Annotated in this window: 212 protein-coding genes, 1 tRNA gene and 1 riboswitch (2 of these 214 only partly in view); of the genes, 150 read left to right on the forward strand and 63 right to left on the reverse strand. The window is 47.8% G+C overall.

The genetic code is table 11. The features are described 5' to 3' along the window. The 3 genes from ACJJI3_RS02815 to ACJJI3_RS02825 form a co-directional block, all read left to right on the forward strand. On the forward strand, nt 1-112 hold the 3' end of the coding sequence (locus tag ACJJI3_RS02815; RefSeq protein WP_444941425.1) for a type 1 glutamine amidotransferase domain-containing protein. 662 nt of this gene lie to the left of the window's left edge; only the last 112 of its 774 coding nucleotides appear in the window; its start codon lies beyond the left edge, outside the window; it ends in the stop codon at nt 110-112. A 933-nt stretch (nt 113-1,045) separates the two neighbouring features. Beyond that, nucleotides 1,046-1,216, forward strand: a complete 171-nt coding sequence (locus ACJJI3_RS02820; RefSeq protein WP_444941426.1) for a hypothetical protein — start codon at nt 1,046-1,048, stop codon at nt 1,214-1,216. A gap of 174 nt (nt 1,217-1,390) precedes the next feature. After that, on the forward strand, nt 1,391-1,543 hold the full coding sequence (locus ACJJI3_RS02825; protein WP_444941427.1) for a hypothetical protein: 153 nt from the start codon (nt 1,391-1,393) through the stop codon (nt 1,541-1,543). A gap of 112 nt (nt 1,544-1,655) precedes the next feature. Here ACJJI3_RS02825 and greB read toward each other — a convergent pair whose 3' ends face one another. Together greB and ACJJI3_RS02835 are read right to left on the reverse strand one after the other, a co-directional pair. Then, nucleotides 1,656-2,156 (reverse strand): transcription elongation factor GreB, encoded by a 501-nt coding sequence (gene greB, locus ACJJI3_RS02830; RefSeq protein ID WP_444941428.1) that lies wholly within the window; start codon nt 2,154-2,156, stop codon nt 1,656-1,658. Nucleotides 2,157-2,195: 39 nt separating this feature from the next. Further along, nucleotides 2,196-4,142, reverse strand: coding sequence for a S9 family peptidase (locus ACJJI3_RS02835; RefSeq protein WP_444941429.1), 1,947 nt, complete (start codon nt 4,140-4,142; stop codon nt 2,196-2,198). 262 nt (nt 4,143-4,404) lie between these two features. Between ACJJI3_RS02835 and ACJJI3_RS02840 the strand changes: the two genes are divergently transcribed. Further along, on the forward strand, nt 4,405-5,259 hold the full coding sequence (locus ACJJI3_RS02840) for a beta-keto acid cleavage family enzyme (protein ID WP_444913362.1): 855 nt from the start codon (nt 4,405-4,407) through the stop codon (nt 5,257-5,259). Between the two features lie 247 nt (nt 5,260-5,506). Beyond that, nucleotides 5,507-6,973: an alanine/glycine:cation symporter family protein gene (locus ACJJI3_RS02845; protein WP_444941430.1), complete on the forward strand. Its 1,467-nt coding sequence runs from the start codon at nt 5,507-5,509 to the stop codon at nt 6,971-6,973. A 43-nt stretch (nt 6,974-7,016) separates the two neighbouring features. Here ACJJI3_RS02845 and ACJJI3_RS02850 read toward each other — a convergent pair whose 3' ends face one another. Together ACJJI3_RS02850 and ACJJI3_RS02855 are read right to left on the reverse strand one after the other, a co-directional pair. Then, a complete protein-coding gene (locus tag ACJJI3_RS02850; RefSeq protein ID WP_444914093.1) occupies nt 7,017-7,391 on the reverse strand; it encodes a SirB2 family protein in 375 nt (124 codons plus the stop codon). A 257-nt stretch (nt 7,392-7,648) separates the two neighbouring features. Beyond that, a complete protein-coding gene (locus tag ACJJI3_RS02855) occupies nt 7,649-8,521 on the reverse strand; it encodes a M91 family zinc metallopeptidase (protein WP_444941431.1) in 873 nt (290 codons plus the stop codon). An 839-nt stretch (nt 8,522-9,360) separates the two neighbouring features. Between ACJJI3_RS02855 and ACJJI3_RS02860 the strand changes: the two genes are divergently transcribed. The 4 genes from ACJJI3_RS02860 to ACJJI3_RS02875 all read left to right on the forward strand — a co-directional run bounded on the left by ACJJI3_RS02860 (nt 9,361) and on the right by ACJJI3_RS02875 (nt 13,415). Next, nucleotides 9,361-9,849 carry a hypothetical protein gene (locus ACJJI3_RS02860; protein ID WP_444941432.1) on the forward strand — a complete coding sequence of 163 codons (489 nt, stop codon included), beginning with the start codon at nt 9,361-9,363 and terminating at the stop codon, nt 9,847-9,849. A gap of 270 nt (nt 9,850-10,119) precedes the next feature. Continuing rightward, complete coding sequence (locus ACJJI3_RS02865; protein WP_444941433.1) at nt 10,120-11,115, forward strand: zinc-dependent alcohol dehydrogenase family protein; 996 nt, start codon at nt 10,120-10,122, stop codon at nt 11,113-11,115. A 259-nt stretch (nt 11,116-11,374) separates the two neighbouring features. Continuing rightward, entirely contained in the window at nt 11,375-12,331 is a 957-nt protein-coding gene (locus tag ACJJI3_RS02870) for an antibiotic biosynthesis monooxygenase (RefSeq protein WP_444941434.1), read from the forward strand. A 136-nt stretch (nt 12,332-12,467) separates the two neighbouring features. Next, on the forward strand, nt 12,468-13,415 hold the full coding sequence (locus ACJJI3_RS02875) for a DUF5996 family protein (protein WP_444907964.1): 948 nt from the start codon (nt 12,468-12,470) through the stop codon (nt 13,413-13,415). 18 nt (nt 13,416-13,433) lie between these two features. Here the strand turns inward: ACJJI3_RS02875 and ACJJI3_RS02880 are convergent, their stop codons facing one another. The 4 genes from ACJJI3_RS02880 to ACJJI3_RS02895 all read right to left on the reverse strand — a co-directional run bounded on the left by ACJJI3_RS02880 (nt 13,434) and on the right by ACJJI3_RS02895 (nt 16,500). Beyond that, nucleotides 13,434-13,913, reverse strand: a complete 480-nt coding sequence (locus tag ACJJI3_RS02880; protein ID WP_444941435.1) for a low molecular weight protein-tyrosine-phosphatase — start codon at nt 13,911-13,913, stop codon at nt 13,434-13,436. A 41-nt stretch (nt 13,914-13,954) separates the two neighbouring features. Further along, on the reverse strand, nt 13,955-14,581 hold the full coding sequence (locus tag ACJJI3_RS02885) for a hypothetical protein (RefSeq protein ID WP_444913355.1): 627 nt from the start codon (nt 14,579-14,581) through the stop codon (nt 13,955-13,957). A 126-nt stretch (nt 14,582-14,707) separates the two neighbouring features. Then, nucleotides 14,708-15,376 (reverse strand): class I SAM-dependent methyltransferase, encoded by a 669-nt coding sequence (locus ACJJI3_RS02890; protein ID WP_413662395.1) that lies wholly within the window; start codon nt 15,374-15,376, stop codon nt 14,708-14,710. Between the two features lie 212 nt (nt 15,377-15,588). After that, on the reverse strand, nt 15,589-16,500 hold the full coding sequence (locus ACJJI3_RS02895) for a LysR family transcriptional regulator (protein WP_444893545.1): 912 nt from the start codon (nt 16,498-16,500) through the stop codon (nt 15,589-15,591). Nucleotides 16,501-16,606: 106 nt separating this feature from the next. Here ACJJI3_RS02895 and ACJJI3_RS02900 point away from each other — a divergent pair, with 106 nt between their 5' ends. Further along, entirely contained in the window at nt 16,607-16,906 is a 300-nt protein-coding gene (locus ACJJI3_RS02900) for a GFA family protein (protein WP_444893546.1), read from the forward strand. 67 nt (nt 16,907-16,973) lie between these two features. On the opposite strand, the gene ACJJI3_RS02905 is transcribed toward ACJJI3_RS02900, so the two are convergent. From ACJJI3_RS02905 to ACJJI3_RS02930, 6 genes are all read right to left on the reverse strand, one after another. Continuing rightward, nucleotides 16,974-17,417, reverse strand: coding sequence for a YtoQ family protein (locus tag ACJJI3_RS02905; protein WP_444941436.1), 444 nt, complete (start codon nt 17,415-17,417; stop codon nt 16,974-16,976). 153 nt (nt 17,418-17,570) lie between these two features. Next, nucleotides 17,571-18,038, reverse strand: a complete 468-nt coding sequence (locus ACJJI3_RS02910; RefSeq protein WP_282932387.1) for a nuclear transport factor 2 family protein — start codon at nt 18,036-18,038, stop codon at nt 17,571-17,573. Nucleotides 18,039-18,203: 165 nt separating this feature from the next. Continuing rightward, nucleotides 18,204-19,085 carry a phosphotransferase gene (locus tag ACJJI3_RS02915; protein ID WP_444941437.1) on the reverse strand — a complete coding sequence of 294 codons (882 nt, stop codon included), beginning with the start codon at nt 19,083-19,085 and terminating at the stop codon, nt 18,204-18,206. Nucleotides 19,086-19,097: 12 nt separating this feature from the next. Beyond that, nucleotides 19,098-19,748, reverse strand: a complete 651-nt coding sequence (pnuC, locus tag ACJJI3_RS02920) for a nicotinamide riboside transporter PnuC (protein WP_444941438.1) — start codon at nt 19,746-19,748, stop codon at nt 19,098-19,100. Next, a complete protein-coding gene (locus ACJJI3_RS02925; protein ID WP_108733600.1) occupies nt 19,741-20,004 on the reverse strand; it encodes a hypothetical protein in 264 nt (87 codons plus the stop codon). Before ACJJI3_RS02925 ends, pnuC begins: the two co-directional genes overlap by 8 nt. A 61-nt stretch (nt 20,005-20,065) precedes the next feature. Beyond that, the gene (locus ACJJI3_RS02930; RefSeq protein WP_444941439.1) at nt 20,066-22,207 is read right to left on the reverse strand and encodes a TonB-dependent receptor; all 2,142 of its coding nucleotides are present in this window, start codon (nt 22,205-22,207) and stop codon (nt 20,066-20,068) included. A gap of 55 nt (nt 22,208-22,262) precedes the next feature. After that, a riboswitch (TPP riboswitch) is annotated at nt 22,263-22,378 on the reverse strand. A gap of 61 nt (nt 22,379-22,439) precedes the next feature. Between ACJJI3_RS02930 and ACJJI3_RS02935 the strand changes: the two genes are divergently transcribed. From ACJJI3_RS02935 to ACJJI3_RS02945, 3 genes are all read left to right on the forward strand, one after another. Next, nucleotides 22,440-23,276, forward strand: a complete 837-nt coding sequence (locus tag ACJJI3_RS02935) for an SDR family NAD(P)-dependent oxidoreductase (RefSeq protein WP_444897649.1) — start codon at nt 22,440-22,442, stop codon at nt 23,274-23,276. A 33-nt stretch (nt 23,277-23,309) separates the two neighbouring features. Then, entirely contained in the window at nt 23,310-23,603 is a 294-nt protein-coding gene (locus ACJJI3_RS02940; protein WP_444928144.1) for a hypothetical protein, read from the forward strand. A gap of 427 nt (nt 23,604-24,030) precedes the next feature. Next, nucleotides 24,031-24,981 carry a DUF2608 domain-containing protein gene (locus tag ACJJI3_RS02945; RefSeq protein ID WP_282932393.1) on the forward strand — a complete coding sequence of 317 codons (951 nt, stop codon included), beginning with the start codon at nt 24,031-24,033 and terminating at the stop codon, nt 24,979-24,981. 425 nt (nt 24,982-25,406) lie between these two features. Here ACJJI3_RS02945 and ACJJI3_RS02950 read toward each other — a convergent pair whose 3' ends face one another. Then, entirely contained in the window at nt 25,407-28,130 is a 2,724-nt protein-coding gene (locus ACJJI3_RS02950) for a di-heme oxidoredictase family protein (RefSeq protein WP_444941440.1), read from the reverse strand. A gap of 994 nt (nt 28,131-29,124) precedes the next feature. After that, complete coding sequence (trmA, locus tag ACJJI3_RS02955; RefSeq protein ID WP_444941441.1) at nt 29,125-30,213, reverse strand: tRNA (uridine(54)-C5)-methyltransferase TrmA; 1,089 nt, start codon at nt 30,211-30,213, stop codon at nt 29,125-29,127. 53 nt (nt 30,214-30,266) lie between these two features. Here trmA and ACJJI3_RS02960 point away from each other — a divergent pair, with 53 nt between their 5' ends. Continuing rightward, nucleotides 30,267-30,671 carry a secondary thiamine-phosphate synthase enzyme YjbQ gene (locus ACJJI3_RS02960; RefSeq protein ID WP_444917522.1) on the forward strand — a complete coding sequence of 135 codons (405 nt, stop codon included), beginning with the start codon at nt 30,267-30,269 and terminating at the stop codon, nt 30,669-30,671. A 27-nt stretch (nt 30,672-30,698) separates the two neighbouring features. On the opposite strand, the gene ACJJI3_RS02965 is transcribed toward ACJJI3_RS02960, so the two are convergent. Then, nucleotides 30,699-31,724 (reverse strand): Gfo/Idh/MocA family protein, encoded by a 1,026-nt coding sequence (locus ACJJI3_RS02965; protein ID WP_444941442.1) that lies wholly within the window; start codon nt 31,722-31,724, stop codon nt 30,699-30,701. Between the two features lie 246 nt (nt 31,725-31,970). Further along, nucleotides 31,971-32,861 (reverse strand): LysR family transcriptional regulator, encoded by an 891-nt coding sequence (locus ACJJI3_RS02970; protein ID WP_444941443.1) that lies wholly within the window; start codon nt 32,859-32,861, stop codon nt 31,971-31,973. Nucleotides 32,862-32,952: 91 nt separating this feature from the next. Here ACJJI3_RS02970 and ACJJI3_RS02975 point away from each other — a divergent pair, with 91 nt between their 5' ends. The 4 genes from ACJJI3_RS02975 (at nt 32,953) to ACJJI3_RS02990 (ending at nt 36,621) form a co-directional block, all read left to right on the forward strand. After that, a complete protein-coding gene (locus ACJJI3_RS02975; RefSeq protein WP_444941444.1) occupies nt 32,953-34,128 on the forward strand; it encodes an MFS transporter in 1,176 nt (391 codons plus the stop codon). A 56-nt stretch (nt 34,129-34,184) separates the two neighbouring features. Continuing rightward, a complete protein-coding gene (gene dkgB, locus ACJJI3_RS02980) occupies nt 34,185-34,988 on the forward strand; it encodes a 2,5-didehydrogluconate reductase DkgB (RefSeq protein ID WP_444941445.1) in 804 nt (267 codons plus the stop codon). Between the two features lie 501 nt (nt 34,989-35,489). Continuing rightward, nucleotides 35,490-35,927: a hypothetical protein gene (locus ACJJI3_RS02985; protein ID WP_444941446.1), complete on the forward strand. Its 438-nt coding sequence runs from the start codon at nt 35,490-35,492 to the stop codon at nt 35,925-35,927. Between the two features lie 178 nt (nt 35,928-36,105). Next, nucleotides 36,106-36,621, forward strand: coding sequence for a hypothetical protein (locus ACJJI3_RS02990; protein WP_444941447.1), 516 nt, complete (start codon nt 36,106-36,108; stop codon nt 36,619-36,621). Nucleotides 36,622-38,063: 1,442 nt separating this feature from the next. On the opposite strand, the gene ACJJI3_RS02995 is transcribed toward ACJJI3_RS02990, so the two are convergent. Together ACJJI3_RS02995 and ACJJI3_RS03000 are read right to left on the reverse strand one after the other, a co-directional pair. Further along, nucleotides 38,064-39,179 carry an agmatine deiminase family protein gene (locus tag ACJJI3_RS02995; RefSeq protein ID WP_444941448.1) on the reverse strand — a complete coding sequence of 372 codons (1,116 nt, stop codon included), beginning with the start codon at nt 39,177-39,179 and terminating at the stop codon, nt 38,064-38,066. 1,509 nt (nt 39,180-40,688) lie between these two features. Further along, entirely contained in the window at nt 40,689-41,873 is a 1,185-nt protein-coding gene (locus tag ACJJI3_RS03000) for a serine hydrolase domain-containing protein (protein WP_444941449.1), read from the reverse strand. Nucleotides 41,874-42,001: 128 nt separating this feature from the next. Between ACJJI3_RS03000 and ACJJI3_RS03005 the strand changes: the two genes are divergently transcribed. Continuing rightward, nucleotides 42,002-42,454: a hypothetical protein gene (locus ACJJI3_RS03005; RefSeq protein ID WP_444941450.1), complete on the forward strand. Its 453-nt coding sequence runs from the start codon at nt 42,002-42,004 to the stop codon at nt 42,452-42,454. Nucleotides 42,455-42,631: 177 nt separating this feature from the next. On the opposite strand, the gene ACJJI3_RS03010 is transcribed toward ACJJI3_RS03005, so the two are convergent. From ACJJI3_RS03010 to ACJJI3_RS03050, 9 genes are all read right to left on the reverse strand, one after another. Continuing rightward, nucleotides 42,632-42,967 carry a TusE/DsrC/DsvC family sulfur relay protein gene (locus ACJJI3_RS03010; protein WP_444941451.1) on the reverse strand — a complete coding sequence of 112 codons (336 nt, stop codon included), beginning with the start codon at nt 42,965-42,967 and terminating at the stop codon, nt 42,632-42,634. A 6-nt stretch (nt 42,968-42,973) separates the two neighbouring features. Next, a complete protein-coding gene (gene tusB / locus ACJJI3_RS03015) occupies nt 42,974-43,267 on the reverse strand; it encodes a sulfurtransferase complex subunit TusB (protein WP_444941452.1) in 294 nt (97 codons plus the stop codon). A 1-nt stretch (nt 43,268) separates the two neighbouring features. Next, the gene (gene tusC, locus ACJJI3_RS03020) at nt 43,269-43,631 is read right to left on the reverse strand and encodes a sulfurtransferase complex subunit TusC (RefSeq protein WP_444941453.1); all 363 of its coding nucleotides are present in this window, start codon (nt 43,629-43,631) and stop codon (nt 43,269-43,271) included. A gap of 2 nt (nt 43,632-43,633) precedes the next feature. Further along, the gene (gene tusD / locus ACJJI3_RS03025) at nt 43,634-44,026 is read right to left on the reverse strand and encodes a sulfurtransferase complex subunit TusD (RefSeq protein ID WP_192879334.1); all 393 of its coding nucleotides are present in this window, start codon (nt 44,024-44,026) and stop codon (nt 43,634-43,636) included. Between the two features lie 65 nt (nt 44,027-44,091). After that, on the reverse strand, nt 44,092-44,775 hold the full coding sequence (locus ACJJI3_RS03030; RefSeq protein WP_444897635.1) for a Bax inhibitor-1/YccA family protein: 684 nt from the start codon (nt 44,773-44,775) through the stop codon (nt 44,092-44,094). A 239-nt stretch (nt 44,776-45,014) separates the two neighbouring features. Further along, nucleotides 45,015-47,444, reverse strand: coding sequence for an endonuclease/exonuclease/phosphatase family protein (locus ACJJI3_RS03035; protein WP_444941454.1), 2,430 nt, complete (start codon nt 47,442-47,444; stop codon nt 45,015-45,017). A gap of 10 nt (nt 47,445-47,454) precedes the next feature. Next, entirely contained in the window at nt 47,455-48,729 is a 1,275-nt protein-coding gene (locus ACJJI3_RS03040) for a glycosyltransferase (protein WP_444941455.1), read from the reverse strand. Further along, entirely contained in the window at nt 48,726-50,969 is a 2,244-nt protein-coding gene (locus tag ACJJI3_RS03045; protein WP_444941456.1) for a glucosidase family protein, read from the reverse strand. The genes ACJJI3_RS03040 and ACJJI3_RS03045 overlap by 4 nt, the downstream gene beginning before the upstream one ends. Further along, the gene (locus ACJJI3_RS03050; RefSeq protein WP_444941457.1) at nt 50,969-51,676 is read right to left on the reverse strand and encodes a TVP38/TMEM64 family protein; all 708 of its coding nucleotides are present in this window, start codon (nt 51,674-51,676) and stop codon (nt 50,969-50,971) included. Before ACJJI3_RS03050 ends, ACJJI3_RS03045 begins: the two co-directional genes overlap by 1 nt. A gap of 360 nt (nt 51,677-52,036) precedes the next feature. Here ACJJI3_RS03050 and ACJJI3_RS03055 point away from each other — a divergent pair, with 360 nt between their 5' ends. The 7 genes from ACJJI3_RS03055 to ACJJI3_RS03085 all read left to right on the forward strand — a co-directional run bounded on the left by ACJJI3_RS03055 (nt 52,037) and on the right by ACJJI3_RS03085 (nt 61,495). Then, nucleotides 52,037-53,359, forward strand: a complete 1,323-nt coding sequence (locus ACJJI3_RS03055; RefSeq protein WP_444941458.1) for a TolC family protein — start codon at nt 52,037-52,039, stop codon at nt 53,357-53,359. A gap of 3 nt (nt 53,360-53,362) precedes the next feature. Beyond that, nucleotides 53,363-54,472, forward strand: coding sequence for an efflux RND transporter periplasmic adaptor subunit (locus tag ACJJI3_RS03060; protein WP_444941459.1), 1,110 nt, complete (start codon nt 53,363-53,365; stop codon nt 54,470-54,472). A 10-nt stretch (nt 54,473-54,482) separates the two neighbouring features. Beyond that, complete coding sequence (locus ACJJI3_RS03065) at nt 54,483-58,163, forward strand: efflux RND transporter permease subunit (RefSeq protein ID WP_444941460.1); 3,681 nt, start codon at nt 54,483-54,485, stop codon at nt 58,161-58,163. Nucleotides 58,164-58,303: 140 nt separating this feature from the next. Then, a complete protein-coding gene (locus ACJJI3_RS03070) occupies nt 58,304-58,651 on the forward strand; it encodes a hypothetical protein (protein WP_444941461.1) in 348 nt (115 codons plus the stop codon). 194 nt (nt 58,652-58,845) lie between these two features. Further along, nucleotides 58,846-59,736 (forward strand): AEC family transporter, encoded by an 891-nt coding sequence (locus ACJJI3_RS03075; protein ID WP_444941462.1) that lies wholly within the window; start codon nt 58,846-58,848, stop codon nt 59,734-59,736. Nucleotides 59,737-59,874: 138 nt separating this feature from the next. Continuing rightward, on the forward strand, nt 59,875-60,399 hold the full coding sequence (locus tag ACJJI3_RS03080) for a hypothetical protein (protein ID WP_444941463.1): 525 nt from the start codon (nt 59,875-59,877) through the stop codon (nt 60,397-60,399). A 127-nt stretch (nt 60,400-60,526) separates the two neighbouring features. Continuing rightward, nucleotides 60,527-61,495 carry a UDP-glucose 4-epimerase family protein gene (locus tag ACJJI3_RS03085; RefSeq protein WP_444941464.1) on the forward strand — a complete coding sequence of 323 codons (969 nt, stop codon included), beginning with the start codon at nt 60,527-60,529 and terminating at the stop codon, nt 61,493-61,495. Nucleotides 61,496-61,525: 30 nt separating this feature from the next. On the opposite strand, the gene ACJJI3_RS03090 is transcribed toward ACJJI3_RS03085, so the two are convergent. The 3 genes from ACJJI3_RS03090 to ACJJI3_RS03100 form a co-directional block, all read right to left on the reverse strand. Then, a complete protein-coding gene (locus ACJJI3_RS03090) occupies nt 61,526-62,077 on the reverse strand; it encodes a hypothetical protein (protein WP_444897623.1) in 552 nt (183 codons plus the stop codon). Between the two features lie 420 nt (nt 62,078-62,497). After that, nucleotides 62,498-63,208 (reverse strand): hypothetical protein, encoded by a 711-nt coding sequence (locus tag ACJJI3_RS03095; RefSeq protein ID WP_444941465.1) that lies wholly within the window; start codon nt 63,206-63,208, stop codon nt 62,498-62,500. A 665-nt stretch (nt 63,209-63,873) separates the two neighbouring features. After that, complete coding sequence (locus tag ACJJI3_RS03100) at nt 63,874-64,527, reverse strand: class I SAM-dependent methyltransferase (RefSeq protein WP_444941466.1); 654 nt, start codon at nt 64,525-64,527, stop codon at nt 63,874-63,876. 469 nt (nt 64,528-64,996) lie between these two features. Here ACJJI3_RS03100 and ACJJI3_RS03105 point away from each other — a divergent pair, with 469 nt between their 5' ends. Both ACJJI3_RS03105 and ACJJI3_RS03110 read left to right on the forward strand, forming a co-directional pair. Next, nucleotides 64,997-65,233, forward strand: a complete 237-nt coding sequence (locus ACJJI3_RS03105) for a LexA family protein (RefSeq protein ID WP_444941467.1) — start codon at nt 64,997-64,999, stop codon at nt 65,231-65,233. A gap of 675 nt (nt 65,234-65,908) precedes the next feature. Further along, nucleotides 65,909-66,019 carry a DUF4113 domain-containing protein gene (locus tag ACJJI3_RS03110; RefSeq protein WP_444941468.1) on the forward strand — a complete coding sequence of 37 codons (111 nt, stop codon included), beginning with the start codon at nt 65,909-65,911 and terminating at the stop codon, nt 66,017-66,019. On the opposite strand, the gene ACJJI3_RS03115 is transcribed toward ACJJI3_RS03110, so the two are convergent. After that, a complete protein-coding gene (locus ACJJI3_RS03115; RefSeq protein WP_444941469.1) occupies nt 65,970-67,133 on the reverse strand; it encodes an alpha-hydroxy acid oxidase in 1,164 nt (387 codons plus the stop codon). The genes ACJJI3_RS03110 and ACJJI3_RS03115 overlap by 50 nt on opposite strands. Nucleotides 67,134-67,408: 275 nt before the next feature. Between ACJJI3_RS03115 and ACJJI3_RS03120 the strand changes: the two genes are divergently transcribed. Continuing rightward, nucleotides 67,409-67,735 (forward strand): hypothetical protein, encoded by a 327-nt coding sequence (locus tag ACJJI3_RS03120; protein ID WP_444941470.1) that lies wholly within the window; start codon nt 67,409-67,411, stop codon nt 67,733-67,735. 95 nt (nt 67,736-67,830) lie between these two features. Continuing rightward, nucleotides 67,831-68,334: a GNAT family N-acetyltransferase gene (locus tag ACJJI3_RS03125; protein ID WP_444941471.1), complete on the forward strand. Its 504-nt coding sequence runs from the start codon at nt 67,831-67,833 to the stop codon at nt 68,332-68,334. Between the two features lie 82 nt (nt 68,335-68,416). Here ACJJI3_RS03125 and ACJJI3_RS03130 read toward each other — a convergent pair whose 3' ends face one another. Further along, nucleotides 68,417-68,845 carry an Rrf2 family transcriptional regulator gene (locus ACJJI3_RS03130; protein ID WP_444941472.1) on the reverse strand — a complete coding sequence of 143 codons (429 nt, stop codon included), beginning with the start codon at nt 68,843-68,845 and terminating at the stop codon, nt 68,417-68,419. A 116-nt stretch (nt 68,846-68,961) separates the two neighbouring features. Here ACJJI3_RS03130 and ACJJI3_RS03135 point away from each other — a divergent pair, with 116 nt between their 5' ends. Then, nucleotides 68,962-69,861: an NAD(P)/FAD-dependent oxidoreductase gene (locus tag ACJJI3_RS03135; RefSeq protein WP_444941473.1), complete on the forward strand. Its 900-nt coding sequence runs from the start codon at nt 68,962-68,964 to the stop codon at nt 69,859-69,861. A 107-nt stretch (nt 69,862-69,968) separates the two neighbouring features. On the opposite strand, the gene ACJJI3_RS03140 is transcribed toward ACJJI3_RS03135, so the two are convergent. The 4 genes from ACJJI3_RS03140 to ACJJI3_RS03155 form a co-directional block, all read right to left on the reverse strand. Continuing rightward, the gene (locus ACJJI3_RS03140; protein ID WP_444941474.1) at nt 69,969-71,354 is read right to left on the reverse strand and encodes an L-serine ammonia-lyase; all 1,386 of its coding nucleotides are present in this window, start codon (nt 71,352-71,354) and stop codon (nt 69,969-69,971) included. 188 nt (nt 71,355-71,542) lie between these two features. After that, the gene (cmoB, locus tag ACJJI3_RS03145) at nt 71,543-72,520 is read right to left on the reverse strand and encodes a tRNA 5-methoxyuridine(34)/uridine 5-oxyacetic acid(34) synthase CmoB (RefSeq protein WP_444941475.1); all 978 of its coding nucleotides are present in this window, start codon (nt 72,518-72,520) and stop codon (nt 71,543-71,545) included. A 7-nt stretch (nt 72,521-72,527) separates the two neighbouring features. Further along, nucleotides 72,528-73,271 (reverse strand): carboxy-S-adenosyl-L-methionine synthase CmoA, encoded by a 744-nt coding sequence (cmoA, locus tag ACJJI3_RS03150; protein WP_108733518.1) that lies wholly within the window; start codon nt 73,269-73,271, stop codon nt 72,528-72,530. A gap of 101 nt (nt 73,272-73,372) precedes the next feature. Then, nucleotides 73,373-76,282, reverse strand: coding sequence for an insulinase family protein (locus ACJJI3_RS03155; RefSeq protein WP_444941476.1), 2,910 nt, complete (start codon nt 76,280-76,282; stop codon nt 73,373-73,375). 177 nt (nt 76,283-76,459) lie between these two features. Here ACJJI3_RS03155 and ACJJI3_RS03160 point away from each other — a divergent pair, with 177 nt between their 5' ends. From ACJJI3_RS03160 to ACJJI3_RS03170, 3 genes are read left to right on the forward strand one after another with little or no spacing between them, the layout of a single operon-like run. After that, nucleotides 76,460-77,191: a DUF599 domain-containing protein gene (locus tag ACJJI3_RS03160; protein WP_108733516.1), complete on the forward strand. Its 732-nt coding sequence runs from the start codon at nt 76,460-76,462 to the stop codon at nt 77,189-77,191. Further along, nucleotides 77,178-77,513, forward strand: a complete 336-nt coding sequence (locus ACJJI3_RS03165; protein ID WP_444941477.1) for a nucleotide pyrophosphohydrolase — start codon at nt 77,178-77,180, stop codon at nt 77,511-77,513. Before ACJJI3_RS03160 ends, ACJJI3_RS03165 begins: the two co-directional genes overlap by 14 nt. After that, nucleotides 77,506-78,297, forward strand: a complete 792-nt coding sequence (locus ACJJI3_RS03170; RefSeq protein ID WP_444941478.1) for a methyltransferase — start codon at nt 77,506-77,508, stop codon at nt 78,295-78,297. The genes ACJJI3_RS03165 and ACJJI3_RS03170 overlap by 8 nt, the downstream gene beginning before the upstream one ends. Here ACJJI3_RS03170 and ACJJI3_RS03175 read toward each other — a convergent pair. Then, on the reverse strand, nt 78,294-78,803 hold the full coding sequence (locus ACJJI3_RS03175; RefSeq protein ID WP_108733513.1) for a DnaJ domain-containing protein: 510 nt from the start codon (nt 78,801-78,803) through the stop codon (nt 78,294-78,296). The genes ACJJI3_RS03170 and ACJJI3_RS03175 overlap by 4 nt on opposite strands. Before the next feature lie 348 nt (nt 78,804-79,151). On the opposite strand from ACJJI3_RS03175, the gene msrA reads away from it, so the two are divergent. The 8 genes from msrA (at nt 79,152) to ACJJI3_RS03215 (ending at nt 91,179) form a co-directional block, all read left to right on the forward strand. Next, nucleotides 79,152-79,775, forward strand: a complete 624-nt coding sequence (gene msrA / locus ACJJI3_RS03180) for a peptide-methionine (S)-S-oxide reductase MsrA (RefSeq protein ID WP_282932528.1) — start codon at nt 79,152-79,154, stop codon at nt 79,773-79,775. A 328-nt stretch (nt 79,776-80,103) separates the two neighbouring features. Next, nucleotides 80,104-80,778: a YopT-type cysteine protease domain-containing protein gene (locus tag ACJJI3_RS03185; RefSeq protein WP_444941479.1), complete on the forward strand. Its 675-nt coding sequence runs from the start codon at nt 80,104-80,106 to the stop codon at nt 80,776-80,778. Nucleotides 80,779-81,324: 546 nt separating this feature from the next. Continuing rightward, nucleotides 81,325-82,101 (forward strand): hypothetical protein, encoded by a 777-nt coding sequence (locus ACJJI3_RS03190; protein WP_444917436.1) that lies wholly within the window; start codon nt 81,325-81,327, stop codon nt 82,099-82,101. A 1,036-nt stretch (nt 82,102-83,137) separates the two neighbouring features. Further along, complete coding sequence (locus tag ACJJI3_RS03195; protein ID WP_444941480.1) at nt 83,138-84,505, forward strand: DUF1254 domain-containing protein; 1,368 nt, start codon at nt 83,138-83,140, stop codon at nt 84,503-84,505. Nucleotides 84,506-85,395: 890 nt separating this feature from the next. Next, the gene (locus tag ACJJI3_RS03200) at nt 85,396-86,175 is read left to right on the forward strand and encodes a hypothetical protein (protein ID WP_444941481.1); all 780 of its coding nucleotides are present in this window, start codon (nt 85,396-85,398) and stop codon (nt 86,173-86,175) included. Between the two features lie 1,263 nt (nt 86,176-87,438). Next, the gene (locus ACJJI3_RS03205; RefSeq protein WP_444941482.1) at nt 87,439-88,275 is read left to right on the forward strand and encodes a hypothetical protein; all 837 of its coding nucleotides are present in this window, start codon (nt 87,439-87,441) and stop codon (nt 88,273-88,275) included. Nucleotides 88,276-88,800: 525 nt separating this feature from the next. Beyond that, nucleotides 88,801-89,364 (forward strand): hypothetical protein, encoded by a 564-nt coding sequence (locus ACJJI3_RS03210; protein ID WP_444941483.1) that lies wholly within the window; start codon nt 88,801-88,803, stop codon nt 89,362-89,364. 951 nt (nt 89,365-90,315) lie between these two features. Next, nucleotides 90,316-91,179, forward strand: coding sequence for a hypothetical protein (locus tag ACJJI3_RS03215; RefSeq protein ID WP_444941484.1), 864 nt, complete (start codon nt 90,316-90,318; stop codon nt 91,177-91,179). Between the two features lie 280 nt (nt 91,180-91,459). Here the strand turns inward: ACJJI3_RS03215 and ACJJI3_RS03220 are convergent, their stop codons facing one another. Then, entirely contained in the window at nt 91,460-92,068 is a 609-nt protein-coding gene (locus ACJJI3_RS03220; protein ID WP_444941485.1) for a YopT-type cysteine protease domain-containing protein, read from the reverse strand. 2,644 nt (nt 92,069-94,712) lie between these two features. On the opposite strand from ACJJI3_RS03220, the gene ACJJI3_RS03225 reads away from it, so the two are divergent. The 4 genes from ACJJI3_RS03225 to ACJJI3_RS03240 all read left to right on the forward strand — a co-directional run bounded on the left by ACJJI3_RS03225 (nt 94,713) and on the right by ACJJI3_RS03240 (nt 100,916). Beyond that, nucleotides 94,713-96,620 carry a VCBS domain-containing protein gene (locus ACJJI3_RS03225; protein WP_444941486.1) on the forward strand — a complete coding sequence of 636 codons (1,908 nt, stop codon included), beginning with the start codon at nt 94,713-94,715 and terminating at the stop codon, nt 96,618-96,620. Between the two features lie 37 nt (nt 96,621-96,657). After that, on the forward strand, nt 96,658-96,963 hold the full coding sequence (locus ACJJI3_RS03230; protein ID WP_444917427.1) for a hypothetical protein: 306 nt from the start codon (nt 96,658-96,660) through the stop codon (nt 96,961-96,963). 407 nt (nt 96,964-97,370) lie between these two features. Next, entirely contained in the window at nt 97,371-99,257 is a 1,887-nt protein-coding gene (locus tag ACJJI3_RS03235) for a hypothetical protein (protein WP_444941487.1), read from the forward strand. Between the two features lie 954 nt (nt 99,258-100,211). Further along, a complete protein-coding gene (locus ACJJI3_RS03240; protein ID WP_444941488.1) occupies nt 100,212-100,916 on the forward strand; it encodes a hypothetical protein in 705 nt (234 codons plus the stop codon). Nucleotides 100,917-101,319: 403 nt separating this feature from the next. Here the strand turns inward: ACJJI3_RS03240 and ACJJI3_RS03245 are convergent, their stop codons facing one another. Further along, nucleotides 101,320-102,237, reverse strand: a complete 918-nt coding sequence (locus tag ACJJI3_RS03245; protein WP_444941489.1) for a helix-turn-helix transcriptional regulator — start codon at nt 102,235-102,237, stop codon at nt 101,320-101,322. Nucleotides 102,238-103,784: 1,547 nt separating this feature from the next. Next, a complete protein-coding gene (locus ACJJI3_RS03250; RefSeq protein WP_444941490.1) occupies nt 103,785-104,171 on the reverse strand; it encodes a hypothetical protein in 387 nt (128 codons plus the stop codon). Between the two features lie 355 nt (nt 104,172-104,526). Here ACJJI3_RS03250 and ACJJI3_RS03255 point away from each other — a divergent pair, with 355 nt between their 5' ends. Beyond that, nucleotides 104,527-104,751 (forward strand): hypothetical protein, encoded by a 225-nt coding sequence (locus tag ACJJI3_RS03255; RefSeq protein ID WP_444941491.1) that lies wholly within the window; start codon nt 104,527-104,529, stop codon nt 104,749-104,751. 17 nt (nt 104,752-104,768) lie between these two features. Here the strand turns inward: ACJJI3_RS03255 and ACJJI3_RS03260 are convergent, their stop codons facing one another. Both ACJJI3_RS03260 and ACJJI3_RS03265 read right to left on the reverse strand, forming a co-directional pair. Next, nucleotides 104,769-105,899, reverse strand: a complete 1,131-nt coding sequence (locus ACJJI3_RS03260; RefSeq protein WP_444917422.1) for a hypothetical protein — start codon at nt 105,897-105,899, stop codon at nt 104,769-104,771. A gap of 623 nt (nt 105,900-106,522) precedes the next feature. Continuing rightward, nucleotides 106,523-107,011: a hypothetical protein gene (locus ACJJI3_RS03265; protein ID WP_444917421.1), complete on the reverse strand. Its 489-nt coding sequence runs from the start codon at nt 107,009-107,011 to the stop codon at nt 106,523-106,525. A 1,331-nt stretch (nt 107,012-108,342) separates the two neighbouring features. Between ACJJI3_RS03265 and ACJJI3_RS03270 the strand changes: the two genes are divergently transcribed. After that, nucleotides 108,343-109,923 (forward strand): bifunctional AfsR/SARP family transcriptional regulator/alpha/beta hydrolase, encoded by a 1,581-nt coding sequence (locus ACJJI3_RS03270; protein WP_444941492.1) that lies wholly within the window; start codon nt 108,343-108,345, stop codon nt 109,921-109,923. Between the two features lie 174 nt (nt 109,924-110,097). Here ACJJI3_RS03270 and ACJJI3_RS03275 read toward each other — a convergent pair whose 3' ends face one another. Continuing rightward, complete coding sequence (locus tag ACJJI3_RS03275; RefSeq protein ID WP_444941493.1) at nt 110,098-110,430, reverse strand: hypothetical protein; 333 nt, start codon at nt 110,428-110,430, stop codon at nt 110,098-110,100. A gap of 1,106 nt (nt 110,431-111,536) precedes the next feature. Here ACJJI3_RS03275 and ACJJI3_RS03280 point away from each other — a divergent pair. The 7 genes from ACJJI3_RS03280 (at nt 111,537) to ACJJI3_RS03310 (ending at nt 117,306) form a co-directional block, all read left to right on the forward strand. Next, entirely contained in the window at nt 111,537-111,728 is a 192-nt protein-coding gene (locus tag ACJJI3_RS03280; protein ID WP_444917418.1) for a hypothetical protein, read from the forward strand. 841 nt (nt 111,729-112,569) lie between these two features. Next, nucleotides 112,570-112,932, forward strand: coding sequence for a hypothetical protein (locus ACJJI3_RS03285; RefSeq protein WP_444941494.1), 363 nt, complete (start codon nt 112,570-112,572; stop codon nt 112,930-112,932). Between the two features lie 368 nt (nt 112,933-113,300). Beyond that, nucleotides 113,301-113,927 carry a hypothetical protein gene (locus tag ACJJI3_RS03290; protein ID WP_444941495.1) on the forward strand — a complete coding sequence of 209 codons (627 nt, stop codon included), beginning with the start codon at nt 113,301-113,303 and terminating at the stop codon, nt 113,925-113,927. A gap of 146 nt (nt 113,928-114,073) precedes the next feature. Then, nucleotides 114,074-114,418 (forward strand): OTU domain-containing protein, encoded by a 345-nt coding sequence (locus ACJJI3_RS03295; protein WP_444917415.1) that lies wholly within the window; start codon nt 114,074-114,076, stop codon nt 114,416-114,418. A gap of 188 nt (nt 114,419-114,606) precedes the next feature. Continuing rightward, nucleotides 114,607-115,239 carry a hypothetical protein gene (locus ACJJI3_RS03300; RefSeq protein ID WP_444941496.1) on the forward strand — a complete coding sequence of 211 codons (633 nt, stop codon included), beginning with the start codon at nt 114,607-114,609 and terminating at the stop codon, nt 115,237-115,239. Nucleotides 115,240-115,560: 321 nt separating this feature from the next. Further along, on the forward strand, nt 115,561-116,373 hold the full coding sequence (locus ACJJI3_RS03305) for a hypothetical protein (protein ID WP_444917413.1): 813 nt from the start codon (nt 115,561-115,563) through the stop codon (nt 116,371-116,373). 540 nt (nt 116,374-116,913) lie between these two features. Continuing rightward, entirely contained in the window at nt 116,914-117,306 is a 393-nt protein-coding gene (locus ACJJI3_RS03310) for a hypothetical protein (RefSeq protein WP_444917412.1), read from the forward strand. A 432-nt stretch (nt 117,307-117,738) separates the two neighbouring features. On the opposite strand, the gene ACJJI3_RS03315 is transcribed toward ACJJI3_RS03310, so the two are convergent. Continuing rightward, complete coding sequence (locus ACJJI3_RS03315; RefSeq protein ID WP_444917411.1) at nt 117,739-117,879, reverse strand: hypothetical protein; 141 nt, start codon at nt 117,877-117,879, stop codon at nt 117,739-117,741. 598 nt (nt 117,880-118,477) lie between these two features. Between ACJJI3_RS03315 and ACJJI3_RS03320 the strand changes: the two genes are divergently transcribed. The 29 genes from ACJJI3_RS03320 to sctL all read left to right on the forward strand — a co-directional run bounded on the left by ACJJI3_RS03320 (nt 118,478) and on the right by sctL (nt 144,455). Then, nucleotides 118,478-119,737 (forward strand): hypothetical protein, encoded by a 1,260-nt coding sequence (locus ACJJI3_RS03320; protein ID WP_444917410.1) that lies wholly within the window; start codon nt 118,478-118,480, stop codon nt 119,735-119,737. A gap of 59 nt (nt 119,738-119,796) precedes the next feature. After that, nucleotides 119,797-120,075: a hypothetical protein gene (locus tag ACJJI3_RS03325; RefSeq protein WP_444917409.1), complete on the forward strand. Its 279-nt coding sequence runs from the start codon at nt 119,797-119,799 to the stop codon at nt 120,073-120,075. Nucleotides 120,076-120,087: 12 nt separating this feature from the next. Next, a complete protein-coding gene (locus ACJJI3_RS03330; RefSeq protein WP_444917408.1) occupies nt 120,088-120,618 on the forward strand; it encodes a SycD/LcrH family type III secretion system chaperone in 531 nt (176 codons plus the stop codon). Further along, nucleotides 120,605-121,789 (forward strand): type III secretion system translocon subunit SseC family protein, encoded by a 1,185-nt coding sequence (sctE, locus tag ACJJI3_RS03335; RefSeq protein WP_444917407.1) that lies wholly within the window; start codon nt 120,605-120,607, stop codon nt 121,787-121,789. Before ACJJI3_RS03330 ends, sctE begins: the two co-directional genes overlap by 14 nt. A gap of 46 nt (nt 121,790-121,835) precedes the next feature. After that, complete coding sequence (locus ACJJI3_RS03340; RefSeq protein ID WP_444917406.1) at nt 121,836-122,582, forward strand: hypothetical protein; 747 nt, start codon at nt 121,836-121,838, stop codon at nt 122,580-122,582. Between the two features lie 72 nt (nt 122,583-122,654). Beyond that, on the forward strand, nt 122,655-123,551 hold the full coding sequence (locus tag ACJJI3_RS03345; protein ID WP_444917405.1) for a helix-turn-helix transcriptional regulator: 897 nt from the start codon (nt 122,655-122,657) through the stop codon (nt 123,549-123,551). Beyond that, the gene (locus ACJJI3_RS03350) at nt 123,542-124,327 is read left to right on the forward strand and encodes a hypothetical protein (RefSeq protein WP_444941497.1); all 786 of its coding nucleotides are present in this window, start codon (nt 123,542-123,544) and stop codon (nt 124,325-124,327) included. Before ACJJI3_RS03345 ends, ACJJI3_RS03350 begins: the two co-directional genes overlap by 10 nt. A 35-nt stretch (nt 124,328-124,362) precedes the next feature. Next, complete coding sequence (locus tag ACJJI3_RS03355; protein WP_444941498.1) at nt 124,363-125,481, forward strand: TyeA family type III secretion system gatekeeper subunit; 1,119 nt, start codon at nt 124,363-124,365, stop codon at nt 125,479-125,481. Next, nucleotides 125,474-125,851 carry a hypothetical protein gene (locus tag ACJJI3_RS03360; protein ID WP_444941499.1) on the forward strand — a complete coding sequence of 126 codons (378 nt, stop codon included), beginning with the start codon at nt 125,474-125,476 and terminating at the stop codon, nt 125,849-125,851. The genes ACJJI3_RS03355 and ACJJI3_RS03360 overlap by 8 nt, the downstream gene beginning before the upstream one ends. A 3-nt stretch (nt 125,852-125,854) precedes the next feature. Further along, nucleotides 125,855-126,250, forward strand: a complete 396-nt coding sequence (locus ACJJI3_RS03365) for a hypothetical protein (RefSeq protein ID WP_444941500.1) — start codon at nt 125,855-125,857, stop codon at nt 126,248-126,250. Between the two features lie 369 nt (nt 126,251-126,619). Continuing rightward, nucleotides 126,620-128,743: a type III secretion system export apparatus subunit SctV gene (sctV, locus tag ACJJI3_RS03370; RefSeq protein ID WP_444917400.1), complete on the forward strand. Its 2,124-nt coding sequence runs from the start codon at nt 126,620-126,622 to the stop codon at nt 128,741-128,743. Between the two features lie 11 nt (nt 128,744-128,754). Continuing rightward, entirely contained in the window at nt 128,755-130,164 is a 1,410-nt protein-coding gene (gene sctN / locus ACJJI3_RS03375) for a type III secretion system ATPase SctN (RefSeq protein WP_444917399.1), read from the forward strand. A 143-nt stretch (nt 130,165-130,307) separates the two neighbouring features. Continuing rightward, nucleotides 130,308-130,775, forward strand: a complete 468-nt coding sequence (sctO, locus tag ACJJI3_RS03380; RefSeq protein WP_444917398.1) for a type III secretion system stalk subunit SctO — start codon at nt 130,308-130,310, stop codon at nt 130,773-130,775. Between the two features lie 8 nt (nt 130,776-130,783). Then, nucleotides 130,784-132,394 carry a hypothetical protein gene (locus tag ACJJI3_RS03385; protein WP_444941501.1) on the forward strand — a complete coding sequence of 537 codons (1,611 nt, stop codon included), beginning with the start codon at nt 130,784-130,786 and terminating at the stop codon, nt 132,392-132,394. Continuing rightward, the gene (gene sctQ, locus ACJJI3_RS03390; protein WP_444941502.1) at nt 132,391-133,443 is read left to right on the forward strand and encodes a type III secretion system cytoplasmic ring protein SctQ; all 1,053 of its coding nucleotides are present in this window, start codon (nt 132,391-132,393) and stop codon (nt 133,441-133,443) included. Before ACJJI3_RS03385 ends, sctQ begins: the two co-directional genes overlap by 4 nt. Then, complete coding sequence (sctR, locus tag ACJJI3_RS03395; RefSeq protein ID WP_444917395.1) at nt 133,433-134,095, forward strand: type III secretion system export apparatus subunit SctR; 663 nt, start codon at nt 133,433-133,435, stop codon at nt 134,093-134,095. Before sctQ ends, sctR begins: the two co-directional genes overlap by 11 nt. Before the next feature lie 51 nt (nt 134,096-134,146). After that, on the forward strand, nt 134,147-134,401 hold the full coding sequence (gene sctS / locus ACJJI3_RS03400) for a type III secretion system export apparatus subunit SctS (RefSeq protein ID WP_444917394.1): 255 nt from the start codon (nt 134,147-134,149) through the stop codon (nt 134,399-134,401). Nucleotide 134,402: 1 nt separating this feature from the next. After that, on the forward strand, nt 134,403-135,203 hold the full coding sequence (sctT, locus tag ACJJI3_RS03405) for a type III secretion system export apparatus subunit SctT (protein ID WP_444941503.1): 801 nt from the start codon (nt 134,403-134,405) through the stop codon (nt 135,201-135,203). Next, entirely contained in the window at nt 135,200-136,258 is a 1,059-nt protein-coding gene (gene sctU / locus ACJJI3_RS03410) for a type III secretion system export apparatus subunit SctU (protein ID WP_444917392.1), read from the forward strand. The genes sctT and sctU overlap by 4 nt, the downstream gene beginning before the upstream one ends. A gap of 25 nt (nt 136,259-136,283) precedes the next feature. Further along, nucleotides 136,284-136,748 carry a type III secretion system chaperone gene (locus ACJJI3_RS03415; RefSeq protein ID WP_444917391.1) on the forward strand — a complete coding sequence of 155 codons (465 nt, stop codon included), beginning with the start codon at nt 136,284-136,286 and terminating at the stop codon, nt 136,746-136,748. Nucleotides 136,749-137,997: 1,249 nt separating this feature from the next. Further along, nucleotides 137,998-139,839: a type III secretion system outer membrane ring subunit SctC gene (gene sctC, locus ACJJI3_RS03420; RefSeq protein WP_444917390.1), complete on the forward strand. Its 1,842-nt coding sequence runs from the start codon at nt 137,998-138,000 to the stop codon at nt 139,837-139,839. A gap of 19 nt (nt 139,840-139,858) precedes the next feature. Next, a complete protein-coding gene (gene sctD, locus ACJJI3_RS03425) occupies nt 139,859-141,289 on the forward strand; it encodes a type III secretion system inner membrane ring subunit SctD (protein ID WP_444917389.1) in 1,431 nt (476 codons plus the stop codon). Nucleotides 141,290-141,305: 16 nt separating this feature from the next. Then, complete coding sequence (locus ACJJI3_RS03430; RefSeq protein WP_444942539.1) at nt 141,306-141,518, forward strand: EscE/YscE/SsaE family type III secretion system needle protein co-chaperone; 213 nt, start codon at nt 141,306-141,308, stop codon at nt 141,516-141,518. A gap of 45 nt (nt 141,519-141,563) precedes the next feature. Continuing rightward, nucleotides 141,564-141,812 (forward strand): EscF/YscF/HrpA family type III secretion system needle major subunit, encoded by a 249-nt coding sequence (locus tag ACJJI3_RS03435; protein WP_444917387.1) that lies wholly within the window; start codon nt 141,564-141,566, stop codon nt 141,810-141,812. 8 nt (nt 141,813-141,820) lie between these two features. Beyond that, nucleotides 141,821-142,186, forward strand: coding sequence for a hypothetical protein (locus tag ACJJI3_RS03440; RefSeq protein WP_444917386.1), 366 nt, complete (start codon nt 141,821-141,823; stop codon nt 142,184-142,186). Nucleotides 142,187-142,196: 10 nt separating this feature from the next. Then, on the forward strand, nt 142,197-142,520 hold the full coding sequence (gene sctI, locus ACJJI3_RS03445) for a type III secretion system inner rod subunit SctI (protein WP_444941504.1): 324 nt from the start codon (nt 142,197-142,199) through the stop codon (nt 142,518-142,520). Then, on the forward strand, nt 142,520-143,122 hold the full coding sequence (gene sctJ, locus ACJJI3_RS03450; protein ID WP_444941505.1) for a type III secretion system inner membrane ring lipoprotein SctJ: 603 nt from the start codon (nt 142,520-142,522) through the stop codon (nt 143,120-143,122). Before sctI ends, sctJ begins: the two co-directional genes overlap by 1 nt. Nucleotides 143,123-143,157: 35 nt before the next feature. Continuing rightward, complete coding sequence (locus ACJJI3_RS03455; protein ID WP_444941506.1) at nt 143,158-143,856, forward strand: hypothetical protein; 699 nt, start codon at nt 143,158-143,160, stop codon at nt 143,854-143,856. After that, nucleotides 143,835-144,455 (forward strand): type III secretion system stator protein SctL, encoded by a 621-nt coding sequence (gene sctL / locus ACJJI3_RS03460; RefSeq protein ID WP_444917382.1) that lies wholly within the window; start codon nt 143,835-143,837, stop codon nt 144,453-144,455. Before ACJJI3_RS03455 ends, sctL begins: the two co-directional genes overlap by 22 nt. Before the next feature lie 360 nt (nt 144,456-144,815). Here sctL and ACJJI3_RS03465 read toward each other — a convergent pair whose 3' ends face one another. From ACJJI3_RS03465 to ACJJI3_RS03475, 3 genes are read right to left on the reverse strand one after another with little or no spacing between them, the layout of a single operon-like run. Further along, complete coding sequence (locus ACJJI3_RS03465; protein ID WP_444941507.1) at nt 144,816-145,646, reverse strand: sulfurtransferase; 831 nt, start codon at nt 145,644-145,646, stop codon at nt 144,816-144,818. A gap of 59 nt (nt 145,647-145,705) precedes the next feature. After that, nucleotides 145,706-147,358: an alpha/beta fold hydrolase gene (locus ACJJI3_RS03470; RefSeq protein ID WP_444941508.1), complete on the reverse strand. Its 1,653-nt coding sequence runs from the start codon at nt 147,356-147,358 to the stop codon at nt 145,706-145,708. Between the two features lie 60 nt (nt 147,359-147,418). After that, nucleotides 147,419-148,036 (reverse strand): trimeric intracellular cation channel family protein, encoded by a 618-nt coding sequence (locus ACJJI3_RS03475; protein ID WP_444941509.1) that lies wholly within the window; start codon nt 148,034-148,036, stop codon nt 147,419-147,421. A gap of 215 nt (nt 148,037-148,251) precedes the next feature. Here ACJJI3_RS03475 and ACJJI3_RS03480 point away from each other — a divergent pair, with 215 nt between their 5' ends. Next, entirely contained in the window at nt 148,252-149,151 is a 900-nt protein-coding gene (locus ACJJI3_RS03480) for an EamA family transporter (RefSeq protein WP_444941510.1), read from the forward strand. Between the two features lie 411 nt (nt 149,152-149,562). Here the strand turns inward: ACJJI3_RS03480 and ACJJI3_RS03485 are convergent, their stop codons facing one another. Further along, the gene (locus ACJJI3_RS03485; protein ID WP_282932536.1) at nt 149,563-150,747 is read right to left on the reverse strand and encodes an acyl-CoA dehydrogenase; all 1,185 of its coding nucleotides are present in this window, start codon (nt 150,745-150,747) and stop codon (nt 149,563-149,565) included. Nucleotides 150,748-151,067: 320 nt separating this feature from the next. On the opposite strand from ACJJI3_RS03485, the gene ACJJI3_RS03490 reads away from it, so the two are divergent. The 4 genes from ACJJI3_RS03490 (at nt 151,068) to ACJJI3_RS03505 (ending at nt 160,855) form a co-directional block, all read left to right on the forward strand. Next, nucleotides 151,068-152,504 (forward strand): efflux transporter outer membrane subunit, encoded by a 1,437-nt coding sequence (locus ACJJI3_RS03490; protein WP_444941511.1) that lies wholly within the window; start codon nt 151,068-151,070, stop codon nt 152,502-152,504. Further along, nucleotides 152,504-153,742 carry an efflux RND transporter periplasmic adaptor subunit gene (locus ACJJI3_RS03495; RefSeq protein WP_444941512.1) on the forward strand — a complete coding sequence of 413 codons (1,239 nt, stop codon included), beginning with the start codon at nt 152,504-152,506 and terminating at the stop codon, nt 153,740-153,742. Before ACJJI3_RS03490 ends, ACJJI3_RS03495 begins: the two co-directional genes overlap by 1 nt. Further along, a complete protein-coding gene (locus tag ACJJI3_RS03500; RefSeq protein WP_444941513.1) occupies nt 153,735-156,893 on the forward strand; it encodes an efflux RND transporter permease subunit in 3,159 nt (1,052 codons plus the stop codon). Before ACJJI3_RS03495 ends, ACJJI3_RS03500 begins: the two co-directional genes overlap by 8 nt. Nucleotides 156,894-157,309: 416 nt before the next feature. Then, the gene (locus ACJJI3_RS03505) at nt 157,310-160,855 is read left to right on the forward strand and encodes an amino acid adenylation domain-containing protein (RefSeq protein ID WP_444941514.1); all 3,546 of its coding nucleotides are present in this window, start codon (nt 157,310-157,312) and stop codon (nt 160,853-160,855) included. Nucleotides 160,856-160,960: 105 nt separating this feature from the next. On the opposite strand, the gene ACJJI3_RS03510 is transcribed toward ACJJI3_RS03505, so the two are convergent. Beyond that, nucleotides 160,961-162,196, reverse strand: coding sequence for an MFS transporter (locus ACJJI3_RS03510; protein ID WP_444941515.1), 1,236 nt, complete (start codon nt 162,194-162,196; stop codon nt 160,961-160,963). Nucleotides 162,197-162,691: 495 nt separating this feature from the next. Between ACJJI3_RS03510 and ACJJI3_RS03515 the strand changes: the two genes are divergently transcribed. From ACJJI3_RS03515 to ltrA (ACJJI3_RS03605), 19 genes are all read left to right on the forward strand, one after another. Next, complete coding sequence (locus ACJJI3_RS03515; protein ID WP_444941516.1) at nt 162,692-163,900, forward strand: IS91 family transposase; 1,209 nt, start codon at nt 162,692-162,694, stop codon at nt 163,898-163,900. A gap of 65 nt (nt 163,901-163,965) precedes the next feature. Beyond that, on the forward strand, nt 163,966-164,376 hold the full coding sequence (locus ACJJI3_RS03520) for a DUF6896 domain-containing protein (RefSeq protein WP_444941517.1): 411 nt from the start codon (nt 163,966-163,968) through the stop codon (nt 164,374-164,376). A gap of 208 nt (nt 164,377-164,584) precedes the next feature. Then, entirely contained in the window at nt 164,585-164,884 is a 300-nt protein-coding gene (locus ACJJI3_RS03525) for a hypothetical protein (RefSeq protein WP_444905956.1), read from the forward strand. A 213-nt stretch (nt 164,885-165,097) separates the two neighbouring features. Further along, a complete protein-coding gene (locus ACJJI3_RS03530; protein WP_444941518.1) occupies nt 165,098-166,654 on the forward strand; it encodes a transposase in 1,557 nt (518 codons plus the stop codon). A 494-nt stretch (nt 166,655-167,148) separates the two neighbouring features. Next, the gene (locus ACJJI3_RS03535; RefSeq protein ID WP_444941519.1) at nt 167,149-167,541 is read left to right on the forward strand and encodes a hypothetical protein; all 393 of its coding nucleotides are present in this window, start codon (nt 167,149-167,151) and stop codon (nt 167,539-167,541) included. A gap of 618 nt (nt 167,542-168,159) precedes the next feature. After that, nucleotides 168,160-168,528, forward strand: coding sequence for a hypothetical protein (locus ACJJI3_RS03540; RefSeq protein WP_444941520.1), 369 nt, complete (start codon nt 168,160-168,162; stop codon nt 168,526-168,528). Nucleotides 168,529-168,617: 89 nt separating this feature from the next. Then, entirely contained in the window at nt 168,618-168,917 is a 300-nt protein-coding gene (locus tag ACJJI3_RS03545; protein WP_444917909.1) for a hypothetical protein, read from the forward strand. A gap of 281 nt (nt 168,918-169,198) precedes the next feature. After that, nucleotides 169,199-169,336, forward strand: a complete 138-nt coding sequence (locus ACJJI3_RS03550; RefSeq protein ID WP_444941521.1) for a hypothetical protein — start codon at nt 169,199-169,201, stop codon at nt 169,334-169,336. A gap of 99 nt (nt 169,337-169,435) precedes the next feature. After that, nucleotides 169,436-169,654 (forward strand): hypothetical protein, encoded by a 219-nt coding sequence (locus ACJJI3_RS03555; RefSeq protein WP_444941522.1) that lies wholly within the window; start codon nt 169,436-169,438, stop codon nt 169,652-169,654. Nucleotides 169,655-169,806: 152 nt separating this feature from the next. Next, complete coding sequence (locus ACJJI3_RS03560) at nt 169,807-170,250, forward strand: hypothetical protein (RefSeq protein WP_444941523.1); 444 nt, start codon at nt 169,807-169,809, stop codon at nt 170,248-170,250. Between the two features lie 77 nt (nt 170,251-170,327). Continuing rightward, a complete protein-coding gene (locus tag ACJJI3_RS03565; RefSeq protein ID WP_444941524.1) occupies nt 170,328-170,741 on the forward strand; it encodes a hypothetical protein in 414 nt (137 codons plus the stop codon). A 96-nt stretch (nt 170,742-170,837) separates the two neighbouring features. Beyond that, a complete protein-coding gene (locus ACJJI3_RS03570; protein ID WP_444933443.1) occupies nt 170,838-171,077 on the forward strand; it encodes a hypothetical protein in 240 nt (79 codons plus the stop codon). A 739-nt stretch (nt 171,078-171,816) separates the two neighbouring features. Next, nucleotides 171,817-172,083 (forward strand): hypothetical protein, encoded by a 267-nt coding sequence (locus ACJJI3_RS03575; RefSeq protein WP_444941525.1) that lies wholly within the window; start codon nt 171,817-171,819, stop codon nt 172,081-172,083. A gap of 176 nt (nt 172,084-172,259) precedes the next feature. Beyond that, complete coding sequence (locus ACJJI3_RS03580) at nt 172,260-172,481, forward strand: hypothetical protein (RefSeq protein ID WP_444941031.1); 222 nt, start codon at nt 172,260-172,262, stop codon at nt 172,479-172,481. A gap of 220 nt (nt 172,482-172,701) precedes the next feature. Further along, complete coding sequence (gene ltrA / locus ACJJI3_RS03585; RefSeq protein ID WP_444942540.1) at nt 172,702-173,994, forward strand: group II intron reverse transcriptase/maturase; 1,293 nt, start codon at nt 172,702-172,704, stop codon at nt 173,992-173,994. Between the two features lie 139 nt (nt 173,995-174,133). Further along, complete coding sequence (locus tag ACJJI3_RS03590; protein WP_444941526.1) at nt 174,134-174,358, forward strand: hypothetical protein; 225 nt, start codon at nt 174,134-174,136, stop codon at nt 174,356-174,358. Between the two features lie 76 nt (nt 174,359-174,434). Then, nucleotides 174,435-174,848 (forward strand): hypothetical protein, encoded by a 414-nt coding sequence (locus ACJJI3_RS03595; RefSeq protein WP_444941527.1) that lies wholly within the window; start codon nt 174,435-174,437, stop codon nt 174,846-174,848. Between the two features lie 83 nt (nt 174,849-174,931). Next, nucleotides 174,932-175,369 carry a DUF6392 family protein gene (locus ACJJI3_RS03600; RefSeq protein WP_444941528.1) on the forward strand — a complete coding sequence of 146 codons (438 nt, stop codon included), beginning with the start codon at nt 174,932-174,934 and terminating at the stop codon, nt 175,367-175,369. 621 nt (nt 175,370-175,990) lie between these two features. Continuing rightward, entirely contained in the window at nt 175,991-177,280 is a 1,290-nt protein-coding gene (gene ltrA, locus ACJJI3_RS03605) for a group II intron reverse transcriptase/maturase (RefSeq protein WP_444941020.1), read from the forward strand. A 202-nt stretch (nt 177,281-177,482) separates the two neighbouring features. Here the strand turns inward: ltrA (ACJJI3_RS03605) and ACJJI3_RS03610 are convergent, their stop codons facing one another. Continuing rightward, nucleotides 177,483-178,445, reverse strand: a complete 963-nt coding sequence (locus ACJJI3_RS03610) for a hypothetical protein (RefSeq protein ID WP_444941529.1) — start codon at nt 178,443-178,445, stop codon at nt 177,483-177,485. A 313-nt stretch (nt 178,446-178,758) separates the two neighbouring features. Between ACJJI3_RS03610 and ACJJI3_RS03615 the strand changes: the two genes are divergently transcribed. The 6 genes from ACJJI3_RS03615 (at nt 178,759) to ACJJI3_RS03640 (ending at nt 182,026) form a co-directional block, all read left to right on the forward strand. Then, entirely contained in the window at nt 178,759-178,965 is a 207-nt protein-coding gene (locus ACJJI3_RS03615) for a hypothetical protein (RefSeq protein WP_444941530.1), read from the forward strand. After that, the gene (locus ACJJI3_RS03620) at nt 178,962-179,111 is read left to right on the forward strand and encodes a hypothetical protein (protein ID WP_444914017.1); all 150 of its coding nucleotides are present in this window, start codon (nt 178,962-178,964) and stop codon (nt 179,109-179,111) included. Before ACJJI3_RS03615 ends, ACJJI3_RS03620 begins: the two co-directional genes overlap by 4 nt. A 91-nt stretch (nt 179,112-179,202) precedes the next feature. Beyond that, nucleotides 179,203-179,403, forward strand: a complete 201-nt coding sequence (locus tag ACJJI3_RS03625) for a DUF2793 domain-containing protein (RefSeq protein WP_444942541.1) — start codon at nt 179,203-179,205, stop codon at nt 179,401-179,403. 250 nt (nt 179,404-179,653) lie between these two features. Then, complete coding sequence (locus ACJJI3_RS03630; protein ID WP_444941531.1) at nt 179,654-180,646, forward strand: restriction endonuclease; 993 nt, start codon at nt 179,654-179,656, stop codon at nt 180,644-180,646. A gap of 6 nt (nt 180,647-180,652) precedes the next feature. Then, entirely contained in the window at nt 180,653-181,147 is a 495-nt protein-coding gene (locus ACJJI3_RS03635) for a GmrSD restriction endonuclease domain-containing protein (protein WP_444941532.1), read from the forward strand. A 111-nt stretch (nt 181,148-181,258) separates the two neighbouring features. Then, nucleotides 181,259-182,026 carry a DUF4760 domain-containing protein gene (locus ACJJI3_RS03640; RefSeq protein ID WP_444941533.1) on the forward strand — a complete coding sequence of 256 codons (768 nt, stop codon included), beginning with the start codon at nt 181,259-181,261 and terminating at the stop codon, nt 182,024-182,026. A 245-nt stretch (nt 182,027-182,271) separates the two neighbouring features. On the opposite strand, the gene ACJJI3_RS03645 is transcribed toward ACJJI3_RS03640, so the two are convergent. After that, the gene (locus tag ACJJI3_RS03645) at nt 182,272-182,403 is read right to left on the reverse strand and encodes a helix-turn-helix domain-containing protein (RefSeq protein ID WP_444942542.1); all 132 of its coding nucleotides are present in this window, start codon (nt 182,401-182,403) and stop codon (nt 182,272-182,274) included. Nucleotides 182,404-182,502: 99 nt separating this feature from the next. On the opposite strand from ACJJI3_RS03645, the gene ACJJI3_RS03650 reads away from it, so the two are divergent. The 3 genes from ACJJI3_RS03650 to ACJJI3_RS03660 all read left to right on the forward strand — a co-directional run bounded on the left by ACJJI3_RS03650 (nt 182,503) and on the right by ACJJI3_RS03660 (nt 184,444). Beyond that, complete coding sequence (locus ACJJI3_RS03650; RefSeq protein WP_444941534.1) at nt 182,503-182,700, forward strand: hypothetical protein; 198 nt, start codon at nt 182,503-182,505, stop codon at nt 182,698-182,700. Between the two features lie 101 nt (nt 182,701-182,801). Next, nucleotides 182,802-183,191 (forward strand): LexA family protein, encoded by a 390-nt coding sequence (locus ACJJI3_RS03655; RefSeq protein WP_444908054.1) that lies wholly within the window; start codon nt 182,802-182,804, stop codon nt 183,189-183,191. After that, on the forward strand, nt 183,191-184,444 hold the full coding sequence (locus tag ACJJI3_RS03660) for a Y-family DNA polymerase (RefSeq protein WP_444941535.1): 1,254 nt from the start codon (nt 183,191-183,193) through the stop codon (nt 184,442-184,444). The genes ACJJI3_RS03655 and ACJJI3_RS03660 overlap by 1 nt, the downstream gene beginning before the upstream one ends. Nucleotides 184,445-184,701: 257 nt before the next feature. Here ACJJI3_RS03660 and ACJJI3_RS03665 read toward each other — a convergent pair. Further along, a tRNA-Ser gene (locus tag ACJJI3_RS03665) sits at nt 184,702-184,789 on the reverse strand. Nucleotides 184,790-184,954: 165 nt separating this feature from the next. After that, complete coding sequence (rne, locus tag ACJJI3_RS03670) at nt 184,955-187,903, reverse strand: ribonuclease E (protein ID WP_444941536.1); 2,949 nt, start codon at nt 187,901-187,903, stop codon at nt 184,955-184,957. On the opposite strand from rne, the gene ACJJI3_RS03675 reads away from it, so the two are divergent. The 3 genes from ACJJI3_RS03675 to ACJJI3_RS03685 all read left to right on the forward strand — a co-directional run bounded on the left by ACJJI3_RS03675 (nt 187,902) and on the right by ACJJI3_RS03685 (nt 190,339). Next, a complete protein-coding gene (locus tag ACJJI3_RS03675; protein ID WP_444941537.1) occupies nt 187,902-188,375 on the forward strand; it encodes a hypothetical protein in 474 nt (157 codons plus the stop codon). The genes rne and ACJJI3_RS03675 overlap by 2 nt on opposite strands. A gap of 312 nt (nt 188,376-188,687) precedes the next feature. Beyond that, nucleotides 188,688-189,683 carry a 23S rRNA pseudouridine(955/2504/2580) synthase RluC gene (rluC, locus tag ACJJI3_RS03680; RefSeq protein WP_444941538.1) on the forward strand — a complete coding sequence of 332 codons (996 nt, stop codon included), beginning with the start codon at nt 188,688-188,690 and terminating at the stop codon, nt 189,681-189,683. Nucleotides 189,684-189,697: 14 nt separating this feature from the next. Beyond that, entirely contained in the window at nt 189,698-190,339 is a 642-nt protein-coding gene (locus tag ACJJI3_RS03685; RefSeq protein WP_282932471.1) for an HAD-IA family hydrolase, read from the forward strand. On the opposite strand, the gene ACJJI3_RS03690 is transcribed toward ACJJI3_RS03685, so the two are convergent. Then, nucleotides 190,336-190,932, reverse strand: coding sequence for a Maf family protein (locus ACJJI3_RS03690; RefSeq protein WP_444941539.1), 597 nt, complete (start codon nt 190,930-190,932; stop codon nt 190,336-190,338). The genes ACJJI3_RS03685 and ACJJI3_RS03690 overlap by 4 nt on opposite strands. Nucleotides 190,933-191,038: 106 nt before the next feature. On the opposite strand from ACJJI3_RS03690, the gene ACJJI3_RS03695 reads away from it, so the two are divergent. The 21 genes from ACJJI3_RS03695 (at nt 191,039) to ACJJI3_RS03795 (ending at nt 208,914) form a co-directional block, all read left to right on the forward strand. Next, nucleotides 191,039-191,581 (forward strand): YceD family protein, encoded by a 543-nt coding sequence (locus ACJJI3_RS03695; RefSeq protein WP_444941540.1) that lies wholly within the window; start codon nt 191,039-191,041, stop codon nt 191,579-191,581. A gap of 73 nt (nt 191,582-191,654) precedes the next feature. Further along, nucleotides 191,655-191,849, forward strand: coding sequence for a 50S ribosomal protein L32 (rpmF, locus tag ACJJI3_RS03700; RefSeq protein ID WP_108733564.1), 195 nt, complete (start codon nt 191,655-191,657; stop codon nt 191,847-191,849). Between the two features lie 3 nt (nt 191,850-191,852). Then, complete coding sequence (plsX, locus tag ACJJI3_RS03705; RefSeq protein WP_282932473.1) at nt 191,853-192,911, forward strand: phosphate acyltransferase PlsX; 1,059 nt, start codon at nt 191,853-191,855, stop codon at nt 192,909-192,911. A gap of 51 nt (nt 192,912-192,962) precedes the next feature. Then, nucleotides 192,963-193,907: an ACP S-malonyltransferase gene (fabD, locus tag ACJJI3_RS03710; RefSeq protein WP_444941541.1), complete on the forward strand. Its 945-nt coding sequence runs from the start codon at nt 192,963-192,965 to the stop codon at nt 193,905-193,907. Between the two features lie 56 nt (nt 193,908-193,963). Further along, nucleotides 193,964-194,707, forward strand: coding sequence for a 3-oxoacyl-ACP reductase FabG (gene fabG / locus ACJJI3_RS03715; RefSeq protein ID WP_282934677.1), 744 nt, complete (start codon nt 193,964-193,966; stop codon nt 194,705-194,707). A gap of 225 nt (nt 194,708-194,932) precedes the next feature. Then, nucleotides 194,933-195,169 carry an acyl carrier protein gene (gene acpP / locus ACJJI3_RS03720; protein WP_020415205.1) on the forward strand — a complete coding sequence of 79 codons (237 nt, stop codon included), beginning with the start codon at nt 194,933-194,935 and terminating at the stop codon, nt 195,167-195,169. Between the two features lie 191 nt (nt 195,170-195,360). Next, entirely contained in the window at nt 195,361-196,602 is a 1,242-nt protein-coding gene (gene fabF, locus ACJJI3_RS03725; protein ID WP_413662282.1) for a beta-ketoacyl-ACP synthase II, read from the forward strand. A 45-nt stretch (nt 196,603-196,647) separates the two neighbouring features. Then, entirely contained in the window at nt 196,648-197,418 is a 771-nt protein-coding gene (locus ACJJI3_RS03730; RefSeq protein ID WP_444896975.1) for an aminotransferase class IV, read from the forward strand. Next, a complete protein-coding gene (gene mltG, locus ACJJI3_RS03735) occupies nt 197,415-198,479 on the forward strand; it encodes an endolytic transglycosylase MltG (RefSeq protein WP_444941542.1) in 1,065 nt (354 codons plus the stop codon). The genes ACJJI3_RS03730 and mltG overlap by 4 nt, the downstream gene beginning before the upstream one ends. Beyond that, on the forward strand, nt 198,479-199,099 hold the full coding sequence (gene tmk, locus ACJJI3_RS03740) for a dTMP kinase (protein WP_282932477.1): 621 nt from the start codon (nt 198,479-198,481) through the stop codon (nt 199,097-199,099). Before mltG ends, tmk begins: the two co-directional genes overlap by 1 nt. Before the next feature lie 47 nt (nt 199,100-199,146). Then, nucleotides 199,147-200,172, forward strand: coding sequence for a DNA polymerase III subunit delta' (locus ACJJI3_RS03745; protein ID WP_444941543.1), 1,026 nt, complete (start codon nt 199,147-199,149; stop codon nt 200,170-200,172). A 104-nt stretch (nt 200,173-200,276) separates the two neighbouring features. Further along, a complete protein-coding gene (locus ACJJI3_RS03750; protein ID WP_413662279.1) occupies nt 200,277-200,630 on the forward strand; it encodes a PilZ domain-containing protein in 354 nt (117 codons plus the stop codon). 7 nt (nt 200,631-200,637) lie between these two features. Next, complete coding sequence (locus ACJJI3_RS03755; protein WP_444914004.1) at nt 200,638-201,414, forward strand: TatD family hydrolase; 777 nt, start codon at nt 200,638-200,640, stop codon at nt 201,412-201,414. A gap of 27 nt (nt 201,415-201,441) precedes the next feature. Then, on the forward strand, nt 201,442-202,065 hold the full coding sequence (locus tag ACJJI3_RS03760) for a dUTP diphosphatase (protein WP_444942543.1): 624 nt from the start codon (nt 201,442-201,444) through the stop codon (nt 202,063-202,065). Nucleotides 202,066-202,198: 133 nt separating this feature from the next. Beyond that, a complete protein-coding gene (locus ACJJI3_RS03765) occupies nt 202,199-203,179 on the forward strand; it encodes a malate dehydrogenase (RefSeq protein ID WP_282932481.1) in 981 nt (326 codons plus the stop codon). A 72-nt stretch (nt 203,180-203,251) separates the two neighbouring features. Continuing rightward, on the forward strand, nt 203,252-203,890 hold the full coding sequence (locus ACJJI3_RS03770; protein ID WP_444941544.1) for a DUF2244 domain-containing protein: 639 nt from the start codon (nt 203,252-203,254) through the stop codon (nt 203,888-203,890). Between the two features lie 83 nt (nt 203,891-203,973). Beyond that, entirely contained in the window at nt 203,974-204,450 is a 477-nt protein-coding gene (gene bcp, locus ACJJI3_RS03775; RefSeq protein ID WP_282932483.1) for a thioredoxin-dependent thiol peroxidase, read from the forward strand. Between the two features lie 416 nt (nt 204,451-204,866). After that, complete coding sequence (locus tag ACJJI3_RS03780) at nt 204,867-205,313, forward strand: helix-turn-helix domain-containing protein (protein WP_020415217.1); 447 nt, start codon at nt 204,867-204,869, stop codon at nt 205,311-205,313. A gap of 111 nt (nt 205,314-205,424) precedes the next feature. Continuing rightward, nucleotides 205,425-205,757 (forward strand): preprotein translocase subunit YajC, encoded by a 333-nt coding sequence (yajC, locus tag ACJJI3_RS03785; protein ID WP_282932486.1) that lies wholly within the window; start codon nt 205,425-205,427, stop codon nt 205,755-205,757. 363 nt (nt 205,758-206,120) lie between these two features. Then, nucleotides 206,121-207,146 carry a D-cysteine desulfhydrase family protein gene (locus tag ACJJI3_RS03790; RefSeq protein ID WP_444941545.1) on the forward strand — a complete coding sequence of 342 codons (1,026 nt, stop codon included), beginning with the start codon at nt 206,121-206,123 and terminating at the stop codon, nt 207,144-207,146. A 109-nt stretch (nt 207,147-207,255) separates the two neighbouring features. Then, nucleotides 207,256-208,914, forward strand: coding sequence for an alanine/glycine:cation symporter family protein (locus tag ACJJI3_RS03795; RefSeq protein ID WP_413662275.1), 1,659 nt, complete (start codon nt 207,256-207,258; stop codon nt 208,912-208,914). Between the two features lie 132 nt (nt 208,915-209,046). On the opposite strand, the gene ACJJI3_RS03800 is transcribed toward ACJJI3_RS03795, so the two are convergent. Together ACJJI3_RS03800 and ACJJI3_RS03805 are read right to left on the reverse strand one after the other, a co-directional pair. Beyond that, on the reverse strand, nt 209,047-211,209 hold the full coding sequence (locus ACJJI3_RS03800) for a M4 family metallopeptidase (RefSeq protein ID WP_444941546.1): 2,163 nt from the start codon (nt 211,207-211,209) through the stop codon (nt 209,047-209,049). A gap of 421 nt (nt 211,210-211,630) precedes the next feature. After that, a complete protein-coding gene (locus tag ACJJI3_RS03805; protein WP_413662273.1) occupies nt 211,631-212,965 on the reverse strand; it encodes a glutamine synthetase family protein in 1,335 nt (444 codons plus the stop codon). A 168-nt stretch (nt 212,966-213,133) separates the two neighbouring features. On the opposite strand from ACJJI3_RS03805, the gene ACJJI3_RS03810 reads away from it, so the two are divergent. Next, a complete protein-coding gene (locus ACJJI3_RS03810) occupies nt 213,134-214,423 on the forward strand; it encodes an NAD(P)/FAD-dependent oxidoreductase (protein ID WP_444942544.1) in 1,290 nt (429 codons plus the stop codon). A 60-nt stretch (nt 214,424-214,483) separates the two neighbouring features. Here ACJJI3_RS03810 and ACJJI3_RS03815 read toward each other — a convergent pair whose 3' ends face one another. Next, the gene (locus ACJJI3_RS03815; protein WP_444896983.1) at nt 214,484-216,289 is read right to left on the reverse strand and encodes a M4 family metallopeptidase; all 1,806 of its coding nucleotides are present in this window, start codon (nt 216,287-216,289) and stop codon (nt 214,484-214,486) included. Nucleotides 216,290-217,156: 867 nt separating this feature from the next. On the opposite strand from ACJJI3_RS03815, the gene ACJJI3_RS03820 reads away from it, so the two are divergent. Together ACJJI3_RS03820 and cysB are read left to right on the forward strand one after the other, a co-directional pair. After that, complete coding sequence (locus ACJJI3_RS03820; RefSeq protein ID WP_413662270.1) at nt 217,157-218,059, forward strand: 5'-nucleotidase; 903 nt, start codon at nt 217,157-217,159, stop codon at nt 218,057-218,059. Nucleotides 218,060-218,372: 313 nt separating this feature from the next. Continuing rightward, nucleotides 218,373-219,344, forward strand: coding sequence for an HTH-type transcriptional regulator CysB (gene cysB / locus ACJJI3_RS03825; RefSeq protein ID WP_282932493.1), 972 nt, complete (start codon nt 218,373-218,375; stop codon nt 219,342-219,344). Between the two features lie 45 nt (nt 219,345-219,389). Here cysB and ACJJI3_RS03830 read toward each other — a convergent pair whose 3' ends face one another. The 3 genes from ACJJI3_RS03830 to ppsR form a co-directional block, all read right to left on the reverse strand. Further along, the gene (locus ACJJI3_RS03830; protein WP_444896984.1) at nt 219,390-219,683 is read right to left on the reverse strand and encodes a hypothetical protein; all 294 of its coding nucleotides are present in this window, start codon (nt 219,681-219,683) and stop codon (nt 219,390-219,392) included. Nucleotides 219,684-219,858: 175 nt separating this feature from the next. Next, nucleotides 219,859-221,190: an aminodeoxychorismate synthase component I gene (gene pabB / locus ACJJI3_RS03835; RefSeq protein ID WP_444941547.1), complete on the reverse strand. Its 1,332-nt coding sequence runs from the start codon at nt 221,188-221,190 to the stop codon at nt 219,859-219,861. Between the two features lie 73 nt (nt 221,191-221,263). Next, nucleotides 221,264-222,091 carry a phosphoenolpyruvate synthetase regulatory kinase/phosphorylase PpsR gene (gene ppsR / locus ACJJI3_RS03840; protein WP_444896986.1) on the reverse strand — a complete coding sequence of 276 codons (828 nt, stop codon included), beginning with the start codon at nt 222,089-222,091 and terminating at the stop codon, nt 221,264-221,266. Nucleotides 222,092-222,280: 189 nt separating this feature from the next. On the opposite strand from ppsR, the gene ppsA reads away from it, so the two are divergent. The 3 genes from ppsA (at nt 222,281) to rraA (ending at nt 226,259) form a co-directional block, all read left to right on the forward strand. Then, nucleotides 222,281-224,644, forward strand: a complete 2,364-nt coding sequence (ppsA, locus tag ACJJI3_RS03845; protein WP_444941548.1) for a phosphoenolpyruvate synthase — start codon at nt 222,281-222,283, stop codon at nt 224,642-224,644. Between the two features lie 430 nt (nt 224,645-225,074). Next, nucleotides 225,075-225,644 carry a L,D-transpeptidase family protein gene (locus tag ACJJI3_RS03850; RefSeq protein WP_444928099.1) on the forward strand — a complete coding sequence of 190 codons (570 nt, stop codon included), beginning with the start codon at nt 225,075-225,077 and terminating at the stop codon, nt 225,642-225,644. A 135-nt stretch (nt 225,645-225,779) separates the two neighbouring features. Next, the gene (gene rraA / locus ACJJI3_RS03855) at nt 225,780-226,259 is read left to right on the forward strand and encodes a ribonuclease E activity regulator RraA (protein WP_444941549.1); all 480 of its coding nucleotides are present in this window, start codon (nt 225,780-225,782) and stop codon (nt 226,257-226,259) included. Nucleotides 226,260-226,328: 69 nt separating this feature from the next. On the opposite strand, the gene ACJJI3_RS03860 is transcribed toward rraA, so the two are convergent. Further along, nucleotides 226,329-227,768, reverse strand: coding sequence for a di-heme oxidoredictase family protein (locus tag ACJJI3_RS03860; RefSeq protein WP_444941550.1), 1,440 nt, complete (start codon nt 227,766-227,768; stop codon nt 226,329-226,331). A 153-nt stretch (nt 227,769-227,921) separates the two neighbouring features. Between ACJJI3_RS03860 and ACJJI3_RS03865 the strand changes: the two genes are divergently transcribed. The 3 genes in view from ACJJI3_RS03865 to ACJJI3_RS03875 are tightly spaced (at most 22 nt apart) and all read left to right on the forward strand, a layout consistent with a single transcriptional unit that may run on beyond the window. Next, nucleotides 227,922-228,161: a hypothetical protein gene (locus tag ACJJI3_RS03865; protein WP_444917462.1), complete on the forward strand. Its 240-nt coding sequence runs from the start codon at nt 227,922-227,924 to the stop codon at nt 228,159-228,161. Further along, nucleotides 228,109-230,343, forward strand: coding sequence for an acyl-CoA dehydrogenase (locus ACJJI3_RS03870; RefSeq protein WP_413662260.1), 2,235 nt, complete (start codon nt 228,109-228,111; stop codon nt 230,341-230,343). Before ACJJI3_RS03865 ends, ACJJI3_RS03870 begins: the two co-directional genes overlap by 53 nt. Nucleotides 230,344-230,365: 22 nt before the next feature. After that, nucleotides 230,366-230,686, forward strand: partial view of an acetyl-CoA hydrolase/transferase C-terminal domain-containing protein gene (locus ACJJI3_RS03875; protein ID WP_444941551.1) — the beginning only. 1,887 nt of this gene lie beyond the right edge of the window; 321 of the gene's 2,208 nt are visible here — the first part of the coding sequence; it begins with the start codon at nt 230,366-230,368; its stop codon lies off the right edge, out of view.

Consider the following 230,686-nt stretch of genomic DNA (forward strand, 5'->3'; position numbering starts at 1 on the left):
TGTTGCTGATAAGCATGATGTAATATCTGATCAGCGTATTGTTTCTACAATGTTTTTACCTTCTTCTGCACTGGTTGCAAAAGAAATGTTGGGTTTAATCGAGAGCAACTAAATTGCTCCAGTACTTTATTGTGTATTTGCTCTATCGTTAGGCAGTCACTCTGCGGGTCAAGCTCTAACGAGTTTGGCCTCGATGCGACCAATCTCTACCTGTTAGTCTCAATATGCTTTAGCGCGGGCAACCAACTCGGGATCACTCGATCGCCCTGTAGCTTAATCTTGTCTCTGCATATTTATCTGCCATTCTTTCTAAAGGGAGCTGAAATCGGCGGCAGTGAATATGCGTCCATTTGTTGTATTAATAATATCGGTAACTTTGGGGAAGCTGGCCTATGTGTTTAGCCCCTCTCTGGGGAACAATGTAATAGTGGCTCTATTGGCCCTATTGGGTGTGGTTCCCTATTTGTTAATGCCGATTAGATCCGAGTTTTTCAGGGCGCAAATTCTTCAATGGGCTAAACAGAATGATATTGGCGTTTTGAGGCTCGAGAGTAGGGGGTTTTCCAAAGGACGATTGTTTTGGCGTGTATCTGATGCACAATGCGTCTTCTGTGTTACTTCAAGAGAAGTCACTTACTGGGTGGCCTGTGGATCATGGCTGCTGGGCTCTTATAGTCGGAAGCTACTCATATATAAAGAGGTTGGGGGTGCCTTGGATTTGATTGCAGCATTTGACGGAGCTAATTGCCAGGTTGAGTGATTCTGATCGGTGGTTACTGAACTAGAAGGTTCGATTTGATAGCAGCAATGTGAATATAAATGTATTTTTGCTTGCGATTCATTATAAGAAGCAACCTATCTCGACAATTCTGTAAAGGATTCCCAGGCTGAAGAGCAGAAAATTGCTGATCTGAAGCAGGATATCAAGAATTTACAGGCAGATATCAAATCCCTGACTGCCAGCATTGTTGCGTTAGGTATTGCCGATGCCACTGCTATCTCTCTGGGCACAGTTGCTTCTATCGTGGCTTTTCCAGAGGGCTTGTTGACCTGGTTTGTGATGGGGCCGGTGGCTGCTGTGGCATCAACCTTTATTGCACTGGATGCTGCAAAAATTGTTGCGGATCAAAAGAGTATTCAGGATAAACAGGCAGAGATGGACCTGATCACTACTGATGTATCCACTCTACAAGTACTGTCTCAGAGCTTTGGGTAGCTAGCAGAAGAAACCCAACAAGTTGAAGATAATTTACAGGCCGTGTTGCAAGAGTGGCAAATGCTTGAAAGTGATGTTTCCGGTGCGATAAGTGATATTCAAACCGCGATTTCAGATGAAGAGGGGGCAAAACTATATAGCACTTATTATTGACCTCAGTGAGGCGGTGGTCGAGTGGAATATGCTTATTCCCAAGCGGGAAGCCTGGTTGTTGAGCTCAAGGTGAACAATGCAGATTTGAAAATTGGAATGAGTTCAGAGCAGGTTAAATCTGCTTTTGCTGGTGGAAGCATTGTTGGTGTGATTCAGTATTATAATAATCTCTGAAGATGTTCTTGCAGTTTAGTTTTGAAGGCTTATTTCTGTGGAATAAGCCTTTTTAATTACGGGATTGCTAAATTGACTCCTTCAAACTAAGTATTTGAGAAAGTCAAGATCTCTACTCCTCGTAACGAATGTCAGTAATATAAAAAGTCTGCCACTTTTCCCCCTGACGAATATCCACTTCATCATCGAGCTTGCGCCCTAGTAAGGCACGGGCAACGGGGGAGTCCATGGATATCAAACCTGCTTTTACATCGAATTCATCGGGTCCTACAATGCGGTAGCAAACGCTCTCTGCCTCATCATCTTCAAGCGTTACCCAGGCCCCAAAAAAAACCTTTTTCTTATCGTCTGGTATTCGATCTACAACAGTGATCTCTTCCAGGCGCTTGGTTAGAAAGCGCACGCGGCTGTCGATTTCCCGCAGTCTTTTTTTACCGTAGATATAGTCTGCGTTTTCCGAGCGATCTCCCAGCTTGGCGGCGTCGCTAACTGCCTGGGTTACCCGGGGGCGCTCCTCCTCCCAGAGGTGCTTAACTTCGGCGCGCATACGCTGCGCGCCCTCTGCGGTGATGTAGCGGGAGCCGCGTGGACGCGGCGGTCTCCATCTTCCCATAGTATTTTTTTAAACTCTTTTTAATGCAACATTATTTAATTATAGGTTTTCGATGGTAATTCCCGGGCCGGGTTCCGCGAGCGGGAAATTAAATATGCGGCTGTAGAATTCCAGCTCTCCCTCCAGGGCCAACTTGATACTGTCGCCACTGCGGAACCCATGCCCTTCATTGGCAAATGTAATATAAGACACCGGAATGCCGCGCTCCCTCAGGGCATCCACCATGGTTTCGGCTTGGTTGGGTGGTACTACCTTGTCCTCCATGCCCTGGAAGAAAATCACAGGGCAATTCAGCTTTTCCACATCGTTAATGGGGGAGCGCTGAAGGTAGACTTTTTCTGCGGAAGGCCAGGGCCCTACCAGTTTATCCAGGTAGCGGGACTCAAACTTGTGGGTGTCTTTGGCGAGGCTGCTCAACTCCCCGATTCCATAATGGCTGGCACCTGCTTTAAAGGTATCGTGGTAGGTCAACGCTGCCAGCACTGTGTAACCGCCGGCACTACCACCTTTGATCAGCAGGCGATTGGGGTCGGCGAGCCCATCTTCTACCAGGTATTCTGCACCGGCGCAGACATCTTCCACGTCATAGATGCCCCATTTATCGGCGAGGCGGTCCCGATACTTGCGGCCATAGCCGGTACTGCCGGAGTAGTTTACGTCCAGAATGGCAAATCCCCGGCTTGTCCAGTATTGAACTTTCAGGCTGAGGCCTGCTGATGTAGCGCCGGTGGGGCCTCCATGACTAAATACAATCAGCGGTGGCTTATCGCCACTAGGTGCTTGGAAGTTGGGGTTGTGGGGTGGGTAATAAAACCCGTGTACCGCGCGATTATCCACTTGGAAAGTGACGGCTTGAGCGATGGAGAACAAATCGGTTGGCAGCGAGCTGCTATTGCTACTGGCAATCTGTTTCGTTTTACCCGTCTTTTGGTTAAAGCTAATAACAGCGGGAAAGCTCTCTGCACCTGCGGCAATCATCACCCCGTTGCCATTTTCACAGTGCAGGCTTTCGATATCACAATAAGGCTGGGGAAGAGTTTGATGCTCTCCGCTTTTTATGTCGACCTTTCCAAGGTGCCAAGTGCCATTCTGGGTGTAGGTACAGAGGATTTCCGTGGGGCTAATAAAGCCGTAAGTGGACATTCCAAATACCCACTGTGGTGTGGCGAATTCTGCTTCTTTTTTCCACAAGGGTTCGCTTTGTCCCAGCCTATATAGGTTCCACCAGTTGTTGCGATCAGAGACATAGCAGAGTTCGCCCTCAGGAGACCACTGGGGCTGAAAGACGGATTCATTCTCACCGCCGGCTACTTGGGTGACTTCACTGATATCCCCCATCTGATCGAGTTTGGCGATACAGAGCTCTGTCGCGTCCCAGGGGAGGTTAGGGTGGTGCCAGCGCAGAAATGCGAGTCGATCACCGGCCGGATTCAGGGTTGGGTTCGAATAAAAGTCTGCCCCCTCCTGAAGGATTGTCGGTGAATTAGCCAGTGGGTTGTTTAGGTCTACCGCGATAATGCGCGCACGGGGTTCCTCGCCCTGCTGGTGGCCACTGGCATCTTCCTCGACACAAATTAATCGATTTCTCAGAGGGTCGATAATCAGATCGGCGTAGCGGGAGCTATTTTCTGCGGTGATTGCTTCGGGGATCGCATTGTCGAGCTTCATGCGATAAATGCGCTGATCTTCTGCCAGTACGAAATAGGCGGTGTCACCGTGAACAAGGTAACTGCCGCCTCCGTATTCATGGGCTTTGGTGCGTACGGCGATTGGGGCGGGGGTGAGATCTCTGCGCCCATTCTTTGGACAATACTGCACCAGTACATTCCTGCCTTTTTCAGACGGGCGGGACTCCAGCCAGTAATAGCGGCCATCTACTAAATTGGCTTCTGCCAGGCGAACGCTGCCCTCCACGAGAAGTTCTGCGTTGATTGCAGATTTCCAGCTGCCGTAAGTGGCGATGGTTGGAGTGATAGTCTCGCTCATGAGGTACTTACTTCCTTATTGGGTTTTTTCGCATTCTGCCGAGATGAATCCGGGGAAACAAGGTGCCTTGGCGGGGGCCCTATGATAGTCTCGCGTAACCAAGCAAGCGCTTGGTGCTGTATTTTGTCGATGCACTATCCAGAATCAGCTCTTCCACTCGCTCTGGTCCTTTTACGATCAGTTGGTGTTGTAGGAGCGGCGCTCAACGCTGGATAGCCCTGTAAACAGCGGCCTTAACAAAGATAATTCAGGAGAGCCAGCGATGTCTGATGAAGTGGTGATTACTTGCGCCCTAACCGGAGTGCTTACCAACCCCCAGCAGCACCCGGTCCCGGTAACCCCCAAGGAAATGGCGGAATCCGCCCGTGAAGCCTACGATGCGGGGGCTTCCGTTATGCATGTTCATTTCCGCGCGCAAGAGGAAAATAAAGGCCATTTACCCACCTGGGACCCGCAAATAGCCTTGGAAATTGCCGATGCAATTCGCGATAAATGCCCTGGCGTTATTCTAAATTTTTCAACTGGCACTATCGGACGGGATCAGCAAGGCCCCTTGAGTTGTGTGCGTGCCGGTAAGCCGGAAATTGCCGCCTGTAATGCGGGAAGCCTGAACTATTTAAAGGCGCGATCCAACGGCACCTGGGCTTGGCCACCCATGGTATTTGATAATCCGGTCGATAAGGTAGAGGAGCTGTTGGCAGTTTGTCGGGAGACCGGTACCCGCCCGGAATTTGAGTGCTTTGATATCGGTATCGTTCGCTCTGTGGGAATGTATGCGGATGTAGGGATGGTGGATAAGCCCAACTACAACCTGGTGATGGGAGTGGCTTCAGGTATGCCTGCCGATCCCGATTTGCTGGAAATTATTCCAAAATATATGAAGCCCGGCAGCTTATGGCAGAGCACAGTGATCGGCCGTGAGGAAATCTGGCCGGTGCATCGTAAGACTGCAGAATTGGGCGGCCATTTGCGCACTGGAGTTGAAGATACCTTTTACTTGCCGGGAGGAGAGCGAACTTCAGGGAATGGTCAATTGATTGAGGCTCTTGCGGCTGTAGCTGAAGAGACTGGGCGAAAGGTGGTGTCCCCGAGTCGGGCGCGAGAGATTTTCTGCTAAAAGCAGCATGCGCCAATGTTTGCGTCCGGCCCCTTGCTGCGGAATTACTTTCCGAGGCTGTAGACTGTCAGCTATTACTTTTCTTCCTTTTGGGCCGCATCAGAATACTGGTGCGGCTCTGTCATACGGAGCCGATGGGCTCTGTTTTTCCAGCATTAACTCCAAGGTGACTAGTAGATTGGCCTGCTAGTCTTAGAGCCAAATAACAGATTTGTTTAATAACGATAAGTTGTCCTGGGAGTGGTCAATGCAAGGGTTTCTGGATCATTTCACTACCCTGATCGAGTGGGCAAACCTGCTTGCCTGGGGTGGCGTCGGTGGCATCTGGTGGCTTGGAATCTTGATTTTAGGATTGCTGCCGGCGGGGCTCTACTTTTCTATTCGCACTCGCTTTATACAATTTCGTCACTTTGGTCATATGGTCAAAGTCATGATTCGTGGCATCCGTAAGGAAAATGAAAATTCAGTAACCGCATTTCAGGCATTTGCCACTAGCGCAGCTGCGAGAATCGGCACCGGAAATATTGCTGGTGTGGCTGTGGCTATAACCGCTGGCGGGCCCGGAGCGGTGTTTTGGATGTGGCTGGTGGCCTTGTTGGGGATGGCTACCAGTTTGGTGGAGAATACTCTCGCGCAAACTTACAAAGAGCGCGGCGACGTTCCCGGGGCGTTTCGCGGCGGGCCTGCCTATTACATTGAAAAGGGGCTGGGACCACAGTGGAAATGGCTGTCCCTGACTTTTTCAGTTTTTCTTATGATTTGTTACGGATTTACCTTTAATGCTGTGCAGTCAAATACGATGGCTGCCGCATTGTATGGAGCTTGGGGTGTAAACCCTTTATGGGTGGGGTTTTTTATTGCACTCTTTGCCGGGATCATTGTTTTTGGTGGTATTCGTTCAATTGCGCGCTTTGCAGGTATTGTTGTCCCTTTTATGGCAATTGGTTACTTGTTGGTAGCTTTCTATGTTTTGATCGCCAATATTGCTGAATTACCTGGCGTGCTGTTGGAAATTCTGGCAAATGCCTTTGGATTTCAGGAGGTTGGGGCGGGGGCCTTTGGTGCGGCGGTGGCCAATGGAATCAAGCGGGGCCTCTTTTCCAATGAAGCTGGACTTGGCTCCTCGCCCAATGTCGCTGCTGCTGCAGATGTAAAACACCCAATGGTGCAGGGATACGTGCAAATGGCATCGGTATTTCTCGATACCATTATTATCTGCACTTCCACGGCAGCAATTATCTTGGTGGCAGATGTCTTTATGGTCGGTAATTTGGAAGGGGTTGAGTTGGTTCAAGACGCGCTGGCGAGCGAGGTGGGTACCTGGGGAAGCAGTTTTATTGCTACTGCATTGATGTTTTTTGCCTTTACATCAATTATCGGTAACTACTATTACGGCGAAACCAATATTTATTACCTCTACCATACCCGAACATCCATCTTATGTTATCGGCTATTGTTTTTGATGTTCGTACTTTTTGGGGCTTGGGTGGCAGATACGGGAAGCGCAGAAAACTTTGTCTTTCTTTGGCGTATGGCCGATGTCTCGATGGGTTTTATGGCATCGGCAAACCTTATAGCCATCTTACTTTTGTCTGGTGTGGCCTTTAAGGTAATGGCAGATTACGAGAGTCAGTTGTCTTCCGGGGTGCGTGAGCCGGTGTTCAATGGAAGTAAATTTAAAATAAAAGGCATTGAGCACGATGTTTGGGGTTGATACCAGTTTGAGGTTGATACCAAGAGTGCTCAATGCCATCCAGTTACAAGCTGGGCTTGTGCATCGCCAGATAGAAAATAGCGACTACTTGCAGGAAGGCAAGTACACAGGCAGTGATTCTAATTGGCTTGGAAAAGTTGGGGCGCAGGGCAAAGACGCCAGCAATAATGTAGCCAAATACCAGGGCTACTTTCGCACCTAGCCAGGGCGATGTGCCCGGGTTCCAGCTGCCGAGAATTACCAGTCCGGCAGCTGCAGCTAACAGCAAAGTGTCGTTGAGGTGTGGCACCCAGCGCAGGGGGCCATTTCGCCAGCCGGTGTTGCGGCTGAACTCCAATCCCACTCTGATGGTAAACAGCAGGATACTGAGCGCTGCGGCGGTCATGTGGACGTGTTTTACAAGGGCATAATCAATCATGGTTATGATCTGGCTGTATGTTGACCAAGGTGTTCTGTGTACCTTCCAGACAAAGGGAAGGTGTGATTCTAGCCGCCAAAGCATAACGACATGCTGTGGTCGGATGCAATATGCAAAGCGGGGAAGGCAAGAAACCTGCTGCTAGCGATATCTCATAAGTTAATACTGCTAGCAGTAGGTACACAGATCATATCTGTCAGTTTGCTTTGGTGGAGTGGCCTCAGGTTTTGGTGCTTGCGGGGCCCATATGTGCGAGATTAGTTCAGGTTTCTGATCTGGCCATACTTCATCCGTTGCGCTACGCCATGTTCAGCCCGAATCATATTTTCGCTAATGGCTAGCGGGTCAGTAGGTACATTACCGTCATCGTCACTGAGCCCGACAGTGGCGATCTCCTCACGCAATTCCATGGAGCCACCTACCCAAATCCAGCCGCTAGTCCTGGTTGAGATCAGGTTGTTGCGGTTCGGGATAGTTATATTGTTATAAACAATATTTAGGCCGCCATTGGCAATGCGGGCCATGGTTAAGGGAGCATTTTGCTGGCGGAGCACTCTACCCATGGGAGCCTGGCGTTCATCGGCCAGGAAAGTGGAATTTGCACTGCCCGACAGGTATCGCCCGCGATTACAGCGGTCAGCGTGGACCAATTCATGGGCCAGGGTGATATAGCTTGGGCAATTCCCCATTGCCACGGTGCCGTTGTTGGCCAGGTTGGCGGTTTGCAGGGCTGTATTGTTCCACATTACAACGCCGCTGGAGCCGCTGCTCATCACTTTGGCCATAAAGCCTCTGTCCGGGCTTACTAGTGGGAGGTAGCTCTTAAAGCCGCTCCATACCTGATCCATCAGCCACTGGTCGGGACGAAATCCGAGAGCGTGGTGCTCAGTAATTCTGGTGTCATGGCGGCTGGTAATTAGTCGGCGTAGCAAAGTGGTGCTGTTTTCCCTCAAGCCAGCTGCAGTCAAAATACCAACTCCCTCTGTAATTCGCAGCACATGTCGCCCCCCGGTTCGGTATCGCTCCTGTGTATAGGTAAGCGCGGTACCGACACCGCCGACAAGAGTATTCAGGGCAGCCCTTACTTGTGTGATAAACGTGATATTACTGGAGTCAATGCAGAGTCCCATTGTTATTCTCCTGTCCTGCTCGCAATACGAATTATCGTGGCTGAGAAAAATTGTGACTTTTTGAAATTTCCTAAATGAAAATTAATTCGTAAGCAGCATAAAGCTAAAGGTATTAATCGATATGATTTTGATAATAGTGTTCTGTACTTGCTTAGAATTTTTGAACTGAAAAGTTCTCTTTGGTCAGGTTGTATATTTTGTAAGCGAGGCAGGATGAATTCCTGGAAAATTAAAATTTTTTTGTAATTTTTTTGAAATACATCTTGTAACTATCTAAATGATTATTTTAGGGATGCCTCTACGACTCTACTCCCAACTGGTACGTTTTGCTATATATTTTATTTTTCATGATGATTATTTTAATAAATTTAAATAATTGTCTGTTGAGCAGTGTTGGAGAGCGCTATTTGGCAACTTACTACTGGGGTGGAAGGAAAGAATACACCGCACTCGAGACACGCTGTGAATACATCCCTGTAAGCTCCTAAGCGGCATCCATGCCTCATAGGGTCCCGAGCGCGGTGTATTCTTTCCTTTTCCCTTTTTAGTATGTGCTTGCCTGCTTTTGGGTACTGCGAAATGCTAAGTTTGGCTTGCATTGTGTGTTTTCTTGGTTCTGCTTGGGTCTCAAGGGGTGTAGCTGTGAGGTATTAAGGAAGGTATCTTGGGGGAGGTGTGGGACTAACCATTAAGTCAGTGCTGGTGTTAGTTGTTGTTGCGGTTTTGATATTGGTATATGCAACTGTTTCCTATAAAAATATAAATGGATAGCGGTTGAGTATCCTGTTGATGTTACAAAAAAGTGGAGGAGTGAATTTAACTTCCGATCGCAATTAAGTGTGCCATTCGAGCTGGAGTTGCAGACAGAAAGGGTGCTTGATTTTCGCGAGCAAAATTGTCGGTTGAGTATTCAATTTCTTGATAAGGAAAAGTATAAAGCTCATTCTGAAACGCTGGTTATCGATTGGGCAATTTTAGAGGAGGGGGTTGAGGTTGCAGTGGGTAAGAGCGGTGACAAGGCCTCAGGATTTTGGGGGTCAACAATGGGAAAAACACTGCATGTATTCGAAACAATAAAGGGCAGGAATTATACCATTCTAGCTTCTGTGATAGAGCCTGACCCTGCACTTGCTGTTACGGACCCGGTGCTTAAGGTGGTAATTGATCGGATAGAACACAAAAGTGCCGTTATTTACTTCGGCCTGCTTAATTTAACTTCTTTTCTGCTTATTGTTATCGCTGCTGCAATTTGCTTCATTGGACTTACTACTGGGGTGGAAGGAAAGAATACACCGCACTCGAGACACGCTGTGAATACATCCCTGTAAGCTCCTAATCGGCATCCATGCCTCATAGGGTCCCAAGCGCGGTGTATTCTTCCCTTCTCCCTTTTTAGTATCTTCAAGTGGCTGACTTGAAATTGCTAGCTTGAACCACACATAAGTAGATCCAAATGGCGATTTGTAAATGGGTTTGATTTATCAGGAGGAATCTAAATGGCCCCACTGTTAATAAGCGTCAAACTCTAGTGTTCATGGTACATTTTGTACAGCGTGAAGGTCGTTGTTCATAATCAATCGAAAAAAGGATACGGCGATATGTTAAAGGCGGAATATCAAGAGCGCGGACCAGTGCCGCAGGATGTTATTGAGGCGGTGCCCTTTGATACCCCTGAACTTCAAGAGGGGCAGGTGTTGCTGGAGATGCTGGCAGCACCAATTAACCCTTCAGATGTTCTGACCCTGACGGGCGATTATGGGATGTTGCCTCCTCTTCCTGCGGTTGGAGGCAATGAAGGTGTTGCTAAGGTCGTCAAACATGGACCTAATGTTACCGCGCCAGCCATTGGCCAGGTCGTTCTCCTGCCGGTAGGAAGCGGCACCTGGGCTACACATATGGTGGCCAATGCCCAGGGGCTGATTCCGCTCCCGAATAATGTAGACCCTCTACAGCTTTCCATGATAACGATTAATCCGCCAACAGCTTACTTGCTGTTGAGCGAATTTGTAGATCTCAAGGAGGGGGATTGGGTTATTCAGAATGCCGCAAATTCCGGTGTGGGGTCTTATCTGACAACCCTGGCCAAGTTGCGGGGCCTGAAAGTGATCAATGTCGTCCGCCGTGAGTCTTTGATTGAGCCGATGAAGGCCGCAGGCGCTGATGTGGTTCTCGTGGATGGTGAGCACCTGGGTAAGCGAGTGGCTGAGGCTACTGGTGGTGCTGAGATCAAGCTAGGCATTGATGCTGTTGGTGGAATGGCAACTGCTCGCATGGGCGAAGCTCTGTCAAATGGCGCAACCTTAGTGAATTATGGCGCGCTTAGTGGGGAACCCTGCGTTATCGCACCGGGGATGATCATCTTTAAAGATATCACCGTGCGCGGGTTCTGGTTGGCCAAATGGTTCGGCTCGGCATCCCCAGAGCGGCAACAGGAAGTTTTTGGCACTATCACAAAGCTTGTAGCGGAAGGTAAGTTATCTGCACCAGTTCATGGCACATACCCTCTGTCTGAAATTAAAGAAGCGGTACGAATAGCTGCGGCAGGCGGGCGTGACGGCAAAGTACTGGTTGTTAGTGAAAGCCTGACTGGCTGATTGCTTGCGCATTTATTTTTCTAGCGGAAGTGTCACCCAAATAGGCGACACTTCTGCAGACCGCTCCGTCATTCGTACGGAGCGTTACTTCCCAAATGCTACCCTTGATGTCAACCCTGACATTTCGTCTAAGTTTGTTTTTTGCGATAGTTTTTAGTAAAAGCATTCATTCGCAAAAATGAACACAAATACATTCTGCTTGCATAATACTTTGATCTCTAGTTCATCCGCCTGATTTTATGGAGGCTGCTGCCAGATAATGGAAGAGGGTTCCAGTGCTTGTCTTGTATTGTCTCAGGAGGTGCCAAAGTATCTGGGGGATGAGTATCGATCATGGCATCAGAAGCTGGTGGATGTTGCGCTAGATTGTGATGGGCTGCTCGAGGTGAATTTGTTAGAGCCCGTTTCTAATATCCAAAATGAGTGGGTTCAAATATTTCAATTTGATACGGTTGCTCACCTTGAAACGTTTCTTGGAAATAACTTACTTAAAGATCTAATTGCTTTTTTAGAGAAGAAATTCTCGGTTGAAGTAGTATCTCAAGTTATCGCTGGTGCAGATCAACTAACAGTGCCCGTAACGATTGTGATATCCAAAAAAGTGAAGCCTGAGTTTTTTCGTGAATATATGCAGTGGCAGAAAGAAATTGATAAAGCACTTAAAAAATATCCAGGCTTCTTGGGTGCTGGTCTAACTAAGCCAATAAAGGGGGTTCAAGAGGAGTGGGTTGCAATATTTCGATTTGACTCCAATAGGCATTTAGACAACTGGCTTAATTCAGATGAACATAAACGATTGGTAAAACGTGGTGAAGGGTTTTTTGAAGATGTAAAAATAAAGCGGATAGGGCATGGCTTTGAGGATTGGTTTTCTCGGGCTCGTGGCCGAGCTCAAGACACCGCGCCCTCGCAGTGGAAAATGGCCATGCTCATTTTATTGATGTTATATCCGATAGTTATGGTTATTACGATATGGTTGTTACCTTTGGTAGAGAGTTGGCCCTTTGCGACGACTAACTTCTTTATCAACTTATTAATTGTTGCGTCGCTTACTTGGGTGGCGATGCCGCTGATCACTAGAACTTTTAATGTTTGGTTGTCTGACAAGTCAGGAAAGCTAACAAAAATCAACACTATCGGAACCCTTATCATTATTGTTCTCTATGGGGTCTCGATAATGCTTGTTGCTTGGCTGTCGAGTCTGAATTTAAAGTAGTCTTTTATGATGATCAAAAGAGAGCGTTTATCTATTTTTAGTTTTTTCGGACGGGGTATTTTTAGTGGTCTAAGCTTGGCGGTTAACAGAAGGCACTAGGTATTGAGCGAGTCAAAGGATAGATGGAGCACGTATAGTGAGCAACTTAAAGAATCGGTCTGAGAGTAAAGACTGGCCAGAGTTACCCTACGCTGAGTCGGTAAATACGATTGCCACCTTGCATATGTGGATGCAAGTTATTGGCAAGATTCGCCTGGTACAAACCCCTTGGATCAATCACTCCTGGCATGTTCCTTTATATATTACCGCCAGAGGGCTGGAGACATCCCTTATCCCTTATGGAGGACGGTCGTTTTCTATTGGCTTTGATTTCTATCATCACGTACTGAAGCTATTGACCACTGAGGGGGGAGAATGGGTATTACCCTTGGAGTCCCGCACAGTTTCTGATTTCTACTGGGAAGTGATGGCTGCACTCAAGCAGCTAGGTATACCGGTTGAGATTAACACTATGCCATCTGAAGTGGCGGACGCGATACCCTTTGAGAGGGATCAGGATAACTACGAGTATGATCCGGATTATGCTAGACAGCTTTGGCAGGCGTTGGTGCAAATTCATCGGGTTTTCACCGAGTTTCGCAGTCGTTTTATTGGTAAGTGCAGTCCAATTCATTTTTTTTGGGGAAGTTTTGATTTAGCACTTACCCGTTTTTCTGGCAGGGAGGCGCCTCCGCACCCTGGAGGCGTTCCACACTTTCCCGATTGGGTGGCCAGGGAAGCATACTCCCATGAAGTTAGCAGTGCCGGTTTTTGGCCTGGTGGCGGTGGTGTAGATGGTGCTTGCTTCTATTCATATACTTACCCAGAGCCCCAAGGATTTCCCGAAGCAAGGGTCGCGCCCGCCTCAGCTTACTATTCCAAAGATTTGGGTGAGTTCTTGCTGCCCTATGATGCGGTGAGAGCTTCACGCTCCCCTGATGAGGCGCTGTTTGATTTTTTGCAGAGTACTTATGAAGCCGCAGCCGATAAGGGAATGTGGGATAGGTCCGCCTTGGAGGAAAGTTTCCCCCCACAAGCCCGGTAGAATTTGTGGGGGCTTTGCTTATTCTCTGTTTTTAAGCTGCTCGATAAATGCATCAGATGCTTGTTCAATAAGCTGGAGAATATGTTGAAACCCTTCAATACCGCCATAGTAAGGATCGGGCACTTCAGCTAAATCACTATCTTGCAACACTGATAAAAATAACCCTAGTTGGGCGCCTGATGAATCAGGCTGTAAGGATTGCAGTGCTTCCAGGTTATCTTTGTCCATCGCAAAGATATGATCATATTTTGTAAAGTCGGTGGTGGCTACCTGGCGAGCGTAGCTATTTTCAAATGAATAGCCATTTTCTTCACCAATAGCCAAAGTTCGCGGATCTGGTCGCTTACCCGCGTGGTAGCTGATAATGCCCGCAGAGTCGACGGAAACAGGAATACCTGCCTGCTGTGCCTTGGTGCGGAAAACGGCTTCGGCTAAGGGGGAACGACAAATATTACCGAGGCAGACAAATAATATCGAGAGACCTGAATTAGCTGTCAAAATAGCTCCAAGATACTTTGGGTAAATTAAAGAGGGGTATTTTAATCAAAATATCGAATGTTTACACGCTGGCTATCAGGGGCAATAGAAAGTACAGCTTTAGTCTCAATATAAAACGGCTGGTGTTTACTTGAAAGGTAGTTGGGATTAAGCTGCTTTTTAATAAAAGAGACCGTATTTTCTGTCGTCCAGTAAACTTGGTCTGGTCCCCAGTTTTCAGGCTTTAGCTCGTATAGTAAGTCCAAAGAATTTGCAGATAAGCTGTAAACTTGTAAGGCATTTTCATTAAAACCGGCGTCCAGGTCTTGTTCGGCAACAAAAAGATATCCGCCTTGCGGAGACAGCAAAGGGTAGCCGGCAAGAGAATATTCATGGCCGTTTCTCAAGTCTAGCAAAATATAGGAATGTGCTTCCCAGAGCTGTTGATGAATCAGTAGCAGGTTATCAGTTATTTGCTCAATTGCAGAGTAGGCTATATGTTCTGCGGGATTATTAGCGGGAAGGATGTCTGTGTACGTCAGTAATTTCCCGCTATTCAGGGCTATAGTCAGGTGCCCTGGTTGCGTCCGCTGGATATGGTTGACCTGATCACTCAATCCACTTTCGATTGACCGTGCACAGTTTAGAGAATTGTGAATATCAATGCACTCAAATTTATCTTCAAACACACTGAAATGCAGGCCCAGGCAATAAGTGGGAGCTACTGCTAAAGCTAACAAGGTAAGGAATATCAGTGGACTATTCAGCCCCAACTTAAACGAGAACTTCATCCTCATAAGTGCCCTATAGATACTCTAGCCAGTGATTTTGTACCGCGCACTGAATAGTGCTACACACCCGCGAACCTCTATTTTGTACTCCTTAAATCGACTGGCAAGGAATGTATTGAGGTCCTCTTCACAATCCTGGGTATTAGAAAATATCCCTTTCTTATTGTAGATAGCCATTAATTTCTTGGCAGCTCCACTTTTCGGTACGCCTTCGGACAGGATGGTGGAACCAAATACGGTGCCTGAATCCGATAGCAGGGTTGCGACATTATCCAGCGCAACCAGTTTTTCTGACAGCTTGCCGGGAAGGCAGTGAAATAGGTAATTTAAGGAGATTGAATCAAAAACTTCAGTCTCTAAAGTAATTTTATCCAGGACATTGCAGCGGAACTGTGCTGGATTATACCGGGCCACTCTTTGCGCTGAGATATCCAGGCTGTTTTGATTCAGGTCCATCAGGGCGAGGCGGACTTTGTCGGAGGGGAAATGGCACTTGTCCATAAAGTAGCCCGTTCCAACACCTACATCCAAGTGGTTGGAAGATATATTTCGATTGAAGTGCTCTAGTATTCCAGGAGTTGGGCACTTCCAAATAAAGCGGTTTGATATGCCCAGAACCCACATATCATAAAGCCAAAGTACGGGTTTGGAATAGACAGCTTGGCCTTGTTCGACCTCTTTAGTGATTGTCACTTCAAGCTCCAATGTATGACTGTTGTGCGGCTTTACCAATAAAGGAGAGGGGATGTATCTACAGTGTATTTCGAGAGTATTGTTTTCACTCTCTTCAGCCCCAGTAGCAAGCCGCTTATTATTGTTCTATGGTACCACCTAATGTGGTGCTAAACAGCTGAGTGTTTCACAGAGGATCTCTAATCGCTGCAGAGTTCTTTAGTGGCACATTCTCACTCATCAAACAGGCTAAAGTCATACTCCTGCAAGCGCTCTTGTGCAAAGTTCAAAAAAACGTCAATTTTCTTTGAATCTTTTCGCTTTACTTTATAGATAGCGCCTACAGTTTTATCTTTTCGCTCCAAGTCAGGGAGTACCTCTACCAGTCGCCCCTTTTTGATATCCCGTTGGCAAAAATAGGAGGGAAGCTTGGCAATGCCATTCCCGTTTAATGCGGCTGCTCGTGTATGGAAAGTTTTGTTGGATATTAAATTTCCATTGAATTGATAGAACTTCCCATCAATTGACCAGCCATCTTCCAGGCCATCAAGGCGGGTTAGCATGATGTTGTGTTGGCTGAGCTCGGCAATGGATTTGGGGCAGCCGTGTTCTTCCAGATAGGTCGGTGCGGCAATAAAAATAGGGCGGATACTAAATAGGGGCTGGGCGTAAAACTGGCAATCGGGCAGTGTTTCCCAGACGCGAAAAGCAATGTCGATATCGTCCTCGATTAAATCCAGGTGATAGGGGCTGAAGATAAGCTCCAAGCTGAAATCGGGGAATGCTTTCTGAAAATCATTGCAGATATGACTGAATACTTTTAAGCCGAGGGTTTCCGGAAAAGTGATTTTTAATTTTCCTCGGGTGAGCGTTGCTGCCTCTGCAATCTGGTCTTCCAGCTCGGTGAATGAGCTGATTATTTTTTGTCCTTTCTGGTAAGCAATCCTTCCGGCATCTGTGACAGCGATTGCCCGGGTGGTGCGATTGAGTAATACCTGGCCAAGGGCCTGTTCAAGTTGGGCGAGAGTCTTGCTCACGGTGGGCGTAGACAGGCCCAAGTGCTTGGCAGCTTTGCTTAAGGAACCGTGATCAACAACACTGCAAAAAACGTTGATCAAGTGGTATTTGTCGTACTCTCTGCGCACAGACTGTTTCCTTAAAGCTAAAAGATCTTTTCAATATATCCCCTTTGTTAAATTAAAGTAAATAGTAAACTCCTTCCCCATACTAATCGACCAGGGAGATAAGGCTATGAATCCGTTAACTTGTCATTGTGGAGCGATTCATTTCAACAAGCTTATAGATGCCCTGTTTGTACCAGCGGGCCAAAGGGGGCACGCTGATACTGAAGTCGCTATCCATATCAGCGATCCTGAAAAGTCACTGCGCAAATATCACTTTAAAGAGGGGGCTTTGCGGGAGAAGGCATTCTGCAAGCACTGCGGTGCAGAAATCTATGCGATCAATCGTAGCGGCGAGCTAGTGCACAACCCATCAGCAGAGGCAGCCTCTCGGCCGAACTATGCCGGTGTCCTTAATTACGGCTTTTAGCTAGCGACACCTACTGATTGTGCAGTTTTGTCAGTAGATGCCTGCCGGCTTGCTATCCAGAGGCTCCTTAGGCCTGAGTGGTTAAGTACTTCAGGATATCGACAACCTGTGCGGGGGTCTGTGCCCAGGCCTGGGCGGCACCGTCCACTTCCTTGAGTGCGTGCACCAAGGATTCATCGTGAAGTGTGATATAGGACTTGCCTAAGGCTGCACAAAAGCCGGCATCAAATGCGGCGTTCCATTGTTTGTATTTCTCGCCAAATCGAATCACCGCCAAATCACAGTTTTCAATCAGGTGCTTGATTCGGATTGCGTTAACTTTGGCTGATTTGTGATCCCGCCAGAAAGCGTTCTGCTCCTCACCCAGGCCATCACCAGCGGCATCGCTGGCGTCGTGGTTGGTGACTGCGGAAGAGAAGGAGATTTCCAGCCCTTCTTTTTGGCAACCTTCGATAATTTGCGCACGCCAATCGGAGTGGATTTCGCCGGAGAGGTAAACTTTAAGCTTCATTGAGTGGCCCTTTAGAACTGGAGACTAATATGCAATTTAGAGTCACATATTAGCACTTGGAAGCTTTGAAATCCGGTAGTTGTTCCAGTTGGGGGGCTGAGAGCGATCAAATGGACACAGGCCCTGTGCGGGCAGGGCCTGTAAGGCACTTTATTATAGGACTTGCTGCTCAAACTGGACGTCTTTGGGGAATTTCTCTGCGGGCAGGCGGGTTGAGTGCAATTGGGCTACTAGCCACTTGCCATCGATTTTCTTAACAATGGCGCTTTCCAACCACACCGCTTCTTTATTGCCATCCTCGGATTTAAAAATGGACTTGGTCCAGTAGTTGATGGTCAGCAGGTTCTCACGCTCTTCAAAATTGATAATGCTGAAGTAGTTGATTCTTTCCAGCTTTGAGGGCTTGGGCTTCATTACGGCGATAAGGTCTTCAATATCCCAGACTTCACCGTGCTCAAGGAGTATAAAATCGTCGCTGACGCCGTCTCGCATAGCCTGGTGGTCCAGGTTTGAAAGCGCAGCAAACAGCCCATCTATCGTTTTAAAACCCTCGGGTTTCTCTACCGCTTGTGCGTTGATTGCGATCAAGGTAAGTAGTATTGCAAAAAATGATCTGATCACAGGAGTACCTCTGTGGTTATTTTTGGGGTGTGAAAATGGGGGGTATTTTAGCCGAGTCGGGCCCTAGTTGAATTACTTCGACAGTAACTTCGAAAGCAACTTGGATTGCGCCGCAGTGACTGAAAGTCGCTTCTTGGGGATTGGGCCTATTCTAGCAGGGATTACTCAGCTGAGGCTGTGAGCTGATAGGCCTTTCAATAACTGCTGGGCTTTTTTCCCGATATATCTCCCTTGCTCCGGGGACCTTTGGGTTTGGTTACTCCATTGTACTCCGTGCCAGAGAATACAAAGGTAACCGTAGATCAGCTGCCATAACCCCAAGCGCTGATTGTCTTCAGGTGACACGGTGCGATTAAGATAGCACTCCAGTAAACTATTTTGCTCTCGCTGATTCAAGTTGTGTTCCTCTACCAAAATAGCGAGGTCATAGAATTTATCCCCCATTGCCGCGTACTCCCAGTCGATAGCGTATATCTTGTCAGAGGGAGCCCAGATCAGGTTGCCAACCGTTAGATCGTTGTGACACAGGCAAATTTCGTCGCCCATCCGATAAGCAGCATCAATTAATTGCGGAAGTTTCTCTTGCAGTGTGTCGAGCAAGTGGAAATAACTGGCTCGCTTGTCGATAAACTGCCTGTAACTAGAGATTTTCTCACCGATGTTTAATTGGGCATCAATTGCAGGGGAGCTGTGTATACGGCGCAGTAGATCGGCAAGTTTTTCCAAACTGTGGGCGACATTTTTATCGCAGGGAGTGCCTTCAATATAGCGGGTCACCAAATATCGGTAATGTGGGTCACAGTAAACCAAAGGGGCACAGCTGTCGGAATATGTGGCAGCTTGCAGCGCCTGCTGTTCAGCAGCCCTGTCGAGATTGAGCTGATCGCTGATGCTGGAGTTTATCCGCAGCACCATCAGCTGATCGGCGGACTCAACCAGAAAGGCGTTATTGGTCAGCCCCCCAGCCAGGGCCCTGACCACCGTGGGCCGGGCCTTGCTCCAATGATGCCAATCGTTGGGGATGATGTTGCTCAAGTCCTGGCTCATATCAGTTGGTCACTATGCCGCTGCCATTGTTTGAGGAGCGCTATCGGGTTGTTGTTTCTCTTTTCGGAAAATGGCTAACCACTGGAAATAGCCAATCACAACCAGCACCAGGTACAGCATAAACAATACGGCAGTAAGGTAGAGTTCTCTGTCCAGGTAGAGGTAGATTGAAGCTCCGTCTACGACAATCCAGTAAAGCCAGTTCTCCAGTACCTTCCGGGTGACCATATAGGTGGTGACGATTGCCCCCAGAGTCGTGAATGAATCCAGGTAGGGGAGGGCGGCACTGGTGTTGCGATCCAGCAGGTAGCCGATTAGTAAAGTCAGTGTCAGGGTAGCGCCAATAACTATTGAGTGGGTTTTTCCGCTCCAGCGATGGATTTTTAAATCGTCCTGCTGGTTGCGGTGATTTCGCCATTGCCACCAGCCATAAACTGCCATCAGCAGATAGAAAACCTGTAGCGCAGACTCCATTAACAGGCTGACATCCCAAAACAGAAACAGGTAGATCGCCGTACTGACAAAGGCGGCATACCAGCAGCTGATTTTCTCCCTCATGGCCAGAAGTAAATAGGCCAGAGCCAGTATTACAGCGGCTACTTCCCAGAGGGACATGGCCGCAATCGAAGCGCTGATTGCGGTGCTGATATCCTGGTCAAACATGCGCTTCTCCCGGGGCCAGGTCGCCGTCAATAAACTTACATACAAAAATGGCGCGGCCAAACTGTTCGTAGGATTTGCGCATTTCCAACTTGAGCACATCCATCAATAGATCGTAATCGCCAAACACCTGAGTACTCATTGTATTGGTGATTACCTTGAGTTCTGGGTGGCTGTTTAACTGTGCGATAAACGCTTGAATAGCCGAGATGTACTCGTCCTTTAACGGATACATACTGATTTCGACAGAGAGCTGCATAATTCCCCTCTTGATAGAGAGTTTTGGAGCAGCGAAGCGCTGCCCCAACGTCACTGAGTGATTAGAAGGTGTAGGTGCCTGTTACCCCGGCAATCCGGGGCTCGCCATATTGATAGTAGGGCTCGGGTGCGTAGCCGTTGGCCGGGTTGTTGCCATACTGGTTACTGAAGTAAAACCCACGCACATAGTAATCTTCGTCAGTCAGGTTTCTTCCCCACAGGGCAACATCCCAGTTATCTCCCTGGTAGGTCAGGCGAGCATTGACCAGTTCGTAGGCTGTGGATTTTTCGTTGTGGCTGTTTGAGAAGTAGAACTCGTCTTTACCCTCAAGCTCCAATCGCAAGATCAGGTTGGGAAGCAGGTCGATTTCTGTACCGGTGAAGAACTGGTAGTTGGGGGCGTGAGCGATATCGCGGCCATCCAGATCAACCGCTGCCAATACTGTTCCTGCGTAGTCATCGCGGGCATCGACGTGGGAACTACTTTCGTAGTCTTTAAATTCCGCATTCAGCCAGCCAGCAGAGGCGAAAAAGCGCAGGGCGTCGGTAGCCTGATAGTTCAGTTCCACCTCTAGACCAGTAGTACTTCCGCCGGCTGCATTGGCAAGGTAGTCACTAAATGAGTAGTCGGCAGGGTTAAAGATAGAAACCTTGGCCTGAACGTCATCCCGGTCCTGGTAGAAAGCCGCAACCTGGGCTTGCAACCGATTCTCCAGCCAGCTGCCCTTAATACCTAATTCATAGTTGAGCATATGTTCGGTATCGAACTCGAACATGTCACTGTTGATCTCAGTGTTGCTTGTTGATTCTGAGATGATTCTGCCGTTTACACCGCCGGCTTTATAGCCTCGGGAAACCGTAGCGTAGAGCAGGGTGTTGTCGGTGTAATGGTATTGCAGGGAGATATTGCCGCCCCACAGGTTTTCTCCATTATCTGCATCGATGTTATAGGAATCTGAGTAATCGGCCTCGCGTCTTTCCAGTCTCAGGCCGGTGATCAACTCGATCGTCGGGGTGATTTCCGTAGAGAGCTGGCCATAGATGGCAGAGTTTTCAGTATCAAAAGTGCTGCGGAAACTCTGGTTGCGATTTAGGTCCTCGCGCTCCGTGCGGCCATAAAGGCCCACAACCCAGTGGCTGCGATCCCAGAATAACTTGGACTCTTCGGTAGAGAGTACGCGAAGGTCAATACTGATATTGTCTTTATCGCGCTGGTAATTATCCGTTGAGCTGTATTCCCAGGAATGAAAGCCGACATAGCTCCAATCCTCATCGTAGCCATATTCAGTATCTGAATCGGCGAGGCTGAGGGTGCCTTCAAGGGTAAAGTTCTCGTTACCAGACCATTGAGCAGTCAATGCGCCGGCAAAGGTTTCCTGGCGATCCCAGCCGGGCTGGTCAGATTGGGTTTCACGGGTATTATAGAGAGAGAAAGCATCGTAGCCGTTATCAACGTCGATAAAGAAGAGGGTAACGCCCAGCTTTAAATCGTCGGACGGGGAGTAGGCCAGCTTTCCGCGCAGTACAGACTCATCAATATTGCTGGTGTCATCGCGGTTGAGATACACATTCTCGGTATAGCCGTCGGATTTGCGTTTGCTGGCAGCCAATCGATAGCCAAGAGCATCGCTCAAAGAACCACTGGTAGCCGCAGACAGACTCTGTCCATTGTACTCACTTAGCTCGGCGGACACCTTGGTGGTCGACTCACTGGTGGGCGCTGCACTGGTCATGTTGATCAGGCCGGCCAGGGCATTAGCGCCGTACACTGTGCCCTGTGGGCCCCGCAGGATTTCCACTTGATCGATATCCAAGGTGCTGGCTGCGAGCCCCAGGCCAGTAAAGTCGATACCGTCGATGATCAGGCCAACTGAGGGGTTTACTGGGTCGATAAACTGGCTGCGCTCACCAATGCCGCGAATCTGTACAAATCGTCCCCTGGAGGCGCCAGACGAAAAATTTACATTGGGCGCCATGTTCAAAAGCTGGTCCAGATTGGCCGCGCCCCGCGCATCGATCGCGCTTTCATCCAGTACGGTAACACTGGAAGGAAGCTCCAAAAGGTTGGTTTCCCGTAGCTGTGCCGTAACCACCACTTCCTCAAGCCCGGTCTCTGCGGTATTAGCGGTGGCGATACCGGCGAACAGGCTGCTGGCAAGGCTGACAGACCAGGCAATAGGGTGGGTGGGAAACTGTTTTTTCATGGTTCTCTCTCGAATAACGGCAGTGAAAGAGACCCGGAGTGCGACGTGGGGAGGTTTTGCTTTGTCTACCTATTCCTACGCCGGTATTAACCGGATCAGGTTCAAGGGTTTGTCACGACAGACCAATTTGATCCCCGGACATCTCAGGCAAGGCCACCCCTTAGGTTTTGCGGGCGCGATGATAGCAGAAACTGGGGTATAAAGTGGTAAAAGCAAGGAAGGGAAAGCGCTTATGGATCAGGTATCTTACTTCAGTGGCAAGACGGCACTGATTACCGGTGGTGCTTCTGGAATCGGTGCGGCCTTGGCCTGTCGACTGGCAGCATTTGGGGCTCAAGTCATTATCGCGGATATCCAGCAGGACCTCGCTACGCAGGTTGTCAGCCAAATACAGGAGTCCGGTGGGAGAGCATCGTTTGTTCACTTGGATGTTCGTAACTATGATCAATTTTTTCAGGTCATTAGTGAAGTATCTCCGTTAGATTTCCTTTTTAACAATGCTGGCGTAGGAGTTGGAGGATATTTTTCCGATCATAATGTTGAAGATTGGAAAGCGGCGATTGATATCAATTTGTTTGGCGTTATTCATGGGCTCCAATGTGGTTTCCAGGCCATGAAGCGCCAGGGCTCTGGCCATATTATCAATACTGCCTCGATGGCGGCTTTAGTTCCGTCGCCAGCAATGGCTGCCTACTCAGCTTCCAAGAGTGCTGTGGTAGCAATATCAAAGGCTATTCGCCCTGAGGCCGAGTCCTGCGGTGTACGAGTGAGTGTTTTGTGTCCCGGGGCAGTATCAACGCCGATTTTGCAGGGAGGTGGCGTCAATGGGCGGATGCCAACTCCCATTCCTCCTCAACAGCAGGCAGAAATGTTCGAGCCTCTGGGGCCAATATCTGCTGATGCTTTTGCAGAAAAGGCTTTGTCTCAAATTGCAAAGAACAAAGAAATCATTGTTGTGCCAGCAAAACTTAAGTTGCTGTGGTGGCTGGAAAGATTGTTTCCTTCTTTGTTGTGTCGCCTTTCCTTTAAGCAGATGGAAAAAATACTTCAGCCTTTGGGACTAAAATAATTGTATCTTTGGAAAGGTGGAGTAAATTGGAAAATGATAATTTCCTGTGACCACTGTGGTGAAGTTTGGGAGTTTTCTGCTGAGACCCTGTCGAACATTCAAGGAATAGCACGGAATTTTCCTGAGGGGCGCATTACTGCAAGCTTACTAAAGGCGCTGAGAAGGGAACTTAAGCTGCCCATGCTCTACAGCAAAAATTTTGCTAATCATTTGACTATGAGAGAGGGATGCTGTTTTTACTGCCAGGAGCCCCTGGGCATAGAAGAAGCGTTTATAAAACACTGTCGGGGCTGTGGTGCCTTGAATTTGGATCGCAGATTTGCTTAATGGGGAGCAGCTTATTTAGAAGCACCCGGCGTGCCGAATTATCAGCATGCCGGGGTGGGGGCGGGGCAGCTTTATGCCGCTAATAGCAGAATCTAATATCCTGGTTTGGAGAAAGTATATCTATGAAGGGACTGGTGGTTGTATTGTACGACAACAATATGAAGCTCTGTTCAAATTATTCACAGATTAAGTATTATTTCTTTGCTAATAGAGCTGGCGGCTTACGCTTCCTATTTGGTACCCCCTCAGAACTTGATTCGATTTTCTGTTTTTCTGGCTCTGAATGATAAATTGCTATTTTTCAGGGGCACAAGTTAAGTACTATCTAGTCTAGGCATCATGCCAGTACAGTCTCTGTCTCCAGCTACGCCAAAACCATTCACTTTTTTGTGTTAATAATCAGGGTAAGTAAAAAGGAATTTATTTTATGAGCAAGTTTAATTCTCTACTGTATTCGATTGTTTTAATTGTGGCTTCTCATTGTGTGTCTGCCGGTGCTATTAAGAAAGAGGTGAACAGCTTTGAGGACGTCCAGAATATAATTGAAGAATCAGCCACCCCAATAAATACGTTACTGGTTATGGATAATGATGACACCTTGAGTATGATGCCTTGCGCTGAAAAGTCTCAATGTCAATATCTTGGTGGCGCAGCTTGGTACTCATGGCAGGAAACTTTATTGGAAACCGATCCTAATTCAGGTTTCCTTGTGGCAAAAACAAAAGAGGAGTTGATTAATATATCCGGTTTGCTCTTCTCTGTGAGCAATATGGTTTATACAGATGACAATATTGTGCCGGTACTTGACAGCTTGAGACAAAGTGGGGTGCGATTGATGGTTGAAACTGCAAGGGGCGATGCAGATGTTTCAGCTACCGAGAGACAGTTCAAACGCTTGCCAACCCCGAATACGTCCTACCAAAATTTATTAGAGCTTATTCGGTCAAATACTCTCAACTTCAGTCCAAATAATCAATTTAGCCTTGCAAGTCCGTTTAAGCCCTGTGATTTAAGTGAGGCAAGGCCAGTAAGCTATCGGCAAGGTATTATGTACTTAGCCGGGCAAGATAAAGGCTTTATGCTTGACTGCTTGCTGCGATCCTACAATTCTTCGGCTAATAGTAGTGAGCACTACCTAATTTCCAACATTATCTTTATTGATGACAGTTTTGAGAATGTCGAAAGTGTTTACCAGGCATTCAAGGACAATAAGAAATATGAGGTAATAGCCCTGCACTACACCCGTCTAAGTAAGCACAAGCAGGATTTTATGGACGGGCCTCAGAAAAAAGCATTACAAGAAACTGCGAAAAAGAGATGGGAAACCATCATGGCGAGTCTTAATAGTGCGCTATTAATGCCGGCTGTTGAAAACTAGTTTAACTTCCTTGTAACTAAGCTCAACGGCTCCATTTTTAAACTGTCATCCAAGTAAAAAGGGAAGTGTATACGTCTACCTCCAATATTTAATCGATTTTGGAGGTGCCGAGCAGTCAGAAGAGATGGTAGTCGTTGTATAACGATTAATCGGTTATAACTCAGTTGAAGAGGGAGGAGCATTAACCGGCTGTAATTTCGCGAGCCACGCGCCTAGGTCTTTTTGGCAGAGTGCAGGCTTGCCGCACCATTGCTACTGAATCGATTTTTTAAGTTTTGATAAAAATAGAACACGTTATTTGCGGATGGACGTTTCTGTAAAAGCTTTGAATTTTTCCAGTGAACAATAACGTATATCTCCACCAGAAAGGTATCCAGCAAGCTATGACCTTAGCTGGATACCCTTGTGATTGGTTAGGTTATGGTTTACAGCGACTGTAAGAACTTGAGTAGCGAGTTTCGCTCTGAAGCCGACAGATCAATATAGTTCTGTTGGCTCTCAGCAGCTTCTCCCCCGTGCCAGAGAATGGCTTCTTCAATAGACCGGGCGCGACCATCATGCAACAAATTACTGTGACCATTCACTGCGCTATTAACACCCAATCCCCATAAGGGAGGCGTTCTCCACTCGCGGTTGTACTCCGCGCTAATCGTCAAGTTGTCTGCCAAACCTTCGCCCATATCATGCAGGAGTAAGTCTGTATAGGGGCGAATGACCTTGCCTCTCAACTCCTCAAGAGGGTGAGCGTGATTGGTGTTCATCTCTGGCCGGTGACAGGATGAGCAGTTGATCGATTCAAATAGAGCTTCACCCTGAGCCACGATGGATTCATTGATTAAATCGGGATTTCTGGGCGGTGCGCCCAGTGCCTGAAGATAAGTAGTTAGGTCGTCCAGGTGAGAATCAGTGAGCTCTTCGTCGTGATTACTGTGCTTTTTACATTCCAGCTGTTCGATACCACAGTTTGCATTGGGTTCCAGTGCTGTGTTCACGCCAATATCATTGTTCAACGCATCTGCTGAGAAGCTGCGCAAGCTCGGTTGGGTAGCCTTCCAGCCAAAGCGTCCTACCTGGGGAAGAGGTGTTGAGCCCGTATCGACCAGTGATACTCGCCCAGAGATACCATCGCTATTGGAATCGTTAGGGTCGTGCCACTCAAGGATTTCTGTTTCGTCAACCGCCTCAAGTAAGCCCAAGCCAGTGATGTTTTGTGGCATACGTGGCGAAAAGTAATCAGCGGATGTGTTTTCACCTTCATTGGTTGTTACTACATAAGTGGGGGACTGTAGGGTGTAGCTATCCCCATTGGCATAGCTACCTTGAATGGGGCTATAGGTGACTTGAATAGATCCTTCTGGAGCTATGTCACTATTGAGTGAATGGGTTTGGAGGACAGGGCCAAAGTAGTGGTTTGGCAGGGGTTGTCCTGCTTGGGTTATTGCACCGGACGACAGCTTAAAGACCATCGAATTGGGAACATTAGCCTCTGAGGGGGCCGGGCCCCGGCCGTTATTGATATGGCACGCCAGACATGATTGCTCAATGGTTAAGCCTGCTGACAGGTTTGCCATTTGGTTGAAGTCTGGGTTCCCGAGTTCCTCGTGCTCTCCGGTATTAAACCGGGTGTGGAATATCCTGCGACCATCTAGAAACTCGTTGTGTGTCTCCCACTGGATGTTGAGGGCTTCTCTGAAGTAGGCTGTCCAGTCGGCGATTCCGCTGTCCACGATGTAAGTATCATAGACATCAATACCATCTAGTATTGGGTAGGTGACTTCAACGGCATCAGCGTCGGAAGCCGTTGCCCATTTACCATCGCTGCCTGCGTAGTAGGTAAGAGTATTATCGTCAGTATTTACTGAAATGACTTCTGAAGCGGGTACCGGGTCAGTAGCCCTGATGTATGCTGCGGTTGCTTCACCGGCACTTTCAACAGCGGTCTCAGTTTCCAGGTCTGCAACCATATGAATACCGGGTTGGCCCAGGAGAATGCGGTAGGTGTCTGTGTAGTAAACTGTCTGCCCACTGACATTCTCATCGCCCTCCTCAATGCCAATGAATTGCTGAAACTCCACCTCCATCCATTCGCCGACTTCCAGCTGCCCGTCATCACCATCGTGAGCATCGTAGGTGATACGACATACCCAGACTTGGCCTCTCCCATCTTCATCAGCTTCCCGGTAAGGGGTTTCATCAAATCTGGCGTTGCTATTAAAGTCAGCGCGGTGTTCATTTGAATAAGAGGAGCGGCATTCGGGTGGCCGATAAAGCGCGTATTCGGCAGAGTAAAAGATCTCAATCAGGTTCTCACCGGCGGGCGTATGGTCGTGAATCTCTATGCCAAAGGTTCTGTGTTCAAAGTAGAAGGTCGGGAACTCGTAAAAACTATCCTCGGATTCATGTCGCAGACGTGCTCGGCCACTTGCCAGTGTTACAATGGTGCCATCTTCCTGAATATACCAGTGTTGAGACTCTTCTTCTGGCTGCTCAGTATCAAATAGAGGAGTATATTCTATGGGCGCGGTTTGATTAATTTCCTCTGCCGCACGATCAAAAACCATCAGTTCCCACAAACTATATTGCGAACTCCCCTCACTGAGTTCAGTTCCGTTTAGCTGGACATAGCGATACTCTCCACCAATTAGGTGAGAATCAATGCGTTGGCCATATTCTCCTGAATCAGCTGTTGCCAGGGTGGTCCATGTTGTGCCGTCGCTTGAGCCCAGTACCTCGTAAGATTTTGCGTTGTGGTCGCCCCAGTCTATGACCACTTTGCTGAGCAAGTGTGTAGATTTAAGGTCAAGGGTGAGGCTTGATGTGCTGGCAGTATCACCACTTTCCCAAAGTGTCCTTCTTAAGTCATCAATGGCAAGGACCCCGTTGCCAGAACTGGAAGAAATAGTTCCACTACCTGCAATATTTTGTCCAACCTCTTCATCGGACTCAGCGGGCTCACCGCTTGAAGTTGGTGTTTCATCACTGGAGCCGTTGCCCTGAGAGTTGGGGGTAGCTTCTGTGGGGTCTTCATCAGAGCTATTATCCCCGCCTCCACCACCACATCCGGACAATACCATTATGAATAAGGCGAAAAATGCTGTTAAACAGATTTTTGCCAGTGGATTGATTGTTTTCTTGAAATACGGATCCATATATTTCTCGTTTTGTCAACAGCTATTTATAGTAATAGTGATGAAATGAACTTTACCTGTAATTTAAAAGGAGAATTTTCAAAATTCCTGTTGAGGGTGCTTGGTTCGGGGTAAAAATAATTTAACTATTATTTTTGGTGTGTGTCCTTTTGTTTGTATGTGCTGCTGTCTTTTGGTGATGATTACTCTTGGCCAATATTGGGTATGAATTTTCTAGCTTGATTTGTAGGACGACATAATAGTTATATTTTTTATTTGCATCGTTATGCTGCGTCCAGAGGGGGTGAATTTAAGTTAAAAAGGACAGCGATATGAGCTTGTTCTCAGTTTCCTGTTTTACTTCGCATGATGTATGTGATAGAGCGCACCTTATGTCTGTGATTTAGATTGGTGTATTTAATAGGTCTGGCTTATAGATTGATATCGTGTGTCAGTTGTGATGCTGAGTGCGTTAAAAAGTTAATCTTTAGTCTTATGTTAGATTTGATACAAGTAAAAATAGTTATTTAAAGATTGGTATTTGGTTTTATACCCATAGTTACTTTTATTCCCTTGGGTGTTTTTTATTGATTAACAAGCCCCCGATGCTGGGAATAATGCTCCAAGTCTCGATAATTGATTTTTTATGCGTGAAGGTATTATGTATATTGAAAGCTGGGCTTTACTTTTTTATGAATGGTTATCGAACATTGGTCATCGCTACGTCGAGCCTGATTCTTATAAAAAGCCCAAGCTTACTGGAGTGGCTGGTTTTAGCTATTGATTAATACAGCAATGACTTGAGCAGGGTGTGTAGATTATTTAATGGTGCTCATCGTTTGGAAAGTAAGTTGAAATCTCTTCGGCTCAGATAATATCGAGAAATGAGTATAGTTTTTAAAAGCTACTTGTATTGCTGAGCTTTGAATCTTTATCGCGATTTTATAAATAGACTTAGGAAGGGCTCCAGCGTTCAATAGGATCAGAATGCCGGAGGCCTTCAGCTAGTGAGACACTACTTCCTCACTAGCAATAACCCGGTTTCCGTATGATCTGTATAAGGGAACTGATCAAACAGAGCAAATCGCTCAATGCGATGGCTTTTGGTCAGCGACTCCAGATTTTCCAATTGGGTTTCTGGATTGCAGGAGATATACAGGATTCTCGGGAAGCGGGCGACCATCGCACAGGTGTCTTCATCCAAACCCGCTCGGGGGGGATCAACCAGGACGGTGGAGAAGTCGTAGCTATCCAGATCTATATCCTTAAGGCGGCGAAAGGGGCGTACCTTATCGATGGCCTGGGTAAACTCTTCACTGGATAGGCGTACGATATCCAGATTGGTGATCTGGTTGTTGGCGATATTCTCCTGGGCCGAATTTACCGATACCTTGGAGATTTCAGTGGCCAGGACTTTGCGGAATTTCTCGCTGAGCGGGATGGTGAAATTGCCATTGCCACAGTAGAGCTCCAGCAGATCGCTATCACTGTCTCCGCAGGCACTTCTCGCCCACTGGATCATGGAACGACAGATCTCCCCATTGGGTTGGGTAAAGCTGCCTTCTACCTGTTTGTACTGGTAAGTTTTCCCATCGATATCCAGTTTTTCGGTAACGAAGTCACGTTCCAAAACCACTTTTTGCTTGCGCGAGCGCCCCAAAATCGGGAATCCCAGCTGTGCCTGGAGTGCTTTGGCTTCCTGCTCCCAGGTCTCATCCAGTTTCTTGTGGTAGATCAGCGTAATCAGCGCATCACCATTCAGCGTGGTAAGAAACTCGGCGGAGAACAGGCGCTTGCGCAGGACTTCGCTATTATTGACAGCAGCCAGCACCTTCGGCATCAACTGGTTCATCAGCTCAGAGCCGACGGTAAATTCATCGATGATAAAGGGCTTCTTGTACTCACCCTGGCGGTACATGGCGTAATTGGCTACACCTCCCTCATGCCACACCTTGAATTCGGCGCGCAGGCGGTAGTGAATGGGTGGGGAGGGGAAGAGTTCCGGCTCCAGGTCAGTGAACTTGCTGTAAGCCTCTTGCAGGCGCTCGGCCTTGTCTTGAAGCTGTTGTGGGTAGTCGTCAGTATTAACGCGGTACAGTGCCATATTACAATGCGGTGTCAGTACAAAAAGCGGGCGCGAATTATATAGGAAACCGTATGGCAATAGGTGAGATAAAAATTCCGGTTCATGGGCAGGGGCTTCACGAGTTTACCGGCAGTGTAGTTGATTGGGTCAGTGAACAGGCTCCCGATGAGGGTCTGTGTACACTTTTCATACAGCACACCTCTGCAAGTTTACTGATCCAGGAGAATGCCGACCCCAGCGCGCGCCGTGACCTTGAGAGCTGGCTTAATCGACTGGTTCCGGAAAATGACTCGCTTTATACCCATACCCTTGAAGGGCCAGATGATATGCCGGCTCATATCAAATGCAGCCTTACTGCGACCAGCTTGTCCATTCCAGTGCAAAAGGGGCGTCTGATGCTGGGTACCTGGCAGGGGATCTACCTTTGGGAGCACCGCCATCATCATGGGGCTCGGCACGTTATCCTGCATATCTGATTCAATATCGCGCGTTGGTGGCGATAGTTAGACGGCTACGCCAACTGCTTGGCAGTACTGGTCGATCAGTGACTGGGTTGCGCGGGCCCTCTCGATTGCCTGGATACGCTCAACTTGATTATCTGGTCCTGTTAAGCAGCAGAAGTTTTCAATCATCTGTACCGCCTGCGATTGCTCTATTGGTACTTGCTGGTGCTCGAACTTATCTGGCGATGCCTGCCCCCTGCGAACCACAAATTCTGGCGTATATTCAGGATTGTAAAAGGCAGCGCTGTCTCTCCAGTCGAGTACAAAGTCGTCTAGCTGGATCAGGCCGCTTTCTCCCAGAATGTCCAGGTCCATTTGCCAAACGCCTGAGTCATATCCGAACTCAAAAGTTGAAGTCTGCCCGCTGGCAAATTCAATCAGGCCCGCACCGCTAATAATGGTCCCTGTTTGCGAGTCCCGCTTTATCGCTCCTGAAATTGCCTTTATTGCTCCTGTGGGGCGCATGTATTCGACGATTGCACGCATGTTGTACCAGCCGATATCCCCGATTGCGCCAGTGGGTTCTTTGTGTGAATCGAAGCGAATATTGTTGCGGTCCATCATAGAGGCAAAAAAGGCGCTGTGAATTCTGTTAACTGGGCCCAGATTCTTTTTTTGTTGCTGAATGATTTTGGCCGTGCGGGGGTGGTGGGTGAAATGTGTGGCATCCATAAATGTCAATCCTTCAGACTGAGCCCGAGCGGCAATTTTGTCGACCGAGGCAGTATTTAGAAAAGGTTTCTCACAGAGAAGATGCTTATGGTTGGCCAATGCCGCGAGGCAGATTTCCTCGCGGCTGGTGGTGGGGCTAGCCACGTAAATGGCATTCGAATCTTCCGCCTCTACCAGTGACCTCCAATCCGGGTAGACATTGGGAATCCCGTGTTCGCGAGCGAACTCTTTGGCCCGTGTGTGCCGCCTGCTGGTGACGGAGGAAAGTCTGGCGCTGCCAGCCTGGCTGATGGCTCGGGTGGTAAAGTCAGCAATATTGCCTGTGCCAACAACTCCGAAACGTATGCTCGCCATTGAAGGGTGCCTTGAGGTGGATTGAGGGATGGCAGGGACCAGTTTAGTAGAGAATAGAATAACCAAAGCTTGTTAAGCTGGTTTTGTGTTTGGTTATCAAATTTGGCCTTGCTTTTAAGGATAGTGGTTTCAGTGTTTTGTAAAATAAAGTGAAGCAGGCTGATTTTTCAGGATATTTAAAAGCGCATGATTAGGTCTTTTGCCGTTGTGACTTGAATGTACTGGTGTTGCATTTTCATTGATTTCCTATGCAAGCGTTAAGCGCGGTTCAATAAAGTCTAAAAAAGCACGGATGCGAGAAGAAAGGGCTGTGTTGCGATAGAAAACGGCGTTGACGAGTTCTCGCTGGTTTTGCTTGGACACACTCCCCGGTAGTATTTCTAATAGTTTTTTTGCTTTTAAATCCTTCTTGATCATGAAGTGCGATAATAATGCCAGGCCTTCCCCTTGCAGGCACATTTGGCGAATTAGCTCTCCGTTGCTGCTACTGATATTCGGTTTTACATCAACCCCTTTCCCGATAGGCCAACTATTAAGGTGTGTGGATTGAGTAAAGCCGATGACCCTGTGGTTGGTTAATTCATCAATATGGTTAGGGGAGCCGTAGCGCTCTAGATATTGCCGGCTGGCAACAATAGATAAAGGGCTTCGCCCTAGAAAACGCGCATGCAAGTTGGAGTCTTTTAAGGGGCCAATTCGAATCGCAACGTCGGTTCGACGCTCAATGAGATCAATAATGCTCTCATTGCTAACAAGCTCTAACTCTATGTGTGGATAGGCTCGTTGAAATTCAGGTAGTAGTGGCACTAATTGGTGAATCATAAACGGCGTCACCGCATCCACTCGCAGCCTCCCTGACGGCTGCTCCTTCAATTCTTTCAGCGTGTCTTCCGCTTGGTTTAAATATCGCAGCCCTTGCCTCACCCTGTCGCTGAAGAGGCGCCCCTCCTCCGTTAACTCCAGTTTGCGTGTGGTCCGATTTAGCAGGGTGCAGTCTAATTCTGACTCGAGGCGGCTCAAGGCTCTGGATACCCGTGCAACCTGAATATCCAGTGCGCGCGCAGCTGCAGACAAGCTGCCAGAGTCAATGGTTGCCAGGAAAATTTCTAGATCTTCGGTACGCGAGATTATTGCCATATTAGCAAAGGTGATTTGAGAGTGTTGCGGTTTTTAATAAAATTATCAGCCCGCATACTCCGGCGCAACCTTATTGCTCCGGGAGAAGAGTATGCCTTTTGCATTGTTGGCACTGACGCTAAGTGCCTTTGCTATCGGGACTACCGAATTCGTGATAGTAGGATTGGTGCCCATCATTGCTCAAGATTTGAGTATTTCATTGCCGTCATCTGGATTGCTGGTCAGCTTGTACGCTGTTGGAGTCGCCGTGGGCGCGCCGGTGTTAACGGCCTTAACCGGCCGTTGGACGCGGAAGCACGTGCTGTTGGCCCTGATGTCGCTGTTCGTGGTAGGGAATCTTTTGGCATGGATGGCGCCTAGTTATAGCTCGCTGATTAAGGCGCGTATTTTGACGGGTCTCGCTCATGGTGTTTTCTTTTCAATTGGCTCGACTATCGCCACAGGGTTGGTTAGTAAAGACAAAGAAGCTAGTGCCATCGCCGTTATGTTTACCGGGCTGACGGTTGCACTTGTGACTGGTGTACCTTTGGGTACATGGATTGGCCAACATTTTGGCTGGCGAGCAACCTTCATTGCGGTAGCGGGTTTGGGGGTGCTTGCATTAATTGGCAGTGCGCTGTTGGTGCCCAATAATCTCAAACAGTCGCCGCCAGCACGGTTATCTCAGCAGCTCAGTGTGTTAACCCAACCAAGATTACTTTTAGTGTACGCAATGACTGCCGTTGGCTATGGGGGTACTTTTACCGTATTCACATTTTTAGCTCCAATCTTAGAGCAGGTTTCTGGATTTGAGACCGGTGCTATCGGATTAATAATGCTGGTATATGGAATTTCGGTAGCGGTCGGTAATATTTGGGGTGGCAAACTTGCAGATAACTTAGGGCCTATTCGGGCGTTAACCATTATCTTTGTTGCACTCGCTTTTATCTTGTTTATTTTTACGTTCACCGCAGCCAATCCCATTACGTCGGTATTGACAATTCTAGTTTGGGGCGCGTTTGCATTTGGCAATGTCCCAGGGCTGCAAGTTTATGTTGTGCAGCTTGCCCAAAAATATACGCCACATGCAGTGGATGTAGCATCAGGGCTCAATATTGCAGCTTTTAACATTGGTATTGCACTAGGTTCAATCTTGGGCGGCCTCATTATTGAGGATATGTCACTCATGGATACATCTTGGGTCGGAGGCTCAATCGTGATTTTGGCATTGATGCTTACCCGACTATCTGGGTCACTGGATAAATATAGTCATTTAAAAATGGCGTAAGCCGATTTATTAAATGTGAGAAACAACCTGTTAAATACTATTAAGAGAGAAATGCTATGAGTGAATTGCCAAGCTTGGGAATGGGCACCTTCCGCTTAGAAGGTGATGTCGCAATCGAATCAGTTAAACAGGCACTTGAATCGGGATACCGCCATATTGATACCGCACAAATCTATGGCAATGAGCTTGAGGTTGGAATCGCCATTGAGCAAAGTGGAGTACCCCGCGAAGAACTATTTATCACGACAAAAGTGTGGCTGGATAATTTGACGCAAGACGCATTCACAAGCAGCGTAGAAGATAGCCTTAACAAATTAAGGGTTGAATCGGTCGATCTATTGTTACTTCACTGGCCAGAAAAAGATGGGAGGGTCTCCATGGAAACCTATCTTAAGTTATTAGCCCAGTGTCAACAAAAAGGGCTTACCAAGCACATCGGTGTCTCAAACTTCACAATCAAACAGCTTGACAACGCTATTGATATTCTGGGTGAAGGCAAGATCTACACCAATCAAATTGAAGTACACCCGTACTTGCAAAATACTGCGGTTATTGAACATTGCAAGCAGAGAGGTATTACTGTAACGGGTTATATGCCGTTAGCGGTGGGAAAAGTTATGTCTGATGGCGTGTTAATAAAAATTGCAGAGCGCTACAACGCAACCCCAGCTCAAATTGCCATTGCGTGGCAATTGAAACAAGGGCTTGCAACTATACCTTCCTCAACAAAACGCAAGAATCTGGATGCAAACTTGGAAGCACTTAAGATCACGTTAACAGATGAAGATATGCGGGAAATTAGTGCTTTAGAGGCTAATGAACGTATTGCCAATCCGGAGTTTGCTCCGAACTGGGACTAAACAATGGCAGGCTTAAAATATTGATTCGTGTAATAGAGGCAATCGCTTTGTGTACAAGTTTGTGAAGTGGTTATTTCGCTTGACATGAAAGGAAATATCTATGAGAAAAGCTTCAGTCAGCTTATACATATGGCTTGCAGTACATTCGCGCTGATATTTGAAATCTATCCCAAATCTAGTATCCTGGTCATAATGTAATCCTCGCCGTATACATCGGGATACGCAGTGGTAATAAGGCGTCCGTCAAAAGATATCTGTATCAGAGTCATCGGTTGCACGATCATTAATCTGAGTAAATATTCAGCGTTTTGTAAGTTTCTCCTCTTTTTACGATGTGGTTGGCAGTTTATACTTTATATGTGTTAGGTGTTTATAAATACCATAAATTTACGGTTTGCACGTAGAAATCTAGCCCTCTCTTGAGAGACCAAATATTGTGATGATGTGGGTTTTTTGTGGTCGGCTTCGTGGGTATGCCTGGTTTTGATTTGGGGAGCGTAAGTGAGATTTGGTGACGCAGTTAGACGTGTGGCTTTAGCATTCATTCGAGAAAAGCAGCTACCTGAAAGTGTTTGGAATGAAGATCGTATCAATTTCAAATTTTCCTCATTGTTTTGGGGAGGACTTTTGCTTTCAGCCTCAATTGTACTTTCCCCATTAATTTGGTTGCTTCTTCAGCCCGTGCTCTATTTTATGTCCCAGGATATATCTAATCCTGTGGAGAGGTGGCTCTGGCTTTTTCTGCTGGTTGTATTTATGGGAATTGTTAGACTGTTTGATGGTTTTATTCAGAAGGCAGATAGGAAGCTTTGGGTTTTATATAATGACTTAGATTTGGGAGAAAAATTGATCTATCGGTTGGTTTCATTAGCTGTATTCAGTTGGATGTTTTCTCCTGGGGCGGCAACAACTATTGATGATTTTTTTCAGGGCTTTTAGCTATTTGGTATGTTTTCTTTTGTGCATTTCTTGCCGGGATGTATTGATAAGAATTCTAGATGCTCATAAGTTAGAGTATGTTTGATGGGGGTCCAGAAACATTACTAAGATGATATGGTTTACTGAGATGTATCAAGAAATTACTGCATATTAAGATCGGAAAGGATAGGGGGAATCATTGATTTATTTGGGGTCTGCAACAAGGCAAATCGGAAATGAGCTGTTTCTCTATTTTATGATTGGCTATATTTTTTGTGTTGCGGCATATATGATTCATAAGTCGGAGCTTTGGGGGAAAGCCAGGGTTCCGTTCTTTGCTGCTTTAGCTATTTACTTATCCATTTTTACTGTAAAGTTGATATTTGCATATGAAATCTATAAAGATGAGCCTTTAAAATTGGTAGTCTATGACGGTGATGCTCTTTTTTCTGTGCAGCGGTTGGATATGGATACTGACAACTGGGTTTTAACCGGTTACCCTTCAGGTGAAGAAGTTTATTTTGATATAGATGGTGGGCTTTTTTGTCAAAACTTTTTACTCTACTCTAAAAATAGTGGGCTTAATTATTCCAAGCGCAAGGATAGATTATTTTACAAGTTTGAGATCGACAAGACTGTAAGTATTAAAAATAAGTCCTCTCGGGGGATTTTGAAATTCTGCCCCAAAAGAATTACAGTCTACTATAAGAAATGATTGAAGGGAGATGTAACTCAGGGCTCCCATAGATTAGAAAGAGGTACAGGCAGTGTTTCTGGCGCCAGTTCCAGTGCTTATCAAGCTGTATATAAGCACTTCGTGTGGCCCTACCAAACTTTCATAATTATTGGACACCCATAGACTAGAGAAAGTAGCACACAGTTCCGGACACTCTTAGTTTTAAGAAAGGCGTTAACAGTGTAGCCAGCGTTAGTCTCAGTGTCTGTTTCTTTCTGTTTGCTAGTTAAGTTGAGGTGAAGTGCTGAAGAGTTATGTTTGGGCTTAGACTAACTGCGGTTTTAGATGAAAGTGGAAAACAGTATCGAGAGAGTGGAAGGGAGTTAGCAGGGTGTTGCACAAAGGTAGCGCCGACAGTCTCTTATGCCATGTACCCAGCGTTTATTGAGCCGCCTGCAAGCGTATCTTACGGCCTCAGCCGACCCTACCAAACCCTTAAAGCGGCATTCAAAATTACGACTGAGATAAAGCCAGTGCCTTGATGGAATACCCAGTCGCTCGAGTATGGGTGGAGTGTTTTCAGCGATGGCTCCGCGCTTTCTAGGGTCTAGATGTCGCCCACTCCAATCGACTAGCTCTAAATAGTGATCCAGCTGAAAAGGAAGTCCTTTAGTCATATTCAGTCGCTCACCGCCTACAAGTGGCAGTAGCTCTTTGGGCTACCCGTCCAAGATTGATGCACGAATACGCTGCTGAATGGAAGTGTGACCAGAATCTTCAGGGGTTTTTGCCATATTAGCGCGGATGGGGTTGAGGTTGACATAGGTCATGCAGGCGGCAAGGGCCTTTTCATCCTATAAAGCTTGGGATTTAAAAGGTCATTCTCAGAAGCGCCCCGAGCACTTGTCTTCAGCGTTAGCTTGGCGAGCGATAGACTCATTTAAACAGCGCATAAACCAGCTGACATTCGTTAAGCGTTGTCGCCATATCGAAGCGACGTTTTTAGTGCCTTAAGCATGTAGGGATTAAGAGCATCACCGTTTAGATAGCGTCAGGCCAAATTAGAGGCTTTGAATATTTTTTGCCAGCGATCAATCACCTCGAAAAGAGACCACTTATTAGCAGTTTTTTGTCAATGTAGAGTACATGTGGTAGTGATTGCTCATTTTTGCATAGGAGGCAAGATCCAGGGCAAAACCTCAGTCAAATTATACATGCGATTTTCAATCCACTCGCGCCGATGTTGGTAATCTTTCGTGATACAGTATCCCGACCATAAAGGAATACTTGCCGCATACGGTGGGATGCGCATTGGTAATAATGCGTTGTGTTAAGAGGTGTCTGGGTAGTTCGCGGTAGGGCCATCGGCTGCACGAGCACTAGTTTTGATAAATATCTGGTGTTTTGCAGATTTGTGCACCTTTATCAATAATGTTAGCGATCTATACGTTATGCTTGATGAGTGCCTGGTAACTTGATGCTTAGATAACTATTTCTTGTTGTGTAGAACAATGAATACTGCCACCACCAGATGCAATTCCGTCAATTGCTATTTGCTCAATATTATGATCTGGAAAGGCGCCTTGTAAAATATCTCTGGCTTTCTCGTCTGCGTTCTTATCACCAAATTTTTGAGAGATTATTGCACCGTTACAAATATAGTAACCAATATAGCCTGCGGCAAAGTCTTTAGTGCCAAATCTTTCGTTAATAATTTCTGGCGTATCCAAAATGTGTAGTTTAAGTGGGTTTTCATCTGCGTCGACACTATTGCTTAATGTTTTGATGTTTTCACGAGTAACCCAATAGTCATAGGAGGATTGATAATTATCCCGGCTAACTATCACTTCACCTGGCTTAATAAAGCGTGCATAAAAATCGGTATGGCCATCTGTGATATCCTTACCCTTAATACCTTTGAGCCAAATAATCTTCCGTAATCCGAGTAGTACCTTGAGTTCCTCCTCAATATCAGACTTTGACCATCCTGGATTGCGATTCTCATTGAGAATACAGCTCTCAGTCATTATTGCGGTGCCATTGCCGTCGACCTCAAAACATCCACCCTCCAGTACGATATTTGCTCTCTCATGGATTGCTCCAGATCGATTAGCGATATACTTGGCGACGTGTTTATCTAGTGAGTGCTCCTGTTTGTTGCCCCAACCATTGAAATTGAAATTTAAAGCGACTTTTTCTCCATAGCTGGATCTTACGAAGATAGGGGCAGTGTCACGGAGCCACAAGTCATCAACTTCAAAAGTGTATAGCTCAATTTCATAATTTGAGCTATCTAAATCCAGTAGTGTTTTCGCTTCATGTAAGTCCTTTCTGCTCACCAGGATAGATACAGGCTCATAATTGGCAATTGTATTCGCAATTAATGCCAGGTTTCTTTTCACCTCAGGAATTTGCTTGTGCGACCAAATGTAATTGTTTGCAACAAAAGCCATCCATGTTCTTTTGTGTTGACCACTTTCATCAGGCATGTGAAGCGAGCTATAGGCTAAGCTCTGTGTGGCTAATGTTTTTTTTGCGAATAAGGAGCCTCCGAACAAAAAGGAGCTCACCTTAATAAATAGTCGTCGGTCAATCATGGTGGCTTGCTGCTATTTTGAATAGTTACTTTTCTGAGGTTGATGGGGTCCATAGTCTAATGTCATTTTGCATTTAAGGCTATAAGTTCATGTGACGTTTGCAGTCTAATTTCTATATAAAAATTATATTAAAATATATTTTCTTTTTAAGTGGGGTTGCCGTGTATTTGAGGAGGATTTATCCTATTTGGATGCGCTCTATGGAGTCTCAATCTATCTTGTTGTTTAAAAGTATAATTAGCTAATATTATATTAAATAATTTATTTATATTAAGAACACCCAGTTAGCGTTGGGCGATATAGTCTGTAGGAAGATTGTAGGGTGGAGTTTTACGGACTAAGACCCCAGTATTCAGTTTGCTTTTCATTAATTTAAGAAACTGAGGGTAGGAAAGAAAACGTTGCACTTAAGACCGCGTGACGAATGAATGCCAATTGGGGCTTGGTGGGAAGGGTTCCCAGCGTGCCCGAGTAGATTTTACCCTTTCCTTTTAATTCAGAATTAATAGTGTATACAACTGCTCCTTTTATCAGGGTGTTATATGTAGTAATAAAACTGAATGATCAAGCTGATACTTTTTACACTTGGTAATGACCTGATAGCGAAGTTGTTTGAGGTGGTTTGTAAAAATTCTGGTTATTGGAGCGGTGCCTGAGGGGCTAGCAGAAAAAATTGCAGGCATAACAAAGCTAGAGTAAAGGGACATTCATGGATTATGACAAGCAGGAAATGAGCACACTAGACACACTGCTACTTAGCCATACTTGCTAGCAAAGAAATAGGGGTGGGATCGCGTTTAAAATTTTATCTATTTTAGTGAGCTGAATATTCAATATATGGGGGAATGGAAATTGCTCTATGGATGTATAGTGGATCAACTTAGTTGAACTCAGGAGGAGAGAAACTGCTGGCATTAGTGTACCCCCTGTATCCAGTGTTCATTGAAAAAATTACAGGCTTATCGCACTGCTTATACTAAACCTACCATATCTTTAAAGCGGTTTTAAAAATTTCGTTTGAGGAAGATCCCAGTGTGTAGGTGATATCCCCAGCCGTTCGACTATAGGGGAGTCTACTCAGCAATGGCTCCACGCTTTGTAGAGGCTAGATATCGCTGGCTTCAGCCGACTAAATACAGATGTTAGTCTAAATGGAAAGGTAAGCCTTTTGCATTTTCACACGCACGCAATTCACAAACGGTAGTAAACTCTTGGGCTATTTACTTGAGATTGCTGCACAAATACTTTGTTGAATCGATGTGATGATATTGGAATGGATGGAGTTGAGGTCGATATAAGCCATATAGGGTAGCGAGAGTGCTTTTCATCAGCTTAAATCGACCTTTCCAAAAGCGATCTGTACAACTATCTTCAGCGATAGCTTGTTGGGCGATAGATTTGATTAAGCAGCAGATAAACTAGTCCTCGTAGTTCATGATGCTTAGATTTGAACCGCTTTAATAAGCTGTAAACAATTTAAGTGCTAAGTCTCATTTGTTCAATATAAATTTAACTTGCCCTGGCATCCTTAATATTGCACTTTTCAACTGCATCATAAACTTTTCTTGATATCTCTTGGAACATATTAATTTGGGGCCTTTCTGCATTTCTGTTGGTGAGAATTACCAGTGCTAGCCCTGTTTCTGGAGCAACATAAGCTGCTGTGAATACTCCAATATTGCCACCAAAGTGGCTTAAATAAGAGCGTCCTTTGTAGTTATAGCTATTCCATGCAACAAATTGATTTTCCAGGTGGTCTGGAATGCCTCTGATAGAGCGCTCGGAAAATACCTCTTGCAGCACTCTATCGGAGGAAATAGCTTTGCCCATAAAGACCCCTGAGTTGGCAACAGCGCCAAAGAATTTTGTCATGTCTGATATTGTTGAGCGCAACATTGCTGCTGGATACCCGGGTGTACTACTCTGTGCAACGGCGACAAGCTGGCCATCAGAAAGTGCTTGATATGGCGTTGCAACTTCTAACCCATGTGTGTCTGCTATAGTCCAGAAAGTATGATCCATTTCCAGTAATTCAAAGAAGTTATTCTTAGTCCAATCTTTAAAATTCAATTCAGACTGTTGCTCAGCCCAGTGGCCTAGTAAGTTATAGCCGATATTGCTATAGCTCCATTGCTCCCCGGGCGCGGATTTAAGAAAAGATTTATTTGCTGAATAATATTTACCATTCTCTAGAAGGATACCTTCCAGCAGCTCGGAAAGCTCCATTTCTGAATCTTGCCCGGGTGTTCTAAAATCCACTTCATAATACATGCCATCTTGGATGCTGGATGTATGTGTAAGTAATTGGATCAGGGTAATTTCCTTTGAGGGGTGGTGGGGGGAAACTAAGTGGGAGCCAGGGCCTAAATCTACAGTACTTTCTAAGTCGACCGCATGCTTTTCAGCAATTTCCATGACCGCCAAAGCTGTTATTGGCTTGGTTACAGAGGCAATCTGAAAAATAGTGCTGGGAGTAACTGGTGTTCTGCGTAACTTGTTAGCAAAGCCAAAACCTTCTTCATACACCGGTTCTCCGTATATTGCTGCTCCTATCGCCATTCCTGGCACATCAGCTTCAACTCTAAGAGTTTCAAACTCCTTTGAAAGGTCTTGTAATTGAACAGAGCAATTTGTTTGAGCTACCGCACCCCACGATTGCAACAGAAGTGCAAGGGCTATCCATTTTGTATTCACTATTAATCCTTTTTTAACATGTTTATAAATATATTTATAAATATATTTTAAGTGTATGTTAGAATCAAGTGGCAATTACCCGCTGATGGGCCCCATATTAAATCGACAGGTGAATACGAGTTGGCTTTATGACCTCTGAGAATTACTTTATTGGCAAGACTGCGGAGGCTATCTCCACCCTTATTACCAAGCAGTGTGAGGCAATTCTCACTAGGAATGGCGTGCAAGCTCCGGTTAAATCTTGCTCAATTATCGTGACTCTGTATCGATTGGATGGGTTGTCATTAAATGAAATTGCTCGTGAGACAGACTCTTCTCCTCAGCTTATTAAGCAAAAACTTCCCAAGTTGCTTAAGCTCTCACTCATAAAGCATGAAGATGATTCGAGTGATAAACGAAGGAGGCTTTTCTTTTTGACAGACAGAGGAAAGCTGCAGGCAGAGAAAATACTTGAAACATTCCAAGAGTTAGAGCTTTCTATGGATAGACTCAATAAACATCTGGGATTCAGGCTTTCTGACAAATTAGAGGAAATAAAGCGCGCACTTAATGAAGTGCCACTACATTCAGAGGCTCCCTAAGTAAAAGTTTATAGTGTGAGTCTAGGATGTGCTTTTATAGTTCGCGTATGGATTTGAGCCCCAGGGCAAAAAGCTCGCAAAATAGAGCGGGCTTTATAGACTGGTTAGATTAAGTTCATTTAGCTAGTTTGCCGGCCAGGTTGTTTCGAGCTTACCTGGCCAGGTGTAGTGAGGGGGTCACAAGCAGTTGGTCGGCTTAGGTAAGCCGGCAATTTTACTGGCCACTTTAGCTGGGCTTGGGGGGAAGAGCTGCATCAAGTAAATACTGCGGCCCTTTTCTGCGCCGAGATGCTGGCCAATATATTTTACCAGCGGGCGCATAGCGGGGGAGAGTTCAAACTCGCGGTAAAATTCTTGCAACAGCTCAATAACTTGCCAGTGTTCCTCGGTTAACTCGATACCCTCAGCATTGGCTAACTGAAGGGCGGCGTCCCGGCTCCAGTCGCTGAGGTTGCGCAGGTAACCCTCTTTGTCCAAGGGGATTTCCTGGCCATTGACTACTAGGTTGCTCATTTTTTGTTACCGAAACCAGCTGACTATGGGTTGATGCTCGGTACAGAGCTGTACCCAGCGCGCATCATCGATCATTTCCACTCTATCCATGTTTACTGCAAGTTGCTGCTGGCCACGGGCAGCGGTGTCTGCTTCAAGGCAGAAAATTTGGGTACTTGGCACTGTTTCCAGAGCCTCGTGCCTCAGCGCATAGACACCATCTTCAATAAGCAGGAGCGAGTCATCCTGGGCAAAAGCACCCAGGCATTCCTTAAGGGCACTGCTGGTATAGGGGGATTTACTGACAATATGCAAAGTCATATCAGAAACTCAATACGGTGGGGTAGGCGGCGATCAGTGAACCGGTATCTTTTACGGCTTTAGTCTCTGCGCCGGCAACCTGGATCTGCCCCAGGGTGATATTGCGTTCAGCAAGGCTTTTCTCACAAACGAAAAACTGCTCAATGCCAAACATCGGCAGAGCCTGCAAATTGCGTCGCAGGCTTTTCTGGCCGATATCCGCAGGTGATTGCTGGTCCAGCAATTGGAATACCCCATCGCCGAGAAATAGCAGGTCCATGTCCTGTTCCATCGCCGCCGCTGCCAGTACGGCTTCGATACCTTCCCGCGCCAGGGCATTGCCGTAGGGGGCGGTGCGGCATAGGGCCAATGATTTAGTGCTCATGCTCAACCTCCAAAGGTAATCAGGCGATCGGAATTGGCGACAGCGTCGGTGAGTTGGCCGAGGCCAGCCAGCTCAAAACCCTCTGCCAAGTTGGCGGCGGGTCTTTCCAGGCGCTCGGCCTCTCTCTGATTCAGCACGCCGCGACGTTGCGCAGCGGCAATACAAACTACCAGGTCCAATTGGTGCTGGTGGCCCAGTGCCTGCCACTCTGAAGTCAGATCAGTTTCGTCCTGGGGAGGTGCGGCAATGGCATTGCTGTTTTGCACGCCGTCGCAGTAGAAAAACACTCGATAAATTTCGTGGCCTTGCTCTAGGAGGGCTTTGGCAAACCGGAGTGCACTGGATGAAGACTGGGTGCTGTGGGGGGCTGAGTAGATGGCTAGGGAAAACTTCATAGGGGGCCAAATAGTAAAATGCCCCGCGGTGCGGGGCATTGTGACTTGCTCAACAAAGCTGATGCTTAGTCGTCAGAGGATGCGAATCCAAGGATGTGCAGCAGGCTGGTGAACAGGTTGAAGATGTTCAGGTACAGGGAGGCGGTAGCCATCAGGTAGTTGGTCTCGCCACCGTTGATGATGCGGCTGGTGTCGTACAGGATGAAGCCAGACATCAGCAGGGCAACAACGCCGCTCAGGGCCACGCTAAACAGCGGCATGTGGATGCCGAAGAAGCCAGCGATGATAACGCCCAGGAAACATACCAGTACTGCGATCAAGCCAACGGCCAGGAAGCCGCCCATAAAGCTGAAGTCTTTGCGGGTAGTCAGTACGTAGGCAGACAGGGCAAAGAAGATCAGGGCAGTGGTGCCCAGGGCTTGCATAACGATCTGACCGCCGCCAGCCATGCCCAGGTAGTGGTTAAGCAATGGGCCAATGGAGGCACCCAGCAAGCCGGTAAATGCGAATACAACACCAACGCCTGCGGCGGAGTTTGCTGTGCGCGGTAATACGAACCAGATGAGGGCCAGGGCTCCGAGGGAGCAGACCAGGCTCATGCCACGACCCATGCCAATAGACATGGAAATACCGGCGGTAATGGCACTGAAGAGAACGGTCATTGCCAGTAGGGCATAGGTATTGCGCAACACCTTCGCCGATTCCGAGCGATCCAGTGCGCGGGTTTGAGTATAAGCTTGCGGTTGCATTTAGCGACTCCTGCTATTAAGTGATAGAAGAATCATATAGCTCGCAGTGGGGACCTTCAAGTCGGGAAAACCCTTTTAGTGTCCGTCTGCCAGTCTCTATGAATTCACAAAAACCCTATATTTTTAAAGGATTTATTCAAATATTCTCCGCTTATTGTGGGGGCTGTGGGGCATTTTTCAAGTGTTATCGCTCGGGTTGGAGGGTGCGAAGAGTGTGGGGCTCGATAAACCGAGATCGATTACTTTCCACCCTTGATGGGTAGGTCGATATCCACGATCAAAGGTAGGTGATCTGAGGCTTGGCGGGTCAGCGATGTCTTGGGCACCCGTACCCGTTTCACATTGAGTCCCGCACTTAGGAACATGTGATCAATACGGACCTTTAGGAAGGTCCCTTTGGGGTTGTGGCGGGGCGCCTGTTCCTGGGCATCCCTGAGATAGCCTCCGAGTCGCTTGCACTCGGCAGAGTTGGGTAGCGCGTTGAAGTCTCCCAGTAGCACTCGCTCTCCGGTGCAGCGGGGATTGCTGAGCCATTCGGGGCCGAGAAGGGCATCCACCTGGCGCAGCCGCTCTGCACGGGATAACCCCAGGTGGGTGTTGATAATCTGGATAGGTTTGCCATTGGCTTCGATTTCCACCCAAACAGCTCCACGCGGTTCGTCTGAAGCGGGGTTAAAAAGTCCCCCTTTGCCGGAGGGAGGGCCGGGCAAAATCCCTTTCTTGATGAGCCGGGCCGGGAGATGGGTGAGGATCGCATCACCGTAGCGCTCCTCTTTCATATTTATAGTGGGCTGGAAGTGCAGGTCCATTGCCAGTAGACGAGCAAGTCTTTCGGCCTGGTCGAGGCCTCCGGTGCGTTTGCGCATGACATCCAGTTCTTGTAATGCCACCACATCCGGGCGATAGCGGGCAATTACCCGGGCAATCCGCTGTGGGGAGAGCTTGCCATCTAGCCCTCGGCAACTGTGCACGTTGTAGGTCATGATGCGCAAAACAGTTTTTGGCATCCTGTGGTTATCTACCTTCATGGGGCGGGCGCCACGGAGGTAGGCGCGGGCTGTGGAGCGCAGATCCTGCGGGCGCCAGTAGCCCCGACTGGGGTCTGGGGGCTGGATATCCTCTGGCATCAGGGCGAAGGCATGGGTCTCATTGGGGCCAGAGCCGCCGTGACTGCCATTTTCCATGGCGAAAGTCATGGGTTGCCGCATACCAGCACACCAGCCGTACATCATAAAGTCGCCAGAGTCCGGGTGCCGGCACAGGCTGGCCATATCCTCTGCGGCTTCAACCGGGTAGGGGTGTTCGTCCCCCATCAATTTGCGGCCGTCTTCAGGAAGCTTGATGGGGCCATCTTTCCACCACCCATGCACTGGTGAGGAAGCGGGGGAGGATGGGTCTTCCAGATAGAGTACTAGGGGCACTTTGGCTTGCTCCACCATCCTTTTGGCGGCATCTGCCCGGCTGGTACCGTTCAGATCAATGTTGTACAGCATCGCGATTGGGCCCAGGGCCGCTATGGCAGTAGGCGTTCTATCGCCCTCTTGCGTGGATTCCTCCTCGATGCTGCTTTTGTCCATCCACTCACTGCCGAACAGTCGAGCTCGCTCGAAACGGACTTTTTTGGGGATAGTGGTAGATTTGATCTGCGGCGCTGAAGGTAAATTGGATAGAGCTTCCGAAAGGGCATCGCCAAGGCTGCGCCCGTTGACCTCTTCATAGGCCACTGTTTGCTCCTGGCCGTGGTCTGAAAAAATCCATACGTCATAGTGCCGTCGCTCAGAGCCGTGAGCGGCCTTCCAGATTTTAGCTATCGCACTGTCTATCCCCTTCAATACCCAGTGGGCAAAGGCCGATTGCGGCCCGCGCCGGTGGGATTGTTCATCGTAACCGAGCAGGTTGATATAAATAACCGGCAGGCCGCGGGTGATATCAACTTTCACCCCCATGGTGCATAGCTCTCTAGTGAGAATGGTGATGGCGACCCTTGTGGGGATAAACATCAATTCCTTAAGTAGGTTTTGGCCACCGATTATCCCGCGCACGCAGTCGACTAGAGATAAAACCAGCTCAATCAAAATTAACGCGGTAGTGCGAACAAGGCTCCAAATATTGGTGACAATTAAAATGGCGATTGCCATGGGGCTGGCTTCGCGCAGGGCCGGCCCCCATCCCTGGTCGGCGGGGCAGAAGTGCGCTTCACCGGTTTTTGTGCCGGCTTTAAATAGGCTGAGATAACAGCTGCCCCCACGCAACAGAGGATCGCGGTGTTGAGTCTTAATTCTTTTTTCGACCAGGGCGGCAACCTCAGGATCGTACATCCGTCCGAGTTTTTGCGTTTCGTGGACGAGGAAGCCAAATGCAGGTACGGCCTGGCGCACTCCATAAAAAAGTTCGGCCTGTACCGCAGGAGTTGTCGATGGGACTCCCGGGTACATGTGCTCCAGGCGATAGTGCTCTTTTCTGATTAGCCGCTTCAGAAATGGCATTCGCCCTCGGGCCAGTGCTTTGAGAAGTTCGGGGTAGGCCAGTCCGTCAATCTGGATCAAAATTAGCCCTGGGGCATGGGGGCTGTTTGGGTTGGTGGATAGTCCGAGTAAGCGAGTAATCCACTCGCTGCGACTGAGTCGGCGGCGCCAGCGTCTGATTGATAGTCCGATACGGCTTAACATAGTTTCTGGACTAACGCTTAGGTGGTTGATTCAAGGCTGCGCCTGCGGCTTCTGTGAAGCCCTCGAGAATCTCCCACTGTATGGTGATTAATTTTCCAGTGCGTATACATCGTGCGTAAATAGAGTTATCAAGCGGCCAGTTGTAGTGCACAAGGGGTTGATAGAGATCCAGTGCTCGCTGGGCACAACTATTCATGGAAAAATCCTGGGCCGTAATTCTGGCTTCCCTAATCATCTGCTGGCGGCGGTCGTCAGGTAGGTTGTGGAACCAGCGTATCGCCGCCACAAAATCATTGAGCGATTCTTTGGTTACCAGGCAGCCGTTAATACCTTGCTTCAATATATCTCTCGATCCATTGGCTTCCAGGGCGATCACGGGAACTCCAGAGGCCATTGCCTCAGACAGCACTAGACCTTGGGTTTCAGTAGTGGAAGTAAATAGAAAGGTGTCCATCGCGCTGTAGACATCCCGGCGGGCATCACCAATGACTTTCCCTGGCATATGTACACGTTGCATTAATTTTTTGTCGGTAAAAAACTGCTGGAGCTGATCTTCCAATGGGCCGCTGCCAGCGAGAAGAAAGTGTGCGGATGGATACTCCTGTAAAAATTTGGCGACGGCCTGACAAAGAAAAACCAGGTTTTTTTCCTTCCCAAAGCGGCCCAAGTGTCCCAACAAGAATGCAGATGCGGGTATTTTCAGTTTTTTCCTGAGCTTACTTCCCTCTCCATGGGCGTATTGCTCTGGGTGCACTCCCGTAGGGACTTCCGCGATTGGAGTTTGTACCCCTCGCTCCCGGAGAAGTCTCACAATACTCAGGCTTGGGGCTAAGACCAGATTTGCTTTATTGGCGAAGCGGGTGGCAACTTCCATTACAAAGCGTTTGAGTGCTTGTGAATCTCCCATCAAGTTGTGGGTGTAGTGCTCGTACAATGTGTGATGGGTAAAAACGAGCGGTAGCTCGCGCTCTCGCGAAATACGTAGGGCTGTCAGTCCCAGGAGAAAAGGGTGGTGGGCATGAAGGATATCCGGACGGAATTTATCCAGGGCATCATTCAAGACGCCTGAGAATGGCAGTGCCATGGAAAAGTCGGTGCCATTAAAATTCTGGATTGAGTGAATTCTCAGAACATGTTCTTCATCGTCAGACTTTTGCGGGAACTCGGGTGCGATGACCAGTACTTTGTGCCCACGTTTGCGATATTCCTCACTGAACGCGGCGACGGAGTGCGCAACGCCGCCCACGTGAGGTAAGTAGGTGTTGGTGAGCATCACGATATTCACTTGGGGCTCAACTCCGCACTCTGCGATTCGTCGGTGATCAGCACTGGCCGGAAGCCGATGGCCTTAATGGCGATAGGTGGGGGCTTACCATGCCAATCGGCAGCCCAAGAGACCGTTGGCGTGGAGCCTGGTTGAATCTCCAGGGTAACCAAGCCAAACCGGGTTGGCGCGGGCCCAAAGCGGATGGGCTGATCTGAGTCAGTACCTTTGAGCCACTCGGGGGGAAGTCCGGAGATGAGAACCAGAGCGTCCTGCTCTTCGCGGACAAAGCAATTGCGTTGCATCGCCACCCACTCAGCCGCTGCCCAGGCGTGCTGTCCATCCCCCATGCATCCGCCGAGAGAATGGGGGTGGATGGCTTCCGGCCATTGCCCTGTTGGCGATGCCAGTTCTGCCACACTGCGCATAAGGTCAATACAACGGGCATCTCCAGCGCGAAGCAATACCTGGGCAATGTGGAGAGTGAGGTAGGCGTTAATGCCGGAGTGGATCATGTCCTGGAAAAACCCGCCGCTTACAAAGCACTTTTCCATCAGGTATTCCGCCAGATCTACCAGTCTCGGGTCCTCTGGTGGGTAGAGTTGCAAGGGATAGCCTGCGGCGATTGACCCTACGGCACCGGCATCCAGGCGCCGGTTTGGTGAGGCTGGCATCGCGGGGCGGCCCAGGCGGTCCTGTGCATCCTGCAAGCTTTGATCAATAGTGCTCTGGAAGTCGCTGGCCGCGGTATTGAAGCGATGGGCGTTGTCATCCATACCTTCGCGCGTGCAAATACTGGCGGCACTCTGCAGACCGGCGACGCCCCAGAAGTCGTCCCAGTAGTAGCAGTCGTTGGGCCCCAGGTGTTCTGCACTGAATCCCGCAGGGAGCAGGCCCCCACAGGGGCTACCATCATTCGGCAGGCGCTTGTTGATAATCCATTTGGCACCCCTGACGACAGGTTCGCACCACGGCTGTTTTAAGGATTTGCCGGTTAATTCACAATAGAGATTGAAGATCCACAGGGCTTCACCATTGGAGTCCCACTCGCCGTCCTGGGAGTGAAAAAAACCATCCCGTTTTTGCCGGTGGGGAAATTGCTCCAGAGCTCTTTCTGCGCGGTCTGTCAGTCCGGCATAAAGCAGCGATTGAATCATAAATGCCGCGTCCCGAAACCAAAACCGTTTGTAGGTGTAAGGACCTGGGTAGACATCTTTGGGAGAGTGGAGAATAAGGGTGCGTATTGCTGAGTCGTAGAGAAACTGAAACTTTTCGTCGGGAACGGTCAGGGCGCAGTGACCTTCCAGGACGTGTTCCCAGCAAAGGGGAGAGCGCTGCTTACTCTCCTCTGTGACCAGGGGAATAGCAACCTCAATCTTGCGGGATTTTCGGTCTTCGATGCGAAACATAGCGGCAGCGGAGGCCATGCCAATATCGCAGAGCCCCTCACGATTGCTCTCTTTGTCTCGGAGATGGAGGTAGATATCGCCGCGCTTGTAATTGGATGCCAGGTGTTTGTCTACCGGCTGGCTGAACTCTACGGCGGCCCTGTCTTCAATAAGCCAATTGCGCCCGCTATCGCCCAGACGCACCTTATGAATAAAGCTGACGCCCTCGGGATTGCAGGGTCGCAAGGCCACCATTAGCCAGCCGCCTCCCGGGCATTGGGCATTGAGTTCAAGCACACAGCGTGGGTGGCCTTGGAGCAGGTTCGCTGAGGCCCTATTGTGCAACTTAAGACCCCGGCGATGGGATTCGGTAACTATTGCAATATCATCTCCCAGCTCCTGGTGCTGGTTGCAGAAGCCGAGGGTGGAGGGCATTAGCTCCTCACCGCTATCACTGATGACCCAGACATCGATAGACCAGCCATCGTAGTGGGGTGTAAGCAGGCCTCGGGGGTCGACAATCGGCAGTTCTTCGCAGTCGGGTATACCTACAGCAGTCCAGTTGCGGTGGCTCAAATTACAGTGGCTAATGGAAAAAGCCCGGGGGATAAACGACTTGTCATAGGGATCAAACTGGCGCTGAATCCAGTAGGGCCACACCCAGTCCAGGTTGTGTTGTATGACTTTACTGTTGATCAGTGCTCGAGCGTGAAATACCGCTCCTGCGCGTAGCAGCTCGATGGGTTCACTCACCTCTGAAGGCTCGGCAAAGCGCTGTAGATGCGCCATCAATGTGAGTGGATCAAGGAAACCGTGAGCGGTGGCAAAGCGGCGTACGAAGAAGCGCCAAGGTAGCCATTTCATCCAAGGCATCAGAGGTCCTCTTCTTTAATAATTCTTTTCAATGCACGGCGAGCCATTCGGGTGAGCCCGATGAGTGCGATGACGGCCAGGGCGAATCCGGCAATATAGAATCCCCACTGAATTGGAGTGCGCTCCTCAACCTTGCCCAGGGAGGTGAGATCTGCTGCGATGGAGCCGATGTAAACGTTGTGCAATGTAAGGGGGATAATTCCAAGGAAATTTCCGATCACAAAGTCACGCAGTCGAACTGGAGTCAGTCCAAAGAAGTAGTTCGACAACTTGAAGGGAAATAGGGGAACCAGTCGGGTCAACATAATCATTTGCCAGCCCTCGCGACGAATTACTTCACCAACAGTCGCGGGCTTGATATGAGACATAACCCACCGAGAGGGCTTCTCGCCGAGAAGGTAGCGGGCGATAAGAAATGCGAGGGTTGCCCCAAGTACGGTGCCGGCAATAACCAGTAGAGTTCCTTTTACAACGCCAAATACAAACCCCGCCCCCATGGTAAAAATGACGCCAGGGAGTAAAAAGACGATTGCTGCGGCCACAATTAAGATAAATAGCAAACTTGTCTGCCAGCCCTGTTCATTGAGCCACTGCATCAGCTCAATAATCTGATCATCCAGGTCAAAATAAACCAATAAGCTCAACACCCCAGCCACGGCGATAGTGCAAACCGCGAGAATCAATAGAGGAATAAACTTCACCGCCATAGGGTTTTCCACGGAACCAAAGAAATACGGTTTTGATTGCCGCCATTAACTAGCCTAGCTAAAGGATCGCGACAGGTGATGCTTCTTTATGGCGTCTACACAGTTTCTGTTCGGAAAACTGCTGGGAGGGGGTTGTCCGCTCTAAGAGGCGCTGGTGTTTTCGAAAATGAATCCCTAGTCGGTGGAATATAAATTTATTAAGTTATTAAAAATGTGAATATTGTCCAAGGGGATAAATAGGAATCCGCCAGTCTGGGGTCAGCAGTCCGGGCAGTGGCTGTCAACAGATATACTTACTCGATCCTAAATTTATTTGCGCAGTGAGCAGATTTAAATTGTTGCTGGAAATAGAGGTGGCCGTTGTTCGAGTGCGCGCTCGCAATACTGCTGACTGGCGGCGGAGCCTGGAGCTATGCCAGCGAGCCGGTTTTGACCCTGGAAGATGCCGTAGATTTGGCAGTGACAGCTAATTTACGGATTCAAGCGGCTGCGCTAGAGGTCAACGAGGCTTGGGATGACGTCGAGGCATTAAAAACAAAGCGCTACCCCCGGCTGGAAATGAATGCGGGAATAATCAATAACCTAACACGCCAGAGGTACACCTTTGATCGTGGCGTTTTTATGCAGAATTCTCCGATAGGCCCTATCCCCCCTAGGGATATAGAAATCACATCAGAGGAAGGTGTGACCAAGACCTTCTCCGTCAGCGCGACTCAACCTATCACACAGTTGTACACCATAGAGCTAGAGATTTGTGAGGGCTACGTTGTCACTGAAATGGCGGAGGAAAAGGTTCGTTTGGTGCAGCAGGATATAGGCTACCTCACCAAGATCCAGTATTTTGAAATTGGCAGAATCCTTGGTGATTTACAGGCCGTGGATGAAGCCATTATCTTCCTGACTTCTTTGAGTGAACTTGTTGGGAATTATGTTGCACAACAAGTTGCCCTCGAGTATGAACTTTTGGATGTGCGAGCACGCCTGGCTCAGCGCAGGCTGGAGCGTCAGCGCCTTACCGATGAGATGGCGACAGCAAAGGAGCGTCTCAATGCGTTGATGGCCCGGGATGTTGAGACCCCCTTCAATATTCAGAGCCTTCCAAACCCACATCATTTAGCGTTCGATGTCGAAACCTCTTTAGGACTTGCCTTTGAGCAGCGTCCAGATCTCGCTGAATCAGAGCTGTCGATTGAGCGGGCTGAATATAGTTACGATGTGAAGAAGTCTGAGTACATTCCCGATATCGATTTGAATATTGAGTACCTAAAGCTCTATGACGTCAGGTTGATACCCGATGCCGAAGCTTTTATCGCCCTGGAAATGCGCTGGGAGTTTTTTGATTGGGGGCGGAAACGGGATGAACTGTCCAGTCGTGCCAATAAAATTCTTGAAGCGGAAAAAAAGTCTGAAGAGGTTCGAAATCGAATTGAAATAGAGGTTCGTGAGAGTTTACGTCGCTTGCGTACTTCTCAAGAATCTGTGGGGGTTGCGCGGGAATTACAGGCAGCTTACCGGGAGAAAGTGCGGGTAATGACAAATCGTTACCGCGAGCAAGCTGCCGTTCTGAGTGATGTCCTGGAGGCGGAAAAACAGCTTTTTCGTGCAAATAGCGACTACAACCGCGCGATACTATCTGTATGGGGATCCCTGGCGGAATATGAAAGGTCGGTGGGGGAGGTGTGATAAATGCGCGTTATCTGCCTCTGTATTATTGCTATATTAGCGGCCGTTAGTGGTTGCCACCGCCAACCCCCGGAGAGAAAACCCACGCCGGTAGAGGTTTTTGTTGCCCGCTCGCAAGACGCAGCAGCTGGTTATCCTTACTCCGCAGTCGTCAATCCTTATACGCAAGTTGATGTAGCATTTCGTACAGAAGGCTATGTACGTGTAATTCCCTCGCGAAAGGCGCTGGGGCAGACGCGTTTGCTGCAAGGAGGGGACTACGTTAAGCGCCACGAAGAACTGGCCAAGATTGATGACGAGCAATACAGAGATCGCGTGGTAGAAGCCGCTGCAAATGTGAGTAAAGCGGAAGCAGAACGACGTAAAGCTGATCTTAATTACAAACGGGCAACTGCGCTTTTTGCCACGGCCAGTATTACCGCTCCCGATTATGATACAGCCAGGGAGGAGTATGAGATTGCGCAAGCTGCGGTGGTCGGTACCAAGGCTCATTTAGATCGGGCAGAGGAAGAGTTGCGAGATACGGTGCTGCGCTCCCCGCTTACCGGAATTATCTTACAGCGCAACATTGAAGTGGGCACATTGGTTCATTCGCAGTCGGTTGGCTTTGTTGTGGCTGATATTTCTCGGGTGAAGGTTGTGTTTTCAGTACCTGATATAGTGTTGAGTTACGCCCCTCTTGGCAGCGTGGTGTCGCTGCGTACAGAGTCATTACCGGATCTTACATTTAAGGGCATGATCACCGAAGTTTCTCCTATGGCAGATCCCCGCACCAGGGTATTTGCAATCACGGTTACCGTTGATAATCCCAAGGCGCAATTACGGGTAGGAATGATTATGACTCTGGCCTTGGACAAAATACCGATACCTCCAGATAGGGTTCTTATACCACTATCCTGCCTAGTCGCTCATCCCGGGGAATCTAAAGGGTTCGCTGTATTTGTGCTGGAAAGAGACAAGGAAGTATTGCGAGCAAAACTAAGAAAAGTGCTCGCGGGGCAAGTAGTTGGCAATGATGTTGTCATTATCCAGGGGTTAACTGAGGGCGAGGAGGTTGTATCAACCGGTGCTGCCCAGCTTAGAGATGGGGAAGCCATAATTGTCGTGCCTTGAGGGCTAGGGAATGGCAGATCAGGAAGAAAAAAGACAGGCAGAAATTATTGAAGCGGAAAGCCACCATCGCTTCAATACCGCTCGTTTTTTTGTAGATAATCCGAGTATTTCCGCTGCACTGTTGGTCACTATCCTGGTTTGGGGGGTAGTTGCTTATCTCTTTATGCCGAAAAGCAAAGATCCAGATATTCCCGTGCGTATTGCGATAGCAACAACCCATTGGCCAGGGCAGTCTGCAGTTAGGGTTGAGGAGTTAGTTACACGTAAAGTTGAAGAAGCAATAGCGCAAAGTGAGTATTTGCATGAGCCAGACGCGAGAACCTTTGCAATAAAATCCTTGACCCTAAATGGCGTTTCCATGGTGCAAGCGCAACTGGCACCAAAAACTGATGTTACCAAAGCATTTAATGATATCAATCTGAAATTAATTGATGCGCAACAGCAGCTACCTTCTGGTGCGAGTAAAATTTCCCTGAACTCAGAGTTCGGTGATACAGCCGCTATATTGCTCAGTGTGGCTAGTCCCCGAGCGGGCCCTACAGAAATTACATTGCGTGCAGAAGATATTAGAGAAGGTATTTCAGAGATTCGGGGGGAAGAATCAAATGGCAGAGGGAGGGTAAGTATCGTTGTAGCTCTGCCGCTGTCCTTAGCCAATACATACTCTGCTACAGGGTTGTGGATTTTTGCGAACTGGCTTGAGGCACAAGGATACGGAACGAATTTTGAAGTGTTAAATGGGTCTGGCTACCTAGGGGTGGATTTCTTATCTGATAAAAGTAACCTCGAATTACTAGCGGCAACAAAACTCTATCTATCCGATAAGCTAAGCGCCCAGCGGTTTTTTCCTGATGCCTGGGACCCCTTCGTAGTTCGTGATCTCGCCAATACTCGCGACCATTTGATGAAAGTTGCGGGTGCGAAATATAGCTATCGCCAACTTGATGATTTCTCAGACCTTATCGCGGCAAATATTAGAACTATTCCAGAAGTGAAAAGGGTGTTGAGGACTGGCGTGCTTACCCAGGAAGTGAAACTTCTGTATTCCCAGGAGAGGCTGGCCTCCTATGGGTTGCGACCAGATATGATTGCCCCTGTTCTCAATGCCCGTAATACAACTATTCCCGGCGGCACTATTATTTCGGATGATTTGGGTATTGCCATTATGCCTAGTGGCGAATTTTCAAATCATGAGGAAATTGCCGATGTTCCCGTGGCTCTCAGTAATACAGGAACGCCGGTATATTTGCGCGGAATTGTCGATGTTCTTATGGGATATGAAACTCCGCCGCCCCTATTAAATTACTATGTCAATAGAGACGAAAATGGAGAGTGGCAGCGTAGTCGCAGTATCAATCTTTCCGTGCAGATGCTGGACGGTAAGCAAATAGGAGAGCTTGGACGAAATCTCAGTGAGATTTTGGATAAGGTTAAGGTGGATTTGCCGCAGGACCTGATTATAGATCGGGTTTCTGATCAGCCTCGCCAGGTTCGAGAAAGTGTAAGCCTCTTTCTTGAAGCATTGATTGAAGCGATTATTTTAGTGGTGATAATTGCTTTTATCGGATTCTCTGACTGGCGATCTGCCGTGCTTTTAATGATATCTATTCCAGTAACATTAACGATGACCTTTGGGTTTATGCAGTTGTTGGGAATAGATATTCAGCAGGTATCGATTGCGGCATTAATTATAGCCCTGGGGCTTTTGGTAGACGACCCTGTTGTTGCCAGTGATGCGATCAAACGGCAAATGGCATCTGGTAAGCCCTCCATCATTGCTGCTTGGTTGGGGCCCACTTTACTAGCGAAAGCTATATTTTTTGCGACATTAACTAATATCGTTGCTTACCTACCTTTCTTGTTGTTGACAGGGAATCAGGGGGATTTTTTACATAGTCTTCCTATTGTCATGGTCTGCGCCTTAGTTGCCTCCCGAATAGTTTCCATGACATTTATTCCTTATTTGGGGAATACGTTATTGCGCCCCCCTGAACAAAAAGAGCGGAGCTTGGAGGTGAGGCGAAAAGAAGGTCTGACGGGGAGCTACTATCGGGCGGCAGATTGGGCAATTAGTAATAGAAAGATTGTTTTGTTGATTGCCTTGGGGTTACTTGTATTTGGTGTTCTTATAAAGACTCAATTGAGGAATGCATTTTTCCCGGCAGATGTTCAGTATCTTTTTTACGTAGATGTGTGGCTGCAAAATGATGCAAGTATTGATGCGACAGATAATGTTGCAAAGGTTGCGGAAGAAATAATTAGGAAAACTATTGAGGATTATGAAGAAAAGAATATAAAAAACAGCTCAAAACCTATCTTGCAGGGGATTAGCAGTACCTTGGGTGGTGGGGCACCGCGTTTTTGGTACACAGCCAACCCTCAACAAAAACAGTCTAATTATGGGCAGATTATTGTTCGGTTAAGTGATAAGTACTTGACACCTATACTGATTCCACTTATCCAAAGCGCTCTTTCTGAGAGTATTCCGGGAGCAGGATTGGACGTTCGACAACTGCAGACAAGCACAGTGGAGCACCCCGTTGAGATAAGGGTCTCGGGACGTGTGGCTGTAGGGTCTTTGGAGGAGGAGAAGGATATAGCACTCCTGCGAGAATACGCCGCAAAAGTTAAAGAAATTGTTGAGAGTTCTCCCTATACTCGCGTAGTCCGCGCTGATTGGGCTGGAAAAAGCCTAGTGTTGAATATGAATGTGATAGAAGATCGGGCTGAAATGTCAGGGGTTACTAATGCTGATATCGCCATGGCGTCATCCTCTGGCTTTAATGGTTCCAAAGTGGATACCTTACGGCAGGGAGATAAAGAAATTCCCATTGTAGCTCAGCTTCGCCTGGCAGAGCGAGGACAACTGGAGGACGTCAATAACCTATATGTATTTGCATCTGATAGCGATATTCATATCCCACTGCGACAGGTGGCAACTACCTCCATTCTATTTTCGACAGAGCGAATCTATCGATTGGAGAAGTTTCGAACGATTACGGTATATGCATTTCCATATGCCGGTTTTATTTCATCAGATATTATGGCTAATATTAAAGATGAGTTGAAAGAATTCTCTGAATCGCTTCCTGCGGGATATCAACTGCAAATATCTGGAGATGCGGCCAGTACAAAACATGGATTTTTGCAGTTGCTAATGATTATGGCCGTCTCTTCCAGTGCGATTTTTTTAGCTTTGGTATTTCAATTTAGCAGTTTGATAAAGCCCTTGGTCGTATTTGCCACTGTGCCATTGGGTATGGTTGGTGCTTTGATGGCCCTATATATCTCCGGCCAGCCATTTGGTTTTATGGCGTTTTTAGGAATAGTGAGCCTAATAGGAGTCATTGTCAGCCATATTATTGTTCTGTTTGATTTTATTGAGATGCGTCATGCTGCAGGAGATTCGCTTCGTCAGGCATTACTTGACGCAGGTATTCTTAGGCTGCGCCCCATTTTAATCACTATTGCGGCGACTACCTGCGCCTTGATCCCCTTAGCTATTCATGGAGGCCCTCTCTGGCGGCCATTATGTTTTGCGCAAATTGGCGGACTTATCCTGGCCACTTTTGGAACACTATTCTTGGTGCCGGTAATCTATACAACCATGGTAGAGGACTTAAAGTGGATTAAGTGGGTTGAGCGTAAGTCAAAGAAGGGGAGCGATCCCAGTGACTTGGTGACAACCTAAAATACGGCCGTGTTCCCTTGGGTCATGCTGTTAAGGTTATATGACTCTTGTAGGTAATAATCCTATTGGCATGACAGAAGCGACTACTTACTAAAATCAGCTGTGAATTACCTCTGATACACTCTGAGAATTGTCACTTAATGCAGCGCAGCTGGATAGTGAAAAGGCTATGTTTTGATCCTATAACCTCGACAACAGCCAGGATCAAAATGCGCCTATTAATGAAACTCCTGATACCGGCAAAGGCCGGCAATAAGTCCATTGCTGATGATAGTATGTCTGTGGCGATGAATGATTTTATCGCCTCAGCCAATCCTGAGGCTTCCTACTTCTTTTTGGAACAAGGAAAGCGTGCAGCAATTTTTATCTTTGAGGAGAACTGTCAAGATCAGCTGATGACCTATAATGAAAAATTTTTTGCGGCCTTTGATGCTGAAATATGGATCACTCCGACCTTAAACCTTAAGGAGTTGCAGCTGAATTTATAGGCATTTTTTATGGTTGCTGTTTCTCACTTGAAAATCCGTCAGAATATCGAAATTTTGCCTGCGTAATTCTGTGGGGTATTAGAAGGTAAATATATTATCGAGTTTTTGTGTGTTCTGGTGGGGGCTGTCAGCGTATTAAAAGGGGTGCTTGTTACGCAGTGCTGAGAAGTAGGGTAGAGGGAGTTTGATGTTCGATGAGAACCCTATTTGAGAACGTATTTGAAGTTATTATTCCTGTATTTATCTGCGTTCTTTTTGGATACCTATTTGCGGCAAGTAAGCAAGAACTAAATTCCAAAATGGTATCCAAATTAATGGCCCATATTGGTTATCCGTCGCTGATATTGGATCATATGCTGGGCCAGAAGATAGTATTGGGTAAGTTTCTATGGATGCTGCTGGCTGCCTTCCTGATGTATTCGTTGATGTCAGTGCTAGCTCTTCTATTCTTATCTTTATTTAGGCAAAATATACGTACTTACTTTTCTTGTATAAGTATGAACAATGTAGGCAATATCGGCCTCGCAGTATGTGCGTTAGCATTTGGACATGCGGGAGTTCTATACGGAATTGCTTTTGTTGTTGTGGGAATGATCTTTTTCTTTGTTGTTGCTCCTGGAGTAACATCGGGTAGCTGGTCGGCTAAGGAAATTATGCTTAGCCCAGCAATTTACAGTGTGGTTTTTTCTATAGTCGCATTGATTTTCAATATAAGCTTACCAAAGCCCGTTATGTCATCTCTTAATATTTTGGGCGGTATGGCAATCCCTCTAATGTTGTTGACCCTCGGACATAGCTTGGCCCAAATTAAGCTGGGTGATACTAAGATTGGATTGGTCTTTGCTATTGGGCATATAATTCTCGGTGGCGCCGTCGCGCTTATTTTGACAAATCTGTTTAACTTTACGGGTGCTATGCGAGGGGTGCTTATTCTGCAATCCCTTATGCCATGCGCTGTTAGTACTTACCTCTGGATATCTATTTATCGTCCCCAAGATACCCCGAAGATATCCGGTATTATTTTCCTCTCAACTATTATGAGCATTTTTATTTTGCCTGTTGTGTTGACTTATTGGGTGCAGTAGTTCATAGCTAGTGTTTGAGCCTCAGGCTATTTGGGAGTGATAAGGTGGTTCACTAAACTTCTGTGTGTTGTTCATTTGGCCTTCACAATGCGTAATTCACTGCCGTAGGTAGATAATTTAGGGAGGCTTCATACTTCAATGCCAACACAGACCTCGACTGGACGGCCATTTTGGTTGTTGTTGACTTTGCTACTTTTCCTGCTGGCAATGCCCCCCCTTGTTCTTGCGACCCCCCATCCCTTAGGGCTATTAACCAGCTCCGATCGTGATCAGTATGCTATTCAAGAGTTTTTGGTTGTTACATCTTTTCGCGTGCTCTACCTGGATAGTGCTGCGGATAAGCAGGTTGGCCTGGATAGGAAAGTACAAGCTCCACCGATCCGCCACTTTGAAGGTGCTACTGCCAAGAACTTTCAGGAAAAGATAGCCCATAAAAAATACCACCAGATTTGTGATCGTCAGTCACCCAAAGGGTTGTCTCTTTGCGAGGAGGCGAACTGGAAGTACAAGCAAGCGAAAGCCTGTTTACAAGCCAGGGAAGCCTGGGAGGCCCGTTGGGGCAGGCCGGATACTCAAGCTCCACATGGGAGAGCCCTGAAGAATGTCCGGGCTCGGCTTAAAAATGCTATTACTGACAAAGAACGCCTTTGTGGTATTGAATAGAGTTCTAATAGCCAGCGATACTTTGATAGCTTGTCATGTTCGCTATGTAGTTGACGAGATAAAGGTGTGTCGAAAAAGTGGTCCGTGTAAACTAACGTGAATTCTACAGCTGAGAAATAGGCCTCCATTGAAAGGACGTATATTACTAACCGGCGCTAGTGGCTTTGTGGGAACCGCACTCTTGCCGCAGCTCCGCAAAGACGGTTACCAGGTTTTGCCGGTGTATCGGAGCGATGTTGAGGGCGGCTTTCAGATCGGTGACCTGTCAAGCAATACGGATTGGGCTCAGGCGCTTGTTGATATAGATACAGTCATTCACACCGCAGCGCGTGTCCATGTAATGACGGAGACTTCTGCTAACCCTCTGGAGGAATTCCGTCGGGTGAATGTCGGGGGCACTATCAAGCTGGCACAGCAGGCGGCTTCATCTGGTGTTAGACGTTTTATTTACCTTAGTTCTATTAAGGTTAACGGGGAGTCTACCGATAACCGCTTACCATTTAATGCGGATGAACAATGTGATCCTACAGATCCCTATGGAATTTCAAAGAAAGAGGCCGAAGACGCACTGCTTGAGCTGGCTGAGTCTACGGAGATGGAAGTTGTTATTATCCGACCACCTCTGGTCTATGGCCCTGGGGTCAAGGCGAACTTCCAAGCGATGATGCGTTGGCTTACCAAGGGGATCCCATTGCCACTTGGGGCTATTCATAATCGCCGAAGCTTGGTATCTATCGGCAATTTGATCGACCTGATCCGCGTTTGTATTTCTCATCCCAATGCGGCAAACCAGGTATTTCTGGTATCCGATGATATGGATGTATCGGTAACAGATTTGTTGCGTGGTTTATCCCATGCCATGGGATGTGATGCTCGACTATTGCCTCTTCCCCAATTCGCACTCACCAGTGCGCTGAAGCTAATAGGAAAGGGGGCAGTTGCCGAGCGCTTGTGCGGTTCACTACAAGTGGATATCACTAAAACCAAAGAGTTGCTTGACTGGACCCCCCCAGTGGCCTTAGGTGAAGGTCTGGCGGAGACGGCACAGGCATATTGCCAAGCGGGAAGCTCTCAGACCCCGCAAAAGAGCACTTAGTCAACATTTATTGCCTACGGAGAGGGGTAGTCACCCCTCGTAATTGGCAACCGCAGCGTAAAAACCAAGCAAGTAGGTTGCTGGAACCTCAATGGTAGAGCTGTGCCCGGATCTTGCTCTCAGTTTAAGTTTGAGTTTATCTCGATTGCGCACTGAAGCTTGTATTTGTTCCTCAGTGAGAGCAATATCCAGAATCTCTTCAAGCATACATTCATTGCCACTTACGCATTGAAGGACATTTTTGTTAATAGGGGCCGTCTCTACTGGTTGTCCGCTATTTAACTCCGCAGACTCATAGTGACGCCACGCCTTGCGATAGGTGATATGGATCTGTAGGTGGTACTTCGTTGGCTCGTTAGCAGCGGGTTCAAATGCGCGGAGGTTGTAGTAGTAGAGGTTTAGGTCAGAGCCATCAGTAGTGGCCTGTAATTTCGGCCCTGAGAACTGAGTGCCAGAATTTTCCCCACTAGCTTGGATAGATACCGCCTGTCTGATTTCCCCTGCCGTTTTTTCCGAGAGCTGAGTGACTGAACTACAGCCAGCCAATAAAACCGCTACCAGAGTTAGTGTGAATTTAGTCATGGGTCTTCCCTGTTTTCTTTTCACTTCTTTTGGGGCGGAAGTATCGCATAGTTAGAGTGCTGGCTGAAACTCAAGGTTGTCGTTTAGCTGGGTTTTGCCCTGAAGTTGTTATGCAAATGTACGAGTATGTCACTGATTTATCAGAGAGGCAGGTTGGCGCCAAAAGATAACATGTCGTAAGTGCTAGCTTGGGGAGATTACTTTAGGTGTGGCAAATACAGTGAAATATACCTTTTTCAGGCTTAGCTAATTAATCTTGATGAATTAACTGGAAGAGGTTTCACTGGTTGACAAACTCTTCTGAGCCTAAGCTAGGCATAGTCCCTATATATTATTGCCATGGTTATAACTCAATACACTTCAAAGCTGCTAACACCGCCTTGCCGCGTAATTGTCGGCAAGGGGTATTCTTTATGAGGCTTATTGTTTTTTCAAGATTACAGGTGCGCCTTCTCCAAAAACCAATATGGATCTTCTGATATTTGGATCATTTGGATCATAGGAAACAAACAGATTCCCAGCAGAGTCACCCGTAAAGAAGTTGGCTTCGAAGATCTTCCAGTCTTGATCGTTTTTTACGCGGTGTTCAGCTGCGCATAATTTTGTATTGCATGAAAAAATGCTCTCTACTTCGATGTTGAGGTTTGCGGTGGTGGATCTGGCTAGTTGATTGAAATCCTCAGATTTCATTAAATTTTCTGATAGTAGTTTGGGGATTGTGCTCATTATGTCTTTATAGTTTTTACTATTGATGACGAGCCCAATTCCTTCGGATTTTGCCGCATTTAGATTCCCATCGATTAATATTTCAGCTAAGTCAATATCCAGCCTTATATTGCATGAGTGGTTTTGTATTTTATCTGCACACAGCACACTCTCTGCTACTGCCTCAGAGTCTTCGTTGCTTGATTGGGGCAGATCTACATCTTCTGTACTTCCAGTAAGGGTATATTCTTCCAGTTTGGTATGATTCTGTTTTGATCTTTCAAGTCCTAGATTATTATTTTCTTTGTTCCCTGTTGTCGTAGTCTCGGAAGACTGTTTATTAGCATCGTCTGTAGAGTTTTTTGTATATAGGTAAGTTGTTGCGGCAATTAAACCAGCAATCAGAGAAATATAAATTTTGTGCATATCACTTCCATGGATTTTCTTGGTTGAATAGATTCGTAATTGGCGGATTTTTAGTTTTGTTTATTTGTAGGGGCTGCCAATAGGTGTTCTAGCTTTAAAGCAATGCATGCGGCGGTATAAAACTTGCTGTGAGTTTTTCATGTTGGGGATAGTGAGGCTATCTATTGCAGGCGTCATCGCCGAATGCCGGCTTGAATTCATGAGAACTATTATCACTTCTGGTTGTTGGTTTTATTTCTTGAGAGAATATACATCTTTATATTTATTTTTCCAGCAAAACCTGGCTTTTGTTGGGTGTTTGTACCAATTGGAGAAATCTGATAGAGAAATTTTAGGGTATTTATAATAGTATTTTTGAGACGCTACATTGATATCATATGTGACGGAAAATAGAGGGGCCGGCCCTGGGGTGTTCACTAGATGCTTGTGTCATTTAATTCAATACGATGTTGATTTCTCTATCTGCAGTATATTCATGTTAGAAAATTCCATGTTAAGTAGGGGGTAATAGTTTTTTTCGGATTCTAATAGGGCGCTCACATTTGTTCATGGTGATGGGTTGCTATTTATCTGACGTGGAGGTTCTGCAAAGTTGTTGTTGAGATGAGGTAAGTGTGGGTTTTCTCTATCCTGGATGTATTTCTCCAGGTCAGGTAAATGAGTAATTAATATTTCTTCCCTGTAATTATCACTGAGTCTGCTTGGATCATAGTATCTCCAAAAGGAACCATTTCCTTATCAAAAAAAGAGGACTCAACAGCGTTAAACCCCGCATCTTTCATAAGAGACTTGATTTCGGCTGTAGTGCGTATGTGAAATTTAAACTGAGTAAAGGGTAATTGTTTAAGCGACTTATCAGATCGAATTCCAAATGCCACTCGGCCTCCAGGTTTAAGCCATTTGAAAATATGCTTGAAAAAAATTGACAGATCTTTAATGAAGTAGAGGAGATTAACCCCAATAACACCATCAATGCTTTCATTTTTAAGTTGGACCTCCAAGCAATCACCATAAACTACTTTAGTGGTACAATGATTTCCTGCCAAATTTTTCTGAAGTTCTTCTGCCATAACTTCCGACATTTCAATACCCAGATAGTGTCCGTTACGACCTAAGTTTTCCAATATTGGTAGTGACAGAGATCCGTTGCCTGGCCCTATCTCGATAATTGACTCATCTTTTTGGGGGGACAACTTCTCAATGGTTTGACTAGTAATAATCTGGTTGAGAACATTCATTTTATTGCCTATATCGATACCAGCATCCCCCTCAGGGCATGAAAGTTGGTTTGCGATAGATTGCAGATCTTGATCTTGCATTGGTGTTCACTTTGCCGTTGTTTGTTTCGCCCATTAGTATACTCCGAAAATTCCGTAATGCTGAGTTTCTTGGAAAAAATTGTTACGTACATTTTAAGTAGGCTTAGTCCATTATCACGATGCTGTATAAGTTGTGTTATGCACCATCGGATATTTTTTTAAAATATCCCTTTGTTTTTATCCGGTTTTCTATGTATCTGATATCTAAAGTTGATTTGGGTGCTGCAAATAGAGGGGATTATCTATTTATATTTCGGTCGTTTTTTGGCACACAAAAGGATCGAAAAGCAGAGCGTAGATTGATGTATGTGCTTTGCACTGGATAGGGTGGGGTGATTATCACTTCTTTGGTGTAAATGGGGGCTTATGTAGACTAGGAAACGGTGCGTGGCTTTGAAGTCACATGTACTCGTTGTCAATATTGGGGCTAAACAATAGCTTGTATTTATATAGTATTGCAGTATCGGATATGAAGATCCTTTCTTTATTCAGTCGTAGTGTAGCCTGCGGCTTTCTCTCGCCAGCAGATGAGCATACAGAGGCTGCGTTGAGCTTGGACCAGCACTTGATCACGAGTCCAGCTGCCACGTTCCTGGCCAGAGCTTGTGGTGATTCTATGCAGAATCTTGGGATTTTTGATCGTGACCTTCTGGTAGTAGATCGGTCTCTTACGCCTGTTCATGAGGATGTTGTTGTGGTCGCTTAAGTTGGGCAGATAACCTGTAAGGTGCTCGATCGTCACAAGGGCAGGCTGTTATTAGCAAACGATTAATATGAACCAATTCCTATTGGGGATGGCCAGGAGTTGATTGTTGAGGGGGTAGTAAAGGCCTCTATCCTTGTACCATCGCCCCTGCTAATGTTGGCCTTGGTTGATTACAACAGCTGCTATGCCAGCTGTGAACAAATATTTCGTACGGACTTGGGCGGTGGCCTGCTCTGTTGAGGCCAAATCGCTTGGTATTCCCGAATTACAACCTTTCTTCAAAATTGAGCACCTACTGCGGAAGCATGGAGTTGCTATTTTCTCTTGCATGCGTCACCTTACGAATCCAACAATTACCGCTGTAGTACTGTAGTACTGTAGTACTGTAGTACTGTAGTACTGTAGTACAACCCCCATACCCAACTGATGATACCCGGCTTATAGTGCAACTGGTAAAGAGGACTGTGTCGGGGCTATTTCGACAGGCTTGTCGATTCTTTAAAGCTGGAGTGGGGTTAGTGGAGTTAATTCCCTGTTCATTGGGTCAAGGTGATATGTTTGCTCGGGACAGCAATTTATGGCCAGTAAAACTATGTAAACTATTGATCGAATTAACCAGCGTTTTGGCCGAAGAGCACTATTTCTAGGGGGAAGGGTATCCAAAAGAATTGGAAAATGCGGCAACAGTATAAGCCTTCGGCTTACACGACTCGGCGGGATGAACTGCCTGAGCTTTTCATCTGTTGGTTAGTTCTACTTTGCCGCAAATGCCTTCAAGATTACTAGCTCCGATTTGCTGCATAACCTGAGTTAACTGAGCTTTAAGCAGGTAAATTGCATGGTTAGCCCCTTCATTGCCAAGGGCACAGACGCTATACATAAAAAATCTTCCCAGAAAGCAAAACTTTGCCCCTAGACCACAAGCACTTGCGATATCTACACCGGATCTGATTCCACTATCGATAGCCAAGGAAATCCTATCCTGATAGTTGGAAAACCTTCCCAGTAAAGGGAGAGTCGCTTCGCCTAAATCAAGTTGCCGTGCACCGTGATTGGATAAAATGACTCCATCCGCTCCGAGTTTAATCGCTTGTTGAAGATCGGGTTCACTCATTATCCCTTTAATAATAAGTTTATGGGGCCATAGATCTCTTATACGTTTTACACTGTCAAAATCCAGTGGGCCCATAGTTGTGGTGTTCATAAACTCGGTTAGTTCAAGTTTTTTGTTATCGGTATCAATGTAAGGCTCTAGATTTTTAAATTTAGGGAGACCGTATCGCAATGTGGATAGGCTCCAATTTGGTCTGAGTATCGCTTGCCAGACGTTTTTTACATTCAATTTCGGTGGCATTGCCAATCCGTTGTGGAAGTCTCTGGGGCGTAAGCCAAAAGTAGGAACATCAATGGTAATGACTAAATGTTGGTATTGGGCAGAGGTTAGTCGGGATAGCAGGTCAGAAAGAATGGCTGGGTCTGTTGGGTTGTAGAGTTGGTACCAGGCTGTTCCCTGTGAGACTTCAGAAATTCGCTCCAGTGATTCAGAAGATACAGTGCTGAGGATGAATGGGATTTTGTGCTCATATGAGGCTTTGGCAAGTATTACAGGCGCATTTGGCCACATAAGCCCCTGTAGCCCAATGGGCGCTATGCCAAATGGAGCGCTGTATAGCTTCCCAAAAAGTTCACAATTTAAGTTCGGTGTAGAGTTGGGGCGGATATATTGGGGGCTGAATTTTACAGAATCGAATGCCTGGCGATTGCGGCATAAACCAATCTCATCCATACAGCCTTCTATTAAGTATTCATAGGAAAATTTTGGAGCTCTCTGCTTTGCTCGATTTTTAAGCCGTTCTGAACTTGCGAAGTGACGGTTAAATAGGCTGTTGTAATTGGTCATACCCCCCCCTTTTTTTTGAGTACCTTAGACATTAGATTAGTCTAGTTATATAGAAGGTGCTGCCTTGAGCAGAAGTGGCAATACACATGGGTTGTCGCGGTTCTTTCAAATATTGAATTCATTACTACGTACTATTTAGTTGTGGGATGAGTGTTCCCTTCAGTTGTATTCCAGTTTAAAGAGTTGCCTCTGTATTACGTGCCTGTTATCTGGGATTTTGCAGGGATACGGTAGGGTGTTATTCTCGAAATATTAAAGGGTTAAGAGGATTGATAGTGCGTAATACCTTTTGGGTTTTTATTTTATTGATGTTGGCCGGTTGTGCAAAACCACTTCCTGAAGACAAGTTAGATTACGCTGGCACTTGGATTGGTAGCCAAATAAGTTTGATCATAAAAACTGATGGCCGGGTCTTGTATGAACGGGTTGAAGGGAACGTTACAACTTCTATAGAGGGGCCGATAAAAGAGTTCAACGGAGATGATTTCAGTGTTGGATTTTTATTTTTGACTGCAGATTTTCATGTTTCCAATCCCCCTTATGAAGAGGATGGGATTTGGCAGATGACAGTGGATGATGCTCGGCTAACTCGGGTTGATTGATCAGTTCGCGTTATAAATTAGTATCTGGTGTATATGGAGTAAAGAGAAGAATAGAAATACTTTCTATTGTTTTCGATATCCCTTAAGGAGTTCCGTTGAATACAAAAATCAGACACCTAGAAGAATCCGATAATAAGGATTTGTTCGAGATTCATAGTTTTGCCTCAGTAAATGAAAATACCTCTCAACTACTTTTCCTAAGTTCTGATAAAGTCGCTATTCTTTTTTCTGATCCGAATAATTATACCTTGGTCGCTGAGTTGGATACTAAGGTCGTTGGGTATGTCACTCTGTTCTTAACCAATAAAATCCGGGATAGACATAGTGCTGTGCTGGCAATTGCGGTACATCCTGAATTTCACGGTCGGGGAGTTGGCCGGATGTTAATGAAAGAGGCGCTTAATCAGGCGGATAATTGGCTCAATCTAATACGATTGGAGCTGGAAGTTCATGTTGATAATGGTACCGCAATAGCACTTTATGAGGGCTCGGGTTTTCAGGTGGAGGGAGCCAAGCGGCTTGGCAGGTTTAAGGCGGGTCGTTATATAGACGTTTTGTTGATGGCGAGAATACACCCTGAGTACCAAGCTAAAGCATAGGGTGTACCTGGTAATCGCAAAATGGACCTGGATATTAGGGAAGCACAGAATCGAAATTTGGAGCTCCCTAGGAGGCGGCGAATTATTCCGAAGTCTCTATGTGTGTAAATTCTCCACCGAGCTGATCCAGGGTGATCTCTCCAAATCGCGCGATTAAAATACTCTCCGCCTCATCCATTGCATCCTTTAGGGCGGCATTTACTGCGTGCTCAATGATGCAGTTAGTGTGTTCGTCTGTGAGGCCAATGGTAAAAACTGAGCTGTCTCCCAGCGCTTTATGGATATCCAGAAGTGTAATTTCATCCAAGGGCTTCGCGAGTGACCAGCCCCCATTGTGCCCTTTACTGGAGCGCACGTACCCCTGATCCCGCAATAGCGCCATAGTTCTGCGAGCCACCACAGGATTGGTGAGGAGCATAGCCGCCATCTTGTCTGAGGTAACCGGCTTGTCGGTCATATTCAAATGGATAAGGACATGAAGTGCCCGGGATAATCGGCTGTCTTTGCGCATAATTCACCTAAGTTTCCGACCCTGCAGTTTATCACGAAACTTTTGCTGTTACGTGTGTTGTACGGTTTTGAATTTTTATGTAACAATAAAAGTTACATGATATCGGAGGGGTGGCTATGGATACGGATGTATTGATTATCGGTGGAGGTTTTGCCGGTCTGTCTGCGGCGATGCAGCTGGTTCGCGGCAGGCGTAAGGTCGTTGTACTGGATGCTAAAAGACCTAGAAACCGCTTTGCAAAAGCGTCCCATGGAGTGTTTTGCCTGGATGGTAAGACGCCCGAGGAAATTCGTAGCACGGCGCTTTCCCAGCTACAGGCTTACTCGAGTTTCCAGGTGGTTGAAGGCACTGCGGATAGTGTGGATGTTCATGAAGAGGGGTTTGTTGTTGCTGCACAGGGAGATGCCACTTTTAAAGCGAAGAGGCTAATTCTGGCAACCGGTATTACGGATCAGCTACCGGATATCCCTGGTGTGAAAGAGCGCTGGGGTAGGAGTGTGATTCACTGTCCCTATTGCCACGGTTATGAGCTGAGTGATCGCCCTTTAGGTGTGCTGGCTACCAGCGAGCTGTCTTTCCACCAGGCGGCGATGATTCCCGATTGGGGGGCAACTACCCTGTTTACCCAGGGCCAGTTCAATCCGCAGGGGGAAGTGCTCGATCATCTGCTGGCTCGGGGAGTAATGCTGGAAGAAGCCCCGATTACGCAGTTGGAGGGAGAGGGGGATAGTTTAAGTGAAGTTGTTTTAGCGGATGGCCGCAAGTTGCCACTGGAGGGTCTCTACGTGAGCCCCAAAGCGGAGTTGACCTCTCCGTTTATCGATAAATTGGGGTTGGAGCTGGAGGAGTCTTTTACCGGGCGGATTGTGAAGGTGGATGGCTTTAAAGAGACTTCTGTAAAGGGAGTTTTTGCTGCTGGGGATTTATCCAACCCGATGCAAAGCGGAACCTTTGCGATTGCATCCGGCACCATGGCGGGTGTTGGAGCTCATCGCTCGTTGATATTTAACCAGTGATTTTTAAAGACCGGTGGGGGTTCGTTGGAGATATGCCACAAAAAGAATTTGGTATCTTCCGGGCTAAGTAAGCGGCAGGAGCAGATTTGTGCTCCTGCCGAAAAATATCAGCAGTTCACAGCGTTTACTGCGAGCCCGCCGAGAGAGGTCTCTTTGTATTTGCTCTGCATATCGATACCGGTTTGACGCATCGTCTCGATAACGCTGTCCAGCGGTACGATATGAGCGCCATCACCGCGCAGGGCCAGACGTGCGCCGTTAATGGCTTTTACTGCACCCATGGTGTTGCGCTCGATACAGGGGACCTGCACCAACCCGCCGATTGGATCGCAGGTAAGGCCGAGGTTGTGTTCCATACCAATTTCAGCAGCGTTTTCAATCTGCTGGTTGGTGCCGCCCTCTACGGCGGCCAAGCCGGCGGAAGCCATGGAGCAGGCTACGCCGATTTCTCCCTGGCAGCCCACCTCAGCGGCAGAAATAGAGGCATTCTTTTTAAACAGCATACCGATAGCGCCGGCGGTGAGCAGGAATTTCACTACCTGGTCTTTCAATTCACCGTGAATTTTGCTGTCGTGTACAAATTCCACGTAGTAGGCGATAACGGCGGGAATCACACCGGCGGCACCGTTGGTGGGCGCGGTGACGATGCGCCCGCGCGCGGCATTTTCCTCATTGACGGCGAGGGCAAAAAGACTAACCCAGTCGAGAATGGCGAGGCCGTGGTTGCGCTCTTCCGGACTCTGTTTGCTCAACTCTCGGTAGAGTTCAGCAGCGCGGCGGCGAACATTGAGGCCACCGGGCAAGATGCCATTCTGGTGGCAGCCTCGCTCAATAGAGGCATCCATTACTTTCCAGATATTCCACAAACGGTCTTTGACTTCCTGCTCGCTGCGGAAGGCTTTTTCGTTTTCCATGGCCAGCTCGGCAATAGTCCAACCGTGATGATCACAGATCTTCATCAACTGTTCTGCATTGCTAAAGTCATAGGGCAGAAGGGTGGCGATTTCCTCTTTGTGAGCGAAATCTTCTTCGGAGAGCACAAAGCCGCCGCCGATGGAGAAATAGCTGCGCTCGAACAGTAGCTCTTCGCCAGAGTATGCCTGGCAGGTCATACCGTTGGAGTGCTGGGGAAGAAATTCCTCCATATGGAAAACCAGATCGCGCTCGCGAATAAACTCGATATCCTGGTCACCGTTTAATAGCAGGCGGCGCTCGCTCTGGATTTGCGCCATTTTCTTGTCGATTGAGTCGACATCAATGGTGTCTGGAGATTGACCCAATAGCCCCATCAGAACTGCCATATCGGTGCCGTGACCAACCCCGGTCAGGGCCAGTGAGCCGTATAAATGGACTTGTACGCGGTCTGTGCGGGGCAGTTGGTCCCGGTCTTGCAAATCCTGCACGAATTGGCGGGCAGCGACCATAGGGCCCACCGTGTGGGAGCTGGAAGGGCCAACCCCAATTTTGAAAAGCTCAAAAACGCTAATACTCATAAATATTCTCTGCGCCGGGCTGCATCCTGCGGCAGCCCTCCCTAAAGGATATAGTTGCACTATTTAGGGGCGCACTTTGCCTTATGAGTCGCAACAATCAAGATGGTGCTCCCCATTCCGTACAAAATTCTATTAGCAGCAAATTTTGCGGAATTTATGAGTTCCCAGACCTTAAGCGTATAGACAAGCTACGGCGCTTCCGCGACCAAAACCGCTCTCTTGGGCGCGGGGTGACCTTCCACGGTTTTGTCTGGCGATTCCGGGTCGAGAAAATCTGCCAGGGATTCGAAGTGCATCCAGTCGGTGCGCCGCTGTTCTTCCAGGCTGGTGGTGTTCAAGTCCACCGTCCTGGGGTTGCGGAAACCGCACTTGCGCAGCCAGCTCTCCAGGGTGGCACAGCTGGGGAAAAACCACACATTGCGCATCTTTGCATAGCGGTCTTCGGGTACCAGGCAATCGCCGAGTCCGCCGTCTATAACCAATGTCTCCAGTACAAGCTGGCCGCCGGGGCGGAGGGTCTCGCGCAATTCGCGCAGGTGATCCATGGGTGAACGGCGGTGATAGAGTACCCCCATGGAAAAAGTGGTATCGAAAGCACGCAAGTTTGCCGGGAGCGCTTCAATACCCAGGGGCAACAAATCTACCGGCGCTTCCTGGCCCAGATATTTTTTCAGCGCGTAAAATTGCGCGACAAATTTGGCGGAAGGATCAATACCGATGACCCGGCGCGCGCCGGCACCGTAGGATCGCCAGCAGTGGTACCCATTGCCACAGCCCACATCGAGCACCAGTCGATTTTTCAGTGGTGCCAAGTGCGGAAGTACCCGATCCCATTTCCAATCGGAGCGCCACTCAGTATCAATATTTAGTCCAAATAACTCCCAAGGGCCTTTGCGCCAGGGGTGTAATTTGCGCAGTTCCCGCTCCATGGCTTCGAGTTGTTCCGGGCTGGCATCGGCGGCAGTGCCCGCGCTGACCTTGCGGTTGAGTTCGATTGCGGAGGGCGTGATTTCCGGTAGGGCTTCCACCGCTGCGCGCCAATCGGGCAGGTCGCCCCAGCGATGAGGGCTCAGGTTTTCAGCAACCTGTGTTGGCAGCTGGGCCAGCCAGGTACGCAGGGCGGGAACGTGTTGCAGGCCTTGATAGAGTTGGGTGTAGTCGATCACGGGGTACTTACTTTTCCGGCGCGCCTTTGATGGCGATTAAAGAGGCAAAATTAAAACACTGGAACCAGACATCGACACTGGTAAAGCCGACATTTTTCAGTCGTGTGCGGTGGGTATCCAGGGTTTCCGGAATTAATACATTCTCCAGGGCTGAGCGCTTCTGTGCGATTTCCAGCGCGCTGTAACCGTTGGCGGCTTTAAAGGAGTGATGCAGTTCGATCATTAACTCGTTGTGGGCTTTATCGGCGAAGTCCACTTTCTCGGAAATAATCAGAATGCCGCCGGGGCGCAAACCATCGTGGATTTTCTGCAGGATTTCTTCGCGCTCTTCCACCGGAATAAATTGCAGGGTGAAGTTGAGCACTACCACCGAGGCATTTTCGATAGCTACGTTTTGCAGGTTGTCGCAGATAAGTTGAACGGGAACCTCGCCGCTATCGGCTTCGAGTACCGTACGTGCCTGATCAACCATGGCTTGCGAATTGTCTACGGCGACGATTTCACAGTCGGCGGCGGGAATGCGATGGCGCATGGCCAGGGTTGCCGCACAAAGGGAGCTGCCCAGGTCATAGCAGCGGCTTCCAGCTTGGGCGTAGCGCTCTGCCAGGGTGCCGATCATGGCTACGATCGTGGTGTAGCCGGGCACTGAGCGCTTGATCATATCGGGAAAAACTTGCACCACCTGGCGATCGAACTCGAAGCCGGCTACCTGGCCCAGTGGGTTTGCATAAATATTGTCGTGTTTACTCATTGGAACTTCGCTAGAGGATAACGGCGATAGATCGGCGCCGGTTTTTGGCCGGCGCCGCAGAGCTTCCCCGGACAAATTGCCGGGGAATCGTCGAGCTCCTGTTAGAGCTTCTCTTCCTTCAGGTTGAGTTTGGCTGCCGCTTCGCTACCTTGGGGACCGGTAACAATGGCTGTACTGGCCTTGCTCGGGTCCAGATAGGTGGCACCGACGCGTTGCAGGTCTTCCAGGGTAACTTCCGTAACCTGTTTGCGGAATTGCTGACGCGTCTCGTGGGTGCGGCCGTAAAGGCCCGAGTGGAAGTTCTTCTTGGCTTCACCAGCGGGGGAGCCGGGTTTATCCAGACCGCCGACGACGCCGAGGATCGCTTCCTCAACCTGTTCTTCCTTGTGCTTCTCTTCGGCCAACCACTTCAGGGATGCGTCGAAGTCCTCCAGGGTTTCACCCATACGCGGATCGCGGTAGGAGTAGAAGCGGAATACGCCGATATTGCTGTCGTGGCCGGCTCCGCCACCGTAGGCGCCGCCCTGTTCGCGGATGGTGCGATGCAGGAAGCCGTTGCGCAGGAAGCCGCTCAAAACCGACAGCGGGGCCGCATCCGGGTGGGACATAGGCACAGTAGCGTAGGCCTTGGCACAGAAGTTCACCTGGCTGTTGGCAACCCAGAGTTCCTCGATTTGTTTGCGTTCGAAAGGTGCAGCGGGGTTGGCTGCGGCGATGCTGGAAGTCGAGGTCAGTGGCATCAGTGTCTGGCTGAAATCGCCAATTTTCTCTTCTTCACCCACCAGCAGGAACTGGCGCGGTGCTGCGAGGATTTTCTGGTGGATAGCCTGGAATTGGGTGGAAAGGTCTTGCAGGCCTTCCTCTTTTTCCAGTCCGGCAACCAGGACTCGCAGGTTGCGCAATCCCAGCAGACCACCGCTGGCATGGCTCTCCCAGGCGGCGCGGTTGTAGCCGGCACTGGCGGCAGCCATGGCGAGGGCGTGGCCGTTGCCGACAACACCTTGTTCGCGGCGGGCGAGAGTTTGCAGTAGCAATTCCTTGATGCGGGCGTGCTCGTCAAAACGCACCTGCTCCATAGTGGCTTGCATCAGTTCAGTCAGGCCGCCCTGATTGCGAGCCAGCGCTTTACCGGACAGGATAAAGTGGCCGGACAAGTGATCCAGGTTGTCGATGGCAGTGCGGCTGCTGGTGAAACCGTGCAGGGCGCCAACCACGCTGGTCTGCCACTGCTGGACTTCCAGGTAGTCTTTTTCACCCAGGCCAACTTCGCTCAGTACCTGGCAGTAGTAGGGCAGCAGTTGTTTTTCGGTTTCGGTGAATTCCGGTAGCGCGCAGACCATTTGTTGGTAAACCAGGCCGTTGGTGCCCGCGCTATAGCGGGTCAACTTCTGTGGGCCCAACTCTATTGCTTCGCCTTCGACATCCGGAAGCTCTGCGGGAATATCTTCCACGCCGACCTTGGGCAGGATAGAAGCGTCGTCCTCGCGGTTTTGTCGATCGGTCAGGGCTTTGGCGGTTTCGACAATCTGTGCTTTTTCTTTGTCGCTGAGAGCGGCTTTGATTTCCGCCAGCTGGTCTTTCTCCGCCTGCTCGCGGCGCGCAGCCAGCTGCTCATCGGGGCTCAGTACCATACGTACGCGGTGCTGGTTCTCCAGCAGAAGTTCACGGGCTTTATTGGCGATAAACTTCGGATCTTTGATCTGCTCGCGCAGACGCTCCAGGGTGGCATCGATATTCAGTAGGCCGATGGCATCGCCACGGTGAGTGGCGCCGGTCAATGCGGTGAGAATCAATTGCAGGCCGAAGGGGTAGCCGTCGCCGCCAATTTCCCGCTGTTGTAATTCCAGCTGGTGCAAACTGGCTTCTACCTGTTCGTAGGGGATGCCGTTTTCCGCGACGTCCCTCAGCACGTCGAGAACCTGTTGCTCAAGCTCGTCGGCACTTTCGCGTTCGCTGCCTTCAATACCGCAGACAAACACCAGTTCGCGTTGGGAATCGTCCAGGCCAACCAGCGGGGAGGGGGAAGTACCCAGGTCGGTGGTTTCCAGCAGCTTCATCAAAGGTGAAGCGCTGTTATCCAGCAGCACACCGGCAAGCAGGTGTGCGGTCAGGGCTTCTTCAAGATCGGTAACATCACCCAGCAGCCAGCTCAATACAATATGGGTCTTGGCCTTCAGAGGCTCGCCATTTAACGGGTAGTGCTCTTCGACTTTCAGCGGCGCCTGGTAGCGGTCTTCGCGCCCAACCGAGATGGTCTTGTCGAGTTTCTCGAACTTGTGCAGCGCTTTTTCTTCAAACGCGGCCTGGTGTTCCGCTGCGGGAATATCACCGAAAGTCATAAAGGTGGCGTTGCTGGGATGGTAGTGGCTGCGGTAGAAGGCAACCAGCTGCTCGTAACTCAGCTTTGGAATATCAGTAGGTTCGCCACCGGAGTTGTAGTGATAGGTGGTGGTGGGGAACAGATATTTGCTCAGGGTGTGCCACAGCTGCGAGGTGACGGAGCTCATGGCGCCTTTCATCTCATTGAACACGACACCTTTGTAGACGAGCTCGCTGCTCGCATTATCCGCTTCGGCAAATTCCAGGCGGTGGCCTTCCTGGGCAAAGTCCAGCGGGTCCAGGCGCGCAAAAAATACCGCATCCAGATAGACGTCGAGAAGGTTGTCAAAATCCTTTCGATTCTGGCTGGCAAACGGGTAGGCGGTCCAATCTGAACTGGTGAAGGCGTTCATAAAGGTATTGAGTGAGCGCCGGATCATCATAAAGAAAGGATCGCGCACCGGGTACTTGTCACTGCCGCACAGGGCGGTGTGTTCAAGAATATGGGCGACACCGGTGGAGTCTTCGGGCACAGTGCGCAGGGCGACAAGGAAAACATTTTCCGAGTTGTCTGCGGCGATGTGCAGGTGCTGGGCACCGGTCGTAATGTGTCGGTATTCCTCGACGCGCACGCCGAGAGAATCAATATCTGCGCTGGTAACCAGTTCAAATGCAGGATGTGAGTTGCTCAAAAGACAGCTCCCTGGAGTTATATGAATTTTCTGGCCGGCCACTGCTGCCGGCGAAAGGGCGCTATTCTACCGCTTGCACACATTGGAAAGACAGTGTTGACAAGGATGCCAGTAGGGCGAAGACTTCGCTTGCCGAAGCTACGGCATAAATGTAGACGAACACGGAGATATTAGAGGTTGTCCTGGTTGGATATTGCCAGTGTCATTGGCTTTTTTATCACATGGGTGGGTTACACCGTTTTTGCGCGAAAAAAAGCCAAAGAAACCTGGTGCCTTACTTCATCGCTTCAGTGGTACCGCGTTGAATGGATGATGCGTATGCTCGATAGGGATATGCGCATGGCGGATACCGCTATTCTCAGTAACCTGGAGCGGGTCATTGGTTTTTTTGCCTCCACCAGTATTCTTATTCTGGCGGGTTTAGTGACGGCTTTGACGGCGAACAAGGCCGCCATCGAAGTGCTTACCAGTTTGCCTTTTGCGGAGCCCACCACCGTTGAGCAGTTTGAGCTCAAGGTGATGTTGTTGATCCTGATTTTTATCTTCGCCTTTTTCAATTTTACCTGGTCACTGCGCCAGTACTCCTTCGCCAATGTACTCATTGGTGCAGCACCGCCGCCGGAAACCGGTGATCTATCTGAGGAAGAGCGACGCCGGTTTGCCATCAGTACAGCCAAGGTGATTGACCATGCGGGCCACAGTTACAACTACGGTCTGCGCTCTTATTATTTCTCAATGTCAGTGCTGGGCTGGTTTATCCACCCAATCCTGTTTGTTGCCGGCTATCTGTTTGTTGTCTGTGTTTTATACAGGCGTGAGTTTTTGTCCCGCGCACTGAATTCAATTTTGGCGGCCCGGGAGGGCGGGCTGGAGCGCCAGCAGAGGAAAAAATTCGATGAAAGACCGTGAAATCCTGGCGGCTTTTGATGAAGTCTCTGAAATGCGCGGCTGGCAGTCACTGCATACCCCAAAAAACCTGGCCATGGCGCTATCTGTGGAAGTTGCAGAGTTAGGGCGACACTTTCAATGGTGCAGCGATAAAGATATCCATAATCTAATGGCAGGCGACAAGGCCGATCAAGTTGCCGCTGAACTGGCGGATGTTCAGATGTACTTGAGCAAACTGGCCGCTGTACTGGGGGTTGATATGGAAGAGGCGCTACAGCGCAAATTCGTCGAGAACCGCCGCCGATGCAATGAGGCTTTGCAAGGTGAGGGCTTCGATGGGTGACAGCCTGCGTAAAGATCGAAACTTTGACGATCTCGCTCACCGTTTTCGCAACCGTATCTACGGTGGCCTTAAAGGGGATATCCGTCTGGCAGTGCTCAACCGGGATCTGGCGCCGCTGCTGGGGAGCGAGCAGCGCACTCTAAGAATCGTTGACGCTGGGGGTGGCCAGGGCCATTTTGCGATGGATCTGGCTGAAGCGGGGCACGAGGTTTTCCTAGCCGATATCTCCGCGCAGATGCTTGAACTCGCGGATGCGGAAGTTCGCCAGCGCCATCTGCAAAAGCAAATGACCTTGCTGCATAAACCCCTGCAAGAATTGCCGCAGGTAGAAGCTCTAAAGGACGCCGACCTGGTAATTTGCCACGCTGTGCTGGAATGGTTGGAGCAGCCGCAACAAGCATTGCAGCAGCTGCGCAGCCTGTTAAAGCCTGGTGGGTATCTTTCGCTCACTTTCTACAATCGGCGTGCCCTTGAGTTCCGCCTATTACAACGGGGCAGCTTTCGCCAGCTGGACCGCAATATTGAAGGGGATAACTGGGGTGGCCACCCTGGCAGCCTCACTCCACAGAATCCACTTCTGCCGGAATGGGTGGAAGACTGGTTGACCGAAGCGGGCTTTTCCGTGGTTTGTCACAGCGGTATCCGCTGCTTCCACGACTTTATGACGCCATCAATCCGGGAAAAGTTGCCCGCGTCGGCCATTGTGGAAAAGGAGCTTGAATACTCCCAGGTGGACCCCTATCGGCAGTTGGCCAGGTATATCCACTTACTTTGTAAGGTTTAACCAAGAATGCTCAGTAGTAACTCCTTAGCGGCGTTGATACGCGATGCCAGGTAATCGTTGCCGCCGCGATCTGGGTGGAGTTTTTGGATCAATTTACGGTGTGCACTAATGATTTCATCTCTGCCAGCATCGGCGTCAACGCCAAGGATTCGGCGCGCTTCGTGTTCCGAGAGTGGCGGGCCCTCGGTGTTGTGTGGCGGAGGATGTTGAGTGGCCCCTGGATTTGGGCGCCTGTTTGAATACTTTTCAAACAGTGGCATCAACCAAGGTAAATAACGGGAGAGCTGACTGAGTAAACGGCCCAACACAGGAAGAATGAGCACGAGCGCTGCTCCTACCCAATGCAGGCGCCCGGTGATAGCCAGCACAACCACTATTGCGGCGACGCCGGCGATACAGGCCATAAAAATCTGCTTGCGCCGCTCCTGCGGTGAGCTAGATTTGATTTTTTGCCAGAGATACCAGGCACCGATGGCGATTAAAATCAGTAAGATTAAGCGCGCCAATGACGACTCCTTATAGTGTTGATCTGCCAATGTTTGTTCTGCGTATCATAGAGTCCTCTTAACTACTTGATTCGCGGATTAATATAGTAAGGGAGTCTCTGAATAATTCCGTAAGGTCTCTGCGGGTCTTGAAGGCTGCAGAGCTTATGCACAGCTAGCCAGCGAATGGCCAAGAGCTGCAAGGTAGCAGCTGTGGCCTTCAAGACCCGCCCTACGGGGCTTTCAGAGCGATTCACACTCTGAAAGCCAGAGGCACCACGGAATTATTCAGAGGCTCCCTAGATCTGGGAGGATAAGCGCCTTAGAGCTATCCTGACAAAAGAAAATACCTGCACTTGAGAAAACAGTATGCAATACGACAAATTTCAGATACCCGATGCGGACCAGGTGCTGCCCGGCCGGCCCCAGCCGATGGAGATCAGTGGCACCCACTTTGTAAATGGCAACACCATTAAAGAGCCATTCCCCGAGCACCTGGAAGTCGCCATTTTTGGTATGGGGTGCTTCTGGGGCGCAGAGCATGTGTTCTGGGATACGGATGGTGTGTTTGCCACTGCCGTTGGCTACACCGATGGCGCCACTGAAAACCCGAACTACGATGAAGTCTGCACCGGCCGTACCGGGCACGCAGAGGTGGTGAAAGTGATCTTTGATCCCAAAAAGGTGAGCTACGCAGAGCTCCTGCGGATCTTTTGGGATCACCATGACCCAACCCAGGGTATGCGCCAGGGTAATGATATCGGCTCCCAGTACCGTTCCTGTGTTTTCTGTCTGAACGAAGGCCAGAAACAGGAGGCGGAAGCGAGCAGGGCGGCTGTGCAGGAAGCGTTGGACGCCAAAGATCGTGGGTCAATCACCACCGAAATTAGCATGGCTCAACCGTTCTACTACGCCGAGGAGTACCACCAGCAATATATGGCTAAGAATGAAGACGCGGTTTGCCCAATTCTTCGCAACCCAATGCATGACTAAGAATTGATAGATTGCAGAAGCAGGCGGCGCGGTGGATGTCGCCTGTTTTCGCTATCTAGAACATGGTTACTTCTCCCCTTAGCTTTCCCTTTCTTCTAGATGCTCCCTGTATTTGGCTGTTATTAAATTATGGCCAAAATCTAAAAATTCCCACCCATTATCTAAAGTTCTGCCTAATTTTTGCCCGTAAGCTTATCACTTCTAACACGCTGCACTTGAGATTTCAGCAAGAGTCAATTTGAAGGGAAAAGAGCGTAAATGATATGCCTGCGTAAGAACTGTGTGCGTTTATTGCACTAACAACAAATTATTTGAGTAGTAGTAAAATATGTTTAATAGTGTTTATGATTTGGCTAGACAGCTTAACGGAGTGTGTACTTGGGATTTAAACCAAGCAGGGTCTGGAACGAGTGTCGGGTCTTGGCTTGGTTTTAATAGTATGTCCCAGTCCTTTTCTGCCGATTGGATCAAGCATCATGCTGATGACGACCATTTGGTTAATACCCTTGGCGGTGTCAAAGGTTGGAGTGGAGCGCATATTCCATTCAATGTTCATGCATATTTACGAATAAAGAGTAGGCAAGATGAATGGAGTAAGTCAGGTGACTGGGAAAAGTATTACCAAAGGTGGCTAAGTCTAAATGGGCTGAAGGTATTGTCTTGGGGGAAAAATAAAGGCAAAGAGTTTGGTTATGCACGACTAGAACTGGCGAAAATCAATGGTGCATATGCATCGATCCTATTAAGTTATTCGAGTATGAGGCGAGCAAATGAAAGAGTCGCCGATGCACACTCAATGGCCGCATGGGTAGGGGCTCCGACATTTAATCAGCTGCAGCAAGATGCACTTTTCTTTGATCCAAATTTTGGTGAATTTTGGTTTCAGGACCGAGAGCATTTTTTCATATTTTTTAATATATTGCTTACTCGATACTACAGGCCCAAGTTTGGTTATGACTCCTGCCTTATTGATAGAGTTTGGAAAAGTAGTTCTTGTAGGTGATATATTTCGTTTAACTCTAAAAATATTGAGAAGGAACTAATTTTGGGGGATTGCTAATGGCCTAGTAAGTGGACTTGCAACTTTGAACCAAAATGCCGGCTTTTAATTTAAAAAAGGTACCTCTATATCCCGTGGATTTAGACCTGTTTGAGTCCCATGGAGGTACCTTGATTATAAAATAGTCTCTGTAGGTAACCATACAATCGTCAGTAAGCTATGGAAGGTTGTACTTGATACCTGCGTAGGTATTAATGGTAGCAATATATTTAATGTCGATATTAAAAGGAGGTTAAAGGGTAATTAGTACTATATCTACTAGGGAGGGCTAACCTGTAGTTGAGCAATCTAGCCAATCAAACACCCTAGATGTCATGCAGGCGGAAATCCTTAGCATAAAATCCTCAAGGGCTGGGATCCAATAGGTCGCAGTTGATATATACGGTTCTCGTGGAAAAGGTGGCTAATAGTAGATGGTGTGTGATACCTGAAAGCTTCAGATTTTCGTAGATGTAAATAAATTAATGCTTGAAAAAAGGATTTGAATTTATGCACATTGATCGAATTGCGAGGATGTACGGTGGAGTAAAAACTTGGGCGTTTACACAGACTACAACACGATTGCGTGTTTACCCATGGTATGCAATCCATAGTCCAAAGGGAATTTGTGAAGGCCTATCGGCGAACTGGGTTAAGACGAATGCCCTGGATGAAACAAGCTTACCTGCTCAATTGGGGTTGTATCCGAAGCGAGTAAAGCTTGGACCGTTTACATATATAAGGTACCAGTCCTTAAATATAACTCATCTAATGAAAGTAGCAAAACAGTTTAAGGCCTGGAGAGCGACCGGTCGTCAATCTGAAGAAATTAAGGAATGGTTGATATGGCACGGCCTTGAATACAAGTTGGCTTGGAGTGATTCCTCTGTAGATAGAATGGCTGCTAATAGGGTTGAGATTATACCGGGACAGCCCCGGCCTGCACTAAGACGGGAGCCCCCAAATAATATTGCTTTATCATTGCAGCTACGCAATTTATATGATGCATATGCAATGATAACTTTCGGAGGGCGCATTAAAATGGGGATGTTTTCGATGGGAGCGGCGCACAGTGTGGCCGCTTGGCTGTCTAACCCCAATGTCCCGTGGCGTACGGAGGTGGGAGCACTATTTTTTGATCCCAATTACGGTGAGTATCGTTTTTCAACCAGAGATGATTTCTTCCGCTTTTTTGAAAGCTATTATCGGACTGCTTATATGTCTGGGGGGAGTCAATACACGGGCTACTGGGCAGTTGATGCTTACGTAAAAAGGTATGTTGGATGACGTTATGTAAAGATTTTTGTAATGACAAATAAGCTATGTGAAAGATGCCAGCCGCTAACTGGCTGGTATCGGCTGCTATTTAGTTGCGTATTTACGTTGTTTCTGAGGGTGTCAGTCTATATTTTACTTTGTAAATTTGTGTGAAATGTAATTGGTTATAAGATCCGTACGCCATAGCTATAAGTCTGTATGTTTAAATTGACGTTTGATTATCCGTAGTATTGGTGTGTCCCTTTCAAATCGTAAAAGCGATTGAATATTGTCTCTAGAATTCCCACATTTGTAATTGGCGTCTCACAACCAGTGGCTCTGCTCAAAAGTTATCATTTGCTTCCGGTTAGCTCGTCATCAGGAGAATCCACTTTAAGATGGGTGCACTGTGAGAGATTGTGCGCAGAAGTAACCCAGGAGAACAATGGTTACATACAGCTTCATACAACTCATAATTAAAGCTATTGTTTCGCCGGAAGATGTTTTCTTGAAGCGTTTAGGTTGGTTGGTATAAATAATATTTCTGAATTAACCGTATGGACGAGCAACTTTGTATTTTGGTAATTATTTTGTGTGTTTATTTGTTGGGTAGGATTATTTCTTTGCTTTTTTATGTTTGGGGTGGGAGTTATAGATACTCTGCTGGAATATAGGTTTGCGAATAAGTGCGTTATACGACATCAAGGTAGATGGTGCTTGAAACTGTAAATTCTATACGTTTTTGGGATAGGTTTTGTGGTCTGCGGAGTTAAATCTTGGTGGACTTTATAGGTTGCAAGTTTCCGCAGATAGATGCTTGCGCCTGTTAGTAATTGTGATAATGTATATTGATGGATTGAAAGGTTGCGAAAATGTGGCCTTTAGATGCAATATTGGGTGTGCAGCTACAAATGCTTCACCTAAGAAAATAATAAAAATTAATCGAGTACTGAGGAATCTGGAGCCTAATTCCGACCTAATTCAGGTGACTATTTTTTGTTGCCTTATATGTATCGCTAGCGTTATAGGGGCATAATTTTATTCAATAACAAGTACATAATAATCTATGAATAAATTTACTGGTGTCTTGGTGGTTGCAGTTTTTCTAGGGGCGATCATTGGCTGGTATAGTTTTAAGATTATAAAACAAGGAGCTAACGCCTACTTGTTTGCTTACCCTTTGGTAGTGATGGAGGCTACCCGTCAAAGTATGGCTGTCGACTTCGTATCTGGAAGGGAATCTAACCACCTATACCATATGCGCAGTTTTCCTGATCATACCTTTCGAAATGTGGTAAGACCCAATAATGATACGCTTTACAGCGTTGCATGGTTTGATCTTACTGATGGTCCCATGGTTATTTCTGTGCCAGCGATGGAGCGCTATTACATACTGCCATTTATGGATGCTTGGACCAATGTTTTTGGTAGCATAGGTACTTCCTCTAATAATGGTAAATCGGGTGAGTATTTATTGGTTGGGCCCGAGTGGAGTGGTTCAGTACCGGATGATCTTGAGGTTATTCGTTCTCCTACTTCAATGGTGTGGATGATAGGCCGCATTGAAATCTATAGTTATGAGGATGTAGCCAATGTAGCTACCCTCCAAGAAGGATTTGCAATTACCCCCTTGTCTCGCTGGCCTGACGGTGAATCGTTTCCATCAACGGTAATTAGCGAGAGCCGGATTAATCAGCATGATAACCCCAAGGCTTTTGTCGACAAGCTTTCTGTCGACGAGTTTTTTCAGCAATTTGTTAGCTTGTTGCGAAAACAGGCCATCGTGCCCAAGGACCCGCTTGCATTAAAAAATTTAATGCGCTTTGATTTGCTGGCTAAAAATGATTTCTCGCTGGATAGGCTGCCTTGGTGGCGGCGTGTGGCTCTTACTATGGGATCCACTATTGCTAACCAGCGTCTTCATGAGGCAACTGAAAGCAGGCGACAAGATAACCATGAAAATGGTTGGAGAGTCTGGCGGGATACGATTGGTGAGTATGGCACCAATTATGCCACTCGTGCGGGCGTTGCCATGGCGGGCCTTGGTGCGCTAAAACCGGATGAAGCAGTATACCCAACGACTTACGTGGATAGTCGGGGAGAATTTCTCGATGGAGAAAACAGCTATCGACTGGTATTTCCTTCAACACCACCAGGTAATGCCTTTTGGTCCCTGACGCTCTATGATGTTGATGGCTACCTGGTGAATAATCCGATAAATCGCTACCTTCTCAGTAGTCGAGACCCCTTGATCGTTGGCCCGGATGGGGCCTTGAGTATTTTTATCGCCAATAAGGCACCGAAAGGGGACATTACAAATTGGCTGCCCTGCCCAAAAGGTGAGTTCAGCTTAACTCTTCGTATCTACAACCCATCGGATACCTTTTTGAGTGGCAAATGGATAATGCCGGGAGTCGAGAAGCTCCATCATTAATGAGCGATGAGTTCAGTATGGTTATAATCGCACTTCTTAATAAACTCTTACTCAACAATTCAAACTCTCGGTGCCTAACTGATTTTAGTAATGGGCTAGTTGCTGAATAATCCCACGATGCCTCTACGGCACTTAAAGGCTACAGAGGCTAGGCCGCACTCACTGTGGATAAACTTACCATTGTAAGAGCTGTAACGTGTTACCGTTAAGCCTAGCGCTATGGAGTTTTCATGGCGATCCACACCCCGCATTGCGACCTATTGAAAGGTCTAGGTCTTCTTGCAAGGCCGTGCATAGATTGTGGGCTGCTCTGAAATCTGGATGCATCATGGAATTACTCACAGCCGCCCTGACCCAGATCTACCAACACGCAGATCCTTAGTATGCCTGCATAAACAACGAGTACAAGCTGATATAGGGATAGGAGGCAACCTTTGCTGAAGTAACTGATTTTCAGATATTTACTTAATTACTTTATGGTAAAAGCTTTAGAAATGTTTGGATGGACAGTACTTGTTATAGCGAAGAACTTGAGAGTATATAGAGGGTGGAGGGCTATGGAAGAAAATTCTTTGAAAAAGAATAAAATAACAGTAAATACTATTTGACGTGACTATTAAAGCATCGGCTATCAATTTTTAGGGTAAGATTGACTTTATAGCTTTGGGGTAGCAATAAAAAAGGGTGTTAATGGTACTCAGCTTTATCTTTGAGTTTATAGAAACGCACTACAGCTTGCTTTCACAAGTTAATTATCGGCAGCATATTTTTATGCTTTGGGCTGTTTTTTTTCAATATGGGGCATATTTTCATTAAGGCGTTGAGTTGCAAAGATCTTTTAAGGTATAAGAAAAAATTAACCTTGATTAAATGGGAGATGAATTGACTCTATGACAAACTTAAGAATATCTACAGGAATTTCTCAAAAAAAGCCTTCAGAATCCTTGCAGAGAAATAAAGACGAGAGGGTAGTTGTAAAAGATAGGAGGTTGAAATTTTCTAGGTTGATTGGCTATGGATTATCTTACAATAATTATAGTTTGCGTTTTCCAAATGCTTTTAAGGCTGTTGCCAGTCAAATACAGGCACGAAATAAGTCTGAAAAAATTCCGCCGACAGATGCTGCTGATAAAGAAATTGCGGAGATTATGGCCGATTGTAATACGAAGCAAGCTACTGGCTTGAATGTGATTTTTAAGCCTATCCTTGAAAGCCGCATAAGAGAGCTTGAAGATAATGTAGGTGGGTTGGTTAACTTCAATTTGGCCGGCAAGCAAATAACTGCTCAAAGTGTACCTACCTCCAAATATAAAACGGTTAACCCGGAGCAGGTTAGTCATCTTTGTTCCTCGTCTTTTGCTCCTTGTACTCCCGTGGTTGTATTTGATAAGAATGGTCAATGTACCCTTGCTCACTATCTTGGCATTATAGTATCTAGAGATGGTGGGCTTAGCACGGATATTTTAAATATAGAAAGTGGTAGTGAGGTATTTATTGTTAGAAGACCGGGATCAAAAAGAAATTATGTTAGAGCCTCCGCGATAGCTAAAGCAATTGAAAAGACAGGAAGGAATGTTAACATTATCGATCTGGATAATTCAGCAACGAATGTAAGCGTTTTGTTAAATACTAAAAATAGAACCTTGTTGGTCTATGGTACGCTGGGATGACCTGGGAAGGATTAGGGAGTCCTAGGTTCAATTAGTTTAGATTTGATCTGACAGTTACCGATTTTTTATAAGGTGTTCTGTCAGGTCTAATTCAGTTTACGAAGTTTTATTTCCTGATACTTTTACCCCCTGCAAGGGTTGTCATCGGTGTGCGCTCACAATACTTTGTTCCTGTCCAGTGCGATCATTATGGTAATATACGAACTATTTTTCCAAATCCTTTTGTAGCTCTTCTATTAACCCATAGATCTATCGTTGTAATGAAGGCTGCTAGAGTTCTTTTAAAATGTTTTTTGCGGCGTGAACGGATGTATATTCGCTTGTGGATGTTTTATTCCATTAATACTTAAGTACAACTGATAATTATGCTGCCCCAGCGTTCCGCAATATCCAGTACTCTGGCCAGATAGGGTATGCAGTACCGGCAGGTTATTTATGATGGGAAACGACAATACTCGATTGTTCAAAGAAGTTACTGCCGTGATTTGTGCCTTAGTGGTGCACAGATAGCAATGGGTAACCTTTGCATGGGTATTGACAAACGACGCGTTGATAAACACGTTCAAGATCCTTAAGTGTCCCCTGCGAGCTTGGATGGCTGGGGCGTTAAGCATCAATTTCACTTGAGGTTGCAGTCACGCTGCATTCTTTCCAAAGCTTGAATCTGCGATTCCACTAGGCTCACCCCCTTCTCAACTACCTTGGCTTTAAGCGCTTTTGATCACAGTTGGAATTTGGCTTGGTTATGTTCAAGCCTGTTGCGTCGAACACAGCTGGGAGCCGCAAGTAGGCCACGCTTGCGTAGTTCATCTCAGTTTCGAATCTGCCCACGAGCAGGCTCTTGAAGGGCAGATGACGTCAATCTTGTCCAATCGACGGATACCTCCTCAAAGGCTCTTTTAGTGAGAGTGGGCTCCCTATTAGGGGGGGGCGGAATATTGGTTGTGGTGATGAAGGGGATGGCTATCTCTATTTTGTGGTTAGTTCCAGTCGGACGTGTCATTAAGCACAGCTTTTAAACTAGATAGAGGTTCAACCTCAGCCTTGATTCGCTGAGCGTCCGAGCTGCCCGCACCTAAAAATCGGTGCCAGGGAACTCATTTAAGCTCAAAATTTAAAAATTTAGGGCCGTTTGTGAAAGATCCAGAAAGTTGAATAGGGGTAAAATTCAGCTTGAGCAAAGGGTTGATGTTAAGCCCTTCAGGTTAAAGTGGCCTATCTGACATCCTTTCCAGTAAAAATGAACTGTATATGGAGTGAAAAATGCCCCCAGAATTACCCATTGGTAGCGCCACAAAAAAGCAGGCTGTAACGAGTGCGCCTGGCGATAATGATCGCGGCCAGGCTCGTCATTCACAGAATAGAGTGGCGGATAGAAGGCGTGAAGCGCAGGCTGAGTTAGGGAAACAGCTCAATAATGCGGGGCAGCCTCAGGGGGGGGATAAAGAAATAGAGCCTAAAAATCCTATACTTGTGTCCGCTTCCGATAGTATAAGATCAGCTAATGTAGCCCCTTCCAGCAACCCTCGGGCGCAAATGTTAAAATCTATAGGCTTTCTAAGAGAGTCCTTTGGCAATGGTCCGCATCTTCGAGGGTGCTGTGGACCTTTTAGTGAGCTTATTGCAAACAAGCTTAATGAGCAGTTCCAAGATGTGTCAGCAAAAGTCTATCAATTGGCAGATGCCTTGCCCGGCAATAACGCTAGGCATGCGATATGTATAGTCCGGGATAAAAAGAATCCGAATGAATTATATTTAGTTGATGCAACAGTTAAACAATTTGATTCACGTAAATCGGATCGATCGCCGACTCCTGTTAAAGGTGGAGGCTTCACGGATGAGATTAATAAGAAAATTGAGGAGTTGCGTGAGCTGGGTTTCACTAGATTAACGGATGAATTTGCAAAAATTTATGCAGATTTTTTTAATTCCAATGATAAGAAGTGGCATGAGCGGGATAGTGCAAAGTTGCCAAGGTCGTCAGAATTTATTATTAATAGGTTGGCGACTCAAGGTAAGTTCGTTAGAAATTTATTTGAAGGGGATGAGGCTGCAGCGGACAGGTGGAGAAAAAAGGCGGTTGATATATTTTTAACTTGATGTGTTTCTTTAATGGTAGGGTGTTACAAAGTGGTTTTTAAGAGAGGTGAAAGTGCTGGCATGTATGTAAATAATAAATCCAAGTATCGACCACCTCTAACATTTAATAATAAGAAATAGTTTGGTTGAACGGGGCGTGCTTTCGGTGGTTTCAGGCATTCAATATGTAAAGGTAATGGACTTTGGGTCGATTTCTACTGGCTATTGAGCATAGCTGACATACTTGGTGTGTGGCGTAAAGAGTCAGCATAGTCGGATGTCTCATTAAGTGTAGTTTTAAATTAGATGGAAGTTAAATTTTCTGGCCTGGCTTACTGCGTACCAGAACTGCCTGTATCTAAAAATCGGTGCCAGGGAACTCATTTAAGCTCAAAATTTAAAAATTTAGGGCCGTTTGTGAAAGATCCAGAAAGTTGAATAGGGGTAGAATTCAGTTTGAGCAAAGGGTTGATGTTAAGCCCTTCAGGTTAAAGTGGCCTATCTGACATCCTTTCCAGCAAAAATAAACTGTATATGGAGTGAAAAATGCCCCCAGAATTACCCATTGGTAGCGCCACAAAAAAGCAGGCGGTAACGAGTGCGCCCGGCGATAATGATCGAGGCCAGGCTCGTCATTCACAGAATAGAGTGGCGGATAGAAGGCGTGAAGCGCAGGCTGAGTTAGGGAAACAGCTCAATAATGCGGGGCAGCCTCAGGGGGGAAATAAAGAAATAGAGCCTAAAAATCCTACATCGGTTACTGCTGTCGATAAAAGAGAAGAGGTGTCTTCTCTTGCCAAAAATAAAGAGAAAGAAAGTGGGCTGCCGGAGAACCCACCCTCTACTGAGAAATCTTTAAAGAATTGGCATAATTTCACGAAGGATGAAAAAAGTGAGAAGGTGGAAGAGCTTGCTAAGGAGTATAAAGCGAAATTCGAGAAGCCTCCAACAAAGTTTGCGTTCGAGTTAGTGCGTGAACCTGAACCTGAACCTGAACCTGAATTTGAGCTTGAATCTGACTATGACTCCGATTGTAGCTCTGAGGCGGAGGTTAATCTCTTTAATGAGAATGGTGAGGCTGGAGAAGATGCGTTCACCTATTTACGTTAGCGTTAGCCCCGGCAAAACCCAATATTCTTGGCGTTAGCAAAGGGGGATAGCTTGTGCTGGCTTCGGCCCCAAGCAATCCCCCAAGCACATTGATAATCATGGTGTGATAGCTGATAGGTCTTCATTGTTAATGAGGTCTATCTGACAACTCTTTCTAATCAATATGTACTGTATGTGGAGTGAAAGAGGCTCCTTAACTATCGGAAGTGGCAAAAAAACAGGCGGTAACGGGTGCGACTTCTGATAATAATTGAGGTCAGGTCCAGAATTCACGGCTTAATCTGCTAGAGCAAAAATAAGAAAAGCTGGATAAGCTGAAAAAGCAATTTCTTAATGTGAGCCAGCTCCCCGAAAAAAGTAAAGAAAGGGATGCTAAAAATCCTGTATCTATTCCCTTTGCCAGTAAGATTTCTGCCTCTAAGCGATAATTGCTGTTTAAAACAGATGCAGAGCGCAAAAACAAATATGAGGGGGCGCAAGCAATTTTTTCAAAGCATAAAGAATCAGATAAGCCTCGATTGAATGTTCATTCAGTAGCGGTAGAGGTGCAAAGTCCGAATAAGCCCGCCCCTGAATAGGAGGCTTTTAATTTTAATCCGACACCAATTTATATGTCGCCTGTCCTGCAACCTACTGTGATTGCGGAGCGGAAGGCAATGGAAGAATTCATTAAAAGCTTCAATCATGAAAAAATATAACACTTGAGGAGTGCTCAAAAGGATTCAGAATGGATCTCCTTGAAACCCTGAAAAGGAAGGTGAACCGGCTAAAAATTTGGAGCCCTCAGGCACCAAGTATTGCTTAGATGAGCTGTATTGGGCTATGGAAGAAACGAAAAATGATCCCAGCTCCTTTAAGGCAAGCATTGGGGTTATTGATACTATTAAGTCTATATTTTTAATTTAACAATCAGATATCACTATTAGATTGGCATTGTAGCCAAGGAAAAAAATGAGCTATCCATTTTCAAAAGTCAATAGTAAGCAAACCGCTCCCGCTAACAGAGTAGAAGCCCATACAGCAAGAGGGGTAACAAAGTCCACAAGGTTTGGGTGGGTAAGGGAAAAGCTATTTTCCAGGATGGGTTTGGTAAGCAAAAAACCGCTCGCAATGACTAAAGCTCCATCAGCGATAACACCAAAGAGTGTCGGCGCAGAAGGGGAGGTTTCTTCTTCCTTAAAAAACGATAAGGCGCAGAAGGAGGCGGCAGTGCAATATAAAAGCTATTTGGCTGAAGTTAAAGAGAGATCCGCAAAGGCAGAAGCACTTTTTTTCTCAAAGTACCAAGAGTTAAAAAACAAGCTTGTGGATATTATGAGCGGAATTGTGGAGCGCGATAGTCCGGATGTACGCGTTGTGGAGTCAGAGTTTGACGCGGTTGAAATTGAAGAGGTTAACGCTAGGTTGAATGGTATTCCGTGGGGAGAAAGGTTGAAAATAGAACGAGAATTGTCGGAGGCAAAGAAATCCCTTTTGGCAAGCTTTTATTATAAAGAAGATGCAAATGTCTTCGATTATTCAGTGGAATTTAGGAGTGAAGTTATTGAAGTCCTTAAAGAGAAGTTTGAGAGTTCGGACAATAAACGGCGTACGCTTCACATTAATTCGTTGCAATGGGCTAAAAAGAATGTCCATAAGCTTGATTTTTTTGAGAGGACCATTGATATTATTGATAAGGAGCAGAAAGAAATTGGACATAAGCTAACTCCAAAACAGCAAAAGCAGCGAGGAGTAATCAAGATAGTGGCAGATAATCTAAAAAGAATTGATCGTCGACCCAATCAGTCTCTTTATGAGCTGTATCATGGAATATAAATTGTTCTGTAAATATTGTTACCTTCAGGGTTAGTGGTGTTTGTGGTTAGGCCCCTCAGATAATCCTCTCCTTCAATAGCAGGAATGCCGGACGGTTTTTACCGAAACACTTCAAGGCCAATTATAATTGTTCTCGTTGATTCAACAGGATTGATTCTTGCTTGGTCTTGTAGTCGCTTGTTTTCCTGGCGGCGTTCTGTCAGGTCGGGCCCGAACTAATCCGGTTAAATTGCTAGGGTTCGCTGGAGTTTCTAGCGAGCATGCGTCCAGCGACCCGCTTTTACCTATTTCTTACCCAGCAAATTTTCCATGAGTCATATTCAGCATCAGTGTTATATATGGTGCTAATCAGCAGGTGAAGAAAAGTAGAAAATTTATCTCCAGATCCAAACTGGAGTTCACCAATATTGGGGTCGAAGAAAAACAGTCCATCATCACCGGAGAGCCATGCGGAGGCCGTATGGGGAGTACTTTTATCCTTCTTTGAGTAAAAGACGATTATCGCGCAGCAACTATTTGCCGCTGATATAGTCTCTGGTAGGGTGCCCAGTTCCCCGCCTTTCCACTCAAGATGCAGATTGTTCAATCCCAGTAGTTGCAAATAATGGTCCCAAGAGCCGGGCCCTAGCTGTGAATGGACATCTAAATGTGTAATATAACTATAAAAATTGTCATTGAATGAAATATATTCTCCTTTATCAAAATAACCGCCCAGCCTATGGTGTAAATGCTTACCATCGGAACGATATTTAACCCAATGGGCGCTCAAGCATACACAGGCGCTAAACTCCTTTTTTACGCCCAGCACAGGTAGACCCTGATCAAAATCCCATGCAAGCCTGCCTTGAAACTGACGCGCCAGTTTGAGCGCACACCCTCTACCAGCCATTACTTAACCCTTTAATTGCTAATGCCGCTATTAACACCTGCTCTCTCCAAATGCAAAATCTAAGGCGTCTCTGAAAGCCCCGTAGAGATATTACGGAATTTTTCAGAGGCTCCATAGGTTCTTCGAATTAACTTAAAACCATACCCTCATGTACACTGCGGCTTGACGCCTTTAAACAACATAACGTGACACGACAGGTCCATCCAGGGGGGGCAAATAACTCCGTGATACCACTAAAATAATATCGGGCTAGCTGTCCCTGAAGAAAAAATGTGTACCCTACATTCCTTAAATGGGAATATCTTTTGATATTGGACTGATATTTTTATATTTTGGACATTTATTTGATCACTCCCCGGCCAACGGTTTTGTTAGTGGTGTAAGGCTTTGGTGTAATTGTTTGAGTTGAACAGTGGGATTGAGCAGTCGGGTCGAGTGATATCAGCACTTGATACCGCCGCTTCAGCGTGGCTGGCAGACGGGGGCTATACTTTCGGCTTGTTTTGCGGCGGGACATCAGGCCTGGATACCTTAGCTATCGCCAGGTGTGAGGGGTGTTCCAGGGGCGGGGAGTCTCCGAATAATTCTGCGTTATCTCTGTCTTTCAGTGCGGTTTATAATCAGGATAAGACTTTACAGGAGCCTATGGATTTTTAAGTGGTGCAACGCTGGGCGTAAACCGATCAAAAAGTCCCCGAATGACACCTTGTAGATTGTATCTGCTGCATTGCTCCTTGTAAGAAGGACTGCGAGCCGGGCCTAATATCGTTAACCTTCAAGGTTCGCAGGCGGGGGCGAAAGTTCTCACGGTCTCCTCATTCAGGTTGTTAATCATGACTTCACTTGAATGGAGTACAAAATTGCCCGGTTCCTGATTGACACTGTTCAAAAATCATCCCAAGTTAAATGTACTCTCTGGGTGCGGGGGAATCCATCAGGTGCTTGCAAATTATAGGAGCTGAAATCATCCCAATATAGAGACGTAGAATCGGGCTTGGATATAACTGATGGGGTCAATGGATCCGATTCTCTCAAGTCCGCATTAAAGTGCGGATACTTTCCTTTGCAAGGAGCCTCTTTAGCTTTGTCTGGAGTGGTACTTTTTAAGGGTGGGTTCTCAAGTGACTTAGTTTTTAGCGTGCTGTTTATTTTCTTAAAGTCACTTGAAAATAATATCCTTGATTTCGTAAGTGTACTCTTACATAAGACTATTTTCTTTGGAAGGTTGAAAGCTATCTTCTTGGGACTCAACAGTTGCGTGGAGGCAAAAGCAATTTTCTTACACTTGCTAACTGCTTTTGCGAAATTGCTCGTATGTTCACGATAGGTATTTCGCGCCTGGCCCACCTGTTTTAGTGGGCCAGGCTTCGTGGCTGTTAAGCTTTTTATGGGCATATGTCGCTCCGCGCGATTGGTTCCTGAGGGGCGGCCGTTTAGGTCTATCAATAAAGTTTTAGTAGGGCAATTACGCAGCACCTATAATAACCAAGTTTTTATTTTTGTTGTACCTTTTAGTGGATCTTTTTAGGGCTTAGGTGTGGTTTCGGTTTGAGTCTAAATTTGTTAGGGAGCCTCTGAATAACTCCGTGATATCTCTGGCATGCAGAGCGGTTCACAATCAAGGCGCGGCTTCGCAGGAATGTCTAGACCTTTCAAGAAGTCGCAACGCGGAGTGTGCATCGCTCTGCAAGCCCCGAAGGGCGGGCCTTGAAGGCCACAGCTGCTGCGTTGCAGCTCTTGCAAAGGGCTACGGCCATTCACGGCGAGCTGCGCCTAACATCTGCAGCCTTCAAGACCCGCAGAGGCATTACGGAGTTATTCAGAGGCTCCTTAGCTAAGTCCAATAGTTCGCAGGCTGAGGGGGGGGGATTTGCTTGGTTCCCAGGAGTTCTTAATCCCGGGGTGCAATTTCTGAACCCGCCTGGGCTTACACAGAGTCGTAACGCCTTAAAGGTGTCACCTTTAAGGATGTAAAGCTCGTATCTATGTAGATATAGAAGCTACAGTCTGTCGCGAGCGACTTAAAATAGGTATGGCCAGAGTCCCGCCTAGAAAAGCCATTATCGAGCCCGTTTTAAATACCATGGGAGATTTTTGTGAGCGAGGGAGCTTAGAAAATACAGCAATTGCGACCCTAATTTCTCAAAATCCAGCTAGTAGGCACAGTTAATTTAGCCAGTAATGCATAGCGTCTGCACATTGTTGCCTGTGACTTATGGATTGGAACTTATACATAACTCAATTTTAATGCTCTCGCGCCAGAGGTGTATAGAAAGTTGCTACGTTAGGGTAATTAACCTATTGCAAGATCTCGATCCGATATCGCTTTGCCATGATAGCTTGCTAGTGCGGGAGTCAACCGGCCCGCATTAGCAATTGAATAGAGGATCTTGCTTTTATCAAAAAAAGCCCAAAAACTAAAATAACCGCATCAAAACCTAAAGCGCTTGACGCCAAATGAATAAATAATGGCGGCCTATAAGGTGATGTAGAACGCTCTATAGAAATGAATAGAGTTTCTAATTATAGCTAGTATTGGATACGGCTAAACATATTCCGTACGCTAATAACAAAACTGGTTCACATTTTTAGGCCGTATCCTTACTTGTTCACGGGCTCCTTATAGTTTAATCGAGGGAAAGGCATGGTGAAAAATCTTAGGCTTGCTTCAGCATTTATTATTTGTGTTTTATTGGCCTCTTGTGGTGGAGGTGGTAGTTCTGGGTCAGAGGCCACAGGCTCAGACAGTGCTTCATCAAGTGGTTCGGGCTCAGGCGGTTCAGGCGGTTCGGGTTCAGGCGGTTCGGGTTCAGGCGATTCAGGCGGGGATGGCACAGGTTCAGATGATAGTGGAAGTTCATACACTATAGATGGTGGATCAGGCAGTATTAAAGAGGATTTGGAAGAGGAGATTACAGGGGAACTCAAAGACGTAAATGGTAAGGATGTGACATTTGATTCAGGTACTTTCCAAGGTGATTATGGAGAGTTTTCGGTCGATTCGAGTGGGCACTGGATCTATGCTATTGACGAAGAGTTGTCTAACCCCATTGCTGGGGGGCAAACTGCTAAAGACTCTTTTCAGGTGGGGATAGTTGGAACTGATGATACAGCTACTGTTTCTATTAGTGTGTTAGGGTTTGATGATCCTTACGCGTTGAACATTAAAAGCCCCCTGGCAACCCTGTATGTAGAAAAGGTAGAATTTTCTTCTGGTAATCTCACTATAGATGACGTTGATGGTAATACGCCCAATTTTACAGAAGAAAAAGTTCGGGGGGCATATGGTGACCTCGAAATTTTCAGTAACGGATATTGGGAGTATTCTCTCACAGAAGCCTCCCAAAGTTTAGAGGTCGGCGAGTCGGTCCAGGATATCGTTGATATTAAACTGAGTGATGGTGCCTCTCACCCTGTAGTGTTTGAAATAAAAACGGTAGAAAATACGGAGCGTAGCGTCGTATTTATTTATATGGAGTTTGATGATAAGTCGGCACTGGAAACCTACAGTATACCTGATTTGGCTGATTTGTTTTTCAATAATGATGACTCCATATCTACGATATTTTCAAATAATTCTCTGGGTCAATATGAATTTATTCGGCACCGTGTAAATGATAAGTCCCTGGATAATTATTGTTATGGGAACCCTGGCCAAGAGAAGAGCTCATTAGACTGTATTGTTTATCAAGTCCCTGACAAAATTAATGGCGATGCGCTCAGTTATAAGGAGCTATATGAGCGTGAGCACTTGGGTGGTGAGTATACAGATGGAGGATTGACGTTCAGCAAGGAAGCCGCTGCATGGGCTAAAGCTACTTATGTCGATGAAAACAATGAGCCATTGGACTTAAATAAATGGGACCATTTGGTTTACCTTTTTCCTGAGTCTATATTTGGACTTGCGGTTTTAGGTACCGCCTCTAATGGCGGTAACTGGACAATGGTGGGGCTGCAAAATGGTTCTTCGGAAATAACCAAGCTCACTTTTATGCATGAGATAGGCCATAATATGCGATTTGGCCATTCTGGTGTAGACCGTAACAATGACGGCCAAGTGGATGTTGGCGCAAATTACTCTGGAACCGGTGAGATAATGGGAAACACCTGGAGCCAGGTGTTTGGCAGCGGCCATCGAGACTTACTGGGCTGGTATGACCTGTTTCCAGAATACACGCAAACAATAACGCCGGTTGCGGGTATGGTCCAGACGGTTGAGCTGCAGGCAATACAGCTTCCATTAAATGAGCTATCAAAAGAATTGCCGCAACAAGTGAAGATTAGCAGCGCGAACAACAACCATGGGAATGACAACTATTATATTAGTTATCATATCGAACACGATATCATGAATTCAAGTCTCTGGAATGTTGGCCATATAACCATTAGCTACTTACCCAACAATGATTTCTCGCCAGTATATACGCGTGTTTCTACTCTGAAGGAGTTTGGAGATGATTTTATTGATTACAATAATGGGCTTAAAATAAAGTTTGAAGCAAAAGATATCAGTAAAAATACTGCAACGATATCAATAACTTATAACGACTAGACAGATTCGGAAAGTTCAAGATAGGGAGTCTAATATTATGCGCACACTGCTTTTTACTATTGGGTTGGCACTTTCAATAATCGCCCATGCAGGGGAGCACTTTAGCGGAATCGTTGAGGAAGAAATAGTTTTCGACACAATAGATATTGATAAGTCGGAGTACTTTTTTTCTATTAAAGATGAAAGCTCAGGTAGTTACTACTTGATAAATTCTGGGCAGGCAAGGAATAAAGGCGTAGGCATAGGAGATCGCGTTACTTTTTATGGTACGGCTAAAGGTAACCGTATTGATAATATAGAAAGTGTAAAAGTGCTGAAAAAACATGATCGGGATGATCTTTAAGGCGGCTAGTATTTAGTGAAGATAAGGGGCCCTAGAAAGGCAAGGTGATCGACACACGTTTGTCTACCGCAGCTTTAGTGGGCTCCAGCAAACTCAATTTTCTTTGCGGCCTGGTATTAATGTGAAATACCATATTGTTAATCTGTCTTTTTGGCAGTTTGTTGATTTTTATCAATTTCACAAGGTAACAGTTTATTAGTACGTTATTGATTTCGCTGATGCTTCGCACTTGCAGAATATTGCTACTTGTATATAGAAATACCTTTTTTGCCAGGGGCTCTTTCGTAAAGGCCGGCAGTATTGCATTGATATTTCACTGACAATTACAAAGTGCAACAAAATTAAAGGACCATAAAGAAAAGTTTGGATACTCCTCCGGTGATAATAGAACAATACGTTAGGTAAATATGACCAGCCAATATTTAAAAGCCATTGTTATAGCAGTACTTCTTTCTTTCCTGGCGGCCTGTAGCGGCGGGGGATCGGGTAGCGATGATTCGGCCACTGAAACGCCAGCTGTCGAAGACCCACCGGCTGAAGACCCACCGGCTGAAGACCCACCGGCTGAAGACCCACCGGCTGAAGACCCACCGGCTGAAGATCCACCGGCTGAAGACCCGCCCGCTGAAGATCCACCGGCTGAAGATCCGCCGGCCACATCAAATGCCGTGCGGGATTTTGCGCTCGACTTTGAACCGATAAAGGTGTTCCGTTTCACCTGGACTGATGCTGCGAACGCCAGCCATTACCACCTATTGGAAAACCCCGACGGGCTCTCCGGTTTTACCCGGGTTGCAGAGGATATTCCGCAGGGGAGTGAAACCTTGGCACTGGAGGTGCCGCTCTATGCGCGGACCAATGCGCAATACTTGATTCAGGCATGTAGTGGGCAGGGTGACCAGGAGCGGTGCACCGACTCAGAGCCGCTGTCGGTTAGTGATTCTTTGGATTCTGCGGTGGGTTATTTTAAAGCCAGCAATACCAATGGATATGATTTCTTTGGAGGCTCTGTCAGTCTCAGCGCTGATGCTAACACCCTGGCAGTAGGGGCGCCTGGTGAGGGCAGTGGTGCCTCGGGAGTCGATGGCGATCAGGACAATAATGAGTTTCCGCTTTCTGGTGCGGTTTATATGTTTGCGCGACAGGATGCTCGCTGGGTGCAGCAGGCCTACCTCAAGGCCAGTAATCCCCCGGTTTCGGGCAGCTTTGGTAATTCTGTCAGTCTCAGCGCCGATGGTTCCAGCTTGGCAGTCGGTACTCGACCACAAGGCGCCAGTTCCTCTTGGGACGGCCCTGCAGCAGTGTATATTTTTATACGGCAGGATAATAGCTGGGCGCAACAAGCCTATTTGGAGGGTGATAGCGATACCAATAACTCCTTTGGTTTGTCAGTTAGTCTCAGTGCCGATGGCAACACCTTGGCGGTGGGTGCACCTTATGAAATAGCTAGTGCCAATGAGGATCAGGAGGATCAGGAGGATAGCGAGGCCGAAACTGCTGGCGCAGTTTATTTATTTACACGGCGGGACGACAGCTGGGAGCGGCAGGCGTACCTGAGCGCCGCTAATGCTGATACAAGTAAGCACTTTGGTTGGTCTGTCAGTCTCAGTGCTGATGGCAACACCCTGGCGGTGGGAACCCGCTATGAGGGGGGGGCGGTATATTTGTTTGCCCGCCAGAGTGATGCATGGATTCAGGAAACCTACCTGAAGGCTAACAGTATCGATGAAGTTGACGAGAGAGGTGTTTCAGTCAGCCTCAATGCTGATGGCAATGTTCTGGCGGTGGGGATGCCCAGTGATGCCAGTGGTGCTACAGGTGTCGGTGGTATCCAGGGCAGCATTGGAGCGGAAGATTCGGGCGCAGTTTACCTGTTTGTACGGCAGGGAGCTGGCTGGATGCAGCAGGCCTATCTCAAGGCCAGTAATGCCGAAGCGGGCGATTTCTTCGGCAGGTCGGTAAGCCTTAGTGCCGATGGCAATACCCTGGCGGTAGGCGCCGACAATGAGCATAGCAAGAGTCGGGGGGTTAATAGAGAGCAGTACAATAACCAATTAGAGGGCGCGGGCGCGGTTTATGTGTTTACCCGGCAGGGGGCCAGCTGGACGCAGCAGGCTTATGTAAAGGCAAGCAATACAGATTTACATGCATTTTTTGGTATATCTGTAAATCTCAGCGCCGATGGCGCTACCCTGGCGGTGGGCGCTTATGGTGAGTCCAGTAATGCCACCGGGATCAATGGTGACCAGCGCAATATTGACGCCACCTCTGCTGGTGCAGTCTATATTTATTAATTACCGCTCGGCCTTGTAAGGCCATCCCCCGCCGCTTTGGGTGGGGGCTCGAATAGCGGGTATTACCCACCGTTTAAAAATGATAGTGTCCTGGCTTTTTGCCTGGCCAGCAGAGCCTTGTTGGCTATTGGAACCTTGATTAATTTTCCTTCTCCGAGGCAATAGGGTTTCAGCAGTTCAACACCGTTTTTATAGTTCCCGCACCCGCAGAAACTAAGGAGCCTCTGAATAACTCCGTAATGCCTCTGCGGGTCTTGAAGGCTGCAGATGTTAGGCGCAGCTCGCCGTGAATGGCCGTAGTCCTTTGCAAGAGCTGCAACGCAGCAGCTGTGGCCTTCAAGGCCCGCCCTTCGGGGCTTGCAAAGCGATGCACACTCCGCGTTGCGACTTCTTGAAAGGTCTAGACATTCCTGCGAAGCCGCGCCTTGATTGTGAACCGCTCTGCATGCCAGAGATATCACGGAGTTATTCAGAGGCTCCCTAAGAAGGTTCATATGCGGGCCCGGTAACTTTGTGGATTTTTTAAGGCTATGGAGAGTCGTACTTACTGCTGCTAATAGGAGGGCGAAGTAAACCAGTCATCTCTGTGTCGGTCTCGATGGCTGAAAAGGTCTGATGCAATGTCTGCGCTCTCCACCGCTCGCTCTTCGGGATTCCCCGGGGCTTCCTGGATATTTCGCTTTAAAATGCCAGCGCATTCAAGTTGAGTGTTAGTGTTTATGTGGGCGGGGCAACCATTACCTACTGATTGGGCTTAGACAATCCTGCCTGTTGGGACCTGGCCCTGGTGTTATTCTCCCTGGAAAGCGCAGGGTGGAGTGCCTTATTCGCATGGACACCAATCTGGCGGCAGTACCCTTCGCTACCGAAGGCGTTTATCAGGTGGCCGAAAAGACTACAATCTAAAAAAACAAATTAAATCTGAAAGATTTAATTGGCCAATGGTCCCTACAATTGGATGTATCTATCTCGATATGCCTGTGCTTACTAATCAAAAGCGCTCATCTGGCAGATCCGATAATTATTACCGTTGACAAAGAAGGTACACTGATGGCCGGTCCGCGCATTAGCCGCAAAAAACCACAATTGAGATCTAGTGAGGGGGCGCCCGATACTGGGCAGAGCAAAAAAAAGGAAAGCTATTTTTCAAAGTTGAAAGAAAGAATCTTGAAATCCATGGGGGGCTTGAGAAGGGCACCTAATTCTAAAGGGGGGCAGCCAAAAAGTCCGTTAAAAATACAGCCGGTTAATCTCGGGAAAGAAGAGGGTGAGAAAGATATGACTCCCTCGGAAAAAAGCAAGCACTCACTAATGACCAGTAAAGGCCTTGAATTTAAAAAAACGGCCATTGGCGAAACGCCAGGGGAGGCTACAAGTCAGGATTCCAGGCTGAAAGAAAAAATACTGGCACTTGCAGATAGTAATTCTGAATCTTTATCATCGGATGCCGAAGATCTTCCACCGCCTCTAAAAGAGGCTTCGAAAGCTGATGAGCTTGAAGATGCTTTGAAAGCTTATGAGCTTGATCAGCTGGGTGACCCTGATGAACTAATTGCAGAAATTCGAAATGGCGAGACTGACTCTGACTCTTCTTCAGAAGCTTCTGATTTTGGCTACCTCTATGAGAAATTCCTGGTGCCTTCGGGGCATAGAATATAAACCCATACGACAATTTTGATGATCTTACGCTCGTATCCTGGCGGGAGACACTGACTCTTCAAAGCTGAGCGATGTAGGAACCCTAGCGAAGTAACAACCGGAGAGGGGGGATATAGGTGGCACTACTAAAGCTCTATCATAGTGGGATACTAAAAAGCGTGCGAACATCGGGAGCTTCAAAAGCAGCAAGGCACAGGTTTAAGACTGATCTTCAACAATAGCCAACAACACCTAACACATATAACCTTCAGGCTAGGCAGGGAGACTGTAGATTTATTTACAGGCTCTTTAGTAATTCTAAGCTGCCTGGGGAAGCCGTAGTTTTTCTGGTTCTGGCTCGCAGTCGAGTATCGCTAGGCTAATGATACTCGACACTCTATTTGCCATTAAATAGGCCGAAATATCACGCTTTTTGGGCGATTTGTTTTGCCTCGGTAGGCGTGAAGCCATATTTAGCTTTGTAAGTCTGTGTGAAATATGACTGGCTGGAAAAGCCTGATTCCTCGGCAATATCTACGAGCCGCATATTGGTGGTGCGCAATTTAAAGTCTGCGTGACGAAGACGCTGCTCAATGAGCCACAATTTAGGAGAGATGCCATTAAATACCAGCCTAAATTTTCTCCTAAATAAGGTTAGGCACATTCCAATATTTTCGGCATACATGGCTACGGTCCAGCACTTGGTGGCATTTTCCTCCATATAGCGTTTAAAGCTATGGATCTCAGGATTTGCCCTGTCAAGGAGTTCGCCTGCAAGAATTTGGCCGTGTGTACTGCTTAATTTTAAGAGTAACAATTCTTCCAGCTTTAATGCACTCAGTTGATTGTCGCCAAGCTGCTTAACCAGCTTAAAGGATGACAAAGTCAGGTCAGTTAAATGGCAGTTGGGGAATATAATTGGCGTACTCCCTTCAGGGAACATTGGTTTTTCGACGGTGATCCTGTGTTTCTCGCTGTGCAACGAATGGTTATATCTTTTGCAGAAGCGGTTGAGCATGGTTTCCCGGATGCCGACAGCCACGATAACCGCGTGTTGGCCGCTACTGGTGTTGCTAAGTTTACAGCTGTGTCCTGAACCCGCTAGCCAAACCTGCCCTTTTAAAAGCTCAAAGGGGCTATTGCGAGAGGTGACCTTCGCATAGCCGGTGTCCATGATGATCAGGTTTAAAAAAGGGGAAAGACTTAATTCAATAGATTTTCCGGGCGGAACCAGCAGCGTCTGTATCTCAAATAAATCCCCACAATGTTGACATTCGACAACTATCTCCGTGGCCGTCAGTTTGCTCAGCCTCTCGTAAGAGGAGTATTCAATGCTTTTCACTTCTTAGTATTAAACCACTTTCTGATTAAGTCTTTAGGTATGAGTTTTACTGCTTTAATTGGCAATTCATTTGGGCTGTTCAGGGTTTACTGGTACAGGGGGTTGGGCGTAGGGCTGCGCACAGGTTGGAATGACTCCCGCCTGAAGAGAGGCCCTAAATCCATTGTGGCAACACTTAATGATGGCTATTGTATTCGGGGTTTGGAGCCATGTTTTGTGTGATTGTTCGACATTCATCCCATACTATCCCTACTGTCACTCAGTACTGGCCGGTCTAGCCCTAATGTTACGTTTTCTAATGCTGAACGCTTTAGGTTTCGCGTTGACTTCTTTTGATCTCGGTCTTTTTGATGGTGCTTAAAGGGCACTACAGCCAAGCATCACCACTAAACAACGGTTTAAGGGAACTCGAAAAGTTCCACACGGATATTGCAGCGTTGTTCAGCTGGAAGCCGTGCTGCGATTAGGCCAAATTCGAGCCGCCCGATAACGGGATTGAAACTTTCATCTCCCAGGGGGGGCTTCATTGGCATAAAGTTCCGACTTGATAACTTGGGGAAAGTATCGTTACTGGCGACCCAAGCCTGGTCTTGCCGCCAGCACCTTCCCCTGTACCTGAGAGGCACAAGAACACCGATCCTAACGGACTATCGTTTGAACCAGCGTTGAAATTTAACCTCCAATCATTCTTTATCCTGGTGAAATTGATTTAGATCAAGTTGGGGCTTTGGATTTTAAGAGTGTTTGATTTTCGAAATGTTATATAAGCAGTATGGCTGGCATTAAGGAGCCTCTGAATAATTCCGTAATATCTCTGCGGGCCTTGAAGGCTGCAGATGATAGGCGCAGCTCGCCGCGAATGGCCATAGCCCTTTGCAAGAGTTGCAACGCAGCAGCTGTGGCCTTCAAGGCCCGCCCTATGGGGCTTTCAGAGCGATTCACACTCCGCGTTGCAACTTCTTGAAAGGTCTAGACATTCCTGCGAAGTCGCGCCTTGATTGTGAACCGCTCTGCAAGCCAGAGACATCACGGAATTATTCAGAGGCTCCCTAAATTTAGAGGCTTTTCAGTGATACATACTATGTCGGTGAATTTTTCAATGATCAGTTTGCTGGATTCTCGCAACAGTCGATACAATTGGACAGTATTTCCTGGGCGCAGGGGCGCAGGGGCGCAGGGGCGCAGGGGCGCAGGGGCGCAGGGGCGCAGGGGCGCAGGGGCGCAGGGGCGCGAGGTTACATCAGGATTGGATTGTTGCTGGGGGAAAGTAACGGTAGAGCCCGTATTTGCCAGGGCCGCCCTCTATAGAAAAGACCAGAATCGATTCCATCTTTATAGCACAAATGGCCATTTCAGCCCTGAACCGTATGCGGGAGCCTGAAGCGCGGTCTTGATAAGGCCGCACTTACAGCTTAACCAGCAATTTTTACTGGCAGTAAATTTCAATCTCGCCCTGAGGGGATGGCTAGCTCACCTTTCGTGATCGCTAACTATCGGGCGATAACTTACCGTATTGATATAGATGGCGCTTTAAATTATTCGAACACTCAGCTGTCAGTTCCAATGGACTTTCCAATTTCCATGCGATCCGCCCCCTGCTTTTTTAACAAATCAGAAATTGTGGTAGAGACGTGACCGGATTTTCTATGCTCAATGTACTCCGTTTTACCCTTTGTCGATGAAAGATCATCTTCACTTCTTACTGGTTCTACATATGAGTTTTTAGGCAGGTTGCATGTTCTTCGGCTATGGAATCCATACTTCTCCCTAAAGCGGTTTACTGCGGAAAAGAAACTTTTCTTTACGCCCGCTAGCAGCTTGGAAAAGCTGCTTTTATTCCCATCCTGTTCGTTTGTTGCGGGGGCGCCGCCATTGACTGCATTCAAACTTGTTGTGGAAGCTGCTCTGCTATTTGCTTGACCTACTCCAGCCATTCTTATACTCCTGGCATAACTTAAATTAGGTGTTGAGATTTAGTGGATGAGCTAGGTTTGATTAAGATCATTACCGCTGCATCATTCAGGTTAAATATTATGGAAATTTATCGATTAAGTCTTTTAGATTTGACCTGGAATTTTAGTTTCTGGACATATTTTGAATGGTTGCCAATGGCTTGAGTGGTTGGTCGATTCCAGTGTTTTTGGGCTAAGGAGCCTCTGAATAACTTCGTGATACCTCTGGTATGTAGAGCGGTTCACAATCAAGGCGCGGCTTGGCAGGAATGTCTAGACCTTTCAAGAAGTCGCAATTCGGAGTGTGAATCACTCTGCAAGCCCTAAAGGGTGGCTCTTGAAGACCACAACGGCTGCGTTGCAGCTCTTGCTAAGGATTAAGGATATTCGCGGCGAATTGCGCCTAACCTCTGCAGACTTCAAGACCTGCAGAGGTACTGCGGAGTTATTCAGAGCTTTCTTTGTTCTCGTTAACGATGGTTATTTATCCGGCCGTCGAAGAAAGCTCTGCGGCTCCATTACCCTATCGTGGCAGGCAATGGGTACCGGAAGGGTTTATTGAGTGGCCCAGGCTAATGCTCAATCTCCGACATAGACTACGCTATCGAAATCCTCGATCATAGGTTCTACGTAGTTTTCAATTTTCTCTTTATTATTTTCCAACTGACAGTGGACCTGGTTTAAGTAGTCCTCCGCAAGGGCGAGTAATGTAGAAAAGTCTCCTTTTGCTTTGCCCGTATCTTCTCCCTGGCCGGGATATACTGCGCCGCCTTTAATTATGGTTGTTTGAGGCGCACCCGTATGTACTCTTTGTAAAAGATCACTTAACTTTTTCCCCTGGTTGGCAATGTTTTGTGGGAGGTTGTTGTTTAGGGTCTGTATCTGTTCACGCTCATAGTCTAGTGTGCCCGTGTCATCTATATCGACTAATTGTTTAAGGGCTACATCGTAAGTAGTAATCGCCTTCTTAATTTGGTCAATATTGCTATGCCAGTGAGGGAGGTCCAAGGGCTTCTTTCCCTCTAACTGAGAATAAATCATTGCGATGGGGGTTTTATAATCCGATTTTAATAGTGAATCGATTTTATCCTTGAGGGAGATGTTTTGTTGTCCCAGTGCTAGTTTTCTGAGGGGATCTTGTTGGCGGGCTTGTGTGGGGCGCACGCGACGAAAATAATCACCCCTTTTCGGCTTTAGCTTTCCGCCTCTTGGCATCAGTGCTTTTTTCCGGTTTTGTTTCAGTTGCTCCTTGGGTGAGAGGTCTGCCTCACTCTCGGCGGCCTTTGCTTGGCAGGCCATTTCCTGCTTAACGTGCAGTTGCAGTTGCTTATCATCCATTTTTTGGAGCTCTTCCAGATATTTGGCAGTCTCTTTCTGGGAATTGCGATATTTTCGCTCAAGCACTTTGTCTCCCCCCAAAGGTTTTTTCAGAGATTCCAAACTATTTTTTGTGAGTTGAAATCTTTCAAATCCCTTTGCAAAAGCAGATTTCTTTTGGACTTGGTGCTTCCTGGTGGAAAAAGTAGATGAAGGTCCACCCTGTTTGCCGCTGGTATCAGCATTTCGACGCTCGTTATTGGGGCGGCTGGATTGGGCGTTGGGTTTGCGTGATTTAGTGATGCACATACAGATTCCTTGCTTATACCGGCGTTGTGAAGATGGTTGATAGCCAGGATAATAATTGACCTGCACTGTGTCTTTCGAATTCATTGAGGATTTTTAGGTTTCGGTCAAATTTCCACATTGTGTGGAGTGAGACTGGGGGTTTACCAATAATGCCAAAATATTCGATCACTCCCTGCCTGTTGGTGGCAATATTTAGGGAGTAATTAACCTCTGAACAACAAAGCTGGATAGTCTACTGAGTATTATTTCCAGGTTGTATGGATCGCTAGGCAGTGGCTAATTATATCGAGGGCGGGTTGGTATTAGGAGTCGCTGACTATAGTGAGTATTTGCCAGGGCTGCACCATATAGCAAAAATAGCGCTCTCCACTCCGGGCTAAAAAAATAGTTGCTTACCCTTGTGTCTGATATTTGTAGCTTAGCCTTTAATTTAACTGGCGGGAAGCAGCTGCTTCACTCTTTGTAAATAAATGGCTTTAAATTGCGCTTCCGCCAGTGATAACAAATATGTTACCAATTAAAGGGGAGTCATTTGGTTGGGTTAAATATTTAGTCATTGGGCGGTTATTTCTTTATTCTGTCGAATGCAGGCTATGAATTTGTAGAAGAATTTTATTTGTTGGATGTTTCCTTTTATATGGCAAGCCTGCCACCGGGAATGCCTGGACCAGAAAAGCTATCCAGGCTGCCCGCCTTAACGGATATATTTAGTCTCCATTGGTAGCGAGGAGAAACTCTCCCGCTACGGGGAGAGCATTTTTTTCTTCATCCGGTACATCTTCTATTTTAGTGGCATCCGGAACCTCGAAGGATGTAGGGTCATGTTCCGGTACCAAAGGGTATGCTTTGTTTGGGTCCTCAATTGTTATCTCAGATGCTTCTGCGGTATATTCGGCTGAATCATGTGTAATTCGGGAGTTTACACTTCTTTGAGTTACGCCTTCATTGATTTGTGATTCGTACTGCGCCTGGTAAAGTGAAGAGCGATGATTGAGTGCCCTTTCTGGGCGTTGAAGCCCTATCATGCGCTTCAAGGCGTTTACTGCGGAAGCGAACCATTTTTTTGCGCTCTCTAGTAGCTTTGAAAATGTGCCTCTATTCCCGCCTGCTCTGTTTCTGCTAGGGTCATTTTGAATTTCCGGTACAGTGCCTGATACGTGCGCTGATCTATGTGAAAGTTGACCTACTCCGGGCATGTTGCACTCCTGGTGAAATTTAAGATAAGTACTGAGGTTTAACGGATGGGCCAAGCTGGGCTGGAGCCATTGCTATAGCTTCATTCAGGTTGGATCTTATATTAATTTTATCGGGTAAGTCTTTTGAGTTTGACCGTAATTTTTAGTTTATGGGCATAATTTGAGTTGCTGCCAGGGATTGAGAGGGTGGGTCGAATTCAGTAGCTATCAGCTTGAGCGTGCGGTGTTCTCGGGGGAGCTGGAATTGTCGCTATTACCATAATACAGAGCGTCTTATGGTGGCGTTTGATTTTTTTGCAGTCACTGGAGATACCTGCGGGCTTCTTGTGTTTTTCACTAAAACCGAAATACTAAAAATAGGACGAAATCCGGAAGGCGATTGAATTATAGAGAAGTGAGTTTTCCCTGATAGGTAGCGTTACTTGCGCGCCTGACTTGAAAGTTTGATTGTAAAGAAATGTATATGCCCCAGCCCGAGTGAAAGTACCGTTTTGGTGGTACTTGATATTTCATGTAAGGGGGGATCTCAAACCTACCTGAAAGCGACTTATAGCAGGATTATCACCATTGATAAGGAGGTGCAAATTTGGTGCGCCACGACAGGCATATGGAACCCCTTGCATAAGTTCGGCACCTGCGCTGGCTGAAGAAGAATTTCCGGCTCCCATGTATTTCGGGTGAAGTCTGTGAGTCCGGCAGAACAAAAGAGGGGGTAGTAGCCAGGTTTTCGAGATAGTTGCCCAGCCTGGTTGGGGGTATAAAGAATTTTTTCCCTGACTCAAAAGTACCAATATCGATAGGCTCTTTGGGGGTACTCCCAAGTATCCCAATAGAGCCCAAACTTAAAGTTGCCCGGCTCATTCCGTATCAACATTTTGTAAAGTATAATGCCGCTATTGTATCAAGCCTCAGTTCTGCCCGCGTGACCTGCTGCCTAGACCGAATAGTCAATTCCATATTTTAGTATCCGCACTGTTGCACGGGCTCCCTGCTTATAGACCATGCAAGGCAGGGAAATAACGACTGGGGCTCCTTCAGGACCTGATACCCTATTTAAGGAAGAGGTTGGTTCTCTGAATAGTTCCACGCTCTCTGTGTGTCTCTAAGGCCCACCTTGGGGTTTTTCTAAGCTGCGTTGTGGCTCCTTACCTGCGGCCTGGTAGCGACTGCTCTGAAAGCAATGAGCACTACGGAATTATTCAGAAGCGCCCTGGGAGTTGTTTTGATGTATTTGGAGTGTTAATGCGCGCTTTCTCACCCGCTTCTATAAGGCTAATTTTACATTTAGCTGATACCACTGAACCTATGGAGGGGCTTCTGCGGTTATGTGTATGACGGTCAAAATGCTCGGAGAGCTGACGATTTACTGTGATGGAGAGCTGCTCAATTTGCCGAAGTCCAGAAGGACAAGGGCACTTTTGGCCTTTTTGATTATGGCCGCTCGGCCACACCGTCGCGATCGGCTGTGTGAAGTCTTTTGGAAAATGCCTGATGATCCAAGGGCATCGCTGCGGTGGTCATTAAGTAAAATACGGTCGGTTGTTAATCATCCTGGTGCCGAGCGCCTAATTGCGGATCGGGAAAGAGTCAATTTAAAAGGGGATGATTTTCTGGTTGATATCAGCGTTATCGCAACGCAGCTGGAATCACCAGGATTATCAGCCGGCAAACTCAAAGCCATTTATACTGATCTAAAAGAGCCGTTTCTAGAGGGGATGGATTTGCCGGACCAGCCGTTATTCCAGGAGTGGCTGCGCGGCGAGCGGGAGGAAGTAGGGCGTCTGCGTGGTAGCGTTCTGTCGCGCCTATCAGTGCATCCAGATGTACCAATACCCGACCAGCTGAGATGGGCGCGAGCCTGGGAGGCTCTTGAGCCGTTTAACCCCCAGGCAGCGACAAACCTGCTTAAGTGTTTGGATAAGCTGGACCTAAAGCGTGAGCAGGCAAGGCTGCGCCCCGCTTTGGTGGACAGGTTTCGCAAGGCTGGATTAGCCTGGACCCCATTTGTGTCAAGTGCCATCACGGGCAACCGGGAGACCGCTGGCAATCCAGTTCTGGAGCGTAAACTTCTCACGGAGCAGGAAGTTAAATTTTGTACGGCTTCCGATGGTGTGCGCATTGCGTATGCGACCTTGGGCAAGGGGCCGTCCATTGTGAAGGCTGCTAACTGGTTGAGCCATTTGGAGTATGACTGGGACTCACCGATCTGGAGCCCGCTATTTAAGGAGCTGTCGATAGATCACCAGTTTACGCGCTATGATGAGCGCGGCAATGGTCTTTCAGACTGGAATGTCGGTGATATATCTTTTGAATCTTTCGTAACGGATCTTGAGACGGTTGTTGAGGCCTGTGGTGCGGATGATTTTACCCTGCTGGGTATCTCTCAGGGGGTGGCTGTTTCTATTGAGTATGCGATACGGCATCCAGAAAAAGTAAAGCGGCTTATTTTGTTTGGCGGTTATGCAGCGGGCTGGCGGATAGGGGCTACAGAAGCTGTTGTCAAAGAAAGGGAAGCGGTAATGACTCTCACGGGGACTGGTTGGGGCAAAGATAATCCCGCTTATCGGCAAATATTCTCCTCAACCTTTATGCCAAGTGCTAATGCTAGCGAACTGGCTTGGTTTAATGAGTTTCAGCGCCTGACAACCTCCCCGGAAAATGCAGTGCGCTTCCTGTCGGTATTTAGCAGTATTGATGTTCGCTCTCGACTGAGTAAGGTAACTGTTCCTACGCTGGTTCTTCATTCTCTGGGAGATCAGCGTATTCCCGTAAAGACAGGCTACGATATTGCATCAAGTATTCCAAATTCGAAGTTTATTAGTTTGAATAGTGATGGGCACTTGTTACTGGGGCGAGAGCCGGCCTCAAAAGTATTTGTGGAGGAAGTTCGGAGGTTTATATCCAGTACTTAACCAGGGCCTCTTCCATGCGGGATCGCCGGGCTCGTAAATAGCTGTACACAGTGGTTATGCCCACGCATGTGCGATCAATGGCAGAGTGCTATTTCAGGCTATACTAATTACCATCGAGTGAAGGGGGGGTATCAGGGGAAGATGCCGCCCCCAACCGTTATACATTGCTTTTAATTACAAAAGATATACCGATAGCTCTCTAGTGGATAGATAGCGAATATCTGCTTGTGGATACTTTCGGATAATCTTCAGTGCTGCCAAGCTTGCAGAGTCTTTGTCAGGGTATCGTTCAGGCTGTTTAATATTTGATATCCTTCTGCCAGATATGAAGCGGATAACAATAATATAATGTCCTCCCCATTTCCCCCAAAATACTTTACTCGGGTACTCAGTGGGGGGAGATTGCTCTGGTGGCTCTTCCTTTTTTTTAAAGGATAACTCCGCCTCACTTTGATGCATTAATTCAGCGAGTTGATTGAGTTGTTGACTATAATCTTTGATTACCATTTTTCCTTAGCGCCAGTAAAGTCCTTTCCCATCAGTTCGCAGTCAAAACGCGATTCGCAAGGGGCTATTTTTATGATCAATTATTATGCGGAAGTTTTATAAACACAGGCACAGCGCCTTCCGCTTTTACTGCACCCTGGGATATTGCCGCCCGGAGGCGTTTAGCGTTTAAAGCGCGCTGCTTATTTGTGGTGACTTGTATAGTTGCATTGAGTTTTTATTCACTTCCTTAAGGGTAGCAATTGTATGATCTTTAGTAGATAAGGTGATCTCTCCCTGGCCTGGAAACAGGGGCTGCACTTGCTGGGAGGTAGCGGGAATAAACTGGATTATGCTCAGCTGTCCTCATTTTTGAGCGGCCTGCCTTACGCCTTGGTGCCGCTAAATTATCGTCTGGCGTTACCACTAGTTTGGCGGAGCACTACCTGCCTGTGTTGAGGCGGCAGTATTGGCTGTTTTCACGCTACATACTGCATATTTCAATAAGCGAGGTTGGGTAGGCGAATTGAACCTGCTAAAAAAGAGCAGTGCAAAACCTTAAGCAGATTAAATTTTATTACAATTTAATCCTCGAGTCTCTTAAATTTTGCTATTAGATTTTAGATTTTAGATTTTAGATTTTAGATTTTAGATTTTGGGCTTTAATGGGTGTTCCAAAGTTTCGGTACATATAAGAAGCTTTGTTGGCTGCTACTATTCCCCTTCCGCCAAAGAGGAACCTTTCCGGAATTTAGGTGCTGAGCACCTGGTGGTGCCTCGATCCAATCCCGTATTCGGCCCGCTGGACATAGCTTCCCAGGAATTACTTGCTTGCCGGCTCGGCGTGACAGCTGCGGCCTTGGGGTGCACTGGTGATTGTAAAGTACAGGCCTCGGATTGGGGCCTGGGGGCAGGTAAATATGGGCAATGGTCGTTGCGAGCTTGGCGCTACGCAGGTGCAATACAAGATTGAAAGTCAATCTGTCGGGCTTCTTTCGGGGGCATAGAATGATTGGAAAAACCAATTTCTAAAAAAATAAGTCCAAAGTTGAAAGATTAATCAGCGCCGGGCAATTACCATTAGTGCCAGAAGATGTGATATTTGTTACCGGAAGTTGAGGTATAAAATGAGCAGCGAATTTGAAATCCCCTGGATTGACTGCCGTGAGAGAGTGCCCACAAATGAAGATGCCACAAGACGTGGTATGGTTGAGGTGGTTTGGTTTGATGTAGAGGCTGGCCCGGTGCAGATCAGCTGGAAAACAGGCATTGATCACTTTGAAAAAGCCAAGAGTTATGCCGGCTGGCGCCCTCTATAATCCGCAAAGGTGGTGACTACATCTAATTTGTGGGTCTAGAGTGAGCGCGACAGGCTCGTGTGGCCCTGCTTGGTGTCATGAGGTCTGGAGAGGGTGTAATAGTCACCAGCCCTGGAGGGTGCGGCAGGGGGCTGATGCCTTGGCTTCCAAATCCTATGCTGATCCTGCTGCCCGGCCCTGGCTTTAAGGGTGGGCAGCATATTTGAGCTTGCGAGCTAAATCTTAAGCCCCCAATCAATCCCTGCGGAGTCAAGCGTGGCCGGCAGCCAGGCGGGAAGCCTTTGCGCTGCCTCGTAGTGCCTGCCAATGGTTCAGGTGCAGCCCGTTGACGTCTTTAAGGGGTTGGAGTACCTGGGAGGCAAGCCCTCTTTTTGGGGGCAGTCGTCGTACTTAAAAGTAGTTCCCGGCGCTTTAACTTTAATCGGGTATCACGGAGTTATTCAGGGGCTCCCTAAGTCGCAAGGAGCCAAGGAATCCTTGCCATATATCCGTCTGTGATGGGCGATGCCTCCTATCGGGCGGCTGCCTGCCTGGAGCTCTTCAGGGTGAACTTGGTTGGGACCCCTCAAAAATGACCAAAAGTCACAACTACATCAGGAAAACCTAAAGAAAAAGCGTTTTAGGTTGGGTAATCTTAGATAGTGTCACTTAGTCTTCCCGCTGGGAAGGGAAATTATTAATTGGGTGGTTCTATTAATGCTGCATCAATTGGAGCGAAAGAGTTGGACGCACTGCGTGGGGCTAAAGTTGGTCTCTGTAAGGCAGCTGCACCCTTCAGGACCAGGTGTGAGCTGGAAACCCTGCCTCTATAGCAACCATTTAATCGAGAGCCTATTTTATTATGTCAAATAGTATAAAGTTAAATGGAGCCCACACTGCCCCGGGGGCTCGCATAGATGGTTGTGGTGCTGCCCCCTTAAGCCAGGATGCACAAAAGGTCTCTAGCACCTTTGCAAAAAATCGCCAGACAGAGGTTGTGGCCGATGTTGCCCCCTCTCAGAGCCAGCCTTTCTCCAGTCCCAGGTCTATCGATAAGGTGGATGCGCACACTGTCCCCGGGGGGGAGAAAAAAGTTTTACGTGACCTCTTTCGCGGCATGAGCGATATAGTTTCGATCGATAATTCTTCGAGTCCGGCGGAGAAAGTTAAGCAGCTAAAAGACATTATACAAGTGGCTGATAAAAAGCTTGCCGGGGGCGATTGATAGCTCAATTGCTGGGAGCGCAAGCCCACTGCTTTTTGTTGAATTGAATTTTAATTACCTCTAGATAACTTGGGGAGAGATCGCGTATGGGCCTACATCTGCCTTCAATTTCGGGACTGACTTCCGCCATTAAAACCGACCCGGCACTACTTAAGCAAGTGGAAAGCATGAGTAGCGTTCAAAAGCTAAGGATTGGCGCACAGCTGATTTTTAAGGGTCTTACCAGTTGGGCATCTCCGCCCCGGGGCAAAGACAGGGATGAAGAACCTGCTGCCCCAAAAGAAATTAGAGCTGAAACTTCAAATGTAGATCAGCAGTTGACGGAGCTTTTGACTGTAATTAGACAGTTGGCAGTTCAGCTTGGAAAGGTGATTGATAAAATCGATCCACAAAAGGGCGGATCTAGTAGCTTGCCCCAGCTTCAAGGTGAAGATGCTGCCTCGCAGAGGCAGGCGAGCGAATTGAAAGCACCAGGAAGCGCACAAGGTAAGCCTACGGTTGGGGCTCGCCATGCGCCGTTTACACTTGGAGACCTTAACAATCAGATAGGAAAGCTTAAACAAACAGAGAAGCGGGAAAGAGCACAAGGAAAGCCCCCTACTAACGGTAACCGCCTTGCTTTGACGCCTGAACTCTTAGGAGGGGCAATAGAAAACCTAAAAAAAACAAGGATGCAGGAGTTTGCGCCAATAGAGAAGACTAAACCAGCCATGGCTGGGCAGCCTACTAGCGGTAAGCGCTTTGTGATGACACGTGATGTCTTAGGGGAGGCATTACAAAGCCTAAAAAAAACAAAGGAGCGCGCGCCAATAGCGAAGTCTGAGTCAACCCCGCTTGAGCAATTCCAACAGAAGATATTTGAAATAAGAAAAGATATAGCTCCGGAAGAGTCGGGTGATAATTTGGATGATAATTGGAGTGATTTTGAGGGTGGTAGCAAGGCGGCCTCCCCCAAGGCAATGGACGACCTGAGCGATTCGCAAAAAAAAAAATAGAAGAGCTGATTGCGTTTATTAAAAAGGATCGTCAGTGGAATTCAGAAATCGGGGACTCGCTGCCTGGTTTAATTAGCGCGCATCTTAAAAGAACAATTTATGTTGTGAGTCCTAATGGTAGGGGAGGGGGCAAAAATGTAAAGAATATGCAGTGCATTCAGGTGGATGTGAAGTACCCAGGGAAAGAGCCGATATTCCTTTATCTCGATAAGCGCAAGCAGCATTACCAGCCTATGCTAAAAAAATTAAATCATCAAGGGCGGGAATCTTTCAGCTTTGCAGGCAAAGCAGGAAAGGGGGATCTTAAAACCATTCCTGTCAAGCCTGACGGGAACTGCATGTTTAATTCTGTAGCGATCGCTCTTAATCGTGAAGATAAACGCGAAGTTTGTAATAATAATTTGCTCCGCAATAGGCTGGCTGACTGGATTAGGGAAAACCCCGGACACCGCGCTGTTCAGTTTTATCTTGAAACAGATGGCTTAAAATAAGGTAAAGTTGCGAGGTCGCTTAGTGGCCTGGGGCAGTGCGGCTAAAATTCGCGTGTAACGGGCTTTGAGTTGGAGGTTAAGGGGTATTTGTTGAACCAATTTTTATAAATATCCTATTCTGAGATTGGTTAGAACTTTTAGGGAAAAGGCTTCCTAGGTATATTGTTAAAAATAAGAAGGTTAGATATATGTCGGATTTAAATGGTAGCACTCTCAGCGTTAGAGGCTCACATAGCCAAAAAGTCAACTCCCCTAATGATAATCAGGGTGCAACTCCCGCACGTGCACAACGGCAAGGGGTGTTTAGGCGAATTCGCAGCGCGCTAAGCGCTATTTTTTACAGAATGGTGTGTGTAAAAAATAGGGTTGCCCATTCCCGGCCGCAACAGATCACTGTAGAAAAGCACCCCGATAGTTCCCGGCATACACCACTAACTCCTGAGAGTTCTCATTATCGAGTGAGAGGCGAGTTCAATGGGGTTAAAGTGAATTTTAATGCAATCCCAGGTTCTTCTGAGAGCAAGGTGAATGGCGACAAGCCGGACTATACAAAAATTGATGATAGGAATTTAAGTAATATTTTTGGGCATCGTGAGGTTGGCAAGCTGGCGGTAGTTGGAGATTCCAGTAAGTGGATTGACATATTTGAAGAAGAAGCGATGGCTGCGCCGAAGGTGTCGTCGCAACCCAAAAGGCAGCCCAGTGTGCTACTCGACAGCGCAAAAGATTCCATTGATGCTTGGTTCGATAAAGCTCCTGGTGCAGAGGCGGAGAAGCGGGAAGTTGGCATTACCGGTAGTCTTCCGAGCGTACTGAAATAAGGGCGCGGAAAGCTCCAAGGAGTGTGTGAGAAGTGGAAAAGTAAATGTGCGGACTATGTTTGAGTGAAGATAGATAACGCCACTACTTGTTTTCAATAAAGCAGTCGGTAGATTATTTCTTCGGATACATATGCGCGCATATATTTCCCTTTGTATAGCGGTATCTCCAGCATACGAATTTGTAACAGTGAGGCTTATGCAGTAAGGGCTTTACTGGGAACAGTGTAATCAATTACAGCAGGTTTAATTACCCTCCCTGCTGCCAATAATTATTTTGGAAACTGAGGGGGTTTAAACAATAATTTTTTGGAGGGTGATATTTTGCCAGGAACTGTAAACAGTGCTAGCAGTAAACAATCTGTAGGAAAGGCTAGTCAATTGGAAGATGCCGGTTTAAACCGGGATAATCTGCGGTCTAAGAAGTTGTTTAGCTTTAAAACCCTTAGGGCGGGCGTAAGCAAACTCTTTTCATCAATGGCAAAGATGAAAAAAACGGTATTGTCGATGCCGAAATTTATGCGTCCAAAGTTTGTGGGGGCGAGTAATGGTGGAAAACCAAATGAAGGCCTGGAGGAATTCAGGGAAAATATGCTTAAGGATCCTATAGATCCTAATAAACGCTCTGTATTTTTATCGAAGACGTTTGGTGGTCGTAAATCTTTGTTTTTATCAGCGAAGTATAATGATCAAAAGCTTCTCCCTGAGAAGCCCGATACAAAGACGGATACCCTAGGGTTAGCGGCGAAGGTGGACTCTCGGACAGCGCCACCGCCACCGCAAAAGACACCCGCTGCGCCAGTCTTATCGCCAATTGTAGCCTCTGCTGATTTCCCTAGTGATCCTGACCTTCGGCAATTGTTTAGATATGGGCTTGGGCCGGAGGTAACACCAGCCTCTGCTGATACAAGCAAGGGTGTGGATGTCGGAGATGCTCCTGATAGCGTAACAGATTTCGATGCGCAAACATTAGTAACCGAAGAGTTCACGTCCGACTGGTGGGACGACGTTCGTGACAAGTCGGAGGCCGCTAGTGAAGGCTATGTGCGAGGGCGCGGTCGTGAAGTACCGAAGGGTTATGCAGCGGAGGTCACAAAAAACGCAATTAAAGATATCGAAAAGGAAATATTCGGATGACTATCATTTGATGATGCTCTTCCTAAAGAAGTCACTAAAAATTGAAAGGTCTATCGCTTCGGTATCTTTAGTGCAGCGTTTAAAAACAAGTGTCAGGCCCTCAGTCCGGTAACAAGGGGGATGCCGAAAGCCTTGGATTAATTGCGAGCAGTAGTGAAGCCGTAGGTTGCTACCGTTGAAAACTGGAAAGCGGCACGTTTCCCTTAATGATAGCTTGCAAAGCTGAAGCCCTGGGGCAAAGGCTTTGCGAGGAAAAGTGCAATTACCACAGGTTTAATTGCCCCGGGCGCCAATAATTGTTTTGGAAGCCTGGGGCTTAAATAATGGTTTTTTAAAGAGATATAGTTTGCCAGGAAGTGTAAAAAGCGCTAGCGGTAAGCAGGCAGTAGATACGGCCAGCAACCAGAAAGCGGCAGGTGTAAACCAGGAAAATCCGCGGCCTAAGAAGTCGTTTGGCTTTAAAAGGCTTAGGGAGAACGCAAGCAAACCGTTTTCATCATTGGCAAGGATGAAAAAACGGTATTGTCTACAGGAAAATTTATGCGTCCACAGGAGGGGGCGAGTTGCAGTGATGATTCGTTTTTCGAAAAATATTCTGACTCTATAGAGTTGGCCTTAGCGCTTCGTGATGGAAAAACAACCCGTAAGGCTCTTCATCGGCGCTGGGGGCAGTTCAAGGAGCTAGGAGATTCCAAGTCCGTGGGGAGAAGATTGCCGGGCAGAGAGCCTCATCCGGTAGAAGTTGCCTACGATAAACTAGGGCCTATCTCTTGGCAAAAGGATGAGGAGGCGGGTGTCGATAATTCCAAGCTCGATGCGAGAACATTGCCGGACGTAATATCCTGCTGTGGTTGGGAGTGCGATTCAGAGAAGGAAGGTGAGCTTGTAGTGGACGACTATTTACGGGCAGCACGTTTACAGAAAGAAAGTTAAGTTTTTTCTTCCGCTTTTGCGGGCGAAGTTCGGGGTGCGGTTCATGGGGAACTCCTGATGCTGTATAAGATACTTAACTCATGGCTTGGCCTGAAGATCTCCAGGCCGGCCATGAGTAAAGCCTTCTGCGTCTTTTCCGGTGCGCAAGGGGGGGGGTATGCCGGAAGCCCCTACGCGCACTTGCGGTCATACATCCCGGTTGATATTTATCAATTCTGCAAGCCGGTGGAGCACTATAGTGATGGCCGTGGCTTGTTGTTGGGGTGCGGTTTTTCTGGAGGTAACCCTAACTTTTGCAGGATCTCGATGCGGAGCACGAAGTGTTCTGCAGTCTTCAGCTGGCGATTGTTAAAGACTACAGCATCTGCGTTACAGGTCACGCTATTGCCCACCAACTTGAGGTCTGGCTGGATATTGTGGTGTTACTCAGGGTTATCCTCCCGTCATTAACCTGTAGTCCCAATCCCAATCCCAATCCCAATCCCAATCCCAATCCCAATCGCGCCCAAAATTCACCAGCGCTCCTCCTGCTGCCGCACTCGGGTAGTGACAAATTTCAACGGTGGTTTCCACGGTGGTTTCCACGATAGCTTCAATGGTCTCCGGGGATAATGCCTAATTAACCTAGATGGCTTGCATTCACTCCGCTTGCAGTCCCGCTCTCCAGGCCCACTCTTTACCCCTGTAGAAATACAGCGATGGCGAGATTTTATTTTGCTACTCGCCAGTTCCGCAGGAGGACAAACGGTGAAACTAAACTTTGACCGTTTTTAGGTGGGAGGTATTTCCCCAGCTGTACTTTGGGAGGTTTAGAAGTGAGGAGGGGAGCGTTAGGGCTAACCCCGATTGAGTAGGCGCTAACTTGTTTTTGGTAGAGCCTGGATAGTGGCAAGCACGCTTGGGTGTCGATGAATATTAAAGGAGCGGGCTTGTGGTGAGTGAGGTATTGAGCAGCCGGGCAGCTCCAGTGGCGAATTAAATATTTCGTGAAAAAAAACTGAAATCTAAAAAAAAAATACCAGAAATCTAAAGCGGCGATTTTTGGGCGACGTATGATGGTACTGAATGTTGGGTCAGGTAGGGCTTCTGTGCCGACTGACAGTAACGTGATTGATAACGGCAAGCGCTCATACCTCAGTTTAGCTTGCAAGGCTTGGAGATAGGGGGATCTATGGTTGACAGTGTCACGCAAGTAAAGGTGGCGAGTACCGACAGTGTCTCGCAAAGCGGTTCAACATCTGCGGCAGAAGCCGAATCTGTTTCGGCAGAGTCCAGCGGGGATCTGTGGTTCTTTGGCTCCTCCAAATTTCGCATGGATGGCAATGGCGATGTGCGCCTGGCAAGCTCGGAAGAAATCCTTGGGGAAACCAAAAGCTCTCCATCGGCCATGGTGGATGTGCTTTCTACCGGCGCCGACCTGCTGCGCTTCGATGCTAACGGCTATTACCAGGATGATGTAGATGCGATCGCCGCCCTTCATGCCCAAGCCGATAAAACGACCGAGGAAATCGCTGAAGAAGTCCAGCAAGCAACGGTCGATTTGCGCAATAAGATGAGGGCGGATATTGAAGCCGGTGTCTTTACTGTTGATGACGCCGGCCAGGTTTACCACAACGGCGTGGCAATTCCGCCGGAAAGTGTCGGCTTTGAATTAAACGCCCTTCTGATTGAATCCCTGACGAATCAGGTATCTGAGCTCAACCAATTAAAAAGTGACATAGTTGCTGTCGATGGGTGGGTACAGGCAGAGCTTGAAGAAAGTGAAGAGGATCATGTGGTTGCTCTCTATGATATTGATCAAAGGTGCTATATCGAAAAAAAGAGGGCCTATAGTGGAGGGTCAGCTATGATCGGCGCCAGTTGGGGAAGATCAGGTTATAACGATGAGTATGACTTTTGTAAGTGGCACGAGGTAGAAGGCCACGAATCAGACTTCGATAAATTTGCTGCGGAAACCTTCCCGGAGATGGAATCTGAAAAGGGTAAGGAGGGCGATGTACTCATGGACTCTATTCGCAGCGATTACGACCGCCTGATGGAAGGCTCCGGCCTCACCACCCCCGAGTGGGGAGAGGAGATGCCTAATAAGGAATACGATACAAAAGGCCCGATGTCGGGTGAAGGCCTTTCACAGAAGTCAGAAATCGCCACTCGAGATTTTAACTGGGAAAATAGCACCGGAGCGGCGGGGGGGAATAAATATCGAGGCACTGACCAAGCGAAAGAAACCAATAGAGTCGCCTTCGATACAACCACATTCACGTCTGCCAAGGAAAATATCAATGCCCGGGTATCCACACTGTCTACGGTGACTGAGCAGCTGGGCACCAACCTAAACGTGGATAATAGTCGCTATAACAACCTGATCGAAGCAATGAACAACTACAACAAGTCAGTATTGGATTCACTGAAAAGGTTTTCCATCTACTAATTCCGTTGGCAAATGTTACTACTTGCTGGATGCTAATTTTTTCAGGAATGGTGCAGGGTATGTTTATTGATACTGAAGAAGCTGCTAAACGCTGCCAAAACACGCTGGATCGAGCCAATCGCGCAATACGGCAAAGCGAAAAGCGAGAGGCTGAGCTGACTCGCGCCCTCGGGTGCTCGCGGCAGCAATGGGTAAATCAGGTAAAGCAGCAATTTGGGGAGGCAGGAGTGCAGGAACAATTTATGGCCAGAAAGTTGTTGGACGAAACCCTGTATAAGAAAGAGCAGATCGATTTGTCGCCCGTAAAAAAACCCTTTTTTGTGATGAACCCGGTATAGCGAGGGGCAAGTATGTCGAAAGTAGATAGTGTGCCCTCCCTGACTGATGATATTGATGAAAATGACTGGATTAATTTCCTGGAAAAAGGCGGAACCTTGGCGGAGGCTCTGGATGTTAATGCCGAGGAGCTGGAGGCCATATATACATTAGCCTATAAAAAATATGAAAGCTGCAATTACAAGGAAGCCTTATCATTATTTCAGCTGTTGTGTCAGTGTGATCACTATGAAGCCAAGTATATGCTGGGGTTGGGTGCGACCAGGCAAGCGTTGAGTGAACATCAATTGGCTGGAGAGACTTTTAGTTTTGCAGCTATTGTCCACCCGCACGACCCACGATTTCCATATTATGCTGCCGAGTGCCACCTGGCATTAGGTGATTGGCGTAGCGCTGGAAGCGGTTTTGAGATGACCATGCTTAGGTGCGAAGGAAAGCCAGAGTTTCAAACCCTAAATGAAAAAGCCACTGCTCAGTTTGAAAGGCTAAAAGCCAAACTGGACAGGGAACAGCAAATTAAGGACAAAAGCAATGACGACGGTTAATGGGAATCAACCCCCCTCAATCTTTACTAACACCCTACAAGTCCTCCCTGAGCTTTCACAGGAGAGCCTGGAAATTGCACAGCGAGAGCAGTTAAAGGCCGAAGCAGGTAATGCTGGCCTGGCCAGTTTGAACAAAGAGGTTAAGAGTGCGCAAAGGGCCGAGTTGCAAGTTCCTTCTGCAGATACTGAGACGGGTGATTTTTACGAAACAATCACACTTGCGCTGTCTAAAATGGCAGGGCTTATGGGTGACATGGCGGACACTATTCAGGTAGAGCTGCAATTTAAACAGTATGAAATCAAACAGCTGCTCAAAGATAAATTAAAGACAATTGAAGAAAATCAGGAGCGCCTCGAAGAGCAGGTAGAGGCTCGCAAAGCCTTTGAAAATCAGAAAAGGCGCTCAGGGGTTTTTGGCAGCGTGATGAATTTTACATTTGCGGCTGCGGAAATTGTTAGTGGGGCGCTGTTAGTTGTGGGAGGGGTGGTTTCAGGTAACCCCGCACTTATAGCCGGCGGCACCTGCCTAATAGCTGCCGGGTCATTGGAAATTGCAGCTGAAGTCGTAAAGCTGACGGGTGGCAGCGCTGAACTTGAAGGGAAGCTTAGAGACGCCGCATTGGGATTAATGATTGCCGGTATAGTCATGGGTACCTGCGGTGCGGGCACCGGCCTGGCTGGGGGGGCTGCTGCGGCAAAAGCAGGCGCTAAAGAGGGAGCAGAGCGGGCACTCAGGGAGGGGGTCGAGGAGGGCGCCGAGCGTGCGGCAAGGGAAGGTGCAGAAGCCTCTGCTGAGAGAGGGGCGAAGGAAGGCGCAAAAGCAACGACTTCAAAATCCACTAAATATGTAAAATCATCAACGGGTACCTTTGTCGCTTCAGCCACCGTCCAAAATGCAGGAAATGCAGGGATGAAGATCTATGATGCAAAAATACAGCGGGATTACGATAGGCGTGAAGCAGAGCTTGAATTTGACATCCAACGTTTGCAAGCACGACTGGAAGCCGTTATAGCCAAGCAGGAATTCGTCAATCAATTGATACAGCTTTTAAAAGAGCAGTGGTGTCGGGCGATTGTTAGCCCTGTGGAAAGTGCAATAAAAGTGCTTAATGGTGCAATTCAGGATCGTGGCGCTGCCAATACACGCATAGCCGCCAGTTTCAGTGTTTAAATATTGCCGTTGATATTAATCGTAGAGAGTATAAAGGGATAGTATTGTGCCTACCTTATCAGAGAATAATTTGGGAATTAGTTCCAATTCACTTAACCGCGCTGAAAAAATGGAGCTGGACAACACCAATCCAGCAGGAAAGGGCGGGCCGAAACCTTCAATTATTAGTGCCGAGGATGCGCCTAGCTCCTACCGGGCTTTAGATAGCGAATCAGAGGATGTGCAGAACTTCTTGAAGGCTTTCGCCCACAACAATCATATCTACGGCCTAATCAATACGTTAAATAATAATTTGAAGGCGGTGTATAGAGATATGCGGGAGGGGGAAATCTCTATCCGTGTTAATAAATATATCGATCAATTTGACACCGCACTGGAAAAGCGGGATGAAATTATTAAATATGCGGGTGAGATCTATGACACGCGTATGAGAGCTGCGAACATGAAGATGGGCATAGGCATAATGCACGGCGCATTGGGGCTTGGCAGTCTGAGTGGCGGTGGCGGCTCCGGTGGCGGCTCTCCAGTTGGCTCCTTCGCTCAGGCGGCGCAATATAACATCGAAGCTAAAATTGATAGGTTAAATGCAGAAGCTGAAAGGCTTAATTCGATGTTACAGGCTAGGCAGGTAGAGTTAGATGCGGAAATTAACCTGGATAAACAGGATGCAGAGTTAGCTGGTGCCCATATTAGTTTAATCGACAACCTGACCAGTACGTTTTCATCAATGATTAATGATCTTCATTCACATCATAGCGCAACAGTTAACGCACTATCAAAATCAATAGTGTAGATAGATTTACACTCGCTATTTGTAAATGTTAGGTACGGATAAATCGTTATTTAATTACGAGTTATGATAGAAATGAACAATCTTTCCTACAGGGAGCAGGAGAGTAACAGGGAAGTGATTGTCGAGAGCCAATTTAGTGGAGAGCTCTTTGAATTAACAACGTTTTTAATGCCAAGTGGAAAATCTATCGTACCTACATTTTCACCCTTTGTTAATTTGGTGATGATGGTAGCTGGCTCTGCCCATGTTACATCGGAGAATTTGGACTTTGATCTCGTAATGGGGCAAGTTTGGCTTGTGTCTTCTGGTGAAGAGTATGAGCTAAGCAACGATCATGCGCAGGAAGATATAGTTGTTATCTGCGTGGGCATTACTGCAGCAATGCTCGCAAGGTTTTACGACAGGTATGACAATGATCTTTTGCAGAAAAAGTATCCAGTTAACTCTTTTGAGTCATATGCCCCTAAAGGAAAGATGCCAATCATATTTCCTGCCTGCGAACTAACGAAGATATCACTAGATTCACTGCGCCTGTTCAGCCAGATGGGGCATGATGGATTGAATGCATTAAAGTTAGAAGAGTTACTGCTACTAAAGTTAAATAGTGAAAATGGACAAACCCTTGCAAATGAGTTCCTCGATCGGGTGGATCCCGCGCATGAGAAGTTTAGGTTGTTCATGGAGGAAAATATCGCCAAAAATTGGTCCGTTGCAGATTATGCAAAGAATGTTGGTATGAGCCTCACCTCATTTAAGAAAATGTTTGCGCAAGTTTTTAAAAATTGTTCCCCAAAATCATGGATCAATGAAAGGCGGCTTCGAGCTGCTGACTTCCAGTTGCGTACAACCGACAAGAGACTTGTTGATATTGCGATAGAGAGTGGGTTTTCCAGTCAGTCATACTTCACACAACTGTATAAATCCAAGTATGGTGTCTCACCATCAGAGGCGCGTCAAAAGTGTATTTGAGAGCAATTCTTATTTGCCTGGTTTCTTCCATAATGGTGGCTGGATGTGCGGCTCAGCATGGGAATGATCAGGATATATTACCTACGATTAATGTCGGGGTTCAATTAGACAGCCCTATCTCTACTAAAGCAGCAGATATATTATTTTCTGGGGATGCAGCTTCAGGAAATAGTCCATCTTCTGTGAAATCACTACCGGTGCAGGCACTTCAAAGGGAACTTTCATTGGGGAACTGTGATGTGGTGATTGGCTCTTTGAGCAAAATAGGGAATGACCCGAATCTCACTGATTGGGAGTCTTATGTAATTGGGGCCTTGTCATTCAATTATATTGCCTTAAAGGGGAGCGATCATATCTTAAGAGCCGCAGATCAATATACTTTTTTTTCCCAGGTTAAGTCCGTTGGGTATGTAACCGCAGAGACGCGTATAAGTATTGATACCTCTATTTTGAATTTGCACCCTTTTGCCAGTTCTTTTGTAGAGTGCGGGCCACTAAATCAGTGCCTTATGATGCTGAAAAATGGTGATATTGATGCGCTTTCTATTCCAGATATAGATTCCCGCCATCTGCAAAACTACATCCTAACCAAATATGATTTGGAGCTTGTCAGGGCGAAACACACTGAGCGTGCCATTTTCTCAATTGGCCTCAATGCTCGTAGCCTTACGTTGCAGGAAAGACGTGCGCTTACTGTATCATTAAAAAAGCTATTTAAAACCCAGGTTTCCACTGTTTTAGATGTACAAACAAACAATGATCGTAATAAAGCCTAGCCATCAATGAGTTATATTACTTCTAAGGTAGTCTTATGAGTTCTCCAAACGGTCAGCCTTTAGGGGTTAGTCGTACTATAGAAAAACCTACGGCTATCGATAGTGCGCATAGGCAAGTACAGCCCGCTCATTCCGGGAAGACCATGCTTGAGCTGGCAAGTGATCAACTGGAAGAGGCCGGTTCCTATTTACATAAATATAGGAACTTAAATCGTAGTAGAGCCAAAGAGTCCCGTAAAGATTTTGATAGTTCAGAAATAAAGAAGCTTACAAATGCTGCACTTAATCAGCATCAGGTAGGTAAAATCACTGAGCTGGCCGGTGGGATTAAGCAGGGGCGGTATAACAAATCCGAAATACTGGATCAAATTAGACAATTTTCACAGCAATTCTCTTCTGATTCTACACAGCGAGCGCTGGCCCTGCTTTCACTTAAGTCACAGATTGCAGATGCCCCTGAGCCTGTCCAAAATCTCAGTGAGATAAATTCCGAAATCGATGCGGAGTTAGAGCCTATATCAAACTCTTTGGAGTTTAAAGCGGGTATTCTGGCTTATAGCGCTTCAGATTTGGCGGAGCAGGGTGGGCTGGACAAGTACCAGCTCCAACAGGCAACCCAGCCATCATATGCCGTCGACTTTGGTAATATCTACCAGGTGGTATGTGATTTAAGGGAGAAGTTTGGAGAGAGGTATCTTGCACTAGGAGCAGCGGAACTATGCAAGCAATTATCAGCGCAATACCATGAGGGTGGGCGGAATATTGATAGCTCAGAACTTATATCCCTGATGAGGAATATGAGTGAGCTTAAAGTTCTGTTGGCGTTATTTGATGCTTGTGGCGATACCGCTAGACTATTGGTTACACCTGCCACAGATTTAAATAAAAAGAATGAGTTGACCAGCAACCTGTTAAGTGAAGTCTTATCTCTTCAAAAAAAGAACTGGGTAGAGAGTTCGGATATTACTCAAATAGCCACTAAGTTAGAAGTTAGCGATTTGGCACAGATGAATATCCTGGCAGTGCAGTTTAAACATATCGTAGGTCTTGTGCCTGATCATATATATGGTGATCCAATGCAAAAACGTCAGTGCATTGATGCAATATTTAAATGTACAGATATGTTTGCTAAAAGAGAGAGTGCCAGTGCCTAATTGGGTTGAAGCGATATTAATCCGGGTTTTTTTTCGTCGTAATATTGAGGTCGATCAATGGCAGCTTAGCCAGGAATACTTGCAAGTAGATGTGCCAGATCTTGGCAATCTTGAGCTAAATTACTTATCTCAGGATGAAGCGTTATTAGTTTCCCTTAGGTTGGGCCACCGGGTTGATGATGACATATTAAAAGCGATGCTGGAATTGAACTCCTATTGCAATCAAAGTTTATTATCCCCTACGTGCCATTTGTTCTCGGATCATATTGTTCTTAGGTTGTTGATTCACCGGGAAAACTTGGATGTTGTCAGTTTTGAGGCCGCGCTAAACAATTTGTATCAAGTTAATCAATCTGTAGTTGGGTTTTAGGTAATGTTATCTGCCAAATCTAAGGATGTGCTTAATTTTCACGGTGGAATCTCCGGTGTTTCTTATTTAGAGCAGCAACCTACTACGCGAGACTTGCCCTCTGCTAAGCGAATAATCTATTACAACAATAATACATCTCCTTCACATCTGTCAGAACTATTTAAGCGCTCAAATGGGCAGCAACTGTTGAATAAGGTGTGTGTCCCTGATCGAAGTGACATCCAGCCATCAGCATGCTATGAGGGTGAGAAAAAAGCGCTTTACGCACTTGAATGGATTAGGGGGCTGGATTGCAATTTGACCGCAGAAATAAGAGAAAAATCTGAGCAGATTTTTATGGAGTTGGCTGAGCTAGAGCTGAAAGATCAGGTGCAGAGAAACCTGCTCTGTAAAGTTTAAATGATTTAATTGAGTTTGTTAGGTCCAATTAAATATCATGAGAGAATGGATAGTTGCGCAGGCAGAGTTACAGTTAAATTATGCCAGTGTAGATAAAGCCGTTACCCTGTTGCTCTTGGTTGAGGAAATATACGGTGGCAGTTTGTCCACTGGGCTAATGCTGTGTAAGGCATGGGCGTCATTGCAAAATCTAGAAAATCTTGAACATAAGTCAAGTGAACTTATAGCTACATATAACTTGGACTGTGAACAGTCAGCTGCCTTGTATTATTGCTTGAGTACAACCAAGTGGAAGGCTGGACTATATGATTCCGCAAAAATTGATCATGAAAATTACCTAAGACTGACATGTGAGGATGTTTCGAGCATATGAAAAACCTGATACTGGCATTCAGTCGACGCGCTGATCTTGCATTAGCGATTTTATTGGTTGCTATCATATTTATGATGATACTGCCAATGCCCACCAGTGTAGTTGATGCTTTAATAGCAGTAAATTTTGCTATTGCAGTACTTTTAATGATGCTATCTGTCTATATTAAGTCTGCTTTAGAATTTAGTGCATTTCCAGCTGTGCTACTTATTAGTACTCTATTTCGATTAGCGCTATCGGTTACTACCACTCGCCTGATTCTTATGAATGGTGATGCCGGTGACATCATTACAACGTTTGGTAATTTTGTAGTGGGCGGTAATTTAGTCGTGGGTCTGGTGATTTTTCTAATCATTACCATTGTACAGTTCTTAGTTATTACCAAAGGTGCTGAACGTGTAGCTGAGGTCAGTGCGCGATTCTCTCTCGACGCATTGCCAGGCAAGCAGATGAGTATTGATGGTGATATGCGCGCTGGAATGCTTGACATGGAGGAGGCACGGGATCGCAGGGAATCATTGAACCGAGAGAGCCAGCTCTTTGGTTCGATGGATGGTGCAATGAAATTCGTAAAAGGGGATGCGATTGCCGGCCTTATCATTATTTGTGTCAACATCATTGGTGGAATTTTAATCGGCACCACTCAGCATGGGATGACTACAGGTGATGCACTGGAAATGTATTCCATTCTCACCATTGGCGATGGGCTTATAGCTCAGATTCCTGCTCTATTTATTTCCATGACGGCGGGGATGATCGTTACTCGTGTGGCCTCCACGGAGGATGAGCTGGAGAGTAAAGACATCAACCTAGGCACAGTAATTGGTTCGCAAATTACTGCACATCCACGTGCACTTTATATGTCTTCTGCTCTTTTGTTTGGCCTGGCTGCGATCCCTGGCTTCCCTACAGAAATTTTTATTGCCCTGGCTCTAGTAATTGGTGGGGGCGGATTCTTTTTGGCAAGGCTCGCTAAAAAGCATCAATCACGAGGTGAAAACTTACCTGCTATATTGGCAAAGGACGGCGGTTCAGCTGCTACTGCATCCCCCGAATCCAAGAAGTTGGCTGCAAGAGCAGCGAGTAGTGGTAGAGATGACTTCTCTATCACGGTACCACTATTGGTTGACGTATCAACTGATTTAGAAGGTATATTGGATGGCGAGGAGCTAAACGCTGAGTTAAGCCGTGTAAGGAGAGCACTATACCTGGATTTGGGGGTCCCCTTTCCTGGTGTACATCTACGATTCAATGAGAATCTCCCTGATCACGAGTACCATATTCTTAACCAGGAGGTTCCCGTTGGTCATGGAAAGTTGGTACCTGATAGCATCCTGGTAACGGAACCAAAGGATCAGCTATCTATAGCAGACATTGAGTTCAAGCAAGAAGACGAATTCTTACCGAATATAGATAGCCTATGGGTCCAAAGATCACAACTAGAGACACTGGAAAGCAACAATCTATCCTATTTCTCTTTTAATCGTATTATTACATACCATTTGGCCTATATCTTAAGGCGATATGCAGAGGAATTTATAGGAATACAGGAAACGCGGTATCTGCTAGAGAAGGTAGAGCCCCATTTTGGCGAGCTTGTAAAGGAAGTTGAACGTGTAATGCCGATACAGCGCCTTAGTGATGTATTCCAAAGATTGGTCTCTGAAGATATTTCTATTCGAAACTTAAGGGTGATACTCGAGGCTTTGGTTGAGTGGGGCCAAAAAGAGAAAGATGTGGTTCAGCTGACTGAATACGTAAGGAGCAGTTTAAAGCGCCAGATTTGTTTTAAGTATTCAGCCGGAAGTAGTACGCTCCCCTGTTATTTACTGGATCAGGAGCTGGAAGATAGTGTTCGCGGGGCTATCCGGCAGACTTCAGCAGGATATTACTTGGCTCTGGACCCTTCGGTGGCAAAGCGATTTACCGATAACTTAGCAATTTATACGAAAGATAGTTTGCAGATGGAGCGAAAGCCCGTTCTGTTAATTGCCATGGATATACGCCGGTATGTTCGCAAGCTGATTGAAAATGAATTTTATGAGCTTCCCGTCCTTTCTTTTCAGGAGTTGACCAAGGATATAAATGTTCAACCAATTGCCCGTATATCTATTAGCTGAAGACACTGACTGTGAAGAAAGCACAACCGAAAGAGCAACCGGCTGTTGATGTTCAGTTGGAGTTAAAGTCTTACCTTTCTCAAGTTGAGGAAACGTGGGGCGACAATAAGCATAAAATATACCATGCAATTGCTGAATGTAATTGTATGCGGATGCGAGGCTGGGTCCAAAATGTATCCGGTACGATTATCAAGGCCCAGGTTCCAGATGTTCAAATTGGTGAATTGTGTCGACTGGTTTCCCCTGGAGTCGAAAAACCTCTGTTAGCTGAAGTGGTGGGGTTAGAAAAGAGCATTGCATTATTATCCCCCCTGGGTGAACTCGCGGGAATATCGAATAAAACAGAAGTATTGCCCACAGGTCGCAGTCATCAGATAGAAGTGGGTGAGTTTTTACTGGGGAGTGTGCTTGATGGTTTGGGGAACCCGTTAAAAAAGGGCAGCCGCTATGATGGTGATTCCGCAACAAGAGAGAGAGTTCAGGTTATAGCTGACGCTCCGGATGCCATGGAGCGGCAGTTAATCGATAGACCGGTGTCACTAGGCATAAAAGCCATTGATAGTATCCTTACCTGTGGAGAGGGGCAGAGGATTGGTATCTTTGCTGCTGCTGGCGGGGGTAAAAGTACATTACTGTCTATGATTATCCGCAATGCGGAAGTCGATGTTATCGTTATTGCGCTAATTGGAGAGCGAGGGCGCGAGGTCCGCGAATTTATTGATCATGATTTAGGAGCTGATGGTCTAGCGAGGGCCGTTCTTGTTGTAGCAACATCAGATAGGCCTGCTATGGAGCGCGCTAAGGCCGCATTGGTCGCGACAGCAATTGCAGAGCACTTCAGGGAAAAGGGACAAAAAGTCTTGTTACTGATGGATTCCGTAACACGATATGCCAGGTCGTTGCGCGAGATTGGACTTGCTGCCGGAGAGCCCCCAACACGCCGGGGCTACCCTCCATCTGTATTCGCTGCGCTACCACAGCTAATGGAGCGTAGTGGAAACTCCGCCAAAGGGTCAATCACGGCTTGTTATACCGTTCTCGTTGAAGGTGATGATATGACAGAGCCTGTTGCAGACGAAACGAGATCTATCCTAGATGGCCACATAATACTTTCTCGTGCCTTGGGAGCAGCTGCACATTACCCAGCGATCGATGTGCTGCAAAGCGCAAGCAGGGTAATGAATAATTTTGTGGCACCGGAACACAAATTGGCGGCCATGAAGATACAGAATCTATTGGCAAAGTATAAAGAAGTAGAGCTGTTAGTGCGTATCGGTGAGTATCAACGCGGCAATGATCCGGTCACCGATGAGGCTGTAGATAGAATTGATGAGATAAATTCATTCCTGAAACAGGGTACCCACGAATTGATACCGTTTGATGCTAGTGTGACGCAACTTTTAAAGATGTTTCCTTCGTAGTGTCAGGGATAAGGCGTGGAGCTGACCTATCTAGCACTTTCCTGCAATAAATGGCCTAAATCTAAAAAAAACAAACCAAATTATAAAGAGAATATTTAGGCCATCAATATAATACCAAAAGCTCCGTGTGGTGGTGGCGATGCATGGTTAGTCTAGACCGTATTTTAACAGTAAAGACACTTAAGCTGGATGCTGCGAAAAAGGAGTTTCAGCGGGCAACTGAATTACTACGCCAGAGAACGACGCAGCTTGAGTTAGCGCAGAAAGAGTTTGAAAACCACAGGTTGTGGCGAATCTCTGAAGAGGCCAGGCAATACAAAGCCATCATGGGACAACCTCTTCAAACAGCACAGCTAGATAAATTTAGATCCTCTATGGCAGCGATGCACGAAGATGAGGCATCGCTTAAATTGAAGGCCATCGAGTCGGAAAAGCTACTTCAGGATGCCATAGACAACAAAGAAAGCTGTCATAGGCAACTTCAGCATTGTTTGAAGGGAGTCGAGAAGTACGAGCAGCTTATAAAAGAGCTGCATAACATGGAAAGAGCCATAGAGGAGCGGCTTAGTGAAGAAACGCTGGATGAATTTTTAATTACCTCTACTAGGTAGAAATATTGATGTCAATAGAATTAGAACGTATTAAGGTGAGCGGAAAAGCACCCTTGGAATCGACCCAATGGACATCAAGTATTTTTTCTAGCAAGAAGGATTCAGGTATCAGTTTTGATGCCGATACCAGTGCAGCTAAATTCCAGCAACGAGCTCAAGTGAAAGAGAGTCATGGTAATGAAGCCGTAAGCTATCAGGACTTCCTTCAGGACTTCGAACGTGAACTGACTTCCCTAGTCGGGTTTTTCGAGCGCCATACCGATAGAGTCCCTATGGATAATGGGCCTGAAAGGCAATCTATGCCGGAGCTGTCAAGAAAAAAGGTCAATGGGGATCAGTATCAAACTGTGCGTGTTAGTGCAGGAATGATTGATGATCATAAATCATCTAGCCAACAAGCGGAGACCTCCACAGGCTATCTCCATGAAGCTGCCATGGATAATAGATCGCAGGGGCATCAAAGTACAGATTCCGTAGATAATGGACTTGCCAAGCCATCTATGCAGGAACCCCCAAAAGTCGATGTCGATGGGACTCAACACCTAAAAGATCATATTTATCCAGCAGCGGGTGGCGATAATGGGTTGCAGGGGCATCAAAGAGCAACTTCCGTAGATAATGGACTTGCCAAGCCGTCTATGCAGGAGCCCCCAAAAGTCGATGTCGATCGGGCTCTACACCCAAAAGATCATATTCTTTCTGCAGCGGGTGGTGATAATGGGTTGCAGGGGCATCATAGAGCAGCTTCCGTAGATAATGGACTTGCCAAGCCATCTATGCAGGAACCTTCAAAAATCGATGTCGATCGGACTCAACACCGAAAAGAGCGTATTTATTCAGCGGCGGGTGACGATATTGGATCGCAGGGGCATCAAAGAGCAACTTCTGTGGATAATGGACTTGCCAAGCCGTCTATCCAGCCTCCCCAAAATATCGATGTCGATGGGACTCAGCACTTAAAAGACCGGTTTTTTTCAGCAGCTAGTGGTGGTCATAAGTCACTAGATCATCAAATGGGTACCTACGCCAACACCCCGGTTAATAACCTCAAAAGCTTATTGTCTGATGAGCAGGCCGGACAATTGATTTTGAATTTGGAGGGTGTCGAATATCTAGAAGAAGGTGAGGTTATATATGTAGCGCAATCCGCACTTTCTGCAATTGATCGTTTGTATTTATCACAGGTAAGTAAATGCAGTGAAGTGAAATCGGATGTTGGCTTGCTGTCCAATTTGCAGGGGGCTGGGCTAGAGACTATATCAATCAGTAAGAAAGTTATTCGCGCTGAGGTGGTGTGTAGGGCGCTCTCGGATACTAGGGTTACTGTTGAATTGCAAGATGGAAAATTGTCAGTGCATTTTGATATACAAAATCAAGACTTGGGCGTAGCTGGTACCTCTATGCTCACCGAGCTTCGGGCAATGCTTGACCATAAATACGCACAATTTCATGTGTCGGTAACTACGAGCAGCGCTGATCAGGTCGAAGTAGAGAGCAGTGCAAGTGATAACTCAAAGAAGCGGGATGGGAATAATTCGGGTGGTGATGGTAATCAACGTGACGCCCCCTCCGAGGAGAAGTGGGAAATAGATTACTTGCTTGGTGGTCTAACTAAATGAGTATCAATAAGCTTGCTTTGCTAAAAACGACCATGCAAGAAGTGGCGTTAAAAAATTTCCTCATTTGTCACAAGCTGGATATTGAGCTAGGTTCGCCGGACAAAGAGATCCCGCCGCTATTGCACATCAGATCAGTCGGCTGTACCAGTAAATTACCAGAAAGAGCGCTTTACTTTGAGTTAAGTGGAGGCGGGGGCAATACACACTGGAAATTCTACGTTCCCTTGAGTGAGGCCAGTACTCTGCTGTCTTGCTACTTTCAAGGTGCATGTATTTCAGACTTGCCTTGCGAATTGATTGAAGCAGCATGTGAATTATGGTTTGAGCATATTGCTGAGGCGCATCAAGGGTTGGGGGATTATCACCTTGGTGGAGTTCAAATTGTCACAACAAGCGAGTCAAGTTCTTCAGGTAATCTGGCTTGCAAACTGCAGGTTTCTGAGCAGAAAAATTGTATCAATGTTTTCTGTGTGATCCCAAGATCAGGCTTTGAGCTGCCATTAAGCAGCGGTGTTAGCAAAAGACGGCACCCTCTGCCAGCTGCGCTGCCCATTAGGTTTGTTATTGGCACTACCCACCTGGATATCCATGAGTTAGAAGGTATTGAAGCCGGTGATATTATCCTAATTAAGAAATCATATCTATCACAGCAGCATTGTTTAGTAATGTTTTGCCGCCAACTAATTTGGTTAGCAGAATGTGATATGAAAAGTATTACACTTAAATATCCTTGGAGTGAACAAATGGATAATGAGTATAGCGAAGCTGATGATTCACTAGGGGAGCTTGATGAAGCCTCTGATGCAGCGGAAGTAACTCGAAAACTACAAGATGTTTCTTTGACGCTCAGTTTTGCTTTGCCCGGAGTAGAAATGACGATCGAGGATGTTCAGGCGTTATCAGAGGGATATACATTTCAATTGGTTGACTCGGCTTCAACTCAAATCGCCATTGTTGTAAATGGGTCTGTAATTGGTAAAGGGCAATTGGTGAACATAGAAGGTCAGTTGGGCGTACAGGTCTCGAAGTGGGGTAAAAATGGGGATTAGTTTTCTAGGCGGCCAGCTTGACCATATATCGATAATATTAGCACTTGGTGCTCTAGCATTAGTACCGTTTCTGGCGGTAATGGGAACCTCCTTTGTTAAGATTGTTATAGTGTTTTCACTGCTCCGTAATGCCTTGGGAGTTCAGCAGACGCCACCCAATATGGCGTTGTATGGCGTGGCTTTGATTCTGACTCTATATATAATGGCTCCGGTGGGGTTTGATATACAAGAATATGTTGAGGCTAATAGTCACTTAACGGAATCTTCTGAGAATTATAAAGAGTTATTTTCAGGGGCAGTTAAACCCTATGCTGCATTCTTACAAAACAATACGACCGAAATAGAAAAAAACTATTTTCTGGATACTGCCAGGGAAATTTGGCCTGAGCGCCACGCAGATAAAGTAACAGATGATAGCTTATTGGTTTTGTTGCCTGCGTTTACCGTTAGTCAGGTTACCGAAGCGTTTAAGATTGGATTTTTAATCTATTTACCCTTCTTGGTAATTGACCTCATTGTTTCAAACATACTTCTTGCTATGGGTATGATGATGGTATCTCCAATGACAATCTCGCTTCCATTTAAATTATTGTTGTTTGTCGTGTTAGATGGATGGACAACCCTTACTCATAGTCTGGTCATGGCCTACTAGTGAGAGAAAAATACCATATTATATTTACCTTTTGGTCGCGAGAGTAGAGTTGTGGATGTAGGTGAGATGATGAGGTTGGCACAGGAGGCAATGATGTTAGTGTTGATACTTTCTCTTCCTGCGATTGTAGCTGCCTCGATAGTAGGCACTCTGGTGAGCCTCATCCAGGCATTGACCCAAATTCAGGAACAAACACTAGGGTTTGTATTAAAACTGGTTGCGGTTATCTTTGCATTGATTGGCACGGGCAGCTGGATGGGGGCTGAGTTAGTCGCTCTTGGTGCGACTGCTTTCAACAGCATATAAAATGGATCTTGATTTAAATAACCTAGAAGCAATGATTCAGGCCTATATTTTATCATTGCCACGCGTGTATTTGGTATTTACAGTTTTACCAATGATGAGTAGAGGGTTTTTAGGTAGCTCAATGGTGCGTAACGGTATTCTATTGAGTTTGTCTCTATTTATATTCCCGCTTACGGAAGGTACTTTGCCTCCGGACCTGGGAAAGCTTGGGTATATTTCAATACTCCTTAAAGAATCTGCCATTGGATTGATCATTGGAGTGGTCGTGGCAATCCCATTTTGGATTGCCGAGGGGGTTGGTTTTTTAATTGACAATCAGAGAGGGGCCACTATGGCGAATATTGTCAACCCATTGCTGGGGGACGAGACTTCGCCACTAGGTATTTATCTCAGTCATTTATTGAACACCTTCTTTATTCTTAGCGGAGCGTTTCTGCTGATGATGGGAGTAATCTACGAGAGCTACATATTTTGGCCAATTAATGAAATGTTTCCCCGAAATTTGGCTGGTGCGGATATCTATATTTTTTCACAGCTGGATTTTTTAAGTAAATCCATTGTTGTCTTTTCCGCACCAATTGTCATTGCGATGTTTTTGGCAGAGTTTACCCTTGCGCTGATTAGCAGGTTCTCACCACAATTAAACGTTTTCTTTATGGCAATGCCAGTTAAAAGTGCTATCGGCATATTTGTTTTGGTTGTATATATCCACGCCCTATTAGGCCATATCGATAGTGTTGTTACTGATACTTTTGAAGGGATGCATCACTTTATGCGAAACACTCTTGGTGGTGTAATGTGAGTTCATCATCAAAAACGGAGCCCCCAACGCCCAAGAAAATACGAGACTCCAGGGAAAAAGGCCAGGTAGCAAAAAGTAAAGAGGTGGTATCCCTGGTTCTGCTTGTGTCTGTAACCGGGTATTTCTGGCTATTTGGTGAAAGTATTTTTTTCCAGATTAAAGGTCTTTTTTATGATCTTTCGAGGCATATAGATCTTCCGGTTGGTCAATTGTTTTTAAATGCCTCGGTTGAGGCGTTCTATATAGCGGCAAAAATATTATTGCCAATACTGGCTGTGGTTTTTGTTTTTGCAATTATATCAAACGTTATGCAGATCGGATGGATATTTAGTGGGGAGACGGTCAAGCTAAAGTTTGAAAATATAGGCCTGGTGAATGGTGCAAAGAAAATATTCAGCGCACAAAATGCCATGGAGTTTGTTAAATCCCTTATCAAGATCGTGGTCCTTAGCTATGTTTCATGGTATGTATTAAAAAATAATCTTGCGCTGATTATGGAGATACCCACTTGTGGTGCTGATTGCGCCATCTATATAACCGGATCATTAATGATGAAGTTAATCCTATATTGCCTTGCGGCATTTGTCTTCTTGGCTGGGGCTGACTTTGGGCTCGAACGTTTTTTGTACTTCAAGAAACTCCGCATGTCTATTGATGAGGTGAGAAGGGAGTATAAAGAGACTGAGGGTGATCCGGAGATTAAGGGGCGCAGAAAAGAGCTGCATCGCGAACTTATGAGTGAGGAGGTGGTTCAAAAGAGGGTGTCACAAGCAGACGTTTTGATTACCAACCCAATACACTTTGCGGTAGGAATTCGGTATGATCAAACAGTTTCCCAGCTACCTTTTGTTACAATCAAAGGTGAAATGTTATTTGCACAAAAATTAAGGCATATAGCACAAAAAAATGAAATCCCGGTTATCGAGAGCGTGGCTCTCGCAAGAGGTCTTTACGCAAAAATAGATATAGACCAAAAAATTACGGATGAATTTGTAGAACCGGTGGCGGATGTTATCCGCTGGTTGCGTGAGCAAAAAACACCCCATACTGACTGAGACGTATAGACATTGGAGTTTGATTATGAATCTTGATTTTCCCAGGCTGATTCAAGAGTTAGCAGTAAACTTGCAGCAACCGCTTATGGAGCCCGTTGAAGACGCTTGCCGTATCTCTTGGGATGAGGTTGATATGCATATTTACCTGCATGAGGAAGATGGCAAAGAGCTGGTTATTGTCACTTTGGATATTGGTGAGATTCCAAATGGGCAGGAGGAGCATATCTGTAAGTTAATGCTCCAAGGTAACTACCTTTGGGTAGCCAGTGAGTATGCAACACTGTCCTTACATCCTGAGTCGCAGATGATAGTTTTATGCGATAAAGAGCGTGCAGAAGTAGTAGAGATTGAGTCCTTCACTCAAAGAGTAAAAGCTTTGTACCAAACGGCAGTCTACTGGCAGGAAATAATATCGGTTAACGGTGGAGATGCTTCCGTTGAAACGAATGGGGCTCCTGTGTTGAACCATGACTTTGGGATAAAAGTGTAACTATAGGTATAGGCCTTTATTAGATAGACCTTCTAAGAATAGATTGGCTGGCAATGTAGAAGCTTAATATAGGAATCATTGTCAGTCTTGTTTCCTGCACCACTTGACCATCACCCGTTTTACGAATGGTATTTAGCCGATTATTTTAAGCAATTGCATTCATGGAGTTGGAACAGTCGAGTGGCCACTTATATCACTACTATAATTGAAGCCATTTTTGACGGGGCTGATGAATTGCACGGGGTATGTTCGGCTTAAAGTCGTAACGCTAGGCGTCAACTATTTAAGTGGTGGGGCTAAATCCGAACTGTAAATATAGACCAGGCCATTTTGCGGCGGACTGATTGCTGTATTTATCCCTATCACAGCGTTAGTTGATCAGCAAATGTATGATCAACTAATGTACCCATTGGTTTTTCAGTGTAATGTCTATGGAATGTACTCGTCAGAACTTTATAGGGCTGGCCAGTATTAGGGCGATGTAAATTACAAGCGCAGAACTCTACCATTACCGTGCTAATTTGTAGCCTTGCGAGTGTCAGGGTCGCTTGCGGTATATTTAAACAGGAAGGTGTTTTGATACGTCTTAGGGGGGAGCAAAGCTTGGACTTGATAGTCTATCTTGGTCACCGAACACCCAATATTCTGTGTGTCCGTGTTATAGCTATTTAATCCCGGCTTATCCAGAGCGGAGTTGACATTTTTAATATTCCGCTGTGGCTTAAATTTATTGAGCATAAGTCCCACTTGCGGGCCTAAAAATGACCTTTATCTAAAAAAATGCGATCAATTCTTAAAGAAGGTTTCCTTGATCGCTGATATAGTAAAAAAATAAATATTGCCAATATTCGGGTTACTATGACGCTTCAGGCTAAAATTTCTGCTTTATGCTCAGAAGTATTCTTACCTATGCCGAGGATTGGTAGTGATGGCTCTTATACCTTGAGTTTTGATTCGAAGTTCAATGTGAAATTTATCGAGCATCAGAATAGATACATTCTTTGCACAAATGAGCTCGGCTTGATTTCTGACAAGCAAAATCTTCTGGATGCAATGCATAGGAGTTATGCTTGGAAGGGGTTGAAGCTGTCTGTGGTATCAGATATTTCCGACAACTTTGGGGTTCAAAGTACTATGCCCAGTAGCATACCGTATGATGAATTTTTCGACGTTGTCAATCATCATTGTGGATATTGTGAGGTTCTATTAAGGCAAGTGGCTATTAGTCAAGTAAACGAGTTGCGGTATCATGAATTTATTACGCCATAGTATCCCTTTGTGTTTGATTGCAATTGTAATATTGCCTTTTGCTAAGGTTCACAGCCAAACTCTTAATGGAGATCCTTTTGAGTTTTATGGCGAGGAGCAGCCACTGGTTGATGTACTTACCTCGATAGCAACACATTCACGTCTAGGTGTAGAGGTGAATGAAGAAATCGATAGCAACTTTAGTGGATATTTGATGAAACGAGATAGTGAGGAAGCACTAAACTTTCTCGCTGGGGCGTTTGATCTTGTATGGTACTTTGACGGCGCAACCATCTATGTTGACCCTATCAGTTCAATGGATAGCAAGCTGTTCTTGCTCGAAACAATTAATTCTGAGCTTCTTAAGCAGACAATGAAGGATCTATCAATTTGGGATGATAGGTTCGAATGGCGTTCATTGGGAGTAAGTGGAATTGCGATGATATCGGGCCCGCCTAGGTATCTCGATTTGGTGGATCAAACAGTAGAGATGTTGAAGTTGCGCGCAGCTGCCGCGAACAATGATACGCTAGCCATTCAAATTTATAAGTTGAAATATGCATCTGCAGCTGATCGTAGAGTGAATGTTAGAGATGAAGAGGTGGTACTGCCGGGTGTTGCGACACTATTAAAAGGTCTTCTTAGTTCAGGTTCAATATCTGAACATGCCCAGATTTTTCCTGATCTAGATAATACTCAAGCTGAGGGAACACAGCTTGATGAGATATTACTGCCTGGAGCCGAGTCTAAAAATAGAGCGAATACTATTGACCAGTTGGGATATTCTAGTGGTGCCTCGCATCCTAATGCGGCGGTTTATCCTGACCCAAGTACGAATTCAGTAATTATACAAGACTACAACTCTAGACTACTTCTCTATGAAAACTTGATTGGGCAATTGGACCAGCAGAGACAACAGCTTGAAATTAGCTTGGTGATTATTGATCTAACAACTAACTCATTACGTGAGATCGGCGTCAACTGGAATGTTGACTCGGTTGCACGTGGAGGCGGTCTTTTGGATTTAGTCTTGCCTGGAAGTACGCTCGTGGATGCTGATTTTTTTGCCCAAACGAATGTAGATTTCCTAGCAACAGTGAGAGCGCTCGAATCTGAAGGCAAGGCTCGTGTTACTTCCAGACCGGCTGTCGTTACTGAAGATGGAATGGAAGCTTTGTTAGATAATAATGAATCCTTTTTTGTGCGTGTGGAGGGAGAGCGAGTAGCAAGCTTAGAGCAAATTACATACGGTACGCTATTAAAAGTTGTTCCTCGTATTGTTGATGATTCGTCTGAGTTAGGAGAGGTCTCGGTCATCAATCTTGATGTTCAGATTGAGGATGCAAATCGCCTGAATGATGGTGGGGTTGATTCTATCCCATCGATTAGGAATACCTTAATCAACACTCGTTCATCTGTCCCGAATGGTGGTTCCCTACTTATTGGTGGATATTATCGTGAAGCAACCACTAGTAATGTGGAGGGAGTACCAATGTTAGGGCGAATTCCAATTTTTGGAAGCTTCTTTCGGCGTGATGATGATAGCCAATCTCAACTGGTTAGACTGTTTATGTTAAGCCCAAGAATCTTGTCAGAATCACTATTTGAATCTCAGTTATCACATAGCGATAGTCATCTTAAAAACCAGTATATTCCAGGTAAATTCTCCGATGTTTCTAATTATAATCCGAACATTCATGAACTGGAATCGGTGGGGTTTTGTGAGCCTGCTCACAAGGCGAGACAGCGGCGTAATAATTTGATGGCTGCAAATATATCGACACGTATTCTGCCATGTAATGAAGATACGGTTGATGCTTATCGTGTGGTAACTTCAAATTAATCGTCAATGGTATAATCCAATGAAACGATGGAAGCTTAAAGTATTAAATAGCGAACATTATGGTGCCGAAGTACCGCTTCATAGCAATATGGTGTTAGGCAGTGACGAAGAGCTGGCGGATTTGGTGCTTAGCTCTACTATAGTTTCCGCGCAATACATAACCTTTGATTCGGATGAAGATGGTGTAAAAGTTGAACTTCTCGAGGAGGATATTTCACTTGAATCAGATGGTGAAATTATCTCTTCCGATGACTACTTGCCTACTCAAAAAGCTATTACTGCAGGTAGATTGTGCTTTGCATTGCGTTTAGAAACTGAAGAGTGGGTTGAAGAGCTGCAAAGTTCCAGTCCTTCTATCTCTGTAAATCCAAAAGGGCGACCGGAACCCATTGATAGGGATGCGAAGGATACAAGCACAGATTCTAAAAATAGATTAACCTCCATTGCAGCTATGCCTGCTACAAAATGGGTTGTAGTGGCTGTTGGAGTAGGAATAACATCTTTTTATAGTTACTTTATGTATAAAGCAAAGGATAGTATTCCTGCTGAGCCGGCTGTAGAGGAGGTGGTGAGTCATGGAGAACCCGAAAAGGTAAGCTCGCAGGTAGATTCAGAGAGGTTAGGGAATAGTAAGTTATCTGAACTTCTTTCGCAGGCGAAGTATCAAGATCTTAATGTGAGCGCCGATGAGAAATCTGAAAGTATTTTGGTGTCTGGTTATGTCCAAGATGATATTTCTTTACATATTTTAAAGCAGCAGATTGAAGCAATCTCTACTGCTATTTCTATTAATGTTTATAGTGTAGAAAAGATGGAGCAGTCTGCGCGGTTAATTTTAGCAAACTTGGGGCTGGTGCCGGAGAAGATTGAGCGTGGTAGTAAGCCAGGTCATTTAGTAGCTGTTACGGATGGAGATTTTTCGAGGACTTGGGATAAGGCCGAAAAGGTATTGCTCTCTGATATTCCTGGGTTACTGATTTGGGAAGTATCTTCCAGTAAAGAGGTGAGTCCGCTTAAAAGGCTGACATCAATGATTGCAGAGTATAGTTTTTCTACGCAATTGTCTTTCAAGGAGAGGAAAGATAGGATTGAAATCATTGGGAGTCTTGCTTCACCGGAAAAGCGTCAATTAAATGAAATTATGTCTGAATTTAGGGGAAGGGTTGGTGATACACCGCGCTTGATACACATTACTCCCAGAGTTCATAAAGTCCCTAAAACGCTTTCGGACTTCGGAATTGCGGCTGTTCGATCTGGGGATACCCCCTATGTCACATTTAAAAACGGTAATCGTTATTTGGTTGGCGCTAGGTTACCAAATGGTGTCAATTTGCAGGCGCTCTCTGACGGTGAAATTACTTTAATACGCGGCCTTCAATCGTATACTTTACGTTATGAAGATTTGAAGCCGAGCAATGAGAGCCCTAAATTTAGCTTTTTAGTGAATTAGTTGAGCCTTTACGATGATGGACTCGAATTTACTCCCTTTCGTTAAAACATCGAAGAATAGCGTTCTAAATTATTTGGATGAACAGTATTTCAATTGTAAGAACGAGTTACGGTTGCCACAGGCACCATCTACTTTCCAGGCCCTTACCAAACGCTTGGAGGCGCTGGAGAGCGCACAAGCGATTGTCAGGAAATTAGGGATAGATAAATTATCACAACAGGCCCTCTAAAAAGTTTAGAGGGCTCTTAAATTATACATAAACGAGGACGTATAAATGGCTTATACATCAATTGATAGTAGTTTCTCTATCGAATCAGCTTCGGCAGTGCTATCTCCTGCTGCCAGTGAAGTCAGTACGGAAATGAATGAGCAGTCTGCCATATTGGCTGCTAACCCTGATGATCCCGCGGCATTGGCCAATTTCAATGCGTCTGTAGCGAAGTGGTCGGTTGTTATGAATGTTGTATCAACAATCAACAAAGTGGTTAAAGATGCATCTATGTCGATCGTTCAAAAAATGTAAAGATAGTTATGGACTTAAATAAGGCGCTAGCAGAAATTGCAATTAGTGGTCTTGCAGAAGGCATGATAGACGAAGCAGAAAGCATAATCTCTATGCTTGAGGCTGAGTCTATCAGCAACGTCTCGAAAATAACATTGCGGGCGTTGTTGCTGGTTTATAGTGATAAACCCGAATCAGCAATTGAAGTACTTGAGCCTTGGTGCAATCAGAATATGGACCAGCTTGATACGCCACACGCATATTTGGCATTGGCTTTGTGGCGATCGGGCAGAATTAATGCTTCTAAGGAGTTGTGTTGTAAATTAATGGCATCCTCGATTGATTGCACAATAAAAAATATGGTGAAAGAAGTCTACTCTCAGACATTAGTTTAGAGGTTATATTATGGAAACAATATCAGGTGTACAGCCGGTTGCTTTTGATTCTCCGCTTTCAGGTCAGAGCGGGTTTCTCACTGGAGAAGACCAGTTTTCTGCTTCGGAGGCCACTCTGGGGGATAAATTTTTCCAGATTATTTCGGACACCAAGGAGGAGATTGGAGCAAAAACGACAGAAATTGAATCAGCACTAAGTGTTGATGAAATAGCGCCTGTAGACCTACTTAGGTTACAGTTCGAAATCGCAGAGATCACCATTCAGCAAGAATTGATTAGTAAGGGGATCTCAAAAAGTACGCAAAATGTTGATACTTTACTCAAGGCGCAGTAATGTTTAATGCCCGATTTTTATTAGTTCTTTTTATTGTTGTTTTGACTGGATGTAAAGTAGAGCTATATACCGGCCTGGAAGAGCAGGAGGGTAATGAGATGCTCGCTCTGTTATTATCTGAGGGGGTGTCTGCTGGAAAAGAGCCGGGTAAGGGTGGAAGCATAACATTGGTGGTTGAAGAGTCTCAGCTTACAAGTGCAATTGAAATCTTGTCTAGACATTCTTATCCAAGAAAGAAATATGCAACATTAAATGAAATTTTCCCTCAGGGTGGATTGATACAATCGCCAATGGCAGATAGTGCTCGTTACACTTTTGCTATGTCACAAGATATCGCGTCTACTTTATCAAATATTGACGGAGTGTTAACAGCTAAGGTTCACTTGGTGCTGCCAGCAGAAGAAAGCAAGAAGGCGGCGAAGAGTGTTTCTAAGACGACTGTTGTTAAAGCGTCTGTATTCATAAAATATGATAGTAGAGCACCAATGAAATCCTATATTCCTCAGATAAAGGCGATGGTTTCAAATTCGGTGGACCAACTTGACTATGAAAATGTAGCAGTAGTTATTTTCCCTGGAATTTCTAATTACGCCGATTACTGATGAATAAGGTAATTAGAGATGAATGCAAGAGAAACTTGAGTGATCCGATCTTTTTGTGCTGGCTCAGGATGACACATTACCCAGCTAAATGGATTCACGAAAGTCATTTAGAGGGTTGTTTTGATGGGATTCCGGTTGAACTGCTTAACATGCCTTCTTCACAGAAGCTTATTAGGCGTCGACTCGAACTGGAGGGCTTGGATTGGTTTTTCTTTAGTGTTTCTCCTGCTAAACTCCTTTTTGCTCCTCCGCTGATCCAAAAGCGTATTATGTTAATGATAGGCTACTTGTGTCTTGATGTAAAAATGGATCGCGTTATACAAAAATCATGCAGGCAAGATTTATTTGCAGTGCTGCCACAGGTTACTTTGAAGAATATTGAGGGGCTTGGCCCCTTTCTGCTTAGCTCTCGTCCCTTCATTTTCGATGAAATACAAAAGAAAGCCGCTGAGTTTAAATTGGAAGCGTTTAGCTCTAAAGTTTTGATTGAGGTCGGGGAGCTTGTATTTTTTGAAACCCTGTCATATCTGGTTCGGCAGGCAAAAAGCGACCTCATAACAAAAGATATGCTGGATTTATGGAAAACTTACTATGAATTTCAGTATCCGGAATGTAAAGATAGCGGCTTGCCTCAAAAGTTGATAGTTGAAGCGGTCAACGATAGCCGAACATATGTTTTAATACGTAAGCTGGTAAAATATATGGAGCCAGAATGGGAAATTTTGTTGAGATAGTTCCTCAAGCTGTTGCCTTGTCTCCCGAGAGTAAGGTGGTGAAGTTAAATGAGTATAATACTTATCTTCAAGCGCAAGATATTCTCGCTCTTGCCGAGGCAGATGCAGCCGAAATTGTTGCCGGCTCTAAGGCATCAATTAAAGAAGGTTACGATCAGGGCTATGCGGATGGTGTTCAAGCGGGTTTGAGCGATCAAAGTGAAGCTCTGTTGACGACGCTCCAGCTCTGCCAGCAGTTCTTGAAAGGGCAGCAGCAAGAGGTGGTTAGCCTTGTTAAGGTAATATTGCAGAAGTTAATTGGTGAAATTGAAACCGATACTCAGCTTTTGAAGCAGATAGAAAGAGCTGTGTCAATCCATTATAATGTTGATAGTGCCAAATTGTTTGTATCACCATGTCAGTATAGGCCGGCAAGTGAAAAAATTGCTGAGCTTTTAGCGGATTATCCTACCTTGAAAAATTTTGAGGTAGTTTCTGATGATAAAGTGGCTCCAGGTAGCTGCATTCTCGAAACCCCAATCGGTATTTTAAATTTATCCTTAGAGGCACAACTTTCTGCAATAGAGCGTTCGATCGGCGCTCATGTGGAGGGTGGGTAAAGTGGGCAGGGAAGGTTTGCTTTGTCAGTGGTTGTTTATATTTGTTGAGTTTGATTAATGTTCAGGCTAAAAATGGGGTGTTGTATGAGTGTAAATATCGATTACACTCAGCAAGCACATATGGCAATTTTGTCTTGATCTGAAAATTAATTTTTAGAATACTCCTGTCAAGTTTGGCCTGTGGTAGTTGTGTCTAATTAGGTGTTACCTAAGTGCATTTTATGGGTAATATTTAAATTCGAAGCTTATGTCTTTTTTAACCTCCTTACCTCATAGTCATATGGTTTGTGCAAACACACTATATCTACTTAAATGAATCCCTTGACAGTTGTGTGTGCTAAGGATTTCTGATTTTTTCTTTTACTGATGTGCACACCAATCACTCCAGCTCCCAGGATAAAGTAGTGAGTCGTGGCGACCAGCTAAATATTGAGCATAGAAATTAACGCAGGCAGTAACTCCGGAGCCGCAGTAGTTGAGAAGTGGTTTACCATCTGCCAAGTTGCCAAACTGTGATTTAAGTTCGGCAATGGATTTCACTTTGCCATTGTTTTTGTCTGTTATGTTTTGCCAGGGCTGATTGATGGCTGTGGGTATATGTCCGGTAATCGGGTCGATAGGCTCTTCAATTCCTTCAAAGCGCTGCCTGTCCCGGGCGTCTACTAACTGCCAGGGTGCTTTACCCAGGTTTTGTTTGATGTTCTCGTAATGAACCAAAAGATTTTCTTTTGGTTGTGCGCTGAAGTTTCCTTGCTTGGATAGAGTGGGCTCGCTTGTGTCCAATGCCTCCCCTGCATCGAGCCAGGCTTTTAGACCGCCATTCAGAATGCTGATTTTCTTGTGGCCAAAGAAGAAAAACAGGAACCAAGCACGAGCAGCGAAACCCAGGCGGTTGTCGTCGTAGACGATTACCTGTGTGTCACTATCGACTCCCAGATTGCGAGCGTAGTCCTGGAACTGTGCAGCACTCGGCATTGGGTGGCGGCCGCCGTAGCGTTGCACAGGGGCAGAGAGGTCACGGTGCAGGCAGGCGTAATGGGCATCGGGAATATGGCCAGCCCGATAGTCCCGCTCACCACTATCGTGATCCGCCAGGCTATAGCGGCAGTCCAATATTACGGGTTCGCCGGTCTTTTTGAGTCCTACCAAATCAGCAACTTCAATCAGGGCAGGGTTGTTGTCGCTCTCCATCGGCCTCTCCTCAATCCTTGATACCGCTTTTGTCGTGTAACTTCAGCTGTTGTTTTTGGTTATTGGCCGCTTTCCGGAGCTGGGACTTCCGCTGCCTGGGGTTCGACGGCCTGCTGTTCGGCTTCTTGCTGGGACTCAGACTCTTCTTCGGTGGAAATCTGGTCTGCCAGCTCCGCTTTGCGGCAAGTCATGGTAGTTTCGGTTTGATCTTCGGCAGGGTTGTCGAGAAAGCGCGCTACTGCCCGCTCTGCGCAGTTGCTTGCGGAAATAATATCGTGAGCCAGGTTGGGAAATAGCAGCCATTGGTGATTCGGTAGCTCTTTGCGTGCGATATCGACATCATCTGCAGCCAGTACCGGATCCAGGCCGCCGTGTAACACTATCACTGGAACTGGGGTGGAGATGGCTTTTGACTCAGTGAGAGGAGCAGAGGGGATTGCCCAGATGCGACACTGTAGCTGCAACAAATTTAAATCTGATCGCACGGCCCCGCCGAGAATGCCGGTGTCTGCTGCGTTGGCCCTGGCCTGATCAAAATCGACAAAGGGAGCCTCTTCATAACAGAAGTGGCTAACGCCGGCTGCATCCCCAAAGTAGGGGTCCAGTACGATCTCCATAAAGTGTGCGATGGCATCTTGGGCCGGCTGTAGCCCTTCATCGCCCTCATTTTCCAGGCCCTCGATCATCTTGGGCAGCTCACTGTAGAAGTTTTCGTTATACAGCGCCTGGAATAGAACTCTCAGCAAGCGCTGTCCAGTAAGCACAAAGGGATAGCTTTGCTTTGAGTAGCGGTGCTTGATCGGAATGGTGCGCGGCTCTTCGTCTAAGGTCTGGATCAGGTTTTCCAATCTGCGACGCAAATTGGGGTAGCGACTGTTACATTTCTCGTCTTCGATGCAATGCTTTAGGCCGCGTTCGTAGGCCGCCAGGGAGTCCTGAGGGAGCTGTTGCGTGTAGACAATATTGGGGAAGACCGCACTGTTAAGCACCAGGGTGCGCACTGATTCCGGGAAGTCGCGGGCCACTGTCAGGGCGTAGCGGGAGGAGTAGGACACCCCATAGAGGTCGAATTTATCGAGTTTGAGGGTTTTTCTCAGCTCTTCTACATCCCTGGCGATCACAGAACTGTTGTACTGGGCCAAGTCGGCACCTTTGCTCAGGCGACTGTAACAGCGCTCCATACTGAAGGAGAAAACACGGGCCTCTTCTTCCGGAGACAGGTTGCGCCGGAAAGCGGTATCGGCGTCTTCGATAAACTCGCTGCAAGTGAGGCGTGGCTGGGCCATACCGGTGCCCCTGGGATCTATAACAAAGAGATCCCGGCCATCTTCTACTGTCATGGCGGCATAGTTAAGCCACAGCCAATCACTGGCGTTCTCGGGCTCTAACCCCATGCTGGCTCCGGGACCACCGGCGCCGAGGTGGAGTAGGGGGATTTTCTTGGGGTCGGGGTTTGTGGCGCGGAAGCGCACTACCGGGAAGCGGATTTTGCGCTTTTCCGGGTGGGCATAATTCTCCGGCACCTCCATCATGAAACACTGGGTGAAAGGCCAGGTTTCATCGGTTTTGAACCAGCAGGGCTTTGCGACCAGGCGAGCGTATTGTTTTTGCTGGGATTGGCCGGTTTGGACAGAGTTTGTCGAGCGCTCACAGGCTCCAATCACCATGGAAAAGAGAATGATGAGGAGTATGCGCAATCGGGCTTTTTGCACTTAGATTATTCCTGTGACTGCTACTAAATAGTGGTTTATGGTTCCAGACCTTTGAGCGGGTCAGTGCCTGCCGAAGCGTGCCACTGGCGCGGAGATATTCCAGCGCAATGCCGCGAGGCGAATCGCTAAGGTCACAAATACAGCAATAGCCACCACCAGCTCATGGGGTAGCCACCCTACATTGTCCAAGGCAACGAGTATGGCCGTACCGGTAAGGGCAGCGGTGGCATAGATCTCTCGCCGGAGTAAAAGTGGAATGTCACCGGACAGCACATCCCGAATCACCCCGCCAAAAGTACCGGTCATTACGCCGAGCACGATTGCGATGGTCGCGGAATAGCCCAGTCCGAGTACTTTCTGGGTTCCAAGCACCACAAAAACGGCGAGTCCAATGGCATCTGCCACCATTAGCAGGCGCATAGGGACCTTTAGATAGCGTATCAGGTAAAAGCTTACTACACCGGTAATTGAGGCGATCCACAGGTAATAGGTGTGCTCAAGCCAGAATACAGGGACGTTGAGAATAATGTCCCGGGCGGTGCCGCCGCCAATAGAGGTGACGCAGGCGAGTACCACGGCACCAAATAAATCCATCTGTTTGTGGCCGGCGGCGAGTACGCCGCTGAAGGCAAAGACCGCGATACCGATCAATTCAAACCAGTGCAGCAGCTCATCCATATCATCGTTACATCCAGAGATTGGCGGGCAGGGGAGAATAGCACTTCTGTCTACGCAAAGGGAATTGAGCAACGATCTACTGGTGAGAAGTGTGAGGCGCCGCAATAGATCGGTACCAGGGAGCTATTGAAACAATTACAAAGGGCCCATTAGGCGCAGAAGAGTAATGGAGGCTGCTACCCTTTGGTTACGTCCATTGTTCACTGGCTGTAGAGATGCCGTATAGAAGCATACTGTTGGCTTTGCTGGCAGTCTCAATTTTTGGACTGAATTACCCGATAACCAAGGTGGCGCTGGCCGACTTCCCGCCAATGTTATTGGCTTCAGTTCGCTTCACCCTCGTCGCTGTTCCTCTGGTTTTCTTTTGTCCATTCCCCAAGACCTCGATCCTCAATGTTGTTGCGCTCGGCTTCTTCTTAGAGTTTCTCTCTCTGGGGTTGATGTACTACGCCATGAAGGCCGATATTCAAGCGGGTGTAGCGTCACTGCTAATGCAGTCGCAGGTGCCATTCACCCTATTGCTATTCGCAATGCTATTTGGCGATAAGATAAATATGCAGCAGTGCTTGGGTTTGGTAATAGCGGCTGTAGGGTTCTCTGTATTTTTCTACTATGCCGATAAAGGTGGGTCGACAACGATAGTGGGATTTATCCTTATTATGGGGGCGGGGCTGTCTTGGGCGATAGCGAATATCGTATTCCGCAGGATGCCAGGTGTTAATTTGTTACATTTAATGGTTTGGGCTTCACTGGTACCGCCAGTACCTCTTTTGGTTTTGTCGATATTTTATGAAAGCCATACTCCCTGGGTTTTCTTTTTTCAAGCGCATACGGCCAGTTGGTTTTCAATTGTTTATCAAGTGTGCATGGTGACATTGGTTGGTTATATTTTATGGGGTGATTTAATTCGTCGCTATTCCTCTGCCTGCGTTTCACCATTTGGGTTGCTGGTTCCTATTGTGGGAATAATCGGCTCATCAATTATCCTCGGTGAATATCTTACATTTGTCGAGTGGGTAGCGACTTTTGTCGTGTTGCTGGGTATTGCTCTTTGTGTAGTGAAATTAAATGATCGAAATCCGGGGCGGGAGATTGTTGATGTGGAGGGAAGTTAGGGGAGGGGTAATAATTTTATTCAGCTTGTTGGGCTCTCTGTTTGGGCTTTCCGCGCTTCCCAAAACTTCTTTTTTATACCTTTATTGAGAGTTTAATAATTGCTGAGGGCTGTCTTTACTTATTTCGCGGTTCGATGATGCGTAAATGGTCACAGTGAGTTTTGGTCCGCCCTCAAATTATTTTACTTCAAATCCAAACGTTTTTTTTCGGTGCAGTACTTTGCTTGGTGTGGATAATAATTTAATACTGCTCCACTGTCTATGCGCCGCCTTTTTGCGTAATTATTCCGAACTTTAGTTTAATGGCTTTGTGCTACCAACCTGGGGCCGAGGTAGAAGTAAGGAGATAAGAAATGATGGGATAAGGGCGATGCCCACGGAAAATACCGTGAGCATCCAACTAGACGTGTTTTACACGAATGCTTGCAGGCCGGTCTGGGCGCGGCCGAGGATCAATGCGTGTACGTCGTGGGTACCTTCGTAGGTATTTACAGCTTCCAGGTTCATCACGTGGCGAATTACGTGGAATTCGTCGGAGATGCCGTTGCCGCCGTGCATATCGCGCGCAATACGCGCGATATCCAGTGCCTTACCACAGTTATTGCGCTTCACCAGGGAGATCATGGTGGGGTCGAACTGCTTGTTCTCGTCCATGATGCGACCTACGCGCAGGGAGGCTTGCAGGCCCAGGGTAATTTCGGTCTGCATATCCGCCAATTTCTTCTGGAACAGCTGGGTTTGAGCCAGAGGGCGATTGAACTGGGTGCGGTCCAGGCCGTACTGGCGAGCGGCGTGCCAGCAGAACTCGCCGGCACCCATGGCGCCCCAGGAGATACCGTAGCGAGCGCGGTTCAGGCAGCCGAAGGGGCCGCGCAGTCCGCCAATTTCCGGGAACTTGTTTTCTTCCGGAACGAACACATTGTCCATCACAATCTCGCCGGTAATGGAGGCGCGCAGTGAGAACTTGCCTTCGATCTTCGGTGCGGAGAGGCCTTCCATACCTTTGTCCAGCACGAAGCCGCGAATAATATCGTCGTCATCTTTCGCCCAAACAACGAAAACGTCGGCGATTGGGCTGTTGGTGATCCACATCTTGGAGCCGCTGATGCGGTAGCCGCCATCGACTTTCTTGGCGCGGGTTTTCATGCCGCCGGGATCGGAACCCGCATCGGGCTCGGTCAGGCCAAAACAGCCAACCCATTCGCCGGAAGCCAGCTTGGGCAGGTACTTCTGCTTTTGCTCTTCGCTGCCGTAAGCGTAAATCGGGTGCATAACCAGGCTGGACTGAACGCTCATGGCGGACCGGTAGCCGGAGTCAACGCGTTCAACTTCGCGCGCCACCAGGCCGTAGGAAACGTAGTTGAGACCGGCGCAGCCGTAGCCTTCGATGGTGGAACCGAGCAGGCCCAATTCACCCATCTCGTTCATGATTTCACGATCGAAGATTTCGTGGCGGTTACCCTCGAGAACTCTGGGCATCAGTTTGCTTTGGCAGTACTCACGTGCCGTGTCGCGCACCATGCGCTCTTCGTCGGTCAGCTGTTGGTCCAGCAGCAAAATATCGTCCCAATGGGCGAGTGGCTGATGTTTACTCATGGTTTGTCTCTTCTACTTCCGTTATTAATTCCACCGGAGCGTCCAAGAGGGCCGGCTGAAGAAGGCCGAGCACCTTTGTACAGAGGGGAGACTTTTTGGATAAGCTCCGCGTCAAACCCCGATGACTATTCAGTTTAGTGTGCCGCATCATACCGAAGTAGTCGGTTTTCGGCACTCCTGCGGGCAGCAATTTTTTGCCTGATTTTACGTATGCTTTGTAAACAAGAGTAAAACGCATTGCGAGCGATTTTGGGGGGCGGATAATGCACGCAATAAATCTCTATTTTTTACGATTAAACGTTTAATTTCGGTGATATTCCTTGTCCTTTTACCGTATTTTGGCAATTTGTGTTCCGCTGCTTGTCAGCTGTAGTTCGCAGCCAATTGAGACCATTCAACCCGATGAAAATTTAGGGTTACCAGAATCTTTTCGTGCATCGGGTACCGTCGCACCGAGTTTGCGCTGGTGGCGAGATTTGGAAGATCCGCAGTTGGACAATTTGGTACAGCTGGCACTGAAAGATAATCCGGATATTCAGGCTACCTATTGGCGATTGGAGCAGGCCGCAGCCACTGCGCGGGGAGCGCGATCGGGCCTTTGGCCAAGACTGACCGCCAGTATTGAAAATACTGAGCAGCGCTACTCTTCCGGCGAGTTCACCGATCCCTCTGCGGAGGGCAATAGTTGGAGTACCCGTATCGCCGCCAGCTATGAAGTGGACCTTTGGGGGCGGGTCCGTGCCGGTGCCAGTGCAGCAGAGGCGGCTTACCTGGCCCAGGAACAGAATTTACAGACGGCAGCCTTGACCCTGGCGAGCGAGGTGGCAGCTACCTGGTTGGAGTTGCGGGAGCAGTGGGGGCAGCGGGATTTGCTGCAACAACAGCTGGAGATCAATCGCAAAAGCCTGAAGGTTCTGGAACTGCGCTTTGGTCGCGGCGTCTCAGGTGCAGCCGATGTTTTGCAGCAACAGCAGCTGGTCCAGCAGTCACAGCAGGAACTGGATGAGGCGGAAGCGGATGCCGAAACTCTAAAAGTACAGTTAGCGGTGCTGTTGGGTATCAATGTCGAGGAACTTAGCAGCATTATTCGCGAACAGGTCGGGTTGCCGGCCTTACCAGCCCTGCCAGAGACCGGCGTGCCATCGCAATTGTTATTGCGCCGCCCGGATGTTGTTGAGGCACAGCGAGACCTTTTACAGGGCTATCACTTAGCCGATGAGGCCTGGGCAGATCGACTGCCCGTATTTAGTTTGTCTGCGGTAGCCAGCAATGGCACCAGTTTAATTAGTGACGTGACTGAAAACTGGCTCTTGGCCATCGCAGCCTCAATTGAGGGGGTGATTTTTGATGGTGGCGCCCTGGCATCAGCCCGGGAGCAACAGGACGCCGTTCTGCAGGAGCGCTGGGCGCTCTACCGCAGTGCAGTTAATGAAGCCTTGTCTGAAGTAGAGCAGGCCTTGATTCGAGAGAGCCTGATCGAGCAGAGACTCAACCATCTACGAGAGCGTGAGCGTCTCGCAGACCTTTTGGTTCTGCGTCAAAGCCGCGCCTATGCGCGGGGGACCATCGACTTCCTCAATGTGTTGACCGCGACGAGTGAACAACAGAGTTTGGCGCGACAAATCTTGTCTGCCGAGCGCGAACTGATTGAAAACCGAGTAGTACTTTACCGCGCGCTTTCCGGCGGGATCCCCCAGGCGGATCTTCCAGCCCCCGAGCCAGTGGATTTGGAGTTGTACCTGGAGGGAAATAACTGATGTTGCAGAAACTCAATTGGCGCCTGCTGATCCCCATAATTTTGGTGGTGTTGGCATTCTTGGCCTTCAACTGGATGATGCGGGAAAAACCGTCGGTCAGTCGCGGTGAGCGCAAATCGCCACCGCCGACAGTCGATGTAGCTGTTGCTGAGCAGGGTCGTTTTCCTGTAACCCTGAGCGCGCTGGGTAAAGTGAGTGCCCGTGAGTTAGCGGAGTTGGAGCCCCAGGTACAGGGGCAGGTGCAATGGCTCGACTATGATCTGGGCCCCGGAGCCGTAATGCCAAAAGGGCAGGTGCTGTTGCGTATTGACCAGGAGCCCTACCAGTTGGCCCTGATGACTGCGCAGAGTGCCCTCGCCGAACGCCGTGCTGAATTGCAGCAGGAGCAAGGACAACAGCAAGTTGCTCAAGAGGAGTACGAGCTTCTTGGTACAGCCCTGTCTGGAACGGATAAGGCTCTGGTGTTGCGCGAACCTCAGAGAGCAGCAGCAGAGGCGGCAGTAAAATCCGCAGAGGCAAATGTGGCCTTGGCTAAACGCGATCTTCGGCTTACCGAGATTCGCGCCCCATTTGATGCGCTGGTAGTTGAGCGTGATGCCGACGTCGGTGATCGCGTCTCTCCGGGAGATACTCTCTACAGCCTCGCTAGTGCCGACCGTTTCCAGATTGCCGTTGAGGTTCCCGCGTCGCAACTGCACCGGCTCGGACGCGGTTATGTTGAAGTTCGAATTTACGGCAGCCAGTGGCCGCAGGGCGTCTACCGCCGCGGTGAGTTTGTCCGGGTTATCCCGGTACTGGAAGAGCAGGGTCGTCTCGCCAGTGTGTTGGTAGAGCTGGAAGACCCGCTTTCCGTCCAGGATCCGTCCCAGCCGCAGCTGCTTCTCAACGATCTGGCGAAAGTAGAGATCGTTTCCCAAAGTGAGGATGAACGTGTGCGAATCCCCCTTACTGCGTTGCAAGACGGCAACAATGTGTGGGTGGTTCGCGAGAACCGCACCACGGTTCTGCCGGTAGAAGTGGCCTATATGAGCGGCGACTTTGCAGTCCTGGAGCAGGGGCTCAGCGGTGGAGAAGCCTTAGTGACGACCCGGTTGGTAACCGTTACTGAAGGCATGCCGGTGCGAATTGCCGGAGACAGTAATCGCCAGCAGCGTCCGCCGATAGATGCGGCTGCCTCTGCGGAACGGCCGCCAAGACGCGGCCCCGGTGGACCCAACGCTGGGGGCGCAGATGACTGAGCAGAATAGATCCAAAGATAAGGTCGATACCCGCACGGGAGCCATCGCCTGGATGGCGCGCAACCACGTAACTGCCAATTTGTTGATGTTGGTCTTCTTGATTGGTGGTTTGATTTTTTCGACCATCGTTAAAAAGGAAGTTTTCCCGGAGTTCAGCCTGGACACTGTGAGCGTGTCCATTTCCTATCCCGGTGCCAGCCCTGAGGAAGTCGAGCGCGGTGTACTGGTGGCTGCCGAGCAAGCGGTGCAGGGCTTGGTAGGCATCAAAGAGATGACCGCGAGGGCCAATGAGGGTAGTGCCTCTTTAACCTTGGAGCTGGAAGGCGATGCTGATGCTGCCTTGGTGTACCAGAATATTCAGCAGGCTATCGATTCCGTTACCACTTTCCCCACAGATATTGAGCAACCCCAGGTCAGTCTGGCCGAGCGCAAACGGGATGTGCTGGACCTCGTATTACACGGCGATCTTACCGAGCAAAACCTGCGCGCGTTGGCGATGCAGGTTTACGATAAGCTCGAAGCGCACAGTGGTATTACCCAGTTGGAAGCGCGGGGTATGCGGGACTTGGAAGTGGCGATCGAGATTCGCCGCGACGATCTGCGTCGCTATGGGCTTACCCTGCTGGAAGTGGCAAACATCGTAGAAAATGCAGCGGTAGATATTCCCAGCGGCAGTGTTAAATCTGATGCGGGGGAGATATTGGTCCGGGTGACCGAGCGCCGCGATTGGGCTCGAGAGTTTGGCGATATTGTTATTGCCCAAGGTATTGGTGGCGGTGCCGTTTATTTAAAGGATGTTGCCAATATCAGCGATGCGCTTGAGGAAGAAGCGCGCAATATGGTGTTTAACGGCGAGCCAGCTATCAGTATTAAGATCTACCGAGTGGGCGACCAGACACCAATGAGTGTCAGTGAGGCTGCCCATGAAGTCGTTGATGAGGTTAGGGCAGGCCTGCCCCCGGGTGTGACCCTGACAGTTCGCGATGACGACTCGGAAATTTTCAAAGCGCGTCTGACCCTGCTGCTGAAGAACGGATTTATCGGGCTCTTATTAGTATTTGTTGTGCTCGGAGCCTTTCTGGAATTGCGGTTGGCTTTTTGGGTAACACTGGGCATTCCTACCAGCTTCCTGGGGGCATTGCTATTCCTGCCTGGGCTCGATATTTCCATCAGCATGGTAAGTATGTTTGCCTTTATTATCGCCCTTGGAATAGTGGTGGATGATGCAATTATTGCCGGTGAAAATATCCACGAGTGGCGACAAAAAGGCTACAGCAATCTGGAGGCTGCCGTTGCCGGTGCCCGCCAGGTATCGGTACCGCTCACATTTGCGATTCTGACTAATATTGTCGCCTTCCTTCCATTGATGGCCTTACCCGGCTTTATGGGCAAGATCTTTGGTGTGATTCCCTTTGTGGTGGGCTCGGTATTTATTATTTCCTGGGTGGAAGCCCTGTTTATTTTGCCCGGTCACTTGGCCCACTCTCGTCGCGGCTATAAAAGTCGCCGGGCGCGCCGCTTTGCCGCGCGGCAGAAAATGCTGGCGCGGGGATTGGATCGTTTTGTACAGCAGCGCTTTAGACCCTTCCTTGATATATGTATCAAGCACCGCTACACCACTATTGCCGTGGCGGTAGCGGCGCTGCTGGTGGTTGGCGGCTATGCGGCTAGCGGCCGTATGGGCTTCACCTTGATGCCTAGGGTGGAGCGTGACTCCGGTCGCTTTGCCGTCACCTTTCCCACCGGAACGGCCCAATCCCAGCTGGAAAAAGCGCGCTCGCAGATTATTACTGCTGCCGATAGGGTGCTCGAGCAATACGATAAAGAAAAGGTCTTTCTGGGGATTCGCGGTTTGATGGGCGATGACGCGATTATGGTGGACGCTTTCTTTGTTCCCGCAGATGAGCGTCCTTTTTCCACCGGTGAGTTTATTCGCGCCTGGCGCCAGGAAGTGGGGCCTATTGCCGGTGCCCTTAGCGCAACAACAGCTTCTGACCGTGGCGGTCCCGGCGCTGGCTCCTCGTTAACCGTGGAGCTTCGCCATACCGACACGGATACCTTGGAGCAAGCTGCGATACGTTTAGGGGATGAGTTGGAGAAATTCCCCAATGTCAGTGATATCGATCCCGGTATTTCCCTCGGTAAAACCCAGTTGGACCTTACACTGACTGAAACGGCCAAAAGTTTGGGTATGTCTGCGGAGGATATTGGTCGCCAATTGCGGGCAGCGTTGTACGGGGCTGAGGCCCTGCGCCAACAGCGCGGCCGGGATCAGGTGAAGGTCATGGTGCGTTTGCCTGAGGATGAGCGGGCCAATATCAATGATGTGAATAGCATTATGATCCGGGCCAGCAATGGACTTTGGATGCCCCTGCCAGATCTGGTAAAAATTGATAAAGGGCGCGCCTATGCCACGATTAATCGCCGGGCAGGCCGCAGGGTTACAACGATTACCGCCAATGTGGAGCCCAGTGACCAAGCGACGCTTGTGATTAATGAGCTGAATGAAAGTGTGGTCCCCCAATTGAAAGCCGAATTCCCCGGCCTAAGTGTTTCCTATGAGGGACGCCAAGCGGAGGAGCGAGAGGGATTGGCAAGCCTGGCGATGACCTTTGCCCTTGCGATGGCGGTGCTGTACTTGCTATTGGCAATTCCCTTAAAGAGTTACGTACAGCCGTTGATCGTAATGGTGGCGATACCCTTTGGTGTGATCGGTGCGTTACTTGGTCACTTGGGCATGGGGTATGGACTCAGTATGGTGAGTCTGCTGGGTATGGTGGCACTGGCCGGAGTTGTGATTAACGATACTCTGGTAATGATTGAGTACAGCAATCGTCTCCGAAATGATGGCGCTGATTTGGAAAGCGCTATCAAGGGAGCGGCAGCGCGGCGTTTTCGCCCGATCGTATTGACCACCATAACAACTTTCTGCGGCTTAATGCCGATGATCTTTGAAAGCTCGGTGCAAGCGCGCTTTATGATTCCAATGGCGATCTCGCTGGGCTATGGAATACTCGCAGCCACAGCGATCTCATTGTTATTGGTACCCTGTCTCTATTTAATGATGGGTAAAGATATTCCCCAGTTGTTTGCAAGATTGAAAAATATCATCGCTCGTTTTGGTCGTAGCGGTGCAATCGCACAGAAATAAATTCAATAGTAGCCGGTATCTTCTTACCGGCTTTTTTCCTCAGAAATTTAATTTTATGACTGATATTTAACTATCAGTTTCCAAATTGCGTTTCTATCTCCCTGAATACCACCTTCATTTAATTTTCCTTTATGACCTGGAACTGCGGTAGCTGAAATACTGCTCCAGTTCAATGTTATGAAATTATTTCCCGGCATACTTCCAATATAGAAACTGGTTTTCAAGTAATTCAAATAACAGAAAATTTTGACCAAATTTGAAAGACAGAGAAATGAATTGAAAGTTAGTTTTCGGATTTTAATAAGTATAAAAGGTAATGTTCAGTGTGCAGCTCAATAAACAAACATAACGCCCAGTCCTTAGATTTTGAATCGGGAGAAATGGGAGCTGTATCATCAGGAGATACAGTTTGCGATTTGATCGAAAGACAAAAGCTAAAGAATCCTGATCAGGTCGTTATTATCGATGGCAACACAGAAATAAATTTCACTCGCCTGATGAAACGGGTCGATGGGATTGCCGCTGAGTTGGTAAATCGAGGAGTTGAGCCTGGTTCCTTGGTTGGAGTCTGTATGAGTCGATCCTGGGAGCTGGTCGCGGCTCTACTTGGCGTAATGCGTGCAGGTTGTGCTTATGTCCCATTGGACCCAACTTATCCGCTAGAGCGGGTGCGATATATGCTCGAGCACTCCAGAGCTGCCGCAGCAATTGTCGACTGTGACGATAACGCAAACTTGTGCCTTGGCGTGAAAGAACTGTTATGGATTGATGAGTTGCGAGAGCAGGCACCGGAGTTTCTACCGGAACATACCAGGCCGAAAACGAGTGATTTAGCCTATGTAATCTATACATCCGGCTCTACTGGAAGCCCGAAAGGGGTTGCTATCGAACACCGAAGCCTTATCGCTCTCAGTAAGTCCATGAGTGAGCTGTTGAGCGATGGAGAGCTAGAAGGCGTTTTGGCTTCGACCTCAGTTTGCTTTGACCCCTCGGTGATGGAAATTATCGGGACTCTCTCTCTGGGCGGCCGAGTTATATTGTCGAAGAATATTTTGGAGCTGCCAAAACTTCCCTTTCGAGAGCAAGTGCGAACTTGTATCACGGTTCCATCTGCGGTTCAGGCTTTACTTTCGATAGACAAATTGCCTCAGGGAGTGCGTTGCCTGATTTTTGGGGGTGAAGTACTTAAGCAATCCCTGGTCGAGCAAATATATGCGGGGGCTGAACAATTGCGGATAGTTAATGTTTATGGCCCCACAGAGGACACGGTTTACTCAACTTATTCAGAAGTTAGCCCCGATAGCGACCAAATTACGATTGGAAGGGCGGTTTCAAGTTCACGCGCATATATTTTGGATGAGAGATTACAGCCAGTTGCTCCCGGCGGGGAGGGGGAGTTGTATTTGTCTGGTGACAAGCTAGCTCGGGGCTATTTAAATGATGAGCATCTGACCGAGGAACGTTTTATACAGCCTGCCTCCAACCCCCGAATTGCCGATCAGCGCTTGTATAAAACGGGAGACCTGTGCCGATGGACAGCAAATGGAGAAATAGAATACTTGGGGCGCGCTGATTGCCAGGTGAAGATTAGGGGCTATCGTATTGAACTTGAAGAAATAGAATCAGCAATTGAGTCTCTACCGGGCGTTGATGCAGCCGCTACTACCGTTATTGATGGCGGGGCCGGGCAGAAGATTCTGGTGGCCTATATTGTTGCTAGCGAAAAGACAATCACCGAGGTAGCAGTAAAAGAGTTTCTTGAACAGCGCCTTCCTAAATATATGGTCCCCCAGTTTGTCAAGCACCTGCAAGAGTTACCCTTGCTACCCAACAATAAGCTGGATCGTAAACGATTAGCCCTCCTTGAAGCGGAGCTTGTCGTCCCAACTGAAAGCAGTTTGGCTGCAAACGATGATATTAATCGAAGCAGCGGAATGGGCGAGCACTTCGCAGGTTTATCAATAGATAGCGAGGCAATTTTTACTTCAATTATCCGCGGTGAGATGGCTTCCATCATGAACCACCCAGATCCGGAGGTTGTGTTCCCAGAGATAGCCTTCGACAAGCAGGGCCTGGATTCTCTGACAACATTAGAATTGGCCAGCCGGTTGAGTCATTGCATTGGACACCCCCTATCTGCGCAGACAATCTTCGATTATCCCACGCCGAAGCTATTGGCTGGCTATATGCTTGATTTGACGGAAGGTAAGATCAGTAGTGAGTCAGCTAATGAGGTTGCTAAATCTGAAATTGATGCGCTGGCTAATTTCCAGTCCCAGCTCCAGCTGAGCCACCCAACTTTTCAGGCTGCAAAGGCGTCATCCTGGTCTGCTTCTGACAAAAGTAAATTGGTGCAGGCGGTGATAGCCATGGCAAACAATCAGAAGAGGAATCCTTACAGTAAAGTTTTACGGACAGGTAGTGGGACGCACGGCACTGTTACAGATGTTTATAACGATGATACCCAGGAAGCGATTATTTGGACGACCAATCTATACCTTGGCCTGAATAGAGATAAAGAAGTTATCGAACAGGCTTCATCCGCTGTACAGCTTTTCGGAACAGGAATGGGCACTTCAGCGGCGGCATCGGGCCTGACGGACCTTCACCTCCAGTTTGAAACGGAGTTTGCTGATTTGGTAGGCAAGTCAGGAGCCTGCTTGTTTCCAACGGGTTACACGGCCAATGTCGGGGTGGTGGCAGGAATATTAGGTAAAGATGATGTTGTGGTTATAGACCAACTTTGCCATGCCTCAATTGTTGATGGGGCCCGTCTCAGTGGTGCCAAAATTAGAACTTTCCAACACAATAATGCCTCTGATCTGGAGTCGGTGCTGGAATCTGAAGCGTCTCCCTACCGAACCACGCTAGTGGTTCTCGAGGGCGTTTACAGTATGGGGGAAGGTGCTGCACCGGTAGCTGAAATCGTGCGTGCAGCAAAGAAATACAACGCCTTGACCTTAGTTGATGAGGCACACTCATTCGGTTTTTATGGTGAGCGTGGTGCCGGTATCTGTGCGGCTCAAGGTATTACTGATCAAGTTGATTTTATTATGACAACACTCAGTAAGTCGCTTGGTAGCCTTGGGGGTGTGGTTGCTGCGAGTAAGGAGTACGTTGACTTGCTGAGGTCCTCAGCCAGGGCATATATCTTTCAGGCTTCTATCAGTCCTGCAGATATTGCAGGCGCATTGACTGCCTTGCGTCGGATTAAATCTGACGATGGACTGCGCGATCGATTGTGGGATACGACCCGCTATATGCGCCGGAAATTTGAGCAGGCCGGATACGACTTGGGAACAGGTGATGGGCCTATTATCACGCCCCATTTTAAAGATAAACTATACGGGATAGTCCAAGCGCTTTATCAGCGCGGTATTCAAACCTCGGCTGTCACTTACCCGATAGTTGAGAGCGGCCGTGGCCGCCTGAGGTTGATCTGCTCGGCAGCTCACACGAGGGAGGATGTTGATAGGACCGTGGAAGCTCTTATTGAGGCTGAAAAAGAGGTTGATGCTCAATCCCAGGAAGCAAAAGAGGAAGCTATGGATTTGGGGCAAGCCCTCGCTGAAATTGGTGAGTGGGCAAATACCTTTTCTAACTTCCTACAGGAATATATCAATCGACTATCCAGCCCCGTGCCCAACTTGTGCTTGTCCGTGAGTGTTACTGAACAGTTTGAGCCGGTGAGGATTTTAATTGATGGTGGCAAAGTAACCTTGAGCGATCTCTCGGTCAATGACGTTTCTTTTTGCTCAGTAACGCTTAGAAACCAGAGGTCTGTCACGGCCTTGCGGCTTCACGATGTTCAGTCGCTGCTTGATGGTATTTGCACTGGTAGTTGCACCTTAAGCGGTCAGGTTGAGCCATTTATATGGTGGATCGCCCGTATTCTAGATTTAAGTGTGGAGGTAAATAACCCTGTAGACTGTGGATTAGCTAGAGAGCAGGCGATTCATTAACTAATGAGGGGCGAGGTTTAAAGTTATGGGCCTTTCAGCTTACCCTGAAGGGCCCATGTCTGGTATTACTAGCAGAGTAGGTCAGTTACTTATTTACCCCGTATTTCACTTTGCTACGCCAGGGAGCTTGCGCCAGCTCCACCGGATTAAAACAAATACTAATATCGATGCAGCTGCTGTAATGTAAAACGGTAAGCGGATATCAACTTCCATCGCCATGCCCCCCGCGAGCGAAATCAAGCTTGCTACCAGCGTGAAGCCCGCAGTAGCTATTCCCATCACCCAACCCTGTTCCGTTTCATCGACACTATTGGCAAATATATTCAAGAGGGCGGGGTAAGCGAGCCCAAAGCAAAGGTACGCGAAGAACACACTGAGATAACATAGCCAAATATGGCTGCTGAATACGAAGACTAACGCGCTCGCGCCCATCACTAAGGCGGAAACTGTAACTACCAGGGGTTTAGTCCAGCGGGACAAAACAGGCTTGACCATAAAGAGGCTGGAAATTGCCACCGCAATACCCATAGTCAGCATGGCCATACTGGTTATTAGCAGGCCTGCCTGGAATCTACTGCTTAAATAGTTTGTGATAAATATATAAAAGCTGAGATGCACCAGCATGAAACAGAGATAGGCAGGGCAAAGTCGGACAACCCGAGGACGGTCCTTCAGATGTATAAACTGAGTAAATAGATCCAGAAAGCGAAGCCTAAGCTGCATCGGGGCTTGCCGGGTATCGTGATAAAAGGTCAGGATCAAAAACAAAGTAATAGCGACAAGTACCAGAGCAAAGTAAAAGGGTAGTTGGATACTGGCTATGCTCCCCAATAGCTCCCTGTCTGCCAGGACTCCTGCCATAATCGGTCCAGCTACAGCCCCAGCACTCATTCCGGCTACCAATAACCCTAGGTTCTTGGAGGCTTCCAGCTCACTTTGGCTGGCATCAATCATTGCTGCTTGAGCAATAGGTTGGTTTCCCGCAGTAAAGCCGCTGATCACTCGTCCGAGAATAAGAAGCCAAAGGCTATTGCTTAGCAAAGAGAGGACAGTGATAGCGTATCCGGCCATGGCCCCCACCAAACACAGCACCATGGCAGTTTTGCGTCCAATATTGTCAGACAGTTTGGCGATATATACGGACCCAACAAACCACGCCAGAAAGAAGCTGCTGATCACAACTCCATAGTACAAGTGCCGAGTTGATTGTGGCGTATCAGTAGGTAGGAACTGGAATTTTGTCGACATAACCAATTCATTGATGATCGGGAACAGCAATCCCTGACCCATCAGATCTACAAAAACTACTGCCAAAAGGGCTAAACGGCACATGGCAGACATAACCACTTCCTCCCCCAGCTTCAGCTTTGCTGCCTAAAGCAAGATAGCAGGTGATGAATAGGTGACGGAGCCTGTCATTGAGCAGCGTAAGCCAGGTAAGAGCGATAGAGCTATTTGAGACTAAGCGCACGGTTAGTTACCCGGGAATAAAGGCGGTTAAGACAGTTGAGGCTTGCTCTATATATCAGAATTCAAGAGAAGCTTCTCCTATTTCTGGGGGTGACGAACTATCTCTTTGATTTTTATAGGGTTGATAATGTTATAAAGAGCAGAAAAAGCAGGTAGATATATAGCGCCTGCTTTATATCTACCTGTTGAGAATTATGTCAAAGCTCTTAACTTTTTGATATTATTGGGTTTTTGAGGTTATCTTGAAAGAAGTGAGTAGAATTATATAGAAGGGTGATATAAAGACGCTTCTTTTGAATTAACTGTTGTACAAACCCGCTGCGCGGGAGTGGTGCCACTTTTAAATTATAAGAGGCATTTTAGAAAATGCATAACCGGGTATTGCAAAATATATTTTCTGCGTACAGTGGTTATTTATCTAAAACTGCGCAACCACTAAAAAATTTAAAGGCTATCTCCTCGATACAAGAATGCCGTACAAAATCGATGGGAAGCAGTTATTATCGTTGTAAGCACAACCATGTCACTGAACAGCATCATTCTTGTAGGCATAGAAGTTGCCCCCTCTGCTCAGGCAGAAAAAAGCTCCAGTGGGTTGATCAGCAGCGTCGTAAATTATTTGATACAGAACATTTTCATGTGGTCTTTACTATACCTCATGAGTATCTGCCGTTATGGCAATACAACGAAGAGAAGCTTACAGATATACTCTTTTTGTCGAGTAAAGAAACCCTGTTTGAATTAATGGCGAGTAAAGACTATCACGGAGTAACTCCCGGGATGCTTATGGCTCTACATACTTGGGGAAGACAGTTAACTTTACACCCTCATATACACTGCCTGATCACCGCTGGCGGTTTGACTTTAAGAGAAAAGTGGAAAGAAACAGGTGAGTATTTATTACCTGTGCGAGTGGTTAAGAGTCTTTATAGGGGAAAGTTTCAAACGCTGTTATTAGAGCAGTATCGTGCTGGGCTAATCAAGCTGCCTCCCAGTTGGCCCATTGGCCAGTTTGATATTCTCTTTAAGGCTTGCTATCGCAAAGAATGGTCAGTTCGTATTCAGGATCGATATGAGCATGGACAAGGAGTGCTTTTGTATTTTTCACGATATATCAAAGGTGGCCCGCTGAAGCCAAAGCAGATATTAAACGTGGATCATAAGGGGCTGGAATTTCGTTATTTTGATCACCGTGACCAGCGACGCAAGCGACTAAGATTAAAGCCTGAAGAGTTCTTAAGACGTGTCTTGCAGCACATACCTCCAATAGGAAAACACATGGTACGGAGCTATGGATTATATGCTGGGTGTAATAAGAAAAAGCACAATCTATGTAGTAATCAAGTGGGTTTAATGAAAGATCAACGACTCCCAGCTGGATTGCAAATCCAAGATCTGATGGTAGAGTGTGGGCAGTGCCATGAATCTACAAAGTTGACTGGCAGAGTGTGGTCTAAGGCGAAAAAAGGAATTTCCTTTATAAAGGGGGCGGCTCGGCAAGATAGTGCCGGCGGGAATGTACAACATGGCGATGAACCAGACACTGCAGGAATGGGCCTCTTTAGTTCGGCCTAAATTCAATGCCAGGTCATTTTTTTTACCGCCTGCAGTGCAGGTTATCTAAGCGTTATGTGTAAATCATGAATACAGAGCTTCGAAGAATAATTTCCGACTTCCAAGAAAAAGTCGAAGAAGCCAACGGGCTGCTGAAGAAGTATCTTGAAACTGACGAGCCTCACAATTGGGGGCCGCCAATTGAACAAGTCGGGATGCTTGGAGGTAAGCATAAATACTTCTTTCATGGGGTTGGCTGTATGGTTCACATTAGCAAGATGGATATAATTGACTTCGACTACGGTGCCAATGGACGTATTGATGGCTTTGATGAGTGGAGACTATGCGGCTTCATTAGTACTCGTAGAAAGAAATATCCCAACGTACAAGAAAGTGACATTAAACAATGGTTGAGAGAAGCTATTGAGGCCAAAGAAATAAAGAAATCGGATTCGAGAGAATATGGCAATTTATACTATTTCGTGCAAAACACATAACAAGCGTGTGCACAAAGGACTAAATTTCCGTTACACCTTTTGGCATTGCTTCGCAATTATATGCCAAAAGGCTCCACTCCAATTTAGCCTGTGACACGGGCGTTATGAATTCATGAGAAATACTAAATCAATACTACTACTAGTTCTCTTGGGGCTGACCGCTTGTAGCAATAAGCCGTCCGGTGGGTTTATGCGAGGAGATGTGCCTATGGTTGTCGGTATGTTTGAAAATTACTATGGCAAGCATGTTCAAGTTGTCGGTTATATGTACAAACCGCCTAGAGGCAATGTTTTAGTATTAATCCCATCAAAGGATCATATTAATTTACAGACACAGCCTCCAGCTAACGTATTGAGTTTACTGTTATTCTCCGACACAGCAATTAGAAATGGCAGCGTTCACTCCGAGATGGAAAGGTGTATTGGTAAGACTACCTATGTGTCTGGGCTAGTCGGCATTTTTTCTGGGTTACCTGCAATTGAAGAGATTCGTGAAGTGGCGTGCTAAATTCATAACAAACGCAAGCAGGATGCTCCGGCCCTTCGGACCTCCACGGGACACCCAACGCTATGCACATTTTGTGCGGATCGCTGCGCTCCCAGTTTCGCACAAAATGTGCATAGCATTGGTCGCCCCTGTTGCGGGCGTTCAGGCTGTAGAAAAACTCTTAAAAAGTAGCTTTTTTGTTAAAATGGAGGTCTTGATGTCGAGATTATCCATATGCCCAATTTCAAACGTTACGATTACAACCAAGATGCAATGGTCGTCATCAATTTCGAAGAACAACTACAACCTGAAACCTTTGAGTTTACACTTCATCATTTGATTGATGACCATATCGACCTCTCTGTCTTCCATAAAAAATATCAAAATGATAGCGGCGGGCGAACCGCTTATGATCCAGCTATCCTCCTGAAAATCACATTGTTTGCTTACTCAAAAGGCATTACCTCAAGCCGTGAAATTCAATGGCAATGTGAGAATAATATCCTCTTCAAAGCACTGTCATGCGATACCGTTCCGCATTTTACTAGTATTGCAAGTTTCGTAAGCAGTTATCCTGATGCGATTGAGTCGGTGTTTGAGCAAGTGTTACTGGTCTGCGATCAGCAGGGGCTGCTTGGCAACGAACTTTTCGCAATAGATGGATGCAAGATGCCATCCAATGCCAGCAAAGAACATTCGGGGACTTTTAGAGAGCTAGAACAGAAGCAGGAAAAAATTCGCAAGAAGATCAAAGATTGCCTCAAAGAGCACAAGAGGCTGGATGGCAGGAAACCTAAAGAAAAAGAGCGAAAGCAAGCGGTAGCTAAAGCGGCGGATACGCTGCAGAAACACTTTGATAAAATTGATCAGTTCTTAAAAAATCACTCCCCCAGGATGGGGCAAGGTAAAAAACCTAAAGAAGTGAAAAGTAATATCACGGACAATGAATCAGCTAAGATGACTACCAGCAAGGGAACCATTCAGGGCTATAACGGTGTTGCCGCAGTTGATAGGAAGCATCAGATAGTTGTTGAGGCCCAGGCCTTTGGAGAGGGCCAGGAGCATCATACATTGAAACCTATTCTTGATGGCATCAGTTGCCATTATCAGAATATAGGAATAGATGAAGACATCTTGGCCAAACAGGTCATCATTACTGCTGATACTGGATTCTCCAACGACGCTAACTACAACTACCTGCGAGAGAACGGCATCAATGCCTACATACCTGATAATAAATTCCGTTCACGAGATAAAGCTTTTACAACGCAAAAAACCAAGTATGGCAAGCGCAATCAAAAAGGTAGGGCTAATGTCCAGAAGACTACCCCAGCTAGTGAATTTACATTCAACAAGAAAAAGAAAACCTGTATTTGTCCTGCAGGAAAATCCATGCTTTTGTTAAAAGAAGAGCATGTCAGTGAAGGTAAGAAAAAACTATTGTTCGAAGGGCGCCTCACTGACTGCAGGAAATGCAGCCTTAAAAAACAGTGCATGCGAAACCCAGATTCTGCTGACTCTCGAAAAGGACATGGAAGGCAAGTATCCCTAACTTGGACAAACGGACGGACAGCCACTGACTGGATGAAAAAGCGGGTTGATAGTATCGAAGGCAAGACCATTTATGGGCATCGAATGTCTGTTGTTGAGCCTGTGTTTGGGAACATTGGTACCAACAAGCGATTAAATCGCTTCTCGCTACGAGGAAAAAGTAAGGTTCAGGGACAATGGCAGATGTTCTGCTTGGTACATAACATTGAAAAGTTGATGAGATGTGGCAGTATTCACTGATTGAGGATGAATTAAGGGCGTCAAGACGCCTAAATTTAATACAATGAAAGAAATTTGGTGGTATAGCTAAATTTAGCTCGAAATTTAAATTAGAGGAGCCTGAGGAGTGACAGCTTTTTCTAAAACTGTTTTTCTACAGTCTCGTTAAATGCTGGGAATTAAATGAAGAAAGGAAACAAGACTACAGGAATACAATTACTGATCTTATTGGGCTTGTTTGTTGCTTCTATCGTTTGGTGGAAGCTTTGGTTTTATCAAGGCTTCGTTGGTCCCATTCCTTTCTTACATTGGTTTATCCACGTGGATGGTGAGGCCTCGTATGACTTAACCTATTGTGAAATGTTTATTCAACTCATACTGGTTTGGTTATCATCTAATGCGTTATACTATGTTAAAAAACGTTATGGTAAAAGTATTTAACCAGCTCAGGCACGCGACCCACTTTTCGTTCCGCCTTTCGGCCCCACAAAAAGCGCTCGCATGCTAAAGACGTTATGGCTAAGGTAACTATGAACAAATATCTCGCTATAGTTTTACTGGTTTTCTCACAACTTGCTATATCTAGTGAAACTGAAGTTGCTGAAGTTCATGAAAACTATCTCAGTGGATCGCTGCCTATGCCTTACGGTTCATTTAAGGTCAGCATTTCTTTACACGAAGGTAGTCGCAGTGTTTCAAAAGCTGAAATAAATGTCGGTGCTCTTACTTTCTCGGTGCCGAAAGAGCAGCTCGTAAAACTAAAAAGTGTAGATCTTTCTTCTGTATTTGTCGGTCATGAGATATATCGATCAGAAAACACGCCTTTCGACAAATTGGATGCCTTTTCCAGTGATCTATTCATAGTAAAGATCTCTTCGACTGAAGGCTTTTCTAGGGGCAATATTTGATACACTGATTACTACACAGTTTTAATAAATTTGGAATCTCAACAGCTAGATGTATCCAAGTTCGAATATGCTAGGCCATAACAATACAAGCCAGCCTGACGGTTTTTTCGTTCCTTGTTTTGCGGTTTAACGCTACGCTACCGCAAACCAATCCACTACAAAGCCGCAGCTGCTTGCGGCGTTAAGAGTCATAATCGAAAGATCGAGTTATGAGTGAGTTTATTAAAATAATGAATGTATTTCATGCTAAGAAATTTGCATGGCTTCCATTTACATTTCTCTGCCCAAGGCAAGGGAGTAGATTTGGTGTTGCGCGCTTTATTGGTACTGTCATTCTGAACACCTCGTTCTTTGCTTCACTTTTGGTATTTTTGTTGTATTCCAAATTTGGTAGTAGTGCTATAGATCACGTGGGGTTTACAATTATGTGGATATACGCCCTATTTGGTAGCTACTACTTATTTGTGTGCTTTTGTTGGAATCAGGAACATGGTGCCAATAACTCTTAACAATCACAGGCACGCTGCTTTGGCCCTTCGGGCCTCCGCGGGACAGCCTACGCTGCGCTTCGGCCGCCCGTGCTGTGGGCGTTAAGCGATCCCATGAAAGAAATAATATTTGAAACTGACAGATTTAATCTTTCCGAGGAGAGAGATAATTTTATTAATCCGTGCTGCTTTGGTGAGGATGCTGCTGTCTGGTTCAAACCTCTTGGGGGTTGAGGTTAAGGATATCTATCAGGAGGACTGGGGTTGGGAGATGAGTTGTTCCTTTCAAGGTAATAATTATTATGTAGGCTTTGGAGGGCTCCCATCCGAAGAGGGCCAAAATAATGGCGAGTGGCGTGTTATAGTTACAAAATCTCGATCCATTATTCAAATGCTTTCGGGTAAGAACAAGCTATTAGCTAACGAGCCAATGATGGGTGTTTTATCCAGCATAATCGAAAAGGCAGGATTTAGTAATGTATCCGACATCAGCGCTTAACAAGGGTAGGCAAAATCGGCCGCAGAAAACGCGGCCTGGACTCGCTAACGCTCGCCTTTGCTACCGGCGTTAACTTTCCAGGAGATAAAATGGACTTCGGCAAAATCATCAAAAGCGATGGTGATATACAGCTTGCTCAATGGAGTAGCATAATCTCCAGTCATCAAGCCCTCGAGCAAGCTCCTGATAAGAAAGGAACTAACCCTTTTACCAATGAGGAGGTTCTTTTCTCTGGTGAAGGCATAGCTTTCTATCTAGAAGGCGGGGATAAAGTTGGCAATATAAGCCTGGAGAATGGTGTTCTACTGACCAGCGGGGTTCCTATGTCAATATGCTCTGAACTTGCATATTCCCTCAACGCGGAAGCTTTCGAAGATGACCGCAGTTAACAAGGGCCAGCACAATCGCCAAATGCAAAAAACGCATTTGGCTGGACTCGCTGAAAGCGCTCGCCTGTGTGGCCGGCGTTATGTGACCACATGAATTACTACATACTCTCAAAAGATTTTTACATAGGTCAATCGAGACTGGAGCATGCTGATTTAGGTGTGGGCATGGTTCAAGGACGTTTTATACAATGTCCTGGCTATCAAAAAGTGAAAAGTGTTTTTAGCTATTCGCCAGCGAGCAATATGATGAGTATTATCAAAAGAGAGATGATCTGGAGTTGATGCTTCAAGATGAGTCAGGTAATAAAATTTCTACTGACTTTATTCATATTGAAGATTATTCTCCAGAATTTGAAGATATTAGTGTAGAGGTCAAGTTAGTAAACGCCCAGTCATGGGCAGGTATTGAAAACACATAACGAGGCCAAGCAGGCTCACCCAGCTGATAGCTGGGTTGGAAGGCCTACGCGCTGCTTCGGCCGCCCCTGTTGGCAACGTTATGTGTCTAGGGTCTTTCAATGCAGATTAAATCCGTACATCCAGTAGTAAAAGCTTTCCTGATGTACTTTTTGAGTTTTATGGCAATTGCCTTGTTCTTTGCCCTATTTGGTGATTGGATAAAGGAAAAAACCAACTACACGCTTATCTTGAAAGGGTACATTATTGGCCCCCTCATTTGGCCGGTAGCTTACTTGAGCCTGGTGTATGGTAAATCGAGAAGTTCAGACAATAGTTAGTGACTACAACTCTATATCTCACCAAGGTCACAAGCTGATGGGGAGGCTGCCACATAACAATCGCAGGCACAGCGACAGCTTTTCCATTTCGGCTTCGCCTTTATTTCAAAGCCGCGCATGCTGCGGGCGTTAGCAATACAGGAAGATATCGCGTGGATACGAGCTTAATTGATTCTATTGATTGGAAGAATTTAGTTCATGCCTATGGGCCGGCAATAGATGCGCCTAAAGAACTGGCTAATCTAATAGGTGATGATGAAGATGATAGAGACGACGCTGTAAATGGTTTTCTTTATAGCTCTGCATACCATCAAGGAACCGTTTATTCTTGTACGCCGAGTGTTATACGTTGTGTAATATACATAATTGAAACTGAGGATATATCCTCCTTAGAAACAATAGGTGCACCCTTAGTTCGAGAATTACTCTGTTTTGTAAATATTTGCGCTCGTACCTGGAGGTTCGTTCCGGAAATTGGCGAAGCAGCCTTTGTAGGGTGTAATCTTTGCAAGGATTATTTAGATCACGCTGATAGTAAAACCTCAGCGTATGCAAAAGAACTTACAGATTTTTGTAAAGTCTATGAAAATAGCTAACAAGCGCATGTTGTCGGACTGGTTTTCCGCTGCGCTCCAAGCCAGCCGCAAATGCGGGCGTTAAATTGTATGTAACCATGAAGATCATTTTTCTTTTTATAATTTTTTTCTTATCAGGTTGTGCAACTGTAACCTGGGATGGAGGCTTACCAGGAAGAGAATACGAGATTACATTTCACGATACTGATGGCTCCCCTGTGCAAGGCGTTGTAGCCAGTTGTATCGGAAACAGCATTTGGCCAAGTGAAGAAATGGCTAAAGAAATAAATAATCTCTCTGTCTCATCAGATAAAAATGGTTTAATGCTTTTGAAGCACGATAGCTATGGCGTTCATGGTTCCTACAAACAACTTGGCCCATGGGAATGGGGCCATTCGAAATCAGGGGAAGTAACTTGCGATTTTCTCTACAATGGTAAAATCGTAAATTCTGGTAAGCTTTACAGCTTTAACCAACCAAGCATAGTGAAAATAAACACCAATGAAATTTAACAAAGCTAGCCACCATCGCCCTTTCGGGCTGGACCTCAGCACTGCGTGCTTCGGCCGGTGCTAGCGGCGTTATGCACAAGGAGTGAATAGGGTATCGTGAGCAGTTGGGTAATATGTCTCTGTGGAGACAAGATCAATAAAAATCTATTCGCAGGTAGCGGCTGGTCTCTGGTTGTTCCTGAAGAAGTCATTGATAACGAAGCTGTCACTGAATCCGACATACAACAAATCATTGTTCAGTCCAAAATTGAAAAGGTCTGTCCGTCCTGCGGCTGCTTAATTGTGGTTAACGACCAAAGTGACACGGTGCAATTCTTCAAGGAGCAAGTCGTATAAATGCATAACAAAGCCAAGCACGAACGCCAGCGAAGCTGGCTGGACCTACATTCCGCAGCTTTACTGCTCCATTTTGGCTCGTGTTGGCGGCGTTATATTTCATTAGGAAAGTAAAGTGCTGACACAACAAAGAATTACTTTAGTTTGTTTATCTCTTTGGGTATTAGTAGCTGTATTTTGGTTTATTTATGATGAATGGACTAGGCACCTAGTTGACTTCATTGCTAGCCAGTACATTGATGATTCTCAATGTAATTCTTTAAATTCAAATAACTGTATTCCTGTATATACATCTTACTCAACAGCTCAATATTTTGGTTACATTCTCTATTCATTCTTCATCTATATGCCGCTCTCTTTTTTCATATCAAAGCTATTTATAGGTAAGCGCAATGTAAACTTTACACGTTGTGCATGTTTGTCAATATCAATTTTAAGCTTTCCATTTATAAGTACATATATTGCAAGCGCGGTCACCCTAAGTAGCGCTTTAATGCATTATACTTTTATACTATTTGGTTTTATCACAGCACTAGCATTACGGGCACGGCATGCAATATAACAAGTTTGGGCAACATCGCGCTTACAGCGCTGGACTGCTAACTCCGCAAACCTTTTTGCATGGCTGCGCCATTTTATGCAAAAAGGTTCGCTCCGTTAGCAGCCGTTGCCAAAGGCGTTATAAATCGCAAGAACAAATATGCTCTCATGCCCTAAATGTACAGTAAGTAAACTCCGATTGATTTCGAAGTTAAAGTTGATTTTTGATGGCGACGTTCTTCATTGCGAGGGGTGCGGTGTACAGATTCTCACTGTAAGCTATGCATCGTCTGTAATCGGCATTATTTCAACAGCATTAGCTCTCTTCTTATTTGCGCCAGTATTTGCGTATTTTGGGTTTATGGCTGCGATAGTGAGTATCCCATTGATTGCGATGGCAAGTGCCATTTTTATGGTGTATATCACACCATTAACCACAGGGCATGATGGTGGCAACAACTTATAACAAGTTGCTGAAATACACTTCGGCCGCAAAGTGCGCGGCCTCCGCGGGACAGCCTACGCTATGCTTCGGCTGCCCCTTAGCAAAGCGTGTGTGCCAGGCATGGCATTTAACTAGAGAGGTGAAAGTCCTCTTACCAGGTATTCGTGGAGCCGAAGGTTAGCGAAAGGGCAAGGTTAATGTCGCGAGGTATTGGCTGGAGGAAGCTCAACGCAAATTCACGGGGTGATGAACAAGAACTGGATATGAGGTGTGACGTAGGCGGAGCCAGTGGGCACGTGACCATAAAGCTCTCCATCCACAATTGGCCTACGTTTTATAAATCCAGCATCTACGTGAAGAAAGTTAAATGTCTTACCCTGGGAGGTCTATGGGTTGTTAATGGAGTAACTGAAAACTGAGAGATTGGTTTTGACCGACCCATAGAAGTCAGCAGAGGGCATAGTAGGTAGATTTCGTGCTACTGAAGGCCTGAACAATTCTGGACAGTATTATTAATGCAGAGCTTGATGACTGCATCTGACAAGTAACTGAGTTGCCAGGAAAAAAAATATTTTTTTTTCTGGGTGAACATCAAACTGGAAACTTAATCATACATTGTCCAATTTCCCATCTCTTTTAATGCAGCGAATTCTAGATAGGAATAATCTGTTTCGAGCATTACAACAAGTTTCTCGTAACCAGGGTGCGCCAGGTCTCGATGGTATGACGGTAAAACAGTTGCCGGAACATCTTAAGCAGACTTGGATTGCTACCCGACAAAAGGTGTTAAGTAGTATCTATCGTCCTCAACCGGTGAAACGCGTCTTTATACCAAAAGGCAATGGAGGCCTGCGTCCATTGGGTATACCCACTGTGCAAGATAGGTTGATCCAACAAGCTATCGCACAGATACTCAGTGAGCAATGGGAGCCGAAGTTTCATGCTCTTAGTTTTGGTTTTAGACCAAATCGATCGGCACACCAGGCGATTAGACAGGTCCAAAACTTTGTCCGGCAAGGAAAGCGCTGGACGATCGATATGGACTTGAAATCCTTCTTTGATGAAGTGAATCATGACAGGCTCATGCTAACACTGAAGCAAAGCGGAATACCGGCTGATGTGCTGGGGTTGATAAACCGATACCTAAAAGCGCCAACGGTAGTCGATGGCAAGGTAATAGCTACAACAAAAGGCGTCCCGCAAGGTGGGCCGTTATCTCCGCTTCTAGCGAATATTGTGCTTAATGAACTGGACTGGGAGCTGCACAAGCGGCAACTCAGTTTTGTACGATATGCCGATGATTTCCAAATACTGGTGGGAAGTCATCGGTCTGCAGAGCGGATAAAAGTAAGCCTTACGCACTTCATCAAATGTAAGCTGAAGCTCACAGTAAATACTGAGAAGAGTGCAGAGGATCACTTCTGGAAGCGGAGCTTTCTAGGATTTAGATTGCTGAAGAAGGATGCCCGGATAAAGGTATCAGAATCATCGATTAATAAATTGAAGGCAAAGATCAGAATGATCACCCGCCGAACACGAGGCCGTAAGTTTACTGAGATCATAGAAGAGTTAAAGAAGTCCCTGCTTGGTTGGAAAGCGTACTTTGACATCAGTGAAGTACTGAGCCCTCTGAAAGATCTGGACAAGTGGATAAGGCGGAAGTTGCGATGTTATTTATGGAAGCAATGGGGACGTAGTGGTTACCGCAGATTAAGAAGGCTGGGCGTTGATCGTTTTTTAGCGTGGAACACGGCCAAATCAGCACATGGACCATGGAGGCTAAGCAAAAGTCCTGCCCTTTACAGAGCATTGCCAAATAGATACTTTAGGAACTTGGGGCTGCCGGAATTGGCAGATAGGAAGGGGAATAGAATTGAACCGCCATGGTACGTGACCCGTATGCCTGGTGGTGTGGGAGGAGGGGCATCGTGAGGTGCCTCCCTATCCCGATTAGGTGCAACCGTAAATCATGACTAGAAGAATATTCTTACTCTTTATAACGATTGCTCTCATGGCTTGCTCAAATACCCCGTATCACGTTGAGCTTGATTCCATTTCTAAAAAAGAGCGAATGGTTACTAAGCATGGCGAGGGAGCTTACTACTTTGTATACACCCGCCATCGATTCACATCTGCGGATGATGTTGACGGCTTTGAGAAGTACTATGCCGACATCGATAGATATATAAATACAAATATGTCACAGCATGGCGACTGTAAGTATATTAAGGAAACTCTGTCATATTATGATGAAGGTGGAAATGTCAGTGTATTGGTCATCTGCAAAAGCACCTAACAAAACGTGGCAGCAAGGGCGCTGCGCGCCGGGACAGCTTACACTGCGTTCCAGCTGCCCCTGCACTCAGCGTTAAATGTCACGAAAAATGTATAGCACACTTAAAAGATGGATCGAAGAGCTAGAAACTGACGTTGAGATTGTTTCTTCTCATGAAATTAATGAGGAGGCAGGATCAAACCTGTTTTCTTTTGGCTTTAACCAATACCTACTCAGTGAGTGGGGGCGGGACTCTGTCCAAGATTTTTTGGCCAGTTGTGCTGACATCTACAAACGAAAATGCAGCGGTTCAGCCATGGTTTTTTATTCCTGGCTAGATAACCAGGCCGGCCAAATACGTATTTCAGCAGTTAGTGAATCACATAATAAACTGCCTTTTGGCTGTAAAATCAATATGACAAGCTTGGAGCAAGTCGTAGATGATATATTTTCTAATGATTCCGGTTTGTATACCAAGGGAGCACTGGACGTTTGGTGCAAGAACATTTAACTAGTCAATTAACTACGCGCCTTCGGCGCCCGACAGCTCACACTCCGCTTCGCTGCGTTCCAGCTGCGGGTTATTGAGACGTTATGCAAGATAGAGAAATGAATCCATTCTCGGTAATTGGAAAACCATTGAGCTTGGTTCGGAAAACACTTGGAGTTGTTTCTGTTGAGCCAGTTTATGATTCGCTTGAAGAAGGTGAGCAGCAAGAATACTCGGTAGTATCCCAAGCTGGGAAGTGGGAAGCATCTCTTGATCAAAATAATATTATCAAAACGATATTCCTCTATCTGAATAAAGGTTGTGATGGAGTTCTGGGCTTGGATTACTCCATGATTAAATCAAATGTTTTGGAGTTGCTTGGGGAGCCTGTCTCAACAGGAGAGCCTCGTGTAGACTCGATACTAGGCGAGTATGGTGCGTGGGAGAAATATGTGCATGACAATGTCTTCGTGCATGTAGAGCATGAGAGCAAAGAAAACAATATTAAACAAATTACCATCATGGTAGAGAAAGTTGCATAACAAAGCCAAGCAAAATCGCCGCGAAAAGCGCGGCTGGACCTCGCTACCGCTCGGCCTTTGTTGGCGGCGTTAGTGCGTCAAGCTAAACTTGATGCTTCTTGCAGGGTGGAAGTCCCTGTCGGGTAAGGCCTAACCAGCCACCTGTATCGAGTGTTGCGCGTAGGGCGGAACAGAAAGAAAAAAAATATACTCATTTTTTTTTCTCACTGTGAACAAACTATGTGAAGCGTACACAGAGAATTCTATAGGCCATAGGGGTTATCGTGACCCTGAAGTGCTGGTATCGCTCCGATAATAAAATGAGCTCCGATTGACGAGATGTGTAACGCCATCGAAGTCCAGGCAAAGCAACCGCATTGGTGAGGTTGTGGCGGATCGGCGGGGTTATCAAGCCGTGGCATGTAGAAAGAGAGGTATTGAGAACTTGAGAGATCCGAGCAGGTTCCTGAAGGAACAGGTAGGGACGTTAAGCCTAATGGTGAAACTAACGAAGACCACTCGGAAGTCGGATCAGCTCATAGTAGTCCGAGAGCGGGAAAGCCGCTTACATGGCGAAGGGGCTGACAGTAATATCGGTGTGCAACAGAAACATAGTCCGGACAAAGTAGGGCTGGATACACTATGACAACCGCCTTGCACGCCATCGCATTTAAAGCACAGAGCCACCCCACGCACAGGTTTCAGAATTTATACGGACTGCTAAATTCCAACCTGCTGTATCAAAGCTGGGGCCAGCTCAATAAGCAGGCCCGCCCCGGTATCGACGGAGTAACTACCGAAGTTTACCGGCAAAGACTGCCGCAAAATATTCAATGCCTACATCAACGGCTGTGTGACAAACGCTACCGCACCCAGGCGATTAAGCGGGTATTGATTCCCAAAGGCAACGGCAAGCAGCGCCCACTGGGGCTGCCTACGGTGGAAGACAAACTGGTGCAGCAGAGCGTAGCGCAGCTACTGCAAAGTATCTGGGAGCAGGATTTTCTGCCCTTCAGCTACGGTTACCGTCCCAGGAAAAGCGCCCACCAAGCCGTACACAGTCTTGGCTTAAATCTGCAATTCAAAGGCTACGGCTACATCGTTGAAGCCGATATTAAAGGCTTCTTTGATCAGCTGGATCACGACTGGTTACTGCGGATGCTAGCCCTTCGTATCGACGACAAAGCCCTGCTGACACTGATTAAGCAGTGGCTGAAAGTACGCGTGCAAACTCCAGATGGTAAGTTCAGTAAAGCGGCAGCAGGCACCCCGCAAGGAGGTGTGGTCAGTCCGGTACTGGCGAACATCTATCTGCACTACGTCCTGGATTTGTGGTTCGAGAAGAAAGTTAAGCCGCGTATGCGTGGCAGAGCCATGCTAATCCGGTACGCCGATGATTATGTAGTGGCTTTCCAATTGAAAACGGATGCAGAGCGCTTTTACCGGGTACTACCGCAACGGCTGAACAAGTTTGGCCTGCAGTTAGCCCCCGAGAAAACGCACCTGAAGCGCTTTAGCCGCTTCCATCCGGGCCGAAAACGGCAGTTCCAGTTTCTGGGTTTTGAGTTCTACTGGAGCTTGGACGTCAACAAACGCCCCAGGCTCAGGCGCCGGACTGCCGCACAGAAACAGAAGGGCGCAATGGAAGCGCTCTACCACTGGATCAAAGCCAAGCGCAGTGAGCGTCTGAGAGAATGGCTGCCCACACTGAAGCGCAAGCTACAGGGGTTCCAGAACTACTTCGGTCTACCAGACAACAGTCGAAGCTTGTCCCGTTTGTACAGCTATGTTTTACACAGCATACACAAATGGCTCAACCGGCGGAGTCAGCGCAAGAGTTACAACTGGAATGGTCTAAAGGAAATGCTGGGATATTTTGGGCTAAAGCCACCGCGAGTATACAAACGCAGTATACTTGTGGACTGGTATTAGGGTTCGTGCTTTACACGAGCGAATATATTACTGAAGAGCCGGATGCGGTAGTTCCGCACGTCCGGATCTGCGTGGGGGCAGTTAGGGTAACCGGCTGTCCTACCACTACTAGCTATTTAAAAAGCATCTCTTTTACCCAAAAACAGTCAAACACCCATAGCTGCTAATAGGGAGTACAGTGTTGAATCGTCAACCTTATCCGCTATTGAAAAATCACGCCCATATTGCCAGTACCAGATTGGAGGGCAGTTGCAGAATTACCGGATGTTGCCTGACCGATTTCATGCACATTAGATGTGCCAATCTGGGATTGACTGGCAAAGTTGGATATCCCCGTCTGATTGGTTAGTGCCATATTCATCATGCCAGTTTGGTTGGTATCAACTATGCCAAAATCAGAAGTATCTTGATTAACTTCCGACATATTCATCATGCCTGACTGGAATACGCTCACAGTATTATTATTTGAATTATTTAACTGTGTAACAATGCCATCATTGCTATCTCCGTCTTGTTGAATAAGTAAGCTATTAAAGTCGCCGTCGTTTTGAGCCATGCCAGCGATATTAGCAGTTCCATTCTGGATCATAACTGAGGTATTTGAGGTACCGCTAGATTGGAAACCAATAGCACTATTGGCCATTCCTGTCTGGTTCACTATAAAACTGTTAAAGGAGGTATTGAGTTGAGTATTACCGGAAATTTGGGAATCTCCAGATTGCAATACAGAAATAGTATCGCTATCTGACATTATCTGCGCACCGCCATAGCTATTGGTATCCCCAATTTGGTTAACAAAAACAGTACTTAACTGAGAGTCAACTTGCGACATGCCTACCTCATTAAGATTGCCCTGCTGAATTGCCGTAATCTGGGTAGAGTCACTGTTATTTTGTAGTAAGGCAGGAGCGGTATTTAGATTTCCAGTTTGAATATGAATAATAGTGCCATTTTGAGTGGCATTCTCCTGTACCGGTGCAGATTCGTTGAAATCACCATCCTGGGTGATTGCGATCAAACTGTCCATCGTTGCGGGATCACTTTGGTCCGGGTTAGCCATGTTGCCATTTCCATTCTGGTTCACTATGGCAGTATTCCCATTTGCGAATGAATACCCACTAATTACTAAGAAGATAGCTGCCGCTATCGGGGTGAAAGCTTTCATGATGATCCCTTAAAAATCAAGCGATTAATTTTGTTACAGACTGTTGATCGATTTGGGACTCAGCTGAACAGCTAATTAGGCGGAGAATGCTCTCAAATCTTTGTCATTAAAGTTGAAGTGGAGTCACCAATATAGGATTTCATCCTTAGAGAGTTCCTACTGCTTGTCTGGCTGTCTAGGTAAAATAGAGGTGACACGGGAAGTATAGGGCTGGATTGCGGTAGTTATCTTTAGGAAGATGATCTCAAAAAGCTGGGAATAAAGTTTAAACATATAGGGATAACTAGTTTAGTAAGAAATTCCTATATTTATATTGTTTATAGAGTGCCAGGCTTGGCAATTTGTCTACATCATCGACGACCGCCACTGTACTGGTACGATTGTGCGATCTGCAATCACGCAAAAGGCTGAGCCCGCAAGCTCCGAAGCTCAAGCCGTCGCTGTGCTCAAGTGCGTTATTGCAGTGATTGATGATCAGAACAGCGTGCAGACCGATGCCCGATGGATCGGGTCTATGTGACAACGAAGACACTCACCACAGATGCAGGGCAGGCGGTCAATGTGATTGACGAGGCAGCGGGCCTTGTTTCTGACTGCATTGGTGAAGTGGCGAATCGCATGGTCGTGCATAGTTCTATTGCAGTGATGGCGATTCCGAGTGGGTGAGTATGGTTGCAATTAACTGCGGTGAGCGAGTTTATGCGGATGATGATGGTGAGTGGGGTGTTTGTAACAATGAACTTACGCGCTTCTGCAAATCGAAGTGCAGGGCATCCAAAACGATCCCCCCGACGATGGCGACCGCTACATAGTTGCCACCGGTAGCAATGAGTGGGCAAACCAAAACGGCCAGCTGGCCCGCTACGTGGCAGACACCGGCTACTGGCAATTCTTTCCTGCCAAGGTCGCGCTGAATCAGGCGGATGGCCTGCTGTATATCAACGGCAGCAGCGGCTGACAGGTAGCCAACCGTCCGGCGACTCTGCCGCAGATCACTGGGGATACCAACACGGATCTGGCCGGGGTGGTTGGGCAGATGTTGGGGGCTTTGGATGGGCTTCTATGGGATAATAATGTAAATTAGCCTACATGTTTCCCAAGTATGCACTTGAATTTGCAGCTCAAATATATCGGTATGGTATTGAGGTGTAACAATAGTGGTGCAGCACAATAATTTTCAACTTAACCAAAAACAAGGATAGGATAAATTGGGTAATATTTTAAATAAAACCTGGGAGTGGGTATTAGAATACTCCTGGAATATATTTAATGTTTTCGGTGTTTTCGCTACGTTCTACTTTGGTTTTTTTTATGTACCTGAGCATGTCAAGGAGAGTATGTATCAGAAGTCCGCTTTGGCCCAGGAAGAATTGATTCAGGAGGTTGGTGGGCGATTTTTTGCGAATGAGAATGTCACCATTCAGGAAGTTAGGTTGGCAATAGAGCAGAAAGAAGTCTATTACAAGCTAAGTTTTCCATATAGCGTTAAGCAAACCCTCTTGCTAATACGCAATGATTTTTCAAAAAATTCATATATTTCGTTAGAGCGTAGAAGTGAAATAAAGTTAAAAATTCAAGGGCTTATTAGTGAAATAAAGGAGCCGGTAGAAGAGGGAAGTTGGTGGTCGAAGTTTTCTTTGACTCAGTTTTTGAAAATCGAGCTTCCGTTCATATTGATAGCTGTTATTGGTCTGTTGAGTGTTGTTCGAAAGAAGTGGATTGATGCTGAAACAGAAGTGGATCTAGCTGAGAATGAAGAGGAAGTGCTCTCTGTGAGCGGTTTTGAGTCCCTCAGTGGCTATGAATATCAAGCACTGGTGAGTAGGGTTCTTAGAGGGTTGAAGTTACTTGATGGGAGTGAAGGTAGCTATATACCTGGAGTGGAAACTTATGCTTCTGAATTTTCTTTTGTGCATAAAGGGAAAAATATTTTTGTGGAGACCAAAGCATATCAAAAGAAAGTTGGGGTTAGGACGGTCCGTAGCTTTTTGTACATGGTTCGGCAGTCAGGAGGAAGCGGCTTATTAGTTGCTACCACACCTCTTACCATTCGAGCAAGACAGATGCTAGATGATTACAATAGGAGTAATGATAGTTCTACTGCATATTTTATCGAAGGGAAAACAGAGGAGCGTATTGAGTCTGAAATTAGATCCAAATTCTCTGTGGACACTAAAACAGGTCAATCATCTGTAGCGTAAGTTCATATGCGTTTACTTTTTTTGTTTGTACTGGTAGCTGTATTAACTAGTTGCTACGAAGCTGAAATGGAAGCTTATGATCGTCAGCAGTGGCTCCCCCGCTGGCCCGATGCGGATGGCGACTGCCAAAACACTCGCCAGGAGCTGCTGATTCGCCTCTCTCTGGCTCCCGTCACCTTTAGCAATGAAAAATCCTGCACGGTGTTGTCAGGTTTATGGTTGGACCCCTATACTGGCCAGTTTTTTGATCAAGCTTCAGATCTGGATGTAGAACATATAGCCCCTTTAGCCTGGGTTCATAAGAACGGCGGTGCTAACTGGACTCGCGAGCAACGCCGTGTATTCGCCGAAGACCCAGCCAATCTCTGGCTAGTGGATGATGACAATAACCAGAGTAAGGGCGACAAGGGTCCTGATGAATGGTTGCCGCCATATCGGCCCGCTCGGGCAATCTATAAACGCCAGTTTGAGACTGTAGCGAAAAAATATGGATTGATGTAGTTAGTGCTCTTAAGTTGAAGTAAGATTGGCGCTTATTTTAGTTTATCTATAAAGTATTATGATTGATAAAAATTGTATGCTTTATAGAAGGGGCTGCAGAAGAATTAAATTATGACAAGAAGCAAGATTACAGTAATTTTAACAATTTTGGCCTTTGCTTTAGGTGTTATGTCTGCATCAACATTAAATTTTTCTATTGATTATTCTAGATTTTTGTCGCCTGTTGCTGTGCTTGTTTCTGCCTGTATTGCAATATATATAGCTGTAGAAAATCTTGAAAAGGCTTCTGAGAAGGAGAAAATTAATAGAACTATTGATTATGTTTTTAGGCTAACTTCAGATCTGCCTCATCAAGAAAAAATAAACGAGAATGAGATATACAAAAAATTATTTTCTCAAAGCCATAAACTTAAAAACCCTCAAAATCCAGAAAATGGCTATAATATTCTGGGGGTTATTGAGGCAGTGAAGCGTTTGAGCGCTGAGGAGCAGGAGTATCTATCAGAGCGTGCTGGTAGGCTTGAAATAATTTTAGTCAATATCAAGTATGGCTTTTTTTCTGAAGAAATAATAAAAGCTCATTTTGGATCAAATTATATATTAACGTTCTGGGCTATGTTTTGGCCATATTTGATCCTCCAAAATGAAGGTTCCAGTCGTTTCGAACTTAGTAGTGGTTTGATACCAAATCTAGAGGAGGGGCTTTTCTATTTGCTTAAAGAGTATGTGGTGGGTAATGGAGATATTAAAAACCCTTATCCCTTGATGAGAGAGGGGTTTGGTATTGTGGATACTATTGAGTTGGATGATGTTAGGAAGCGTATGTTCCCGAATTCAGTCTGGACTTCAACTCCTGAAGATGAAGAAAGTAAAGCATGATCTATTCTTTGATGTAGTTAATAATCTTACTTATTGATCTGCCGAATTTTCCAGAGGCGGTGAATACTTTCAATGCTTCTCTGGATATGTCTCTGCCACTCTTTCGGGAGTGATAAGTACATTCTTGCAACTAATGGTGGAAATGGAATCTGTACAAAGTGGTGCAGGTTCTCCGCCCCGCACACCTCCGCTAAAATAATCCCTACCGCCTCACACCATACCGGCAGCAGGTCCGCCGGAACTCTTTATACGCCCGTTTCCATTTTCGAAATTTGAGATGACACAAGCCCCAGCTGTCTTGCCAGCTGTGCAATCGTCATCCTCTCCCGTTTCCGTGCGTTGCGCAGGTGATCGCCTAGTGATTCGGCCTCAAATATCGAGGTGCGTTTGGCGACTTGTCGTCATAAGGCAATAAAGATAACCGGTGTTAGGTGACACAAGATTGAGATAGGACTAGCAGTTACAAGGAGTTGAGTATGCCCATAAAAGCGCAAATGGAGCAATTGCAGCGGGTCACAAGTCTGTCTGTGGCCCTGGAGTGGGTAACAGGTTGCCCCGATTTGGCGGGAAGGGATACCGTGTTAAAGCTGATAGGTGAGGAAGTGAGCACCACTATCCAGGGGGTGATTTATTCGGCCGAGTCAAAAGGAGGTGGCGGCGCCGAGATGGCTTGAGTACAAAAGTACCTGTGAGGCCCTGGAGTCACACTGGCTACTTGCCTTTAGTGGGTGCTCGCTAATACACTGTATAAAGATACAGTATATTGCTAGAGCACATGAAACTTTCTCCTCTATACGGCAGTGGCGTTAGCTGCGGCTTTCCTTCGCCAGCGGATGACCACAAAGAAGCGGCGCTGAGCCTGGATCAACACCTGATAACCAGCCCGGCGGCGACATTCCTCGCCCGCGCCAACGGCGACTCTATGCAGAACCTCGGCATCTTTGACCGGGACCTGCTGGTAGTCGACCGATCATTAACGCCAATCCACGGAGATGTGGTGGTGGTTGCCCTGGATGGGCAGTTAACGTGCAAGGTGCTCGACCGCCAACAGGGCCGCCTGCTATCAGCCAATGACAAATACGCACCGATTCCCATTTGGGAGGGGCAGGAATTGATTGTTGAGGGAGTGGTCAAGGCTTCCGTGCGGTACCACCGGTCCTGCTGATGTTGGCACTGGTTGATTGTAACAGCTGCTATGCCAGCTGCGAACAGATATTCCGCCCCGACCTGCGCGGGCTCCCGGTGGTAGTCCTTTCCAATAATGATGGTTGCGTGGTGGCTCGCTCGAAAGAAGCCAAAGTGTTAGGTATTCCCGATTTGCAGCCGTTCTTCAAGATTGAGCATCTGTTGCGAAAGCACGGGGTAAAGATCTTTTCGAGTAACTACGCCCTGTACGGCGATATTTCCCACCGGGTAATGATAACGCTGAAGCAGTACAGTCCAGAGGTTGAAGTCTATAGCATCGATGAGATGTTTCTGGATCTGCATGGGTTGCAAGAGTGTCTGCTGGATTACGGCCAGCAAATAAGGCAAACCCTTTGGCGGGATGTTCGCATGCCGGTGGGCGTTGGCATTGCTCCCAGTAAAACCCTGGCCAAGCTGGCAAATAGAGTCGCCAAGAAGATCCCCAAGTGTCAGGGCGTCTGCGTCTTGGACTCCCCCGCAAAGTGGCAATGGCTGCAGCGGCGCACTGAAGTAGGTGATGTGTGGGGTGTAGGCAGGCGCCTATCAAGACGACTTGGGCACCTGGGTATCAAGACAGCCTATGACTTGGCACAAGCCAACCCGAAAATTCTACGCAGCCATACGAATGTAAATATTGAGCGCACGATAGAAGAGCTAAATGGCATTAGTTGCTTAAGCCTGGAAGAGCAGCCACCAGCCAAGAAACAGATCTATTGCACACGCTCATTCGGCGAAAAGCTCACCGATCTGCAGCCGATACTGCAGGCCGTTACCTTGTACGCGAGCAGGGCGGCGGAGAAGCTGCGGGCCCAGGACTCCCTGGTAAAGTCTATCCATGTCTTCCTGCATACCTCACCCCATGAGCCGCTCTACTACAGCCGCAGCACCGTGGTACAAACCCCATACCCCACGGATGACACACGGCTGATAGTGCAGCTGGTAAAGCGCGCCATTACAGAGCTGTTCCTGCAGGGACATAGATTCCTGAAAGCGGGGGTAGGGCTGGTAGAGCTTATCCCCCGCTCACTGGGCCAGGGCGACATGTTCACCACGGGCCAGCCAATACGATCAGGTGAGACCATGCAGGCCATCGACCAGATCAATCAGCGGTTTGGCCGGGGCACCTTGTTTCTAGGGGCTGAAGGTATCGACAAGAAGTGGAAGATGCGACAGGAACATCGATCGCCAGCCTATACGACTCAGTGGGACCAGCTACCGGAGATTACGGTCTAGCTGCTGTGTGAGCGTATGAGGCTTTTGTAAAGTTAATGGGCGGGCTCTCGTGGAGCCTGTAAAAGAGCTAAATCGACCTGATGTTCAATGTGAAAGGGCAGGCGGTGAAGACGTTAGTGTACCACCGCTGGTGCGTATAGAGTTTACGTCGCCTGAAGCGTTACGGGCCTACAAAAGATAAGTGGGGGAACTAGTGGGGGAATAAAAATAGCAGAAACAAAAAAGCCCTGAAAAATCAGGGCTTTCTGTATGAAAAATGGCGGTGGGGCAGGGATTCGAACCCTGGGACCTGTTACAGTCAACGGTTTTCAAGACCGCCGCTTTCGACCACTCAGCCACCCCACCAAATTGTGCTGCGCATTATACATAGCTTCTCGGGATGTACAAGCGCCATTTTGAATTTTTTTATATAGTTCAATAAGTTAGGTGATTTATTGACCAGCTCGAGGCTTACTGTCAGGTTGATAAGGCCGCCCCGGCCATTGGCTGGGGCGGCTTGGCAGCTATCGCTTAGCTCGCTTCTGCAGAGTCGCGATCGATATCTGCGTTGGCATCAACTTCCACGGCCTTGCGGCTGATACGCGGGTCGTTGGCCGGGCGGGCGAGGGCACGTGGACTGTGCTCAATCGCTGCCGGCTGCGCGGTATCCAGAGGCCGCTGGGAGCCCACTTCACGGCGCTCAGTAACAATTGAGAATTCACCCAGTGGTTTGGGGTTGATGCGCGGATCATTTACTGCGCGTCCCTGGCTGGGTGCGGTCGGTTCCTCTTCGGAAGCTGCCTGCTCGGCGGCAACAATTTCTTCCTGAACTTCCGGTTCGCTGGTGCCCGCCTGTTCCTGTAAAGCTTCAGCTGCAGCTTGTGCTTCTTCTAGCACGATTTCCTCTGCTGCTTCTACTTCTGGCTTGGCAGGAGTGGTTTCAGCTTTGGGGGCAGCCGGAACTTCTGCCGTGGTGGCTTTTTGTTCTGGCGCTTGCTCTACAGGCTTGGTCGGCTCGGCAGCTGGCGCAGCTGCTTTTTCTACCGGGGTAGCTTTGGACTTGGGCTGAGTAGGCTGCTGTTGCTTGGCTGCCTGCGGGGCGCTTTGCGGTTGGGCTGCAGGCTTCTGGGTCTCTCGTGCTTCAGATTTTTCCTCGTGAGCAGTTCGTACCGGCATTGTGATGGCGGGCTGAGCTGCTTGCTTGGGAGCTCTCTGGGGCTTCTGAGATTCTTTTGCCTTGGGCTTGGGTGCCTCGGTACGAGTCTCTTTTACGACCTCCTTGGTCTTGCGGGCTTCGCTTTCAGCTTCGTCGATGGCTTCGTGAACTTCGCGATTCAGCTCTTCCTGGCTGTGAGCTACCGCAGTTGCTGCGGTGTTCTCACTGCGACGTCCGCCGCGACGGCGCGCCTGAGGGCGGCCGCGCACATTGCTCGGGCGGCGAGCTGGACGCTGCTGATCGGAAGTGTCTCCAGTCTGTTCGTTGGTATCAACGGTATTTTGGACTTCAGCAGTTTGAGTGCGGTTGTCGCTGCGGCGGTTGTCGTTGCGGCGACGGCGACGTCTGCGCTGACCTTCACCTTGGCGATCGGAGGCGCTGTCATGCTCGTCCAGCTTGGCGCTGCGCTTATCTTCGCGTTGGTCGTCGCGCTTATTGTCTTCGCGGCGATCATCCTTGCGGCGCGCGGGGCGGCCGCTGCGGTTGTTGCGATTTCCGCGCTGGTTGCGATTGCGGTTGCGCTGCTGGTAGTCCTTGCCGCGGCCTTTGGACTTTTGATGCTTCTTCGGCTCTTCCTCTTCTGCGGTGAAGAAGGAGGCGATAGCGCTAATCAATCGGCTGAAGAGACCAGGCTCTTCCTTTTTCTCCGGAGTGGGTGCTGGAGCGGTGTGGGCAATTTGCTGCACGGCCGCTTGCACTGGAGCTGGACGCTGTGGCTTTTCCTCTTTCTTGGTCACTGTCTCTTCGGCAGTGCCAGAAATCTTGTAGGAAGTTTCCAGAGTGGCAGTGTCATCGTCACGCAGGCGCTGAACTTCAAAGTGCGGCGTTTCCATTTCCGCGCTGGGCACAACTACTACGCGAGTGGAGTTGCGGGACTCGATCTGGGAGATCGTTTTACGCTTTTCGTTCAGCAGGTAGGTCGCGACATTCACCGGGGTGATCGCACGGATTTCGGCGCTGCGCTCTTTCTTCGCTTCCTCTTCTACCAGGCGGAGAATGGAGAGGGCCAGAGACTTGGTGCCGCGAATAGTGCCTTGACCGCTACAGCGGGGGCAAACGCGGAAGGTGGTTTCACCCAGGGATGGGCGCAGGCGCTGGCGGGACATTTCCAAAAGTCCGAAGCGGGAGATGCGGCCAACCTGAACGCGGGCGCGGTCCATGCTGAGGGCCTTCTCCATGCGCTTTTCAACTTCGCGCTGGTTGGACTTGCTCTGCATATCGATAAAGTCGATTACAACCAGTCCGCCCATATCGCGCAGGCGCAGCTGGCGAGCGATTTCGTCGGCGGCTTCCAGGTTGATATTGCGCGCGGTCTCTTCGATATCGCCGCCCTTGGTTGCGCGGGATGAGTTGATATCGATAGATACCAGAGCCTCGGTCACATCGATAACGATGGAGCCACCGGAGGGGAGCTTCACTTCGCGCTCGAACGCTGTCTCAATCTGGCTTTCAATTTGATAGCGGTTGAACAGCGGGATGGCGTCTTCGTAGTACTTCACCTTATTGGCGTAGTGGGGCATTACCTGGCGGGCAAACTCTGCGGCCAGCTCAAAGGCGCCTTTGTCGTCGACAATAACTTCGCCGATATCATCGCGCATGTAGTCGCGGATGGCGCGGATAATGACGTTGCTTTCCTGGAACAGGAAGTGTGGCGCTTTGGAGGTATCAGCTTCTTCTTTAATGGCGTTCCAAAGTTGCAGCAGGTAGTTGAGGTCCCATTGCAGCTCGTCACCGCTGCGGCCAACGCCGGCGGTGCGTACGATGATGCCCATGCCCGAAGGGACGTCTACACTGGCCAGTGCGTCGCGGAGCTCGGAGCGCTCATCACCTTCAATGCGGCGGGAGATGCCACCGGCACGAGGGTTGTTGGGCATTAACACCAAGTAGCGGCCGGCGAGGCTGACAAAGGTGGTGAGGGCGGCGCCTTTGTTGCCGCGCTCTTCTTTGTCCACCTGGACAATAACTTCCATGCCTTCTTTGACAACATCTTTGATTTTGATGCGGCCTTCGATGTCTTTGGGCTGCTTGAGGAAGTACTCGCGAGAGATTTCTTTCAGGGGGAGGAACCCGTGGCGCTCTTCGCCGTAGTCGACGAATGCAGCTTCGAGGGAGGGTTCTACACGGGTAATCTTACCTTTGTAGATGTTCGCTTTTTTCTGCTGGCGGGTTCGGTTCTCAATATCTAAATCATAGAGCCACTGGCCGTCGACCAGGGCAACACGCAACTCTTCAGGTTGGGTTGCGTTGATTAGCATTCTTTTCATGCGTGTCGTTTTCCTTGCGTTGCGCAAAGGTGTGACACCGCTACTCACAGGCTTGCTTGTTGGCTGCCTGGTGGAGAGGACCATCAGGCAGGGCAGGGAAAATAAGGTATGCCAGCTCTACCGCGCCATGGATCTATGCGGCTTGTTGAGACTGGCGTTTGCCTATTATTCGCTCTGCAAAAACTCCGGATATGCGCTGTTATTGTGCTATCCGTTGGTACCTTTAATACCTTTTGTTAGTACTGCCCTGTACCTGTGCCGCAGGCTTCTGCAGCAGGGTTGGGCGCCGCCCCTTGGTTTGTTTCATACTGGGCGGCAAGGTTTGCGTCAATCATCAGAGGTTCTGCAGTTCAGCTTTTGGCTGATACCCATTCTTCTTAATTTTTTTACCAGGCTTGCGGAAGCTGTGCTGCCCTGGTTGCCAGTTCGGTTGCTGGCTCGTCGTATTCTGCAAAACCGGACGCAAGTTTGAGTCGTCCTTTCAAGCGCTGCGGGTCACGGCCCGTCTTACCTTCGCGATAATTACCCGCATAACCGCGGGCTGTTGTTGCCGGTGAGCTCCCCTCTGGTTCTGGTAATTGGGGGACATCTCAACGGCTAAGTTTTATCAATGACGCGGCATCCCCGCGCACCGACCGAATGGGGTATTTTCATTGGGGTCACGGCTATCTCTTCATGTGGGAAGTCGCCTTTGACCGAAAATACGCCGAATTCAGGCCGGCCGAATATAGCATGGGCAGGGAGGTGCTTCAATTGTATCCCTGGCAACGCTATGATGCGCGTCATGCGAAGTATACCCCACCCTAAGAAGGCTCCGGCCGAGACCCCATCAAAGACCTCGAATCCATCTGGCGGCGTGCAGCTTTTAACTGTACCTGAAGAGCTGGCGGGACAGAGGATCGACAATTTCCTCCAGGCGCGCCTCAAGGGTGTGCCGCGTTCACGTATATACCGAATCCTGCGTAAGGGTGAGGTAAGAGTAAATAAAGGACGAATAAAGGCTGAATACAAGTTAAAGGCGGGCGATGTGGTGCGAGTGCCGCCAATTCGTGTTGCCGAGCAGGCTGAGGCCCCTCTCGCTGGTGAATCTCTGCGCCAGCTGATCCAAGAGTCCATACTTTACGACAAGCACGGGCTTATGGTGATCAATAAACCGTCGGGCCTTGCAGTCCATGGCGGCAGTGGTGTCAGATTGGGCCTGATTGAAGTTTTGCGTCAGATGTTTCCGCAAAGCCCATTTATTGAGTTGGTGCACCGCCTGGACCGGGATACCAGTGGCGCCATCATGGTGGCCCGCAAGCGCGCGGTATTGCAGCATGTTCAGTCGGAGTTGCGGGCGGGAAAGATCGGTAAATCGTATCAGGCATTGGCAGTGGGCAAGTGGCCCCGGGGTCGCCGCATTGTTGAGGCACCTTTGCGCAAGAACACTTTGAAAAGCGGCGAGAGAATGGTGTCAGTGCACCCTGAGGGCAAGCCTTCAGAGACTCGCTTTAAGTTGATTGAGAGATTTAAGGCAGCGACTCTGCTTTCCGCAGAGCCGGTCACCGGGCGAACACACCAAATTCGAGTTCATGCTCAGTTTGTTGGTTGTCCTCTGGCGGGCGACAACAAGTACACCTCGGACGAAGTCAATCGTGAATTTCGCGGTCGCGGTCTGAAGCGTCTCTTTTTGCACTCGACTTCAGTGCGCTGCTCTTTGCCAGATGGCTCCAAGGTTGAGGTGGAGGCTCCACTCCCTGCGGAGCTGAGTGCAGTGCTGAATAGATTAAGGGAAGAGTAGGGCGTTCTTTTGTTATGTTGGTAATCCTCGATTGGGACGGGACGGTTTGTAATTCTGAGGCGCGTATCGTCGATTGTATGTTGCGGGCAGCAGATAGAGCCGGTTTGCCGGTGCTTGCCCCGGAAGCGGTTAGCAACATTATCGGGCTTGGTCTGCCGGAGGCGATATCCTCTCTGTTTCCGGAGGCTGCCAGTGAGGAAAAACTCACGTTGCGCCAACTTTACTTTGATGAGTGGATGGCGGCCCGGGTTGAACCCCTGCCGTTATTTGAGGGGGTCCTGGATACCTTGGACCAGTTGCTGTGCGGTGGTCACCAGTTGGCGGTAGCGACTGGGAAGAGTCGGCAGGGGCTCAATCGGGAATTTGAGGAGCACGGCCTCGGCCACTTGTTTGCCGCCAGTCGTTGTGCGGATGAGACCGCTTCCAAGCCTGACCCGCTGATGCTGAATGAGTTGCTACATGAGACCGGAACCGGTCCGGAGCAGGCGGTAATGGTAGGGGATACCGTATACGACCTGGAAATGGCGGCGGCGATCGGTATGCCCTCTATCGGGGTGAGCTATGGTGCTCATTGCCCAACCCGACTGCAGGGGTGTGGCCCCAAGGTTGTTATCGATCGTTTCTCTGAGCTGCTCCGCTGGCCGCCACTCCTTTAGGTGGCCTGCGGGCCCAATGGATCTATGCCAAAGTGGTTCAGCATATCGGTAAGGCGGATTAGTGGCAGCCCAACCAGGGTGTTGAGATCTGCCCCTTCAAGCCTCTCAAACAGGGCGATACCTAGCCCTTCCACCTTAAAAGAGCCGGCGCAATCGTAAGGTTGTTCCAGCTCTACATATCGTTCAATTTGCTCTGTGCTCAACTGCCGAAAGTAGACGGTGAAGGTTTCCGTATCGCCCAACTGCTCTCCGCTTGCGCTATTAAGCAGGCTCAAGCCGGTGTGGAATATCACTTTTTTGCCGTTGCAGGCTTGCAGTTGGGCGATGGCGCGCTCCCTACTGCCTGGCTTGCCAAGTATTTGACCGTCGCAAGAGGCGACTTGATCTGAACCGATAATCAGTGATTTCGGGTGGCGGTCTGCCAGGGCGCGCGCTTTCTCTTTGGCGAGGCGCAGGGCGAGTGCAGCTGGCGCTTCCCCCGCCTGTGGTGCTTCATCTATATGGGGCGAATCCTGCTGAAAGGGGATGCCAAGCTGTTGTAGTAGGGTTCTGCGGTAAGGAGAGCTGGAGGCTAGTATCAGAGGGTGGGGCATTCTGGTGGATTTTCCGCTGGGTCGAATAGTGGTTTGTGACCGGGCGATACTGCAATGCCTGATTTGTTTTGACAAGGCTAAGGTGAGTCCATAGAATTGCGCGCTTATGTCGATAGCCCCCTCTAAATCAGTATTGCCAAAGAGCATTGATGCTCGGAAATTGGTACAGCGAGAGCAGTTGCTCGATGGTGTTTTGCCGTTGGAGTCCCTGCCTCGGGTTGGTAGCGCAGTTGAGTCTGTCCACGGAGAGATTTCTGCTGAATTGCAGTTTGAGCGAGACTTGCAAGGTCACCAAACGGTGAGCGGCAAGGTTCAACTTGCAGTTGACCTCTTGTGTCAGCGCTGTTTGTCACCGGTCCATGAGCAGATCGAGGCACAGTTTAGCTGGGGTATCGTATGGACTGAGGAGCAGGGTAAGGCCCTGCCCAAAGATCTGGACCCGGTGATCCAGGACGGCGATGAGCTGGACTTGCACCAGATCCTTGAAGATGAAATTTTGCTCAATTTGCCAATGGTGGCTTATCACCAGGAAGAATGTGTCTCCAAGGAGAGCTTTCATTTTGGTGGCGAGGTTGCCGAGGCGGATGAGCAACAGGCAAACCCCTTTAAAGTGCTGGAGCAGTTGAAGGGTTCGTCGGGTAAACCCTAGGTTTCCCGATGAGTTTGGGCTCGCCGGTAGGCGCCCCGGTTCCAGCGAAATTTGTTTATTTTAGGAGCTAGCAATGGCTGTTCAACAAAACAAGAAGACTCGTTCCCGTCGCGGTATGCGCCGTTCCCACGATGCGCTGGGCGCAGGTGCTACCCTTTCCGTCGATCCGACTACCGGTGAAAAGCACCGTCGTCACCACGTGACCAAAGACGGTTTCTACCGTGGTCGCAAAGTGATCGAAGTTAGCGGCGGCTCTGAAGAAGAGTAAGCTTTGTCCAGCCAATTGCGATTGGCCGTGGATGCAATGGGCGGGGACTTAGGTCCCCGCTCTGTCGTTCCGGCATGTATTAGATTTCTTCAAAACTTCCCTGAAGCGCAGCTAAAGCTATTTGGCCCGCGCGCAGAGCTTCAAGCTCTGGTTCATCAAGAGCTGCAGCGCCATCGCCGCCGCGTTACCCGCCGTCTCGAAATTATCCATTGCGAGCAAGTTATCACTCAAGAGTGCAATCCGTTGCAGGCTGTTCGCCATAAGCGCGATTCAACCATGGCGATGGCCCTGAAGAGTGTTGCATCGGGAGATGTGCAAGCTGCAGTTACCTCCGGCAATACCGGCGCCTTGTTGGCGTTGAGTCGCAGTATTCTCGGTAATATCCAAGGTGTTAGGAAGCCGGCGCTCGGTAAGTCTGTACCTTCAGGTATGGGTTCCTGCTATCTTTTGGACCTTGGTGCCAATGTGGATTGCAGTGCTGAGGATTTGCTTCAATTCGCCCGTATGGGGATTGAGGCTCAGCGGATTCATACTGCCCGTAAGAGTGTGAAGGATATAAAGGTGGCGCTGCTCAATATTGGGGCGGAAGCACATAAGGGTAGCGCCGAAATACGCCGTGCAGCGGAGCTGCTCGATGCGGACCCCGGGGTCAATTATGTTGGCTTTGTTGAGGGGCATGATATTTTTACCGGCTCGGTAGATGTGGTTGTTTGCGACGGCCTGATGGGTAATGTCGCGATGAAATCTGCCGAGGGTGTGATTCGACTAATGGGTCAAAAAGCGTTCACAATCGAGAAAAGAGGGTGTTTCAAGCGTTTTTTTGGCCAATTGGCCATAAAGCTGTTGCGAAAATGGCGTACACAGGTGGAACCTGCTCGCTATAATGGCGCCAGCTTTGTAGGGGTAAAGGGCAACGTGATCAAGAGTCACGGCGGTGCCAGCAGCGAAGCTTTTTATCGGGCGATGGTTACGGCGAAGGAGTGTGCCGATGCTGACCTAGCAGCCAGGGTCGATGCCGCTATGGCACAATCCGGCGAAAGACGCTCCATGGATGAAGGGTAAAAAGCAGTTTTCCCTTACTGAAATCAGCCACATTTAGGTTAAGGATATCTTATGACCAATGCCGCACTCGCATTTGTCTTTCCGGGGCAGGGTTCCCAGAAAATAGGTATGCTCTCTGAGATTGCCCAAGAGGCGCCTGAAATTCAGGCCACTTTTGCCGAAGCATCCAATGTGCTCGGCTATGACCTCTGGGACCTGTGCCAGAATGGCGAGCAGGAAGCCATTAATCTCACCCAGCGTACCCAGCCTCTCTTACTGACTTCCAGTGTTGCCCTTTATCGCATGTGGCGCTCTCGCGGCGGTGCCCAGCCTGCATTCATGGCCGGTCACAGTTTGGGTGAGTGGTCAGCACTGGTGTGCTCTGGCGTTCTGGCATTTAAAGATGCGGTTCATTTGGTTCGCGAGCGCGGCCGCTTGATGCAAGAGGCGGTTCCCGTAGGGGAGGGCGCTATGGCTGCGATCATCGGTCTTGATGATGCAGCTGTTGAAGAAGCTTGTGCTGCTTCTGCTGAGGGTGAAATAGTCGCTGCGGTGAATTACAACTCTCCCGGCCAGATTGTTATTGCGGGAAGTAGCGCGGCGGTGCAGCGCGCCATCGAAGCCTGTAAAGCTGCCGGTGCAAAGAAGGCCATGCCTCTTCCGGTCAGTGCCCCATTCCACACTGAACTGATGCGTCCTGCGGCGGAAAAGCTGACCCCTCAAATAGAGACGACAGAATTTAACGCGCCAGAAATACCCATCGTGCACAATGTCCACGCTGAGCTTGAAGCGGATCCGGAAAAAATTAAGACCCTGATGATCGAGCAGATTTATCGCCCGGTTCGCTGGACTGCCTGCGCACAAAAAATTATTGGCTCCGGAGTGGAGCAAATGGTTGAGTGTGGTCCGGGTAAGGTTTTGTCTGGCCTGATCAAACGTGTCGATCGAAGTGTTTCCTGTCACGCAATCGATAGCCCCAGTAACTTTAATGAAGCTCTGCGAGCTACAGCGGTATAAATCGCTCAAAAAGTAGTCCAGTAGTCGAATAAGGATAAGTGAGAATGACCTTACAGATGTCCCTTGAGGGTAAAGTTGCCTTGGTGACAGGTGCAAGTCGCGGTATTGGTGCGGCAATTGCAGATATGCTCGGTGGAATGGGTGCCACAGTTATTGGTACTGCCACCAGCGAATCCGGTGCTGAAAAAATAAGCGCCCGCTTCGCAGAAGCCGGTATCGCAGGTGCCGGTAAAGTTCTGGATGTGGGCAATGCGGAAAGTATTTCCGAGCTTCATGCAGCGATAAAAAATGAGTTTGGTGCTCCTGCGATATTGGTTAATAATGCTGGCATCACCAAGGACAACTTGTTGATGCGCATGAAGGATGACGAGTGGGATTCAGTCGTCAATACGAATTTGACCGCGGTCTATCGCATGAGTAAGGCTTGCCTGCGCGATATGACCAAGGCGCGATGGGGGCGGATTATTAATATCAGCTCCGTCGTAGGTAGTATGGGTAATGCCGGTCAGAGCAATTATGCGGCGACCAAAGCTGGTGTGGGAGGGTTTGCCCGCTCCCTGGCTTCAGAGGTGGGCTCCAGAGGAATCACGGTTAATACCGTAGCCCCCGGCTTTATTGATACTGATATGACAAAAGTCTTGCCTGAAGCGCAACGCGAGTTGCTTCTGGGTAAGATTCCTCTCGCGAGGCTCGGGAAGCCGGAAGAAATTGCTTCGGTGGTTTCCTTCCTGGCGAGTGATGCGGGAGGCTATGTCACCGGCGAGACAATTCATGTCAATGGCGGTATGTACATGGCGTAGTTTGTGTTTCAAAATGTCTCTTTAACTTATTGATTTTAGAGATATTTATGTTTTTGCTGATGGTGTTGAGGGGCCGCACATTACATCCCGAAAAACTTGGGGTACAATGGCCTCTGAATTATCCAAAAGCTGTGTGAGCCGGTCGTTATCACCAACAACATTGGATACGGTGAAAAACAATAGCGACTAAAACAGATTTTTACCCACTAGGAGTTAAATTGAATCATGAGCAGCATTGAAGAGCGCGTTAAAAAGATCGTTGCTGAACAACTGGGCGTTAAGGAAGAAGACGTTAAGCCTGAAGCCTCTTTTGTTGAAGATCTGGGCGCTGACTCACTCGACACAGTTGAGCTGGTTATGGCTTTGGAAGAGGAATTCGAAACTGAAATTCCCGATGAAGAAGCTGAAAAAATCACTACTGTTCAGCTGGCAATGGATTACATCAAGGATAACCTTGGTTAATTCCTGCTGGGTAGTTTAGGCACGGGCAGCTCAATATGCTGTACCTAGCCGAGCGATTCTGAAAGCCGTTCTATGTTTCATAGCGCGGCTTTCTTGTTATTGGTACTACGGAATTGTGACTGCTGACCGGATGTTGTTCTTTTAACTACATTGGTGAAGGACGGTAGCAGAAAATTTCAGGGGGGAGCGCAGTGTCGCAAAGAAGAGTTGTCGTAACCGGAATGGGAGTCGTTAGCCCGTTAGGTAACACCCTAGAGGATACTTGGTCTGGGGTACTACAGGGAGCTAATGGTGCTGCTCCGATTGAGACATTTGATGTCTCGGCTTTTTCAACCCGCTTCGCCGCTACTGTAAAGGACTTTGATCCCACGCCATACATGCCCGCAAAAGAAGCGCGCAAGATGGATACTTTCTTGCAGTACGGACTGGTTGCCGGTATTCAGGCTATGCAAGATAGCGGCCTGGAGGTAACCGAAGAGCTGGGTCCGCGCGTGGGTACCTGTATTGGCTCTGGTATGGGCGGTATCCTGGCTATCGAAGATAATTCATTGCTGATTGCCGAAAAAGGCCCTCGCCGTGTATCACCTTTCTTTGTACCTGGCGCCATCATTAATATGGTTGCGGGTAACCTCTCGATTAAATATGGCCTCAAAGGCCCCAATCTGGCGGTGACAACAGCCTGTACCACAGGAACCCATGCGATTGGCCTAGGAGTTCGTGCGATTCAGCACGGTGATGCCGATGTGATGGTATGTGGTGGTGCAGAAATGGTTACCACCCCGGTAGGGCTCGGCGGTTTCTGTGCGGCAAGAGCGCTGTCCACCCGCAATGATGATCCGCAATCAGCAAGCCGCCCCTGGGATAAAGACCGTGATGGTTTTGTACTGGGTGAAGGGTCTGCGGTACTCGTTTTGGAAGAGTACGAAAATGCAATCGCTCGCGGAGCCAAGATTTATGCAGAAGTAGCTGGCTTTGGTATGAGCGGTGATGCCCACCACATGACCTCTCCTCCGGAAGATGGCGCTGGCGCTGCTCTCTCAATGGAAAATGCCTTGAGAGATTCCGGTATGAGCCCAAGTGATATCCAGTATATCAATGCTCATGGTACTTCTACTCTGCTGGGAGACACAGCTGAGATCCTGGCGGTTAAAAAAGTATTCGCTGGGGTGACGGACTCCCTCGCTGTGAGTTCTACCAAGTCGATGACCGGTCACCTGCTGGGGGCTGCCGGTGCTATTGAAGCCGTTTTCTCGGTATTGTCATTGCGCGACCAGGTTGCGCCCCCCACTATCAACCTCTTCTCCCCGGATGAGGCCTGTGCCGGTATTAACCTGGTGCCCCAAGAGGCCCAGCCGATGGCAATCAATGCAGTCTTATCCAATTCCTTTGGTTTCGGTGGCACCAATGGGTCACTGATATTCAAGCGAGTCTGATTCCCGTGCCCACCGCGAGGTGGGCACACCTGCCTTGGGAGCTCCATGTACCAGTTACCTCAAATGTACTTTCGGGGGCTGGCCGTTGATCAGTTGCCAGATGATGCTGATTACTCGGGTGGAATCCTCGAAACAATGCGCTGTCACAACAAAGGTCTACCGCTTTGGTCTTTCCACCGCGCTCGCCTGGAGCGTTCGGGAGTGTTGGATGAGGCCTGTCTGGGAGAAATTGAGCAGTCGACGTTAAAATTGACAGCCGGCTGTCGCTGGCCTGAGGCGATTGCGCGCCTGCGTGTTGGCAGTGTGCGCGGGCAGCAATGTTGGGATTTGGTGCTGCGGCCGCTGATTGAAACTGCTGAGGGGCAGGTGGGCACTAGCCTTTTCCCTTGTTCGACGAGCTTGCCGATCGGTAGTAATTCGAACCAGGGCTGCAAAACTTTACTCCGTAACCGATATAATGCGGCAAAAGCAGAGCTGCCGGTGGGTCAATTTCTCGATGGATTGATGCTGGATTCGGCGGGAAGGGTCATCGAAACCCTGCGCTGTAATATCTTGGCCCGATTTGGTGGGAAGTGGATGACTCCATCCCTGCACCGGTGTGGTGTTCATGGTGTGATGCGGCAGTGGCTCTCGAGCCATATCCACTGGCAAGAGGAAGACATGGAGCTTTCCGAACTCTGTGAGGCCGATGAGCTGGCTCTCTGCAACAGTGTTCGAGGTGTATTACCGGTGGTAGAGGTAATCGGTTACAAAAATTGGCCTGTGGGTGTCGAGACCCGCAAGCTACAGAAGCTGATATTGGATAAATTGTGGTGAAGAAAAAGCAAGCGAGTTTCGCTTGGAGAGTGTTGAAGCTGTTATTTGGTGGGCTGGTATTGGCCTGCTTGGTTGCAGTTGCCTCTCTATACGTGGCAAAGGAAGCCTTGGAATCCCCCCTGCCGATTGCACAAGATGGGCTTACGCTTCAGGTGGAAAAGGGCGGAAGTTTGTCCCGGACGCTGCGAAGCTTGCAGGGCGAAGGGATAATCCAGTGGCCGCAAATACTCCTCGCCTATGCCTACTGGGAGGGCACAACAGAAATCCATTCCGGCGAGTATTTAGTTCCCTTTGGCAGTAACGCGCGGGACTTGATTGCGCGCCTGAATCGCGGTGAAGTTACCCGCTATCGCATTACGCTATTAGAGGGCTGGACCTTTCGCCAGGCCCTGCGACAAATCCGCTCCGGTGAAAGAATCGTTCAGTCTGAAGAGGGAAGCAATGTCAGTGCTGCTGCCCGGGCCCTGGGCCTAAAGGAAGATGAGGTTGAGGGTTGGATTTTCCCGGATACTTACGTCTACCGGTCCGGTACCACAGATATTGAACTACTGCGTCAGGCCTATGATCGGATGCAGAAGGTGCTAGATGAGGAGTGGCAATCAAAAGGGGATGATCTGCCCTATAAGTCGCCCTATGAAGCCTTAATCATGGCTTCAATTATCGAGAAAGAGACAGGGCAGCCATCTGAGCGCAGTGAAATAGCCGGTGTTTTTGTACGCAGGCTGAATAAAGGTATGCGCTTGCAGACCGACCCCACCGTAATTTATGGCTTGGGTGAGGACTTTGACGGAAATCTGACCCGTACACACCTGCGCCAGGCAACACCTTATAATACTTATGTTATTAATGGCCTTCCCCCTACGCCGATTGCCCTACCTGGGCGAGCGGCAATTCGGGCCGCTTTAAATCCAAAGCCCGGCAAGAGCTTGTATTTTGTTAGCAAAGGGGATGGATCTCATCATTTCTCAGCGACTCTGACAGAGCACAACCGTGCGGTGCGGGAGTATCAGCTGAAAAGGCGCGCGGATTACCGCTCGAGTCCGGCAAAAGGAAAGAATTAGTGTCGCACGGCAAGTTCATCACCCTTGAGGGTGTAGAGGGGGTGGGGAAATCTACCAATTTACTCTTCATCACCGAGTGGCTCAAAAAGCACAATATTAACTTTATCCAAACCCGGGAGCCGGGAGGCACCCCATTGGCAGAACAGCTGCGCGAGCTGTTATTGGCCAAACGGGATGAATCCGTTGATCCCACGGCGGAATTATTGATGGTGTTTGCCGCCCGCGCGCAACATCTGTCTCAGGTTATACTGCCCGCCTTAAAACGTGGGGATTGGGTGATCTGTGATCGCTTCACCGATGCTACCTATGCCTACCAAGGCGGTGGTCGCAGACTGGATCGACAATTGATCGAGCAGTTGGAGCAGACAGTTCAAGGGGATTTGCGCCCAGATAAAGTGCTTTTATTGGATCTCGACCCAGAAGTGGGGCTACAGCGAGCTGCACGCACTGGGGAAGCGGATCGGTTTGAGAGTGAGCACCTGGAGTTCTTCCAGCGGGTGCGTGCGGCTTATCGCGATCGAGCTGAAGCTGCGCCTGCCCGTTACGCGGTTGTGGATGCCGGCCAATCTCTGGAACAGGTGCAGATGGATCTAGCCAAGCAATTGGAGCTGTTGCTTTAAGCTATCTTGCCCCAGAATCTATTTTTAAATGATAAGAATTGTGGCTGATGTCTGTGCCTGAAACTTTTGAGTATAAATCGATACCGGTACCTCTTCCCTGGCACTCCGAGCAATGGCAGCGGTTGGGGTTGCAGTTGCAGGCGGATCGCTGCCCGCACGCTTTGCTGTTGACTGGCCCGGAGGGGTTGGGAAAGCGACAATTCGCAGCTGCTTTTACCGCGTTGGCCCTATGTGAACAACCGAGGGCAGGTCAGGCCTGTGGGGAGTGTAAGGATTGTCGGTTGTGGATGGCTGGCTCGCATCCTGATTTCCTGCAAGTTGAACCTGAAAAGCCCGGTGGCCCGCTGAAAGTGGAACAGATCCGTCAGCTGGGCAACTTTGTTTCCCGCACCAGTGGGCGGGGCGGGGCGCGTCTGGTTTGTTTGTCGCCGGCGGAGGCGATGAATGTCAACGCAGCCAATGCCCTGTTGAAAAACCTGGAAGAGCCGGCACCCTCCGTTATCTTTGTGTTGATCACCGATGCCCCCACAGGCCTTTTGCCAACCATTCGAAGTCGCTGTCAATCTATAGCTTTTCCGCCCCCAACTGGAGAGGTGGCGCTACAGTGGCTATACAGCAATGGGCTGGAAGAGCCGCTGGCACAGCGTGTCTTAACTCTGGCAGGCGGGGCACCATTATTGGCGGCGGAGCTGGCCGAGCCCAAGTCGAGAGAAGTACGCGAGCAGTTTTTTAAAGATTTGGTTGCTGTAGCTCAGGGTACGGCAAGTTCAGTCTCTACAGCGGGCCGTTGGGAAACACCGGCCGAGGGTGTTGAATTGGTTCAACTACTGCTTTTCTGGCAGCACTGGTTAACCCAGATGGTGCAGATTCGCAGTTGTGATCTCAGTGGAGATGCCCAGCTAATGGTTCTTTTGCAGCGGTTGCCAGGGGCGAGTGAGCAAAGCTTGCAGCCAGTATTTGCGTTCTACGATCATTTGCTTCAGGCGCGGAAAGGGTTACTGGGCACAGCTAACCCCAATCGTCGTTTGCTGCTGGAAGAATTATTTATTCGTTGGGCGAAGCTTTTTGCTTAGGCGTCTTGCGCAAGTCGGGTAGGGTAATTGACGTTGCCTGGACACAGGCAGCGGGCTTAGATAAGTTAGCGCATCATTTAGAAATATAAACATTGAGGTTGTCCATGAAAGCCATGGGAGGCGGTGCCCGCAACGGCATCCTGTCACTGAAAATCCAGGATAAATCTGTGCTCTATGCGGCCTATATGCCCTTCGTAAAGAATGGTGGCTTATTTATCAGTACGGATAAATCGTACAACCTTGGCGATGAGGTTTTTCTGCTTCTGAGCTTAATGGATGAGCCGGAAAAGATTCCGGTTGCCGGTAAAGTGATCTGGATTACGCCCAATGGTGCTCAAGGCAACCGCACTCCCGGAATCGGAGTTCAATTTGGCGATAAGGACAATATCGCGCAAAACAAGATTGAAACCCACTTGGCGGGAACCTTAGAATCCAGCCGCCCAACCCATACGTTGTAACTCTCTAATGCTTGTTGATTCTCACTGTCACCTGGACAGACTTAAGCTCGATAAATTTGATGGCGATCTGGATGCTGTATTGGACCTGGCCCGCAGTCGCGGTGTTGGCAAGTTCCTCTGTGTCGGTATCAGTTTGGAAAACGCCGATGCGGTTGTTGAAATCGCATCCCGCTACGAGGACGTAGTCTGTTCCGTTGGTGTGCACCCGCTGGATGTCGACTCCGGCATGGCGGATGTTGAGCGACTGGTAGAAATGGCTAACCAGCCCAATGTTGTTGCATTGGGGGAGACAGGTCTGGATTACTACTACAGCACGGACACCCAGGAAATCCAGCAGCAGAGCTTTATTGCACACCTGAAAGCGGCCGGGCAGGCAGAGCTTCCGGTTATTGTGCATACGAGAGATGCGCGGGAAGATACTATTGCGCTAATTAAAGAGCACGGTAATACCAATACCGCAGGTGTTCTGCACTGTTTTACCGAGAGCTGGGATATGGCCAAGGCGGCCCTGGATCTCAATTATTATATTTCTTTGTCCGGCATCGTGACCTTTAAAAATGCCGAGGAGCTGCGGGATGTCGCCCGCAGGCTGCCTTTGGATCGGTTGCTCGTTGAGACTGACTCCCCTTATTTGGCCCCAGTGCCCTATCGGGGTAAGCCCAATATTCCGGCCTATGTGCGTGAAGTGGCAGAATTTATCGCTGATTTACGCGGTATTCCCTACGAAGAGCTGGCCGAAATCACCTCAGAAAACTTTTTCAGATTATTCCCCCGGGCAGTTTGATCCGGGTCTATTGGATGTTCCCCTATGATGAAGCAGCAGTTGCAAGTCATGCTGACTCTGCAAGACCAGATTAATACAGTAGTAAATGAAAACTGGCGTGAGCAAAACTTTGCCTGGTACCGCGCTATTTGGGTAGAAAGTGCAGAGTTGTTAGACCATTACGGTTGGAAGTGGTGGAAGAAGCAACTTCCAGAAATGGATCAAGTGAAGCTTGAATTGGTGGATATCTGGCATTTCGGTTTGAGCCTTGAATTGCAAAAAGGCTCTCCGCAGGAAGTGGCTGAGATCATGCTGAAGGAGTTTGCCGGTTCCGAGCGTACGGCGGGTGATTTCCGTGAAAACCTCGAGTCTTTCACCTTGAACACCCTGGCCACCAAACAGTTTGATGTTGCTGGCTTTGCTCAACTATTGGCCGATGCAGAAATGTCTTTTGCTGAGTTGTACCAGCGATATGTTGGTAAAAATGTACTCAATCGATTCCGTCAGGATAACGGCTACAAAGATGGCAGCTATGTAAAAAACTGGGCGGGCCGTGAAGACAATGAACACCTAGCGGAAATTGCCGGACTTTTGGACTCATCTGCTGCTGATTATAGTGATCAGGTTTACAAGGCACTGCAGACGCGTTACCGGGAATTGGCGCTGACATAATCACTCGCAAAGAGTGTCCAATACAGTCTGAGAGGTTTTGTCATACAAATTGAGCCGCTATTTCGCTTGTGTAAGATGAAATTTACTCGCGAGGCCCTATAATGCGGCCGCTTACAAACGAGGGAGAACTATCGTGAAAGCACCTGTACGTGTTGCTGTTACCGGCGCTGCCGGTCAGATTAGCTATTCGTTGCTGTTCCGCATCGCCTCTGGCGAAATGCTGGGCAAAGATCAGCCGGTTATTCTGCAATTGCTGGAAATCACTCCGGCATTGGAAGCGCTGAAAGGCGTTGCTATGGAGCTTGAAGACTGCGCTTTCCCGCTGCTCGCGGGTATCGTTCAGTCCGATGATGCTACTGTTGCGTTCAAAGATGCAGATTACGCTTTGCTGGTAGGCGCGCGTCCCCGTGGACCGGGTATGGAGCGCAAGGACCTGCTGGAAGCTAACGCTGCTATCTTCTCTGCACAGGGTAAAGCCCTGAACGACGTTGCTTCTCGTAACGTAAAAGTACTGGTTGTTGGCAACCCGGCTAACACCAATGCCTTGATCGCTCAGCGCAATGCGCCAGACCTGGACCCGCGTAACTTCACCGCGATGACCCGTCTGGATCACAACCGCGCTCTGTCTCAGCTGGCAAACAAAACTGATTCCAGCGTTAACGACATCACCCATATGACCATTTGGGGCAACCACTCTTCCACTCAGTACCCAGACCTGCACCAAGTGAAGGTTTCCGGTGCTGCAGCCATGGATAAAGTGGAGCAGGAATGGTACGAAAACGACTTCATCCCGACTGTTCAACAGCGCGGTGCAGCTATCATCAAGGCGCGTGGTGCTTCCTCTGCGGCTTCCGCTGCCAACGCTGCCATCGACCATATGCGCGATTGGGCTCTGGGCACCGCTGAAGGTGACTGGACCAGCATGGCTGTATTCAGCGATGGTTCTTACGGTATTCAGGAAGGCCTGATTTACTCTTTCCCTTGCACTTGCAAAGATGGCGACTGGGAAATTGTTCAAGGCGTTGACATCAACGACTTCTCCCGCGAGAAAATGTCTGCTACCGAGCAGGAGCTGGCGGAAGAGCGTGATGCAGTAGCACACCTGCTGCCGTAATAGGGAGTGACAGGTCCCAGGCCTTGGCCGCAGGCCTCTCCCAAAAACCCACACTGAGGTGTGGGTTTTTTTATGCCTGAATTTTGTAAACCCCGGCCCGGACCAGGAAACTTTCCCGGTCAGTATCTTCGTGTGAGCTGCCGCCATCGGCACTACACTGATTTTATATATCTGCCGGATGTCCCTGCTATGGTCACTGAAGTTGGCCGCAACACCGCCCGTTGCGCCTGTATCCTGCTGCAGCCTAACCAGTCCCTGTCCCTCTCCGGCAATCTATGGGTGTTTTTCTCCCTGGTTGGGGTATCCCTTGGAATCAGCCTCGCTTTTGCGATGGCGGGAGCCTGGATGATTCTTCCCTTTGCCGGGCTTGAAATGATCCTGCTGGGCATCCTGTTTACCTACGTGTACCTCGAAGGGACCCGCAGAGAAGTAATACGCATCAATGAGGAGTTGGTAATTCTGGATTGCTGTAAGGGGTTCAGGCAGCAAACGGTGTATCACCGGGAGTTCGCCCGCGATAAGTTGGCAGTACTCGTAAGGATGGGGAGCAGTGCTACCGAAATGGCTTCGATTAACTTTAGTGGTCCTGAGGGGTGCCTTGAAGTCGGGGAGTTCCTCACCGAAGCTGAAAAGGCGGAGCTGGTGCAGAAGTTAGGTCGTTTTGGCATTTGTGCCAGGAAAGAGAAAGAGTTTCGTCTGCAGCAGTTCTGATTTCTCTATAGAACTGGCGTCTCGTTTGTTTCTTTTCGCTATAATCCCCGCTTTACTCTTAACTGTTCCACAGGGGATATCAGATGGCTTTTCCGAAGATCGGTAATTTGGCTCCGGCTTTTACGCTGACCAACCAAAGTGGCGAGAAAGTGTCACTTAAGGATTTTCGTGACAAAAGTAATGTCGTCCTCTACTTTTACCCGAAAGCACTTACCCCCGGTTGTACCACTCAGGCATGTGGGATTCGCGATAGTGCGGCTGAATTTAAAAAAGCCAATACTGTTGTGTTGGGGGTGAGCCCGGATCCAGAAGCAAAGTTGCAGCGCTTTATCGACAAGCACGAACTGAATTTTGATTTGCTATCTGATGAAGAACACAAGATTGCTGATAAATATGGTTGCTGGGGCTTGAAGAAATTTATGGGCAAGGAGTACATGGGGCTTCTGCGAACAACTTTTATTATCGATAAGAGTGGGCGCCTTCGCCATATTATCGACAAAGTTAAAACCAAGACCCATGACACTGATGTTTTGAATTGGATTGGCGAGAACCTGGATTAATTGCCAGACTCTGAGGGGCGGGGCTGGACTGGTGCTTGGTCTGCTGTAGCCCCTACCTTTCGGACTCAAAGGCGACACGTGGGTACCGAAAGTAAGTATTTTTGGCCCTTGGTACACAATAAGATGAAAAAAAGCACTGTCGCCCCTTGCTTTCTTAATTCTTGGTCTATACTGGCAGTTGTAAAGGAAAGGTGCGCCGGCTAGAGAGAGTCTCTCTGCGGGAATTGCCGGAGCGGTTAGTTTAAAAATTGTACATCTCTGTGAAGGATTCGATGTCTGTTTTTTGGTGCATCCCGCATCACGTAGTCGTCCGCCGAAGTTGATGTTGTGTTGGTGTGGGCAGGGGCAACCGGGATTCGCTGGATGCGGACATAGAAAAATAACTGCGGCTCACGGAACTCAATAGGAGCAGCTCGATGAACCATACTCAGCCCGACCAGACTTCGCTCTCTGAAGACAAATCACTTCAGCAGGCCAGAATATCCGGAGACCCGAATATTCTCGACCAGCTGCTGGCCCCCCCCGAAGCAACCAGTTTTGGTATTGCCGCACGGGTAATAGATGTGCTGGAGCAGCGTATCGGTAAGGCCTCTCTCGCTATTCGCCCGGTAGCGTCCGACCTAAGTATGTCCACCCGGACTTTGCAACGCCGGTTGCAGGAACACAACCTCAGTTTTGCATCTTTACGTGACCATGTTCGTTTTCGTCACGCGGTGCATTTCCTCAAAGATACTGCGCTGAGCGTTGATGGAATCTCACGAATTCTCGATTTCTCTGATCGAACCAGTTTTACCAGCGCGTTCAAACGCTGGACCGGGATGTCTCCCACTGGCTACCGCCGGCAGGTCCGCCAGAGGTTCTGAGTGTGGATTGGTTTGGCCGGTCTCTATGGGATCGGCCCAATCCGTTGCCTCGGCGGGGCAAACCCGTTAGAGTTGGCGGCAATTTAATAGGCTGACTCTTTGAGGTTTTGCATGAGCTTTTTTATCCCCTCCGCCATGGCACAGGAAGCGGCGCCGGCAGCACAGGGTAATCCGATGATAACCCTGCTGATGTTTGCGGGTTTGTTTGCATTCATGTGGTTTTTTATTATTCGCCCACAGCGCAAGCGCCAGAAAGAGCACCAAGAGCTGGTTGGCGCTCTGAAAAAGGGTGACGAAGTTGTAATGAGCAGCGGGATGCTGGGCCGCGTCGACAAGGTCGACGAGGACTACATCGTATTGGAAGTTGCAGACAGCATGTCTTTGAAGTTCCAAAAAGTAGCTGTGCACGCAGTATTACCGAAAGGTACGATTAAAAAGATCTAATCCTATTCAGGGTTTATCTTTGAATGTCGTAACTAAAAAAGCCTGGCAATTGCCGGGCTTTTTTTTGGTTACTATTTTTGCGCGGGCAGTATTTATTGTGCCTTGAAAGCCCACAGAAAAATTGCGGAATTAATCAAAGGCTGGACTAATTTGTCTGATTAATTTTCCGATAAAAAAACAGGTTAGGCAAAAAGCAATAAATAGCACTGAAAGGCATGCTTATGTTCATTTTTCAAAGCTAGTCCTCTATCCGCTTACTCAGCAAGCTTGGCTCTACCTCTGCGGAAACTTTTTGCTAGAGGTGTCCTCTTACTGAGTCACATCGATAAAACTAATAATTAGACATAACAGGTTTAATTCACCGTGCTTAAGAGCCTGCCAATAGAGTTGCCTAAGCGGTTGCGCCTGGCGAATCTGCCCACACCTCTGCAGTCGTTAGACAGAATCAGTGATCTTTACTCCCTTCCTTATGGAGGGCCCAGGATTTGGATAAAAAGAGATGATCTTACCGAGTCCGGCATGTCGGGAAATAAACTGCGCAAGCTAGAGTTTGTTGCCGCTGAGGCCCGGGCCCAAGGGGCTCAGGTTTTGATCACTTGTGGCGGAGTGCAATCCAATCATTGCCGTACCACTGCTTTGGTGGGGGCTCGATTGGGGTTTAAGGTTCAGTTGATTTTACGTGGCAAGCGCACTGCAAATCCCGATGGCAACCTTTTATTGGATGAGTTGGCAGGTGCTGAAATTGCGGTTTACTCACCGGAGGAATACTCCCGGAATTTACAGGGCCTCTTTGACAGCTGGGCTGCTGAGTATCTGTCCAGAGGGCAGAAGTCTTTCTGTATCCCCACTGGTGCCAGCGACGGTTTAGGCATCTGGGGTTATATCTCGGCCTCTCAGGAATTATTGGCAGACTGTGCAGATAGGGGCTTCTCGCCTGATCATATTTTATGCGCTACTGGCAGCGGTGGGACCCAAGCGGGTTTGACCTTGGGGTGCCATTTGCTGGAAGCCGGTGTGAAAGTTACGGGTTTCGCCGTTTGCGACAGTGCTAATTATTTCCAAGTGAAAGTGCGTGAGGATATTTCGCAGTGGATGGCACAGTCTGGCGTATCGCTTGATTTGGAGTCCCTCAAGATTTTGGTTAATGCCGACTATAAAGGTCCCGCTTACGGGGTGGCGGAGCCAGAGGTTTACCAGACTATTAAAGAGTTGGCTTGCTTGGAGGGTATTCTTCTCGATCCAGTCTACACCAGCAAAGCATTTCATGGTCTGCTACAGGAGTTAAAAAAAGGAAATTACCGGGGCTCAGACAACCTGGTTTTTATTCATACCGGAGGGCAATTTGGCCTCTTCCCCCACCGAACTCACTTCTTCCCAGTGGCCGAATAATACGACATTACTGTTCTCGTGCCGCGTAAGCTGCTAACCTGCGCAACAAATTACAGTTGTATCTGTATATAAAACAAACAGAAATAAGTCAGAGTAGTGGGGGGTTAGTTTGGATTCCTTTAACAATCTGCTGTTGTTAATAGACGGCATGCTCGGCTCAGCACCTTGGTTCCCCTGGGTGTTACTTGGAGTCGGTTTCTTTTTCACCATTTATCTTGGTTTTCCGCAGCTTCGTTATTTTGGGCATGCGATCAAGATTGTACGCGGTAAGTACGACAAGCCCGGAGACCCGGGTGATACCTCCCACTTCCAGGCATTGGCCACAGCACTGTCGGGTACCGTAGGTACCGGTAATATCGGTGGCGTTGGCTTGGCTATTTTCCTCGGTGGTCCGGCTGCGCTGTTTTGGATGTGGATGACCGCATTCCTGGGTATGACCACAAAGTTTGTGGAAGTGACCCTGTCACACAAATACCGTATTAAAGCAGCGGATGGTTACTACGCAGGTGGCCCCATGTTTTACATGGAGCGCCGTTTGAATATGAAATGGCTTGCGGTGCTCTTTGCAATCGCGACCGTTATCTGTTCATTCGGTACTGGCAGCTTGCCCCAGGTCAACAACATTGCCCAGGCAATGCACGATTCTTTTGGTGTTGAGAAGGCTCTGACTGGTGGCATCCTGGCGATTTTGCTGGGCATGGTGATTATTGGCGGTATTACCCGAATCGCTAAAGTGACCTCCACAATTGTTCCCACCATGGCAGTTATCTACGTAATAGGTGCCTTGGGCGTTATCATCTACAACTACGAAAATATTCTGCCGTCCTTTGGGGCTGTTTTCCGCGATGCCTTCACCGGTAGTGCGGCTGTAGGTGGATTCCTGGGTGCGAGCTTTGCCTATGCCTTTAACCGTGGTGTGAACCGTGGCCTCTTCTCGAACGAAGCGGGTCAGGGCTCTGCACCTATTGCTCACGCCGCCGCTCGCGCAGACGAGCCGGTTTCTGAAGGTATGGTTTCCCTGCTGGAACCCTTTATCGACACCATTATCATTTGTACCTTAACCGGACTTGTGATTCTTTCTTCTGGTGTTTGGACTGAGAAACACGAGAACCTGTTTGAAGGTGCAGATACTTACGTTGTAGCGGGTAGCTACGATGAGAAGAATACCCAGGATGTTGAGCAGCTGTTCAAGTATTTGAGCGGTCAGGAGAGTGATGTTAAGGCCTATAACGGCTCCATTGTTGTGACTGACGGCCACCCGCTGAACAGCCAGGACTTTACCCTCATCCACGCCCGTTCTATTGCTGAAGACCTGGACTTCCGTGTGGGGGATGACAGCTTCAGCGGTGTTCTGGATGTGAAAGATGGTAAGTTTGCCAATGAAGATGTGGATATTTGGGGTAAGTCCCTGGTGCACTCTGTGGCCCTGACCAATCTTGCCTTCCAGCGCGGTTACTTTGGTGAATACGGTGGTCTGATTGTAACTCTGGGAATTCTGCTGTTTGCTTTCTCTACAGCAATTGCCTGGTCATACTACGGCGACCGCTCAATGATTTACCTTTTCGGCCCCAAGGCAGTAATGCCTTACCGAATAGTTTACGTTATTGCATTCTTCTGGGCTGCGATTGAGGACACCACAGTTATTTGGAACCTCTCTGCGGTGGCCATTGTGATAATGACCTTGCCCAACCTGTTTGGTATTACTGTGTTGGCCAAGGAGATGAAAGATACCGTGAAGGACTACTGGAAAGACCCAAGCCATAAATAATTTGTCTGGGTTTGATTAAAAATAAAAAAGGCGGCCAATATGGCCGCCTTTTTTGTTTGTGCACCACCGATCCTTTGATCGATCTAGAGCTTGCCCACCCAGCAGAGACCTGCTGGGTGGAAATCAGCTCAATTACTCAGTGCTTGCACTCAGGGTAACGCCAGAGTAGGCAGAGTAAGCGCGGATACTGATATACCAGGTTCCAGCATCCGGATTACTGATGGTGCAGCTTTCGTCATTGCCCCACTGGTAGGGGCGGCAGTCGTACGCTGTACGGGTAGGCTCTTGGCTGTGGCGGACATAGAGATCTGCATCTCCGCTGCCACCTTCCATTACGGCGCTCAGGGTAGAAGCTCCAGCGTCAACCTCAATGGTGAAGTGCTGCCAGCTGTTGCGGGAACCAGAAAGGTTGGTTTCTTCCCAGCTGTCGCTACCACCACCGCCACCACCACCACCGGTGTAACTGCCTACCAGGGTGACATCGGAGAAGGAGGAGTAGCCGCGCACCATGACGTAATAGGTTCCGCCCTGTAGGTCAGCGTCAGCGATATCACAAGTTTCATTGTTGCCTGAAGTATACGGACGGCAATCATAAGTGCTGGAGGTTGGAGCATTGCCGAAGCGAACATAGAGGTCGGCATCGCCACTTCCGCCTGACATTGCAAAAGACAGGCCTGTGGCATCTGCGGGTACATCCAGGGTGAAGTGAACTTCATCACCACTGCTGCCCTCGATTTCGGTCTCGGTAACCCCATTTTCGAGTTCTCCGCCTTCATTACCACCACCGCCACCACCACCGCCGCCACCGCAGCTGCTGGTGGAAACGCCTACCGTGGAGAATGCGGCAACAACGTCATCAGTGTCGTAACCTAAATCTGATGCTGCAGAGAAAACACCACAGGCACCATCTTCAAAATCAGTATTGGCACTCCAATACATCTGGTTGGCAAGAACAAAGGGGTCGAATGCTGTGCGGGTATTCCAGCCGCTGGTATTCGCCAGTAGGTAGAAGGCCCGGTTAAAGACGCCGGAGCTGTAGTGCACGTCCATGCCGTTGTAGTAATCATCGGCATGACCGATGGAGCTGCCATCGTCAGTTGGATCTTCAAAGTAGCGGAGTGCTCCGCTGGACTTAAAGATTTCGGCCCCTACCAACCAGTCATTGCTGCCGCGCATATAGTACTCGGCAGCTTCACCGGCAATATCAGAGAAGGCTTCATTGATACCGCCGGACTGATTGTAGTAATTCAAGTCCGAATTTTGCTCGGTAAAGCCGTGGCTGACTTCGTGAGCGGAAACATCGAGGCTAACCAGTGGATAGAAGTAGCTCTGGCCATCACCAAATGTCATCTGGCTGCCATCCCAGAAGGCATTCTCGTAGTTGTTGCTGTAGTGCACCCGCATTCTCAGTTTTTGTGTGAGAGGGGATGTGTTGTACCAGTCGCTATAGAGATCAAAGACCACACCGCCAAAGAAGTGTGCGTCATTGAGTGGTGAGTAAGCGCCGTTGATTGACTTATAGTCATTGTCCGGGCAAGTGAACGAGTGGATGCTACCGCCATTCGTGCTGTGGTTCATATCAACGGTTTCTACATTGTCCGTATCCATGGCACAGCTGTCGTCAACAACCATGTGGGGGTAGTCAGTACCGTACTCGTAGCGCCCGGTCTTTGAATTGCCCCCTGGGCCTGTCGCATTTTGTGCAAAGTTCAAGCCGTCCCAATGCTTGAGAACTTCGCCAGTCATTGCATCGATAAAGTAGAAGGGGCGTGTGGGTTCATCGCCGTACTCAACCCAGTTGACCAGGTAAGCCAAGCGGGCATTGTCTTGCTCATCGATATAGACGTAGAGTTTCTTTTTGGGGTTATGTGCTTCCAGCTTCAAAGCCTGAACTGACAAGGCTCCCTGGATAACGCCCTGCTGCGTGCGCCAGTTGATCTGGTGGTCCATTGCCCGCTCAATAGCATTATCTTCATTGATAAATGCTTTGATATTGGGTACTTCCAGTTCCAGCCCAGTGATGACATTGCCGCGAACCTCAGTAATCAGACCCTGCCCGGAGCTGGTTACTGTTTGGCCGTAGACAGGAATGCCTTTGTGAGTCTGTTGGTAGCGGGCTACGGTTTTGCCGTTGACGAGAGTGCGCTCACGAACTTTTTCGAGCGCCATATCCGATCCGCCGGTGGCAGCTAAAGTTTGTGGTGAGAGCATGTCCGCCGTGGCGGGGACGCGCTCAACAGCATGTGCACTAATAGCCAAGGCTAAAGTGCAGCTTAGTCCTACAAAATGCTTCATTGCTAGCTTTCCCTTTTATAGCTTTTTTATATATGAATCCGCCGGTATACAGCCGTATTTCCCTTGTGGGGACCGTATTAAATCTGGTTGGCCAATACAGGTTGGATTTTTATGTGGTAAGACAGCAGAAGATAACCGTCGCCAGGAAGGGACCGCGGTAGCGGCAGTGGCGTTCGCTTTCTCAAACCGGTTGCCCTAATTAATTGGGCAACTTGAGATTACCCTGCATACGCATCTAGGCAACAAAAAGGTGATGGCAAACTAATATATTTGAATTGTTTTCGATATTTTTGCTCGGATCGTCACAAATTAGGAAGTGATGTTCTGCCTGTGAGGTGGAAAAGATGAGTTGTTTTTTCCGAAAAAATAAATTTGGCGATAACAGTTTATTATTTCTGTTAGCTTTTAGTGGAACGGTTATTTATACATTTAATAATAGAAATTCCCTCTCCCATGAACTGATCACACGATTAAACTCCTCATATTCATTTCTCTTGATTGCGTTCCAGGCTTTTACGAATTTTCTGCCAAACATTTCTGTTGCTTCATCACAATCTGATAGGAGTGTCAGGGCATGTTCCTGGGTGCGGGGAAGTGTAATTGACTCTTTGGAGCAGTCGCCCTGATAAGGTGCGCTCGGTGCGACTTTATTGGTCATTCCTAAATACCCGCAGGCAAGAGAAGCTGCTATGGCAAGGTAGGGGTTGCAGTCCGCCCCGGGAAAACGATTCTCAAGACGTTTACTTTGTGGCGAGCTGTCGGGAACCCGAAGGCCTGTTGTTCGGTTGTCGTAACCCCAGTGGAGACTGGTGGGTGCGGCCATTTCAGGTGTAAAGCGGCGATAGGAGTTTACATTTGGAGCAAAAAAACTAATAAAACCGGGAGTGTATTTCTGCATACCGCCAATAAAATGCAAGAAATTATTGCTCTCTTTTCCTGTATTGTCGACAAAAATATTTTCACCGGTTTTTCTATCCGCCACACTCTGGTGTAAGTGCAGCGCGCTTCCAGGTTCGTCTTCCATCGGTTTTGCCATGAAGGTTGCATAAATGCCGTGGCGCAGAGCCGTTTCGCGCACTGTGCGTTTAAAGGTAAAGACCTGGTCAGCTAAATGAAGTGGATCTCCATGTAGAAAGTTAATTTCCATCTGGGCAGTGCCTGATTCGTGGATCAGTGTGTCGACATCAAGCCCCTGAGCTTCACAAAAATCATACATGTCTTCAATGATGGGCTCGTATTCATTGGCCGCATCAATGCTATAGGATTGTCGGGTTTTTTCTGTGCGCCCCGATCTTCCCACAGGCGCGGATAGCTTTTCATCCGGGTCCAGGTTTCTTTTTACAAGATAAAACTCTACCTCAGGGGCGACAATAGGCTTCCATCCTCTGTCTGCATATTTTTCGAGGACAAATTTTAAAATATTACGGGTGCTGATAGGGTGAGGGTCCCCATCTCGAGAATGGCAGTCATGAATGATTTGTGCTGTCGGATCATTGGCCCAAGGGTTTAGGCGCACTGAGTTGGGGTCAGGAATTAGGAGCATGTCGGTGTCTGCTGGATCAACAAGCTCATTGTGTTCGTCGACATAATCCCCCGTGACAGTTTGCACCAAAATGCTTTCCGGTAAACGGCTGTCTTGAGTTAAGAACTTATCGGTGGGGGTGAACTTTCCCCTGGCGTTACCTGACATGTCGGGAACAAGGCATTCAACTTCTGCAATATTGTGATTTGCCAGCCAGTTTGTAATTTTATCCATTGGATAGCCATTGCTTACTTTTTCTTCCTGAGTGAAATTCTATGATCAGTGCCGGAAAGCGTTGCGCTGAAAATAATTCCTCCTGTGTAAAGGAACTATATACTGCCGATTGGAACAGGGCCGTTTATTTAAATGGCATTGAGGGTATCTGGTAGAAATATGAAGGTGATGAATAGGTTGGATGAGCACACGGAATCCTATTATGCCGCTACAGCTAACGACCTTCAGGAGTATCCACGTCTGGAGGGTAACGTAGAGGCAGATGTCTGCATCATTGGTGGTGGTTATACGGGACTCTCCAGTGCTTTGCATTTGGCAGAGCGCGGCTACCGTGTGGTGCTTCTGGAGGCTAATAGGATTGGTTGGGGCGCATCAGGAAGGAATGGAGGACATGTCGGTGTTGGACAAAGGCGAAGTCAGGGTGATCTGGAAGCCATGTTCGGATTCGACACCGCTAAGCAGCTCTGGGATTTGAGTATCAATGCTGTTCAACTGGTGGAAAGCCTTATAGTCAGGCACCAGATTCAATGTGATTTAAAACGCGGGATTATGCATCTTGCAGCAAAATCCAGTCACGATAAATATCTGCAGGATGAAACTGAAGAACTCAGAGAGAAATATGATTACAGGCAAGTTGAGTATATAGAGAAAGAAGAAGTTCGAGAGCTTGTAAGTAGCAAACGATATCTCGGCGCACAGCTGGATTTTGGTTCGCTACATCTTCATCCTCTCAATTTTGCATTAGGTCTTGCTCACGCAGCAGTTTCTGCCGGTGCCAGGTTTTTTGAGTGTAGTGGTGTGCAAGGGTATTCGAGCTCTTCTCCCTTTACGGTGAAAACTGCACGAGGAAAGGTGAAGGCCGAAAAGTTGATTTTAGCTTGTAATGGTTACTTGAAAGATCTTGAGCCCCGCTTAGCGGGGCGCATAATGCCAATAAATAATTTTGTGCTGGCAACAGAGCCCTTACCGGAGGGGCTCGCTAGGGTAATCATAGCCAATGACTTCGCACTGCAAGATACTCTATTTGTTATAAATTATTGGAAATTATCTGGCGATAACCGCTTAATTTTTGGGGGAGGGGAAAATTACACTAGGCGTTTCCCTAAAGATATTCGCAGTTTCGTCCGCAAGTATATGTTGAGGGTTTACCCGCAGCTGGAAAATACTGCTGTTGATTTCGGCTGGGGGGGTACGCTGGCCATTACTATGAATCGGATGCCCTGTATAGGGCAGTTGCAGTCGGGCCTATATTACAGTCAGGGGTATTCTGGACATGGAGTGCCTACGGCGACTTTTGCCGGCAAGCTTCTGGCTGATGCAATTTATGGGGAGAGTGAGGGTTATAACGTGTTTTCTTCTCTTCCTAAAGTAGAGTTTCCAGGTGGCACTTTATTGAGGTGGCCGGGGTTGGTGTTGGGGATGCTTTACCACAGTTTGTTAGATAGGTTTGGAAGCTAGTCTTTGAATGATGTGATAGAGAATGCCGACACACTAATGTGTCGGCACCGGCCTTAAATATTACTGGCTCTGGGCGGAAAGAGTTACGCCTCTGTACGAAATATAGCCTTGTACACTGATGTGCCAGGTACCTGCAGCTGGATTGCTAAAGCTACAGAATTCATTGTTGCCGTTTACGTAAGGGCGACAATCCCAGTTGTCGGTGGTTGGGGTGGAACCATAACGGACGTACAAATCGGCATCGCCATTGCCGCCGAGCATTTCGACAGTCAAAGATGATGAGCCTGATGGTACATCCAGAGTGAAGTGCTGCCAGCTATTTCGGCGGCCTGATAAGTTGGTTTCTTCCCAGCCTTCTGAGTTTGAGCCACCATCATCGCCACAGTTGCTGGTAGATACCCCTACGGTGTCGAACGCTGCGATTACTGTTGCAGTATCGTATCCGAGATCTTCAGTAGCTGACAGGGCTCCGCAAGCACCTTCAATGTAATCAGTGCTTTGATTCCAATAAGTTTGGTTAGCAAGCACAAAGATATCGAAAGCAGTTTGGGTGTTCCAGCCACTTGAGTTGGCAATCAGGTAGAAAGCCCGGTTGAATACGCCGGAGCTGTAGTGCACATCCATGCCGCTATAGTAGTCGGAAGCATGGCCAATGGATCTGCCATCTTTGGTGGGGTCATCCATATAGCGAAGAGCGCCATCAGCCTTGTATATATCGGCCCCCACCATCCAGTCGTTAGTGCCCTTCATGTAGAACTCGGCAGCTTCACCGGCCATGTCAGAGAAGGCTTCGTTTATGCCGCCGGATTGGTTGGCGTAGGTCAGGTTGGAGTTTTGCTCAGTAAAGCCATGGCTCACCTCATGAGAGGATACGTCCAAGCTGACAAGTGGGTGGAAGGTTGTGAAGCCATCACCAAATGTCATTTGGCTGCCATCCCAGAAGGCGTTCTCGTAGTTGTTGCTGTAGTGAACTCGCATTCTCAATTTTTGTGTGAGCGGCGATGTTCCATACCAGTCACTGTACATATTGAAAACGACATTGCCAAAGAAGTGGGCATCATTCAATGGAGAATAAGCACCATTGATTTCTTTGTAATCATTTTCCGGACAGGTGAAGGAGAAAACGCTACCTCCGCTTGTACCGTGATTCAAATCCACGGTTTCTACGTTAGCAGTGTTCATGGAGCAGTTATTGTCAACTTCGAGGGCAGGGAAGTCCGTTCCATATTCATAACGCCCGGTTTTTTCATTGCCACCGGGGCCTGTAGCATCCTGGAAGGCAAGGCCGTCCCATTGCTTGATAACTTCGCCAGTAAGTGCGTCTACAAAATAGAACGGTCTGCTCGGCTCATCTCCGTATTCGACCCAGTTAACCAAATAAGCTAACCGCGCCTGGTCGTTTTCATCGACATAGACATAGAGCTCTTTTTTCTGGTTTTGCGCGTTGAAGCGCATGGAGGACATTGAGAGGGCTTTTTTACTGTCACCATCCTGAGTGCGCAGATTCAGCTGATGGTTCATGGCTCGATCAATAGCATTATCGGCATCAATCGTTGCGCGGGCGGTAGGTACCTCCAACTCTAGGCCTGAGAGTACGTGGCCTCTCACTTTTTCAGTTAAGCCTTGCCTGGAACTGGTTATGGTTCTCCCCCAAACGGGTATGCCTTTGTGAGTTTGCCGATATCGGGCAACCGTTCTCCCATTGGCAAGCGTGCGTTCACGAACCTTTTCCAGCTTCATATCTGAGCCAGCGATTGAGGCTAGGGACTGATTGGAAAGTAACTCTGGTGTGACATTAATACGCTCCGCCGCTTGGGCGCTAATAGCGAGTGCGAGTGTGCTAGCGGCTCCTAACAAATATTTCATTAAGTAATTCTCTTTATGATTATAATTTAATGGCCATAGTTAACCGGGAGCATAAAATAAACGCTCAGTGGTTAATGCTGTCTGGTTAAGCGGCCAATTGAATCACACCCCAAGAATATCTCGCGCTATGAGCTGAGAGCTGTATGGAGTTTATGTGCAAAATTTTCTTGGGGGTTGTTTGCCGTTGTCAGGCGAAATAACGATATCCCTTGTTGTTATTCCTGACAATAATTTTTTTGTAGTGGATGTAAACTTGAAAGGTCAAATTGTTTTTTTGATGTGTATGTCACGAATTCTGATATTTGCAACTTTGGTTATTTGAGGGGTTTTAATTGGTTAGTTTATAGCTTTTTTCTGAGTGACAAACTTTTTTTGAATTGTATTTAAACGGTAAAGCTTTCTGTCGTTTTGTTATTTTTGTTTATTTCTGGTGCGAAATTCTTCAATTTAATTCAATTTGCATGAAGAGGGTGCTATATGTTTGTTAAGTTTGAAGGGGTGTATTAGTCTGGGTTCTTTAAGGGGTTGTCAAACTAAAGGATTAAAGTATTAATCCTTTCTGAATTTGATGGGGGTGGATATTAACTCTACCAAAACTTTACTGTAGAAAAATGCACGCGGTAGTTTGGGGCGGTTTCAATTTCGAGTTTTGAAATGTTTTGCTCCATCGTCTTAATCCCGCAGTCAAAGCAACTTTGACTCCCTGGACACTTGTGCAGCGCTCTGGAGGTAACATCGGGAGGGGCTGGCATTCTTATCTGTACATATCGCTCAATTTGTGGAATATAAGTTTGAGATTTGTCGTAGACTCTCACTGCCCTCAGTGAAGCTGCGGTGTCGGTGGATTAACGATGTAGAGGCTCTCTAATGGCTGTGCGTCCAGATAAGTTAGTAATCGCTATTTCCTCTCGCGCTCTGTTTAACCTTAGCGATAGCCACAAGGTTTTTGAGGAGCAGGGATTGCACGCCTTTTCTCATTATCAAGTTGAGCGTGAGAACGATGTTCTGGAAAAAGGGGACGCATTCCCTCTGGTTGAGAAGTTTCTAAAGATCAATGAGCTTCTTGGCGGGGAGCCACGGGTGGAGGTGATCCTGCTATCAAGGAATAGTGCCGATACCGGATTAAGGGTATTTAACTCGATAGAGCACTATGGACTCAATATTACTCGTGCGGCCTTCTGCAATGGTGGAAGCCCTTACCGTTATATTGGCCCATTTGGATGCAACCTGTTTTTGTCTGCTGATGGTGTAGATGTCCGCCAAGCATTGGAGCAGGGGGTTGCTGCGGCAACCTTGGTTGCCGGAGGAAATCGCGAATATCGTGATGATGTGTTGCGATTTGCCTTTGACGGCGATGCGGTAATCTTCTCTGATGAGGCTGAGCGAGTCTACAAAACGGAAGGCCTGGCTGCTTTTACTGAGGCAGAGCGTGCCTCAGCACAGAAGCCACTGGGGGGAGGGCCCTTTAAGGGGTTCCTTGAAGCTTTGCAGAGATTGCAGGCTGAATTTGAGATGGATACCTGCCCGATACGAACGGCTTTGGTTACGGCACGTTCCGCTCCGGCCCATGAGCGGGTCATCAGGACATTGCGCGCCTGGGATATTAGAGTGGATGAGTCAGTTTTTCTCGGCGGGCTTCCTAAAGGTGAGTTCCTGCGGGCTTTTGGCGCCGATGTCTTTTTTGATGATCAGCCTAGTCACTGTGTTTCTGCAGGTGAGCATGTGGCTACGGGCCATGTTCCTCATGGAATCGCAAATGCAGAGGTATAAAAAGTTCAAAAGTGATAAAGGTGTACGTTATCACTCAGTGCTCTCTATGCCGATAATGTTTGAACTTTTCCCGGTCCTCATCCGAGAGGCTTAGCTCTAATTATTAGAAAATAAAGCCGACAGAAAGTCCGGGATCCCCCAAAGTTGATTGACACTTTCGTCTCTACCACGGATATTCAACCGTCCATTGGCCCTGGCTTTGATTCACTGCTATTCTTTTCTCGTATAACTCAAGATAGTTTTTATAACTATCGATCAAAAAATGGTATTACTCGCTCTCGGCCATGAGCGAACTTAATGAAAGGGAGGATCTATGAAGCTGCAGCAGTTGAGATATATCTGGGAAGTGGCACATCACGACCTCAATGTTTCTGCTACAGCGCAGAGCCTCTATACCTCCCAGCCGGGAATCAGTAAGCAAATCCGACTTTTGGAGGATGAGCTTGGCGTAGAAATCTTCGCGCGCAGCGGCAAGCATCTCACAAGGGTAACCCCGGCAGGGGAGGCAATCTTAAAGACTGCCGGCGAAATTATGCGCAAAGTGGAGAATATCAAACAGGTTGCGCAAGAGTTCAGCAATGATAAAAAAGGTAGTCTCGCTGTAGCCACCACTCACACGCAGGCGCGCTATGCCTTGCCCCCGATTATTAAGTTGTTTATAGGCCGTTATCCGGAGGTTTCCCTGCATATGCACCAGGGAACCCCTATGCAAATTTCTGAGATGGCGGCAGATGGTACTGCAGACTTTGCTATCGCTACCGAAGCTCTGGAGCTTTTCAGCGACTTGGTGATGATGCCTGTCTACCGCTGGAACCGCTGCATTCTGGTACCGAAAGATCACCCGCTTTGCCAAGTGAGCAAGCTATCCCTTGAGGACGTGGCGAAGTACCCGATAGTTACATATGTATTTGGGTTTACCGGCCGCTCCAAGTTAGATGAAGCTTTCTTGGAGAAAGGGTTGTCACCTAAGGTAGTCTTTACCGCCGCCGATGCTGATGTAATCAAAACTTACGTGCGCCTGGGATTGGGAATTGGCATTGTGGCCGATATGGCCGTTGATGGCGAAGATGAGGACCTTGTGGCTCTCGATGCCAGTGATCTATTTGAATCGAGTGTTACGAAAATTGGCTTCCGTAAGGGGATTTTCCTGCGGGGCTTTATGTATGAGTTTATCCAGCAATTTGCCCCCCATCTCAGCCGTGAGCTGATTGACCAGGCGGCACAGGCGACATCCCGTTCTGAGGTCGATGCGCTGTTCGCCGATATGGAGTTGCCCGTTTACTAGAGGTGCTGCTGAATGGAAGTGCCGAATAAAGCTAAGGGATGGAGGCTATGAAGCCTCCATCTCGATCAGGGGGCGCAGCACTTCTTTGGCGAACTTGAAGTAAACAGTAAAAATTTCTGCTTCCTTACCTTCGCGCTCTACGACAAAGAAGGGTGCTCGCTCTACCTTGTACTGCTGAGCCAGTTGTAAGCCCGGGCTTTGCGGGTCACGCACGTCGGCGATAAGTGTCTGGTCGATAAATTGCATTTGGCCATTTTCTTCCAGCTTTTCTTCAACGTCGCGACACTTGGCGCAGGGCGAGCCGTCGGCGAGAATTTTCTTGACCAGTGTGATCTTCACGATAATTTCCTTGATCCAGTGCAATGCCATTAAAGGCAAGATGGACTGAATCTATCAGAACCCCTAATAACTTTGAAATATCAATCGCCGATACCTTTATAACTGAAATTTGTAGTGATGCTACAAAAGGCGCCAAAATAGACTAATTTTTAGTCATTTTTCGGCGATTTGATGCCTACTGCAAAAATTGTTCAGTTGTTTCCAGTAGTAAGCGTACCTTGGCCAAGCACTCCTGATGCTCTGATGTGGGATCGGAATCTGCAACGATCCCACCACCTGCCGCGCAGGTTAGATGTCCATCGTTGGCACTGAAGGTCCGGATGGCGATATTGGTGTCAGCGCGGCCACAGCTGCTGATGTAGCCAATACTGCCGCAATAAATCCCCCGGGGACTGGATTCCAGCTCCCGGATCACTTCCATTGAGCGTCGCTTTGGAGCACCTGTGATAGACCCGCCGGGGAAACAAGCTTCGAGTAATTCGCTATAAACTGACTCTTCGGGTAGCTCACCAGTTACTACGCTGACCAAGTGGTGGACATTGGCAAAACTCGCCAATTGGAATAGCTCGGGAACACGTACGGTGCCACTGCGACACAGCTTGCTCAAATCATTGCGCAGTAAATCGACGATCATCAGGTTTTCCGCCCGGTCCTTGGGGCTTCTCTGCAGCGAGAAGGCGGCGCGCTGATCGGCCATCTTATCAGCGTGTCTTGCTGCAGTGCCTTTAATCGGTTCCGTGCGCAAACTGGCGCCGTCAGCTCGGATAAATCGCTCCGGCGACATACTGAGCAGGCTGCCATGGGGCAGGGCCATATAAGCAGAAAAGGGACCGGCAGCTTGAGAGCGCAATGCCAGGTAAGCTGTTAGCAGATCGCCGCTATAAGGGGCTCTGAAACGCTGGGTAAAGTTTGCCTGATAGATATCGCCAGCGGCGATATATTCCAGTATCTGCTCAATTTGTGCCCGATAATCATCTGCACTCAGTTCGTGCTCAAATGGTGAATGCAGCCGGAAGTCCCCGGGCGTAAGCGTGGTCTCCCAGTTGATAGCTTTAAATCGCTGTATCAATTCGCGAACTTGCTGGGGGGGGCAGGCGGGGTGGAAAACCAGGTGATTGCTGCCCAGTTGGTGGTCGGCAATAAAGGCCCATGTGTAGAGCCCAAAAAAGCCTGCGGGCAAGTCCGTGGGGCGCATATCTGCCGGCAGATAATTGCCCTCTACACCGAGCTCATAGCCAGCGTAACCAATAACCCCGCCGCAAAAAGGCAGTTGTGAGTCCCTGTCCTGAGGGCAGAGTTCGCACACCAGGTCATCCAGCCGGGCAAATGGCTCGGGCGTGTCGGCACTTAACTTGAGGGTATTTATCGGGTCGGCACTAATGATGTCATAGCGCCCACCCTCCGCGAGAGGTCGACCGCTGTCGAGCCAAACGGGGGTAGGTAAATCCGCTATCGCCGCAAATGCGGCGGGCGTGTTTAATGAGTAGGGCAGAGAGACAATTTGCATATCAAGCTACAGCAGTCCGGAAGACGGCGCACACTACACATTTTGCGGCGGCAATTAAAGGGTGTGTGGCTCTTTAGTCAATCCTGCGCTCAATACCGGCCTGAGACATCAGGCGGGTGGCGAGTTCCTCCACCGAAAGTTGGGTTGCATTGAGGAAAGGCACCTGGGCCCGCCTCAGCATTTGCTCAACTTGGCGCACCTCGAATTCACATTGTTCCTTAGAAGCGTAGCGGCTGTTGGCGCGCCTTTCCTGTCTAATTTGCATCAGGCGCTCGGGCTCGATTGTCAGGCCAAACAGCTTGTTGCGAAACGGGCGCAGGATCTTTGGCAGGGTGGTGGAGTCCATATCCTCTTCGGTGATGGGGTAGTTTGCCGCGCGCAGGCCAAACTGGAGTGCCAGGTACAAGCAGGTTGGCGTTTTGCCGGAGCGGGAAACGCCCAGCAGGATTACATCGGCTTGCTGGAATTCGCTGACTCTGCGGCCATCGTCATTGTCCATGGCGAAATGCACTGCTTCAATCCGGTCGGTGTAGCGGCGGTTGTCATCAATGCCGTGAGAGACGTTGACCATCTGTGCCGGATCCCGGTTAAACAGATTGGCCAGTGGCGTGAGGTAGTTCTCGAAGATATCGAGCATCAGCGCAGAGCTTTGGTGCAGCTGTTCCCGGATCTTGTCGGAAACAATGCTGGTAATAATGATCGGCTGTAAACCGGATTCATCGGCTGCTTTTTCTATGCGTTGCAGGGCCTGTTTAACTTTTTCGGTGGAGTCGATATAGGGAAGCGTGACCTGCTCAACTTGTTGATCGCGGAATTGTGCGAGTAGGCTGTGGCCAATCGCTTCGACGGTGAGACCGGTTCCGTCGGAGATAAAAAAAGCCGTGCGCTTGTCTTTTGCCATGTTTGTTCTCAGTTTGTCGGCGTGAGGGGGCTATTGTAGGGGAGGAATGGGGCAAAGGTCTTTTATTCTGGCGTTTTGCAATTTTTGTAGAAAATTTACAACATTTTGGCCAATTTTTACGGGCTATTTTTTACAAAACTCATCCTTATAATCTGCCGCCACTCAACCTGAATTTTAGAGGGCCTTCACTTGACGAACTTCACGATCGACTTCGCAAAACTGGGCATGGCCGATGTCGACAGAGTCGGCGGCAAGAACGCATCACTGGGCGAGATGATCTCCTCTCTCGCCGGTGCCGGCGTGAGCGTACCCGGTGGATTCGCTACCACCGCAGAAGCTTTTAGGGCTTTCCTGGCTCACGAACAGCTGGAGCAGCGTATAGCCGAGCGTTTGCAAGGATTGGATGTTGGTAATGTCACCGAGCTGGCCCAGGCGGGAGATGAAATCCGCAACTGGATTTTACAGACTCCGTTCCCCGAGCAGCTGGAAAAAGAGATTCGCGAGGGCTATGAGGCCCTGGGTGGTGCGGAAACTGCTGTTGCAGTTCGCTCCTCTGCAACCGCCGAAGACTTGCCGGATGCGTCCTTCGCCGGTCAGCAGGAGACCTTCCTGAATATCCGCGGTATCGACGCTGTATTGAAGGCAGTAAAAGAAGTTTTTGCTTCCCTCTACAACGACCGTGCTATCGCCTACCGCGTGCACACCGGTTATGCGGATGTGGGCGTTGCCCTGTCTGCCGGTATCCAGCACATGGTGCGCAGTGAGACTGGCGCAGCGGGTGTGATGTTTACCCTGGACACAGAGAGTGGCTTCCGCGATGTGATCTTTATCACCGCCGCCTTTGGTTTGGGCGAAACCGTTGTTCAAGGTGCAGTTAACCCGGACGAATTTTACCTCTACAAGCCAGCCCTGGATGCGGGCCGTCCTGCGATTCTGCGCCGCAATCGCGGCAGTAAAGCGATCAAGATGGTTTACGACGAGAGCGGTGAATGTGGTCGTTCCGTAAAAACTATCCCGGTGGCAGACGAAGACCGCCAGCGCTTTGCCCTCAACGATGCGGAGCTGACAGACCTGGCAATCCAGGCCCGCAAGATTGAAGAGCACTACGGACGCCCGATGGATATCGAGTGGGCTAAAGACGGCGACAGCGGTAAGTTGTTTATCGTACAGGCGCGTCCGGAAACTGTACGCTCCCGCGATCAGGGAACCAGCATCGAGCGCTACAGCTTGCAGGAGCGCAGTGACGTATTGTGTGAAGGTCGCGCAATCGGCCAGCGCATTGGCGCGGGCCCCGTTCGCAAGCTTGAATCCGTAGAAGATATGGCGCTGATGCAGGATGGTGAAGTCCTGGTTACCGACATGACCGACCCGGATTGGGAGCCGGTCCTGAAGAAAGCGAGTGCTATTGTTACCAATCGCGGCGGCCGTACTTGTCACGCAGCAATTATCGCTCGTGAGCTGGGCATCCCCGCAGTTGTAGGTTGTGGTAATGCAACCGAGCTGCTGGAAACCGGCACACCGGTGACAGTTTCCTGTGCGGAAGGCGATACCGGTTTTGTAATGGCTGGTGAACTGGAATTCCAGCGCGAGGAAACTGAAGTTGCAGAAATGCCGGAGCTGCCGTTCAAAATTATGTTGAACGTGGGCAACCCGGATCGAGCATTCGCTTTCAGCCATCTGCCGAACCAGGGCGTTGGCCTTGCACGCCTCGAGTTTATCCTCAACCGCATGATCGGTATTCACCCGAAAGCACTGCTTGAACTGGATAACCTGCCGGAAGATCTGCAGCAGAATATTCGCGAGCGTATTGGTGGATACGATTCTCCAGAAGACTTTATTGTCGAAAAACTGGTGGAAGGTATCGCTACCTTGGCTGCGGCCTTCGCACCGAATCGCGTCATCGTACGCTTGTCCGACTTTAAATCTAATGAGTATGCGCACCTTGTGGGTGGCCAGTTGTACGAGCCAAGCGAAGAAAATCCAATGCTTGGCTTCCGTGGTGCAGCTCGCTATCGCTCTGAAGATTTCCGCCAGTGCTTTGCCCTGGAGTGCCGTGCACTGAAGAAAGTCCGCGATGAAATGGGACTGACCAATGTGGAAATCATGGTGCCCTTCGTCCGCACCCCGGAAGAAGCTGAGGAAGTAGTTGGTCTGCTGGCTGAAAACGGCCTGCGCCGTGGAGAAGGTGGCCTCAAGGTCATTATGATGTGTGAATTGCCGTCCAACGCTTTGCTGGCGGAAGACTTCCTGCAGCACTTTGATGGCTTCTCCATCGGTTCCAATGACCTGACCCAGCTAACGCTTGGTCTGGACCGCGACTCCGGCCTGGTTGCCGATTTGTTTGATGAGCGCAACCCAGCGGTCAAGGCACTGCTTTCCAGGGCGATCCAAGCCTGTAAGAAAGCGGGTAAATATGTAGGTATTTGTGGTCAGGGTCCTTCTGACCATAAAGACTTCGCCCGCTGGTTGATGGATGAGGGGATTGACAGTGTGTCCCTGAATCCGGATACCGCAGTAGATACCTGGCTATTCCTGGCCAACGAGGAAGGTTAATTTTCCTCATTAAGCGGCCCAATTATGGGCCGCTTTCCTAATTCTTCCCCCGCTATATTTAATTGTAATTTTTCTGCTGAAGCGATGTTTGCCTTGGTGGAAAATGAGTCCGTTGTTGCCGTTAAACCCAGAAACATCTGATTTTGTTCTGCTAATTGTGTTTGAAAAATTTAAACGACACATTATCCAAAAAATGCAAACCTCTATCAGCTGATCCACACAGAAGAATTCATTCTAAATCTTTCCGCTCGCCTCAATAGAATCGGAAGAGTCCTAAGGTTGCGTGTAAATCGAAAAACAGATTGCGCAATGTGCTCCGTAAAAATGTTCGCCGTGGGCCCTGGCCCCACTGGCGCGCACCTGAAAATTACCGACAGACTGTTTATCTGTTGGATTCAGGGCAGGGTACCCAGACTCGGTGAGGTGAGCTATGCAAACGAGTAGACAGTTTCAAATCCCCATACTTCATGTCTTTTTGATGATGTGCCTTATGGCTTTAATGGCAGCGCCACCGGCAGATGCAAAGCCACGCGCATCTAATTGGTTTGATGACCGCGCTGCAGCCAGGGGTGGTAGTCCATCAATTAGAATTGATTTAAGTGAGCAGCGCGCATATTTGTATAAAGGTGGGAAATTAGTTGGTGTCTCCCGTATTTCTTCGGGGAAGCGCGGTTACAGCACACGCCCCGGACATTTTCGTGTGTTGTCCAAACACCCTTATCACCGCTCGTCTATTTATGGCAGTTTTGTTGATAGACGCACTGGCAGAGTCGTGAGATCGAATGTAAATACTCGAAAGCATCGTCGCCCTGCGGGTACTGTGTATCGCGGTGCAAAAATGAATAATTACATTCGTTTTAATGGCGGTATCGGTCTGCATGCCTCTGGCCACGTGCCCGGCTATCCCGCTTCTCATGGTTGTGTACGTATGCCCCCACATATGGCGAGAAAGTTCTATCAGCATGTGCGTGTAGGCACGCCGGTTCGTGTAACACACTAGTTTCAATTTCGTGGCAGCGAAGGCTTGGCCGGGTATTATCCATCGTGGTGATACCCGGTATTTATTTGCCTCTTAGCTCTTCTACTTTTTTCCCGCTATTATCCTTCTCTTCCATAGATTGCTGCGAGAATATTGATGCTCAAGTCAACCCCCGATTTATGTGATGCCTACCCTGATGAGGTGCGAGTAGTTGATCCTATGTTTATCAATTACGGTGGCCGAGATCGTTTTGGTGGGCAGATTGTCACTATCAAATGTTTTGAAGATAACTCCCTGGTGCGAGAACTGGTGGCTGAACCGGGGCAGGGCAAGGTTTTGGTAGTAGATGCCGGTGGATCTATGCGGCGGGCTTGTCTTGGCGATATGCTGGCAGAAAAGGCGGTTGGCAACGGTTGGGAAGGTATCCTGATGTATGGCTGCATTCGCGATGTAGATGAAATCGCGGAACTGGATCTGGGGGTGCAGGCACTTGGTAGCCATCCAATGAAAACAGAAAAAAAGGGAATTGGTGAAAGAGGCCTGGCGGTGAGCTTTGCCGGTGTGGATTTCCGCCCGGGGGAATACCTCTACGCGGATAACAACGGTGTAATTGTGGCGGGTAAGGCACTGACCTAAAAACGCCAGTAAGTCCATTGGGTCTGGAAACTGGCAGCCCAAAAGCGCTGCCAGTTGTTGAGAATCAACTCAGCGGGGATCAATTAGATCATCAGCGGGATTCTCCGGCATTCTCAGGGACATCAAAAATGCCAAGATCTTATTCTGATCATTTTCACTTAAATACTTGAAATTCTGTGCTGCGTTACTGGCCTCGCTTCCAGGGCTGTCGTGGAGAAAAATGGCTTCTGCCAACGTAGTGGCTCTGCCGTCGTGTAAATAGGGCGCGGTATCGGCCACTCCCCAAAGGCGTGCGGTAATAAACTCACGGTTTTGCTGGTCCGTTTGGAAGAAGGCGTTCTCAGCCAGCCCCTCGCCCATATCGTGGCGCTTGAGATCAGAGAACATTGCGACCTCTATTCCGCCATTGCGGGTTTGGCGAAAACTTGTCGGTTGCTTGGTGAGGTCCACTTCGTAAAAAATGTCTTCAAAGGGAGTTTCTGGAGAGCCGGTAAGTTTATAAGGGAGGGTCCTTCTCTGGGTGACCATCGTTGGGCGGTGGCAGTCGGCGCAGCCAATATCGGAGAAAAGCCTCCGGCCGTCACGGTGTTCTCTGTCATCGACATCGAATGGTGGTTCCAGGGTGGTAATAAAGATACTCAGTGCGGATAAGTCCCCAACGGTGATTTCGTTGACGACTCCGTCATTATCAGCATCTGCTGTTGCTCCGCCAAAGGCTTCCGAGGCCTGCATCCCCATATGAAATGCCAAGGCGGAGACATCGAACTCCCTGACTGAGGCGTTGTCACCTTTTCGACCAAATGGCCTGACAACCAAATCGTGCTCGACGCCTTCGACATTGGTTGTATCCAAATTGCCGTACTCGTCGGCAATGATGCTCCCAAAACTGACTGATTTTGTTTCCAGTTCAACGATGGTGCCGGGGTTGTTGAGGGCGTGTTGTTTAAGATTTTGTAGTTCATGGGTCATCTCACGACCAACCAATTCAATCCCCCCGGCGCCAAATAAAAATACCGGATTAATCAGCCGCCCATCAAACTCTGCGATACCGTCAAAGTTTTCATCGATAACATCGATATTGGCGGGACGGAATAATACGCTGGTTCCGAATCCTCCACCTCCGCCAATGCCCAATCTGGGTGGCGTTGTTCTATTGCTGATAACGGTGTGGCACTCCAGGCAATTTTGCGCATCGAGGCCATTGACCCGTAAAAATGTGCCATTACCTTGCAGGGTGGGCCTGTTACCTCCGGTGGGGGAGTGGTTGTCCGGTTCAGAAAAGTCGTGGGGGCCATCACCAAAACCGTCGTAACGATTGAAAGGCGTGCTGAAAATAATCAGCCCCGCTTCACGTATTTCGTCGAGGTGGAGTTGTCCTTGGGAAATTTCATCTTGGCTAATCCTATCTGCAGGGTCTAAGCGCGGTGCTTCGCCGATAAGATCGGCGTAAATTAATGAAGGGAGCATCAGGCTGATGCTGGTGAGAGATATTGCCGTTAATCGCTTCATGTCAAAATCCTTGTTTATTTTTCTTTCCCTTTCAAAAAGTTATAAGGCCAAGTCCCTGGAAAAATGGTTATTTAATTGAAAGGGGATGAGGGGGTCTCACAATACGAATTACTGTGGACGGAGTGAGAAAAAGCTAATCTCAATAACTTTTCAATGGCCCTAAAAAAAACAACGCCGGTTTTGTTGAAAAATAAAATGTCTATCAGGGTAGGGGCATGGATTTCTTCTGTGAATTCTTACCTGCAATCAAACGTCTCCTATTATTGTGCATTGATGACTCTCTCGACCCTGCGGGAATTAGCAGTGTTTGTTGCAACGGCTGCCGCTATGGAAGGTGAAAATGAGCGAATTGCGCAAAAAATTCTTTACCGCGCCTCTTTTGAAAATTATTAAACGGGTACTTCCGCCAATTTCTGAAACAGAAAGGGAGGCGATGGAAGCGGGTGAAGTTTGGTGGGATGCTGAGTTATTGTCAGGTAAACCACATTGGGATCAATTGTTGGGGATGGGGCCACCTGCGCTCAATGAAGAGGAGCAGGCTTTCCTGGAGGGGCCAGTCGAAGAGCTGTGCCGAATGATCAACGATTGGCAAATTAGCTATGTGGATCGCAATATTCCGGAGCATGTTTGGGATTTCCTTCGGAAAAATCGCTTTTTTGGCATTATTATTCCCAAGAAATATGGCGGCCTTGGCTTTTCCCCGACAGCTCATGCGGAGATAGTGACCAAAATTACCACCCGCAGTACCTGTGTGGGTGTCACAGTAATGGTGCCTAACTCATTGGGCCCGGGAGAGCTGTTACTGGCTCACGGTACGCAAGAGCAAAAGGACTACTATTTGCCACGTCTGGCAGATGGCACTGATATTCCCTGCTTTGCGCTGACCAGTCCGGAGGCCGGATCTGATGCGGCATCCATGATTGACCGTGGCGTAGTCTGTTACGGCGAATATCAAGGCGAAAAGGTCCTTGGTATGCGTGTTAATTGGCACAAGCGCTATATCACCTTGGGCCCGATAGCCACGGTGTTAGGTTTGGCCTTCAAGCTCTATGACCCGGACCATATTCTCGGCGATGAAGAAGAGCTGGGTATTACGGTTGCCCTGGTTCCCACAGATACACCGGGAGTTTCCATTGGTCAGAGGCATCTCCCAGCGCTGCAAGCATTTCAGAATGGGCCCAACTGGGGAAAAGATGTTTTTATGCCGATGGATTGGATTATTGGCGGCGAGGAGAATGTCGGCAAAGGTTGGGAGATGCTGATGAGTGCCCTTGCCGCAGGCCGAGGAATTTCTCTGCCATCCCTGTCTACCGGTGGGGCAAAAATGGCCGCGCGCATGACCGGCGCTTACGCCCGGGTTCGAGAGCAATTTAATGTGCCTGTTGGCCGCTTTGAAGGCGTGCAACGCCGCTTGGCTGAAATTGCTTCTATCGCCTTTGTATTGGACAGCGCCCATAAAACGACTACCCGTGCCCTGGATGAGGGGCGAAAGCCAGCGGTGATCACCGCAATTATGAAAGCCAATGCTACTTGTGGTCTACGCCAGGCCATTATTGATGCAATGGATATTCATGCGGGCAAGGCCATTATGGATGGTCCATTAAATTACCTGGGTAATGTTTATCGAGCGATACCGGTAGCAATTACGGTAGAGGGGGCCAATCTTCTCACTCGCAGTTTGATGATCTTTGGTCAGGGCGCAATTCGCTGTCACCCCTATATCTTGCAGGAGATGTTGGCGGCAGAAAATCCGGATCATGAAGCGGGTTTGGATGAATTGGATAAGTTACTGCCCAAGCATATGTGGTTTCAATTCAAAACCCTCTGTCGGGGTATTTTTCACGGCTGGACGGTGGGCTTGTTTGCCAGCAGCCCTCGCAACGTAGGGCACGCTGCCAAGTACTACCGGCAACTGAATCGGTATTCGGCGGTGCTATCTCTGGTCACCGAATTTTCCTTGATGACTCTGGGAGGAGAACTCAAGCGAAAAGAATTAATTTCTTCCCGATTGGGCGATGTCTTGAGTCAGTTGTACCTGCTCAGCTGCACCCTGAAGCGCTTTTATGATGATGGCAACCCTAAGGATGACCTCCCTCTGCTGGAATTTGCCATGCGAGATGGATTGCATAAGATCGAAGTCAATTTGTTGGAAGTGTTTCAAAATTTCCCCCGGCCATTTATTGGCCAAGTAATGCACTTCCTCACCATGCCTTGGGGGCACAGTGTCCACACCGCATCGGATCGGCAAGCCAAGGCCTGTGCGGAATTACTGTTGACGCCGTCGGCGACTCGCGACCGGCTGACCAGTGGAGTTTTTCTCGGAACTCCCGGGGATGGAGTAGATATTGTTGAGCAGGCGTTTGATAGGGTATGCGCTTCCGAGCGGGCTCGTGAAAAATTAAAAAAAGGCGGTATTCGCAACCTGAGCAGGGATAGCGTGGAAGAAGGGTTAAAGAAAAATCTAATCAGCGATGAAGAGGCTGAGATACTCTACGATGCAGCGGATGCTGTAGAGAAGGCAATTCAGGTGGATCACTTCGAACACTTGGGTGGGTGTGCGGGCACAGTCCAATAAGGTTTGAGGAAAGCTACCTCCGATGGAATCTGCGCACAAGAATTCTCCAGAGAGCTTTACCAGTGCCGAGGAGTGTGTCGATAAGCTTTTAGAAGTTGTCGGCAAGAAAATAGTTCTGGCATTACCGCTGGGGCTTGGTAAGGCAAACCATTTCGCTAATACGCTATACGCTCGAGCGGCAGAAGATCATACGATTTCACTGACGATATTTACGGCCCTGACGCTGGAGCGCCCCCGTGGGGATAGTGATATTTCCCGGCGCTTTATCCAGCCACTTCTGGATACCCATTACAGTCAATACCAAGACCTTGCTTATGTTCCCGCGAGGAGGAAAGGGCACCTG

It is taken from the genome of Microbulbifer maximicatervae (SeqCode) (assembly GCF_052466985.1).

Bases quoted from the DNA above. Each gene is read 5' to 3' on its own strand.
- ACJJI3_RS03280 (WP_444917418.1), top strand. From the start codon at position 111,537: ATGAGCAGCGAATTTGAAATCCCCTGGATTGACTGCCGTGAGAGAGTG.
- greB (WP_444941428.1), bottom strand. From the start codon at position 2,156: ATGGGAAGATGGAGACCGCCGCGTCCACGCGGCTCCCGCTACATCACC.
- msrA (WP_282932528.1), top strand. From the start codon at position 79,152: ATGCAATACGACAAATTTCAGATACCCGATGCGGACCAGGTGCTGCCC.
- yajC (WP_282932486.1), top strand. From the start codon at position 205,425: ATGAGCTTTTTTATCCCCTCCGCCATGGCACAGGAAGCGGCGCCGGCA.
- ppsR (WP_444896986.1), bottom strand. From the start codon at position 222,091: ATGGCAAAAGACAAGCGCACGGCTTTTTTTATCTCCGACGGAACCGGT.
- ACJJI3_RS02865 (WP_444941433.1), top strand. From the start codon at position 10,120: ATGTTAAAGGCGGAATATCAAGAGCGCGGACCAGTGCCGCAGGATGTT.
- ACJJI3_RS03185 (WP_444941479.1), top strand. From the start codon at position 80,104: ATGTTTAATAGTGTTTATGATTTGGCTAGACAGCTTAACGGAGTGTGT.
- ACJJI3_RS03050 (WP_444941457.1), bottom strand. From the start codon at position 51,676: ATGGCGGTGAAGTTTATTCCTCTATTGATTCTCGCGGTTTGCACTATC.
- ACJJI3_RS02995 (WP_444941448.1), bottom strand. From the start codon at position 39,179: ATGATTGACCGACGACTATTTATTAAGGTGAGCTCCTTTTTGTTCGGA.
- ACJJI3_RS03385 (WP_444941501.1), top strand. From the start codon at position 130,784: ATGTCAATAGAATTAGAACGTATTAAGGTGAGCGGAAAAGCACCCTTG.
- ACJJI3_RS02840 (WP_444913362.1), top strand. From the start codon at position 4,405: ATGTCTGATGAAGTGGTGATTACTTGCGCCCTAACCGGAGTGCTTACC.
- ACJJI3_RS03655 (WP_444908054.1), top strand. From the start codon at position 182,802: ATGAAACTTTCTCCTCTATACGGCAGTGGCGTTAGCTGCGGCTTTCCT.
- ACJJI3_RS03030 (WP_444897635.1), bottom strand. From the start codon at position 44,775: ATGCAACCGCAAGCTTATACTCAAACCCGCGCACTGGATCGCTCGGAA.
- sctL (WP_444917382.1), top strand. From the start codon at position 143,835: ATGGGAAATTTTGTTGAGATAGTTCCTCAAGCTGTTGCCTTGTCTCCC.
- sctT (WP_444941503.1), top strand. From the start codon at position 134,403: ATGGATCTTGATTTAAATAACCTAGAAGCAATGATTCAGGCCTATATT.
- ACJJI3_RS03590 (WP_444941526.1), top strand. From the start codon at position 174,134: ATGGTTACTAAGCATGGCGAGGGAGCTTACTACTTTGTATACACCCGC.
- sctD (WP_444917389.1), top strand. From the start codon at position 139,859: ATGAAACGATGGAAGCTTAAAGTATTAAATAGCGAACATTATGGTGCC.
- bcp (WP_282932483.1), top strand. From the start codon at position 203,974: ATGGCTTTTCCGAAGATCGGTAATTTGGCTCCGGCTTTTACGCTGACC.
- ACJJI3_RS03080 (WP_444941463.1), top strand. From the start codon at position 59,875: ATGCCAACACAGACCTCGACTGGACGGCCATTTTGGTTGTTGTTGACT.
- trmA (WP_444941441.1), bottom strand. From the start codon at position 30,213: ATGGCACTGTACCGCGTTAATACTGACGACTACCCACAACAGCTTCAA.
- ACJJI3_RS03130 (WP_444941472.1), bottom strand. From the start codon at position 68,845: ATGCGCAAAGACAGCCGATTATCCCGGGCACTTCATGTCCTTATCCAT.
- ACJJI3_RS03695 (WP_444941540.1), top strand. From the start codon at position 191,039: ATGTCGATAGCCCCCTCTAAATCAGTATTGCCAAAGAGCATTGATGCT.
- ACJJI3_RS03220 (WP_444941485.1), bottom strand. From the start codon at position 92,068: ATGGCTGGTAGAGGGTGTGCGCTCAAACTGGCGCGTCAGTTTCAAGGC.
- ACJJI3_RS03485 (WP_282932536.1), bottom strand. From the start codon at position 150,747: ATGAGTAAACATCAGCCACTCGCCCATTGGGACGATATTTTGCTGCTG.
- ACJJI3_RS02900 (WP_444893546.1), top strand. From the start codon at position 16,607: ATGAATCCGTTAACTTGTCATTGTGGAGCGATTCATTTCAACAAGCTT.
- ACJJI3_RS03675 (WP_444941537.1), top strand. From the start codon at position 187,902: ATGCGTGTCGTTTTCCTTGCGTTGCGCAAAGGTGTGACACCGCTACTC.
- ACJJI3_RS03210 (WP_444941483.1), top strand. From the start codon at position 88,801: ATGCCCCCAGAATTACCCATTGGTAGCGCCACAAAAAAGCAGGCGGTA.
- ACJJI3_RS03635 (WP_444941532.1), top strand. From the start codon at position 180,653: ATGCGTTTACTTTTTTTGTTTGTACTGGTAGCTGTATTAACTAGTTGC.
- ACJJI3_RS03495 (WP_444941512.1), top strand. From the start codon at position 152,504: ATGTTGCAGAAACTCAATTGGCGCCTGCTGATCCCCATAATTTTGGTG.
- sctR (WP_444917395.1), top strand. From the start codon at position 133,433: ATGGGGATTAGTTTTCTAGGCGGCCAGCTTGACCATATATCGATAATA.
- ACJJI3_RS03095 (WP_444941465.1), bottom strand. From the start codon at position 63,208: ATGCACAAAATTTATATTTCTCTGATTGCTGGTTTAATTGCCGCAACA.
- ACJJI3_RS03525 (WP_444905956.1), top strand. From the start codon at position 164,585: ATGGTTGTCGGTATGTTTGAAAATTACTATGGCAAGCATGTTCAAGTT.
- ACJJI3_RS02850 (WP_444914093.1), bottom strand. From the start codon at position 7,391: ATGATTGATTATGCCCTTGTAAAACACGTCCACATGACCGCCGCAGCG.
- ACJJI3_RS03440 (WP_444917386.1), top strand. From the start codon at position 141,821: ATGGACTTAAATAAGGCGCTAGCAGAAATTGCAATTAGTGGTCTTGCA.
- ACJJI3_RS02960 (WP_444917522.1), top strand. From the start codon at position 30,267: ATGGCAATAGGTGAGATAAAAATTCCGGTTCATGGGCAGGGGCTTCAC.
- ACJJI3_RS03690 (WP_444941539.1), bottom strand. From the start codon at position 190,932: ATGCCCCACCCTCTGATACTAGCCTCCAGCTCTCCTTACCGCAGAACC.
- ACJJI3_RS03065 (WP_444941460.1), top strand. From the start codon at position 54,483: ATGGCAGATCAGGAAGAAAAAAGACAGGCAGAAATTATTGAAGCGGAA.
- ACJJI3_RS03595 (WP_444941527.1), top strand. From the start codon at position 174,435: ATGTCACGAAAAATGTATAGCACACTTAAAAGATGGATCGAAGAGCTA.
- ACJJI3_RS03355 (WP_444941498.1), top strand. From the start codon at position 124,363: ATGAGTTCTCCAAACGGTCAGCCTTTAGGGGTTAGTCGTACTATAGAA.
- ACJJI3_RS02950 (WP_444941440.1), bottom strand. From the start codon at position 28,130: ATGGATCCGTATTTCAAGAAAACAATCAATCCACTGGCAAAAATCTGT.
- ACJJI3_RS03230 (WP_444917427.1), top strand. From the start codon at position 96,658: ATGCGCACACTGCTTTTTACTATTGGGTTGGCACTTTCAATAATCGCC.
- ACJJI3_RS03755 (WP_444914004.1), top strand. From the start codon at position 200,638: ATGCTTGTTGATTCTCACTGTCACCTGGACAGACTTAAGCTCGATAAA.
- sctI (WP_444941504.1), top strand. From the start codon at position 142,197: ATGGAAACAATATCAGGTGTACAGCCGGTTGCTTTTGATTCTCCGCTT.
- sctE (WP_444917407.1), top strand. From the start codon at position 120,605: ATGACGACGGTTAATGGGAATCAACCCCCCTCAATCTTTACTAACACC.
- ACJJI3_RS03195 (WP_444941480.1), top strand. From the start codon at position 83,138: ATGAATAAATTTACTGGTGTCTTGGTGGTTGCAGTTTTTCTAGGGGCG.
- ACJJI3_RS03640 (WP_444941533.1), top strand. From the start codon at position 181,259: ATGACAAGAAGCAAGATTACAGTAATTTTAACAATTTTGGCCTTTGCT.
- ACJJI3_RS03865 (WP_444917462.1), top strand. From the start codon at position 227,922: ATGGCCCTAAAAAAAACAACGCCGGTTTTGTTGAAAAATAAAATGTCT.
- ACJJI3_RS03320 (WP_444917410.1), top strand. From the start codon at position 118,478: ATGGTTGACAGTGTCACGCAAGTAAAGGTGGCGAGTACCGACAGTGTC.
- ACJJI3_RS02905 (WP_444941436.1), bottom strand. From the start codon at position 17,417: ATGAAGCTTAAAGTTTACCTCTCCGGCGAAATCCACTCCGATTGGCGT.
- ACJJI3_RS03300 (WP_444941496.1), top strand. From the start codon at position 114,607: ATGTCGGATTTAAATGGTAGCACTCTCAGCGTTAGAGGCTCACATAGC.
- tusC (WP_444941453.1), bottom strand. From the start codon at position 43,631: ATGAGCACTAAATCATTGGCCCTATGCCGCACCGCCCCCTACGGCAAT.
- ACJJI3_RS03075 (WP_444941462.1), top strand. From the start codon at position 58,846: ATGAGAACCCTATTTGAGAACGTATTTGAAGTTATTATTCCTGTATTT.
- ACJJI3_RS03870 (WP_413662260.1), top strand. From the start codon at position 228,109: ATGAGCGAATTGCGCAAAAAATTCTTTACCGCGCCTCTTTTGAAAATT.
- fabD (WP_444941541.1), top strand. From the start codon at position 192,963: ATGACCAATGCCGCACTCGCATTTGTCTTTCCGGGGCAGGGTTCCCAG.
- ACJJI3_RS03045 (WP_444941456.1), bottom strand. From the start codon at position 50,969: ATGCCTTGGATGAAATGGCTACCTTGGCGCTTCTTCGTACGCCGCTTT.
- ACJJI3_RS03250 (WP_444941490.1), bottom strand. From the start codon at position 104,171: ATGGCTGGAGTAGGTCAAGCAAATAGCAGAGCAGCTTCCACAACAAGT.
- fabG (WP_282934677.1), top strand. From the start codon at position 193,964: ATGTCCCTTGAGGGTAAAGTTGCCTTGGTGACAGGTGCAAGTCGCGGT.
- ACJJI3_RS03435 (WP_444917387.1), top strand. From the start codon at position 141,564: ATGGCTTATACATCAATTGATAGTAGTTTCTCTATCGAATCAGCTTCG.
- ACJJI3_RS03660 (WP_444941535.1), top strand. From the start codon at position 183,191: ATGTTGGCACTGGTTGATTGTAACAGCTGCTATGCCAGCTGCGAACAG.
- ACJJI3_RS03535 (WP_444941519.1), top strand. From the start codon at position 167,149: ATGGCTAAGGTAACTATGAACAAATATCTCGCTATAGTTTTACTGGTT.
- ACJJI3_RS03035 (WP_444941454.1), bottom strand. From the start codon at position 47,444: ATGTTAAGCCGTATCGGACTATCAATCAGACGCTGGCGCCGCCGACTC.
- ACJJI3_RS03545 (WP_444917909.1), top strand. From the start codon at position 168,618: ATGGACTTCGGCAAAATCATCAAAAGCGATGGTGATATACAGCTTGCT.
- ACJJI3_RS03265 (WP_444917421.1), bottom strand. From the start codon at position 107,011: ATGCCCGGAGTAGGTCAACTTTCACATAGATCAGCGCACGTATCAGGC.
- ACJJI3_RS03330 (WP_444917408.1), top strand. From the start codon at position 120,088: ATGTCGAAAGTAGATAGTGTGCCCTCCCTGACTGATGATATTGATGAA.
- ACJJI3_RS03565 (WP_444941524.1), top strand. From the start codon at position 170,328: ATGAAGATCATTTTTCTTTTTATAATTTTTTTCTTATCAGGTTGTGCA.
- rluC (WP_444941538.1), top strand. From the start codon at position 188,688: ATGCGAAGTATACCCCACCCTAAGAAGGCTCCGGCCGAGACCCCATCA.
- ACJJI3_RS03005 (WP_444941450.1), top strand. From the start codon at position 42,002: ATGACCTCTGAGAATTACTTTATTGGCAAGACTGCGGAGGCTATCTCC.
- ACJJI3_RS02940 (WP_444928144.1), top strand. From the start codon at position 23,310: ATGATAATTTCCTGTGACCACTGTGGTGAAGTTTGGGAGTTTTCTGCT.
- ACJJI3_RS03170 (WP_444941478.1), top strand. From the start codon at position 77,506: ATGGGTGACAGCCTGCGTAAAGATCGAAACTTTGACGATCTCGCTCAC.
- ACJJI3_RS03105 (WP_444941467.1), top strand. From the start codon at position 64,997: ATGAAGATCCTTTCTTTATTCAGTCGTAGTGTAGCCTGCGGCTTTCTC.
- dkgB (WP_444941445.1), top strand. From the start codon at position 34,185: ATGAGTGAATTGCCAAGCTTGGGAATGGGCACCTTCCGCTTAGAAGGT.
- ACJJI3_RS03260 (WP_444917422.1), bottom strand. From the start codon at position 105,899: ATGAATTCGAAAGACACAGTGCAGGTCAATTATTATCCTGGCTATCAA.
- ACJJI3_RS03345 (WP_444917405.1), top strand. From the start codon at position 122,655: ATGAACAATCTTTCCTACAGGGAGCAGGAGAGTAACAGGGAAGTGATT.
- ACJJI3_RS03820 (WP_413662270.1), top strand. From the start codon at position 217,157: ATGGCTGTGCGTCCAGATAAGTTAGTAATCGCTATTTCCTCTCGCGCT.
- ACJJI3_RS03310 (WP_444917412.1), top strand. From the start codon at position 116,914: ATGCGTCCACAGGAGGGGGCGAGTTGCAGTGATGATTCGTTTTTCGAA.
- ACJJI3_RS03235 (WP_444941487.1), top strand. From the start codon at position 97,371: ATGACCAGCCAATATTTAAAAGCCATTGTTATAGCAGTACTTCTTTCT.
- pabB (WP_444941547.1), bottom strand. From the start codon at position 221,190: ATGCAAATTGTCTCTCTGCCCTACTCATTAAACACGCCCGCCGCATTT.
- ACJJI3_RS03475 (WP_444941509.1), bottom strand. From the start codon at position 148,036: ATGGATGAGCTGCTGCACTGGTTTGAATTGATCGGTATCGCGGTCTTT.
- ACJJI3_RS03090 (WP_444897623.1), bottom strand. From the start codon at position 62,077: ATGACTAAATTCACACTAACTCTGGTAGCGGTTTTATTGGCTGGCTGT.
- ACJJI3_RS03530 (WP_444941518.1), top strand. From the start codon at position 165,098: ATGCCCAATTTCAAACGTTACGATTACAACCAAGATGCAATGGTCGTC.
- ACJJI3_RS03285 (WP_444941494.1), top strand. From the start codon at position 112,570: ATGTCAAATAGTATAAAGTTAAATGGAGCCCACACTGCCCCGGGGGCT.
- ACJJI3_RS03190 (WP_444917436.1), top strand. From the start codon at position 81,325: ATGCACATTGATCGAATTGCGAGGATGTACGGTGGAGTAAAAACTTGG.
- ACJJI3_RS02945 (WP_282932393.1), top strand. From the start codon at position 24,031: ATGAGCAAGTTTAATTCTCTACTGTATTCGATTGTTTTAATTGTGGCT.
- ACJJI3_RS03520 (WP_444941517.1), top strand. From the start codon at position 163,966: ATGAATACAGAGCTTCGAAGAATAATTTCCGACTTCCAAGAAAAAGTC.
- ACJJI3_RS03600 (WP_444941528.1), top strand. From the start codon at position 174,932: ATGCAAGATAGAGAAATGAATCCATTCTCGGTAATTGGAAAACCATTG.
- ACJJI3_RS03205 (WP_444941482.1), top strand. From the start codon at position 87,439: ATGCCCCCAGAATTACCCATTGGTAGCGCCACAAAAAAGCAGGCTGTA.
- ACJJI3_RS03610 (WP_444941529.1), bottom strand. From the start codon at position 178,445: ATGAAAGCTTTCACCCCGATAGCGGCAGCTATCTTCTTAGTAATTAGT.
- ACJJI3_RS03110 (WP_444941468.1), top strand. From the start codon at position 65,909: ATGCGGCAACAGTATAAGCCTTCGGCTTACACGACTCGGCGGGATGAA.
- ACJJI3_RS03810 (WP_444942544.1), top strand. From the start codon at position 213,134: ATGAATAGGTTGGATGAGCACACGGAATCCTATTATGCCGCTACAGCT.
- ACJJI3_RS03805 (WP_413662273.1), bottom strand. From the start codon at position 212,965: ATGGATAAAATTACAAACTGGCTGGCAAATCACAATATTGCAGAAGTT.
- cysB (WP_282932493.1), top strand. From the start codon at position 218,373: ATGAAGCTGCAGCAGTTGAGATATATCTGGGAAGTGGCACATCACGAC.
- ACJJI3_RS03165 (WP_444941477.1), top strand. From the start codon at position 77,178: ATGAAAGACCGTGAAATCCTGGCGGCTTTTGATGAAGTCTCTGAAATG.
- ACJJI3_RS02835 (WP_444941429.1), bottom strand. From the start codon at position 4,142: ATGAGCGAGACTATCACTCCAACCATCGCCACTTACGGCAGCTGGAAA.
- ACJJI3_RS03225 (WP_444941486.1), top strand. From the start codon at position 94,713: ATGGTGAAAAATCTTAGGCTTGCTTCAGCATTTATTATTTGTGTTTTA.
- ACJJI3_RS02975 (WP_444941444.1), top strand. From the start codon at position 32,953: ATGCCTTTTGCATTGTTGGCACTGACGCTAAGTGCCTTTGCTATCGGG.
- ACJJI3_RS02935 (WP_444897649.1), top strand. From the start codon at position 22,440: ATGGATCAGGTATCTTACTTCAGTGGCAAGACGGCACTGATTACCGGT.
- ACJJI3_RS03770 (WP_444941544.1), top strand. From the start codon at position 203,252: ATGCCTGAATTTTGTAAACCCCGGCCCGGACCAGGAAACTTTCCCGGT.
- ACJJI3_RS02870 (WP_444941434.1), top strand. From the start codon at position 11,375: ATGGAAGAGGGTTCCAGTGCTTGTCTTGTATTGTCTCAGGAGGTGCCA.
- cmoA (WP_108733518.1), bottom strand. From the start codon at position 73,271: ATGAGTAAACACGACAATATTTATGCAAACCCACTGGGCCAGGTAGCC.
- ACJJI3_RS03550 (WP_444941521.1), top strand. From the start codon at position 169,199: ATGCTTCAAGATGAGTCAGGTAATAAAATTTCTACTGACTTTATTCAT.
- ACJJI3_RS03365 (WP_444941500.1), top strand. From the start codon at position 125,855: ATGTTATCTGCCAAATCTAAGGATGTGCTTAATTTTCACGGTGGAATC.
- ACJJI3_RS03215 (WP_444941484.1), top strand. From the start codon at position 90,316: ATGAGCTATCCATTTTCAAAAGTCAATAGTAAGCAAACCGCTCCCGCT.
- ACJJI3_RS03745 (WP_444941543.1), top strand. From the start codon at position 199,147: ATGTCTGTGCCTGAAACTTTTGAGTATAAATCGATACCGGTACCTCTT.
- ACJJI3_RS03270 (WP_444941492.1), top strand. From the start codon at position 108,343: ATGACGGTCAAAATGCTCGGAGAGCTGACGATTTACTGTGATGGAGAG.
- sctC (WP_444917390.1), top strand. From the start codon at position 137,998: ATGAATTTATTACGCCATAGTATCCCTTTGTGTTTGATTGCAATTGTA.
- acpP (WP_020415205.1), top strand. From the start codon at position 194,933: ATGAGCAGCATTGAAGAGCGCGTTAAAAAGATCGTTGCTGAACAACTG.
- ACJJI3_RS02855 (WP_444941431.1), bottom strand. From the start codon at position 8,521: ATGGGACTCTGCATTGACTCCAGTAATATCACGTTTATCACACAAGTA.
- ACJJI3_RS03465 (WP_444941507.1), bottom strand. From the start codon at position 145,646: ATGGAGAGCGACAACAACCCTGCCCTGATTGAAGTTGCTGATTTGGTA.
- rne (WP_444941536.1), bottom strand. From the start codon at position 187,903: ATGAAAAGAATGCTAATCAACGCAACCCAACCTGAAGAGTTGCGTGTT.
- ACJJI3_RS03650 (WP_444941534.1), top strand. From the start codon at position 182,503: ATGCCCATAAAAGCGCAAATGGAGCAATTGCAGCGGGTCACAAGTCTG.
- ACJJI3_RS03140 (WP_444941474.1), bottom strand. From the start codon at position 71,354: ATGAGTATTAGCGTTTTTGAGCTTTTCAAAATTGGGGTTGGCCCTTCC.
- sctO (WP_444917398.1), top strand. From the start codon at position 130,308: ATGGTTAGTCTAGACCGTATTTTAACAGTAAAGACACTTAAGCTGGAT.
- ACJJI3_RS02845 (WP_444941430.1), top strand. From the start codon at position 5,507: ATGCAAGGGTTTCTGGATCATTTCACTACCCTGATCGAGTGGGCAAAC.
- ACJJI3_RS03115 (WP_444941469.1), bottom strand. From the start codon at position 67,133: ATGACCAATTACAACAGCCTATTTAACCGTCACTTCGCAAGTTCAGAA.
- ACJJI3_RS03275 (WP_444941493.1), bottom strand. From the start codon at position 110,430: ATGGTAATCAAAGATTATAGTCAACAACTCAATCAACTCGCTGAATTA.
- ACJJI3_RS03515 (WP_444941516.1), top strand. From the start codon at position 162,692: ATGCATAACCGGGTATTGCAAAATATATTTTCTGCGTACAGTGGTTAT.
- ACJJI3_RS03430 (WP_444942539.1), top strand. From the start codon at position 141,306: ATGGACTCGAATTTACTCCCTTTCGTTAAAACATCGAAGAATAGCGTT.
- ACJJI3_RS03100 (WP_444941466.1), bottom strand. From the start codon at position 64,527: ATGCAAGATCAAGATCTGCAATCTATCGCAAACCAACTTTCATGCCCT.
- ACJJI3_RS03500 (WP_444941513.1), top strand. From the start codon at position 153,735: ATGACTGAGCAGAATAGATCCAAAGATAAGGTCGATACCCGCACGGGA.
- ACJJI3_RS03480 (WP_444941510.1), top strand. From the start codon at position 148,252: ATGCCGTATAGAAGCATACTGTTGGCTTTGCTGGCAGTCTCAATTTTT.
- ACJJI3_RS02965 (WP_444941442.1), bottom strand. From the start codon at position 31,724: ATGGCGAGCATACGTTTCGGAGTTGTTGGCACAGGCAATATTGCTGAC.
- ACJJI3_RS03580 (WP_444941031.1), top strand. From the start codon at position 172,260: ATGTCGCGAGGTATTGGCTGGAGGAAGCTCAACGCAAATTCACGGGGT.
- ACJJI3_RS03200 (WP_444941481.1), top strand. From the start codon at position 85,396: ATGACAAACTTAAGAATATCTACAGGAATTTCTCAAAAAAAGCCTTCA.
- tusD (WP_192879334.1), bottom strand. From the start codon at position 44,026: ATGAAGTTTTCCCTAGCCATCTACTCAGCCCCCCACAGCACCCAGTCT.
- ACJJI3_RS03325 (WP_444917409.1), top strand. From the start codon at position 119,797: ATGTTTATTGATACTGAAGAAGCTGCTAAACGCTGCCAAAACACGCTG.
- ACJJI3_RS03510 (WP_444941515.1), bottom strand. From the start codon at position 162,196: ATGTCTGCCATGTGCCGTTTAGCCCTTTTGGCAGTAGTTTTTGTAGAT.
- rraA (WP_444941549.1), top strand. From the start codon at position 225,780: ATGCTCAAGTCAACCCCCGATTTATGTGATGCCTACCCTGATGAGGTG.
- ltrA (WP_444941020.1), top strand. From the start codon at position 175,991: ATGACAACCGCCTTGCACGCCATCGCATTTAAAGCACAGAGCCACCCC.
- rpmF (WP_108733564.1), top strand. From the start codon at position 191,655: ATGGCTGTTCAACAAAACAAGAAGACTCGTTCCCGTCGCGGTATGCGC.
- ACJJI3_RS02925 (WP_108733600.1), bottom strand. From the start codon at position 20,004: ATGCAGCTCTCTGTCGAAATCAGTATGTATCCGTTAAAGGACGAGTAC.
- ACJJI3_RS03685 (WP_282932471.1), top strand. From the start codon at position 189,698: ATGTTGGTAATCCTCGATTGGGACGGGACGGTTTGTAATTCTGAGGCG.
- sctV (WP_444917400.1), top strand. From the start codon at position 126,620: ATGAAAAACCTGATACTGGCATTCAGTCGACGCGCTGATCTTGCATTA.
- ACJJI3_RS03750 (WP_413662279.1), top strand. From the start codon at position 200,277: ATGAAAGCCATGGGAGGCGGTGCCCGCAACGGCATCCTGTCACTGAAA.
- tusB (WP_444941452.1), bottom strand. From the start codon at position 43,267: ATGACTTTGCATATTGTCAGTAAATCCCCCTATACCAGCAGTGCCCTT.
- ACJJI3_RS03730 (WP_444896975.1), top strand. From the start codon at position 196,648: ATGTACCAGTTACCTCAAATGTACTTTCGGGGGCTGGCCGTTGATCAG.
- ltrA (WP_444942540.1), top strand. From the start codon at position 172,702: ATGCAGCGAATTCTAGATAGGAATAATCTGTTTCGAGCATTACAACAA.
- ACJJI3_RS03295 (WP_444917415.1), top strand. From the start codon at position 114,074: ATGCAGTGCATTCAGGTGGATGTGAAGTACCCAGGGAAAGAGCCGATA.
- sctQ (WP_444941502.1), top strand. From the start codon at position 132,391: ATGAGTATCAATAAGCTTGCTTTGCTAAAAACGACCATGCAAGAAGTG.
- ACJJI3_RS03815 (WP_444896983.1), bottom strand. From the start codon at position 216,289: ATGAAATATTTGTTAGGAGCCGCTAGCACACTCGCACTCGCTATTAGC.
- ACJJI3_RS03135 (WP_444941473.1), top strand. From the start codon at position 68,962: ATGGATACGGATGTATTGATTATCGGTGGAGGTTTTGCCGGTCTGTCT.
- ACJJI3_RS03415 (WP_444917391.1), top strand. From the start codon at position 136,284: ATGAATCTTGATTTTCCCAGGCTGATTCAAGAGTTAGCAGTAAACTTG.
- ACJJI3_RS03760 (WP_444942543.1), top strand. From the start codon at position 201,442: ATGAAGCAGCAGTTGCAAGTCATGCTGACTCTGCAAGACCAGATTAAT.
- ACJJI3_RS03800 (WP_444941546.1), bottom strand. From the start codon at position 211,209: ATGAAGCATTTTGTAGGACTAAGCTGCACTTTAGCCTTGGCTATTAGT.
- ACJJI3_RS02930 (WP_444941439.1), bottom strand. From the start codon at position 22,207: ATGAAAAAACAGTTTCCCACCCACCCTATTGCCTGGTCTGTCAGCCTT.
- ACJJI3_RS03060 (WP_444941459.1), top strand. From the start codon at position 53,363: ATGCGCGTTATCTGCCTCTGTATTATTGCTATATTAGCGGCCGTTAGT.
- ACJJI3_RS02970 (WP_444941443.1), bottom strand. From the start codon at position 32,861: ATGGCAATAATCTCGCGTACCGAAGATCTAGAAATTTTCCTGGCAACC.
- ACJJI3_RS03860 (WP_444941550.1), bottom strand. From the start codon at position 227,768: ATGAAGCGATTAACGGCAATATCTCTCACCAGCATCAGCCTGATGCTC.
- ACJJI3_RS03010 (WP_444941451.1), bottom strand. From the start codon at position 42,967: ATGAGCAACCTAGTAGTCAATGGCCAGGAAATCCCCTTGGACAAAGAG.
- ACJJI3_RS02915 (WP_444941437.1), bottom strand. From the start codon at position 19,085: ATGAGCCAGGACTTGAGCAACATCATCCCCAACGATTGGCATCATTGG.
- ACJJI3_RS03850 (WP_444928099.1), top strand. From the start codon at position 225,075: ATGCAAACGAGTAGACAGTTTCAAATCCCCATACTTCATGTCTTTTTG.
- ACJJI3_RS03780 (WP_020415217.1), top strand. From the start codon at position 204,867: ATGAACCATACTCAGCCCGACCAGACTTCGCTCTCTGAAGACAAATCA.
- sctJ (WP_444941505.1), top strand. From the start codon at position 142,520: ATGTTTAATGCCCGATTTTTATTAGTTCTTTTTATTGTTGTTTTGACT.
- ACJJI3_RS03070 (WP_444941461.1), top strand. From the start codon at position 58,304: ATGCAGCGCAGCTGGATAGTGAAAAGGCTATGTTTTGATCCTATAACC.
- ACJJI3_RS03555 (WP_444941522.1), top strand. From the start codon at position 169,436: ATGCAGATTAAATCCGTACATCCAGTAGTAAAAGCTTTCCTGATGTAC.
- pnuC (WP_444941438.1), bottom strand. From the start codon at position 19,748: ATGTTTGACCAGGATATCAGCACCGCAATCAGCGCTTCGATTGCGGCC.